The following is a 161,730-nucleotide window of genomic DNA, read 5'->3' on the forward strand; positions in this document are numbered from 1 at the left end:
GGTCACCGCGAGCTCGTCCCGGCAGGTCGCGATCAGCGGGAGGGTGTTGGCGGCATGGAATCCGTGGGGCGCGAGCAGCTCGCGTGTGGCGCGCACGAAGCCGGTCGCCGGAATGGCGTCCGGGAACGTGGTGCGAAGGACCTTCGAGGCCGCTGTCGGGGTGCTGGTCTCTGGGTTCATGGGCACAGTATCCATTGGGACGATTGTCACAAGGCCCGCGCCCCCGAGCCAGCGGCCACCCGGGTGAGCGTGCTCACAGCACGCTCCGGACCGCGCACGTCCTCGCAGGTCCGCACACGTGTGGCGCACCCCGGGTTGGTACCGTGCGACGGCACCCACTAGAGTGTCTTGATGTCGAGATACTTTCCGCAAGCGAGAGCTGGGCCATGGCAATGACCTCCAAGAACAGCTTCGGCGCCCGCGACACCCTCGCGGTGGGCGCGCAGTCGTACGAGATCTTCCGCATCGGGGCCGTCGAGGGCTCCGAGCGCCTCCCCTTCAGCCTGAAGGTGCTGCTGGAGAACCTCCTGCGCACCGAGGACGGCGCCAACGTCACCGCTTCCCAGATCCAGGCCCTGGGGCAGTGGGACCCGAACGCCCAGCCGGACACCGAGATCCAGTTCACGCCGGCGCGCGTGATCATGCAGGACTTCACCGGCGTCCCCTGCGTGGTCGACCTGGCCACCATGCGCGAGGCCGTGGCCGAGCTCGGCGGCGACCCGGCGAAGATCAACCCGCTGGCCCCGGCCGAGCTGGTGATCGACCACTCGGTGATCGCCGACGTCTTCGGCCGCCCGGACGCCTTCGAGCGCAACGTCGAGATCGAGTACGGCCGCAACCGCGAGCGCTACCAGTTCCTGCGCTGGGGCCAGACCGCCTTCGACGAGTTCAAGGTGGTCCCGCCCGGCACCGGCATCGTGCACCAGGTGAACATCGAGCACCTGGCGCGCGTCGTCTTCGACCGCAACGGTCAGGCCTACCCCGACACCCTGGTCGGCACCGACTCGCACACCACGATGGTCAACGGCCTGGGCGTGCTGGGCTGGGGCGTGGGCGGCATCGAGGCCGAGGCCGCGATGCTCGGCCAGCCGGTCAGCATGCTGATCCCGCGCGTGGTCGGCTTCAAGCTGCACGGCGAGCTGCCCGCCGGCGCCACCGCCACCGACCTGGTGCTCACCATCACCGAGATGCTGCGCAAGCACGGCGTCGTCGGCAAGTTCGTGGAGTTCTACGGCGCCGGCGTCGCGGCCGTCCCGCTGGCCAACCGCGCCACCATCGGCAACATGTCGCCGGAGTTCGGCTCGACCTGCGCCATCTTCCCGATCGACGACGAGACCATCAGCTACCTGAAGCTCACCGGCCGCTCCGAGGAGCAGCTGGCGCTGGTCGAGGCCTACGCCAAGGCGCAGGGCCTGTGGCACGACGCGGCCAAGGAGCCGGTCTACTCCGAGTACCTGGAGCTGGACCTGGCCAGCGTGGTCCCCTCGATCGCCGGCCCGAAGCGCCCGCAGGACCGCGTGGTGCTGGCCGAGGCGAAGGACAAGTTCGCCGAGGTGCTGCCGACCTACGCCGCGCAGGGCACCAAGCCGACCCCGGTCACGATGGAGGACGGCACCCAGGTCGTCATCGACAACGGCGCGGTCGTGATCGCCTCGATCACCTCGTGCACCAACACCTCGAACCCGCAGGTGATGATCGGCGCCGCGCTGCTGGCGAAGAGCGCGGTGGAGAAGGGCCTGCACGCCAAGCCGTGGGTCAAGACCACTCTGGCGCCCGGCTCGAAGGTCGTCTCCGACTACTACGAGCGCGCGGGCCTGACGCCGTACCTGGACAAGCTCGGCTTCAACCTGGTCGGCTACGGCTGCGTCACCTGCATCGGCAACTCCGGCCCGCTGCCGGAGCCGGTCAGCAAGGCGGTCAACGAGGCGGACCTGGCGGTGGTGTCGGTGCTGTCCGGCAACCGCAACTTCGAGGGCCGCATCAACCCGGACGTGAAGATGAACTACCTCGCGTCCCCGCCGCTGGTCGTCGCCTACGCCATCGCCGGCACCATGGACTTCGACTTCGAGAACGAGCCGCTGGGCTACGACGGTGACGAGAAGCCGGTGTTCCTGAAGGACATCTGGCCCTCCACGCAGGAGATCCAGTCGGTCATCGAGCAGGCCATCACCGCCGAGATGTTCGCCAAGGACTACTCGGACGTCTTCCACGGCGACGAGCGCTGGCGCTCGCTGCCCACCCCGACCGGCAACGTCTTCGAGTGGGACACGGACTCCACCTACGTCCGCAAGCCCCCGTACTTCGAGGGCATGTCCGCCGAGCCGTCGCCGGTCGCCGACATCCACGGCGCCCGCGTCCTGGCCAAGCTCGGCGACTCGGTGACCACCGACCACATCAGCCCGGCCGGCTCCATCAAGGCCGACAGCCCGGCCGGCAAGTACCTGGCCGAGCACGGCGTGGGCCCCCGCGACTTCAACAGCTACGGCAGCCGCCGCGGCAACCACGAGGTGATGATCCGCGGCACCTTCGCGAACATCCGCCTGCGCAACCAGCTCCTCGACGGCGTCGAGGGCGGCTTCACGAAGAACCTCCTGTCCGGCGAGCAGACCACCATCTACGACGCCTCCCAGGCCTACCAGGCCGCCGGCGTCCCGCTGGTCGTCCTCGCGGGCAAGGAGTACGGCTCGGGCTCGTCCCGCGACTGGGCCGCGAAGGGCACGGCGCTGCTCGGCGTGAAGGCGGTCGTCGCCGAGAGCTACGAGCGCATCCACCGCTCCAACCTGATCGGCATGGGCGTCGTCCCGCTGCAGTACCCGGCGGGCCAGAACGCGGAGTCGCTCGGCCTGACCGGCGAGGAGACCTTCGAGATCACCGGCCTGGAGGAGCTGAACGACGGCACCACCCCGCGCACGGTGAAGGTGAAGGCCGGCGCTGTGGAGTTCGACGCGGTGGTCCGCATCGACACCCCCGGTGAGGCCGACTACTACCGCAACGGCGGGATCATGCAGTACGTGCTGCGGAACCTGCTGAAGAAGTAAGCGGGAGCCCGCTGACGCAGCCCTCGGCCCGGTCGGGTCGGGGGCTGCTTTATGCTCCCGGCATGGTTGATGATCGCGTTGCGGCAGCGGTATACGAGCACGTCCGGGCGTTCAGCAAAGGCGATCTCCCGGCCCTGATGGCCGGCCTGGCCGACGACACGGTCTGGATCACCGGCCGGACGACGGTACGAGGCCGCGCCGAGCTGGAGCCGTTCTTCCGCGAGGCGATCGCCGGCCTGCATCCGACGCTGGTGGTGGAGAGCCTGCTGGTCGACCGGGACCGGGCGGCGTGCCAGCTGACCGAGACCCTGGTGTGGGACGGCGCGGAGCAGTCCTTCTCGATCGCAGCGTTCTTCACGCTTCGCGACGGGCTGATCGTGACGGCGAAGGTGTATCGCGAGGGCACGGCCGAGCTGGACTGAGTTCAGCGTTCAGCGTTCAGCCCAGCCGCCGCAGCTCGCCGGCGGCGACCAGAGCCCAGTGCCGGTCGGGGCCCAAAGCCGCGCGGGTGAACCACATTCGCGCCTCGGGGACGTCGCGGCGGCGGTAGGCGACGACGCCGAGGAAGACCATCGCGGCCGGGGCGGTGTCGGGGTCGCCGATGGCGGCGACCGCGAGGAACGACAGGCGGGCGCCTGGGAGGTCGCCTTCGGTGTAGGCGTACATGGCGCCGTCGAAGAAGGCTCGGGCTTCCTTGCGCAGGACGCGCGGGATGTTCGGCGGCGGGTTCAGTGAGCGGGCTATAGCGGCGTGCGCGTCGACGGGTTCGTCGGCCGGGACGGCAGGCGGCTCCTCAGAGCCCAGCGGTACGAAGGGTTCCTCGGGTTCTTCGGGCTCTTCTGGTTTCGCCAGCTCCTCAGGTTTGTCCGCTTCCTCAGGCCTTTCCGGCTCGTCGCCGTTATCGTCATCGTCGTCGTCAGGGGCGTCATCCGGGGACATGCCGTCTTCTTACCCGCGGCTTAACCCCGTTCCCCGATTCTGACGGTGTGAGCATCGACCAGAACAGATCCGCCGTCGCGCACCTGCTGCGGCGTGCCGGGTTCGGCGCGAGCGGGGCGGAGATCGACGCCGCCGCGAAGGCCGGGTACGAGGCGACCGTGGCCGCGCTCCTGACGCCGGCCGGCGCCGATCCCGGCGTCGCCGCGACGCCGCCGCCCGACTTCCCGGCGATGAAGGTGCCCAAGAAGGGCAGCGCGCAGGCCGACTACCAGATGGTCGGCTGGTGGCTGGCGCGGATGGCCGCGGTCACGCAGCCGTTGGTGGAGAAGCGAACCTTCTTCTTCCACGGGCACTTCGCGACCTCCGTCCAGAAGGTCGCCAGCCCCGGGTTCATGGTCCAGCAGAACCAGACCATGCGGACCCTCGGCGGCGGCGACTTCGCCGCGCTGGCGCACGCGATGGTCCGGGACCCGGCGATGATGCTGTGGCTGGACAGCGCCGGCAACACGCTCAAGGCCCCGAACGAGAACCTGGCGCGCGAGCTGATGGAGCTCTTCACGCTCGGTGTCGGCAACTACACCGAGGACGACGTCCGCGCCGGGGCCCGCGCCCTCACCGGCTGGCGCCTGGACGCCTCCGGCAAGGCCACGCTCGTGCCCAAGCTGCACGACGACACCCCCAAGACCATCCTGGGCAAGACCGCCGACTTCGACGACACCTCGTTCGTCGACTGGATCCTGCAGCAGCCGGCCTCGCCGAAGTTCGTCACCGGCCGCTTCTGGGACCGGTTCGGCATGCCGGGCCCGATCCCGCCGGACGTCTCGGGCCGCCTGCTCGCCGCCTACGGCCCGAACCGCGACCTCACCGCGCTTCTCAAAGCCCTGTTTCTCGATCCGGTCTTCCGCGGCCCGCAGGCGCGCTACGCCTTGGTGAAACAGCCCACTGAGTACGTCGTCGGCGTTCTCAGGGCCCTGCGGATCAAGATCGACGCCGGTCCCGACTCCAAGGACAACCAGACCCTGCGCGCCGCGCTCAACGGCCTGGGCCAACTGCCCTTCTACCCGCCGAACGTCGGCGGCTGGCCCGAGGGCTCGGCCTGGCTCACCACCGCCGCGGCGCAGACCCGCTTCGGCTTCGCGGAGTGGGCGGTGACCAAGGGCGACCTGTCGCAGGTCGAGAACAGCAGCCCGTCGCAGCGCATCGACGCCGTCGCGCACCTGCTCGGAATCGACGCCTTCAGCGACCGCAGCACCACCGCCCTCACCGAGGTGGTGGCCGACCCCAAGCAGCTGGTCACCCTGGCGCTGCTGGCGCCCGAGTACCTCGTGAACTGACGACCGGAATCCGTACTGACGACCGGAACCTAAGGACTCGAACATGGACACCGTGACCCGCCGCCGCTTCCTGGAGTTGTCCGGCGTCATGTCCACCGGCGCGTTCGCGGCGGCCTGCTCGTCGTCGCACGGCCACCCGGTCGGCGCCCCGGCCCTGACGCCCGGCGGCCCGACGACCTCCGGCGCGCAGCTCGGCGCGGCCGCCCAGCACGCGCCGCTGGCCCCGGGCTCGGGCGTGCTGGTGCTGGTGACGCTCTACGGCGGGAACGACGGCCTCAACACCGTGATCCCGTACGCCGATCCCGCCTACAACAGCTCCCGCCCCGACCTCGCCTACAGCGCCGGCCAGGTTCTCGACCTCGGCGACGGTCTGGGCTTCAACCCGGCGATGACCGGCCTGCACGAGCTGTGGCAGCGCAAGCTGTGCGCCGTGGTGCGCGGCGTCGGCTACCCGCAGCCCAACCACAGCCACTTCGTCTCCATGGACATCTGGCAGACCGCGACGCCCGGCGAGCCCACCGGCTCGGGCTGGCTCGGCCGCTGGCTGGACGCCCAGCCCGACGACCAGATCAGGGCGCTGCGCGCGATCTCGGTCGGCGGCACGCTCCCGCCGCTGCTCGGCGGCGCCAAGACCGCCGGCAGCTCGCTGCCGATCGGCCAGTTCCGGCTGCCCAAGCCCGGTCCGCTGGACACCGGCTTCATGGGCCTGGGACAGCCCTCGGCGCAGGACTCCACGCTGGCCGCGTACGCCGCGCGCGACGTCTCCGACCTGTTCACCGTCGCCAAGACCTTCAGCCCGGCGCTGGCCTCGGCGAAGAACGCCGCCGGGAGCGCCCAGACCGGCAAGACCGCCGCCGGCGGCGCGGGTGGCGCAGGCGGAGCCGCCAAGGCCGCGAAAAGCTCAGCACTCGCTCAACAACTCGACATCGTCGCCGAGTGCATCAACGCCTCGGTGCCGACCCGGGTCTACAGCGTCAGCCTCGGCGGCTTCGACACGCACAGTGCCGAGAAGGGCACGCAGTCGACGCTGTGGGGCGAGGTCGACAAGGCGGTCACGGACTTCCAGAACTCGATCGCCGGCGGACCCCACGGCAAGGACGTGGTCACCGTGCTGTACACCGAGTTCGGCCGCCGCGTGCACGCCAACGCCAACCAGGGCACCGACCACGGCACGGCCGGCCCCGTCCTGGTCATCGGCGAGCCGGTGAACGGCGGCTTCTACGGCGAGCAGCCCTCGCTCACCGACCTGGACAACGGCGACCTGAAGTTCAGCACCGACTTCCGCAGCGTCTACGCGACGTTGCTGGACAAGGTGCTCGGCGCGGACCCGGCGCAGATCCTCGGCCAGGACCAGCCCCGCATCGCGTTCCTGTGACGACCGCGTTTGTCTGACAGGCCCCCGCAACCGCCGCCGCCCCCGGGCTTCGGCGCCGCCCCGCAGCGCCCGGCGGCGCCGAACTCGCGTTCGCACCGCTGTGAACACGCTGCGAGGGCCATGTGAAGATCATGTACAAGGCGGGGGAAGCGCCAGGGCGGCGCTCGGACCAGGCTTAGACTCTCTGCCGTATAACTGGAACCCAGGAGTGTTGTTTCAAGTTCAACAGAAGGAGGATCGGGTGGCACTGCTGGAGGCGATCCAGGGTCCGCGCGATCTGGACAAGCTCAGCTCCGAGCAGCTCGTCGAGCTCGCCGCGGAGATCCGTGCTTACCTGATCCCGACTGTGGCGAAGACGAGCGGGCACATCGGCCCGAACCTGGGGGTGGTGGAGCTCACCATCGCGCTGCACCGGGTCTTCGACTCGCCCAAGGACACCATCCTGTGGGACGTGGGCCACCAGGCCTACGTGCACAAGCTCCTCACCGGCCGCCAGGACTTCTCCGCGCTGCGGCACGCCGGCGGCCTGTCCGGCTACCCGGCGCGCGCGGAGTCCGAGCACGACGTGATCGAGAACTCCCACGCCTCCACCGCGCTGGCCTACGCCGACGGCATCGCCAAGGCGCACCAGGTGCGCGGCGTCACCGACCGGCAGGTCGTGGCGGTGATTGGGGACGGCGCGCTGACCGGCGGCATGGCCTGGGAGGCGCTGAACAACATCGCCGCGGCCAAGGACCGCCCGGTGATCATCGTGGTCAACGACAACGAGCGCTCCTACTCCCCGACCATCGGCGGCCTGGCCGACCACCTGGCGACCCTGCGCACCACCCAGGGCTACGAGCGCTTCCTGGAGTGGGGCCGCGGCATGCTCGGCCGCACCCCGGTCATCGGCACCCCGCTGTACGAGGCGCTGCACGGCGTCAAGAAGGGCCTGAAGGACATCGTCGCCCCGCAGGGGATGTTCGAGGACCTGGGCCTGAAGTACGTCGGCCCGGTCGACGGCCACGACATCGCCGGCATGGAGGCCGCGCTGCGCCGGGCCCGGCACTACCACGGACCGGTGATCGTGCACGCGATCACCCGCAAGGGCGAGGGCTACCCGGCCGCCCGCAACAACGTCAACGACCAGCTGCACCAGGTCGCCGTGGACAGCGACCCGGAGACCGGGCAGCCGCTGGTCCCCTCCGGCACGTCCTGGACCTCGGTGTTCGCCGACGAGATGGTGAAGGTCGGGGCCGAGCGCGACGACGTGGTCGGCATCACCGCGGCCATGCTGCACCCGGTGGGCCTGGCCAAGTTCGCCGAGCGGCACCCGGACCGGATCTTCGACGTCGGCATCGCCGAGCAGCACGCGGTCACCTCCGCCTGCGGCATGGCCTTCGCCGGCCTGCACCCGGTGGTGGCGATCTACGCGACCTTCCTCAACCGCGCCTTCGACCAGGTCCTGATGGACGCCGCGCTGCACAACGCGGGCGTCACCTTCGTCGCCGACCGGGCCGGCGTCACCGGCAACGACGGCGCCAGCCACAACGGCATGTGGGACATGTCGATCTTCCAGGTGGTGCCCCGGCTGCGGATCGCCGCCCCGCGCGACGGCTCACAGCTGCGGGCCCAGCTGCGCGAGGCGCTGGACGTCGCGGACGCGCCGACCATGATCCGCTTCTCCAAGGGCACGGTCTGCGAGGACATCCCGGCGGTGGCCAAGGCCGGCTCGATGGACGTGCTGCGCACCACCGCGGGCACCGAGCTGGCCCCGGACGTGCTGATCGTCAGCGTCGGAGCGATGGCCCAGGTCTGCCTGGACGTCGCCGAACGGCTGGCCGACCAGGGCATCGGCGCCACCGTGGTGGACCCGCGCTGGGTCAAGCCGGTGGATCCGGCGGTCGTGATGCTGGCCGCCGAGCACCGCCTGGTGGTCACCGTCGAGGACAACGTCCGGGTCGGCGGCGTCGGCTGCGTGGTCGCCCAGGCGCTGCGCGACGCCGGCGTGCACACCCCGCTGCGCGACTTCGGCGTGCCGGCGGAGTTCCTGGACCACGCCAACCGCGGCGAGGTGCTGGAGCAGATCGGCCTGACCGGCCAGCGCGTCGCGCACGAGGTCGTCGGTCTGGTCGCGGGTCTGGGCAGCGCGGTCGCGGCCGACCGCGCCACGGCTTCCAACGGCTCGGCCAACGGTTCGCCCAACGGCTCGGCACCGAAAGTCACGACCCGGTAGCAGTCTGCTGATCTGTAACAGAAATGGAGATCTAGGGGGGTTACCTCCCCGGGCACGGTCAAGGGGGAGGTAACCTCTGTTCCATGGGCGGCGAGGCATAGCAAGGCGATGGTCGCTACCGACGCTCCCACACGATCCGGGCCGGGCTTGCAGGAGCCGCCCCGGCCGGGGTCCTCATGGCTCCGGCGGGCCTGGTGCTCCCCGCGCTTCCAACGGCTGTGGAACACGCCCCAGGCGTCGTGGACCCGCGTGGTCCTTCTGTTCTTCGCAGTCGCGACCATCACCCACCTCCCGGCGTTCAGCCGCACCTTCTGGAACCCCGACGAGGGGTTCCTGGCCACTCAGGCGAGGGCTCTGAACACTGAGAACGGGCAGTTCTACCAGATCATCGTCGACCGCAAGCCGCCGCTGCTGCCCTACGTCTACGCGTGGGTGTTCAAGCTCGTCGGCGACCACGGCCTGTCCACGCTGGTCGTGATCCGGGCCCTGGCGATCTGCGTGCACGTCGTCACCGCGATCCTGATCACCCAGATCGCCAAGCGCCGCTTCGGCCGGCACGGCGTCTGGGCCGGTCTGCTGTACCTGCTGGGCTCGGCGGGCCTGGCGCCCGAGGACTCGCAGGCGGCTTCGTTCGAGGTCTTCATGCTGCCCTGGACGTGCGCGGCGTTCCTGCTCGCCGACAGTGCCCGCCGGCATCCCAAACGCTCGATCCCGTTGCTGGCCGGCTCCGGCGTGGCCGCGGCGCTCGCGACGCTCACCAAGCAGACCGCGGGTGTCACCATGCTGCCGGTGGCCTGGCGGGCCTGGAAGGACCGGCGCTGGCGGGGGCTGGCCACGATCATCCCGGCGTTCGCCCTGCCGATCGTCGGCGTGGCGCTGTGGGTCGGCTTCGGCGACTTCTTCTTCTGGGTGTTCACCGGCAACAGCGGCTATCTGACCTCGCTGGGCTCGTTCTCCACGATCATGGCGCGGCTGTGGGGCAACCTGGGCATCTTCGCCGGCGCGTCGGCCGCCGCCTTCCTGGCGATCATGTACATGACGGTCCGCAACGGCATCTTCAAGGCCGACGCCGACCTGTGGCTCTGGCTGGCCGGCTCGGCGGTCGGCGTCTCCAGCGGCTTCCACTTCTTCGGGCACTACTTCCTGCAGATGCTGCCGCCGATCGTGATCCTGGCCACCGGCGCGCTGCACCGGAACGGCTCGCGGCTGCGCTGGACCATGCTCGGGGTCACGGCGACCACGGCGACGCTGTTCCTCACGCTGGCCTTCACCTGGCCGCGCACCGACATGGAGCACAACTGGGAAGTCGCCCAGGAGGTGCAGAAGGTGGCCGGACCCGGGAAGTCGGTGCCGATCATCGTCTGGGGCATGGACCCTTCGATCTACTTCATGTCCGGCCAGATCCCGGCCAGCCGCTTCATCACGGCCGGCTTCCTGTCCGGGTTCGCCGGCGGCGGCGACCAGGAGAAGGTGGGGCCGATCGTCTACACGCCGACCAGTCCCATCGTGGGCATGGCGCAGGACATCCTGAACCTGCAGAAGAAGGGGCAGGAGCCGGAGCTGTTCGTGGACGACTCCTGGGGCAAGCCGTACCAGCCGAAGTACATCGGCGTCATCAACGACCTGGTCACCAACTACTACACGTTCAGCAAGGGCGTCGACCACACCTTCATCTACCGACTGAAGAACTCCGAAGGGCTGCGGGTGTGGGCTCAGACGATAGTCGACAACGGGATGCAGGACGTGTGGGACAAGAACCAGTGGGACTTCATCAACCCGCCCACGGACGGCTGACGCCGGATAGACGCCGGATAATCGGCGGTATGGCGCCGACGACACTCACTCAGGACACGCTGAACCGCACGCTTCTGGCCCGCCAGCATCTGCTGACGCCGCGCAGCGGCTCCCTGGCGGAGACCGTTGAGGCGATCGGCGCGATCCAGGCGCAGTACTGGCCGGCTGTCGCGATCTCGCTGTTCACGCGGAACGACGGGGCCACGCTGGAGTCCGTGTACGACGCGTTCGAGCGGCGCGAGCTGGTCGTCGGTTCCTCCATTCGGGGCACGGTGCACGCCGTCAGCCGCGCCGAGCACCCGCTGTACGCGGCGGTGTCGGAGGCGACTGACGCCGACATCCTGGCGGCGCGCAACGAGGGGACGGATCCCGGGATGCGTGAGCTGCGGACAGCCGTGTTGAAGTTCGCCGCGGACAAGCCGCGCAGTGCCGCTGAGTTCGCGGATTTCGCCGCGGAGTGGGTCGCGAAGAATCCGGGGCGGATGTCGGCGGCGAATCTTGAGTACCACGAGTCGCGGAACTGGCGGCCGATCTATCGGAGCAATGCTCTGATCCGCTTCCCGGCGGACGGTAACTGGGCTCCGGCTACTGGGCCGAAGACGTATATGTACTCACCTGAGCGGGCCGCTGATCCGGAGGCGGCGATCGCCGCGTTGGTGCGTCGGCATCTGGCTGCGTTCGGGCCGGCTGCTGCTGATGATGTGGCGGTGTGGCTTGGGTTGAAGGTGACTCGCGCGCGGGGGATTCTTGACGGCTTTGCGGACCTGGTCACGTATGCGGACGAGGGCGGTCGCACGTTGTACGACGTGCCGGATGGGGAGATCGTCGACGCTGATGTGAAGGCGCCGCCGCGTTTGCTGCCGCGGTTCGACAGCATTCTGCTCGCGCACAATGCGAAGCATCGGCAGCGGATCATCTCGCGGGAGTACTGGGATCGGGTCTACAACGGGAAGAACTTGCAGATCCTGCCGTCGTTCTTGATCGGCGGGTACGTCGCCGGGATCTGGTCGGTGGAGGCGAAGAAGAAGCTTGCGACGCTGACGCTGGAGCCGTTCCACAAGCTGAAGAAGGCCGATGTCGCGGCGCTGAGCGCGGAGGCGGAGCGGGTGCTGCGGTTGCAGGCGCCGGGCTCCGCCTCTTATGCGGTCGAGGTCGTGGGGTAGGCCACGGTCGAGGTCGTGGGGTAGGTCGCGCTCGCGGTCAGTACCGCGGCTTCGGGCGCTCCTGCAGGACGTCGTCCAGGTAGATGTCGACCTTCTCGTTGTAGACCGCGGCCAGCCCGGTGATCTTCTGGACCTCCGGGAACGGCGTGCGGTAACCCCAGATGAGGTCGGTGTGGACCTGGTCGCCGACCTGGACCGACCAGTACGTCGCGGCGCCCTTGTAGGGGCAGTGCGTCACGGTGTCAGAGGGGCGCAGGATGTCCTGGTTCAGCGCGGTGATCGGGATGTAGTAGCGCGGCGGGAGGCCGGTCTCGAACAGGATCATGCTGCTCGGGGATTCGGCCAGGACCACGCCGTCGAGTTCGGCGCGGAAGCGGCGGTTGCTGGTCAGCACGTCGATGCGGCTGTACGGGTCGCGCGGGTGGGTGTAGATCGGCTCGTCTTCCTCGAACCAGTCGAAGGCGTCGAAGTCGAACCGGACCGCGTCGCGCAGCTCCTCCAGCGGGGACTCCGGGACGGTGCGGGCCTTGCCGGCGGCGGTCAGGCCATCGACGAGGACGTCGTGCACCTGCGCGTCGCCACGGCTCGGCGAGTGCTCGGACTCGCCGGTGGGCTTCAGCTCGGCGAGGACGTCTTTCGCCGGGATGTAGTAGGTCGGGTAGAAGGGCTTCTCCCAGACGTACAGCGGGTGCAGCGTGTCCGCCACCAGCTTGTTGTCCAGGTAGAGCCGGACGCGCTTGGCGCCGGTCTCCACTTTCACGCGCCCGCGGGCGTTGTCCGCCATGATCCTGCCGCCTCTCGGATCAGTCACACTCAGTTACATTGGTCGCGCTCAGTCACGAATCGCAATGCGCAAGCGCCGGAAGCCCTTGCCTTTGTTCTCCACCTTCAACACCTCGATCTTGCCGATCCATCTCGTCGATTCGACATGGGTTCCGCCATCCGCCTGAGTGTCGAGCCCGACGATGTCGACGATCCGCACTTCCTCCAGCTCAGGCGGCACGAGGTTGGTGGCGGTACGGATGATGTCGGGGATGGCGAACGCCTCGTCGCGGGGGAGCACCTGCACGTTGATGCGGCGGTCTTGGGCGACTTCGACGTTGCACGCGGCCTCGACGGTGGACTTGAAGTCGGCGGGGACCTCGGGGAGGTTGAAGTCCATACGGGCAGAGCCAGGTTCCATATTGCCGCCGGTGACCAGCGCACCGAAGTCGCGGAAGACGACACCGGAGAGCAGGTGCAACCCGGAGTGCGTCCGCATGAGCCAGGTACGCCGCTCGTCGTCGAGCGCACCGCGCACGGCGGTACCGGCTGGGGGGAGCGGGTCCTCGTCGTGGGGGATGAGGACGAGATCGTCCTCCTTGCGCACGCCGACGATGCGGGTGCGGACGCCGCCCCAGAGCAGGACACCCTCGTCCGGCGGCTGGCCACCGCCGCCGGGGTAGAAGGCGGAACGGTCGAGGACGAGGCCCTCGCCGTCGGACTTCAGGACGGTCGCGTCCCACTCGCGGAGGGTTTGGTCGTCGAGTTCGAGGCGGTGGGTGTGGAGGTGCGGAGTCGCCGTCATGGCGGAAGCGTAGTGCGGGGGGTCGGGGTGGGGGTGGGGTTGGTTCGTATGTGCGGCTGGGCTGTGGTTTTACAGGCAATTTTTACGGCTTCGCGCAGGGGTTGATGGCCTCGCAGGGGGACGCAGTTCGGTTGAGGCCCGCAGGTTGCGCTGGCGGCTGGCGGTTTTCATGTCCACGACCACGCACAGGTCCGAGTCACTGCGCACACGTCATGCGGGCGGCTGTCTGCCGCGTGTGGTGGGCACCTTGAGGCCTCCGGCGGGCGCTCTACAGCGAGGGGGCGACCCGCGCGACCTGCTGTCTGGCGGCGGCCCGCGACTGGTCGGCTTCCTATCCGCTGTTGCCTGCGTTGCGCTGGTCGGCGGCGGTCGCTGCTTGTGGTCACCGAGGTTCTGGGCCCCTCGCCGCGTCGTCGCCGTAAACGGAACCTGCCCGGTTTGGCGGAATCAAGCCGCATCGCTGTTGCTGTGGTCCAGCCTCGTCCGGCTTGACACCGCCAAACCGGGCAGGTTGGCAGAGCCCGCCGACGCGGCGAGGGACCCAGAACCAACACCCCACATGGTCCTTCGGACCCCCTCACCACGGGGTCGGCCGCGGTGTCCCGTCACCATCCGCAGTGGCCAAGGCGCCGGTTCTCACCGCAGTCGGCAGGCTGGCCGCGTCGGCTTGCTGCTGCCCGTCGGTAGGCTGGCCGCGTCGGCTTGCTGCTGCCCGTCGGTAGGCTGGCCGCGTCGGCTTGCTCCTGCCCGTCGGCAGGCTGGCCGCGTCGGCCCGCTGCTGCCCGTCGGCGGCCGCCGGCGCGAGGCGCGGCGGCGCCTCAAACCAGCTGGTACCCGGCGCCCTCGATGGCGTCGCGTACCGTGGCGATCTCCAGTGCGGCCGATGTCGTCACCAGTGCGCGCTTGCCTGGGAGGTCGATCTCCACCGCGCTCACGCCTGGGAGCGCGGTCAGGGCCTCGGTCACGGCGGCGCTGCAGTGGCCGCAGCTCATGCCCTGGACGCCGTAGGCGACGGTGTTGGCACCGGTTTCGGTGACGGCGGTCATCAACGGCTCCTGGCGAGTTCGGGTTCGGTTACCTCCGCTGAGGCTACGCGGGTGCTGTGGATCCAGCTGGCGCCACGCCGGGCGGTGGCCTGGATTCCAGCCGAAATGAGCAGCAGTGCCACGCCCACGATGCCGTCGGCCCAGTAGTGGTTCGCTGTGACCAGGACGACTGTGATCGTCAGGACGGTGTGCGCTGGGCCGATCCAGCGCCACTTGCTGGGGGAGACGCGCCAGACTGTCCAGCCGACCAGGACGGCCCAGATCACGTGGACGGAGGGCATTGCCGAGAGTTGGTCCGGGGAGTTGGCGTCCATGGCGCCGTAGACCGATTGGTGGAAGTGCAGGGCTGTGTCGGTGAGGTGGGCCTTGGCGATCATGCGGGGTGGGGCTACCGGGATCAGTTGGATCGCCAGGGCGAATGCTGTGGCCATGGCCATCGTGGTGCGGGCTTGGGGGTAGCGGTCGCGGTGGCGGACGAAGAGCCAGATGAGGAAGATGATCATGCAGGTGAAGTGCATCGACGCGTAGTAGAGGTTGAAGAACTTCACCACGGTCGGGTGCGCCGGGAAGAACAGGCGCTGGATCCAGTGCTCGCTGGGCAGGTAGAGGTCGCGCTCGGTGTCCCAGATCCAGGTGCCGCGGGTGATGGCGCCGTCCACCTTCATCACCGACAGCCGGCCCGCCACCTGCCATAGGCCGAACAGGCCCAGGACGGTTCCCAACTCGCGGGGGAACGGCATGTACTTCACGAGCGCCGGCTTGCGGGAGAAGTACATCGCCGCGGCCAGCACCATCAGGATGCCGCACAGCCAGAAGGCCATCTGATAGGGCATCATCCAGTGCACGCGGGACTCCAGGGGCGGGTTCAGCGGTGATCTGTACTCAAGCGGTGATCTGTGTTCCGACGGTGATCAATGGCCCAGCTTAACTCCAGAGGTACGCCGGACGTCGGCCACGCTACCGGCTAGGCGGACGCGGCCTCCGGTCAGGTGGGGAGTCAGGCGGGGGCGGGGCTGGACCGCCTCGGCGAACCGGTGCGCACACCCCCGGAACGCCCATATCCGCACCGTATCCGCACAATCGCAACGGATCTTGACTGGAGCCCCCGCCGCACACCAGGGTATGAGCCAGCACCGTCGCAAACCCCTGTAAGTCACAAGGCCGCGGTCACCATTCCCGTGCCCGCCAAGCGTTGACCCTAGGTAGGCACACTATGCCCGCGCGTACCGGCATGCTCACTCTCCAGCAGCTTCGCGACCTCATCTCGGTCGGCCGCGTCGACACCGTCCAGCTGGCCATGACCGACATGCAGGGTCGCCTGCAAGGAAAACGGCTGTCCGCGGAGTTCTTCCTCGACGAGGTCGCCGCGCACGAGACCGAGGCGTGCAACTACCTGCTGGCCGTGGACGTCGACATGACCCCGGTCGACGGTTACGCCAACGCCAGCTGGGACGCCGGCTACGGGGACTTCGTCCTCAAGCCGGACCTGAGCACGCTGCGCAATGTCCCCTGGGAGCCGGGCACCGCGTTGGTCCTGGCCGATGTCGTCGACCACCACGACGAGCCTGTCGTGCAGAGCCCGCGCCAGATCCTGAAGAAGCAGCTGGCCCGGCTGGCCGAGCACGGCTGGACCGCCTACGTCGGCACCGAGCTGGAGTTCATCGTCTTCGACGACTCCTATCAGGACGCCTGGCGCAAGGGCTACCGCGACATGCAGCCCTCGGTCCACTACAACGGCGACTACTCGATGCTCGGCGGCGCCCTCGTCGAGCCGCTGCTCAAGCGGATCCGCACCGGCATGTTCGGCGCCGGAATGTACGTGGAGTCCGCCAAGGGCGAGTGCAACCTCGGTCAGCAGGAGATCGGCTTCCGCTACCGGGATGCCCTGACCACCTGCGACAACCATGTGATCTACAAGAACGGCGCGAAGACCATCGCCCTGCAGGAGGGCAAGTCCCTCACCTTCATGGCGAAGTACGACCACCGCGAGGGCAACTCCTGCCACATCCATCTGAGCCTGCGTGGCCCCGGCGGCGCCCCGGTGATGGCCGATCCCGAGCGGCCGAACGGTTTTTCGGAGATGATGGAACACTTCCTCGCCGGACAGCTGGCCTTCCTCCGGGACTTCACTTTGATGTACGCGCCGAACATCAACTCCTACAAGCGGTTCGCGCACGGCTCCTTCGCCCCCACGGGCATCGCCTGGGGCCGTGACAACCGCACCTGCTCGATGCGCGTCGTGGGCCAGGGTGAGTCGCTGCGCGTGGAGAACCGCGTGCCCGGCGGGGACGTGAACCCGTATCTGGCGGTCGCCGCGATGCTCGCCGCCGGGCTGGCCGGGATCGAGCGCGGCCTGAAGCTGCCGCCGGAGTTCACCGGTAACGCCTACGAAGCCGACATCCCGCGGGTGCCGGACGCGCTCAACGAGGCCGTCGACTACTTCTCCTGGAGCGAGCCGGCCCGGGAGGCCTTCGGCAACGACGTCGTCGAGCACTACATCACCATGGGCCGCGTGGAACTCGCGGCCTTCCAGTCGACCGTGACCGACTGGGAGCGATTCCGTTCTTTCGAAAGGATGTGAGGCCGCGATGGCGGCGCCTCTCATCGGGCTGAGCATGTACCAGGAGACCGCATCGTGGGGCGCGTGGAAGAACGTGCCCGCCTCGCTGCTCCCGCACACCTACGTCGATTCGGTGACGCGGGCGGGGGGTGTCCCGCTGCTGCTGCCGCAGCATCTGGAACGCGACTCCGAGGATCTCCAGGCCGAGGCCGAGGAGGTGGTCGGCGTCCTGCACGGCCTGATCCTCACCGGCGGCCCGGACATCGACCCGGTGGGATACGGCGCCGTCCGCCACCTCGACACCGACAGCCCGCGCAAGGAGCGCGACGCCTGGGAGTTCGCGCTGCTGGCCGCCGCCATGGCCAAGAACGTCCCGGTGCTCGCGATCTGCCGGGGGTTCCAGCTCCTGAACGCGGCCCGCGGCGGCACGCTGCGCCAGCACCTGCCCGACGAGTCGGCCTTCGGTGATGCGCACCGACAGCAGCTCGGCCAGTACGCCGCGGTCCGCATCGACCTGGACCCGGCCGCGCCGCCCGGACGCTCGCTGGGCACCCAGATCATCGCCTGGTGCCACCACCATCAGGGGATCGACAAGTTGGGGGAGGGCCTGCAATCCTCGGGCAACGCCCCCGACGGCCTGATCGAGGCCGCCTGGATGCCGGAGAAGGACTACGTGGTGGGGGTGCAGTGGCATCCCGAGGAAGACAGCAAGCCGGAGCTTTTCCGCTCCCTGACCGACGCCGCGACCAGATACGCCAAAGGACGATAGCGCGTGTACGACCTGATCAACCCGGCCACCGGCGCCGTTTTCCGCTCCATCGAGATGACCTCCGCCGAGGGCGTCGACGCCGCGGTGGCCCGCGCGCACAAGGCTTTCCCGGCCTGGCGCGACGTCGCGCCGGCCGACCGGGCCCGGCTGCTGCGCCGCTTCGCGGAGCTCGTCGACGCCGCCGCCGAGGAGCTGGCGCGCATCGAGGTGGAGAACGCCGGCCACACCATCTCGAACGCCCGCTGGGAGGCCGGCAACGTCCGCGACGTCCTGACGTACTACTCGGCCGCGCCGGAGCGCCTGTTCGGCCGCCAGATCCCGGTCGCCGGCGGCCTGGACCTGACGATCGCCGAACCGCTCGGCGTGGTCGGCGTCATCGTCCCGTGGAACTTCCCGATGCCGATCGCCGCGTGGGGCTTCGCCCCGGCGCTCGCAGCCGGCAACACCGTGGTGCTCAAGCCGGCCGAGACCACGCCGCTGACGGCGTTGCGGCTGGCCGAGATCGCGCTGGAGGCCGGGCTGCCGGAAGGCGTGTTCCAGGTCGTGCCGGGCTTCGGCCCGGAGGCCGGGGCGCGGCTCGTGGAGCACCCGGACGTCCGCAAGATCGTGTTCACCGGCTCCTCGGCCGTGGGCCGCTCGATCATGGCGCGGTGCGCGGCCCGCGTGAAGCGGGTGACGCTGGAGCTCGGCGGCAAGAGCCCGAACATCGTCTTCGCCGACGCGGATGTCGCGAAGGCAGCCGCCGCCGCGCCCTACGGCGTCTTCGACAACGCCGGCCAGGACTGCTGCGCGCGGTCCCGGATCTACGTCGAGGCCTCGGCCTACGAGGAGTTCATGGAGCACTTCCTGAACGCCTGCCGGGGCGTGGTGATCGGCGACCTGCTGGACGACAAGACCGAGATGGGCCCGCTCATCTCGGCGGCGCAGAAGGCGCGTGTATCAGGGTTCGTGGACGGGGTCGACGAGGCGGACATCGCCTACCGCGGCGAGGTTCCCGACGGCGACGGCTTCTGGTTCCCGCCGACGGTCGTCACCGGCATCGCGCCGGACGCCGCGATCCAGTGCGAGGAGGTGTTCGGCCCGGTCGTGACCGTGACCCCGTTCGGCACCGAGGACGAGGTCGTGGCCGCCGCCAACGCCGGCGAGTACGGCCTGTCCGGCTCGGTCTGGACCCGCGACCTGTCCCGCGCGCTGCGCGTCTCGCGGGCCGTGCAGTCCGGGAACCTGTCGGTGAACTCGAACTCCTCGGTCCGGTACTCCACGCCCTTCGGCGGATACAAGCAGTCCGGCCTCGGCCGGGAACTCGGGCCGGACGCGCTGGCGGCCTTCACCGAGACCAAGAACATCTTCATCGCACTCTGATTCGCAGTCCGGTTCGCGTTCTGAATCTGGCTGCGAACCAGACTGTGCGTCGCCCCGGAACAATGCAGTGAGAACAGGAGAGAAATGACCGAGCGTCTGGCCGGCCGCGTGGCCGTCATCACCGGCGGTACCGGCGGGATCGGGATGGCCACCGCGCGGCGGTTCGCCGCCGAGGGCGCGCACGTGGTGCTCGCCGACCTCGACGAGGCGGCCGGCAAGGCGGCGGCCGAGGAGGTCGGCGGGCTGTTCGTGCGGACCGACGTCACCGACGCCGAGCGGGTCGGCGCGCTGTTCCAGGCCGCCGTGGACACCTACGGCTCGGTGGACATCGCCTTCAACAACGCCGGCATCTCCCCGCCGGATGACGACTCGATCCTGGCCACCGACATCGAAGCCTGGGACCGGGTGCAGAAGGTCAACCTGACCTCGGTGTACCTGTGCTGCAAGGCGGTTATCCCGCACATGCAGCGGCAGTTCGAGGCGACCGGCCGCGGCGGCTCGATCATCAACACCGCCTCCTTCGTGGCCACCCTGGGCTCGGCCACCTCGCAGATCTCTTACACCGCCTCCAAGGGCGGCGTGCTGGCGATGTCCCGCGAGCTCGGCGTGCAGTTCGCCAAGCAGGGCATCCGCGTGAACGCGCTGTCCCCGGGGCCGGTGAACACCCCGCTGCTCAAGGAGCTGTTCGCCAAGGACCCCGAGCGGGCCGCCCGGCGCCTGGTGCACGTCCCGCGCGGCAGCTTCGCCGAACCGGAGGAGATCGCCGCCGCGGTCGCCTTCCTGGCCAGCGACGACTCCTCGTTCGTGACCGCCTCGAATTTCCTCGTGGACGGCGGGATCAGCGGCGCCTACGTCACCGCCCTGTGACGGCGCGGTTCTTGTAAGGTCTGTCGTTATGACGAGCAACGTCCCCGAGCCGATCGACCCGCGGCAGCTGCGCGTTTCCGACAACGAGCGCGAACAGGTCGCCGAACGCCTGCGGGAGGCGGCCGGCGAGGGCCGCATCGGCCTGGACGAGCTGGAGGACCGCATCACCGCGGTCTACACCGCGAAGACCTACGCCGAGCTGGAGCCGATCACCCGGGACCTGCCGGCGGGCACCGGGGCGGCGCCGTCGGCGGCCCCGGCCGCCCGCCCCCGCGGCCGGTGGCGCGTGGGCGGCAAGCCCAGGCGCCGCAAGACGTTCGTGCTGATGGGCGGCTCGGACAACAAGGGCGCCTGGGTGGTGCCCAAGAGCTACATCGCGTTCGCGATGATGGGCGGCATCGAGCTCGACCTGCGCGAGGCCGAGTACGAGGCCATGGAGGTCACGATCAACGCCTCCTGCATCATGGGCGGCATCGAGATCATCGTGCCCGAGGGCCTGAACGTCCAGGTGCACGGCTTCGGCTTCATGGGCGGCTACTCCGGCACCCCGGTCGGTCCGGTCGACCCGGGCGCGCCGACCGTGCACGTCCGGGGCTTCGCGCTGATGGGCGGCGTGGACGTCAAGCGCAAGCCGCCCCGGCAGCCGAAGAAGAAGGACGAGCTGACCGGGAACCGGCACGGCCACCACGGCAACCGCGGGGAGATTGAAGGTTAGGCACAGTTCGAGAGCTGGGCGCAGTTCGAGAGCTGGGCGCAGTTCGAGGGCTGAGTCGGGGCGCGGGTTCGCCCGCAGGTGTGTCGGTGGCGACCGGTAGACCTGTGAATGGGGGCGAATGGTCCTAACAAAATCGCGCCCAGGCTCCCGCGCCATAAAAGCGTTTACCTCCGGTCGGTGAATCCCGCTAGGTTGCGGGCATGGTCGACATCTCCACCTCGCCCACCTCCGCCCTGGCCCCGTTCTCCGAGGCCCCGCTGATCAAGGCGGTGGGCCTGCGCAAAGTGTTCCCGCCGACCAAGCGCGGTGGAGAGCCCTTCACCGCGGTGGACGGCATCGACTTCGAACTACGGCGCGGCGAGGTCTTCGGCTTCCTGGGCCCCAACGGCGCAGGCAAGTCCTCGACCATGCGGATGATCGGCTGCGTCTCGCCGATGACCGGCGGCGATCTGACCATCCTGGGCATGGACCCGCGAGTCGACTCCTCGCGGATCAAGGCCCGGCTCGGCGTGGTCCCGCAGGAGGACTCGCTCGACATGGAGCTGCGGGTCCGCGAGAACCTGCTGATCTACGGCCGCTACTTCGGGCTCAAGCGCGCCGAGATCGCCGCCCGGACCGCCGAGCTGCTGGAGTTCGTGCAGCTCTCGGACCGCGCCGAGTCGCCGGTCGAACCGCTGTCCGGCGGCATGAAGCGGCGCCTGACCATCGCCCGGTCGCTGATCAACTCCCCGGAGATCCTGATCCTCGACGAGCCCACCACCGGCTTGGACCCGCAGGCCCGGCACGTGGTCTGGGACCGGCTGTTCCGGCTCAAGCAGGCCGGCACCACGCTCATCCTCACCACGCACTACATGGACGAGGCGGAGCAGCTCTGCGACCGGCTGGTGGTGATGGACCACGGCCGGATCGCCGCCGAGGGCTCGCCGCGAGAGCTCATCGAGCGCTATTCGACGCGCGAGGTCCTGGAGATCCGCTTCGCGCCGGACGGCGCGGACCGCAAGGCCGCCGCGGCTTCGCTGGCCGCGCTGATCGGGACCGGGGAACGCGGGGCCGTCGAGCGGATAGAGGAACTGCCGGACCGGATCCTGCTGTACAGCGACGACGGCGAGGCCTCGCTGGCCGCCGTCCACGGCTCCGGGACGGTGCCGGTGGCCTCGCTGGTGCGGCGCTCGTCGCTGGAGGACGTGTTCCTGCATCTGACCGGACGGACGTTGGTGGACTGAGCATGAGTGCTGTCACTGCCGCACCCCCGATGGCGGTCCGCGAACTGCGCGGACTGCTGACCAACTACCGGCGCACCTGGCGCGGCTCCATCATCTCCAGCGTGCTGGGCCCGTTGATGAGCCTGGTGGCCCTCGGCATGTCGCTCGGCAAGATCGTGGACGCCGGGCCGGGCGCGCACACCTTCGGGACCGTCGACGGCAGGCCCGTGAAGTATCTGCTGTTCCTGGCTCCGGCGCTGATGGCCAACGCCGGCATGCAGACCGCGATCGGGGAGTCGACGTATCCGGTGTTGTCCTCGATGAAGTGGCAGCGGACCTTCCACGCCTCGATCGCCTCGCCGATGGGCTCGTTCGACGTCTTCGTCGGGCGGCTGCTGTTCATCGGCTTCCGGGTGCTGATGAACTGCGGGATCTTTCTCGCCGTGATGGCGCTGTTCGGCGCCGTGCGTGCGGCGGGACCGGCCGGGCTCGGGCCGGTGCTGGCGGTGCCGGCGGCGGTGCTGACCGGCCTGGCGTTCGCGGCGCCGGTGGTGGCGTGGGCGGTGACGCAGGACCGCGACACCGGGTTCTCGGTGTTGTTCCGCTTCGTGATGATCCCGTTGTTCCTGTTCTCCGGGACCTTCTTCCCGCTCTCGCAGCTGCCGGTGGTGCTCCAACCCGTGGCTTACGCCACGCCGCTGTGGCACGGCGTCGATCTGTGCCGCGGGCTGGCGCTCGGGACGGCCACCACCGGCTCGGTACTGCTCCATCTGGCGTACCTGACAGCGGTGATCGGGGCCGCCGTCTGGTACGGCTCCCGCACGTTCCGCCGGAAGCTGAATCCCTGACTCCCCAGGAAGGAGCGCGCCATGACGACTCTGGATCTTCCCCTGACCCGGCTGCTGCTCGGCCGCCGCGCCTTCGGCTCGATGGGCGGTGGCAAGGCCGGGGTGCTCGTCGAGCGCAACCTGATGGTCTACCGACGGCTGTGGCTGACCATGGTCTCGGGGTTCTTCGAGCCCTTGTTCTACCTGCTGTCGATCGGGGTCGGGCTGGGCAAGCTGACCGGTGCGGTGGACGGCGTGCCCTACGCGCATTACGTCGCGCCCGGACTGCTCGCGGTGTCGGCGATGAACGGCGCGGTGTTCGACGCCACCTTCAACGTCTTCTTCAAGATCAAGTACGCCAAGGTCTACGACGCGATGCTGGCCACCCCGCTCCGGGTCGGCGACATCGCACTGGGAGACATCCTCTGGGCGCAGCTGCGCGGGGTGATGTACTCGGCGGCGTTCCTCGCGGTCATGCTGGCGATGGGACTGGTGCACAGCTGGTGGGCACTGCTGGCGCTGCCGGTGACGGTGCTGGTCGGGTTCGCGTTCGCGGCGGTGGGCATGGCCGCCACGTCGTTCATGCGGTCCTGGCAGGACTTCGACCTGGTGACCCTGGCACTGATGCCGATGTTCCTGTTCTCCGGCGCGTTCTACCCGCTGTCGGTGTACAACCACCAGGTCAGAGTCCTGATCGAGGCGCTGCCGCTGTACCACGGGATCGATCTGCTGCGGGCCCTGACACTGGGGCGGGTGCACGTCGGGCTGCTGTGGGACGTCCTGTACCTGGCGGTGATGGGGCTGGTCGGGGCGCTGGTCGCGGCGCGGCGGCTGGAGCGGTTGCTGCTGACGTAACCGCATCCTGCGACGGCTCACTTCGTTACGTATCGCGCGGGTCGCGCCGCCGTGTCCACGCTTGGCGTGTCGGTGGTCCGCGCTTCTGATCACGCGCGGGAGAATCACTTTCGGTAGTGATTCAGGTTGACTTCCGTGACGGGAGTTAGGTAAGCCTTACCTGATCTCTTGCCACGGATGGAGAACCGCTATGCCCTCGCCCGCCCTGCCCGCCGACCGCTCGACCCCCCAGGCCGCCTCATCAGGCGACGGGCTGGCGGTTCCGGCCCGCCCGAGTCCGTCGACGAAGAGTTCGGCATCGAAGATCCTCGCGCGGCAGGCGGCGCGTGAGTCGGCGGCGCGGACGTACGCGCGGCACCTGCCGATCGTGCCGGTGCGGGCGCAGGGCTCGTGGATCACCGGGGCGGACGGGCGCGACTACCTCGACTGCCTGTCCGGGGCCGGCACCCTGGCCCTGGGCCACAACCACCCGGTGGTGGTCGCGGCGATCCGGCAGGTGCTGGACAGTGGCGCGCCGCTGCACGTGCTGGATCTGGCCACGCCGGTGAAGGACGACTTCACCTCGGCGCTGCTCGAAGCGCTGCCCCCGGAGCTGGCCGCCGACTGCCGCGTGCACTTCGCCGGGCCGACCGGCGCCGACGCGGTCGAGGCCGCGGTGAAGCTGGCTCGCGCCGCCACCGGTCGGCGCGGCGTCTTCGCCTTCACCGGCGCCTACCACGGCATGACGGCCGGCGCTCTGGCGCTGACCGGCGCGAACGCGGTGCGCGACCCGGCGAGCGCCGGCGACGCGTTCCTGACCAGGCTGCCTTTCCCGCATCCGTACCGGTGCCCCTTTGGGCTCGGCGGCACGCTCGGGGAGGAGGCGTCGGCGGCGTACGTCCGGACCCTGCTGTCCGACCCGCAGTCCGGGAGCGCCTTCCCGGCGGCCGTGGTGGTCGAGCCGGTGCAGGGCGAGGGCGGCGTGGTCCCGGCGCCGGACGCCTGGCTGCGGTCGCTGCGCGCGACGACCGCCGAACACGGCGTCCCGCTGATCGCGGACGAGGTTCAGACCGGCTTCGGTCGCACCGGCGCCCTGTTCGGCGTGGACCACGCGGGCGTGGTGCCGGACGTCATGGTCCTGTCGAAGGCGGTCGGCGGCGGCCTGCCCCTGGCGGTGGTGGTCTACCGCGCGGACCTGGACCGCTGGTCCGAGGGCGCGCACACCGGCACCTTCCGCGGCAACCAGCTGGCCATGGCGGCGGGCGCCGCGACCATCCGCCACATCCTGGAAGAAGGCCTGGCGGCGCGCGCGGCATCGTTGGGCGAGCGACTGATGGGACGTCTGACCAGATATCAGGCCCGTCACCCCCTTCTAGGCCAGATCCGAGGCCAGGGCCTGATGATCGGCATGGAGATCGTCGACCCGAACGCCGAACCCGACGCCCTCGGCGCCCTCCCCCCGGCACCGACCACAGCCCGCCGCCTCCGCGCGGAACTACTGGCCCGCGGCGTCATCGCGGAGCTCGGCGGACGCCACGGCGCGGTCCTCAGGCTGCTGCCACCCCTGACCCTCGCCGACGACGAAGCCGACCACCTCCTGACCGTGCTGGAAGGCGCCCTGGAATCGGTGTCCGCCCCCGCGACCCACCGCGACCTGGAGGCAGCCGGTGTCTGAGCAGATGGAGCACGAGCCCGCCGCCACGCACCTGCACGCCCACGCCGGTGCCCCGGTCGAGATCGGGGACCTGACCGGCATCGAGGCCGACGTGGTACGCGGGATCCTGCGCGCCGAGCCGGTGGGGCGACTCGCGCCGAGCCACGAGACCGAGGAAGGGCCCGCCTTCAGCATCGCGGCCAACCAGGTCGCCAACTTTGCCGCCGCGCCGGAGTCGCCGAGCGGCACGCGCGTCGGCACAAGCGCAGGCACAAACGCCGACGCGAGTGCCCGCGCCGCAGCCGAACAGGTCGCTGACCGCGCTGCCATGCCGGAGTCGGCGAGCTTTGCGGCAGGTGTCTCGCCGACCGGCCCGCGCGCCGGCGCCGCCGAATACGCTGCCGCGCCCGAGCCTTTTGCCAGCCCGACCGCCGCCGACCTCGCCACCGCCGCCGATCTCACCACCGGCCCCGCCCTCAGCATCACCGCCAACCAAGTCGCCAACCTCGCCGCGACCCCCGAGCTCCCGCCCGATCACTTCGCCCCGCCGAGCCTCCCCACCATCGACGCCACCGCCCTCGCCTCCGGCCCCGCCGGCACCGGCGCCCTCGCGCTCCTCCTCGCCACCGTCCTCGACGGCCTCGACCGCGGCCGCGCCGACTGGCTCGGTCCCCTCCCGCCCGGCGGTCCGGCGGCCGTGCGCGACGCCGTCGCCGCCACCGGCTTCGGCGAGCTGCCCGACAAGGGCCAGGACCCCTTCGAGACCCTGGCCTCCCTCGGTCGCCTGCTGGCCTGGGGTTCCGCCGATCCCGCGCATCCGCACTGTGCCGCGCACCTGCACTGCCCGCCGCTCGCGGTCAGTGTCGCCGCCGAGACCGCCGTCGCCGCGCTCAACCAGTCGCTCGACTCCTGGGACCAGTCGCCCGCCGCCGGTGAGATCGAGGAGCGGGTCGTCCGGACCCTGACTCGCGCCGTCGGCTACTCCGGCGCCAGTGCCGGCGTGCTCACCTCCGGCGGCACCGAGTCCAACCTCATGGGTCTGCTGCTCGCGCGCGACGACGTCCTGCGCCGGCGCTTCGACATCGATCCCGACCTCGACGGGGTCCCGCCCCTCGCCGCCGGTCGGATGCGGGTGCTCGCCTCCGATCAGGCGCACTTCTCGGTCGCGCGCAACGCGGCGATCCTCGGCCTCGGCGAGCGTTGCGTCATCCCCGTCGCCTCCGACGCCGAGGGGCGGATGCGGCCGGAGGCGCTGGCCGAGGCCTTCGAGGCGCTCGCCGACCGGGACGAGATCCCGCTCGCCGTCGTCGCCACCGCCGGGACCACCGATCTCGGGGCGATCGATCCGCTCGGTCCGGTCGCCAAGCTCGCGGCGCGGTACGGCGCCTGGTTCCACGTGGACGCGGCGTACGGCGGGGGCCTGCTGCTCGGCACGGACGCGGATGAGCGCCTGCACGACATCGAGGCCGCCGACTCCGTCACCCTCGACCTGCACAAGCTCGGCTGGCAGCCGGTGCCGGCCGGCTGCTTCCTGGTGAAGAACTCCGCGTCGCTCAGATCCCTGGAGAAGCGCGTCTCCTACCTCAACTCCGTCGACGATGAGCAGGCCGGCTACCCCTCCCTGCTCGGCCGCTCGCTGCGCACCACGCGCCGGGCCGACGCCGTGAAGCTCGCCGCCGCCTTCACCGCGCTCGGCCGGGACGGCTTCCAGCAGCTCACCGACCGCTGCCTGGCCCTGGCGCGGTACGCCGCCGCCGCGGTGCGGCGGCACGACGACCTCGAACTCACCGCCGAGCCGCACCTGACCACCGTGCTGTTCCGCTACCTGCCGCCGGACCCCCGCGACGCCGACCGCGTCAACGGGGTCCTGCGGCGGCATCTGCTCCAGGCCGGCCGCGCCGTCCTGGGCCGCACCGAGCTGGCGCGCGAGCGGCCGGGGACGCCCCCCGGCCGGGTCCGCCTCAAGCTCACCCTCCTCAACCCGCACACCACCGAGCTGCAGATCGACGGGTTGCTGGCCGCCGTCCGCGCCGCCGGCGACACGGCATCCGCAGGATCTTCAGCGTCTGTCAGGGGCCCGTCATGAACACATTCGCGGCCGACGAGCTGTCGGCCGAAGTCCTGCTCCGCTGCTGGGTCCGCGAGGCCCGGATCCCGGTGCCGACCGGCGGCCCGATGCGGCTGACCTTCCCGGCCACCGGGGTCACCGTCGAGGTCGACGTCGACGCCTGGTCGGCGGTCGGCTGGCACCGGTTCGGCCCGATCTACCCGTTGTCCCTGCCGCACGCGAACCGCAAGTCCGCCGCGCCCAAGAACAAGGCCTTCGGTCGGCCGGTCGGCGACGAGATCGAGCCGGACAGCGCCTGGACCTCCGAGTCCTGGCTGCCGCCGGCCGCCCCGCCGCCGCTGGACGCCGCCACCCTGGCCGCGCTCATCGCCCGCGAGGCCGGCGGCGGTGTGCCGGCGGTGGCCGAGTTGGTCGGCCGGGTCGTCGACTCCTCCCGCCGGATCGCCGCGCACCTGTCGCACGGCACCTCCCAGGGCGAGACCCGCTTCCTGTGGGCGGAGAAGGCCCTGGTCGCCGGCCACCCCTTCCACCCGGCGCCGAAGGCCCGCGAGGGCTGGTCCGAGGAGGAGGCCGTGCGCTACTCGCCCGAGCTCGACGGCACCTTCCAGCTGCACTGGTGGGCCGTGGACCCGGCGATCGCGAGCCACGACTCCGCCGACTCCGACGGTGCCCCGACCCTGGTCCACAAGCTCCTCGGCGGCGACCTGCCGCGCGGCGCGACGCCGAACAGCATCCTGATCCCCACCCACCCCTGGCAGTCGCAGGACCTGCGCCAGCGCCCGGAGATCCGGGCCCTGACGGACCAGGGCCTGCTCGCCGACCTCGGCCCGCACGGCCGCCCCTGGCACGCCACCAGCTCCATCCGCACCGTCTACCGCACCGACGCGCCCTACATGCTCAAGCTGCCCCTGGCCCTGCACATCACCAACTCCAAGCGCGAGAACCTGCGCAAGGAGCTGCTGCGCGGCGTCGAGGTCCGCCGGATGCTGGACGCCGGCCTGGCCAAGGCCCTGGCCGCCGCGCACCCCGGCTTCGGCATCGTCGGCGACCCGGCGTGGATCGCCGCCGAGACCGGCGGCCCGGGCCTGGATGTGCTGCTGCGAGAGAACCCCTTCGGCCCGATGGACCGCGTCTACTGCGTCGCCGCCTTCGCCGACCTCGGCTACGGCCCCTCCCGCAACGGCCACCTGCGCGAGAACCTGCTCGCCGACATCATCGTCGGCTCGGCCGAACGCACCGGCGTCCGGCCGGCCGAGGCGGTGCTGGACTGGTTCACGCGCTACCTGGAGACCGTCGTGGTGCCGATCCTGTGGCTGGACTCGGCGCACGGGGTCACCCTGGAGGCGCACCAGCAGAACACCCTGGTCATGCTCGACCCGCACGGCCTGCCCGAGGGCGGCCGCTACCGGGACAACCAGGGCTACTACTTCCGCGAGTCGGCGGTGGCGCACCTGGCCGACTTCGTGCCCCGGCCCGGCGAGGACAGCGACACCCTCGTCTCCGACACCATCGTGGACGAGCGCCTGACCTACTACGTCGGCGTCAACAACCTGATCGGCATGATCGGCGCGCTCGGCGCCACCGCGCTGGTCGACGAGCGCCAGCTGCTGCGCCGGGCCCGCGAGGTGCTGGGCCGCTTCGCCGCCGCGCGGCAGGCGCAGGGGCGCGCGCACCGGGTCACCGAGGCGTTGCTGGAGAGCCCGACGCTGCCGTGCAAGGCCAACCTGTTGACCCGGGTCGCAGGACTCGACGAACTCGTCGGCCCGCTGGAGACGCAGAGCGTGTACGTGCAGATCCCGAACCCGCTGGCGGTGCCGTAGCCATGTCGATCATGAACACGCCGGCGATTTCGAAGAGGACGCAGACCCGCGCCGGCTGGCTGCTGCCCACGCCCTTCGGCCGCTTCGAGATGGAGCAGTTGCGGCCGCTGAAGGACCTGGCCGTGCTGCACGGCTGGATGAACGATCCGGAGGTGGCCGCCTTCTGGGAGCTGGCGGGCCCGCGCGAGGTGCTGGATCGGCACATCGCCGCCCAGCTCTCCTCGGCGCACTCCGACCCCTACCTCGGCCGCCTCGACGGCGAGCCGATGAGCTACTGGGAGGTCTACCGAGCCGACCAGGACCCGCTGGCCGACCACTACTCGGCGCGGCGCGGCGACGTGGGCGTCCACGTGCTGATCGGCCCCGGCTCGTACCGCGGACGCGGGATCGGCTCCACGCTGATCCGCACCGTCGCCGACTGGGCCCTGTCCCGGACCGCGTCCTCACGCGTCGTCGCCGAGCCGGACCTGCGCAACCAGCGCTCCATCCGGGCCTTCACCAACGCCGGGTTCGAGCCGCGCGGCGTGCTGGACCTGCCGGACAAGCAGGCGATGCTCATGGTCTACGACCGGACCCTGATCCCCGAGACGCGGAGGGCGGGCTGATGCACTCGACTTCGGGAACGCCGCACTTCGATCTGGTCGGCGTCGGAATCGGTCCCTTCAACCTGTCGCTGGCGGCGCTCGCCGAGCCGCTGCGCGAGAACCACAGCCTGGAAGCGTTGTTCCTGGAGCGGCAGCCGGAGTTCGCGTGGCACCGCGGCATGATGCTCGACGGCACGACGCTCCAGGTCCCCTTCCTCGCCGACCTGGTGTCGCTGACCGATCCGACCAGCCGCTTCTCGGTCCTGAACTGGCTGCGGGAGACCGATCGGCTCTACAGCTTCTACTTCGCCGAGAACCTGTTCCTGGAACGTCGCGAGTATGAGGCCTACTGCCAGTGGGTCGCCGCGCAGCTGCCCTTCTGCCGGTTCGGCACGACGGTGACCCGGGTGCGCCGCGCCGAGTCAGGCTTCGAGATCGCGTACGACGCGCCGAGCGGACCGGCGCTCGTCTCGGCGACGAACGTGGTGCTGGGCATCGGCACCGAGCCGGCGATGCCGTTCGAGGTGTCCGGCGCCGCACCGCACGCGGTCCTGCACAGCGCCGAATACGCGACGCACCGGCCGCGCCTGCGCGATCTCGACGACATCACGGTGATCGGCTCGGGCCAGTCCGGCGCCGAGATCGTGCTGGACCTGCTGCGATCCGGCGTGCCGGGGCAGCGGGTGCGGTGGCTGACGCGGAGCGCGGCGTTCGAGCCGATGGAGTACTCCAAACTCGGGCTCGAACACTTCACGCCGGACTACACGAGGTTCTTCCACAGTCTGCGCGAGGATGTCCGCGCCGACCTGCTGCGCAGTCAGGGCCGCCTGCACAAGGCGATCAGCTTCCAGACCCTCGCCGACCTGCACGCCGAGCTGCACATGCGGTCCTTCGACAGCCTCTACGGCGGCACCCTCGGCCTGGCCGGGGACACCGGTGCCACGCTGCTGCCGGGGGTGTCGGTCACCGGCGGTGTGTGGCGACCAGACGCCGGGGGTTCGGTCGAGCTCACCTGCCTGCACGACCGCCTCAAGCGCGAGTTCCGCGTCGTCACCGACGCCGTGGTCCTGGCCACCGGCTACCGCGACCGCCTCCCGGCCTTCCTGGACGCCGATCTGGCACAGCTGATCGGGCCCGCCGACCTGGAGCACCGGGTCGCGCCGGGCGTCTACGTCCAGAACGCCGAGCAGCGCACGCACGGTGTCGGCACCCCCGACCTGGGCCTGGGCGCGCACCGGGCGGCCGTCATCCTGAACGCCGTGACCGGCCGGACCGTCTACGACCTGCCCCGGCGTGCCGCGCACACCGCCTTCGACCCGGAGGCGGCCGCGGAGCGTGATCCCGGAATCCGAATCGAGGTGCCCTGAGTATGTCCCCTTCGGCCCGCAATCTCCGTGCCGAGACCGGCGCGGCGTCCGAATCCTGGCGCAAGGCGGCCCGCGCGCTGCTGGCGAAGTGCGTCGGCGAGTTCTGCTACGAGGGACTGCTGGCCCCCGAGCCCGATCCCGAGGCGCAGGGCGCCGACCACTACCGGCTCGATCTGGACCAGGGCGTCTGCTACCGCTTCCGCGCCGAGCGCGGCGACTACGGGTCCTGGTTCGTCGACCCCGAGTCCCTGCGCCGCTCCGAACGCGGCGCGGACAGCACCCCGCACGACCCGATGCTGTTCGTCCGCGACGCCCAGGGCCGCCTGGAGCTGCCCGGCGACACCGCCGGCCACCTGGTGCGCGAGCTGGCGGCGACACTGGCGGCGGACGTGTGCCTGGCCCGCTCGGCGCTGACCGTGTCCGAGCTCGCCGACCTGTCCTACGCCGAGCTCGAAGGGCACATGGAGGGCCACCCCTGGATCGTGTTCAACAAGGGGCGCTTCGGCTTCTCCGCCTCCGACGCGCTCCGCTACGCCCCCGAGGCCCGGCACCACATGCGCCTGCCCTGGATCGCGGTGGACCAGGACCTCGCGGAGTTCAACGCGGTCCGGAACCTGACCTCGCAGCGCCTGTACACCACCGAGCTGGACTCCAACACCCGCATCCGCTTCGGCTCGGAGCTGGTCCGCAACGGCTTCAACCCGGCCCGCTACTGGTGGCTCCCGGTGCACCCGTGGCAGTGGGACGAGATGATCCAGCCGCTGTTCGGCGCCGAGGTGGCCGCGGGCCTGATCGTCCCGCTCGGCTACGCCGACGACGAGTACCTGCCGCAGCAGTCGATCCGGACGTTCTCCAACGTCTCGCACCCCGAGCGGCACCACGTGAAGCTGCCGCTGTCGATCCTGAACACGATGGTCTGGCGCGGCCTGCCGACCGAGCGCTCGGTGGCCGCCCCGGCGGTGACCTCGTGGCTGCTGGACATCGCGGACGCGGACCCGTACCTGAACGACGAGTGCCGCGTGATCCTGCTCGGCGAGGTGGCCTCGGTGGCGGTCCGGCACCCGGTCCTGGACCGCATGCCGGACGCGCCGTATCAGTACCGCGAGCTCCTCGGCGCGATCTGGCGCCAGCCGCTGCCGCCGCGCCTGGAGCCGGGGGAGCGGGCCCGCACCATGGCCTCGCTGCTGCACGTGGACAACGCGGGCCGCCCGATGGTGGTGGAGCTGGTCAAGCGCTCCGGCCTGGACGGCGCGGACTGGCTGGACAAGATGTTCGCCGCGATCCTGCCGCCCCTGCTGCACTTCCTCTACAAGTACGGCGTCGTCTTCTCCCCGCACGGGGAGAACGCGGTGCTGGTCAACGACGAGCGCGAGTGGCCGACCCGGCTGGCGGTGAAGGACTTCGTCGACGACGTGAACATCTCGGCGAAGGACCTGCCGGAGCTGGCGGACATCCCCGACGATGTGGCGGCGGTGCTGCTGCGGGAGATGCCGGACTACCTGTGCCAGTTCATCCACGCCGGCCTGTTCGTCGGGCACTTCCGCTACCTGGCGCGCATCGCCGAGCAGCACCTGAACGTCGACCGCAGGCTGTTCTGGGGCCTGGTCGCCGACCGGATCCTGGACTACCAGGCCACGTTCCCCGAACTCGCCGACCGCTTCGAGGCCTTCGACCTGTTCACGCAGCGCATCGACCGACTGTGCCTGAACCGGAACCGGCTGCTGCTGGACGGCTACCGGGACCGCGCGGAGCGGCCGCACGTGGAGGCGTACGGGACGGTGAGCAACCCGCTGAGTCTGTAGGCCTCGAGTCCATCGTGTCGGCCCCGCCAAGTACTCTGGTGCGACCATGCCGAACTCTGGCGGGGCCACCCCCGATACTTCCACCGAGGCTCCCAGCGGGAGTCCCGAAGACGACCTGACCCCCCTGCTCAACGCAGCAGTCGAGGCGTTGGGCGGTCAGACCCGTCCCGGCCAGATCGCGATGGCCAAGGCCGTCGCCGCCAGCCTCGACGACCGGGTCCACCTGCTCGTGCAGGCCGGCACCGGCACCGGTAAGTCGCTGGCGTACCTGGTCCCGGCCCTGGCGCACCACAAGCGCGTGATCGTGGCCACCGCGACGCTCGCGCTCCAGCGCCAGCTGGTCGCGCACGACCTCCCGCGGCTGGCCACGGCGATAAAGCCGCTGATCAAGCGGGAGCCGGCGTTCGCGCTGCTCAAAGGGCGCAACAACTACGTGTGCCTGAACAAGGTCGAGGGCGGTGCGGCCGACGACGACAACCAGGACGTGCTCTTCGACCCGCTCGCCGTGGGCAAGCTCGGCGCCGAGGTGCTGCGGGTCCGGGAGTGGGTCGAGGAGACCGAGTCCGGCGACCGCGACGACCTGTCGCCGGGCGTGTCCGACCGGGCCTGGGCCCAGGTGTCGGTCTCGGCGCGGGAGTGCCTGGGATCGAAGTGCCAGTACTTCGAGGACTGCTTCGCCGAGCAGGCCAAGGAACTGGCGCGGTCCGCGGACGTGGTCGTCACCAACCACGCGCTGCTGGCCATCGCGGCCATGGACTCCGACGTGCAGGTGCTGCCCGAACACGACGCGGTCATCGTCGACGAGGCGCACGAGCTGGTGAACCGCGTCACCTCCGCGGCGACCGGCGAGCTCACCAAGACCGCCGTCGAGCGCGCGCACCACCGCGCCGACAGGCTGGTGAAGGAGGCCACGGCCGCGAACCTGGCGGTGGCGACTCTGGACTTCACCGAAGCCCTGGAGAACACCCCCGAGGGCCGGTTCCAGCGCGGACTGCCCGAGGAGATCGGCATGGCGCTGACCGCGCTGCGCGACGCGAGCCGCGCGGCGCTCACCGAGCTGTCCAAGAACAAGGGCGGCGACCTGGACATGGACGGCGCCCGCAAGCAGGCCCGCGCCGCGTGCGAGAACGTGCACCAGGTCGCCGAGCGCGTGCTGGAGGGCGCCGAGGCCGACGTGGTCTGGCTGGAGCGCAGCGAGTTCAAGGGCGTCAAGAACTCCACTCTCAAGATCGCCCCGCTCGGCATCGAGCACCTGCTCCGCTTCAAGATGTTCGCGCGCACCCCGGTGGTGCTCACCTCGGCGACGCTCAAGCTCGGCGGCGACTTCACCGGCGTGGCCGGCAGCGTCGGGCTCTACGGCAACGAGCGCGTCGAGCTGGACTTCAAGCCCGAGCTGCCGGAGGAGATCTACGACGCCGCGGTGAAGCTGCTCCGCGACGGCGACAGCGACGGCGAGGAGTTCCTGGACACGGTCCAGAACCTGCCGCAGCACTGGCGCGCCCTGGACGTCGGCTCGCCCTTCGACTACCCGAAGCAGGGCATCCTCTACGTCGCCCGGCACCTGGACCCGCCGGGCCGCGACGGCATCCGCGACGACCAGCTGGACCTGCTCGCGGACCTGATGGACAACGCCGGCGGCCGGGCGCTGGGCCTGTTCAGCTCGATGCGCGCGGCGCAGACCGCGGCGGAGAAGCTGCGGGAGAAGATCGACCTGCCGATCCTGTGCCAGGGCGAGGACTCACTGGCCGAACTGCTCCGCAAGTTCGCCGACGACCCCGAGACCTGCCTGTTCGGCACCCTGTCCCTGTGGCAGGGCGTGAACGTCCCAGGCCCGTCGCTCCAGCTGGTGGTGATCGACCGCATCCCGTTCCCCCGGCCCGACGACCCGGTGTCCGCGGCCCGCACCGAGGCCGTGGGCCGCAACGGCGGCAACGGCTTCATGGCGGTCTCCGCCTCGCACGCGGCGCTGCTGCTGGCCCAGGGCGCCGGCCGCCTGATCCGGGCGATCGACGACAAGGGCGTGGTCGCGGTGCTGGACTCCCGGCTGGCGACCAAGCCGTACGGCGGGTTCCTGCGCGCCTCGATGCCGTCGTTCTGGCAGACCGACGACACCGACCGGGTGCTGAAGTCGCTGCGGGCCATCGACGCGATGGCGAAGACGGGCGAGCAGAACTGAGCCGGACTGAGCGGAGCACGGCGAGACGAGTGTGACCGAGGCGGGCAGTCGCGCGACTGCGCGCCCCGACCGTGTCAGTGCTGCGACTGCTGGGGCACGCTGGCGAACGCGATCTGCTTGATCGCGGTCGCTTCATCGGCGTTGTAGGTCCCGAGCTTGGCACCGGCCACCTTCGCGGGCGCCGGCAGCTTGAGGTCCTGGACGTCCTTGCCGCTGCTGTCCTTGGTGGGGTTCGCGGTCACTTCCAGGTAGGTGTAGCCGGGGACCGCGTTCGAGGCCGACTGCGGATCGAGGTCGATCCCCGAGTAGAGCGTCTGACCCGGGGCGATGATGTGCGGGCCGCCGCCGAGCCCGTTCTCGATCAGCGGCTGGGCCTGCGGCGGGCTGCTGTTCTGGCCCGCGGTGATCCAGACGAAGGGCAGATAGTCGATGTCGCACGCCGGGCCGGTGTTCTTCACGGCGATCACATGGACGGAGGCCTTCTGCCCGGCGCCGGCGGGCGCGAGCGTGGCGTTCAGCTTCGCGTTGTCGCAGACTGCCGGTGTGCCGCCGTGGTCCGTCGAGCTGCCGGTGGCGGCGGTGGCCGACGGCGAGCTCGACGCCGACCCGGTGGAGGCGTCGGTCGCCGGCGTGGTCGTCCCGCCGGAGGCCGCGGTCGTCGCGGCACCGGGTGTGCCGGAAGCGGTGGTGGAGGCATCGGTCGCGGCCGGGGCGGAGGCGACGGGCTTGGATGTGCTCGACGAACAACCGGTTGCCGCCGCGGCGATGAGAGCGCCGCCGGCCAGGAGCGCGATGCGATTCAGGGCTTTCACTTCAGCATGACGTGCGATACACACCGGTGGTTGCTCACGGCTTCCCAAAACGTGGACAGGACCGAGGCGGGCAGTGTGTCGGCTGCCCGCCCCCTCGGCTGTCGGCTACTTCTCCGGAGTGGTCGCGTACTGGATCTGGCTGATGGCGCTCGCCGGGGTCAGGGCGTAGGCGCCGAGCATCGCGTTGCCCTCGGCGGTGGACGCCGGAAGCGCGACGTCCTGGACGTCCTTGCCGCTGGTGTCCGGCGTCGGGTTCGCGGTCACCGCCAGGTCGCCGTAGTTGCCGGTGGTGGTCGCGAGGGCGCCGGGGAGCATGTCGATCGCCGCGTACAGGGTCGTCCCGGACAGGATGATGTTCTTCTTGCTGGTGTCGACACGGGGGATGAGAGGCCGCGTCTCGTCCGAGGCGTCGGTCGGGCTCTTCGTGATCCACACGTAGGGGATCGGGCCGAGCGTGCACGTGGCGCCGGTGTTCTTCACGGCGATCACGAAGACGGACGACTTCTGGCCCGAGATCGCCGGCGCGAGCGAGACGTTCACGTTGGCGTTGGCACAGGCGGCGTGGCTGACCGGGGGCGCGGCCGGAGCAGTGGTATTGCCGCCCGCCGCGGCGGGGCTGGAGGCGGCGACAGGGCCGGAAGACGAAGCGCCGCCGGTCGCCGAGGAGGCCACGGTGCTCGGAGCGCCCGACGCGGCAGAGGAACTGGTGGCAGCCGCACCCGCAGCGGCGGGCTTGGCAGCGCTCGACGCGCAACCGGTCGCGGCGACCGCCACGAGAGCGCCGCCGGCAAGGAGCGCGATGCTGTTCAGTCGATTCATGCCTGGGTGACGTGCGACCCGTAGAACAGGTTGCTGACAACCCTAAAGCGTTGAGGAAAGTCCGTGACCTGCGCCGCCTCGGCGGGTCCCGCCCAATCGGGACTCGCCGAGGCGGCGCACGGACGTCGCGCGGCGTCGATCAGAGGCGGCGCAGCACCGTCACGACCCGGCCCAGGATGACCGCGTCGTTGCCCGGGATCGGCTCGTAGGCGGCGTTGCGCGGCATCAGCCACACCGCGTTCGCCTCCTTCTTCAGTTCCTTGACGGTCGCCTCGCCGTCGATCATGGCGGCCACGAACTCGCCGTTCTCAGCCTGCTTCTGCTGCCGGATGACGACCACGTCGCCGTCGCAGATCGCGGCCTCGATCATCGAGTCGCCGACCACCTTCAGGGCGAAGAACTCGCCCTCGCCGACCATCTGCTTCGGGATCGGGATCATCTCCTCGACCCGCTCCTCGGCCAGGATCGGGCCGCCGGCGGCGATCCGGCCGACCAGCGGGACGTACGCCGGCTCCGGCTCGGAGGCGCTGCCGTTGCGGGCGGCGCCCTCGGCCCCGCGCACGATGTAGGCGCGCGGGCGGTTCGCGTCGCGGTGCAGGAAGCCCTTGCTCTCCAGGGTCACCAACTGGTGCCGGACGCTGGAGGTGGACTGCAGGCCGACGGCCTCGCCGATCTCGCGCATCGACGGCGGGTAGCCCCGGCGCCGGACCGAGTCGCGGATCACGTTCAGGACCGCGGTCTGACGCTCGGTCAGGCGCGGGGACGGCACATGTCCGTCATGCGCGGCCTCTCGGGTGTCGGTCGGGGTAGTACTCCGGACGGCCATGGCTTGCGGCTCCTTCGCCATTGAGCTGGGCGGTGGCTGGTCGTGTGAAAGTTTGTTCGCTCGGATCAACCGTAGCGGGTGCCACCCACACGGTGACGAACGGCTGTTCGACAACCCGTGAGGGGGCGGGCGTACGGAATGTCTAACGCGGCTCCGGCGCGAAGGTAACGGCCTGTTTCCATACTCCGTTCGGAAAACTCGCGCCCGGCGGGGCGCGGCGCGTTGGTCCGGTCGGGCGAAACCGTGAAGAATCTTGGGCATTCGAACAGCGCACCGGTCTTGCCCTTGTAGCTGGGGCGATCGCGAACAGTAGTCCCACGGACCCCTCGCGACCCTTACGGCAGACCCCGATCCGGGTTGCGGCCGGTGGGGCGGGTTGGCTAACGTACCCCTACATCTTGTGATTGGAATAGCGTCAACGCTCCACAGGTTGTGGTTAGTAGACCACAGCGGAGGGTGACGCCATCCCGTCGCGCGTCAGGCGTGCGTCAGCTGTGAGAAGGAGGCCGAAACCGTGCACTGTCCCTTCTGCAAGCACGACGACAGCCGGGTCGTCGACTCTCGCAGCTCCGACGACGGCACCTCGATCCGCCGCCGCCGGCAGTGCCCCGAGTGCGGGCGCCGCTTCACCACGGTGGAGAGCGCTCAGCTCCTGGTGGTGAAGCGCTCCGGCGCGACCGAGCCGTTCAGCCGGGACAAAGTTGTCGGTGGCGTACGGAAGGCTTGTCAGGGACGTCCGGTGAGCGAGGGCCAGCTGGCCGTGCTCGCCCAGAAGGTGGAGGACGCGCTGCGGGCCGCCGGCTCCGCGGAGATCGCCACCCATGAGGTCGGGCTGGCGATACTCGGCCCGCTCCGGGAGCTCGATGAGGTCGCCTACCTCCGCTTCGCGTCGGTGTACCGGGCCTTCGAGTCCTTGGAGGACTTCGAGGCGGAGATCCTGCTGTTGCGGGCGGAGCGCGAACGGGCCTGACGGCCCCACGCCCGCCGTCACAGGCGGGGACATGATGAAAATCTTCGCGGGCCCCTCACCTGGGGCCCGGCGATCCAAAGCTTGATCAATTCCGTAGGCGGCGAACCGCCACGGGGCGTCGGAATGGTTTCCCAGAACGGGAGAGGGAAGAAGTATGACGGAGACGGCTAGCGGCCCGCGCGGTGCGGCGTCGGCCCGCGGCAACGGGAAGGCTCCCATGAAGCCCGGGCAGGTCGTGCCCGCCCCGGGTGTTTCCCATGAGGCGAAGGCTCCCGCCAAGGGCGGTAAGGGAATGCAGATCGAGCGGATCCACACCACCCCCGGCGTGCACCCGTACGACGAGGTCGTGTGGGAGCGCCGCGACGTCGTGATGACCAACTGGCGCGACGGCTCGATCAACTTCGAGCAGAAGGGCGTGGAGTTCCCCGAGTTCTGGTCGGTGAACGCCGCGAACATCGTCACCACCAAGTACTTCCGCGGCGCCGTCGGCACCCCGGTCCGCGAGTGGTCGCTCAAGCAGCTCATCGACCGGATCGTGAAGACCTACCGCAAGGGCGGCGAGGACCACGGGTACTTCGCCAGCCCGCAGGACGCGGAGGTCTTCGAGCACGAACTCGCCTACGCGCTGCTGCACCAGATGTTCGCCTTCAACTCCCCGGTCTGGTTCAACGTCGGCACCAAGTCCCCGCAGCAGGTCTCGGCGTGCTTCATCCTGGCCGTCGACGACTCGATGGACTCGATCCTGAACTGGTACCGCGAGGAGGGCCTGATCTTCAAGGGCGGCTCCGGCGCCGGCCTGAACCTGTCCCGCATCCGCTCCTCCAAGGAGCTGCTGTCCTCCGGCGGCAACGCCAGCGGCCCGGTCTCCTTCATGCGCGGCGCCGACGCCTCGGCCGGCACCATCAAGTCCGGCGGCGCCACCCGCCGCGCGGCGAAGATGGTCGTGCTGGACGTGGACCACCCGGACATCGAGGAGTTCGTCCAGACCAAGGCGCGCGAGGAGGACAAGATCCGCGCGCTGCGCGACGCCGGGTTCGACATGGACCTCGGCGGCAAGGACATCACCAGCGTCCAGTACCAGAACGCGAACAACTCGGTCCGGGTCACCGACGAGTTCCTCACCGCGGTGGAGAACGGCGAGCGCTTCGGCCTGCGCGCCCGGCAGACCGGCGAAGTCATCGAGACCCTGGACGCCAAGAAGCTGTTCCGCGACATCGCGCAGGCGGCGTGGGAGTGCGCGGACCCGGGCCTGCAGTACGACGACACCATCAACGCCTGGCACACCAACCCCGAGACCGGCCGCATCACCGCGTCCAACCCGTGCTCGGAGTACCTGTCGCTGGACAACTCGTCCTGCAACCTGGCGTCGCTGAACCTGATGAAGTTCCTGCGGGACGACGACACCTTCGACAGCGAGACCTTCGTGAAGATGGTCGAGCTGATCATCACCGCGATGGACATCTCCATCAGCTTCGCGGACTTCCCGACCCCGGAGATCGGCCAGACCACCCGCGACTACCGCCAGCTGGGCATCGGCTACGCCAACCTCGGCGCGCTGCTGATGGCCACCGGCCACGCCTACGACTCCGAGGGCGGCCGGGCCATCGCCGCGGCGATCACCTCGCTGATGACCGGCGTCGCCTACCGCCGCTCGGCCGAGCTGGCCGGCGTGGTCGGGCCGTACAACGGCTTCGCCCGCAACGCCAAGCCGCACGCGGCCGTGATGAAGAAGCACTCGGACGCGGCGGACGCCTACCAGCCGTACGAGAGCTTCGACAAGGAGATCCTGGAGCTCTCGCGCACCGAGTGGAAGCGCGGCCTCCAGATCGGCGCGACCAACGGCTGGCGCAACGCGCAGGCCTCGCTCCTGGCGCCGACCGGCACCATCGGCTTCATGATGGACGTCGACACCACCGGCGTGGAGCCGGACCTGGCGCTGGTGAAGTTCAAGAAGCTGGTCGGCGGCGGCTCGATGCAGATCGTGAACAACACGGTCCCGCGGGCCCTGAAGCGCCTGGGCTACCAGCAGGAGCAGATCGAGGCGGTCGTCGAGTACATCGGCGAGCACGGCCACGTGGTCGACGCCCCCGGGCTGAAGCCGGAGCACTACTCGGTCTTCGACTGCGCGATGGGCGAGCGCTCGATCGCCCCGATGGGGCACGTCCGGATGATGGCGGCGATCCAGCCGTTCCTGTCCGGGGCCATCTCCAAGACCGTGAACATGCCCGAGGAGGCCACGGTCGAGGACGTCGAGGAGATCTACTTCGAGGGCTGGAAGCTGGGCCTGAAGGCGCTGGCGATCTACCGGAACAACTGCAAGGTCGGCCAGCCGCTGCAGGACGCCAAGGGGCAGAAGGCGGCCGCGGCTGCTGCCGCCGCCTCCTCGGCGCCGGCAGCTTCGGCCACCGCTGCCATTGCCGGCACCGCCGTCGCCCCGGCCGCCGCGACCCTGTACGCGCAGCCGGTCCGCAAGCGCCTGGGCAAGAACCGCCGCGGCATCACGAGCTCGTTCTCGGTCGGCGGCGCCGAAGGCTACATGACGGCCAACTCCTACGAGGACGGCGACCTCGGTGAAGTCTTCCTGAAGATGTCGAAGCAGGGCTCGACCCTGGCCGGCATGATGGACGCCTTCTCGATCGCCATCTCGGTGGGCCTGCAGTACGGGGTCCCGCTGGAGACGTACGTCGCGAAGTTCACCAACATGCGCTTCGAACCGGCCGGCATGACCGACGACCCGGACGTCCGCATGGCCCAGTCGATCATCGACTACATCTTCCGCCGCCTGGCCCTGGACCACCTGGACTTCGACACCCGAGCCGCCTACGGCATCTACACGAACGAAGAGCGCCAGCGCCAACTGGAGACCGGCAGCTACCTCCCGGACGAGGACGAGCAGCTCGACCACGAAACCCTCGCCCAGTCCGCCCCGATAGAGCACCGGACCGAACCGGCCGCCCCGGCAAAGAAGAACAGCACCGACCCCGCCCCGCTCCCGATGCCCCAGAGCATCGGCTCCTCCACGGAACTCCTGGAGGCGAAGCTCGGCTACGCCGCCGACGCGCCCCTGTGCCTGACGTGCGGGACGAAGATGCGGCCTTCGGGGAGCTGCTACGTGTGCGAGGGGTGTGGGTCTACTAGCGGGTGCAGCTGAGCCTGCCCGGTAGCGTGATGTGATGCTGCGGCCTCGGATGCCTTCGGGCACCGGGGCCGCAGGTCTAGAAAGCGTTCCGGCTGCCGAGCCGCTTATGCCAGCGATCTCGCGGGAGCGGTCATCCGACCTGCACCGACCGCTTGGCCAACCCCATCCAGAACCCGTCGATGACCGTCCGCTGCGACCCCAACTCCGCCTCGGCCGCCCCCAGCGTCACGAACAGCGGCGCGAAGTGCTCCGTCCGAGGGTGCGCCAGCTTTCCGGCCGGGGCCTTGTTCTCGAAGTCCAGCAGCGCGTCCACGTCCCCTGCGTCCAGCGCGCGCTTGCCCCAGTCGTCGAACTCCGACATCACCGAGTGGACCTTGCCCTCCTGGCTCAGGGCCCGCAGGTTGTGTGTGAAGAAGCCGCTGCCGACGATCAGCACGCCTTCGTCGCGCAGCGGCGCCAGCCGGCGGCCGATGGCCATCAGCTGCTCCGGCTCCAGTGTCGGCATCGAGATCTGCAGCACCGGGACGTCCGCCTCCGGGTACATCTCCACCAGCGGGACGTAGGCACCGTGGTCGAGGCCGCGCGTCGGCTCGTCCTGCACCTCCAGGCCCGGGGTGTGCAGCAGCTTGCGGACCGACTCGGCCAGCGCCGGTGCGCCCGGCGCCCGGTACTGGACCTCGTAGTAGTGCTGGGGGAAGCCCCAGAAGTCGTAGACCAGGGGGATCGTCGTGGTGGCGCCGAGGGCCAGCGGCGCCTCCTCCCAGTGCGCCGACACCATCAGGACGGCCTTCGGCTTCGGGAGGTCCGCCGACCAGGCCGCAAGCTGGCCCGGCCATAGGGGGTCGTCGGCCAGCGGGGGCGCGCCGTGGCTCAGGTAGATGGCGGGCATCCGGTCGGGGGATGCGGAGGGTGTGCTCGTCTCGGTGCTCATGGCATCTCCTGGGTGTGCGGGGCGTCTCAGGCCACGGACAGCACGCCGTCGGACAGCACGTCGTCCAGCACGATGCTGTGCCGCGTGTGCTCGACCTTGGCCCGCAGGTAGCGCAGGTTCTGGGCGGTGGCGTGCGCACCGGTCGGCACGCGCTCGGCGACCGTCACGTCCAGCCCCGCCAGCTGCGCCTCCTTGTCCGGATTGTTCGACAGCAGGTGCACGCTGTCCACGCCGAGCGCCGTCAGCATCTGCGCGGCGACGGTGTAGTCCCGCGCGTCCTCCGGCAGGCCCAGCGCGACGTTGGCCTGGTACGTGTCCAGCCCCGCGTCCTGCAGCGCGTACGCGTCGAGCTTGTTGTACAGCCCGATCCCGCGCCCCTCCTGCCGCAGGTAGAGCAGGTAGCCGCCGGCCTCGGCGATGCGCTCGACGGACTCGCGTAACTGTGGCCCGCAGTCGCAGCGCGCGGAGCCGAACACGTCGCCGGTCAGGCACTCCGAGTGCATCCGCACCAGCGGCGTGCGGCCGGGTTCGCCGAGCACGATGGCCAGGTGCTCGCCGCCGTCGACCAAGCCGTGGAACGTCACCAGCTCCGCGTCCACGCTGTAGCCGTCGCCGAAGCGCAGCGGCACGCGCACGCGGGTACGGATAGATGCCTCGGGTGTCTCGTTCATGGCACGGGTCCCTCCGTGACGAGCTGTTCCAATTCGAACAACCTGCTGAGCCGACCTTAGACCGGCGTTCGAATTTGAACAAACCCCACCCGCACCGGGGCTATTCCCGCAGCCGCCGGGAGACCTCGCCGAGGCCGTCCGCGAGCACCGTGAGCTGCTCGGGGGTCAACACGTCGATCAGTGCCTCACGCACCACCGCCACGTGCCCGGGCGCGGCCTGCTCCAGCTTCTTCCGCCCGGCCTCCGTGAGGACGGCGAAAACCCCGCGCACGTCCGTCGGGCACGACCGCCGCTCGGTCAGCCCGGCCTTCTCCAGCTGCGTCATCTGGTACGTCAGCCCGCTCTTGGAGGTGAGCAGCGCCTCGGCGAGCTCGGTCATGCGCAGCGAACCCTCAGGGGAGGCGGAGAGCCGCACCAGGATCTCGTACTGCGTGTGCGACAGCCCGGCCTCTTCCCGCAACTGGTGATCGATCCGCCGCTCGACCAGAGCGGTCGCGGCCAAGAAGCCCGTCCAGGCCTTCATCTCCTGTTCGGACAGCCACCGCGGTTCATCACCCATGCCGTGATTGTAACGAGCGAAAATCCGTTGAGATCCATCACGGACCGTCACTACGGTGGCCCGGTGGCTGAACTGACCCGGGAACAGGCTGCTGAGATGATGCGGGAAGCGGTCCCCGGTGCGCGGGTCCTCGCCGTCGGGCGCATGGACGGCGGCATCGAGACCGGCGCCTATGAGATCGTCTGCGCAGATCCTCTACAGAACGCTGTAGTGAAGGTCTACGGGAAAGACGACGGATGGAAACTCCTTAAAGAGATCGGCGTCTACCGTCTCCTGCGCGAGAACGCTATAGAGCTGCTGCCGAAGCTCCTCGGAGGGGCCGGCCCGAACGGACTTCTCGGCCTGCCGTACCTGCTGATGAGCAAACTGCCCGGGACCACAGTCGCCGCGATCAGTGACACCCTCCCAGAGCCCGAACTCAAGGACGTCTATCGCCAGATGGGAGCACTCCTGGCGCGGATCCACACGATCGGGCAGGAGGCTTACGGATACCTCACCACGGAGATCTTCGAACCCCAGCCGACCAACGAAGCTCAGATGCAGGCAACGCTTAAGCGCGTCTCACAGAGCTATCTGGACACCACCGGCGATCGAGAACTCTATGAGGCTGCGCATAAGTACGTCAGCGACCGCGCAGAGCTGTTCGCTCTATGTAGAGGTCCGGTACTTCTCCACAACGACTTCCACGAGGGGAACGTCATAGTGACGCAGACCCCCGACGGGCCGGTCCTCAGCGGCCTGATCGACGTGGAGAACGCCATGGCCGGGGATCCCATAGCGGACCTCGCCAAGACCCACAGCTACTCCATCGGGAACAACCGCGCGAAGCTCGACGGACTCTTCGAGGGCTACGGCGAAGTCCCGATCGAATGGGAGCGCAGGTTCCGGCTGTTCCAGGTGATCCACAGCTTCGAGCTCTGGGACTTCTTCTGCGGTATCGGCGCCCAGGACAAGCTGGCCCCCATCGCCGAAGAGATACGCGTCCTCATCGCCGCCGGCTGATCACCGCGGCGCCAACCCCATCCCCACCGCCAACTCCCGCACCTGCCGGTCGAACCACTCGCCCCGCTCCGAGAACACTCTGTTGAGCCGTCCGAACACTTCGAAGTTCACCGCGCCGAAGACCTGCGTTATCGCACTCAAGACACGCTCAATAACGTGCGAATCCTCGTTGAACCCCATGCCGACCGCGACGGTACGGAGCTCCTCCGCATAAGTGGCGTCCTCTGTGGCCGGAAGCACCCCGGCCCCCTCAGAGGTGTCGAGCTTCCCGGCAGCCTCGGCTTCCGCGACGCACCGCGCCATCGCCACCATGGCCCACGACCCCGGCTCGATGGTCTCGTCCGGCGCCAGGTAGCCGGGGATCGGGCTGCCGTAGATGAGCGCGTACTCCGCCGGCCTGGCTATGGCCCAGCGGCGGACGGTGTGGCAGACCGCGAACCATCGTGACAAGTACGCGTCCCGGCGGTCCACGTCCCCGTCGGCCTTCTCCACGGCCTCGCCCAGGGACGTGTACGCATCGATGATCAGCGCGGTCAGTAACTCGTCGCGGCTGGGGAAGTAGCGGTAGATGGCCGACGAGACCATCCCCATGTCCCTGGCGACGGCGCGCAGCGACAGCGCCGCCCCGTCGCGGGTCAGGTGGTCCAGCGCGACCTTCTTGATCTCGCTGATCATCTCCGCGCGGACCCGGGCGCGAACCGACAGTGCCGGGGTCTTCGCCGACCTCGAAATCCGTGCCGACCCCGAATCCTTTGCCGCGTTCATACCGAGAGTATTGCACACAGGCGAGAGCACTGCTCTTGACAAAGTGCGCCGCTCTAGCACACAGTGAGGTCAACAGAGAGCACTGCTCTCAAAGGGAAGCATCGCACGCCGCACAGCGGTCGAAGAGGGGTTGGACATCATGGCACTGCACGTCATCGTAGGTGCGGGACCGGTCGGCACGGCCACCGCGAAGGTGCTGGCCGGGCGCGGCGAGCAGGTGCGCGTGGTGACGCGCAGCGGCTCCGGCCCGGAGCACGCGAACATCGAGCGGGTGGCCACCGACGCCACCGACGCCGACCGGCTCAGCGCGCTGGCCGAGGGTGCCGCGGCGCTCTACAACTGCGCGAGCCCGGCCTACCACCAGTGGTTCTCCGACTGGCCGCCGCTGGCCGCGGCCCTGCTGACCGCCGCCGAGCGCAGCGGCGCGGTGCTCACCGTCGCCAACAACCTCTACGGCTACGGCCCGGTGACCGGCCCGATCGGCCCCGACACCCCGCTGGCCGCGACCCACCCGAAGCTGAAGCTGCGCGCCGACATGTACCGCGACGCGCTGGCCCTGCACCAGGCCGGCCGGATCCGGATGACCGAGGTCCGGGCCAGCGACTACATCGAGGCCAACTCGATCCTGTCCTACCTGCTGGCCAAGCCCCTGGACAACGGCAAGCGCGCCTATGTGCCCGCGCCGCTGAACGTGAAGCACAGCTGGACCGCGATCGCCGACGTGGCGCGGCTGCTGGCCGTGGTCTCCGGCGACGAGCGGGCCTGGGGCCAGGCCTGGCTGGTACCGACCACCGCGCCGCTGACCGTGCGCGAGCTGTCCGACCACTACGTCGCCGCCCGCGGCCTGCAGCCGGCGAAGCTAACCCAGCTGCCCTACCCGGTCCTGTGGGGCGCGGGCCTGTTCGACAAGATGTCGAAGGAGCTGCGGGCCACGCGCTACCAGTTCGCTAAGCCCTTCGTCCTCGACAGCACCCTGACCGAGGAGACCTTCGGCCTGGCGCCGACGCCGATCGACGACGTGCTGCGGACGATCCCCGCCGCCTGAGTCAGTGGTGATCAGTACCTTGGGAGACGATCACCACTACGACCGAACGGAACGGGTGCCATGTCCGAGCCCTCCCTGTTGTCCCTGCGTGACGCCGTCCGCGGCGAGGTCCTGCTGCCCGGCGACGACGGCTTCGACGCCGCGCACAAGCCCTGGAACCTGGCGGTCGCCCAGGACGTGCGCGCGGTGGTGACGGCCGCCGACGCCGACGACGTGGCCGCCCTGGTCCGGTACGCGAACCAGGCCGGCGTGCCGATCGCGGTCCAGCCCACCGGCCACGGCGCCTCCGGCACGGCGGCCGGCGCCATCCTGCTGCGCACCGGCCGCCTGGACGAGCTGAGCGTGGACCCCGAGGCGCGCACCGCGCGGATCGGTGCCGGTGTGAAGTCCGGTGCCGTCAACACCGCGGCCGCCGCGCACGGCCTGGTCGCCAAGCCCGGCAGCTCGCCGACCGTGTCCGTGGCCGGATACACCCTCGGCGGCGGTGTCGGCTTCTTCGCCCGCAAGTACGGCATGTCCTCGGACCACGTGATCGAGTTCGAGGTCGTGGACGCCTCGGGCGAGCACCGGAAGGCCAACGCGAACGAGAACCCCGACCTGTTCCACGCGCTGGCCGGCGGTGGCGGCGACTTCGCGATCGTGACCGCGCTGACCGTCCGGCTGCACGAAGAGGCGGAGCTGTTCGGCGGCACGATGTTCTGGCCGGACGCCCGCGCTGCGGAGCTCTTCGCCGCCTTCCGCACGGTCACGGCGACGGCACCGGAAGAGCTGAGCCTGTGGATCTCGCGGGCGCAGTTCCCGGGCGGCGCCCCGGCGATGGTGGCGGTGACGGCGGCGTATCTGGGCTCGGAGAGCGACGCACGCGCGCTGCTCAAGCCCTTCGACGCCGTCGGCGGCGCCCTGTCGGGCGAGTGGAAGGCGCTGCCGTTCGAGGAGATCGCCACCATCACCAACGACCCGGTCGACCCCGCCCCGAGCGTGTCCCGCAGCGAGCTGCTCGGCCGCTTCGACGCCGACGAGATCGCGGCGCTGCTGGCCGAGCCGGTCGCCCCGCTGCTGGTGCTCCAGGTGCGGCACCTCGGCGGCGCGCTGGCCGGCGCCCGCCCCGGACCGCGCGGCCCGGTCGCGGAGGAGTACCTGCTCTACCTGCTGGGGCTCGCGATCACGCCGGAAGGCGGCGCCGCCGTGGCGGCCAAGCAGGCGGAGGTGGTCGCCGCCCTCGGCGACGCGGTGACCGGCGGGAAGCTGGCGACGTTCCTCGGACCGACGGACACCTTCGCCGACACGGTGTCGGCCGCCGAGGCGGAGCGGCTGCGCGGGGTGAAGCAGACGTGGGATCCGCAGGGGCGGTTCGTGGCGAACTTCCCGGTGGCGGAGTAGGCCCGGCGAGCAGGCGGGGGAGTAGACGTCTCAGGCGGCCTCCGGGCCGCCTACCCCGTCGTATCGATCCCGGGCCTCGCGCATGTTCTCCAGGTTCGCGAACCCCCACTCGCGACATGCCGCGATCGCCGGCAGCAGGCTGCGCCCGAGCGGCGTGAGCTCGTACTCCACATGCGGCGGGTTCTCGTCGAAGACCGTGCGCGTGATGAACCCGTCGCGTTCCAGCGAGCGCAGCGTCTCGGTCAGCACCTTCGGCGCGACGCGCCGCAGCGGCACCCGCAGCTCCGTGAAGCGGCGCGGCCCCGCCTCCAGGCAGAGCACCACCATGCCGCCCCACTTGTCGGCGATCCGGAACGGGGATTCGGCCGAGGGACAGGCGGCGTCGAACATCTCCGGGCCCAGGGCGGCACTTTCATCCACAGGTCGAGCCTAGTTACGTTGCAGTAAGCGGCGCCACCGGTCCTACCGTCGCGGACATGGCGAACATCATTGTTTTCGGAGCCGGCGGTCGCGCCGGACGGCCCACGGTGGCCGAGGCGGCGCGGCGCGGGCACACGGTCACGGCCGTCGTGCGCGACCCGGCCAAGTACCCGGACCTCGCTGCGGACGGCGTGACCGGCGTGACCGTCGTGGCCGGCGACGTCACCGACGCCGCGAGCGTCGCGGCCCAGGCGAAGGGCCACGACGTCGCGGTCAACACCGCCGCGGCCATGGACGAGGGCCATTTCGTGGCCGCGGCCCGCGCGCTGGTCGAAGGACTCAGCGCGGCCGGAGTCCGGCGGCTCGTCGCGGTCGGCATCGGCGGCGCGCTCGAAGTGGCCCCGGGCGTGCCGGCCTACGACAGCGACACGCTCCCCGAGGAGGCCCGGGTCTTCTCCCGCGACCACGCCGCGCAGCTTCCCCTGTTGCAGGCCTCGGACCTGGACTGGGTGGTCCTCGCCCCGCCGCTGGTCTTCCTCGACGAGGGCCCCGGCACCGGCGCTTACCGGCTCGGCGACACGCAGGCGATCCCCGGTGCCGACAAGTTCGCGTACGCCGACCTGGCGCTCGCGCTCGTCGACGAGGCCACGGCGCCGACCCGCTCGCGCGAGATGGTCGCCGTGGCCTGATGAACGTGGGCTGACGTCTCCAGGGCCGGGGAGTCAGGCCCGGCCACCCCTACCTCTCAGGCGGTGGCCAGCTCCCCGGCACGAAACGAAATCCCGAGATCAGCCAACACGGACCGCGCGGCGCGCTGTCCCGACTCCATCGCCCCGTCGATCCCGGCGGTCCCCCGGTGGTCCCCGCACACGTACAGACCGTGGATCAGCCGCACCGGCCGCCGGAAGTTGTGCGGCGAGGTCATCGCCGGCACCGCGTACGGGAAATGGTGCACCGCCACGCACTCCCACCGGTCGTCGGCGGCCGAGTACAGCTCGCTGAGCCGGGCCCGCACCTCGCCTTCGAGTTCTGAGGTGCGGGTCCCGGTGTGTCCGACCACGTTCGTGGAGACCAGCGTCCGGCCGTCCGGGCTGCGGCCCGGCACGGCCTGGCTGACCGCCGCCGTGCGCGCCACCGGCGAGCGCGGGTCGGCGTCGACCAGGACCGCGGGCTCCGAGCGCGGCGGCGGCAGCACGGTCGCGTGGTGGAAGGCGGTCACCGACCGCAGCTCCGGTTCATGCAGCCCCGGCAGCAGCTCCACCGCCGTCGCCGGGTCGGTCGCCACCACCACCGCCGAACTGCGCAGCACATCGTCGGAGGTGACCACGCCGTTCGCGTAGACCATCAGGACCTCGGTCTCCAGCCGCACCGCCCCCGATGGCAGCCGCTCGGCCAGCCGCTGCGGTATCGCCGCTATCCCCTGCGACGGCAGGCACCACCGGCCGCGCACCAGCTGCCGCAGCGCCAGCTCCATCGCCCGGCCCGACACCGACAGCCCCGGATCCGGCTCGGCGGCGAACGCCTCCAGATACGGCCGCAGGAAGCCGTCCACGACCCTCCGCGACAGTCCCACCTCGGCGACCAGCTCCGCCGCAGACCGCTCCGGTCCGGCAAGGATCGTCTCCGGGCGGCTCTGCGCCACCCGGAGCAGCCAGCCGGACTGCCGGCGGCGCTCGGCCGGCGAGCCCAGCGGTGTGCGCAGGACCGTGCCCGCACTCACCGCGCCGTCGCTGCCGGCGCGGTCGCCGTAGCGGATGCGCTTGCCGTCTAGCTGGAGGTCCACACCGGGCGCGAAACAACCCAGCTCCAGCTTCGCGTTCTCGCCGTGCTCGACGGAGTTCACCAGGTGGAACCCCTTGTCGACGACGAACCCGGAGACCCGCTCGGTCCCGGCCCTGCCCCCCACCCGGTCGGATGCCTCGACGACCAGGACGTCCAAACCCGCCTCGTGCAGCCGTCCCGCTGCGTGCAATCCGGCCACTCCGGCGCCGACGACGATCACGTCAGCGTCCGAGTGATGCCGGTGGCTCGGACTTCGCACTGTCACAGGAGCCCCTCCACCCTCTAGAGCCGATCTCCCCGGCGCGCCTTGTGGGCCCGCGCGGCTCGCGCTGGGCACGGCGAAGCCGCCCGAGCGTCGGCGTTTGTGGAGGAATGCCTACCCCTGCGCCGGTGGCGTACTCTTGCGAAACGCCTGCTGTCTCAGCATTTGAGAACTCTGAGTGTTCGGACCGTTACGCATTTAAGGGAACTGATTTAGCCCAGCGCGGCAGCGAGCGCGGCGCGCGGATCCGGGGTGCCGAACGCGAACCCGGAGTCGGTGAGCCGGGCCGGAAGCACCCGCTGGCTCCCGGTGAGCTCGTTGGCCATCTGCCCGAACAGCACGCGCAGCGCGAACCCCGGCACCGGCATGACCGTCGGCCGGTGCAGCACGTGCCCCAGGGCCTTGGTGAAGGCGCGGTTGGTAACCGGCAGCGGACCGGTCACATTCACCGCTCCGGTCATGCTCCCGGCCACTGTCAGGGCCATGATGTGCTTGACCGCGGCCAGGTAGTCCGCCATCCCGATGAACGAGAAGTACTGCCGGCCGCTGCCGATCGGGCCGCCGATCCCGGCCTTGAAGAACGGCAGCATCCGGGCCAGCGCGCCGCCGGAGCCGCCCAGGACCACGCCGTTGCGCAGGTGCGCCACCGGGATCCCGGCGTCCTCGGCTGGCTTGGTGGCGGCCTCCCAGTCCCGGCACAGCGCCCCCAGGAAGTCCTCGGAGCCCGGGGACTGCTCGGTGACCGGCGTGGTGCCGGTGTCGCCGTAGAAGCCGATCGCTGAAGCGGAAAGCAGAGCCTTCGGCTTCTCGGACAGCAGGGCCAGCGAGCGCGCCAGCGTGTCGGTGCCGTGGATGCGGCTCTCGCTGATCTCCCGCTTGTAGGCGGCCGACCAGCGCTTGTCGCCCAGGCCCGCACCGGCCAGGTGCACCACGACGTCGCAGCCCTCGTACGGCTTCGGGTCCGGGTCGCCGAAGGGCGACCAGTGGCGTTCTCCGGCGGCCTCGTCCGGGTGCGTGTGCCGGACCAGGCGGACGATCTCGTGGCCGTCTTCGGTGAGCGCGGCGGACAGCGCCGTGCCGATCATTCCCGTGGAACCGGTGATGGCGATCCGCATATCAGCAGCATAGACCTGTGATCCTCGCCATCCCGGCAGGCGGGTCGCCTTGAAGTTAAGTTAGGCTAACCTAAGTTGAAGACGAGACGACAGAAGCAAGGTGATTCATGAGGTACACAGGCCCCAAGGTGCGCCGGTCCCGTCGGGCCGGGGTACCACTGACGGCCAAGGCCGAGCGCGTGATGGTGCGCCGTCCGCTGCCCCCGGGGCAGCACGCGGCCGGCCCGCGCGCCGGGAAGCAGAGCGACTACGGCCGCCAGCTGGCCGAGAAGCAGAAGATCCGCTGGTACTACGACCTGTCCGAGCGGCAGCTCCGGACCCTGTTCGACAAGAACCGCCGGCGCTCCGGGCGGGCCGGCGAGAACGTCATCGCCGCCCTGGAGTCGCGGCTGGCCACGGTGGTGCTGCGGGCCGGCCTCGCGCCGTCGATCTACGCGGCGCGCCAGTTCGTGAACCACGGCCACGTGACCGTGGACGGTGCGAAGGTGGACATCCCCTCCTACTCCGTGCAGCCCGGCCAGGTGGTCGCGGTGCGCCCGAAGTCGCGGCTGATGCCGGCGTTCCAGGCCGCCGCGGCCGGCCAGTACGCCGACGAGCGGACCGCCGCCTACCTGGACGTGCGCCGGGACGAGCTCGCGGTGACGCTCACCCGCGAGCCGAAGCGGGCCGAGGTGCCGGTCCCGTTCGACGAGCAGCTTTTGGTCGAGTTCTACTCGCGCTGAGACACAAAACTGCCCCGGTCCTTGTGGACCGGGGCAGTTTCTCCGAGCTCGTGAGCGCTACAGCCCGAGGTCGGCCTCGAACTTGCCCTCTTCCAGCCGCTCCTTGACCGTGACCAGGAAGCGGGCCGCGTCGGCGCCGTCCACCAGCCGGTGGTCGTAGGTCAGCGCCAGGTACACCATCGAGCGCACCGCGATGACCTCGCCGAGGTCGGGGTCGTTGATGACCGCCGGGCGCTTCACGACCGCGCCGGTGCCCAGGATGCCGACCTGCGGCTGGTTCAGGATCGGGGTGTCGAACAGCGCGCCGCGGCTGCCGGTGTTGGTCAGCGTGAACGTGCCGCCGGCCAGCTCGTCGGGCAGGACCTTGTTGGTGCGGGTCCGCTCGGCCAGGTCCGCGATCCCGCGGGCCAGGCCCGCCAGGTTCAGGTCGCCGGCGTTCTTGATGACCGGGGTCATCAGGCCCTTCTCGCTGTCCACCGCGATGGCCAGGTTCTCGTAGTCGTGGTACGTGACCGTGCCGGCCTCGGTGTCGATGACCGCGTTGAGGTTCGGGTGCTGCTTGAGCGCCTCGATCGCGGACAGCGCGAAGAACGGCATGAACGACAGCTTCACGCCCTCGCGCGCCTCGAACTCGCTCTTGGCGCGGGCCCGCAGGCGGGCGACGTTGGTGACGTCCACCTCGACCACGGTGGTCAGCTGCGCCGAGGTCTGCAGCGATTCGAGCATGCGCTTGGCGATCAGCGCGCGCATCCGGGTCAGCTTCTCGGTGCGGCCCCGCAGCGGGCTCGGGCTGACCGGGGCCTTGGCGGCCGGGGCCGAAGCCGAAGCGGCGGGCGCGGCGGCCGGGGCCGGCTTGGCCTTGGCCGCGTCAATCACGTCCTGCTTGCGGATACGGCCGCCAACACCGGTGCCGGTGACGCTCGCCAGGTCCACGCCGTGCTCGGCGGCCAGCTTGCGGACCAGCGGGGTGACGTAGGCCGCGGCCGGCTCCGAGCCGGCGCCGGGGGCGTCGATGCGGGCGGCGGTGGTGGCCTGCGCGACGACCGCTGGCGTGCCGGGGCGGAACTCGCCGGCCGGGGCCGGAGCGGGCGCCGGGGCGGCAGGAGCCGGAGCCGGAGCGGTCGCGGTGAACGACGGCGTGGCGGCGACAGCCGGCGCCGGGGCGACCGGAGCCGGAGCCGGCGGCGCGACCGGCGGGGTGGCCGGCAGCGGCGCGGGCGCCGGGGGAGCGACCGGCGGAGCGGCGGGGGCCGGAGCCGGCGCGGGCGGCGCGACCGGGGCCGGCGCGGCGGCGGCCGGAGCCGCGCCCGGAGCGCCGACCACGGCGAGCTGGGCGCCGATGTCGATGGTCTCGTCCTCGGCGACGTTGATCGCCAGCAGGACGCCGGCCACCGGCGAGGGCACCTCGGTGTCGACCTTGTCGGTCGAGACCTCCAGCAGCGGCTCGTCCACGGCCACGGTGTCGCCGACGGCCTTCAGCCAGCGCGTGACGGTCGCCTCGGTGACCGACTCGCCCATCGCCGGCAGGAACACCGGGGTGCCGGCGGCGGCACCGCCGGCCGGGGCCGCCGGAGCAGCCGGAGCGGCAGCGGGGGCCGGGGCGGCGGCGACCGGCGCGGGCGCCGGGGCGGCGACCGGAGCCGGAGCCGGCGCGGGGGCCGGGGCGGGAGCAGCAGGGGCCGGAGCCGGGGCGGCTGCCGGAGCAGCCGCGGCCGGAGCCGCCGGAGCGGCGTCCGCGGTGTCCCCGATGACCGCCAGCTCCGCGCCGACCTCGACCGTCTCGTCCTCGCCGACCTTGATCGACACCAGGAAGCCGGCCGCCGGGGACGGGATCTCGGTGTCGACCTTGTCGGTGGAGACTTCGAGCAGCGGCTCGTCGACCTCGACCCGGTCGCCTTCCTTCTTCAGCCAGCGGGTGATGGTGGCCTCGGTGACCGACTCACCCATCGCGGGCAGAACTACTGAGACCGACATGAGCGCTCTCTATCTCCTTCGCAGAACATTCCGTGCAGAATTCTCAGGGTTTTCCGCAGGCTGTGTCCTGCGGTGTCCATACAGCAGGCTTATCAGTCGTGGACGTGGAGCGGCTTGCCGGCCAGGGCCATCATGGCCTCGCCCAGCGCCTCGGTCTGCGTCGGGTGCGCGTGCACGAGCTGGGCGACCTCCTGCGGCAGCGCCTCCCAGTTGAAGATCAACTGGGCCTCGCCGACGAGTTCACCCATCCGGTCGCCCACCATGTGGACGCCGAGCACCGGGCCGTCGACCTGCTGGACCACCTTCACCTGGCCCGAGGTCTTCAGGATCTTGCTCTTGCCGTTGCCGGCGAGGTCGTAGTTGAACGTCTTCACGCCGGCGTCGCCGTGCTTGACCTTGGCCTGCGCCTCGGTCAGGCCCATCGAGGCGACCTCGGGGTGGGAGTAGGTGACGCGCGGCACGCCGTCGTAGTCGATCGGCGCGGGGTTGAGGCCGGCGATGTGCTCGGCCACCAGGATGCCCTCGGCGAAGCCGACGTGCGCCAGCTGCAGGGTCGGGATCAGGTCGCCCACGGCGTAGACGCCGGGGACCGAGGTGCGGCAGTACTGGTCGACCTTGACGTAGCCGCGGTCCATCGCCACGCCGGCCTCCTCGTAGCCCAGGCCCGCGGAGACCGGGCCGCGGCCGACGGCCACCAGCATCAGGTCGGCCTCGACGGTCTTGCCGTTGGCGATCGAGGCGCGCACGCCGTTCTCGGTGTACTCGACACCCGAGAAGAAGTTGCCCAGTTCGTACTTGATGCCGCGGCGGCGGAAGGCGCGCTCCAGCAGCTTGGAGGAGTTCTCGTCCTCCAGCGGGACCAGGTGCGGCAGGCCCTCGATGATGGTGACGTCGGTCCCGAAGGACTTCCAGACCGAGGCGAACTCGCAGCCGATGACACCGCCGCCGAGGATGATCGCGGAGGCCGGGACGTAGTCGAGCTTGAGCGCGTGGTCGCTGGAGATGACGCGGTTGCCGTCGATCTCCAGGCCGGGCAGCGACTTCGGCACCGAGCCGGTCGCCAGCACCACGTTCTCGCCGGTCACGTTCTGCCCGTTGACCTGGACCGTGTTCGCCGAGACCAGGCGGCCCTCGCCGGCGATGAACTCGATCTTGCGGGCCTTCACAATGCCCTGCAGGCCCTTGTACAGCTGGCCGACGACGCCGTCCTTGTAGGAGTTGACGGCGGCCATGTCGATGCCCTGGAAGGTGGCGGCGACGCCGAACTGCGCGGCCTCGCGGGTGTTGTCCGCGATCTCGCCGGCGTGCAGCAGCGCCTTGGTGGGGATGCAGCCCCGGTGCAGACAGGTCCCGCCGACCTCGGCCTTCTCGATGAGCGCCACGCTCATCCCGAGGTCCGCCGCCCGGAAAGCACAGGCGTAGCCGCCCGAACCGCCGCCGAGGATGACCAAGTCGAACTGGTTGTCGCCTGCCACGTGCGTTCCTCTTCTCGCTGCCTGCTGTCGCATTCACCGGTCCGGTTCCGCCCCACACTGACACACTGCTGTGGAAGGGTCAGCACACGGACGGACGCGGAGTCGCGGGTAGCGCATCCGCGACCGGAAAGCCAGTCTAGTCCGCGTGCGGACCCGACTTTCGCCGAGCCCCACGGCCCGGCCCGAGGGAGCAACGATCTTCCGGGAGTGGTTATGCCCCTGTTCCGCCGACGCCGCCCCAGCCTGTCCACTCCGGCCCCCGGACCGACCGCCCCGCCGCCCAGCAGGAGATCCACTGAGGAACTGGCCGCGGCGGAAGCGCACCTGAGCGAGTTCGCCCGCAGCCGCGTCGGCGTCGAGGCCTATATAGAGCCGCGCACCGCTGTGACCGACACCACAGTGGTCTTCATCGCCGCGTCCGGGGAATGGACGCGGCGGCGGGTCCGCAGCCCCCAACAGGCGCACGCGCTGGCGCGGGCATTAGGGATTCCCGCCTACGACGCCGACGTGGTCGGCTACCCACAGCGCATGCGGGACTGGACGCGCAAGCGCGCCGAGGAGGACAAGCGGCGCTTGGACGGGGTCTGAGGCGCGGGCGCGGGTCGGCGCGAAGCCGCGCGAGGTGGTGCGCGGTGATGTGATGTCGGGAAGGCGCGGCGGGCAGCGGATTGCGGATTGCGCGAGGCGATCGCCATCTGCCGGTACTCCGGCACTCCGTCCTCAGTCGCTGTCGTCGTCGGCGGCGATCTTGCAGAACCACGCGTCGGCGCCCTTGAGATCGCCCCGCTTCTCGCAGAGCTGCCCCATCGTGGCGATCGCGTCCTGATAGCCGCCGAGCGCGGCCCGGTGGACGAGGTCTTCGCCGCCCTCGTACTCTCCGCGGTGCCACAACACGAGGCCCAGCTTGTGGACCGCCTCCAGATTCCCGAGGTCGGCGGCCGACCGCAGCCAGTGCTCCGCCTGCACCGGATCGCTGTGCTTCACCGCGCGCGCCAGATGCAGCATCGCGTCGGAGTCGCCGGCCTCCGCCGCGGCGTGCCAACCCTCGATCCGCTTTTTCTCGTGCCACATGAGGAACTATTCAGCCCCGCGTCGAACGCTCGCCGCAACTCCGTGAGGGCAACACCGTAGGTGGTTCACTGGCTGCATGACCGGTCCCACGTATCTCGTGCTCGAACGGTTCGTCTCCGAGGTCCGGTCGGCGGTGCCGATCGTGGCCGTGCTGCCTAATCCACCTTCCCGATCAGCGTCCCGACCAGGTACGTGATCCCCATCGCCAGTGCCCCGCCGACCACGTTCCGCGCGATCGCGCGCCCCGGCGCCGCCCGGCCCAAGCGGGCGCTGACCCAGCCGGTGGCGACCAGCGCGATCAGCACACTGACCACCGTCACCGGCACCCGCCAGCCGTGCGGCGGCAGCACGATCGCCAGCAGCGGCAGCAGCGCCCCGACGCTGAACGCGACGAAGCTGGCGATCGCCGCGCTCCAGGGGTTGGCCAGGTCGTCGGGGTTGATGCCGAGCTCGGTCTGCGCGTGCGCGCCGAGCGCGTCGTGCGCGGTCAGCTCCTGCGAGACCCGGCGGGCGGTGGTCTCCGTCAGCCCCTTGTCGCGGTACAGGCCGACCAGTTCCTCGAACTCCGCCTCGGGTGACTCGGCCAGTTCCTTGCGCTCCAGCGCCAGGGCGGCCTTCTCGGTGTCGCGCTGTGTGGACACCGAGACGTACTCGCCGGAGGCCATCGACAGCGAACCGGCCAGCAGCCCGGCGATGCCGGAGGCCAGCAGCGTGGACTGGGTGTCGGTGGCCCCGGCGACGCCGACCACCAGCCCGGCGGTGGAGACGATGCCGTCGTTGGCGCCCAGCACGCCGGCCCGCAGCCAGTTCAGCCGCGCCCCGAGCCCTTCGTGCGGGTCGTGCGTCGGGTGCGCGGCGGAATCACCGGAATCGGTGGATCCGCTGGAATCGGTGCCGTCGTCCGCGCTCATGGCGACACGCCTACCCGCGAACGCCGAAGCGGTCACCTCCCATCTCGGGAAATGACCGCTTCGGATCAGCGCGGAGGTCCTAGCGGGACTCCTGGCCGGCTGCCTACTTGCCGGCCGCCTACCAGCCGGCCGGCTACTTCTCGGAGCTCAGGTCCTCGGCCAGCTTCACCAGCGTCCGCACCGCGGCGCCGGTGCCGCCCTTCGGCGTGTCGCCGTACGGGCCCTTCTCGTTGAACGAGGCGCCGGCGATGTCCAGGTGCGCCCACTTGATGCCCTCGCCGACGAACTCGCGCAGGAACAGGCCGGCGACCAGCATGCCGCCCATGCGCTGCCCCATGTTCGAGATGTCGGCGCTCTGGGTGTCGATGGTCTCGCGCAGGTACTCCGGCAGCGGCATCGGCCACATCTCCTCGCCGGCCGCCTTCGCGGTCTCCACGATGCGGGTGCGCAGCTCGTCGTCGTTGCCCATCACCGCGGACAGCCGGTCCAGCGCCAGGACCTGCGCGCCGGTCAGGGTCGCGACGTCCAGCAGCAGGTCCGGGCCGTCCTCGCTGGCCCGCGCCAGGGCGTCGGCCATGACCACGCGGCCCTCGGCGTCGGTGTTCATGATCTCGACGGTCTTGCCGCCGTACATGGTGATGACGTCGGAGACCTTCACCGCGCCGCCGCCGGGCATGTTCTCGGCCAGCGACAAGTAGGTGGTGACGTTGACCGGCACCTCCTGGCGGGCCACGGCCAGCGTCGCGGAGAACACCGCGGCCGCCCCGCTCATGTCCGACTTCATGGTGTCCATCGCGTTGGCCGGCTTCAGCGAGATGCCGCCGGTGTCGAAGGTGATGCCCTTGCCGACCAGCGCCAGGTGCTTCTTCGCCTTCGGGTGCCGGTAGGTCACGCGCACCAGGCGCGGCGGCTTGGCCGAGCCCTTGCCGATGCCCATGATGCCGCCGTAGCCGCCCTTGGTCAGCGCCTTCTCGTCCAGTACCTCGATGCTCAGGGTGCCCAGCCCGGCGTCCTTCACCTCGGCCTGCGCGCGCTCGGCGAAGGTCTGCGGGTACAGGTGCGACGGCGGGGTGTTGATCAGGTCGCGGGCCAGGTTTACGGCGCCGGCGACGGTGGCGGCCCGGTCCACGGCCTTCTTCACCGCGGCCTGCTTGGCCGCGGCGGTGACCAGCGTGACCTCGGCCACCGGGCCCTTCGCGTCCTTGCGCGGGGTCTTGAGGCCCTCCCAGGCGTAGGCACCGAGCAGCACGCCCTCGGCCACCGCGCCGGCCTGCTCGGCGTCCTCGGCCGGCAGCGCGAAGACGGCCTTGGCCTTGCCGCTCAGCGAGCGCGCCGCGGCGGCGGCCGACTTGCGCAGGGTGTCGGTGCTCGGGTGCTCGCCCTTGCCGGGCTTCTTGCCCAGGCCCACGGCGACGACCAGCGGCGCCTTGACGTCGCCCTGCGCCGGCACCCTGGTCAGCTCGCCGTCCTTGCCGGCCGCGCCGACCAGGTCCAGCGCCTTGGCCAGGGCGCCGCCGTAGGCCGCGTCCACGGCTTCGGCGCCGGGCGCCAGGGCGACGCCTCTGACCCCCTTGGCGGTCTCGGTGGCGTACACGCCGACTACGACGGCGTCCGCCTTGCCGGTCGCGGTAGCGGACAGGGAGATCGAGGTCATCGTTGATCCAGTTCTCGCTAGGACATCTGCAGATTCTGGCGGGGAAGGGGGTCGCCCTTCATTCACACGGTCGAGGCGGCCGTCACCCGGGTCATCGTTACTTTAGGCGACTGTATTCCGTACCGGCATGCCGGGCGAAGCGCCGGGATGACCGCCGACCGCGCCGACCGGGGCCGTGGCGACGGCCTGCCGGACCGGCCGGCGGCCCTCGCCCGCGGCCCGGCCACGCCGCGTCCTCGGGTATCGTCTCGGCCTGTGACCAGCGATCTGTTGACCTCGCCCCTGCACGCCCGCCACGTCGCCCTGGGCGCGAAGATGTCCGACTTCGGCGGCTGGGACATGCCGATCGAGTACAGCAAGACGGGAGGGGTGCTCAAGGAGCACGCCGCGGTCCGCGAGCAGGTCGGCGTCTTCGATGTCAGCCACCTCGGCAAGGCCTCGGTCACCGGGCCCGGCGCCGCGGCCTTCGTGAACTCCGTGCTGGCCAACGACCTGCAGCGCATCGAGCCCGGCCAGGCCCAGTACACGCTGTGCTGCGACGACGCCACCGGCGGCGTGGTGGACGACCTCATCGCCTATCTCAACGGCCCCGAGGACGTCTTCCTGATCCCCAACGCGGCCAACACCGCCGAGGTCGTCCGCAGGCTGCAGGCCGCCGCCCCCGAAGGCGTCACCGTCGAGAACCGGCACCGCGACTTCGGCGTGCTGGCGGTTCAGGGCCCGAAGTCGGCCGAGGTGCTGGCCAAGCTCGGCCTGCCCACCGACCACGACTACATGTCCTTCGCCGTCGCCGCCTTCCAGGACGCGCCGCTCACCGTCTGCCGCACCGGCTACACCGGCGAGCACGGCTACGAACTGGTCGCGCCGTGGGACAAGACCGAAGCGCTGTGGGACGCCCTGATCGAGGCGGGCGAGGAGTTCGAGATCCGCGCCTGCGGCCTCGGCGCCCGCGACACCCTGCGCACCGAGATGGGCTACCCGCTGCACGGCCAGGACCTGTCGATGGACATCACGCCGAACATGGCGCGCGCCGGCTGGGCCGTGGGTTGGAAGAAGCCGGCCTTCTGGGGCCGCGAGGTCCTGCTGGCCGAGCGCGAGGCCGGGGCGAAGCGTCTGCTGCGCGGCATCCGCGCCGTGGACCGCGCGATCCCGCGCGCGCACATGGTGGTGAACGATGCCGACGGCAAGCAGATCGGCGAGGTCACGTCTGGAACTTTCTCGCCGTCCCTGCGCGAGGGCATCGGCCTGGCGCTGCTCGACCGCGACCACACCGAGGGCGACACCGTGTACCTGGACGTGCGTGGAAAGGCGGCGGCGTTCACGGTCGTGAAGCCCCCGTTCGTCGTCGTCCGCACCCGCGGCTGAGCCCCGCCTGAGCGATCCGCCCCCGGCCTGAGCGCCGGGGGCGTGCTCGTGGGACCATGGCGGCATGATCAGCATCCCCCATACCGGCAATGGTGGCGAGCGGCCGACCGGAGAGCAGTACACGATCAAGGCGGGGGAGTACACCGCCGTGGTGACGGAAGTCGGAGCCGGTCTCAGGTCCCTGCGACTGGACAACCGGGAACTGATCATGGAGTTCCCCGAGGACGGCGCCCCGGTCGGCGGCAGCGGCCAGCTGCTCATGCCCTGGCCGAACCGCATCCGCGACGGCAAGTACAAGTTCCGCGGCGTCGAGCGCGAACTGGAGATCAGCGAGCCGGCCCGCCACAACGCGATCCACGGCCTGACACGCCACGCCTCCTGGCAGGTGGACGCCCACACCGACTCCGCGCTCCGCCTCGCCCTCCGTCTGGAACCGCAGCCCGGCTACCCGTTCGTGCTCGACCTCGTCGCGGAGTACTCCCTGGACGAGGACGAGGGCCTGACGATCTCGGTGACCGCGCGCAACGCCGGCGACTGGGACGCGCCCTACGGCATCGGCTCGCACGCGTACCTGAAGACGGACGGCGGCCTGGACGGCCCGCAGGGCCTGGCCCGCGTCCCGGCCGGCCGCTGGCTGATGGTGGACGAGCGCATGATCCCGCAGTGCGAGGTGCCGGTCGGCGGCACGCCGTACGACTTCCGCGACCGCCGCTCGCTGCGCGGCGTGACGCTGGACACGGCGTACACCGACATCGTCCGCGACGCCGACGGCCGCGCCCGGGTGACCCTGGGCCAGGGCACCGAGGGCGTGACGATGTGGTTCGGCGAGGGGCTGGAGTGGGTGCAGCTGTTCTCCGGCGACCCGCTGAACGACCCCTACCGCCGCTCGGCGCTCGCGGTGGAGCCGATGAGCTGCCCGCCGAACGCCTTCGCGACCGGCAAGGGCGTCATCGACCTGGCCCCCGGCGCCTCGGTGACCCACACCTGGGGCATCGTGGTCGGGGCGGCGTAAGGCGGTGGCGAGTCCGCTGGACCTCCGCTGGAACCACGGGGTACCGCGCTGGAGCTCGGCGTCGGAGCCGCCGATCCAGGTGCAGGCGTACGACGAGCGCACGGTGATCCTGCGGCAGAGTAAGAGCACGAACTACGAGGCGCCGTTCATCTACCTGCTGTTCGGCGCCGACCGCGCGCTCCTGCTCGACACCGGGGCCACCGCCGACCCCGCGGTCTTCCCGCTGCGGGAGACGGTCGATTCCCTCGTCGCCGACTGGCTGTACCGCCACCCGCGCGACGGGTACCGACTCGTGGTCGCGCACACCCACAGCCACGGCGACCACGTCGCAGCGGACGCGCAGTTCGCGGGGCGGCCCAACACGGTGGTCGTCGCGAAGGAACCGGAGGCGGTCCGCGCGTTCTTCGGCTTCGACGACGCGCGCTGGCCGGACCAGGAAGTCCCGTTCGACCTCGGCGGCCGCGCCCTGCGAGCCATCGGAGCGCCGGGGCACCACACCGCGGGCGTGGCGTTCCACGACCCCGCGACCGGCTTCCTCCTGACCGGCGACACCGTGTACCCGGGCCGAATCTACGTCGCGGACTACGCCGAACTGGTGGCCACGCTGAACCGCCTCGTGGCATTCTGCGCCGCGCACGAGGTGACGTGGGTGATGGGCTGCCACGTCGAGATGACGGACCGGCCCCACCGCGATTACCCGATCGGCTCGACCTACCAGCCGCACGAGCGAGCGCTGCCGATGACGGTCGCGCAACTGACCGCTCTGCGCGACGCGGCGGTGCGGATCGACGGCCGCCGCGGCGCGCACCGGTTCGAGGACTTCATCGTGTTCCACGAGCCTGCGGGGCTGGCGAAGATGCTGTTTCTAGCGCGCGGATTCCGGGCTCGGGTGCTTGGTCGCTAGCGGCGAATCTCGCCGGCTTGGAAGTCCTCGGTGTGAACACTGAAGGTCGAAGTCTCGGGGTCTTCCAGGATGCTGATCTGCCACGGGCCGTGGTGGTCCGCATCGCTGCGAGGCACTGCGTAATGCCGGAGGAGCTCCTCCTTGTACTTCTCATGCCGTTCGTGAGCTGCGGTATAGGCGACCATTCGGAGCTCGGCTGCCGACTCGCTGGGACGGCTCGCGGACATCACCTTCGGCTGCGTATCGGGCAGCGGTCCTCCGGCCGCGGACAGCCGGCGGAGGATGGCGTCGCGCTGCTCGGCGGTCGGCTGTCGGGCCGCGTCGAGGATCCGTTGCCCAGCGTTCGCGTAGCGCTGACAGCGATTGAAGATCACTTGCAGATCGATGTCCCGGACGTAGCGCACGCCGCGGATCCCGAGCATCGTCGTGATGAGGCGACGTGCTGCCTCCTCGGCGATCTGGCTCAGTTCGGCTTTGAGGACCGGTAGGGCGCGCTGTTCTCGGTGGTCAGACTTCGGTGGGACCTCTGCGTCGGCACGCTGACCCGCGGCCGACAGATGCCATGCCGCGTCGTCGATACGAAGGAACCCTGTGGCAGCCTGCGCGAATCCGTTCGTGCCCAGCGCGATTTTCAGGCCGTCGGCTGCGACTGTGATTGCTACCCCTTGCAGATCGGTGGCTGCCGCTTCGACTTGGGTGACATCGCTCAAGTGCAGGTCGATCGAAGCCGGAAGCGGTGCTTCGGCGCGAAAGCGACGCGGGACGGTCAGGCTGACCCGCGCCGTGAGGTCGAGCCCTGCGCGTTCGGCCGCGATGTGGGTCAGTTGTGCCGCGCCGAGATCGTAGTCTGTGGCGATCTCCTCGACGACGTCCGCGTCGAGCGGCTGCGTCGAGGGGCGCACCGTGCCCTGGTAGTCGCGGTGGGGCCCGGCGATCGAACGCGGTGGCAACGATTCTTCGAGCGCGTATCCGGCGACTGCGGCTTGCTCGACCATCCATTCGCGGTGGAACTCCGCCATCCACAGCAGAGCTGTCATGGCTCGTTCCCCGGCTCCCTGGCCGCTCGTGCCGAAGGCGGCGCGGAAGAGCGGGAGGGTGTTGCTGTCCCAGACATCGGCGACGCGGATGATGAGTCCCCGGTCGAAGACCCGCGCGTCGGCGGTGGCTTCGGCGATCTGCTGCACGGACCGGTCCAGCAATGCGCACAGGACGGCGAGCGGATCCGGGATTGCCATTGCCGGATCTTCGCATGCGACGTCTGGTCAGCGCGCCAGAACCACCAACGCGGCCGTGAAGCCGACCTCGACGAGGGCGCCGAGCACGTCGCCGGTGATGCCTCCGAAGCGGCGGATCGTGTGACGCAGCAACGCCGTTGACGCGGCGACACCCACGACGACCGCGGCCGGCCAGAGCAGCCAGTGCACGCCGTCGGATACGCAGAACCCTGCGACGCTTACCGCGACCGACGCCCCCGCCGACGCCACGCCGACCGCCATCCGCGACACGCTCCCCGCGACCCACGCCCCGAGGCCGTCGGGCCGGGCCGAGGGAACGCCGGGCCGGCAGGCCCAGGTCACCGCGAGGCGGCCGGCGACGCAGGCCACTGCGATCGCGCACGCTCCGTACCACGCGCCGTGCCGCCCCCACACGCTCGCCAGCAGCAGTACCTGCGCGAGTAGCGCCAGGACCAGCGTGATGACGCCGAACGGGCCGATGTCCGAGGCCTTCATGATGCGCAGCGCGTCGGCCGCGGGCTTCGCCGAGCCGAGGCCGTCGGCGGTGTCGGCGAGGCCGTCGAGATGCAGCCCGCGGGTCAGCGCCGCCAAGGTCGCGACCCCGGCGACCGCCGCCACAACCGGACTGGAGGTCCACCAGCCGAGCCCCGCGCCGACCGCCCCCGCCGCCGCGCCGAGCACGGCGCCGACCGCCGGGGCGCACGTCATTGCCCGCCCCGCCACCGACCGGTCGACGTCGCGGGGCGGGCCGACGGGGAGTGCGGTCAGGGTCGAGAACGCGAGACGGAGGCCGGAGAGCGCGGTCATGGTGCGGTGGTCAGGGTTCGCGGCTGCCTGCCGTGAGCTCTCATGCCGAAAGCTGCCGCGCCGAAAGCCGCCGCGCCGAAAGTCTCTGCGCCGAAATCCCGCTTGCCGAAATCCCTCACACCCGCGACCGCAGCACCGGCTCCGGAATCCCGGCCTCGCCGAACGTCGCCAGCTCCGTGGCCAGCGCGGCGGCGGCCTTCAGCATCGGCAGCGCCAGCAGCCCGAGCGTCCCCTCGGCCTGGCGCACGTCGTAGCCCTCGACGAGCGGCTCCAGCGACAGCCGGTCCAGCGCCGCCTTGTGTGCCGGCTCCGGCGACAGCGCGCCGGCCAGCAGCCACTGCGGCGAGCGGTAGGCGATGCGCTGTACGAGCATCGCGCACGCGGTGGTCGTCACGCCGTCCAGCAGCACCGGCACGCGCCGGATCACGGCCTGCAGCAGGAAGCCGGTCAGCGCCGCGAAGTCGCGTCCGCCGACCTTCGCCAGCAGCTCCATCTGGTCGCCGAGTACCGGGCGGCCGCGGCGCATCGCGTCGCGCACGGCCGCGCATTTGCGCATCCAGGCCGCGTCGTCCACGCCCGAGCCGCGTCCGGTGACCGCCGCCGCGTCCTTGCCGGTCAGGACGCCGGACAGGACCGAGGCCACCGTGCTGCCGCCGACGCCGACCATGGCCGGGATGAGCACGTCGGCGCCGGAGTCGGCCTCGGCGTCGGCGATCGCCATGCCGAGGCGGAACGCTTCCTCGGTCTCCTCGCGGGTCGCCGCGTCCTCCCGGTCGATGCGGCCCGACGGCGTGCCGACCGAGACGTCGACCACGCGCACCGTCGCACCGTGCAGCCGGGCCAGCACGCCGACCGCGCCGCCGCCGTCCTCGATCTGCTTCACCCGCGCCGCGGTGACGGCCTGCGCCTGCTCCGGAGCCGTCGCCGACACGCCGAGCGCGGCCACGCCGTGATCGCCGGCGAACACCACGACCCGAGCCCGCTCGATCGGCCGCGCCCGCCCGTCGCCGCGCGCACCGGCCAGCCAGACCGCCAGCTCCTCCAGCCGCCCGAGCCCGGCGGCGGGGACCGCCAGCTCGGCGAGCCGGGTCCGCAGCACGCCACGCGCCTCCTCGTCGGGGCGGTCGGCCTGGTCGGCGAGCTTGTCGAGGTTCAACGGCTCGGGCCCGGCCGGGGCGTCGGCGGATTCGGCGGCGGACTCGGTGGCCGAATCTGCGGCCGAATCGCTGGTCTCGATGACGGTCTCGGTCTCGACCGCTGCCTCGACGACCTCGACGGGCTCGGGCTGCTCGGCCGATTCGGGGGTGGTGTTCTCGGACGCGTTCATGGTGCCGAACAGCCTAGCGGCGGTGCCCCGCGCACGGGGAAGCCCTACTTCACCCCGACCGCGATCCCGGCCACCATCAGCACCACCGCGTCCGAAGCCGCCGCGATCCGCTGGTTCAGCCGCCCCTGCTCGTCCCGGAACCGCCGTACGCCCGCGCTCTCCGGCACGATCCCGAGCCCCACCTCGTTGCTCACCGCCAGCACCGGCACCGCCGCCGCCCGCCAAGCCGCCTCCAGCTCGTCGAACCGCGCCGTCAGCTCCCGCTCGCCGCCGTCGTGCCACGCCTCGTCGTCCCAGGCCCCGACCTGGTCCATCATCGCGGTCAGCCACAGCGTGAGGCAGTCCACCAGCACCGGCCGGGTCGCGGTGCGCAGTACGGCCGCGACGTCCGTCGTCTCCACGGTCTCCCACGAGCCCGGCCGCTGCTTCCGGTGCCGCCGCACCCGCTCGGCCCAGTCGGCGTCACCCTCGCGGTGGCCTCCGGTCGCGACATACACGGCGTCGTCAGCCAGGCGGGTGAGCCGGCGCTCGGCCTCGGCGGACTTCCCCGAGCGCGCACCGCCAAGGATCAACGTGCGCGTTATGTTATTCAACGACGGCTGGGCGATCGAAGGGGTCAACACTGTGACTTTCATGTGGCGTTATGAGGACACCGCTGGCGGCGAGAAGGATACCGGTGCGAAGCCGGAGGAGTTCTCGACGCAGTCCGACGCCGAAAGCTGGATCGGAGAGAACTGGAAGGACCTGCTGGAAGCCGGCGTCGACCAGGTCACGCTGCTGGAGGACGGCGCCGTCGTCTACGGCCCGATGTCACTGCACCCGGTGGAGCAATAACCTCACTCGGCCGGCGACGGCTCGCGGGTATAAGAGGCCACTTTGCTGCGGCCGGCGTAGGTGACGTCCATCACGACGTGCTCGCCGGCCAGCACCGATGGCAGCCACAGGCGTGAGTCGTCCCACATCAGGTCGTAGTCCAGATCCGCCTCGGCCATCCACTCCGCGGCGATTTCCACACTCTCCTGCGGTTCCCCGGCGTACTTCGTCGCGGTGAAGTAGTGCAGCCGGATGTCGTCCCACTCCGGCACCTCCGGGAACCGGAACACCAGCTCGGCGGCCGGATTCAGGTCGCCCACCGCCAGCGTCATGCCGGTCTCCTCCGCGAATTCGCGCACGACCGCCTCCGCCGGCGTCTCCCCGGGTTCGAGCTTGCCGCCCGGGCAGTTGATCAGACCGGCGCCGAAACCGGTCTTCTTCAGCCCCATCAACACTTCGGGACGTCCATCGGATCCGGTGCGCCGCAGCAGCGCGGAGGTGACGATCAGCATCCCGCGAGCCTAACCACCCGGTGCGGCAGTCACTTCGCGACAGTCACTTGTCACTCGTTGAGGTGATCAACGCATGCGGCCCGCGCGCCGATCGGATATTCAGGGGAACTCTCCTCTGTGAGTGGATCGCAGGATCTGGTGAAGCTACCGCGAAACTGGAACCGGCTGGTACGCAAAGTCATGCGGCGCTGTGGCCGGCGCTGCGAGTGGAAGCACGCGCACTTCCAAGTCGCCTGCTCCCGTGAGGCCAGCATGGTCGTCCACGCCGGAAAGAAGGACGACCACTCAGTCGGCAACCTCCTCGGCCTGTGCACGTGGCACGCCGCGCAGAAGGCCGCGCTGGAGTGGGAAGCCGGACGCTTCGTGGCCATCAAGGTCCGGCCGGCTGCCGAGGACAACAAAGGCAAGAGCTAGACAACCCGCGCGATACTACAAGTCCCTCAAGTCTCTCAAGTCCCTCATATGCCTCAGGGTCATATGCCTCAGGGCGCGATCCAGAAGCACGCGAACCCGATCGCCAGCGCGCACAGATGCCCGATCGCCGTGAAGTCCCGCCGGTTCTTGACCCATCCGTACCCGTAGAACGCGATCAGCACGATGAGATACGGCACCCGCCACGGCATCGGGATCCGGTACGCCAACACCGCCGCCGCCCCGGCCTGCGCGTAGCTGACCCCGTAGTCGGTCGTGGTGCGCTCCGATTGCGGGAGCCGCCCCGAGTGGATCTCCCGCGCGACCCAGCCCTCGCTCAGCAGCGTGGCTCCGACGTGCGCCATCCCGAGTACCGCCAGCCATCGCCACGTCCCCAGCCAGTGCTCGGTCGGGGCGTGGAAGACGCTGTACGTCACCGCGTAGAACAACCAGCTGGTCCCGGTGGTGAAGAACAGACTTGTGATCATCACCTTGATGGGGGCCCGGTGGAGCCGGTCCAGGTTGGTGGAGTTCGCCTCCAGCAGCTTCGCCGCACGGTCCGCGGGCAGCCGCCTGACGTACTGGGACACGCCGACCAGCGCGATCAGCCACAGATACGTTCCAGGAGCGTCGCGCACGTAGTCCCACACGTCGGCGGGCGGCCGGCTCAGCACACAGTCACGATAGCCACGCCCGCGCGTTGCTAATCCGACTCGCCGACCCGGTTCGCTAATCCGGGTCCCGCACCTGCCGCGGCACTCCCGCGACCCGATAGGCGTCCGCCTCGTCCAGCGACTCGTGCTCCATCAACGCCGCCGCCAGCGCGTCCAGCCGCTCCCGGTTCTCGATCAGCGTCGTCACCGTCTTCTCGTAGCACTCCGCCACGATCCGCCGGACCTCGGAGTCCACCGCGTCCAGCGTCGCCGGCGCCGCCGAGAGCCCGTAGGCCTGGGCCGCGTCGTCCGGGATCGCCGTCAGCCGCCCGATCCGCTCGCTCATGCCCCAGCGTCCGACCATGCCGCGGGCGATCGCCGTCACCTGCTCCAGGTCGCTCTCCGCGCCGGTGGTCACGTCCCCGTAGACCACCTGCTCGGCCGCGATGCCGCCGAGCGCGCCGCAGATCCGTCCCCGCAGGTAGTCCTCGGTGTGCGAGTACCGGTCGTTCTCCGGTGTGGACAGTGTCACCCCGAGCGCTCGGCCGCGCGGCACGATCGTCACCTTGCGCACCGGGTCCGCGCCCGGCTGGAGCATGCCCAGCAGGGCGTGCCCGCTCTCGTGGTACGCCGTGCGCCGCCGGTCCTCCTCCGGGATCAGGACCGGACGTTCCGCACCGAGCTGGATCTTCTCCAGCGCGTCGGAGAACTCTGACGGGCCCACGTCCCGACGGTGCCGCGCCACCGCCAGCAGCGCCGCCTCGTTCGCCAGGTTCGCCAGGTCCGCGCCGGTCATGCCCGGCGTCATGGCCGCGACCTGGCGCAGGTCCGCGTCCGGGGCCAGCGGGATGCGGCGGGTATGGATCTTCAGGATGGCCTCGCGGCCGGCCCGGTCCGGCGGCCCGACCTGCACCACCCGGTCGAAGCGGCCCGGCCGGGTCAGCGCCGGGTCCAGCACGTCGGCGCGGTTCGTGGCCGCGACCACCACCACGCCCTCGCTGCCGGTGAAGCCGTCCATCTCGGTGAGGATCTGGTTCAGCGTCTGCTCGCGCTCGTCGTGGCCCCCGATGCCGGAGCCGCGGCCGCGGGCCCGGCCGATGGTGTCGATCTCGTCGATGAACACGATCGAGGGCGCGACCTTGCGGGCCTCGTTGAACAGCTCGCGGACCCGGGAGGCGCCGACGCCGACGATCATCTCGATGAACTCCGAGGCCGACGCCGAGAAGAACGGCACGTCCGCCTCGCCGGCCACGGCCCGCGCCAGCAGCGTCTTGCCGGTCCCGGGCGGCCCGGCCAGCAGCACGCCGCCGGGCATCCGCGCACCCATCACCTGGAACGGCGCCGGATTCTTCAGATAGTCGACGACCTCGGCCAGCTGCGCCTCGACCTCGTCGATGCCGGCGACGTCGGCGAACGTCGTCCGCTTGCCCTCCTCCGGCGCCACCGGCTTGGGCGGCCCGCGCCGCCCCAGGCCGCCCATCGCCCCGGCACTCATCCGCCGCGCGACCAGCAGCCACAGGCCCAGCAGCAGCGCCACCGGAGCCAGCGAGATCAGCAGGTTGAGCAGGATGCTCTGCTGCTGCACCACGGGCTTGGCGGTGATCGTCACCCCGTTGGTCGACAGCTGCTGCCACAACGGGTCCGCGGCCCACGACGGCCGCTGCGTGTCGAACTTGACGTAGGTGTCGCCGCCGTCGTCCGGCACCGGCGCCTTGTCCTTGAGGTCGCCCTGGATGGCGTCGCCCTTGGAGTAGACCTCCTTGACGTTGTTGGCGGCCACCTGTCTGGTGAATTCGGTGTAGGGGACCTTCGTCGAGGAGGCGCCGGAGTTGAACAGCGAAAGCAGCAGGTCGGTGGCCAGGAAGACCAGGAGCATGGTGAGCAGCAGCCGCCACCAGCCGCCGGGCACGTTCGGCCCACGCTGCGGCTTGTTCGGGGGACCCGGTTTCTCCGGCGGCGTGCCCTCGGCGCGCCAGGGCTGGGCGGGGTCTTGGCGCGGCGGGACGGAGGGATCGCTCACGGGGGAGTGGTGGGTTGGTGGAGGTGGTGCTGAAACGCTGGGAGATCCGGATGGGTTAAACCGGACCGGGGTTTGTGCCGAAGCAGAGTGAATGCGGACCATGATTCGGAGTGCGGCGGCCATCGGCGTGGTCACCGCTGCGGCGGTGACGGTCGGGACCATGTCCACCCTTGCTGCCGGGGCAGGCGCCGTGCCCACGCTGCCCACGGATGTTAGTGCTAGCGGAAGCGCCAACGGGGTGCGGGTCGAGATCAGCGACGACACCCGTTCGGCTCATTCCGGCGACGTTGTCGACTACACGGTCCGGGTCGACAACGAGTCGCAGACGTCGTACCCGGATCTGGAGGTCTACCACCTCGTTCCGGCGGGGTTTCAGCTCGTGGACTCCAGTCCGCAGGCTAAGCAGGAGGACGACACTCTGCGCTGGACTGCGAACGTTCCGGCCGGCCGCACCGTGGTGTTCACCGATCAGGTGATGGCTGGCACGGTTGAGGAGTCTGAGCACATGACGCCGCGGACTCGGGAGGCCAAGGCTGGGACGGTCACCCACCAGTTCACATCCACGGCCTGCGCCCGCAGCTCGGCGACGGGGCCGGCGCTGGCTTGCGGGACGGTGCGGGAGCAGCTGACGGACGGGCCTGACGCGATGGCGGGGGCGGCGGCTCCGGGGGCGGCGAAGCATTGGCAGCCGGGTTTGCTGGGGGTGGGGGTGATTGCGGCGCTGTATGCGGGGTTCCGTGGGTTCTGGCGGAAGCGGCGGGGGCGGGGTGCGGAGGGTGACGAGGGTTGAGGGCTGAGGGCTGAGGAGGGCTGAAGCGGGCTGGCGGGGGTTGAAGCTGGGCTGAGGTGGGCCGATGAGGGCTGGCGGGGGTTGAAGCTGGGCTGAGGTGGGCCGATGAGGGCTGGCGGGGGCTGAAGCCGGGCTGAGGTGGGCCGATGAGGGCTGGCGGGGGCCGAAGCCGGGCTGAGGTGGGCCGATGAGGGCTGGCGGGGGCCGAAGCCGGGCTGAAGCAGGCCGAAGCGGGCTGGCGGGGCGCCGTTGTCGGTGGCGCCTGCTATATCTGTTCGATAGGGGGCGAATCATCTCAGGTCTTATGAAATGACCGCACCCTTGCTGGTCGATGTTGGGCGGGTGTTGCTTGGTGCCGGTGTGCTGCTGAGTGTGCGGTTGGTTTGGGGGTTTACAGGCGATTTTTACGGCTTCGCGCAGGGGTTGATGGCCTCGCAGGGGACGCAGTTCGGTTGAGGCCCGCATGTTGCGCTGGCGGCCGCCGGTTTTCGCTGGCACGACCGCGCGGGGGTTCAGGCTTCTGCGGCAGTGCGCTGGCGGGTGGCGGTTTTCGCGTGCAAGACCACGCGCCGGTCCGAGTCACTGCGCATGTCGTAGGCGGCAATCGTCGGGCGTGGTGGGCACCAAGAGGCCTCCGGCGGGCGCTCTACAGCGAGGGGGCGACCCGTGCGTCCGGCGCTTCGGCGGCGGTCCGCGACTGGTCGGCTTTGTATCCGCTGTTGCCTGCGTTGCGCTGGTCGGCGGCGGTCGCTGCTTGTGGTCGCCGAGGTTCTGGGTCCCTCGCCGCGTCGTCGCCGTAAACGGAACCAGCCCGGTTTGGCGGAATCAAGCCGCATCGCTGTTGCTGTGGTGCAGCCTCGTTCGGCTTGACACCGCCAAACCGGGCAGGTTGGCAGAGCCCGCCGACGGGTCACGTCCACTGGAGTGGTGTAACTGACCTTGAGCTGGGCTCTAGCGCGTAGGGAGCCATCGCAGGACCTTCAAAGGGAAGTCTTCAAGTTCCCGAAGGACGGCCCTGCGATGGCTCTCTCCCAGTCTGAACTCCTGGACCTACTCGCGTCACTGCGTTCTTCCGACAACACCGACATGGTCCGCACCGTGCTGGAGCGGATCCTGCAAGAACTCATCGAGGCCGAGGCCACCGCCGCGATCGGCGCGGCACCGTATCAGCGCACCTCAGAACGCACCGGCATGCGCAACGGACACCGCGACCGCGGCCTGACCACCGCAGCCGGCGACGTGGAGTTGCACATCCCCAAGCTGCGCACCGGCTCCTTCTTCCCGTCGCTGCTGGAACGCAGGCGCCGCATCGACCAGGCCCTTTTCGCGGTCATCATGGAGGCCTACGTCCACGGCGTATCCACGCGTGCGGTCGACGACCTGGTCAAAGCACTCGGTGCGGACACCGGGATCTCCAAGAGCCAGGTCTCGAAGATCTGTGCCGGCCTGGACGCCGAGATCACCGCCTTCCGTGACCGGCCGCTGGATCACAGCCCGTTCCCCTACATCTTTCTGGACGCGACCTACTGCAAGGCCAGGGTCAACCACCGCATTGTTTCCCAGGCCGTGGTCATCGCCACCGGTGTCAACGCCGACGGAAACCGCGAGGTCCTCGGATTCGCCGTCGGCGACAACGAGACCGAGGCGTTCTGGAGGGAGTTCCTGCGCTCCCTGCGCGCCCGCGGCCTCACCGGTGTGCAGCTGGTCATCTCCGACGCCCACGCCGGCCTGGTAGCCGCCATCGCGCAGGTCTTCCTGGGCGCCGCCTGGCAGCGATGCCGCGTCCACTTCGTCCGAGATGTCCTGGCCAAGATCGAGGCCGGCTCCGGCGAGATGGTCGCCGCAACCATCCGCACCATCTTCGCCCAGCCCGACGCCGAGGCCGTCCATACCCAGCTGCACCTGGTCGCCGACCTGCTCGCCGCTCAGTTCCCGCCGGTGAAGGACATGCTCATCGCCGCCGAGACGGACATCACCGCCTACGCCACCTTCCCCCGAGCCCACTGGACCAAGATCTGGTCCACCAACCCGCTGGAACGCCTCAACCGCGAGGTCAAACGCCGAGCCGACGTCGTCCAGGTCTTCCCCAACCCAGCCGCGCTAGCCCGACTGACCGGCGCGGTTCTGGCCGAACTCCACGACGAATGGCAGGTCACCGACCGCCGCTACCTATCCGAAAGCTCCATGGCAGAACTGCTGGGCACCGGCACCACCGCCGTCATCACCGGACCGACAGCACTCCCACGAGGCAAGAAGACCGCCTGATCAGAGACCTTTTACACCACTCCAGTGGACGCCATCCGCCGACGCGGCGAGGGACCCAGAACCAACACCCCGCGTGGTCCGGAGGATCCGGCGAGCGACATCGCCGGCCAGGCCTGGTCCGTCGCCGCCGAGGTCGCGGCTCCAGCCGAGCGGTTCCGCCGGACGGGTGCCGAGGCTGCTGAATCGCATCGAGAGCGGTAGCTCAGCCGGTCCCGCCCACCTCGTCAGCCGGCAGCACCTCCAGTCGCGTCGTCCGCCGTAGCGAAGCGCCGGCCAGCACTCCGAGGGCGATCGAGCCGACCGTGATCATCACATTAAGCAGCGTCTGCCAGCCCGCCGAGCTGTGCGCGACCAGCAGCTGCTGCACGCCCGACAGGCCGTGGGCGCCAGGCACCACCATCCAGAAGGCCGGTAGGAAGATCACCTGGTCCGGGATCACTGCGCGCTTGCCGATCCAGGTCGCTACCGGCACCAGGGCCATGCCGGCGACGAATGCGCCGAGTGCCTGCCCGCCGACCAGGGTGCCGGCGGTCTGGACTACACGTGTGGCCAGTAGTGCGACGATCAGCCAGGCCAGTGAGCGGCGTGGGGCGTCGTGGTTGAGGGTGAAGCCGACTGCCAGGAGCAGGACCGAGGCCCAGCCGACCCACGCTCCGAGCTGCGGCGGGATCGGGTTGCCGATCGGGTGCGGGCGCACGGTGTCCGTCGCGACCAGGATGCCCAGTGCCAGCATCAGCAGGACGTTCAGTGCGCCGGCCAGGCGCGTGATCCCGGACAGTGTCGAGTTGGTCGACAGCTCGATTGCGCCGAGGGTGAGTGCGGCGCCGGGCAGGAATCCGATCAGCGGTGGGATGTACAGGAAGCCTGGGTCCTGATGCAGGATCGGTCCGGCGAAGCGCAGTGCCAGCACCGTGACCATGATCGCTGCGGCTACCGGTAGCAGCGTCAGCAGGTTCGGCGCGTAGCGGCGTACCAGGTACTGCAGTACGCCGACCGCCGTGCCGGCCGTGACGTAGCCGGCTGCGGCGTTCCACGTCGGGTGCTGCAACATCCCCAGGGCCAGCGTCAGCATCGCGTAGCCGGTGATCGCCGTGGCTGGCTGGAACCGCCGGGGCAGGCTCTGCTCCTCGCGCAGGGCCTTGCGTACCTCGTCGAACGGTAGGGCCTCGCCGAGCATCCGGTGCACCAGGTTCTGCAGTGCCTCGACCTGGTTCAGTTGCATTCCGGCGGTGCCGACCGGGGCGAAGTCCAGCTCGCTGCCGGCGTCGCCGACCACCGCCTCCACGCGTACGAAGATCCCGGTGGGCAGTGCGAAGCAGCGGGCGTCCACTCCGTAGCGGGCCGCGATGTCCACGATCTGCGTCTCGACGTCACGGGTGTTCGCCCCGGAGCGCAGGATCTCCGCACCGAGCGTGCTCAGCAGCCCGGCGAGCTGCCGCAGCCATTGGACCGTGGCCTGGTCCTGGGCCCGCACCCCCACGCGGCGGCGGTCGCGGAAGATGCCGCCGACCGTCTTCAGGCTCTGCCACGCGGTGTCTATGCCCTTGTCGAGGGAGCCCATCGGTCCGGCGAGGGCGTCGCCGAACGCGCCGACCCGGCCGGTGCCCCAGGTCGAGCCGGGTCGGATGCGGCGGATGGCGGCGAAGCGGTGGGGTGCGTCGGGCGGGTTCGCGGCCGAGTTCGCGGTCGTGTTCTCAGGCGAGTTCTCGGGCGGCTTCCCGGGTGGGCTTCCGTCCGCGTCTTCGCCCGCCGCGGCCGGTGCGGCCTCAGGGCTCTTCCGTAGCTCCGGGCCCTCGTTGCCGTGCTGCACATCCTTGCGCTTCTTGAAGAAGGGCACGGCGTTCCTTCCGCTCCATGACACCGCGGCCGCCGCCGGGCGGGGCACAAAACCCCAACGACGGTACCCGATGGCGATCACGCCCGGCTCACCCGTTCGGGCGTGATGCGGGCGCGCGTGGATCATGGACGGGATCAGATGGTCCCTGTGCTGAAGCTGATGCAGGAGAACGCCGTCCTGGCACTGTTCGCGTGCCTGGCGCTGGGCTACCTCGTCGGCAAGCTGCGGGTCGGGCCGATCACGCTCGGCGGCATCTGCGGCGTGCTGATCGTGTCCATGCTGCTGGGGGCGCAGACCGTCAACGGCAAGCACATCGCCGTGAGCAGCGACGTGAAGAACATCATGTTCGCCCTGTTCATCTTCTCGCTCGGCTACATCGCCGGGCCCGGATTCGTGGCCAACCTGAATCCCAAGGGCCTGCGGTTCGGTGTGCTGTCGCTGATGGAGATGGTCCTGGTCCTGGTGATCGCGGTCGGGATCACGAAGGTCGCGAATCTGGACACCGGTACCGGCGCCGGGATCCTGGCCGGCTCGGCGACCGAGTCCGCGGTCGTCGGTACGGCGCAGGACGCCATCACCAAGCTGCCCGGGATCACGCCGAGCCAGGTCACGACGCTCTCGGCGCACGTGGCCACCGCGTACTCGGTCTGCTACCTGTTCGGGCTGATCTCGATCGTGCTGCTGACCAGCCAGATCTTCCCGCGCTTGATGGGCATCAACCTGGCCAGGGCCTCGCGCGAGCTGTGGGAGAAGATGCGCGGTGGGAACGCGGCGCTGGACTCCGACGAGGAAGCGTCGATGCCCAAGCTGGTCGGGCGCACGTACCAGATCACCAAGGGCGACGGCCTCACCGTGCAGGGTCTGGAGGACTCGGTCGGCGAGCACGCCTCGATCGAGGGCGTGAGGCGTGGCAAGAAGGTCCTCACGGTCGATCCGACGCTGCGGCTGATGCTCGGCGACCGGGTGCTGGTCGTCGGGCGGCGCGAGGCGGTGATGACGGCGGGCCACGAGCTGGGGCCGGAGACCAACGCCGTGCCCGGGCTGGACAGCCCCATGCAGACCCGCGAGCTGGTGGTCACCGACAAGAAGATCAACGGCAAGACCGTCGACACCATCAACGCCGAGTACCCGGGCCCCACCGAGGGCGTGTATCTGACCGGCGTCAACCGGCTCGGCAACGACCTGCCGGCCTCCGGCACCACCGAGATCCACGTCGGCGACACGCTGAACGTGGTCGGCATGAAGTCGAAGGTGGACCGCTTCCAGAAGGCCTTCGGCGCCAAGGTCCGCACCGAGAGCGCGGACTGGATCTACATCGGCCTGGGCATCTGCCTCGGCGTCCTGCTCGGCGAGATCGTGATCCACCTCGGATCGGCCAACCTGACCCTGGGCACTGGCGGCGGCTGCCTGATCAGCGGCCTGATCTTCGGATGGTTCCGCTCCACGAAGCCGACTTTTGGCGCATATCCGCCGGTAGCGGCCGCCACCATGAAGGACCTCGGCCTGGCGGTGTTCATCGCGGTCACCGGCCTGTCCGCGGGCCCGGACGCCGGCCCGCTGCTGAAGAAGTACCCGCTGCTGCTGCCGCTGTCCGGGATCGCGATGGTGCTGATCCCGGCCTTCCTCGGGCTGTGGATCGGCCGCCGTTTCCTGAAGATCGAGAAGCCGATTCTGATCGGCGCCATCGCCGGCCAGCAGTGCTCGACGCCGGCCATCACCGCGATCACCAACACCGCGCAGAGCAGCGTGCCGATGATCGGATACACGATCACCTACACGCTGTCGAACTTCCTGCTGCCGCTGACCGGGCCGATCTTCGTGGGCGTGATCGGGCTGCACACTTGAGGCTCACAAATGCAGCAGCCACCGCCCCCCGGCCACCGCGCACCCCAGCGCCACCACCGCGAAGAAGAACAACCACCCCCCGGCCGGGAACCCGGTCAGCCGGTGCAACTGGTCGGCGTCGGAGTCGCGCGCCCCGGACCGCGCGCGCGTCCGGCTCAGCTCCAGCACCGGCTTCACCCCGGCCAGCAGCAGGAACCACACCATCAGGTACGCGAACCCGGCCTGCACGTCCGTGTTCTTCGTCCACGACGCGGCGAACACCGCGCCGCCGGTGAGGACCACCGTGAGGACGCCGTAGAAGTTCCGGATCTCCACCAGCAGCAGCGCCAGCAGGAGCACGCTCACCCACAGCAGCATCGTGATGTGCTGCGCCGCGAGCAGCCACGCGCCGCCCAGCCCGACCAGACTCGGGGCGGTGTAGCCGGCCGCGACCGTGAGGATCATGCCCAGGCCGCGCGGCTTGCCGTAGGAGACCGTGACGCCGGAGGTGTCGTGGTGCAGCCGCACGCCGGACAGCCGCCGGCCGCACAGCAGCGCCACGACGGCGTGCCCGCCCTCGTGCGCGATCGTCACGGTGTTGCGCGCTATCCGCCACACCGGCCGCCACAGCACCGCCACCAGGGCCGCCGCGCCGACCGCGAGGATCAGGTTGCGCGGCGGATCGGGCTGGGTGCCGGTCACGCGGTGCCAGACGTCGTCCAGGTTGGAAATGCTCATGCTCACGGCCACGCAGCCTCCCACGATTCGCCCGTTCGGCGGTACCCGTCGGGACACGGCTGTGACGCGCCGGTGACGCTTGGGGAATGCTGAACCGGGCGGCGCGGGGCGTGGAGAGGTACGTCCGCAGCGCCCCCGGCACCTACCTCTGGCTGCTCATCCTGCTGATCACGACGGCGATCCTCAGGCACGTCAGCCCGCGCACCGCGCACTGGATCCTGGAACGCCGCAGCACCAACATCCACTACCTCCTTGAGGACCCGGTCCGCGTCCTCATCCAGTCGGCCCTGTACATCGACGGCGGCAGCTGGCTGTTCTACCTCGCGCTCTACACGCTCTTCCACGCTCAGGCCGAGCGCTGGCTGGGCACCTGGCGCTGGCTGGGCATCGCGTTCACGTGCCACGTCCTCGCGACGTACGTGAGCGAAGGCGTGCTGGCCTGGGCGATCCACACCAACTCGGTGCCCGGCCGCATGCGCTACACGCTCGACTACGGCGTCAGCTACGCGCTGGCGGGGATCGTCGCGGTCCTGGCCTACTGGTGGCCGCGCGGGTGGATGCGGTGGGCGTACGCGGGAGGCGTACTGGTGTTCTACGGCGTGGCGATGCTGCGCGGGCGGACGTTCACGGACGTCGGGCACTTCACGGCCGTGCTGGTCGGGCTGGGGTGCTACCCGCTCGTCCGGGGGCGGGCGTCGCCGATGGCGCGGGGGTGGCGGTGGTGGGGGCTGGTGGCGACGCCGCCGTTCGGCGAGCGGTCGATCGGCTAGTTGCCGCCCTGCGGCTTCGAGGTGCTGGTGGGCGCACAGATCCCGAGGATGCCCACGCTGCAGGTCGGCGTCGGCGATGTCGAACCGGTGCTGGTCGGCGTCGTCGAGGACGTGGACGAGGTCGGGTGATCCGTCGGCGTCTGGCTGGAGGAGCTGTGCGTCGGCGTCTCGTCGCTGGACGAGTGCGTGGACGTGGTGGGGGAGGGGGTGTGGCTCCGGCTGTGCGACGTCGTGTGCCGGGTGCTCGGCGTGCTGGTGGTCGAGGTGGTGCCGTCGCCGGAGACGGTATCGGTCCCGACCGGCGTGGACGGCACGGTCGGCGACGGCGCGCTCGTCGACGACTCGGTGGGCGTCCCGCTCGTCCCCTGCGGAGAGTTCCCCGACCCGCCGCCCAACACCACGGCGGCAGCACCGGCGACGAGCAACACGGCCGTGGTCACCGCCCCGATGAGCGTCTTGCGCCGAGGTCCCCCGGCAGCGCCGGGCTCGTCGAACTCGTCGTCGTCGACCGGGCCACGGCCCCGGCCGCCGCCGCCGACCTCAGCCGAGCGACTCTCACCGGCCGCCTTGGCCGACGCGGCCGAAGCGGCGGACGCCGTCGAGGCGACCTCCGCGGGCACCTCGTCGAGCGTGCGCGTCGCCTCCGCCTCGATCGTGTTGTCCCGATCCGGGTTGATCACCCGAGTGTGATCGGCGTCGGCGCCGACAGCCTCGGTGACCCCCGGCCGGAACCAGTCATCCGGCGCGCTGGTCTGCACCGGCGGCGCCGGCTCCTCGGCCTCGGCCGACGGCCGAGGCAGGCTCGGCAGGCTCACCGCGAACGCGGAGAGCGAGCGCGGCGCCTTCGGGCTCGGCTTGGTGGGGAAGACCCAGTCGTCTTCGAGGTCGGCGCGGGAGGTGGAGTCGGGTTCGGGGTCGGGGTCGGCGGACTCGGGCTCGGGTGCGGCCTCGGAGTCGGCTTCGGATGCGGCTTCGGATGCGGCTTCGGGGTCGGCTTCGGCCGCGAGTTCGGGTTCCGGCTCGGGCTCGGAGGCCGGAGCAGAGTCGGAGTCTTCGGCCTCGGAGACGGTCGCGGTCTCGGCCGGGGCCTCGGTGCCGGCCGGATCGGTGCCTTCCTGAAGCAACGATGCGGCGGCGAGCGTCTCGATGCCGAGTCCCGCGAACGGATCGCGCTTCGGCAGCGGCTCGGCGCTCGCTCCCTCGGACTCCACGGCAACAGGCGTCTCCTCGGCAGCAGCCGGCGGAGAGAACGCGTCGAACGCCGCGAAAAGCTCGCTGTCTTCCATCAGCGGCTCGAACTCCGAGTCGCCGTCGCCGTCGCCGTCGCCCTCGGCATTGGCGTTGGCATCGGTGTCGGGGCCAGCGGGCTCGTCGTCGGAGGCGGCGGCATCGGCGGCGGTCTCCTCCTCGCCGGATGCCTCAGCATCCAGCAAGCCAGCGGGATCCTCATCCGCAGCCGGCACCTCGGCCGGCGCATCGTGCTCCACCTCGGGCTCATCCCAGTGCCCGCTCACCGGCTCGGCCTCGGCGTCGGCCTCCGCCGCCGATTCCCCCGACCGGTCGGCGAACACGTCGAAGCCCGTAGGCGTGAAGTCGACCGGCGCCGATTCCGCCGACCGTCCCGCACGCGCACCGTCGAACGACGTCAGCACGTCACCTTCAGGGCCCGGCACCTGGCCGTCGGCCGCTGAGTTCGCCTTGCTGGACCTGCTGAACCAGTCGTGGTCCTCGGCGTCCTCAGGCTCAGCAACCGGCACAATCTCTGGCTCGACCGATTCCTCCGCGGCGACCTCGCCCCCAGAGTCCTCGCCGCCAGAGCCCTCGTCGTCGCCCAGCCCCAGCAACGCCGCGTCAATAGGCTCCCCCATCGGCGGCGGCATCTCCTCCGCCTCGGAGCCGACTCCCGCAACCACAGCCGCGTCCTCGTCCCCGAGCCCCAGCAACGCCTCATCGATCGGCTCGCCAACCGGCGGCGCCTCAAGTGCCTCGGCCGCGGCAGCCGCCTCGGCGGCCTCCGCCACCGCCCGCAGCGACTCGGCGCGCGCCCGCGGTACCGCCAGCTCCACGCCCTCCGTCCGTGCGGCGGCCGCGGCCCACTCGCTCAGCAGCGCCTGCCCGCGCTGCTGCCAATCCGGCCCGTACGCCGCCGTGACGGCCGTCGTGACCTCGTCCAGGAACTCGTGCGGGCTGCTCGGCCGCCGGCTCGGGTGCATCGCCAGACCGCGCTGTACCAGGGGGCTGACCTGGGGCGGCGCGAACTCGGCGATGATCTCCGCGTACTCGTACAGCGCTTCGAGGTCGTCGCGGGTCGCGGCGACGAAGGTGTTCTCGTTCGTCAGGCACTCGAAGAACACCGCGGTGGCGCTGAACACGTCGCCGGCCGCGCTCGCCGGCTCGCCTCGAAGGCGTTCGGGTGCCAGATATGTCGGGGCGTTCGGGACGAAGCGCGGGCTCGGGCCGGCGAAATCGGTCAGGGCGATGCCGCCCGAGCCGTTCACCCGCACGTGCTCCGGGCGCACGTCGCCGTGCACCACGGCCAGCGTCACCAGCATTCCGGCGAGCACCGAGGCCGCGGCCTCCGGCGTCATCGCTTCTGACTCCCGCAGCACCGCGCGCAGCGACACGCCCTCGACCAGCCCGTTCCTCACGCAGGCCTGTTTACCTGATTGCGGGCCGCAACCACAACGTCTGAAAGAAGAGGCACGTCACAGACCCCGGCCGCGAGCCACTCACAGTGACGTCGGCTCCGCCGAGCGTGCGCGAGTGCTCGAAAACGTCCCGAAGAACGCGCGAAAAACCCCGAGCGCCGCCCCTTACCTCAGCACCCTGAGCTCCAGATAGTTACGCCGTCCGAGGTGTGGCTCGTCCACCAGCCGCAGCCGCGCCACCCGCAACCGGTACAAACTCGCCGCGCCGGTCCCCGCGAGATAAGCGGCCCGCACGTCCGGATCGCCCCCGAACGAAGGGAACCGCCCCCGGTACGCCTCGAAAGCCGCCTCGGCCTCCGTCCCGGCCACTGCCCCGCACTCCCCGCTCACCTGCATCCCCCGCAGCCCCTCGCCGAACTCCGGCGGCGGCAGCCAGATCGCCGCGGCCGCGTCCGCCCGCGCCGAGGAGTTCTGCCCGTGCCGCGTGCTCGGCTCGCTGACGAAGAAGAGGTCGAATTCACTCCCCAACGCGAAGAACGCCATGTTCGCGTGCGGGGTCCCCGCGGCGTCGGCGGTGGCCAGCGACAGGACCATGGTCCCGGCGGCGATGGCCTCGACGCTGGCGGCGATGACGGGTGAGGTCTGGTCGGTGCCTTCGAAACCCACGGAGAGCGCCACGGCCGGAACCTGCCCGGCCCGCCCGCCCGGCAAACGATCCCTAAAGGGTGACCGCGGTGAGCACGAGCCCTGATTCGATCGTCCAACGACCGGACATCTGCGTGATCGGCGCGCCGCTCTGCAAAATCCGCGCGGAGAACGTACCGGACATCGGCCCGGGCATCGTGCCGACCCCCGACACCACGCCGGCCCCGGACATCCCCTCGTCCGGCACGAAAGCCACCGACGCCTCCCCGAAGCCCAGCCACCGCCGCGCCACGGGGAACCACGCCTTGTACACCGACTCCTTCGCGCTGAACACCAACCGGTCCCACCGCACCTGCGGACGCTCCGCCGCCAGTTCCGCCAACGCCGGCATCTCGTCCGGCCGCGCGATGGTGTCGAAGACGCCCTCCGGAAGCGGCCCGTGCGGCTCGGCGTCGATCCCGAGGCCCGTGACGGTCCCGAGGCGGCTCGCGACGGCCCCAGGGCCCCCGACAGCCGCGCCACCCCCCGCCCCGACCCGAGCGACCGCCGCCGCCCGGTACCCCCGGCAGTGCGTCATGCTCCCCACGATTCCGGCCGGCCACAAAGGCTCCCGGTTCCCGCCAGTCCCGATCGCGACCGGCGGAAACCCGAGCCGGGTCAAAGCCGTCCGCGCCAGATGCCGCGTGGTGATGTACTCCATCCGCCGCTTGTCCACGGCCCGCGCGATCACCGCCTCCTCGCCGGGCATCAACACCGCGTCCTCGGGATCGCCGAAGCACTCTTCGACCTCGACCTCCGGCGGGAGCAGACTCGACAGCATGCCGCGGGTCTCCGTTCTGCGTTGCCTTGTGGCTGAATCGGCCCTCGTCGCTGAATCGACTACAACCAGGTGATCAGGTCTGCGGATTCAAGGTCAACCCGTAGTAGTTGAAGATGTCGGTGGCTTCGGTCCAGAAGACCCCCGGCGTGCCGTCCCCGGGCGTCCCGTCCGAAAGCAGCCCGCGCGCCTGCCGTACCCCGCCGGACTCCACCGCGAACATCGTGGCGCCGCTGTCCCCGCCGGCCGCGCCCCAGCCGTTGTTCACCGCGTCGCCCCACACGCCGCGAGCCGTGTACGACAACCCGGGGCAGCCGGTGCTCGGCCCGCAGTACATGTCCTGATCGGTCACCTTGATGCCGCACGGCGTCGGATGCCCCATGAAGTACGAACGCTGGCCGTCGTGGCAGACATAGTCCCCGTTGTAGGAGTACGCGAAGCTGGTCAGCCGCAGCCAGGTCGTGGTGTCCGACTCGTCGGCGTTGTTGTTCGCGCCGTCGATGGTCTCCGCGTCCCACTCCTGCACCCGAGCCGTCACGGTGCCGACGTAGTTGCCCGTCAACCCGTTGGCGTAGTCGCCCGGAGTCCCGGCCCGCGTGTAGATCTTGGTGCCGACGCCGAAGCAGTGCGCCGCGGTCACCATGATCGGGTGGTTGTCGGATTTGCGGACGGCCGGCAGCCCCGCGGTGCAGCCGTGGCCGGTGCCGCCGCCGGTGATCGCGTCGCCGCCGATGAACGGCGAGCTGTCGTCCCACTTGGAGTTCGCCCAGGACTTGGCCTGCAGCGCGTGTCCCTGCCGGTAGACGAGCGGCACGCCGAGGGACGTCGCCAGGTTCGTCGTAGACGCCGCCCGGGACCGCAGGGCCGCGGGAGCCGCCGCCGGATCGTCCACATCGAGCTCCAGCCCGGACGCGTCCGCCGCCGGCCCGACCAGATCCACGTGTACCGGCAGCTTCCCGGCGTCAGCCAGCGCTACCACCCGCTGTGCTGCGGCGTCCAGCGCGGCGTGCGTGGCGGCCGCCTTCTGGAAGCGGATCAGCGAGCCGTCGATCGTCGGGTCCACGGCCCGCGCCGCCGCGAGCACCCGAGCGGCCTGCGCGGTGTCGGTGACGTAGACGGTCACCACGTCGTGGCCCGCGTCGATAGCGAGATTGCCGTAGACATCGGCGGCGCTGCCCCGCCCGACCGCTCCCACCGCGTTCGCGACGGCGCGCAGCGGCGCCAGCCGGGCCGCCTGGGCGTCGGGGCCGAGCGCGGCGACCTGGGCGTCGGTGAGAACGGTCGCGGCGGCCGTGGTCCCGGTGGCGGCCGAGGCCATCGACGCCGACGTAGACGTCGACGCGGCCTGTGCCCCGCCGGGTATCGCGACGGCGGCGGTGAGCAATCCGGCGGCGAGTGCGCCGAACCGCACGGCTATGGGCTTGCTCCTCATGGAGGCTCCTGGCGTGATCGCGGTCGAGTCACGCCGGAGCATAGCCCCGTTGTCAGCCTTCTGACAGGCTCCCGCCGCCGTCGCGCGGCCGGGCTACGGCCGAGTCGGCGGCGACACCGTCCGCGACGGGTCCCGCACCACGTTCGACCCCAGCACCTCGTCGATCCGCTTCATCACGTCCTCCGACAGCTTCACCCCGGCCGCCTTGACGTTCTCGGTCACCTGCTCCGGACGCGAGGCCCCGATGATCGCCGCCGAGACGTTCGGGTTCTGCAACACCCACGCCACGGCCAGCTGCGCCATCGTCAGATCCACCGACTCCGCGATCGGCCGCAGCTGCTGCACCGCCTCCAGCAGCTCCCGGTTCGCGACCAGCTCGCGCATCACGTTCGCGCCGGAGTTCTCGTCGGTGGCGCGCGACCCGGCCGGCAGCTCGCCGCCGGGCAGGTACTTGCCGGTCAGGATGCCCTGCGCGATCGGGGACCAGACGATCTGGCCCACGCCCAGCTCCTCGGAGGTCGGGACCACCTCGGCCTCGATGACCCGCCACAGCATCGAGTACTGCGGCTGGCTGGAGATCAGCTGGATCTTCAGCTCGTCGGCCAGGGCCTTGGCGGCGCGGATCTCCGAGGCCTTCCACTCCGACACACCGATGTACAGCGCCTTGCCGCAGTGCACGACGTCGGCGAACGCCGTCATCGTCTCCTCCAGCGGCGTCGAATAGTCGTACCGGTGCGCCTGGTACAGGTCGACGTAGTCCGTCTGCAGCCGCTTCAGCGAGCCGTTGATCGACTCCATGATGTGCTTGCGCGACAGCCCGCGGTCGTTGCGGCCCGGGCCGGTCGGCCAGAAGACCTTCGTGAAGATCTCCAGCCCCTCGCGCCGCTCGCCCTTGAGCGCCCGGCCCATCACGGCCTCGGCCCGGGTCCCGGCGTACACGTCGGCCGTGTCGTACGTGGTGATCCCCGCGTCGAGCGCGGCGCGCACACAGGCCAGCGCCGCGTCCTCCTCCACCTGCGAACCGTGGGTGATCCAGTTGCCGTAGGCGATCTCGCTGATGATCAGGCCGGAGCGGCCGAGATGACGGAATTCCATGGTCGTCAGCCTACGACTCCGGCTGGAGGCCTAGAACTTCTCGCCGCGCTTCAACCGCGGCTTGGGCAGCCGCCACTTGCGGAACTGCATCGAACGCATGAGCGAGTACCAGCCCAGGCGGCCCAGGTCGGCGTCGGGGAAGCGCTTGTGCGCCTCCTTCTTCACCCCGCGCACCAGCAGCACCGAGTCGAACACGATGGCCACCAGCATCACCAGCCACAGCACCACCGACAGCAGCGCCACCGAGGGGACCGAGGCCACCACGAACAGCAGTACGGCGAAGATGATGAAGAACTCGGCGATCCGGAAGCGGGAGTCGACGTAGTCGCGGGCGAACGCCTTCACCGGCCCGCCGTGCTGCCGTTCGGTGGCCGCGTCGAAGTCGCGCTGGCGCGCCTGGCGCTTGGCCTTCTTCGGATCGGAGCTGATGCCGGACAGCCGCTGCTTGCGGGCCAGCTCGGCCTCGCGGCGGGTGGGCGTGGGACGGCCCTTGGCGGCCCGTGCCTCGTCCAGAGCGGAGTTCGACTCCTGCTCGGACGTGGCCTGGTCGGCCTCATCGGTGGATTTCTGCTTCCGGAACACGGGAAGACTCTAAGGCCACGGCTCCGCGACCACGAAGCCACGGTCCGGACCCATGACGTTTCACACGGCGAAGCCATGGCCTTCAGTAGGTGCCGAGAAGGGGTGGCGGGCCGTATGGTAAGTCCTGACCAGGACCACAAAGTTGGACGACATTCACCACGATCCGCACGCGGACCGGAGTCGGCCACACGAGGACGTGAAGGGGGCGCGGCAGAGCCCATGGCTGGCGTCATGAAGCGCATGAAGTTGATCTTCCAGGCCAAGGCCAACAAGGCGCTGGACAAGTACGAGGACCCGCGCGAGACGCTCGACCTTTCGTACCAGAAGCAGCTGGAACTGCTGCAGAAGGTGCGCCGGGGCGTCGCCGACGTGGCCACCTCGCGAAAGCGCCTGGAGCTGCAGATGAAGCAGCTGCAGGACCAGTCCGACAAGCACGAGACCCAGGCCCGCCGGGCTCTGGAGGTCGGCCGCGAGGACCTGGCCCGCGAGGCCCTGTCCCGCCGCGGCGGCATCCAGCAGCAGATCACGGACCTGCAGACCCAGTACGCGCAGCTGCAGACCGAGGAGGAGAAGCTCACCCGGGCCTCCCAGTCGCTGCAGGCCAAGGTCGACGCCTTCCGCACCAAGAAGGAGACGATCAAGGCCACCTACACCGCCGCCGAGGCGACCACCCGGATCGGCGAGGCCTTCTCCGGCATCTCCGAGGAGATGTCCGACGTCGGCATGGCGATCCAGCGCGCCGAGGACAAGACCCTGCAGCTGCAGGCCCGCGGTTCGGCGATCGACGAGCTGCTCGCCTCCGGCGCGCTCAACGACCCGACCGGCATGGCCAAGGACGACATCACCACCGAGCTGGAGCGCCTGTCGACCGGCTCGGACGTCGACAACCAGCTGGAGGCCATGAAGCGGGAGCTGGCCGGCGGTCCGTCGGCCAAGCAGCTGGAAGCCGGGCACCCGGTCGGCAATGCCTCCAACAGCGACGTCACCGACGCCGAGGAGGTCCGCAAGGAGGGAGGGGCGCGATGATCGTCCGCATTCTCACCGAAGGTCAGCTGGAGGTCCCGGACAGCTCGATCGACGAGCTGAACGCCCTGGACACCAAGGTCCTGGAGACCTGCCAGGCCAAGGACGAGGCGGCGTTCCGGCTGGCGCTGGACACGCTGCTGGAGCGGGTGCGCGAGATCGGCACGCCGATCCCGCTGGACCGGCTCGTGGAGAGCGACTTCGTGCTCCCCATGGCCGACTCCACCCTGGACGAGGTCGAGGCGATGATGTCCGAGGAAGGGCTCATCCCCGGCTGAGGCCCGGCCACCCGAGCCATCCGTACCCCGTACGGACGCACCCCCGCTGGTCCCCGACTACCGCCGCACCGCCACACCGGTCACACCGGTCACGGTGTGGCGGTAGTCTCTTTCGCTGCGCGAACGGTCCCGCCCGGGAACCTCCGGAGGATTCCCGGCGTTGCTCCGATTGACAGGTTGATATCCGCCCCCAGGTTGAACAACCAGGTTGAACAGGGAGAGACCACCAGTGGCAAGGACCCGTTTCGCGCCGGACCGGCAGCTGACATCGCGGATGGTCATCGTGATGTTCCTGCTCGGCCTGGTCTACGTCGCCGCCATCGGCGTCGCGGTGGCCCTCGCGCCCAAGGGCCTGCTGCCGATCCTCATCATCGTCATCGGCGGTTTCTTCTTCGCGCAGTGGTTCTTGTCCGACAAGATCGCGCTGTTCTCGATGAACGCCAAGCTCGTCCAGCCGAACGACTCCGCCGAGGCGCACCGGCTGCACGCCGTGCTGGACCGGCTGTGCGCGCTGGCCGACATGCCCAAGCCGCGAGTCGGCCTGGTGGACACCGACGTCCCCAACGCCTTCGCCGCCGGCCGCAGCCAGAAGAACACCGTGGTCTGCGCGACCACCGGCCTGATGCGCAAGCTCCCGGACGACCGCGAGCTGGAGGCCGTGCTCGCGCACGAGCTCTCGCACGTCGCGCACAAGGACGTCGCGGTGATGACCATCGCCTCGTTCCTGGGCATCCTGTCCGGTCTGATCACCCGCATCACCTTCGAGATGGGGCTCTGGGGCGGCTTCTCCGACCGCGGCCGGGACGACGAGGAGAGCCCGGCGGCCGTGCTGTTCTTCGTGATGCTCGTCTCCGGACTGACCTACATGCTGTCCTTCCTGCTGATCCGCGGCCTGTCCCGCTACCGGGAGCTCGCCGCCGACCGCTCCGGGGCGCTGCTCACCGGCAACCCGTCGGCGATGAGCAACGCGCTGGGCCGGATCACCGGCGACATGGCCATGATCCCGACCCAGGACCTGCGCAAGCAGCAGGCCTTCAACGCCTTCTTCTTCACCCCGGCGATCAAGGGCGCCAGCGTCGCGAACCTGTTCGCCACGCACCCGACCCTGCAGGTCCGCCAGGAGAAGCTGGCGAAGCTGGCGGTCGAGATCGGCCGCGGCTGAGCCGTCGTCAGTACCCGCACAACCCCCGCGCCTGTCGGACCCGAGCTTTCCACGATGCGAGCCGTATGCGTCCGACAGGCGTCGCGATCGCTCGTGCCGGGAAGGATCCGGATTAGTCACGGGGATCTGCACAAGACGATCACGATAAGCGAACGGACCGCGGGACCTCCCGCAGCGACCCTCGTCAGATAAGGCAAGCTGGTAGCCATGGGATTCCTGGACACGCTGCTCGGTCGGACCAAGCCGGTCAAGCCGGACCTCGACCAGCTCTTCGGCCTGCCGTCGGCGGCCCTGACTCTGCAGGCGGCGACCAACTTCCGTCCCACGGGCCTGGGCTCGGTCTGCTTCAAGCGCGCCGAGGGGCGGGCCTTCGACGACGTCGAGTCGGACATCACCACGCTCCTGGCGGCCGGCAACGGCCCCAAGGTCGAGGCGCGCGACGACTCCTACGGCTACACCTGGCTGGTCTCGCACCACGAACCGGACGACACCGCCGGTCTGGTGACCGACCTGCACGCGGTGAACAGCTCCCTGCAGGACACCGGCTTCGGCCCGCAGCTGCTGTGCTCCCTAGTGTCTTTCACCGACGACCGGGACCGCCGCCTGGCCCTGGTGTACCTCTACAAGCGCGGCACGTTCTACCCCTTCGCCCCGCAGGCCGGCGAGCAGCGCGACGGTGCGCTGGAACTGCAGATCAAGGCCATGCTGGGAAACGACCTGCGCCTGGAGTCGGACCTGAGCCGCTGGTTCCCGGTCTGGGGTGCCCCCGGCCTCTGAGCGAAACCGGGTTGGCCGTCTCAGGAAGTTGTGACACGGTTGTTGCTCTAGTCACCGGACCGTGACCGAACGACTCGTCCGTTGGTAGTAACCTTTGCGCGTGCACGCTGCTCGGCGCGCGCGGAACGGTCGGGTCTGGTCACGGCGAGTGGACGAGAAGACTTGCGTTTCGATCAACTTCAGGCTGGTTCGGCCGGATCCGACGTGCGCGCGGACGGCCCGGACGGCGAGGGGCCGATAGGCCAGGGGGCGGCTGTGGAGGCTTCTGGGGACGGCGGCGCGGAGAACGCGGCCGACGGTACTCCGGGCGCCGACGGTGCGGCCCCCGCGGACGACTCCGCGATATCCACCTCCAACGAGCAGACACCGCCGGCCAACGGCACGAGTGCCCCGGCTCCGCAGAACACTGCGGTGGCCGTCGCGGCGCCGGTGTTCGCCATCAGTGACATCATCCGTTCCGCGGCCGATCAGGCTTCGGCCACGTGGAAGTCCGCGGCGGTGCCGACGCAGCGGCGAGAGAGCCCTGCGACGCCGTTCCGGGGGGTCGCTACTCCGAGTGCTCCCGCTGCTCCGGGCACTCCGACTGCTGCGGGTCTTCCTGCTCCGGTCGCGCCCGCGAAGCCGGATCCTGCGCCAGGTGCTTCTTCACCGACCGACGCTGCTGCGGCTTCGCCTGCTTCGGCAGGGCAAACCGGTGCCGCAGCTCTGCCTGCTTGGGCGGCGGCGAGCGCGGCCGGGTCTCGCGCGCGGGCCGGGCAAACCAGCGCTGCGGCTTCGCCCGCTGCATTCCTGGCCCAGCCCACCATTGTTTCGCCCGCCCCGGCATCGTCGAGCCCTGCGCCGACGGCCTTCCCGGCGACCTCGGCGACCCGCGCAATCTCCGCGGGCCCCGACGAGACCCCGACCGTCATCGGCCCGATCGTCACCTCCGAGCCCGCCGAACCGGCGCCTCCCGCGCCCCCGGCCTTCGCCGGCTCCCAGGACCCCGAGGAGCACGAGCCGCACTGGCGCCGAGCCCGCCGCCAACTGGCCCTGCTGACCGTCATCATCAGCGTCCTGGTCCTCGCAGTCCTGCTCGGCCACCGTTTCCTCCCCGAGTTCATGGGCATCGGCTCGCTGGTCGACACCTTCCTGCCCTGGACCGTCGCCCCGCTCGTGCTGGCCCTGCCGGTGGCCCTGCTCAGCCTGAAGAAGTGGGCGATCGGCATCAGCCTGCTGACCTGCGCGGTCTGGGCCGGCGACTTCGGCCCGACCCTGATGCGCACCGGCGGTTCGGGCCCGGCGGACATCAGGATCCTCAGCCAGAACGTCTCCGCCGGCGACAACACCACCCCCGATCTGACCGGCATCGCCCAACTGGCCCAGCAGCGCGGCGCCGACATCGTCGTGCTGCAGGGCATGGCGAAGAACGTCCAGCTCGCCGACCAGGCCGCGCCGGCCCGCTACAGGTACCACCTGGCGATGTACGAGTTCGTGGTCTGGTCGACCTTCAAGATCGACTCCAGCCAGCCGGTGGACCTGACCGGCAGCCGTCCCTCCGGGGGGAGCCAGTCCGGCGCCGCCGACAGCAGCTCCGCCGGCGAGTTCAGCGGGCTGCTGCAGTTCACCGTGGACGTCGGCCAGGGCCGGAACGTCACCGTCTACGCCGTGCACCTGCCGCAGCCCTCGCTCTCGCACGACGGCTTCGGCGTGGCCCGCGGCGACGCGCTGGAGCAGCTGGTCGACGACGTGCAGGCGGAGAAGTCGCCGAACCTGATAGTGGTGGGCGACCTGGACGTGGCGCAGACCGACCGGGAGATCCGGCCGCTGATGGGCTCCGGCACCGGCCTGGTGTCGGCGCAGGCCAAGGCCGGGACCGGGTTCGGGTTCACGTGGCCGGCGAAGTTCCCGGTGGTCCGGCTGGACGACGTGCTGTCCCGCGGGCTCACGCCGGTCGCCAGCGCCGTCCTGCCGGCCGTGGGGCCCAAACAGGCACACCGGCCGATCGAGGCGGACTTGAAGTTCTGAGCGAGTTGCTCCGAGCAAGATTTTCTGCGCGGCAGCCGGGGGATTAAGGGTTGTCCCTTAATTCTTGAGGTCCGCTGAGGTTTTCTGAGCTTGCGAAGCCTTTGTCGCCGGGTTGAGCAGGCCTTGCGGTGGCACGGCCATGGTGCTGCGACGTGCGGTCAGCGTCAGCGCGCCGGGCGTCGCCGCCGGGCCCGCCGCTCGATGAGCTTGCCGTATTTCAGGGTGCCGACGATCTCGATCCGCAGCGGCCGCGTGTCCTGCTCGACCTCGTCGCGGCGTCGCCGGTCCCCGCGCCTCCGGACCTTGGAGAAGGCCAGCGTCAGGCCGTCGATGTCGAGTTCGACCCCGGCTCCCGCGACGATGATCAGCTTGCCCAGCCGCATGTCCGCGTCGATCCGCAGGGTGTCGCGGCTGATGACGGCGTCGCTGAAGTCCAGGACGACGTCGCACATCTTGGGTCGCAGCTCGATGCGCCCGGGGACCACCCACGCCCCGGTGCGGACGAACTGCCCGCCCTTCTGCTCGATGACGAGCACGTCCTTCGACGGCGGCGCGGCACCCTGGCCGAGCCCGTAGCCGGCGCCGGTGTCCGGGGCGCTGGGCAGGTCGGAAGTGAGCTCCGCCAGCTCCCCGAGGGTGCGCGAGGTGAGCGCGGCCTCCAGCCGGGCGTCGAGCTCCTCGGCGGACAGCCGGCCGTCTCCGGCGGCGATCCGCAGCGTCTCCACGACCCGGTCCCGGTCCGCGTGCGAGGCTCGCAGCTCGGGCTGGTCAGTCATGCGTCCCACGCTAGCCCAGAAGCGCCCTGCGGCGCCTCATCCGGCTCTCCCGGCCCGGCATTGCCGGCCGTCCCCTGTCCGGGGACGGCCGGCTGCGCCGTGGCGAGATCGCCCGGATTCGCGTCCGGTTCGACCTGGCGGATCAGGCGGTGGCGGCGAGCAGCGCCTGGCGCTGACGGTCGCCGAGGCCGCCGATACGGCGGTTCTCGTCGATCTCGGCGTCCGCCATCAGCTTGGCCGCCTTGGCCGGGCCGTAGCCCGGCAGCGCCTTGATGAGGGCGGTCACCTTCGTCTTCTTGACCATCTCCTCGCCCTTGGCCGCCCGGTCGAGCACCGCCTTCAGGGACAGCTTCCCGGCCTTGACGTCGGCCAGCATCTCCGAACGGGCACGGCGCACCTCCCCGGCCTTGGCCAGAGCGGCCGCGCGCTGCTCGGGGGTCAGTGTCGGAAGAGCCATGGAACTTCTCCTTGCCTAGTACGGTCACGGCCCGCGACGGCGCCGGAGCCGTGGCCCATAATGGCGGATCCCGGCGACAGATCACAGCTCAGGGGTGGGGGAACCACCCCATGTCGGCCGAGGTGAGGCCGTTCGAGGCCGGCTGAGGGGCCCCCGAATCGGGCGAAAGCGTCCCAATGGCGACCAACGCGCGGGTGATCTGCGGCACAACGGCGATTGACCCGAACGAGGCACGCGCCCGGCGCCCGGCGGGTAGCCGGAACCGCGCTGGGGCGTTGCGGGCCCGCGCGACACGGGCCCCGCGCCGGGCGCTCGCCAAGCACGCGAATGCCTCCGAGCCCTGCGAAAGGGGCAAGCCGAGCATTCCGGTCGCCCGAGTCGCGACACCGTCACGCACCGGAACCCGCGCCCCGAACGCCCGACGGCGCCCCGTTCCGCGCCTTCTGGGGCCTCGCTGAGGGGCCTGAGACACCTGCCGAGTGTTTCTGGCCGGGGGAGGGGTCGGAAGGCTCTGCGGCGCGTCGGGGCGGCCCGGGGTTCGAGGGGGTTCGCGGGATGTTCCCGCGACGATCTGGTGGCGTAAATACGACGATTGGCCGGTGCTGAGGCATTCACCCGAACCGGTGATGCGCGCCGCCTCGCGCGACGGCCGGGCGGGCTATTCCGCTGATCACTTCAAGAGGGCGGCAGCGGTCCAGAGGCCTGCCATGGACGCGACTGTGGAGAAGATCACGGCGTTGCGCGCGAAGACGGTGTCGAGGGCGTATTCGCTGGCGTAGATGAAGACGTTCTGGGCTGTGGGGAGGGCGGCGCAGAGGGTGACGGCGAGAACGTCGTGGGCCGGGAGGTTGAGGACGTAATGCGCGAGGACGTATGCGAGGACCGGTTGGAAGGCCGTCTTCAGGGCGATCGACGCGATAGTTTCGGTAATGACCGACTTCTTGCTTCTTATGAATTTAGCCTGATTCGCAGTGTCCAGCGCCTCTGCTCTCCCCGTACTCTTACCGGCCCTCTTACCGGCGCCCTTGCCAGCGTGCAGCGACATCCCCAGCGTGATCAGCGCCACCGGCACAGCAGCACCGCCGAGCAGGCTCAGCGCGCTGCTCACGTCCACCGGAACGTGGAAGTGAGTCGCCGACACCAACGCCCCGAACGCCGACGCGATGATGATCGGATTGTGTACCGGCAGCATGGCTATGCCCCGCAACCGCTGCCGCAGCCCTGGCGCGGGACCGTCACTCAGGCCCATGAGCGTCAGCACGATCGGCGTCACGAGCACGGTGTTGAACAGGATCACGGTCGACAGGAAGACGGCGTTGCCCAGCACCTGGATCGCCACCGGGATGCCCAGATTGGCGGAGTTGACGTACCCGGACGCCATCGCGACCACCGCCCCGTTGGGGACGTCACGCCCGAACACCCGCGTGCCCATCGCCAGCCCGAGCCCGCAGGCCACCAGCGAGCTGATGCCGAACGCCACGATCGAGGTGTTCGCCAGGGCGTGCAGATCAGCCTTCGCCAGCATCCCGAACAGCGAGGCCGGCATCGCCACCCGGAAGACGAAGCGCCCCAGCACCGCCTCCACATCGGCGGACGCCGCCCCCACCAGATCGAACCGCGCGGTGAGGTAGCCGAGCGCGGTCAGCAACCAGATGGGTATGAAGGCGTTGAGCACGGCGCCACCGTACCGGGACGCCGTCGCGCAGTTGCGGCGGGTGCGGTAGGGAGCGCGGGCGGGGTGTGGGTGCTACGTTTTCGGGTGATTTGGCGGTGGCTGGCGGCTCGGGGCTATCTCGACACTCCATCCGCGTGCGCCGGTTTCCCGCGCGCATCTAGGAGTGGTCCCACCACCACATCCGCCGCTTCGCTATCCGAGCGGTAGTTCACCATCCAGGCGCCAGTTCGGCATCCGTACGCGCCGGTTCCCTCTCAGCCCGCACCGTTTCCTCTTCCGCCGGTGCCTGCTTCTCTTCTGTTTTCTTGTCTGTTTTTTCTTCTGCCCGTGCCAGTTCCGCCAATGCCCCGAGCGCTTGCGTGAAGCACTCCATCGGCGGCGTCACCAACCCGGCCCCGACCTGCCCGGTCCCCGCCACCCGCCCGGCCATCCCGGTGTTGATCTGCGGCAGCACCCCGGTCCGCACCACCCGGCTGACATCGATCGCGGTCGGCGTCCCCCGGAAGTCGAGCGCCGGCACCGTGAACGCGGGGTTCTCGCCGAGCGTGATCTCGTACATCAGCCGCGTGGTCGCCACCGCACTAGCGGCCGTCCCCCCGACCAACCGCGCGATCGCCGGTGCGGCGGCCATGGCGAACCCCCCGACCCCCGCCGTCTCGGTGATGGCGGAGTCCCCGATATCCGGATTGGCATCCTCAGCGCCATACCCGGCAAGAAAAAGCCCCTCAGGCGTATTCGCCGGCGCGGTGAACCACCGATCCCCGGTCCCCGAGGTCTGAATCCCGAAGTCGGTCCCGTTCCGCGCCATCACAGTCACCACCGTGCTGCCCGGCACTCCCGCCGCAGCCTGCGCCGCAAGCTTGCACGCGGGCATCACGAGGTTGAGGAAGAAGTGATCGTTCCCGGAAACGAAACGCACGACCTCGGCCAACTCCCGCGCATCCTCCCCGTTCTCAATCATCGAAGGCAACAACTCCCGCAGCAGCATGAGCGTCCCCGCCCGATTCCGGTTGTGCCCCTCATCACCCATGTGCAGCATCTGAGCAACGATCGCCTTCACATCCACCACCCCCCGCCGCCGCACAGCCCGCTGCAACACCGGCCCAAGAACAGAAGACATCCACCGCAACCGCACAACGACCTCAGGCCCGAAAGCGCCATACCGCAGCACCTTGCCAAGCCCCTCATTCAGGCTGCACCAAGCGGCACCCCCCGAAACCGGATCCCGCAGCTCGAAGAGCCACATACTCGGCGACACGACGCCCGCCATCGGCCCCACCCCGCCGCGATGGTGGCACGGCGCCAGCTCGGGTGCGGTGGTTCCGGCGGCGGCGCTGTCTCCATGGCCGCCGCCGTTCTCGCCCCCGCGCCCTCCACCGCTGCGGCCTTCAAGGCCGTCGCGACCGCCGCCGCCAGCAGGACTGCTGCTGATGCCGCCGCCGTGGTTTTCGTCACGGTCGCGACCGCCGCCGCCAGCAGGACTATCGCTGCTTCTGTTGCCGCTGCCGCCGCCCTCGCGCGCGTCGTCACTAGTTCTAGTTCTAGTTCTAGTTCCGGTCCCGGCGAACCAGGCCTCAGCCTCGTCCGGCGTCTTCACCAGCCCCTCGAACAGAGCCGCCCCGATCAGCGCACCCCGCAACGGCCCCGAAGCCCGCTCCCACCCGATCGGCGGCCCCGCATGCAGAAACTGCCCCGGCACCAGCCCGAGCACCTCCCGCGCCGGCCGCACATCCACCAACTCGGCCCCCGCCGCCAGCATCCGCCGCACGGCCAGCGCATTGGCCGCACCCCGCCGCCGATCCAGCGCGACATCGGCGAGGTCGCCCTCAGTCCCCACCGGCGGCGGCCGCCAGTCGACCCGCGTCACCGCCACCCCCTGCGCCACAAGATCGTCGGCGAACCCCGCGACACCAGCCGCGACAACATGCGTAGGAGCAAGCCGCGCAACCGGCGGAGCAGACTCGGCGCCGTCGGACACACCGCCGTCAGGCATCGCGGACCCAGATTCTTCGAGCAATGACATCGACGTCCTGCCAGTCGTAGCGATCAGTGACGATCAACAGCCCCACCCGGCACCCCACCCCGTGCCAAAACCGCGGCCGCCCCCGCAGCCTCAGCATTCGACAAGAAGACCCAAGCCCCAGCCCCCGCCAACACCTCCGCCTGCCCCACCAACCCCTGCGGATCCCCACCCGTCCCACACAACGAAACAACCACCGCCACCTCCGGCCGCACCCCCCGCACCCCGGCAACCGCCGCAGCAACCTCCCGCGCCGGATCCGCATGCGCCCCCCGCCCCAACACCACATCCAGCAGCAGCACCCCCACCCGCGCATCCCCACCCGCATCCGCGACAGCCCGCAACCGCAGCGTGTTGTCGATCATCGGATGCGGCCGCCCGCGGGTGTAGGCGTCATCACCGAAGTCGGTGAGGTCGAACGCGACGGCAGCGCGGTTCGAATCTGCGGCAGCCGTGTGCGCGGCGGCCGCGCTGGCGAGAGTGCCCGTGTCCGCAGCGTGCGTATGCACCGTCTCGGTCTGGTCAGCGTCAGCTGTGCCGATCGCACTTGTGCTCCTGGCACGCGTCCGCCCAGCCCCCGTCTTGTCAGCGGCAATCGTGCGTGCGGCGGCCGCGCCGGCGGGGCTGTCCGTGTTCGCGGCGTGCGTATGCGCGGTCTCAGTCTGGGCAGCGTCAGCTGTGCCGACCGCACTTGTGCTCTTGGCGTGCGTCCGCCCGACCCCCGTCTCGTCAGCGGCAGCCGTGCGCGCGGCGACCGCGCCGTGCGCATCGTCGGCGGCGTGAGTCGTGTCGGTCTGTTTAGTGTCAGCGGTGCCGAGCGCACTGCCGACGACCCCGGTGTGGGTGTCGACCCCGGCCAGATCAGCGTGAGCAGCGTTGACTGCATGGCCGGCGCTCGTGGCGTGCGTCCGCCCAGCCCCCGCTGCGTCAGCCGCAGCCGTGAGTGCAGCGCCCACGCTGGCGCAGCCGTCAATGTCCGGCGTGCGTGTTTGCGTGAACGCGGCCTCGGTCTGGCTGGCGGCAGCCGTGGGTGCGGCGGCCGTGCCGTGCACATCGTCCGCGGCGTGCGTGCGCATGGCCTCGGTCTGGCCAGCGTCAGCCGCGCCGAGTGCTCCGTCAGCGTCGGCGGCGGGCGTTGGCAGTCTTCCGCTTTCCCCTTCCCCCCACCCACCCGAAGCCTGCCAGTCGATCTTCCGCGCACCGCCGCGCAGCAGCACAGCCTCAGCCTCCGCGCGCAGCGTGCCGCCGCTGAACAGGCCGCGGATCGTGGCGGCGCGGGTGCTGGTGTGGGCGCGGGTCGGCGCCGCGCCGGGCGTGGTGTCCTCCTCGCTGGGTGTCGTGGGTGTCGTGGTTGGGGGCCAGTGGGGCCATTGCGGGGGCGCTGCCTGGCCGAGGGCGGTGAGGATCCGTTCCGCCGACTCGGTCAGGGTGGGGTGGTCGGGGCCTACGAAGGCGAAGTGGACGGGTTTGGGGAGCGTTGCCGCGTGGGCTTTGATGCGGGCGGCGATGGTGGGGTGCGGTGGTTTGGAGACCACCGTGATGAGTTCTGTTTCCGGGTCTTCCGCGAGTGCTGTCAGCGCTGCCAGGGTCGAGCGGCCCGCCACCTGTTCGGTCAGGTCGCGGCCGCCCACGCCGAGGCAGTGGCGGATGCCGGCGCCTGCCGCGTCGAGGAGGGCCATCAGTTCCTGGGCTCCGGTGCCGGAGGCCGCTACGAGGCTGATGGGGCCCGGGCGGGTCACGTTCGCAAAGCCCAGGCCGGTTCCGTGGAGGACGACGGTGCCGCAGTCGGGGCCCATGACCAGCAGGCCGCGTCGTCGTGCTTCATCCTTGAGTCGTACTTCGTACTCAATAGGGATGTTATCGCTGAAAATGATCGGTGATGCGCCGTATTCCAATGATTCCATGGCCTCTGTGACGGAGGCAAGTCCGGGCGTGGAGATCAGGGTGATGGGTGCACTCGTTCGGCCTAGCGCGCCGGCCGTGGTGCGGGGGGCCGGGTTGCCGGGCTGGTCGGGGTGCGGATGTCCGGGGGCTGTGATGGAGCCACCGGGCTGCGATGCGGAGGCGGCAGCCGGAGTGAGCGAGGCGGTCAGGGCTTCCAGCGCCGCCGACTCCGAGGGTGCGGAAGCGCAGGTGAAGGCCACAATGAGGTCGGCCGGTCCAACGTCGGCCAGCGCCGCGTACCCCAGTTCCGACAGCAGCGCGACGTTCAGCTCCGTCGCCATCGCCACCAGCACGCGCTCCGCGCCCGCGACCCCGGCGACCGCGCGTCCGGCGAGCATCAGCGTCACCGAGTCGTGGTACTCCCCGCGCCGCACTTCGACGTGCTCGACCGCCGCGCCTTCGACCGCTCCGCCTCCCACTGGCACCGACACCGGCATCGATCCTTTCCGCGAGGGCCTGTCGCGACGCTAGACCTCGGGGCTACTGTCCGGGCATGGGCAATCCTGACAAGGACGGCGCCAGAGCTTCGCAGATATCCACATCGCCAAGCGAGGCGGCCAAGGCGAATGGGGGACAGCGCATGACACAGCCGACAGAACCGACACGGCGGACGGAGACGACGGAACTGGGTTCGGGCGCGGCCCCAAGGTCGCGAAGCTCCGAGACCGGGACGGGGACAGAAGCCGAGACCGGAGCCGAGACCGGAGCCGAGACCGGATCCGTCGAAGCCGGTGAATCGAAGGCGACCACCGCAGCGACCACCGCAGCGACCCCCACTCCCACCACCATAGGCCTCACCGTCACCCAAGCCCTGGCCCTCCCCGCCCTGGCCGGCGCCCGCATCGTCGCCGGCCACGCCGGCCACGACCGCGTCGTGGAACGCGTCAACGTGATGGAGGTCCCCGACATCCTCCCCTGGGTCAAACCCAAGGAGCTCCTCCTCACCACCGGCTACCCCCTGCGCCACTCGCCCTCGCCGCTCACCGACCTGATCGGCGACCTCGACCGCGCGGGCCTGTCCGCCATCGCCATCAAGCCGCACCGCTACCTCGGCGACCTCCCGCCCGAGCTCCTCGCCGCCGCCGACGCGCTCGGCTTCCCGGTGATCGAGCTCCCCGAGGGTGTGGCCTTCGACGACATCCTCACCGACGTCCTGTCCGACGTCCTCGACCGCCAGTCCGCCGTCCTGGCCCGCGCCGACCACGTCCACCGCACGCTGGCCCAGATCGCGCTGGAGGGCGGCGGCCTGGCCGAGCTCGCCGCCGAGCTGGCGAACCTGCTCGGCGGCCCGGTCCTGGTCACCACGCCCGACGGCCGCGTGCTGGCCGAGCACGGCGCCGACGCCGTCCGCCACCTGCCCTGCTTCGACGCCGCCCCCGGCCCCGACGCGGACCACCGGCTGCGCACCGAGGCCGAGCAGCCCGGCCTGACCGCGCACCACGGCACGCAGCACGCGCTGGTCCCGATCGTCGCCGGACGCGTCGACCACGGCCGGCTGGTCGCCTTCGCCGGACGCCGCGCGTTCGACGCCTCCGACGTCGCAGCGCTCGAACGCGCCGCCACAGTCGCCGCGCTGTCCGTGGTCAAGCAGCTGGCGGTGGCCGCGGTCGAGGACAAGTACCGCGCCGACTTCCTCCGGGACCTGTTGACCGGACGCCTGGAGGACCTGCAGTCCGCCGCCACCCACGCCGCGACGCTCGGCTGGGACATCAGCCCGGGACGCGCACCAGCCGGCCGCCCCCAGAACGGCACCAGGGCGACAGGACTATCAGGACTATCAGGACTATACGGAGCGGCCGCCACCAGCGGATCCGGCGCGGTCGCTGCTCAGACCTCTGTCAGCGACTCCATCGCGACTCTCGCCGGCGCCGCGACGCAGGCCGCCACCGACGAGACCACCAACGCCGTCGGCCGCAACACCCCCGGCTCCACACCTCAAGCTCCCGCCCCCCGCCCCACCCCCCACCTCATCGTCCTGGTAGCCGAACTAGACCCCGGCCAGTCCGTCCTCCCCGCCTCCCAACACGCCCTCCGCCCCGCCCGCGAACGCTTCGCCGCCGCCTGGCAAACCGTCGTCGCCGCCCGCGACCGCACCAACCCCGTGGCCGGCTTCAACCAGGAAGTCGTCGTCGTCCTCAAAACCGGCGACGACCCCGACCCCCTCGTCAAAAGCCTCATCGCCGAGGTCTCCGGCACCGGCGGAGGCGGCCGCCGCACCTTCTCCACCGGCGTCTCCCGCCGCGTGGCAGGCGTTGCCGACCTTCCCGCCGCCTACGAGGAGGCGCGCCGCGCGGTCCGCATCGGCCGCCGACTCAACGGCCCCGGCTCCGTCGCCCACTTCGACGCCCTCGGCGTCTACCGCCTGCTCTCCCTGGTCCCCGACCCCGACGAACTCCGCGACTTCGCCCGCCAAACACTCAAGGGCCTGGCCGCCGACGGCGACCCGGACGCCGAGGACCTGCGCACCACGCTGGAAGTCCTCCTCGACACCAATCTGAACGTCGCCGAGGCCGCCCGCCGCCTGCACTTCCACTACAACACCCTGCGATACCGCATCGGCAAGATCGAGCGCCTCGTCGGGCCGTTCATGGAACGCCCCGATCTCCGTCTCGACCTTTCGGTCGCTCTCCGTATCCTCCACATGCGAGGACTGTGAACCTCACAACCGTGCGACCTGCGAAAGAGGTAACCAGAGGGTACTTGTGACCCCGGTCACACCGTGGCTACAGTCCGCTCCATGACATTGGGCTGGCGGGTCGCATACGAAGGCAAGACTCCACCACCGGGCTCCGTCGTCCGCCCCGACGAGCGCCTGTCCTGGCCGCGCACGGTCGGCCTCGGCGCGCAGCACGTCGTCGCGATGTTCGGCGCCACGTTCGTCTTCCCCCTGGTCATGGGCCTGAATCCGCAGCTGGCCATAATGATGAGCGGGATCGCCACGATCTGCTTCCTGCTGATCGTCAAGAACAAGGTCCCCAGCTACCTCGGCACCTCCGCGAGCTTCGTCGGCGGCGTCGCGGCCATCCGCGCGCAGGGCGGCGACGACCAGCACGTCACCGGCGCCATCCTGATCGCCGGCGGCGTCCTGCTGGTCGTCGGGGTCCTGATCCACTTCCTCGGCGCGCAGATCATCCACGCCGTCCTGCCCCCGGTCGTGACCGGCGCGGTCGTCCTCCTGATCGGCTTCAACCTGGCACCGGTCGTGGCGAACGTCTACTGGCCGCAGGACCAGTGGATCGCGCTGATCACCATGCTGGTGGCGATCGGCATCATGGTCGGCGTCCGGGGCTTCCTCGGTCGGATAGCGATCTTCGTCGCGCTGGTGTTCGGCTACGCGCTGTCCTGGATCGCCGACCAGATCTTCGGCAGGATCACGTCCTACGACTCCGGCGCCGGCCACGACACCACGCACTGGCGCGTCAACTTCGACGCCCTGAAAGCCGCCAAGTGGATCGGCTTCCCGAACAAGACCAGCGGCGTCGGCACGCACCAGATCGCCGGCTGGCACTTCCCGGAGTTCAAGTGGGCCTTCATCCTGCTCGTCCTCCCGGCGGTGATCGCGCTGGTCGCCGAGAACACCGGGCACGTCAAGGCGGTCGCTGAGATGACCGGCGACGACCTCGACCCGTACATGGGCCGCGCCATCGCCGCCGACGGTTTCGGCACCGTCGTGGCCAGCACCTTCGGCGGCTCCCCGACCACCACCTACGCCGAGAACATCGGTGTCATGGCCGCCACCCGCGTCTACTCCACGGCCGCCTACTACGTCGCCGCCCTCGTGGCCATCCTGTTCGGCCTCTCACCCAAGTTCGGCGCCCTGGTCGCGGCCACCCCCGGCGGCGTCCTCGGCGGCATCACCGTGGTCCTCTACGGCATGATCGGCCTGCTCGGCGTCAAGATCTGGACCGAGAACCGGGTGGACTTCGGCAACCCGCTGAACCTGGTGCCGATCGCGGCCGGCGTCATCATCGGCATCGGCAACACCAGCCTGAAGTTCAGCGACAACTTCTCGCTGTCCGGGATCGCGCTCGGCACCATCGTGACCATCGTCTGCTACCACGCCGCCCGCCTCATCGCCCCGCCGCATCTGAAGACCCCCGCACTGGCCGGGACAACCGGGACAGTCGAGACAGCCACAGCGCCCGACGCGGACGGCCCAACCGAAGCATCGGGCCCCCCGAGCGGGGTAAAACCCCAGGAGTAAACAGCGACAGGCAGGCAGGAAGCGCGGCGACATGCCCCTCGTGCACCTTCCTTGGGCAAGTTCAGCCAGCGATCGCGGCGGCGTTCGGCAGAAGTCGACGTCGCCGTGACCCTTTCGGCGAGAAGAGGATGCCTCCATGAAGCCCCCGCCGGTGGAGTATCACGGCCCGGACACGGTCGACGAGGCCGTGCGGTTGTTGGCGGAACACGGCGGACACGCGAAGGTCCTGGCCGGCGGCCAGAGCCTGGTGCCGATGCTGAACATGCGGCTGACGGCGCCCGCGCGGCTGATCGACGTGAACCGCCTGGACGAGCTCGCCTACGTGCGCACGGACCTGGAAGGCGTCCGGGTCGGCGCGCTGGCCCGGCACGCGGACGTCGAACGCGCCACCCACGCCTTCGAAGCCGTCCCCCTGTTACGCCAGGCCGTGAGAACCGTCGCGCACCCGACGATCCGCAACCGCGGCACGACCGTCGGCAGCCTCGTGCACGCGGATCCGTGTGCTGAGATGCCCGCGGTGCTGCTGCTCCTCGACGGCGAAGTGCTCCTGCGCTCCGAGCGCGCCGGGGAACGGGTCGTCAAGGCGGCCGACTTCTTCGTCGGACCGATGGAGTCGGCCTGCGAAGAAGACGAGCTGGCCGTCGAGGCCTACTTCCCGAAACCCAAAGGCCGCACCGGAACCGACTGGCGCGAACTGTCACGACGCAACGGCGACTACGCGATGTGCGGAGTCGGAACCGCGGTCCGCGTCGACGAGTCCGGCGCCGTGACCTCCGCGAAGGCGGTGTACATCGGTGTGGGGCCGGTGCCGCAGGTCGTGGACGTCACCGCCGCGGGCGCCGACTGGGACGCCGCCGCCGAACACGCCGCCGACCAGCTCGACCCCGAGGACGACATCCACGCGACCGCCGAGTATCGCAGGCATCTGGCACGCGTCCTGACCGCGCGCTCCCTGAAGGCGGCCTATGAGGCGGTGGCACCGTGACCGAGCAACTGCATCAGATCACTGTCACGGTCAACGGCGTCACCCGACGCGGCGAGACCCCGGCCCGACGCCTGCTGGCCGACTTCCTGCGCATGGACCTCGGCCTCACCGGCACGCATCTCGGCTGCGAACACGGCGTCTGCGGCGCCTGCACCGTCCTGCTGGACGACGTACCGGTCCGCTCCTGCCTCATCTTCGCGGTCTCGGTCGACGGCCACGCGATCACCACCGTCGAAGGATGCTGCGATCCCGGCGGCGAACTCGGCCCGGTGCAGCAGGCCTTCCAGGAATGCCACGGCCTGCAATGCGGATTCTGCACCCCCGGCTTCATCACGACGATCACCGCCTACCTGGAGGAGAACCCCAAGCCCACCGAGGAGGAGGCACGCGAAGCGATCGGCGGGAACCTGTGCCGCTGCACCGGCTACCAGAACATCGTCGCGGCGGTCCTTCGCGCTGCGGAGATTAAGAGCGAGCGAGAGGCACCGCATGAGTGACAAGCTCGTCGGCCAACCGCTGGTCCGCAAAGAGGATCCCAGGCTCCTGAGAGGCGACGGCCGCTACGTCGACGACCTCGGCCGAGGCGCTCTAGCGGCAGCCTTCGTCCGCAGCCCCAACGCGCACGCGCGCATCGCGGACATCGACGTCACCGACGCGCTGGACGTCGAAGGCCTCGTCGCCGTCTACACCTACGAGGACCTGCCCGGCCGCATCGCCGAACCGCTCCCGCTGCTGATCCCGCACCCCGACCTCACCCACCCCCGCACCCCGTACTGCCTGGCCAAGGACGAGGTCAACCACGTCGGCGAGGCGGTGGTCATGGTGGTCGCTACCGACCGCTACATCGCCGAGGACGCGGCCGAGCGGATCGTGGTCACGTACGAGGACCTGCCGCCGGTCGTGGGCATCGACCAGGCCAGAGCGGCACAGCGGCTGGTGCACGACGAGGTGCCGGGCAACGTCGCCGCACACAGCGTGCAGACCAACGGCAAAGGCGACGCCCACGAAGCCATCGCCGCCGCTCCGCACCGCCTCTCGCTGGACCTGAAGATCGAGCGCAGCGCCTCGATGCCGATGGAGGGCAAAGGTGTTCTGGCGCATTGGGACGCCGACGACAGAACCCTGCGAGTCCACACCTCGACGCAGACCTCGACGAGCGTCCGCCTGGCCGTGGCGGCCAAGCTGGAGCTGCCCCCGGACCGCGTCGAGGTGATCACCCCCGACGTCGGCGGCGGGTTCGGCGTGAAGATCGTGCATCCCTGGCCCGAGGAGATCCTGGTCCCGTGGGCCGCGATGAAGCTGGGCCGGGACGTGAAGTGGGTCGAGGACCGGCGCGAGCACTTCATCTCCAGCGCCCACGAGCGCGGGCAGCAGCAGCACGTCGAGGTCGGGTTCGACGGCGACGGCCGGCTGCGCGGGCTCAGCGTCGAGATCTGGCACGACAACGGCGCGTACGTGCCCTACGGGATCATCGTGCCGATCGTGACGTCCACGCAGCTGCTGGGGCCGTACAAGGTCGGCGCGTACCGGGTCGAGTTCACCTCGCTGTATACGAACACTGTCATCGTCACCCCCTACCGGGGCGCGGGACGGCCCCAGGGCGTGTTCGCGATGGAGCGGACCATGGACGCCATCGCCGAATACCTGGGCCTGGACCGGCTGGCGGTGCGCGAGGCCAACCTGATCCAGCCCGAGGAGATGCCCTACGACCAGGGCCTGGTCTTCCAGGACGGCCGTCCGCTGATCTACGACTCGGGCGACTACCCGACGATGCTGCGGATGATCCGTGAGCTGGTCGGCTGGGACGGCTTCGAGGCCGAGCGCGCGGCGGCCGCGGCGGAAGGCCGCCGGATCGGGATCGGCATCGGGGCGTACGTCGAGGGCACCGGCATGGGCCCCTACGAAGGCGCGCACGTGAAGGTGGAGACGACCGGCGAAATCGTTGTCTCCACAGGGCTGACGACACAGGGCCAGGGACACTACACATCCTTGGCGCAGATCGCCGCTGACGTGCTGGGAGTCGGCGTCGCGAACGTCACCGTCATCACCGGCGACACGCGCCGGTTCAAGTACGCGGTGGGGACATTCGCCTCGCGCGCCATCGTGACGAGCGGGAACGCCGTAGCCATCGCCGCCGGCAAGGTCGCCGAGAAAGCGAAGCGGATCGCGGCGGCGGCGCTGGGCGGCGGCGCCGATCCGGCGGACCTGGAACTCGTCGACGGGACCGTGCGCCGCCGCGACGAACCCACGGTTTCGATCGACCTGCGCACGGTCGCCGTCCTGTCGAACCCGCTGCGCTACGCCTTCGACGAGGCGGCGAAGGCGGCCACGCAGTTCGCGGCGGCCGTCGGCACCGGCGACGAACCGGGCCTGGAGGCGACCGGCTACTACATGCCGGAGCGCTCGACGTTCGCAGCCGGGGCGCACGGCGTCGTGGTCGAGACCGACCCGGAGACCGCTGATATCCGGATCCTGAGGTACTGCGTCGTGCACGACTGCGGTGTCGTCGTGAACCCGCGCATCGTCGAGGGGCAGGTGCACGGCGGCGTCGCGCAGGGCGTCGGGGGAGCGTTGTACGAGCGGATCGTCTACGACGACGCCGGCCAGCTGGTGAACGCCTCCTACATGGACTTCCTGATCCCGTTCGCCACGGAAGTGCCGCACATCCAGACGGCGCACATGGTCACGGCCTCGGGAGTGAACCCCCTGGGGTTGAAGGGCGCCGGCGAGGCCGGGGTGATCCCGACCTCGGCGGCCGTCGCCTCGGCGATCGAGGACGCCGAGGGGCTGAGCCTGCGGCGGATGCCGATCTCGCCGAGCGAGCTGTACGAACTGCGGAAGACGCGCACGACGCGCGAGACGGGGAAGGAACAGGTGAGCGCGTGAAGGTCTCCGGGAGCTCGGTTCTCAACGCCGAGGTGGGGCGGGTCTACGAAGCGCTGACGGATCCACGGACGCTGGCCGCGGCCATCCCCGGTTGCGAGCGCCTGGAGTTGGTCGCGCCCGACGTGTACGACATGGTGGTCACGGTCGGCGTGGGCTCGATCAAGGGCACGTACAAGGGCCGCGTGGAGCTCGCGGACCAGTCCGCGCCGCGCTCGTTCACCCTGCGCGCCTCCGGCGCCGGCGCCCCGGGCACGGTCTCGGCCGAGTGCCGGATGCTGCTGGTCGACGAGGCCGACGCCCGCACCCGGGTCGAGTACGACGCCGACGCGGTGATCGGCGGCGTGGTCGGCGGCGTCGGACAGCGGATGCTCGGTGGCGTGGCCCGCAAGCTCGCGGGGCAGTTCTTCACCGGCATGGACGGCGTCCTGGCGCGGGAGCGCGGCGCGGTGGCCGGAGCTGTGGTCGGTGCTGTGACCGGCGAGCCGGCCGAGCTGGTGCCGACCGCGGCCGCGACCACCGCGACCACCCCGACCACCGTGGTGCAGCCGGTCTCCGGACCCGTCGCGGCCTTCCCGATCGCCGCACCGCCGGGCCAACCGGGTTCCTCCAACGCCGCGGTGGCGCTGTCGGCGGGCCTCGTCGGCGCGGCCGCGGCCCTGAGCGGCGTGGTGCTCGGCTACCTGATGGGCCGCCTGAGCGGCCGCCGGGGGCCACGATGACGGCGCGCGGCGCGGCTTCGGGCACGTGCCATCGCAAGACTGGAGCGCTTCACAGCCGGGATGTGCATCGCCACGCTCCGATCATCAATGGTGTCGGCGTATCCCCCCATCGTGGCCTTACCGGTACCCACCGCGCCGCGGCGCCCGCTGAAGCGCTTCGCCCCAGAACCCCCGGAGCCGCCCCATGCGCCCGCTGACCGCAGCCGCCCTCCAACTCGCGCCGCACCCCGGTCCGCTCACCGCCAACAGCGTCGCGGAGAACCTCAACCGCGCCGTCGAGCTCATCGAGCGCTGTGTCGGTGCGACCGGCGCCGAGTTGCTCGTCCTGCCCGAGGCCGTCACCACCGGCTTCACTCCGGGAATCCCGGCCGAGGAACTCTGGGACCTGATGAGCCCCGTCCCCGGACCGACCACCGAGCCGGTGCAGCAGGCCGCGCGCCGCCTCGGCGTCCACGTCGTGCACTGCACCTACGAGCGCGGCGAGGTGCGCGGCGTCGTCTACAACTCCGCGCTGCTCATCGATCCCGCCGGCGACATCCGCGGCGTCTACCGCAAGACGCATCTCTTCCCCGGCGAGACGGAGTGGGTCACGCCCGGCGACTCCGTCACCGTCGTCGACACCGACCTCGGCCGCATCGGCCTGGCCGTCTGCTTCGACGGCGACTTCCCCGAGCTCTTCCGCATCCAGGCGGTGCGCGGTGCCGAGATCGTCTGCCGGCCCTCGGCCCTGCTCCGCTCCGCCGATATCTGGGATCTGACAACCCGGGCCCGCGCCTACGACAACCACGTCTACGTCATCGGCGCCAACGCCACCGGCACCGACCCGGCCGGCGTCCACTACTTCGGCAACTCCCTCATCGTCACGCCGACCGCGGAGGTCGTGGCCCGCGCCGCCTCGCACGAAGGCTGGGTCGCGGCACGCCTGGACCCCGCCGACGCCATGCGAACCCTGACACCCGGCTCCGACCGCGCGCAGACCTTCGACCACCTCGCCGAGCGCAACCTGCACCTGCTCGACAAGTACCAGAAGGACCTGATCAGCGAGGCGCGGACACCGTTCCGTCTCGGAGAACCCGGGGGCGATGCATGATCCGGATCGGCATCGACACCGGCGGGACGTTCACCGACGTCGTGGCGATCGACGACCAGACCGGCCGAGCCGTGGCCGGCAAGGTCCCCTCGACCCCCGCAGATCCCTCGGAGGGCTTCATCGTGGCGGTCCGCAAAGCCCTGACACTTCTCGACGCGACTCCCGAGGACATCGCCGTCGTCAGCCACGGCACCACCGTCGCCACCAACCAACTCCTGCAGGGCAAGGTCGACCGGCTCGGCTTCATCACCACCGCGGGGTTCGAACACCTGCTGGAGATCGCCCGCCAGTCCGTCCCCGACGGCTACGGCAACAGCTACTTCTGGGTCAAGCCGCCCCGCATCGTCCCCGCCGACCTGGTCCGCGGCGTCGGCGGCCGCCTCGACGCCGACGGCCAAGAGGTCCGCCCCTTCAGCACCGCCGACGCCAAGGAAGCCGCGCGCCACCTGAAAGCGGCAGGCGTCCGCTCCATCGGCGTGTCCTTCCTGCACTCCTACGCCAACGCAGAACACGAACAAGCGATGCGCGAAGTCCTCGAAGCAGAGTTCCCCGAGGCCGCCGTGTCGATATCCTCCGACGTTCTGCCCGAGTACCGCGAGTACGAGCGGTCGATGACCACGCTCGTCGACGCCGCGGTGAAACCGACCGTGTCCGGCTATGTCGGCCGCATCCGCGCACGCCTGGACGCGCTGAATCCCTTGCCGGACAACGCTCGGAACAACGCTCGCCGCATCCCCTTCTACGTCATGAAGTCCAACGGCGGCGTCCTTTCTGCTGAGGAAGTGGTCCGCCAACCGGTCACCACCGTCCTGTCCGGACCGGCCGCCGGAGCCCTCGGCGCGGCCCTCATCTCCGCGCACGCCGGCTTCGACCGCATCCTGACCCTCGACGGCGGCGGCACCTCGACCGACGTCGCCGTCGTCCTGCACGGCGAGCCGGCCGTCACCACCGAGGGCGGCGTCGGCGGCTACCCGTCGAAGATCCCGATGATCGACGTCGTCACGGTCGGCGCCGGCGGCGGCTCGATCGCCTGGCTGTCACCGGAGGGCATGCTCAAAGTCGGCCCGCGCTCGGCCGGCGCCGATCCCGGCCCGGTCTGCTACGGCCGCGGCGGCACGGAGGTCACGGTCACCGACGCGCACCTGGTCCTGGGCCGCATCCCCGCCGGCCTGCTCGGCGGCGAGGTCCCGCTGGACCGGGAGGCGGCCCGCGCGGGCCTGGCCGGGCTCGGCGGCAAGCTCGGCATGACCGAGGAGGCGGTTGCGGCCGGGATCCTGGAGATCTCGGCGTGGAACCAAGCCAATGCTCTGCGACAGGTGACGGTGAAGCGCGGGCTGGACGTCCGCGACTTCCAGCTCACCGCGTTCGGCGGCTCCGGCGCATTGTTGGCTTGTCGTCTTGTCGACATCCTCGGTGTGCAAGGGGTACTCGTCCCGCCGGACCCTGGCAATGTCTCGGCGTTCGGCCTGCTCACGGTCGATGTGCGCAACGACTACGTCCAGACCTACGTCCGCCGCCACGACCGCATCGACGTGGCGCGAGTACGAACCCTGTTCGGCGACCTCCAGGCATCCGCATCGAAGGCGCTGCACGCCGAAGGCTTCGAGGAGCCCGAGCAGGTATTCAAGCGCAGCGCCGACCTTCGCTACTTCGGACAGGCCTACGAAGTGCGCGTCCCGGTACCCGACGGAGACTTCGCCACCGAGAGCGTGGTGGAAGCCTTCCATGCCGCCCACGAGGCCATGTACGGGTACTCATTCCGGGGTGACGAACGCCAGGTCGTGGAATGGGTGAACCTCCGCGTCACCGGGATCGGGCCGATCACGCGCCCCGAAATCAGCGAGGTGCCGGCCCGAACCGACGGATCGCCCGAACCGGCCCGAGTCCGCCAGGTCTGGTTCGGCGACATGCCGGTTGAAGCAGCTATCTACAGTCGCAGAACTCTGAGACACGGCGACCGTGTCCAGGGCCCCGCCGTCATCGAGGAGTACGGCTCGACGGTGCCGGTACACCCCGGTTTCACCTGCGACGTGGACCGGTGGGGCAACCTGTTGCTGACCCAGGAGGACCAGTCGTGCTGAACCCCGTCCTGCTGGAGATCGTCGAGGGCACCCTCGCCTCCGTCGAGCGCGAGGTCGAGACCGCGATCGCCCGCACCTCGCGCTCCCCGATGATCCGCGACGCCCACGACTTCCGCGTCGGCATCCACGACGCGCGCCTGCGCAAGCTCACCGGCCGCTCCTACTCGGCCCTGGTCCACCCGGTCGTCCGCGACTACCCGATGGACACGATGCGCCCCGGCGACGTCTTCTTCCACAACGACGTCTACCTCTCCGAAGGCGGCATCGGCCATCTGCCGGACCTGTGCGTCACCGTGCCGGTCTTCCACGACGGCGCCGTGGCGGCGTTCGTCCAGGCTTTCGGCCACCACGACGACATCGGCGGCGCGTGCCCGGGCTCGATGCCCTCCGGTGCGCGCAGCGTGTTCGAAGAGGGCCTGATGGTGCCGCCGATCCGGCTGTGGGACGCCGGGGTGCCGAACGAGGCCGCGCTGAAGATCATGACGCGCAACTCGCGCATGCCGGACTCGCTGGCCGCCGATCTGGACGCGGAGTGCTCGGCCTGCCTGATGGGCGCACGGCGCCTCGGCGAAGTGTTCACGCGCTACGGGCGCCCGGCCGTCGAAGAGTGCTTCGACGCCATCATCGACCTGACCACCGAGACCTTCCGCCGCGAGGTGCTGGCGAAGATCCCCGACGGCTCCTACACCTGGGAGGACTACGCCGAACACGACGGCGTCGACGCGCCGCGGCTACACCGGCAGCGGATCACCGTGACGAAGCTGCCGGACGACGGCGGCCGCCTGGTCATCGACTTCGACGGCACCGGGCCGCAGGCGAAGGGGCCGATCAACCACTGCGGCGACTACGCGGACGGCAACTTCCTGAAGAAGTGGCTCGCGCCGGTGCTGCGCAACCTCGCCGACAGCCCGGAGCGGATGGCCGAGCTGGACGTCAACGAGGGCGTCGTACCGCTGATCGAGATGCGCTTCCCGCCGCCGGGGACGCTGCTGACGCCGGTGTTCCCGGCGCCGACGAACGCGCGCACGTTCGTGATCCTGCGGCTGCTCGGCGTGCTGTCCGGGGCGCTGGCGAAGGCCGTGGACGGCCGCATGCCGGCCGACCAGGAGACCATCCGCTACACCGGTGTCTACGGTACGGACGCCGAGGGCCAGCCTTATCTGATGCGCGAAGTCCTCGGCGGCGGCTCCGGCGGGCGCTACTACGCCGACGGCGAGGACACGATTCACGTGGTCCCCGACTCGCGCAACATCCCAGTGGAGTTCGCCGAGGCGCGCTGGCCGTTCCGGGTGGAGAAGCTGGGACTCGCGGTGGACTCCGGCGGTCCGGGGCGCTTCCGCGGCGGACTCGGCTACGAGAAGCAGATCAGGATGCTGCGAGACGCGGACTTCATGAGCATCGCCGACCGCTCGATCCTGGCGTGCTGGGGCGTGAAGGGCGGCCGGGCCGGCCGGCCGTTCGAGGTGGTGATCGATCCCGGCGGGCCCGACGAGCGGGTGGTCGACGCGCTGGCGGACGCCGAGCCGGTGGGCGCCGGGGAGGTGGTCCGGATCCGGACGACCGGCGGCGGCGGGTGGGGCGATCCGCTGGAGCGGCCGGTCGAGGACGTGGTCAGGGACCTGCGATGGGGGAAGGTGTCGGCCGAGGGGGCGTTGCGGGACTACGGCGTGGTGATGACCTCGGTGCCGCCGAGCGCACGACCCGACGCGATCGAAGTCGCCTTCGGCCTGGACCGCGCGGACGGTTTCAGCGACGGGCCCACCGACTTCGGCGCTTCCGGGGCAGGCTTCGCCGTCGATACCGCGGCCACCGAGGAACTCCGGGCGACGATGCGGGCGACGCGCGGCTCGATGCCGTTCTTCGATCGCGGCCCGGGCTTCGCGCAGTTGGCACACGGCGCGACGTCGGCCTACTGCGATTGGCTGTGACATGCGGGCCCTGATCGCGTTGGGCGGCAACGCCATGACCGCGCCGGACGGCCGCGCCCGCCCCGAGGATCAGATCGCGGCGGTCGGCGTGGCGATGGAGGCGGTCGCGGATCTGGTCGCGGGCGGCGTCGAGGTGGTGCTGACGCACGGCAACGGGCCGCAGGTCGGCAACCTGCTGGTGAAGAACGAGCTGGCCGCGCACGTGGTGCCGCCGGTGCCGCTCGACTGGTGTGGCGCGCAGACGCAGGGGACGCTCGGGTTCGTGATCGTGAGCGCGCTGGAGGGCGCGCTGGCGGCGCGGGGCCTCGCCAAGCCGGTCGCGGCGGTCGTGACCCGCACGCTGGTCGACGCGAACGACCGCGGATTCACGAACCCCACCAAGCCGATCGGCCGCTACCTGCCCGAAGATCAGGCCGCCGCGATGATCGCCCACGGCCAGACCTGGGAGGACCGCGGCAAGCGGGGCTGGCGCCGCGTCGTCGCCTCGCCCGAACCGCTGGAGATCCTGGACGCTCCCGCCGCGACGGCACTGCTCGACGCCGGCTACGTGGTCGTCGCCTGCGGAGGCGGCGGGATCCCGATGACGCGCGAGGCGTCGACCGGAGGCCTGGTCGGTGTCGAGGCCGTCATCGACAAGGACCTCTCGGCCGTCCTGCTGGCCCGGGCCGTCGGCGCCGACCAGCTCGTCATCGCGACCGACGTCGACAGCATGTTCCTGCACTTCGGCGCGCCCGATGCCAGGGCCCTGCGTCGCATCGGCGTCGCCGACCTGCGCGCGCACCTGGCGGCGGGGGAGTTCGGGGGCGGGAGCATGGCGCCGAAGGCGGAGGCGGCGTGCCGCTTCGTCGAGGGCGGCGGGCGGCGCGCCGTCGTCGCCGCGCTGGGATGTATTCGTGAAGCCGTTCTTGGGGAAGCCGGAACTGTAGTGGAGAAGGAGTAAAGAGTTGCCTGAGGCGATCGAGGTCCAAAAGGTGCCGTTGCGGCACGTCAGTGATGCGTCCGGGTTGGCCGAGCTGATCACCGCCGGGGTGGTCGAGGCCGACCGGGTGGTGGCGGTCGTCGGCAAGACCGAGGGCAACGGCGGGGTCAACGACTACACGCGCATCATCGCCGACCGCGCGTTCCGCGAGACGCTGGTGCGGCTCGGGACGCGCAGCGAGGCGGAGGTCGCGCTGGTGCCGATCGTGTGGTCCGGCGGGACGGACGGAGTGCTCTCGCCGCACGCGACCGTCTTCGCCACCACCGAGGCAGAGCCCTGCGACGAGCCGCGGCTGACCGTCGGGTTCGCGATGAGCGAGCCGCTGCTGCCCGAGGAGATCGGCCGGTCGGCGATGATCACGAAGGTCGCCGACGCGGTCCACGAGGCGATGAAGCGGGCCGGTATCGACGACCCGGTGGACGTGCACTACGTGCAGACCAAGACTCCGCTGCTGACGATCCAGACCATCCGCGAGGCCAAGGCGCGCGGGAACTCGGTGTGGACCGAGCAGACGCACGAGTCGATGGACCTGTCCAACGGCTGCACGGCACTGGGGATCGCGGTCGCGCTCGGCGAGATCGAGATGCCCTCCGACGAGGCCGTGCTGCATGACAGGGCCCTGTATTCGTCGGTGGCCTCCTGCTCCTCAGGCGTGGAACTGGACCGCGCGCAGGTCGTCGTGGTCGGCAACGCCTCCGGCGTCGGCGGCCGCTACCGCATCGGGCACTCGGTGATGACGGACGCGCTGGACGCCGACGGCATCTGGGACGCGATCCGCTCGGCCGGACTGGACCTGCCGGAGCGGCCGCGATCGTCGGACCTGGACGGCCGGCTGGTGAACGTGTTCCTCAAGTGCGAGGCCAGCACCGACGGGATGGTGCGTGGCCGCCGCAATGCCATGCTCGACGACTCCGACGTGCACTGGCACCGGCAGATCAAGGCCTGTGTCGGCGGGGTGGCGGCCACGGTGACCGGCGACCCGGCGGTCTTCGTCTCGGTCTCGGCGGCTCATCAGGGTCCTGACGGAGGCGGGCCGGTGGCGGCGATCGTGGACGTGGGCCCGGGTGCTTGATCGTGCGTGAGCTGCTGCCCACCCTGCTCGCCTGGCGTGCCGCCGGGGAGCCGTTCGTCCTGGCCACGGTGGTCGCCGCGGACGGCGGCGGGCCGCGCGAACTCGGCGCGGCGATGGCGGTGCGGATGACCGGCGGCGTGCCGGGCGAGGTGGTCGGCAGCGTGTCAGGGGGCTGTGTCGAGGCGGCCGTGATCGAGGCCGCGGCGGAGGTCCTCGCCGACGGCCGGCCCCGGCTGCACACGTACGGCTTGGAGGACTCCGACGCGGTCGGCCTGACCTGCGGTGGCACCCTGTCGGTGTTCATCGAGCCGGGCACGGCCGGCACCGCGCACCTGGACCGCGTGCACCACGCGGTCGAGCGGGGCGCCGGCGCCGCGGTGGTCACGGTGACCGCCGGCCCGCCGGAGCTGGTGGGGCTGCACCACGGCGACGTCCTGCGCGCCAACGGCTACGAGGCGCTGGCCGACGCGGTCGCGCGGGACGCCGACGCGCTGGTGGACGCAGGGGAGTCGGCGCTGCGGCGGTACCGGCTGGACGGGTGTCCGGAGCCGGCGGCGCTCGGGGCCGGGGCCGGATCTGAGATCGCGGCATCGGGTGAGCCGGACACCGTGACAGTGTTCTTCAACGTGATCGGGGCACCGCCCCGGATGATCATCCTCGGCGCTCTCGACTACGCGGCGTCGTTGGCGACCGTCGGCCGCTTCCTCGGCTACTGGGTGACGGTCTGCGACGCGCGCCCGGTGTTCGCCACGAACGAGCGCTTCCCGAACGCGCACGAGGTCGTCGTTGCCTGGCCGCACAAGTACCTGGCCGTGACCTCGATCGACGCCCGGACGGCGATCTGCGTGCTGACGCACGACCCGAAGTTCGACGTGCCGGCGCTTCAGATCGCGCTGCGGTCGCCGGCGCTCTACGTCGGCGCGATGGGCTCGCGGCGCACGTGCGAGGACCGGGAGCGGCGACTGCGCGAGGCGGGTGTCACAGAGCACGAACTCGCGCGCCTCGCCGCGCCGATCGGGTTGGACCTCGGTGCCTCGACGCCGGCGGAGACCGCGGTGTCGATCGCGGCGGAGCTGGTGGCGGCCCGGCGGCGGGGGAGTGGGGAGCCGCTGCGGCGGACGAGGGGGCGGATTCACAGATGAACGGCGACTCACCGATGACCGGCGCATCCCGCAGACGCCTGCCCGGCGGCCACGAATCTTCACGCATCACCGGCATCGTCCTCGCTGCCGGCGCCGCCACCCGCTTCGGCGGCGGCAAGGCCGTCGCGCGCTTCCAGGGCGAGCGCCTCGTCGACCGCGCCGTGGCCACGCTCACCGCCGGCGGCTGCGACCGTGTCCTCGTCGTGGTCGGCGCCCTCGACGTCGGCGCCGTGCACCACGCGATCCTCGTCCTCAACTCCGACTGGCAGACCGGCATGGGCAGCTCGCTCCGCGCCGGCCTGTCCGCCGCGCGCGACGCCGAGGCGGTCGTCGTGACCCTCGTCGACCAGCCGCTGATCGGCGCGGAGGCGGTGAAGCGGCTCGTCGAGGCCTGGCGTGACGGTGCGCCGATCGCCGTCGCCACATACGAAGGGCGCCGTGCACATCCGGTCCTGTTCGGCCGCGAAGCCGTCGCCGACCTGCTTCCGACGCTCACCGGCGACGCCGGAGCACGTGACTTCCTCGCCTCGCGCTCCGACGTCGTCGCCGTGGACTGCACCGACACCGGCCGCCCCGACGACGTCGACACCGTCGAGGCGCTGCGCCGCCTCAGCCCGTAACCTGCCTCAGCCGTTGGGCGGCAGCTGTCGCCGCCGCCGCTCCCAGCGAGCTCGCCGCGCCTGCAAAGTCGGTGCCGAGATCCCGAACAGCGCCGCGCCGGCCGGTCCGGCCACCCACAGCGGCCACGGATACGGGAACGACACCGTCGTCAGCCCGACCAGCACCCACACCACGGTGTTGATCGCGACCGCGGCGAACCAGAGCGTCCACAACACCTTCAAGCCGCCGGGCAGGTCGATGTACGCGCCGCGGATGCCGGGGTGCGGGGTCGGCGGCGGGGCCGCAGGCGGCGTGTTCACGACGTAGACCGGCTGCGGGGCCGCTGCCGGTGGCGGAGCTGCCGGCGCGCGTGTCGGCGCGGGAAGGTTGACCGGCAGGTCGTCGTGCAACAGCTCCAGATCGCCGATGGTGACGGCCTCGTACGCCTTCTCCATCCGCTCGACGTACTCGTCCATCCTCAGCCGGCCGTCATCAAGGGCCTGCTTCAACACCTCGACGACAGCTTGCCGCTCCGAGTCCGAGACGCGCATGCGCTGCTGTTTGTCACTCATGCAAACCCCCAACCGATCAGGCCCGTGCCCGGCCCCGCCACCCTGCCTGCGAAGAGCCTAGTCCTCGAACAGCACGTCCGGGTTGCCCGGCGTGGGGCCGTCGAGCAGGGGCTGGTGAATTCCCTTCAGCGACTGGTCGAAGAACGCCGTGACGTACTCCCGGGTGATCGTCGCGCCGCGCAGCGGGTCGATCGGCGACGGCGCGGGCAGACCGACCTCCTGCGCGAGGATCGGGATGTCGGTGAAGGTCGCGTGGTTGGAGCCGACCACGTCCAGCCACCGCTTGTAGCCGCCGAGGTTCGCGTAGGTCTGGATCCAGGTCGGGTCCTGGAGCCCGTGGCTCATCATCAGGTACGGACGGGTGATCCGGCCGGCGGCCGGGACCGGGAAGAACGTGCCGTCCAGGTTGGCGCCGGCCAGCACCCGCGGATCGCTGAGCATCGTGTCCACGGTCGCCGCCCCGCCGATCGAGTGCCCGGCCATGCCGACGCTGTGCTTGTCGATCAGCTCACTGAGACGCCACGCGCAGTTTCCGTGCGTCAGCTGGTCGATGACGAACGACACGTCCTTCGCACGGCTGGCGGTGATCTGATCCGGCGACGGCGCGGTCGGGCTGCTGCCGTCGCAGATCGCGCACGACGGCGTCTGCCCGTTCGCCAGCGTCTCCCCGCTGTCCTCGTAGGTGTGCCCGACGAGCGCCACCACGTATCCGTGGCTGGCCAGCTCGGTCGCCAGCGAGGTGAGCGTCGTGCGCGGGTTCTCGAACCCGGGCGAGAGCACGATGAGCGGGTACTTGCCGTGCACGGCCCGCGCGCCGTCGTAGGCGTGCGTGGTGACGTCGGAGAGCTCCTGGGCCGTGATGCCGGTCCCCGCCGGCACCCGGTACTGGATGAAGCCGGCCGCCTCGGCGAGCGTCATGTAAGGCGCCTGAGTCCCGGTCCCGGCCACGGCGGGATAGAACATGGACACGGTGAGCTGCCGCGGCCCGGCCGACGGCACCCACGGATCGGGCCGTCTCCAGTCGGTGAGATGGACGACGTCCTCCCCGGCGGCGAACCGCCCGGTCGGAGCGGGCAGCGAGCCCTGGAAGGCCGCGGCCGGCGTCGCCGAGGCGACGACACCCGCCCGCGCGGACGCCGGAAGCGGCGCGGCGGTGGCGGCTACGGCGGCGCCGGTCGTGGCGACCGACGCCGCGAGGGCCAGGACGGCGGTGATGCTGATACGACGATGAAATGCCATGTCCTCGACGCTAGATCGGCAGCGCCGCCGCCCGAATCAGTCTGCGGACGGTAATCTTCGAACCCTGTCATCCTCGGGGCGGAGACGCCTCATCCGCCGGGGGGATGGTAGACAGGCGGTGCTTGTTCTGATCGCGCTGTTCCCCAGGGTGCCGCCGCCAAGCTTTGTCAGCGCAACGCCGACCCGCGTCGCACCGATCCTGCGCCGCGCTACCCGACCCACTCCGGCAGCGCCTCGGCCAGCTCCAGCCAGCGCGCCGACACTCCGCGCAACCCGGTCCGCGCCGCGACGATCCCGCCGGTGATGGCACACGTCGTGTCCACATCGCCGAAACCCTCGGCCGTGGTCCACAACGCGTCGGTCAGGCTGTCGAGATGATGCGCCGCGGTCCAGACGGCGAACGGCACCGTGTCGCTGGCCCGGATCCGCTTTCCGCTGCCGAGAACCCGTGCGGCTTCGGGTATCGGGAGGTCCGGCGGCAGCTCGGCGGCGCGCAGCAGCCCGTCGCGGATCACGCCGGCCGGGGTCAGTTCCGCAGTCGCTATCAGGAAGGCATGCGGTTCCGGTGCCGGAGCGGAACCCGGCGCGTCAGCAGCCCCGGCCGCCAAAGCCGCCGCCGCAGCGACCGCCACCCCACCCGCGATCCCCTCCGGATGCGCGTGCGTGACCTCCGCAGCCAACACCGCCTGCGCGACCGCCGCTTCCGGGTCGCGCCGGAACCATGCTCCCAGCGGCGCCGCGCGCATCGCCGCACCGTTCCCCAGGCTTCCCTCGCCGCTGAACAGCGTCCGCGCGTAGGTCGCCCAGTTCCCCGGATCCTCGCCGAGCTTCGGCAGCAGCTGGTGCATCCCGCTCCCGAATTTCCGGTACGGGTCGGCGGCGTACATCTCCGCGAACGACGTCGCCAGCTCCTGCTGCTCGACCTGCCCGAGTTCCGTCAGCACGCGCACCAGCGCCAGGGCCATGGCCGTGTCGTCGGTCCAGTTCCACGGCTTGTCCCCGGGGGTCGTCCGGTGACGGATCATCTCCGTCGCCTCCTGCCGCTGGTGGAAGAACCAGCGTTCGCCGAACCCGTCGCCGAGCGCCAAGCCCCGCAGGCTGGCGAGGGCGGCTGCGGCATCCCCTGTTTGCTGAGCGTCGGACATACGCTCAAGGTACTGGCGCGGAGCACACTGGACACGTGGATTACGTCGTCCAGGACTTCACGCCGGAGCAGATCGAGCGCTCGCGTGCCTACAAGCGCGAGGTGCGTCCTCTGCGCCTCGTCTCAACCGTCCTCGGCCTGGCCGTCCCGCTGGTCCTCGGCCTGACGCCGGCCGGCGCGGGGCTGGTCAGGGCGGCCGGGGACCTCGGCGGTGGCGGATGGGTGGCCACCGCGCTGCTCGGCAGCGTCGCGCTGTCGCTGCTCGGGCTGGTGCTCCGCATCCCGCTGAGCATGTGGAGCGAGACGGTCAGCCGGCGCTGGGGCCTGTCCAAGCGCGGCTGGGGCCTGTTCGCGGCCGACACCGCCAAGGGCTTCGTGATCGGCGCGGTGCTTACCGCGGCGGCGATCGGCGGCTTCTATCTCCTGATGCGCCACGGCGGCGGCGCCTGGTGGGTCTGGGCCGCGCTGGCCGCCGCCGCGTTCGCGGTCCTCGGGTCGTTCATCATGCCGGTGCTGATCGAGCCGCTGTTCAACAAGTTCAAGCCGCTGCCCGAGGGCCCGCTGCGGGATCGGCTGATGGCGTTGGTCGCGCAGTCCGGCGTACAGGTCAAGGAGATCCTCGTCAGCGACAGTTCCCGGCGTACCACGGCCGCCAACGCGTACGTCTCCGGCTTCGGCAAGACCCGCCGGCTGGTCGTGTGGGACACCACCACCGACAGCCTGGAGAACGACGAGGTCGCCGCGATCGCCGCGCACGAGCTCGGCCACGCCGCCCGGCGCGACGTCCTGGCCGGGACGGTCTTCGGCGCGGTCGGCGCGGCGCTGGGCGTCGCGGTCCTGGCGGCGGCGCTGCACTGGTCGCCGCTGCTGGACGCGGCCGGGGTGCACCACGGGGCCGATCCGCGTTCGCAGGCCTTGCTGCGTGCGGTGCTGGTGGTGATCGGCCTGGTCGGGGAGCCGTGGGGACTGGCATACAGCCGCCACGTCGAGGGCCGCGCGGACGGCTACGCACTCGACCTGTTCCGCGATCCCGACACCATCGTGCGCATGGAGCGTGCGCTCGCCGTCCAGAACATCGCCGACCTGGACCCCCGCCGCTGGGAGGTCCTGATGCGCTACACGCACCCGCCGATCCCCGAACGCATCGCGCACGCGCGCCGCTGGGCAGCGGAAACAGGGGTGGCTATTCCTAAGCCCCTCTAAGCCCGGTCTAAGGATCCGCGCGCACCTTGGAGGTGGGACACAGTGCGTATACGGATAGCAGAAGGAGGTGGAGGCCCATGTATCGCGGACCTTGGTACGGTCCCGGACACCATGTTCATGAGGGCCTCGGTTGGGGTGGTTGGTTGCTCTGGGTGCTGTTCATGGTCGCGCTCTGGGCGTTGGTCATCATGGCGGTCGTGTGGCTGGTGCGCAGCTTCACGCACCGCGGACCGGTGACGGCGCAGCGCGCGATGCCGGTGCACGGCGGTCCGCCGCCGTGGCGCGAGGGCGGGACGGGGACGGTCCCGGCCGAGCAGATCCTGGCGGAGCGGTTCGCCCACGGGCAGATCGACGAGCACGAGTACCGAGCCCGGCTCGGGGTGCTGCGTGGGGAGCAGCCGATGGCGGCGCAAGCAGGGCCGCCGGCTCCGCCCACGCCTCCGGCACCACCGACGCTTCCGGATCCGCCGACGGAACAACAACAGGGTTAGCAGGATCAGAAGTACAGCAAAGCGGGATGCCGAGGGTCGTCCATCCGCGCCGTCAGGGACGCGGCGCGCGATGGATCGGCCTCGGCCTCGTACCGCTTGTAGGCGGGCAACGTCCAGGCCATGGCCTCAGGCGTCCGCCGCCTCAGCGCCCCAGCGGAGAGCCACAGGTGCACCTCCACATCGAACGGCAACCCGATGCCCATCAGGAACGTGCCCTCGACGATCAGCACCCCACCCGCCGGCAACTCAACGTACTCGGCCCGACTGGCGCGATCGCGCTCGGCGTTCCACAGCGTAGGCAGCACACGCCCCGAACCCCCGGGCCCCAACGGATCAAAGACCTCACGCCGCAGACCCCTCAGATCCAGCCACTCGGCATAGAACGCATCGGGATCCTCCCGCCCGTGCTCCAACCGCAACGACCGCGGCCGCAGAAAGTCCCCCGCCGACACCCGCAGCACAGGCCGCCCCGCCCCGGCCAGCACCTCCCCAACAGCCACTGCAACATCGGCCGTCCCCGCCCCCGGCGCCCCATCGACGGCCAGCCGCACCCACGGATCCGGCGCACGCGCACCCACCAGGTCGGCGATCCGCTCGGCCAGGCGCTCCGGCGAGATGGGCTCAGCTCGCATCAGGCATCACATGCTTCATCCGCAGACTCCCGCACCGCCGCGCTCGGCGAAAAGGCGCGCCACGCCCACGCGCCACCTGCTCTCGCACGCCACGCACGCGCCGAATCCGGCCCGCCGCGCCCGAACAGCCGCGCCCCGCTGAGCCTGGTGCTCCGCGCCCGCGCATCCTGCCGGCCTGCATCCTCGCCGCCCGCACAGCTGTGGACTTGCCGCAGCCGTGCACTGCCGCGCTCCCGCCGAGTCCGGTGCTCCGCGCCCGCTCATGGCCGCCGCCCCGCCCGCCGTGCTCCCATCGAGTTTTCGCGCTCGCGCATCCTGCTGGTCCGCAATCTCGCTGGCCGCCCAGCTGCGCACTTGCCGCAGCCGCGCACTGCCGCGCTCCCGCCGAGTCTGGTGCTCGGCGCCGCCGTGCTCCGATCGAGCTTGCCGGCGCATTCCGCTGGCCTGCATCTCCGTGCCAAGCTGCGCATTCGCCGCAGCCGTGCAGCGCCGCGCTCCCGCCGAGTCCGGTGCTCCGCGCCGCTGTGCTCCGATCGAGCTTGCCGGCGCATTCCGCTGGCCTGCATCTCCGTGCCCAGCTGCGCATTTGCCGCAGCCGCGCGCGCCGCGCTCCCGCTGAGCCCGGTGCTCCGCGCCGCCGTGCTCCCATCGAGCTTGCCCGCGCATCCCGTCGGCCTGCATCCTTGCCGCCCGCCCAGCGGTGCACTTGCCGCAGCCGCGCAGCGCTCCCGCCGAGTCCGGCGCGCCGCGCCCGCGCATTCCGCTGGCCTGCATCGCCGCCTGCCCAGCGGTGCACTTGCCGCAGCCGCGCACTGTCGCGGTCCCGCTGGGTCCGGCGCGCCGCGCCCGCGCATCCTGCTGGCTCGCGTCCTCGCCGCCTGCCCAGCGGTGCACTTGCCGCAGCCGCGCATCGGCGCGTGCCTGCCGAGTCCGGCGCGCCATACTCGCGAATCCCGCTGGCCTGCATCCTCGCTGCCTGCCAGCTGCGCACTCGCCGCAGCCGCGCATCGCCGCGCTGATGCTGGCCCCGGCCCGCTGCGCCCGTGCATCCCGCCGAGCCGCATCCTGCCTGCCGCCGTGCCTGGCATCCGCGCCGGGTCCCGCATCCAGCTCTCACGAATCCGCAATCGCCGCGACGATCGACACCGAAGCCGCCCGCCGCCCCGGCAGCACCGAGGCCGCCAGTCCCGCGACCGCCGCCAGTGCTACGTAGCCGATCAGCGTGAAGACTGGCACCGACAGCACCGCGCCGCCCTCGACCCGTCCGATCAGCGACTCCAGTGCGCCGGCGATGCCGACCCCCAGCGCCACTCCCATCAGTGCGCCGACTGCCGACATCAGTACCGCCTCCACCGACAGCATGCGGCGCAGCTGGCCGCGCGAGAGTCCGAGGGCCCGTAGCAGTGCCGACTCGCGCGTGCGCTCCACGACCGATAGCGACAGTGTGTTGGCGATGCCGAGGACCGCGATCACCACCGCCAGGCCCAGCATCGCGGTGAACAGTTGCAGTGTCGCGTCGGCGCTGCCGGTCAGTGAGTTCTTCTTCTCCGCGAGGCTGCCGGTGTGCAGGAACGGGTACTGCGACACCACCGAGTCCACCGCCGCGCGTGAGTCGGCCGTCGGGACGCCCGGCGCTGCCAGGATGCGAACCTGGGTGTCGCCGAGCGGCTTGAAGGTCTCCAGGAACTGTGCGCGTGGCAGCAGGACGTCGTACCAGTCGATGCCGTGGCCGGTGAAGACCTGGTAGATCACGGCCACGTGGCCGGTCACCGGGCCGGACTGGGGCGACTGCACTGTGATCGTGTCGCCGACCTTCACGTGCTGTGCGGCGGCCATTTCGTTCGACAGGGCGATCGTGCCGGGGCCGAAGTCGGCCAGTGAGCCGGACTTCACCACCGGCTTGAAGAGCGTCCCGTACGCCGAGGACTCCACCGCGCCGACGTCTACCGAGGTGCCGTTCAGTGAGGCCTTGGTGCCGTCCAGGGCTGCGACGTGCCCCAGTTGCGGCTTGGCGCGCAGCTGGTCGGCGACCTGGAACGGCACCGTCTGCCCCGAGCCCGGCGGGTCCACGGAGTAGTCGTACGGGTTGTGCGAGTCGATCCACTGCGACTGCGTCACCGTCACCGAGTCCTGCGTCACCGTGAACAGCGACATCAGGGTCACCCCGATGGTCAGCGCGGCGGTGGTGGCCGCGACCCGGCCGGGGTTGCGGCGGGCGTTGGAGCCGGCCAGCTTCGTCGGGGTGCCGAAGAAGCGTCCCGGCAGCCAGCCGAGGGCCCAGATCATCGGCCCCACGATCAGGGGCCCGGCCACGATCAGCGCCGCGAACACCAGGCCGCCGCCGCCCCCGATCAGCTTCACGCCGCCGAGCAGGTCGCCCTGTCCGGTCCCGAGCACCGTCAGTACGATCCCGACCACCCCGAGCGCCACCGCCACCAGCACCCGGGTACGCCCGATCCGGCCGGACGTGGTCTTCACCTCCTGCTGCGTGCGCAGCGCCTCGATCGGCGGGACGTTCGTCGCCGCGCGCGCCGGCAGCACCGCCGAGACGATGGTCACCACGAACCCGACCACCATCCCCAGCGCGATCACCCCGCCGGACACCACGATCCCGCCCGGCGGCAGCTTGGTCGAGCTCACCGCCGCGACCACCGCGTGCAGCGCCTGCGCCACGCCGATCCCGGCCAGCACGCCCAGCGCCGAGCCGACCAGCCCGACCAGCGCCGCCTCGGCCACCGTCGCGCCGAACACCTGCCCCTTGCCGGCGCCGATGCAGCGCAGCAGCGCCACCTGCCGGATCCGCTGCGCCACCAGGATCGTGAACGTGTTGTAGATGACGAACGCCGCGACCAGCAGCGCCACTGCCCCGAAGACCTCCAGGATCTGCGGCACGTTCCCGGCGATCGACGCGCGGTGGCCCAGCACGGCCTTGGTGTACTGCGTACCGGTCAGCACCGTGAACTGCGGCCGGCCGCCGAGCGCCGAACTCACCTGCGAGGCCAGGTGCTGCTGCGAGACGCCGCCGCGGGCGTGCAGGTCGATCTCGTCGTAGCTGGCCTTGCCGGTGACCTGCAGCACCACCTGCGGCAGCAGCCCGACCAGCGTCCAGCCGTTGGCGCGGTTGTCCACGCCGTACTCGGCGATCCCGGCCAGCCGGAAGCTGCGCACCGTCGAGTCGTGGGCCACGACCCGGATCGTCTGCCCGATCTGGAGCTTGTGCTCGGCGGCGGTGTCCTTGTCGACGACCGCGTCGTCCGGCCCCTTCGGCCCGGTACCCGCGATGATGTTGCCCGGATACAGCGCCGAATCGGCCGGGAACGCGACGGCGTTGCCGGTCAGGCCGTCGGTGCGCATCGCCTGGCCGTTCGCGTCCAGCAGCGGGGCCGGGCCCTTGACCTGCCCGCTGACCACCGCGTCCGAGCCGACCTGGGCCTGGATCCGGTCCACCACCGATGGCGTGAGCAGCGACGGCGGCGTCGGCGGCGCCGTGGTGTTGGCGTACACGGCCGAACCGGTCTGCTGCACCGCCACGTCCACGTTCTGCGCGGCGCGCGCGTACCCGTAGTTGAAGGCCTGGTTGATGGACCCCGAGAGCAGGAACGTCCCGGTCACGAACGCGATGCCCAGCACGATCGACAGGCACGTCAGGGCCAGGCGCACCGCGTCGGCGCGCAGCCCGGCCAGCACTACCTTCGGCATGCGCACCTCCTAGGTCGGTTGACTTCTCCAGGTCCGGATCATCGTAACTATCCTGGCGTGCCGGGCGCCGGGTCGGCATCGGTCTAAGGACGGGTTCTCAAATGCCCGCCATCCGCCCACAGGCGTAGATACCGCAGCCATACGGCAGTCGTACCACCGCCATAGCGTCGTCGTACCGCCGCACTGCCGCCGCACCGCGCCCCTCACCAGCTCTCGGCCGCCTCCTCCCGCCCCTGCGCAGTCCGTGTGTCCCCGCTCACCTTCAGCGCCAGGAACGGATAGAGCAGCACCGACAGCATCCCCGCCCCGACCATCGCCGCCGCGGTCGAGGCCTTCAACGTCCCCCGGTCCACGCCGATCGCGGTGATAGCCACGATCAGCGGCAGGCCGGTGGCCGCGTACAGCGCGATCGCGCGCCGCCCCCGCGCACTCACCCCGTCCGGCGCGCTCAGGAAGCTCGGCACACCGCGCGTGACCAGGAACAGCCCCAGGAACAGCGGCACCAGCCCGAGCGTGGCCCAGTTCGAGGTCAGCGCCTTGAGGTCGTAGCCGATCCCGGTCTCGATGAAGAACACCGGGATCAGGAACCCGAACCCGACCGCCTCCAGCTTCGCCGTGACCCGCTCGGCCCGCTCCGCGTCGCCGCTGTGGAACAGGATCCGCATGATCACACCCGCCGCGAACGCGCCGAGCAGCATGTCCACCCCGAGCGCCACAGTCGCACCGATCATCAGCAACAGCAGCGCGATGACCAGCCGGACCGCGAACTGCCCGGAGGTCTCCATGGTCAGGTCGGCCAGCCGGTTCACGGCCGCGTGCTCGCCGCGCACCGCCACTACGATCCCGACCCCTGCGATCAGCACGAACGCCGTCAGATAGACCATCGCCTCGCCGGGCTTGCGACCGTCCAGGAACAGCGTCATGGCGATGATCGGCGCGAACTCCCCGACCGCGCCGACCGCCATCACCACGTTCCCCAGCGGCGTGCCGACCTCGCCGGCGTCGCGCAGCACCGGCAGGATCGTGCCGAGCGCGGTGGTGCTCAACGCGATGCCGACGATCACCCCGCTCTTCGCCGTCGGCGCCACCAGCACGCCGAGCCCGACGCCGAGCGCCACCGACACCGCCCAGCCGGCCAGCGCGCGGTTCAGCGGCCCGCCGCGCAGCCGCGCGAAGTCGATCTCGTAGCCGGCCATGAAGAACAGCATCGCCAGGCCGAACTGTGACAGCGCGTGCACGTAGTCGTCGTCGTGGGCCCAGCCCAGCACGTCCGGGCCGACCAGGATGCCGAGCACGATCTCGAAGACCACCAGCGGCACCGGCGCCCTGCGGCCGGCCAGATCGGCCAGCGGCGGCGACAGGACCGCGATGACCGCGACCAGGACCAGGGTCCCCAGAGAGTGCGTCGTCACACAGGGATTGTCCGGGCCCTGCGGTGCGGCGGGACGGAGCTCAAGGCGGTTGGCGGCCCCGCTCACTCTTTTGGCATAGTTCGGCGCCATGGCAGAGCATGAGCACGACCAGTGGGGGAACTCGCCCGGCCGGTTCCCGCCCTTTGACACGATCGAGATCGACCCGCACAAGATCGGCGTGGTGCACACGGAGTGGGATCCGGAGGAGGACCACCACCCGGATCCCGGTGAGATCGTCTGGACCTGGGTCCCCTACGAGGAGCACGACGGCCGCGGCAAGGACCGCCCGGTGCTGCTGGTGGCGCGCGGCAAGGCGACCGGCAACTTCCTGGCGATCAAGCTGACCAGCAAGTGGCATCCGGACGCCGAGAACTGGGTCAGCGTCGGCACCGGCGACTGGGACCGCGACGCCCGCGAGTCCTGGGCCGTGATCGACCGCGTGGTGCGGGTGCACCCCGAGGGCATCCGCCGCGAGGGGCACGCGCTGGACCGCGGCGACTTCGACAACGTCGTCGGCCACCTGCACAAGCGTTACGGCTGGACCGGCGAGGGCTACTAGGCCGGCGCCTTTCACACCCACGCCGTTCCACGGCCGAAGCCCCCGAGCACGGACGCTCGGGGGCTTTCGGTTTCCGGCGCAGGGGAGTCGCCGGGGTTCTTCGGGGGACGGCTACCGGATCAGTAGCCGTACCAGCACGAGCCGCCGCAGCGCGCCGCGACGACGGAGTCCAGCGAGCCGTAGGTGGCCGCCGCGTAGCGGACGCCGGCGATGATGTTGTCCACCGGGTTGTAGATGTTGCCGTGGCCCGGCAGCGCGTAGGCGTTGAACGTCGGGGCGATGGTCTGCATCAGGCCGATCGACGGGTGGCCGGCGGCGGCGTTGGAGTCCCAGCCGTTGGTGGCGCTCGGGTTGCCCGCCGACTCGTGCATCACGGTCTGGTAGATCGCGTTGTACGAGACGTAGTACCCGTTGGAGTTCAGGATCGAGATGGCTTGCTTGATCCAGCCGTCCAGGTTGTTGGCGTACGAGCCGGTGGACGCCGAGGAGGTCTGGTAGCTCTGGGTCTGCGTCTGCGTGCTCTGCGTCGAGCGGGTCGACTGGCTCGACTGGCTCGATTGCGTCGCCTTCACCGGGGCGGACTCGATGACCGGCTGGTTCGAGGTGGTGGCCGCCGGGGCCGCGGAGCCGTTCGCGCTCGGCAGGTTCAGGACCCAGCCGATCAGGATCAGGTTCGGGTCCTGCAGGCTCCCGCCCTTGGCCTGAGCCTTACCGGTGTTGAGCTTGAAGATCTCCGGGTACTTGCTGCCGTCGCCGAGCTTGGCCTGGGCTATGCCGGACAGCGTGTCGCCGGCGTGCACCGTGTAGGTCGCGGCCTGCGGGGCGCTGGCCTTGGGAGCGGCGGCGGCCTTCGGAGCGGCGGCCTTCGGCGCCGCGGCGGCGACCGGGGCGGCGTGCGCCGGGGCCGGAGCCGCGGCGGCGACCGCGGCGGCCACGGCCGAGGCCGGAGCCGGGACCAGCGCCGGGATGTGCGCCGGGGCGGCGGCGGGAGCGGCGTGGGGGGCCGCGGCCAGGGCGGGAGCCGCCGAGGCGAGGGTGGGGACGGCGACCGCGCCGAGGGCGGCGGCGGTCAGGGTCAGGCCGCGGGAACGGCGGCTGAGCACCAGGGGAGTGCGCATGTATGTCGTGTTCTTCCTCTTTGACCGCCTACCGGGTTAGCTGACGGGTTCGGGCGAAAGAGGCTGCCCTACCACTTCGGAAGCGGATTCACCCCATTGGGACGTGGGTCCCCGGTTCCCGTCCGGCGCTTTGCGCGCTTTTGGGATTCGGCGTAGGCGCCGGTGTCCCGATTTCCGGGTCTAGGACCGGCGTGCCTGGTGTGCGACCGTAGCGGGCCGACCCTGGAAAAAGCACGCTGAGATGGTCACGAAAAGATAACAACGCGCTATGTAGCTGCACCTTCTATATCCAGTGATTGATTCGCCGGGGGTATAGCTGGAGGAATCGGGCATAAGGTATTTCGCCGCACGTCAGAGACGCTCCGTGCACGAGCCGGTACTTCGGACTCGCCAATAGGCCGCGCACGGGAGGACACTTCCTTGCGTGAAGGACGCACCAGCGATACTCGGCCGGCAGCAGACGCTCGAGAAATGCATGGCGGCGTTGGCCGCCGGCGGCGGGGTCCTGGTCAGCGGCCCGGCCGGGATCGGCAAATCGGCGTTGCTGGACGCGATCGGCTCGGCGTGCGCGGCCGCCGGGCAGCTGGTGCTGCGCAGCGCCTCGGCGGCGGCCGAGTCGTGGCTGCCGTATCTGGGCCTGTACGACCTGTTCTCCGACGCCGTCGCCTCGCAGCCCGAAGTCGTCCCGTACCACCTGCGCCCCGCCTTCGACGGCGTGCTGATGCGCTCGGTGCCGGACGGCGCGGCCACCGACCAGCTCGCGATCCGCGTGGCGGTGGTCGAGGCGCTGCGGGCGCTGTCCGCGGAGCGTCCGGTGCTGTTGATCCTGGACGACGTGAACTGCCTGGACTCGGCCACCGCCGAGGTGCTGGCCTTCGCGGTGCGCCGGCGCCAGGGCAGCCGGGTGCGGGTGCTGGCCGCCGAGCGGCTGTCGGAGGGACAGGAGCCCACGTGGTGGGGACTCCTGCCGGAGGACGCCGTCGAGATCGCGCTGGGCAACCTGCCCGGTCCGGTGGTCTCCGAGCTGCTGCGGACCCGGTTGGGGCTGCGGCCCACGGACAAGCTGTCGCAGCGGATCCGCGACGCGAGCGGCGGGAACCCGTTCTACGCGCTGGAGCTGGGCCGTGCCGCGCTGCGATCGGGGACCGTGGTGCAGCAAGGCGACCCGCTGCTGGTGCCCGAGCGGCTGCGCGGCCTGCTCGCCGACCGCCTGCACGCGCTGCCGAAGGCGGCCCGCGACGCGCTGCTGCTGATCTCGACGGCCGCGCGGCCGCCGCGTGAGCTGCTGGCGGGCCACGAGTGGGGCCTGTCGCAGGCGCTGGCCTCGGGCATCATCGTCTCGGGACGGGACTTGGAGCCGCGGTTCGCGCATCCGTTGCTGCGCGAGATCGTGTATGCGGACGCTGACATAGAGGCCCGCCAGGAATGCCACGCGAAGCTCGCGCAGGCGCACGACGACCCGCTGGAGCGGGCCCGACACCACGCGCTGGCGACGTCGGAGGCGACCGAGGAACTGGCCGCGGAGCTGGAGGAAGCGGCGCGGATCGCGGTGCACCGCGGGGCGCCGGGGACGGCTGCGGAGCTGTACCGGATGGCGGCTGAGCGGACGCCGGCGGATGGCGGCATTGGCGTTGTCGGTGGAGGCGCCGGAGCCGAAGCCCGAACCGCGACCGAAACCTCGGCTCGGGGTGGCTCGGCATCGGCGAACGGTAGCGTGCAGGCGGCGAATGGTACCGACAAGCTGTCGGTGTCCTCGACGAACACAGCGTTCGCCGAACCGTCGTCGGCGACCACGGAAGTCGGCGAAGCACTGGCGAATGGCAGCGCGGCATCGGCGGACGCTGATTCAGGCTCTGATTCAAGCTCCGACCCGGGCCCTGACACGGACTCCGAAACGGGCCCGGCCGCAGCGGTCCAAGCCGCGCACCGCTTCCTGGAAGCCGCCCGCGCCGCCTTCGACGCCGGGCTGCCGCGCCAGGCCCGGGAAGCGGCCGAAGCCGTCGCGGCCGGGCCGGACCCGGCGTGCCGCGTCGGCGCGCGCCTGCTCCTGGTCGAGCTCGACGACGACATATCGACGCAGGCCGCCCTGCTCGAAGCCGCCGAGGCGGACGCTGTCGGGCGTCCTGACCTGCAGGCGCGCGTCAGTCTCCAGCGCGCCGACCACGCCTTCCGCTCCGGCTCCGTCGAAGCCGCGCTGACCGCCCTGGCGCGTGCCGAGGAGTACGCCCTGGCCACCGGCGACCGCAATCTGCGCGCGGAGTCGATCGCGATGCGCGTGCCGACCGAGATCCAGACCGACCCCGAGCGTGCCATCGAGTCGCTGGAGGAGGCGGAGGCCCTGGGGTTGGGCGGCGACCTGACCCTGCCGTCCATCGCGGTTCGCAAATCCCTGATCATCTGGTTCCTGCGGCGCGGCGACGTCGCGGACGCGCTCGCCACCGCGGCCCGGCTGCGTGCCGATGTCGAGCGTGCCGGGCGGCTGCGCGACCTCGGCGACGTGCTGCATCTGGTGGCGTCGGTCAACGAGCGCGCCGGCCAGTGCCGTCAGGCGCACGAGGCGGCGTTGCTGGGCAGCCGGCTGCGGGCCGAAACCGGTTCCTCCAGCGTGCAGGCGTTGATCCTGGCCGCCGCGGCGGAGCTGTCCAACGGCAGCGCCGAAGCCGCTGTCGACGTGGCCCAGCGCGCGATAGAGGCGGGCACCGCCTCCGGCGACTCAGAGTTCACCGGCTACGCGCACGCCTTCCTGGGCCGCGCCGAACTCCTGCTGGACCGTTCGTCGCAGGCCGCGCACCACCTGGCGCGCGGCAGGACCCTGATGCGCAACGTGGGCATGGTCGACCCGGCGACGTTCCTGGTCGACGCCGACCTCGCCGAGACCCTGGCCCGCTGCGGCTCGTTCTCCGCCGCCGACCGCATCCTCGACGAGGCCCAGGAAGCGGCACGCCGCCTGGAGCGCGACGTGGTGAAGCTCGGCCTGACCCGGGCCCGCCTGCTGCGGCACGGCCTGGCCGCCGACGCCCGCGAAGCCGCCGACCGCCTGCGCGCCGCCATCCCCGCCGAGCACCCGTACCCCCTGGAGATAGCCCGCGCCGAGGTCACCCTCGGCGAACTGGAGCGCCGCGCCCGCCGCCGCGCCGCCGCCCGCACCGCATGGGAATCGGCGGCGACGGCCTACGCGGCGGCCGGCTGCGGCCCCTGGCTCCGCTTCGTCCAGGGCCGCCTGGCCCGCCTGGACACCCCGGCCGAACCGCTGAGCGCGACCGAGCGCCAGATCGTGGAACTGGTCCGCTCCGGCGCGACCAACCGCCAGATAGCAGCGGCGCTCCAGGTATCGGTGAAGGCGGTCGAGGGCAACCTGACCCGCCTGTTCCGCCGCTTCGGCGTCAGCAGCCGCGCCGAACTGGCCGGTGCCGAGCCCGTGGCCCGAGTGGAGCACGTCTGACGACCGAGCCGGGGCTACGTGGCTGAGGCCGCGCGGCTTGCATCACGTGGCTCGCGTCACGCGGGGCCGAGGAATTCCGCGAGGTAGTTCACCGTTGAACAAAGCGTGCGGGCCCCAACCCCCTCCGGGCCCGCATCTCAACTTTGAACCGCCAGTAGTGACCCGCCCCTAGTCATAAGGAAGTGAACCGCCGTGCGCGTCGAGATCTGGAGTGACGTCGCCTGCCCCTGGTGCTACATCGGCAAGGCGCGCTTCGAGCAGGGCCTGCAGGCCTTCGACCACAAGGACGACGTCGAGGTGGTCTTCCGCTCCTTCGAACTGGACCCGCAGCGCGCCAAGGGCGACACCGTCCAGGTGCTTCCGATGCTGGCGAGCAAGTACGGCATGAGCCTGGAGCAGGCCAAGCAGGCTGAGGCGCGGGTGGCGGCGAATGCTGCTGACGCTGGTCTGGGCTACCTGGCTGAGGGCCGGGATCACGGCAACACCTTCGACATTCACCGGGTTCTGCACTTCGCCAAGACGCGTGGCAAGCAGAACGAGCTGCTGGACCTGGCATACCAGGCCAACTTCGCTGAGGAACGCTCAGTCTTCGACGACGAGCGGCTGGTGGAGCTCGCGGTGCAGGCCGGTCTGGATGAGACCGAGGTCCGTGCCGTGCTGGCCGATGCGACCGCTTTCGCCGCCGACGTGCGCGCCGACGAGCAGGAGGCGCAGGCGCTGGGTGCGAACGGCGTGCCGTTCTTCGTGCTGGACCGGAAGTTCGGGGTCTCCGGCGGCCAGCCCGCTGAGGTCTTCACCCAGGCGCTGCAGGAGGCGTGGGCCGCTCAGTCGCCGGCGCTGAAGGTCGTCGGCGAGGCGCCGGAGGGCGCGGTCTGCGGTCCGGATGGGTGCGAGATTCCGTAGCTGGGCTCGGTCACAGCTTGTGGCGGCCGCGCAGATTCGTGATCTGCGCGGCCGCCATTTGCAGTCGTATCGGTCGTTGACTCGCCTACCGTCGCCGCAGGAACTCCTCGCCGTGTCTGTCGCGCCTGCGTTCGTCGGCGAGGGCCAACAGCGTCCGCTTCGCCTCGACGCTGCCGGCGTCTGCGGCTCGCAGAGCCCAGCGCTCGGCCCCGCTCGCGTCGCCTCGTTGGAACAGCAGGCAGGCGAGGTTGTACGCGGCGTCGGCGTGGCCGGTCTTCGCGGCCTTCTTGTACCAGCGCTCTGCGTCGGCGGTGGCGCCTTCCTCGTGGCGGAGCTGGCCCAGCTTCGCCATCGAGTGGGGGTTGCCGGCGTTGGCCGAGCGTTCCAGCCAGTCCCGGGATTCGGCGTGCTCGCCTCGTTTGCGCAGGATGAAGGCGACCATCTCCATCGCGTCCGCGTCGCCGGCGTCGGCTGCCTCCCGGAGCAGTGTCTCCCCCTCGGAATGCTGCCCTCGTTGGTGGAGCAGCACGCCGAGCAGGGTCTTGGCCTTCACCGTGCCCGCATCGGCCGCCTCGCGCAGCGGCGACTCGGCTTCGAGGGTCTGACCCTGTCCGACGAGCCGCTTGCCGAGCGCGTACATGGCATCGGGAGATCCTTCACCGCGTTGCTTTCCCCAACGGCCTGGCACGTGCGAACCCCCTGGCGCTTGCTGCTTCGCGACCCACCCCACGTCGTGCCGACAGTATATGTACGTCTATGTTCATAAAGCCATCGGTAGCCCCGTCGGTCCCGTCACGTCCCTCCGCCGGGGTCTCGCGCCGCGTTCGCTTATAGTTGCGTCGCGATACTAGTTCGCAAAACTCACCAGTGCTGGCATGCCGACGCGCGAAATGGCGAGTGAAAGCTGCCACCGACTGCGGTGATCTGGACGATTAGTAGTAGGGCTGACGCCACATGTCGTGCCATAGTTGGCTGGCGCAAGCGTCCAACACAAGGTGGGTGCGGCCGCAGGTATCGAGGAGATTCATGGCAACGGGTAAGGTCAAGTGGTTCAACGGCGAAAAGGGCTTCGGCTTCATCGAGCAGGATGGTGGGGGCCCGGACGTCTTCGTCCACTTCTCCGCGATCACCGGCAGCGGCTACCGCAACCTGGAAGAGAACCAGGCTGTGGAGTTCAACGTCACCCAGGGACCGAAGGGTCCGCAGGCTGAGGACGTCCGCGCCATCTAAGGCGCCGATGGCCAGCTCGAACACTCGAACACCGCCCGCTCCCGCATCGACGGGGACGGGCGGTGTTCTTGTGTCGGGAAGGTCGGGGGGTCGGCGGCCCTGTCGAGGCCGTCGGCGCGGACTGTCGGCCGGGACTGTCAGTCGGGCCGTCAGCCCCTACCCGCTACGACCCCGAAGGCAGCAGGCAGCCTGACACCGTCAGGTCGATGGCGTTCGACGAGTTCAGGCACGTCGTGATCCAGTACGTCTCCTGCCCGTACCCCTGCCCCTGGGTCTCCGTCGTGGTGCCGTCCGACGCGACTTCGCACGGGTTGTTCAGCGTGCACATCTGGCCGTCCTCGTTGATCGTGTTGTTCACGCCGACCACCTGGCCGGTGCTGGTGTCCACGACCGGGGAGCCGGAGCTGCCGCCGATGACGCTGCAGCCGCTGAGGCCGTAGCGGAGCGAGTCGTGCCAGGTCCACTGGTCCTCTTCGACCGTGCCGGCGAAGCCGTTCAGGGTGCAGCTCCAGGTCTGGTCCCAGTAGCCCGACGGTATGGCGATGGTGTCGCCGCTGGTCGGGTGGCTCGCGGACAGGGTGAGCGGGGTGGCGCCGTACTGGCTCGCCAGGGAGGCGAAGGTGTCGGTCAGCTCGTACACGGCCACGTCGGTGTTGGTCATGGTCGCGTACAGCAGCTTGTCGGCCTGTACGGTGCCGAGCTGGTTGCCGTTGGCGTCCAGCAGCGTGCCGGAGCGGCTGCTCGCCACGTTCTGCAGCACCTGGCCGGCCGAGGGCTCGCCGCCCTCGTAGCAGTGCCCCGCGGTGAGCATCAGAGCCTGGTCGGTGTCCTGCGAGGTGGGATACCGGACCAGTGAGGCGGAGCAGTCGTCCAGGGCGATGGTGCTCGCCAGGGTGACGCTGACGTCGGGGCGCGGCGCGGCGGTCGCGGTCCCGGCGGTCAGGGTGAGGGCGGCCGTGATGGTCACGGCCGCCGCGGCGAGCATCGCCGCGGTTCGCTTGAGCATGGGATCTCCATGGGGCGAGGGTGGTGGCATGCGCCTATTGGCACGCGGCGGAGCGTAGGAACGAATCCGGCATGTGTCAACGGGTCCTGATATAAATGCCACGACCCGGCCCGTACTCGCACCGCCTTGGTCACGGCGGGGCCGAGGCGGTGCGGGTGATGGGATCGGGGTGTCTCAGAGCGCTGTGTCTCAGAGCTCGGGGATCGAGCTCACTCCTGGTCCCCCTCGAAGCGGAGCGCTCCGGCCGGACACAGATTCACCGCGTCGCGCACCGCGTACCGGTGCTCGGCCGGCGGCTCCGGCTCCAGGACGACGACCAGGCCCTCTTCCTCGTCCTGGTCGAAGACCTCCGGCGCGTTCAGCGCGCACATGCCGGCGCCCATGCACTTCGACCGGTCTGCCTCGACCCGCATCTTGACGCTCCTCGCAGGGCTTGCAGGGCTTGCAGTGTTCGCACGGCTCGCAGGTGTTGCCGGGCTGGTCGGGTTCACCGTCGTCACCAGGCGACCGGCAGGCTGTGCACGCCGTAGATCAGCATGTCGTGCCGGAACGGGATCTCCTCGAACGGCACCGCCAGCCGCAGCTCCGGCAGCCCGTTGAGCAGCACGTCCAGCGCGATCTGCAGCTCGGCCCGGGCCAGCGGCTGCCCCAGGCATTGGTGCACGCCGAAGCCGAACGCCAGGTGCCGCCGCGCGTCCCGGCCCACGTCCACGGAGTCGGCGTCCGGGAACGCCTCGTCGTCCCGGTTGGCCGTGTTGATCATCAGCAGCACGCCGTCGCCGGCCCGGATCGTCTGCCCGCCGATCTCGACGTCCTCGGTCGCGACCCGGGGCAGCCCGGTGTGCACGATCGACAGGTAGCGCAGCATCTCCTCGACCGCGCCGCGGATCAGCGTGGGGTCGTCGCGCAGGCGCTCCATCTGGTCCGGGTTGCGCAGCAGTGTGAGGATCGACAGCGAGGTCATGTTCGCGGTCGTCTCGTGCCCGGCGACCAGCAGCAGCGTGCCCATCGTCGCGACCTCGTCGCAGGTGAGGTCCTCGCGGTGGATCAGCCGGCTGATGATGCTGCCGTCGTCGCTCTCCCGCTTGGCCTCGGCCAGCCGCTTGATGTACGCGTTCAGCTCGTCGCGCGCCTGCTCGACCTGCGCGGCGGTGGAATTGGCGTTCAGCAGCGTGCTGCTGCACTTCTGGAAGTACGCGTGGTCCTCGTACGGGACGCCCAGCAGCAGGCAGATCACCAGCGAGGGCAGCGGGAGCGCGAACTCGGTGACCAGGTCGGCGTGGTCGCGGTCCCGGATCATCGCGTCCAGCAGCTCCACGGCGATCGCCCGGACGTGCGGGCGCATCTCCTCCACCCGCTTGATGATGAAGTCCGAGGTGAGCATGCGCCGCAGCCGGGCGTGCTCCGGATCGTCCATGCGGATGAAGGTGGGGTTGCCCGTGGCCAGCTCCCGGCGTCCCGGGCTGAGGAACGGGAACCCGGCCTTGGCGGCGTCGGCGCTGAACCGGCGGTCCTGAAGCACGGCCCGCACGTCCTGATGCCGAGTGAGCATCCACGCGGTGGTGCCGTCGAACAGCCGCACCTGGGTGACGGGATTCTGTTCTCGCGCTTGGTCGTACGCGGGCGGCGGGTCGAACGGACAGGCTCCGCGGTCGGCGGGGACGGCGAGGACTTCGGCCGGGTGGTCCGCGATGGTCATACGCCTGATCCTTTCCAGGTGGCACAAGTTAGCTTTTGTACGCTAACTAACTGACCGTCAGCCTAACTCGCGCATGGTGATGAATAAAGGGTCGGATCGGGGGTTGAATCGGTATGAATCGGGAAGGGGTCGGGGCTCAGCACGCTGACAAGGACGAATGCGGCGACCTGACTCAGGATTGCTCGATGGGGAACAGGATCGGACTCAACAGATATTGAGACCGCTGCTCGGACGCTTCGTTTTCCAGGGCTGGCAGGATCGCCGCCCGCAGGGCGCTGATCAACGTCTCCAACTCCTCGCGGCTGAGCCAGACCGCGTGCTGGCGGTAGCCGACCAGATCCGCCGCCGGATCAGAGTCCTGACGTTCCAGGTAGGCCGCGAACTCGGCCTGCAGCGCCGCGGTCGCGGCGGCGAAGCCCACGCGGTGGTCGTCCTTCGTCAGCTCGGCGGCCTGCGCGCTGTCGATGCCGGCGCGCTCGCCGCGCAGCCGGTAGTGGCGCTCGACGGCGCCGCGCACGCGCCGTTCCTCGGCGATCTCCAGTACCCCGGCTTCCGTCAGGAGGTCGAGGTGGCGGTACAGCGTGGCCTTGGAGACGTCGCCGACGCGCTCGCTCAGCCGGCCGGCGGTCAGGACGCGGCCGCCGCGCAGCGCGTGGATGACGCGCAGGCGGACCGGATGTGCCAGGAGCTTCAGCGGGTCCATGGACCAACGATCTCATAGATGCTACCTTTCTCAAAGATGCGAAAGGTTGAAAATCCGACGCGCAGGATGTCGGCTGGAAGGCCGCACAGATCCCACCAGGGGGAGCCATGGAAGCGATCAACGACCCGGCGGCGCTGATGGCGCACTTCGTGGAACTGGCCGATCAGGGCCGGTGGCAGGCGATCGAGGCGCTCTTCGCCCCGAATCTGGCCGCGGTGGTCTCCGCCGACGCGGTCCGGGCCGCGTGGGAGGCCGAGGCCGTGCCGCTCGGGGACGTCGTCGGGCTCGGCGTCGCCCGTACCGAGCCGATCGACGACGCGCTGACGCGGGTGAGCGCCACCGTCAGTTTCACCAAGGGCGATCTCGCGATCTTCATCGCCACGGCCGGCGACGGACTGCTGCAGGGCCTGCGTATCGCGGCTCCCGGTGAGTGGACCGCGCCGTCCTACGCCGCTCCGAAACAGTTCACGGAGCACGAAGTCGTCGTCGGCGAGGGCCCGCTGGCCGTCCCCGGCACGCTGACCGTCCCGCGCGGCGCGGGGCCTTTCCCGGCCGCGATCCTGCTGTCGGGCGGCGGGCCCTTCGACCGCGACGGCACCGCCGGTCCGCTCAAACCGCTCAAGGACCTGGCCTGGGGGCTGGGCAGCCGTGGCGTCGCGAGCGTGCGCTTCGACAAGGTCGGCGCCGTGCACGCCGGGGTCCTCGCCGAGATGCTGGAGTTCACCGCCGCCGACGAGTACCTGCCGTACGTGCGCGACGCCTTCCGGCAGCTCGATCAGAATCCTGAGATCGACTCCGACCGCATCCACGTCGTCGGGCACAGCATGGGCGCGAAGATGGCGCCGCGGGCCGCCGAGGCCGAGCCGCGGATCGCGGGGCTCGTGCTCATGGCGGCCGACGCCGCGCCGATGCAGCGCTCGGCCGTGCGGGTCGTGCGCTACCTGGCCGGTCTCGGCCTGATCCCGGACGAGACGGTCGCCGTCATGGAGGGGCAGGCCGCGAACGTCGAGCGCGCCGATCTGTCGTCCTCGACACCGACCGACGACCTTCCGCTCGGCTACTCCGGGGCCTACTGGCTCGACATGCGCGGCTACGATCCGGTCGCTACGGCGAAGAACCTCACGCAGCCGATGCTGATTCTGCAGGGCGGGCGCGACTATCAGGTCACGGTCGAGGACGACCTCGCATTGTGGCGCGCGGGGATCGGGGATCGGGCGGATGTGGACATTCGGGTCTACGCCGCCGACAACCACATGTTCGCGCCCGGCGCCGGAACGTCGACGCCGGCCGAGTACGCGACTCCGGCGAACGTCGATTCTGTGGTGGTTGATGACATTGTGCGGTGGCTTGCTCCGGAGGCTCCGCGCGGCAAACGACTGTTCTCAGGAATGCGTGTACGCCGAGGCTGACCTCGGTCTTCTATAACGGATTCCGTCGACTTCACGATTTCTTCAGAATTCCCGGCGCTGGTCAGAAGGTTGCCGTGAGAGACCTGCATACGAGTTACTCACGCAGGTGTAAAGTGCTTCGCGAGATAGGCGGATCCCATAGGGAATGTACGTCAGAGCCCGGGGCCGTCGAATCGGTGGGTCGTGCGCCGGTGTTCGTCCGGAGCCTCACTCGACGTGTTCGACAGGGCTCGGATCGTTCCCGTTAGAAAGCTGTGACCTGGGTTCTCGCCCGGTGGTACTCCCCATCTCCTATGCAGCGTAGTAGATTTGTGGTGTGGCTGACATGCGAGAGCCGTTGTTCGCGGCGGGTATCTACTGCTGTGTACCGCACATCGATGACGAGGATCAGAGCACTGTCGACGTGCGTGAGCGCGAGTGCCGTGAGTACGCGCGGTCGCGGCGGCTGCACGTGGCGCCGGCGGCCGTGCAGGCCGACGCGGTGCGCACGGTGTGGAAGGCCAAGGGCGTCAAGCCCGGGTGGGCGGCGACGCTGGCGGCCGTGGAGCGCAGGAAGATCAGGGACCTGATCCTGTACGCGCCGGGCTCGCTGCTGCGCCATCGCGCGCACGATCTGGTGCGGCTGCTGAACGCCAGCGAGCGCAACGGGATCGTGCTGCACAGCGTCGGCGACGAGTGGGACCTGGCCGACCCGGCGCAGCGGCGCACGCTGAGCGACCGCGCGTCGGTGGCGTGGCGCGCGGCGCAGGCGGTGTCGCGGGCTTCGCGCGCGGCGCATCGGGGTGCCGCGCTGGCCGGGCGGCCGCACGGCGGCGGACGCCGCGCGTTCGGTTACGAGTCCGGCATGGGATCGGTGATCCCGGCCGAGTCCAAGGTGGTGCGCGAGGTGTTCGCGCGGTTCCTGGAAGGCGAGACGCTGCGCGCCATCGCGTTCGATTTGAACGGTCGAAAGGTGCCGACGGCGATGGGCTCGGACTGGACCGTCGGCGGCGTCGGCCGGATCCTGGACGCGCCGCGCTACGCCGGGATCCGCGTCTTCCGCGGCCAGATCCGCGGCGACGACGGCGGATACCTGCACGCGGCGTGGGAGCCGTGCGTCAGCGTCGAGGACTGGGAGCGGGTCCGGGCGCTGCGGGCGAATCACAGCGCCGGGCACACCACCGCGCGCAACGGCGCCGAGCGCTCGGGCTACCTGCTGACCGGGCTGGTGGAGTGCCTGGCGTGCGGGCACAGCATGGTCGGCTCGGTCGTCGGCGGCTACCGGATGTACGCCTGCGCCTCGACCCGGAACCAGCCGCCGGGGGAGTGCGCGCGCTCGATCGGGGCGACGTCGTTCGAGATGCACGTCCAGGAGGACGCGGTACGCATCCTGCAGGAGTGGGACGCCGCGCGCGTCGCGTCGCTGCCGATGGTGGGCAACCGGCGCCCGGACCCGCGGTCCGCGGAGGACGGCGAGCACGCGGCCTTCGGCGACGTCCACGGCGGGGTGGTGGTGCGGTCGGCGTCGGCGATCGACGGGATCGTGACCGGCCCGGACGCCGGGGCGGACTGGCCGCGGGTGCCGCTGCGGCGGCGGGCCGAGGTGCTGCGGTTCTTGTACACGGTGATTCGGGTGGGGCCGAAGACGACAAGCCGGGGGGTTTTCGATCCGGGGCGGATCGCTTTCATGCCGCATCCGCTGTAGGTGCGGCGGCCGGCGGGCTTTGGCGGCGGCGTTCCGGTGCGGCATGAGCAGCAGGCTCGGCGGCCGAAATCAGCGATGAGCGTGGCGGGATGCGGCGGCTGGCATCAGGGGTGAGCGGGTCGGGGCATTCGCGATGAGCGCGGCGGGACCTTACCCGGCGCCGGGGTGCTTGCTGCGCCACGTGCTCTTCTTGGCCTGGTTGCCGCAGCGGTCCATCGAGCACCAGCGGCGCGTCCCGGGGCGCGATGTGTCCAGGAACCAAGCGCCGCAGTTCGGCCCCGCGCAGTCGCGGACCCGGTCGATCAGCGGCGACGTCGCGAGATCGAGCGCATCCCGGGCGACGGCGGCGAGGATCGCGGCGACCGGGTCGTCCGCGGTGTGGTGCAGCGCGCCGTCTTCGTTCAGGACCGGATGCGGGGTCGGCGCGGACGCTGCCTTGTTGAGCAGGCCGCGCGCGTCAGGCGGGCAGTCCGCGGGGGCCGTGGCACGTGCAGCTTTCAACAGCGCGTAGACCGCCTCGCGGGTTTCTTGTGCGGCGCGCAGCGTGCGGGGCGTCGGCGTGGGGATCGCGACGTCCTCGTCATACGGCCCGAGCTGCCTGATCCAGGAGACCAGAGTCTCAGGGGTGGCGAGTTCTTCGAACGCTCCATCCGTGCCGCGCCATCTCAACGTTCGGATGAAGTCCAGGCACAGGCGGCCGGAACCGGTGCGGAACTCGGTGATCGTCTCGGGCATGGTCTCAGCTTACCTCGTGCGGAACCGGTTTGACCGGTGTACATTGACTGAACCACTTTAACCGGTTCCCATGAGGTGACTTCTGGTGTCCGCACTCGTCGTACCCGCCCCTGCCCTGAAGCCGGTCCTGAGCCGGCCGTTGACGTTGTTGCTGTCGATCGCGTGCGGTGTGGCCGTCGCGAACATCTACTTCCCGCAGGCGATCAGCCCGCTGATAGCCTCCGGACTCAAGACGAGTAAGAGCTCTGCCGCGCTGGTCACGACCTGCGCGCAGTTCGGTTACGCGGCCGGCATCTTCCTGCTGGTCCCGCTCGGCGACCGGCTACGGCACCGGCGGTTGGTCACGACGCTGCTGGTGCTCACCACGGTCGGCCTGGTGCTCGCCGGGACCGCGGACACGCTGCCGATGCTGGCCGTCGCCAGCACCCTGATCGGGGCGACGACGGTCGTGCCGCAGATCCTGATACCGATGGCCGCCGGGCTGGCCGAGCCCGAGCGGCGCGGCGAGGTGACCGGGACGCTGCTGTCGGGGCTGATCGGCGGGATCCTGTTGGCCCGCACGTTCTCCGGGACGCTCGGGCAGTGGCTCGGCTGGCGTGCGCCGTACCTGGTCGCGGCGGTGGCGGTGGTGCTGCTGTCGGTCGCGATGGCCGCGTTCCTGCCGTCGACGACGCCGAGTACCGGCGAGCGGTACCCGGCGTTGCTGGCGGCGTCGGTGCGTCTGCTGCGGACGGAGCCGTTGCTGCGGCGTTCGTGTCAGTACCAGGTGTTGGTGTTCGCGGCGTTCAGCGCGGCGTGGACGGCGCTGGCGCTGCACGTCACCGGACCGAAGTACCACCTCGGCACACCCGCGGTCGGGGTGCTGGCGCTGGTCGGGGCCGGGAGCATGTTCGCGACGCCGCGGGCCGGCCGGGCGACCGACCGGCTGGGGCCGGACGCGGTGAACCTGCGGTGCCTGATCGGAGTGGTGGCGGCTGCGGCGGTCCTGGTGACCGGTTCGGTGGGCGGCGTGTTCGGGCTCGTGGGCCTGGCGGTCGGGATGCTCGCGCTGGACGTCGCGATGCAGTCGGGGCAGGTCGCGAACCAGGCGCGGATCTTCGCGCTGCGGCCGTCGGAGCGGGCGCGGCTGAACACGGCGTACATGACGTGCGCCTTCCTCGGCGGGAGCGCGGGGTCGTGGCTCGGGGTGCGGGCGTATTCGGCGTTCGGATGGAACGGGGTGTGCGGGGCCGTCGCGATCTTGGGCACGGTGGCGCTACTGCGCTGCCTCTTGATACCTAGACAGTCTAAAGCCTAGAGTTCCTAGGCATGACGACGATCGTTGCGGCCGGCCTGACCAAGAGCTACGGCGCCGAGCCGAACCGCGTGCCCGCGCTGCGCGGCGTGGACGTCGCGATCCCCAAGGGCACCTTCACCGCGGTGATGGGGCCCTCGGGATCCGGCAAGTCCACGCTGCTGCACTGCCTGTCCGGGCTGGACACCGTGGACGCCGGCACGGTGCGCATCGGCGAGACGGAGATCACGGCCCTGCCGGAGCGCGCGCTGACCCGGCTGCGGCGCGAGCGCATCGGCTTCGTGTTCCAGGCCTTCAACCTCCTGCCGACGCTGACGGCCCGCGAGAACATCGTGCTCCCGCTGCAACTCACCGGCCGCCGCCCCGACGCAGCACACTTCGACGCTGTGGTGACCCTCCTGGGCCTGCCCGACCGCCTGGAACACACACCGGCGCAACTGTCCGGCGGCCAGGCCCAGCGCGTGGCGATGGCCCGCGCCCTGATCACCCGACCCGACGTGGTCTTCGCCGACGAACCCACCGGCAACCTCGACCGCCGCACCGGCCGCGAACTCCTGGACCTGCTCCGCCGCAGCGTGACCGAACTCGGCCAGACCGTGGTGATGGTGACGCACGACCCGGCCGCCGCCGCCCGCACCGACCGAGTCTTGCTGCTGGCCGACGGCCGGATCGTGGACGACGTGGCGGCGCCTTCGGGCACCGAGGTGCTGCGGCGGCTGGACGAGTTGGATGCGGGGGAGGCCGCCGCCGCCCGGGCCGCCGATCCCGCCGCCGATTCACGTGGGGGCCGACCAGCGACTTATCTAGTCGCCGCACTTCCAGCCGCCGCGAGCGTCGCCGCCGGCCCAAGCGCCACCGGCCCAGCCGCCGCCGGCCCAAGCGCCACCGGCCCAGCCGCCGATCATCCGGCCGCCGCCAGCCTCGCCACCGAACTAACCGCCACCGGCCCAGCCGCTGCGAGCGTCGCCGCCGGCCTAACCGCCGCTGGCCCAGCCGCCGCCGGCTCAGCTGCCGCGAGTCTTGCCGCCGACCCAGCCGCCGATCGTCTAGCCGCCGCCGAACTGGTCACCGATCCGGCAGCCGCCGATTCGGCCGCTGGCCTGGCCGTCAATCTGCTTGCCGGCAGCTCAGCTGCCGAGTCCGCCGCAGGTCCGGGTGCTGATCCGGCCGCCACTCGCCCGGCCGCCACCAAACGTGCCGCCCGCCGCCGCCGCCGCGAGGCGACCGCCTGATGCGCATCGCCACCGTCCTGCGCCGCGGCCTCGCCGCCCGCAAGGCCCGCGCCCTCGCGACCGGCGGGGCCGTGGCGGCGGCCGTCGCCTTTCTCGCGTCGAGCTACATCCTCACCGACACCATCGACGCGGGCGTCCGGCAGCAGGCTGATGCCGCGACCGCCGGGGTGTCCGCCGTCGTCACTGATGCGCGCGGCTTCGGCGGCTCGGTCCTCACCGGGGCGCCGACGCTGCCCGCCTCGCTCGTCGGGCGGGTGCGCGGGGTACCGGGCGTCGTCGCGGCCGAGGGCATTGTCGAGGGCTACGCCATGCCGCTCGACCGCAGCGGCCACACCACCTCCGCGCTCGGTGGCCTCGGCCTGTCGATCCCGGCGGATCCGCGCCTGCGGCTCGTGAGCCTCCAGTCCGGGCGGTGGCCTCAGGGTCCTGATCAGATCGTGGTCGACGCCGGGACGGCCGGAAGCCTCAACCTCGCCGCCGGCAGCACCTTGCGTGTGGCGCTGGCGCGCGGCGTCCAGAGCTTCACCGTCACCGGGACCGTCGGCTTCGGCGGCGCGCAGAACATCGCAGGGCTCAGTGTCGTGGGCTTCGACTCCGCGACGGCCGCCGCGTTCCTCGGCAGCGGCGACACCGTCGCGGCGGTCGAGGCCGTCGGCGCGTCCGGCGTCGACCCGGCGGTCCTCCAATCGCGCATCGCGGCGGCGGTCGGCGGCGACTACACCGTCCGTACCGGGGCGCAGCAGGCGGCGCAGCTGGTCAGCCAGGTCGGGTCGGTGACCTCCACGATCGGCGCGGTGCTGCAGGTCTTCGCGACGGTCTCGGTCGTGGTGGCCGCGCTGCTGATCGCGAACATCTTCGCCGTCACCGTCGCGCAGCGCACCCGCGAGCTCGCGCTTCTGCGCTGCGTCGGTGCCGGACGCCTGCAACTGGCGCGCCTCGTCCTCGCCGAGGCTTCGCTGGTCGGGCTGGCCGGTGCGGTCGTCGGGCTGCCGCTCGGGCTCGGCGTCACCACCGGGCTGCGCTGGGGCTTCGGCCACTTCGGCCTGCCGCTCCCGGCCGGCCCGACCGTCGTCGCGGCGCGCACCGTCATCCTGTGCTTCGTCGTCGGCCCCGGCATCTCCGTCATCGCCGCGGCCTCGGCGGCCCGCCGCGCGTCCCGCGAGCGACCGCTCGCCGCGCTCAGTGCCGTCACCACCGCCGATCACGCCGGACGCCTGTCCTGGTGGCGACGTGCGGCAGCCGCGCTCGCGTTCCTCGGCGGCGCGGCCCTGGAAGCCGGCGCCGGCAGCGTCGCCCCGGCAGGCCTCGGCAGTATCCTGATTCTCCTCGGTGTCGGCCTGGCCGGCCCGGCGCTCGTGCGGCCGCTGACGGCGGCACCGCGCGCGGCCGTCGCCGTCGTATCAGGGTTCGTAGGCCGCCTCGCCGGACGCCAGATGACCCGCGAGCCGCGCCGCGTGGCAGGCACCGCCGGCACCCTCGCCGTCGCCGTGGCCACCGTCTCCATCGTCGCGGCGATGGCGGCCTCCCTGGTTTCCGAGAGCGAGGCTGACGTACGCCGCTCCCTGCACGCCGACCTCGTCGCCGCCACCACCGCCGGCACCGGCGCCACCCTCGACCCGAGCGCGGTCCAGCGCATCGCCGCGCTGCCCGGCGTGGCCCACGCGACCGGCCTGTCCTGCGGCATCTTCAAGGCGCCCGGCGACTCCGAGAAGGCCTGCGGCGTCGACCCGACCACCCTGCCCGCCGACGTCGATCCCGGCGTCAGCGCCGGCCGCCTCGACGACCTCGCCACGCCCGGCACTATGGCGGTCAGCGCCCTGGCCGCGCAGCGCGACGGCTGGCGCCTCGGCCAGACCGTCCCGATCACGTTCCCGGTCGGCGGGACCCGCCCCGTCCGCATCGCCGCCCTCTACGACAATGAGCAGGTCCTCGGCGCCTTCCTGATCCCCGAATCCGACTACCTGAAAGCGTATCCGCCGCAGGATCAGGGCTTTGAGGAAGTCCTGATCCGCACCCAGCCGGGGCAGACCGCGTCGGCCCGCCGAGCCGTCGCGGCCGCCCTCGCCGCCTACCCGCAAGCCACCCTCGACGATCGCGCCGCCTTCGCCGTCCGGGCCGCCCAGGGCTTCCAGCTCCTGGCCACGATCATGACCGCGCTGCTCGCCCTGAGCCTGCTGATCGGCGTCCTGGCCGTCGTCACCAGCCTGGCGCTGAGCGTGCTGGAACGCACCCGGGAGATCGGCCTGCTCCGTGCGGTCGGCGCCGAGGCGAGCCATATCCGTACCCTGATCCGCAGCGAAGCGCTGGCCACCGTGGCGACCGGCACGTTCACCGGCGTCGTCCTGGGCGTGCCGATCGGCTGGATCCTGGCGCGCGCCGTCATGGACGGCCACCTGCCGGGAACCCCGTCGGTCCCGGTGCTGCTGCTGGCGGTCGTGGTGCCCGCGACGTTCGTCACCGGGCTGCTGGCGGCCGTGGCTCCGGCACGCCGCGCCGTGCGGATCGGAGTCCTGCAGGCGCTGCGTGCCGAATAGAAGCCCTAGAAGGTCCTACTTTGCTTCCGACTCGCCGCCGACGGCAGGCTTATCGCCGGCCGGTGCAGCCGAAGCAGCCGAAGCAGCCGCAACAGCCGAACCAGCCGAACCAGCGTTCGGCTCGTCCATGTCGATCACCGGCACCGGGTCCAGCCCGAGGTGCGCCGCTATCCGCGTCAGCAACATGTCCTGCGCCACCAAGTGCTCCTGCAGCTGCGCGGTCTCGTGCAGCGTGGCACTCGCGTCGTGGTACGTCGCCTCGCTGCGCGCGTCGGCGGCCGCCGCCTGCACGTTCTGCCCCACCATGATCACCGACAGCAGCACCAGCTGCAGGAAGGTCTGCGCGACCCACGCCACGATCGTCGAGGCGCCGCCCCGGATCGCGGACGGCAGGCTGATCATGTCGAACGCCGCGAACAGGTACGCGCACCACATCGAACCCACGGCCCGGGTGATGAGCAGCGCGGCCTTGGTGTTGAAACGCGTGGCCGCGTTGTCGGTGCGGTGCTGGTCGGCGACCTTCACCGGGCCCTCGGCGTGCCGGGCCGCGATGTGCGGGTGCGGGATGTGCTCGTAGTGCAGGTGCTTGGCCAGGTCCAGCGGGTTGTTCGGGCTCATCGGGCGCTCTTTCGACGACGGCGGGGCCCGACGGCCCGGGCCCGGTTCGTCGGGTGCTCGATACCGGCGAGCGAGATCAGTTCACGCAGGTGATCCCGTTGTCCATGGCGATGCCGGGCGAATTCGCCGGATCCGGCGCGCCGGACGGATCCGGTGTCGCGGAGTCCGTCGGGCCCGGTCCGGTCGCGTCGGTCGGCGCCGGGGGCTGGGGGCCACCGGGCGGAGTGTAGTCGGCGCCGAGTCTGATCAGCACATGACCGGCGGCGGTGCGGGCCGACGGCGCCGGGACGGCCTGCACGCCGAGCGTGGCCGCGAGCTGGCCGGCGGCCTTGGCCGCGCCCTTGCCGTACAGGATCGTGGTGCGGTTCTGGGCGGCGGCGCCGGCGGTCTTGTCCACCGGCCAGCCGGAGGCGGCCAGCCACTCGCCGACCGTGGTCGCCAGGCCGTTCTTGGCGGTGGCGTTGTAGACGTCGACGACGGTGTGCGTGTCGGTCGGCGCGATCGCAGCCGGACGCATGCCGGTGGCCGCGCCGGGGGCGGCGGGCAGCGGCGGGAGGGCCGGAGCGGCGCCGGCCGCCTGCGAAGTCCCCACTTGCGAAGTCCCCGCCTGCGAAATCCCGGTCTGCGAAGCGCCCGATGCCGAAGACGTAGTCCCCGAAGTCCCGGTGACTCCCGCAGCCCCCGCGACCCCCGCCTGATCCGGCAGCGCCGAACGGTCCTGCCCGAGCCCGCCCCCCGAATCGTTGAGCCCGCGCGGCCCCAGCACCGACGCCGGATCCCCGCCCTCCCCGTTCTGCGTCATCTCGTTCGCGAACTCCTTCGCGTCGCCGAACCCTGTCATCACGATCTGCCGGATCTGCACCGGGTTCACGCTGTTGACCGACCCGTCGCCCGGCAGCACCGGCTGCCCGGTGATCGGCAGCTCGCGGAAGTCGGCGCTGCCCGCTGTCAGGTTCTGCGCCCGGTCGGCGAAGTCCAGCACATCCCAGGAGTCGTCGATGACCACGTCTTTCTTCACCACGTCGAACAGCCCTTGCATCTTCCCCAGGTCGCCGATCACGCCCTCGCTCTTGAGCTTGTGCATCACCGACGACAGGAACGCCTGCTGCCGCCGGTTGCGGTCGAAGTCGCCGCGCAGCAGGTGGAAACGCTGGCGCACGAACTGCAGCGCGCCGGCGGCGTCCAGCATCGAGTGCCCGGCCGGCAGCTTCAGCCCGGTGCCCGCGCCGTCCTCGATCGGGTCGTACACCGGGTGGTTCAGGCAGACCTCGATCGGGCCCACGGCCTTGGCGACGTCGTAGAAGCCCAGCAGGTTGATCTCGGCCAGGTGGTCCACGTGCTCGCCGGTGAGCAGCTGCACGGCCCGGATCGTGGACTCCCGGCCCACCTCGCGGCTGATCTTCTCGATCTGCGCCTGGTCGGTCATGCCGCCGGCCTTCAACCGATCCACCGCGATCGCCTTGGCGCGGCCGTACGCCTCCTTGATCTTGTGCATGCCCAGATCCGGGATGTCGCCGACGGTCGAGGTGCCGCCGGGCTCCTCGACGTAGTCGTCGCGGGCGATCGAGAACGCGGTGACGCGGCCGCCGTCGGCCGGGATGTGCATGAAGATCAGGACGTTGGTGTTGTAGCCGCCGATGCCCGAGGAGCCGGCGTGCAGTTCCTGCTCGACGAAGTCGGTCGGCAGGTCGGCGCCGTTCATGTCCTTGCGCGAGTCCAGGCCGATCAACAGCAGGTTGACCGAGCCGTCCAGGTGCGGGGCGACGTAGCCCTTCTCGCCGGAGCGGATCTCGTTGATCGCGTCGGAGGTCAGCAGGCCGGAGGTCAGGTTGTGGTACGCGGCCCAGGTCGCGGCACTGGCCGCGACGATCGCGGCGGAGGCCGTGCAGGCCAGCGCGCGAGCCGCGACGACGGCCCGGCGGCGGCGCGGCCCGCGGCGATCGGGACGCGGGGGACCGGGCGGACGCGGCGGCTGCTGCGGACGCGGAGTCCAGTAGCGCTGGTCGTCCGGCGGACGCGAGCCCGGCGTGCGCGGCGACAGGTCGTACGGGGGCTGCGGTCGAGGTCGGCCGGTACGAGCCGGGCCGGGGCCGGGGCCGGTCTCGCCGCCCCGCCGGTATCCGGGTCCTGATCCGTACTCAGGCACGAGCCGACCTCCGGGCGAGCCGGCGTAACAGTGCCACGGCCGCCGTGACCAGCAGCGTCACCACCATCGCCGGGAAGGCGTCGATCATGCCGTGCGCCACCGCGACCGCCTGCCTGGCACCGCCGCCCGAGGCGTCGAAGACCTCGCGCCCCACGCACACCGCCCAGATCGCCACCGGCGCCAGCGGCAGCACCCACCACAACCCGTCCGTCCGCACCCGCAGCGCCGCCAGCGCCGCGCCGGCCGCGCACAGCACCGCGAACAGCACGCCGCCGAAGAACAACGTCCCGATCGCCGGGACGAGCACGAGCAAGGCCGTGACCCGCCCCGCCGTGATGTTTCCGCGCGTGGTGGGTGCGCGATGACAGCTGCCGTGAGTGCCGGGGGTGTGTGGCATGTGGCACATCTTCACATCTTGGGTGGCACTGGTGGGATAAGACCGAGAAGTGTCTGATGCCGCATTCATCGGCTCATGCAATCACCCGATCGATGCGTGCCAGACCCGCCGCGAAGACAGGTGATAGCACCCCTGTTTCCGCGAGCGCGCCACGCGAGTCTGGATCACATGACAGCCATGGAAGACGCGCTGCGTCTGGAATCAGTCAGCAAGACGTTCGGCGACCAGGTGAAGGTCGCCGCCCTGGACCGAGTCAGCCTCGGCCTGCCCTACGGCACCTTCACCGCCGTCATGGGGCCCTCCGGCTCCGGCAAGAGCACGCTCCTCAACTGCGCCTCCGGCCTGGAGCGCCAGGACTCCGGCCGGATCCTGATCGGCGGCCAGGAACTCGACACCTCCGACGAGACTGCCGCCACGCGCTTCCGGCGCGGCCGCATCGGCTTCGTGTTCCAGGCGTTCAACCTGCTCCCCACCCTCACCGTCTGGCAGAACGTGCTGCTGCCCGCAAGGATCGCTGGGATCCCGTTCAACGCAGGGGACAAGCGGCGCGCCAAGGCCCTGCTGGACCGCATCGGCCTCGGCGACCGGCTGGAGCACCGGCCGGCCGAGCTGTCCGGGGGCCAGCAGCAGCGGGTGGCGATCGCCCGCGCCATCGTGAACCGGCCGGCGCTGCTGTTCGCCGACGAGCCGACCGGGGCGCTCGACTCGGCGCGCGCCGCCGAGGTGCTGATGCTGCTCGGGGAGTCGGTGCGGGAGTTCGGGCAGACCGTGGTGATGGTGACGCACGATCCGGTCGCCGCCGCCTACGCCGACCGCGTGCTGTTCCTGGCCGACGGCCGGATCGTGGACGAGATGCGGGCCCCGCGGGCCACCGGCGTCGCGGCGCGGATGGCCGAGTTCGGCACCGCCTCCCGGCTCGCCGCGAAGGCGGCCTGACATGCGCACCGTGAGCTTCAGCAACCTGCGACACCGCCGTGGGGCCTACCTCGCCTCGTTCCTGAACCTGTTCCTCGGCGGCGCGATCCTCACCGGCTTCGCAGCGCTTTTCGAAACCGGCGGCGCGCCGGGCCTGTCCAAGACCGACCGCTCGGCGCTGCAGACCGCGGCCCTGGTCATCGGCGGCTGGGGCGCGCTGATCATCGCCTTCGGCACCGCGGCGACGCTGAGCCTGACCGTGCGACAGCGGGAGAAGGAGATCGCGCTGCTCAAGGCGGCCGGCGCGCTGCCCCGGCAGATCCGCCGCATGATCACCACCGAGACCGCGGTCCTGCTGGCGGTCGCGGCCGTCCCGGCGATCCCGACCGGCATGCTCGTGGGCCGCACCGTGCTGGCCGCGCTGAAGTCCTCGCATCAGGTCTCGGACGGCGTCGGCTTCAAGTTCGGCGCCACCACCCTGGCGATCGGGCTCGGCGACGTCGCGCTGGCCGCGCTGGCCGCCGCGATCGTGGCCGGTCGCCGGGCGGCGAATCAGAGCACTGCGGCGTCGCTGGTCTCGGCCGCCACCGGCGAGGCCGGGATGTCGCGCAAGCGCAAGATCGCGGCGGTCGTGCTGATCCTGATCGGCCTGGACGCCGGCGTGATGAGCGCGACGATGCTGAAGGACGACCCCAACGGCGCGATGGCCAGCGCCGGGCAGGCCTGCATCCTGACCAGCATCGGGCTGGCGCTGCTGGCCCCGGCCCTGGTCCGGATCGCCGGCCGGGTGCTCGGCCCGCTGATGCGCCGCGGCGGCGGCTACCTGGCCGAGGCCGAACTCCGGCTGAACTCGCGGCAGGCGGCCTCCGTCCTGATGCCGGTGATCCTGTTCGTGGGCCTGGCCAACGGCACGCTGTACGAGCAGTTCATCCAGGACGACGCCAACCGCGCGCAGCACCTGCGGCTGTCCGCCGACGACAAGGGCGTGCAGACCCTCAGCTTCCTGGTGGTCGGCATGATCACGCTGTTCGCGGCGGTGGTCGTGGCGAACATCGCGGTGGCCGGCACGCTGCACCGCCGCAAGGAGTTCGGACAGCGGCGGCTGATCGGCGACACACCCGGCGACGTACGGCGCTCCCTGGGCTGGGAGGTCTGCGCGATCCTGGCGGCCGGGTTGTTCTTCGGGTCGCTGGCGGCGCTCGCCGGCATCATCCCGTTCAGCTACGCCAGGACCGGTCACTTGATTCCGGACCAGGGCGTCGGGGTGTTCCTCGCGGTCGCCGCGAGCGTCACGGCGCTGACCCTGGCCTCGTGCCTGGGCGCCGCCCGGCGCGTGCTGAGCGCGCCGGCGCTGGCAGCGATCACTGCGTAGTCCCGATAATGGCGACGCGAGAAGGGACGAGTCTGATGACCGGACTGCCGGAGGCGGTCGGAGGTGGGGCCGACGCCTGGCGCGCGCGGGGCGCCGCAGCCGCCCTGGCGGCCGGCCGGGGTCTGGTGATCGCGCCGGTGTCGCTGCTGGCGGGGATCCCGCTGCTGGTGGCGGCGGCGCTGGCGCTGGGCCTGATGCCGATCACCGGCGGGCTGCTGGTGCCGCCGGTGATCAGCGCGGTGCGCGGCCTGGCGAACTGGCAGCGGGGGATCGCGGGGCGCTGGAGCGGGGTCGAGATCGAGTCGCCCTACCTGCCGCGCGCCGGCCGCGGCCGGCTCCGGTGGCTGCTCGGCGATCCGGCGACCTGGCGGGACCTGCTGTGGCTGTTCACCAACGTCCCGATCGGCCTGGCGCTCGGGCTGCTGCCGGTGACGCTGGTCGGGTGGGGGGTGGTCGGCGTGGGCTCGGTGCCGGGGCTGGCGCTGAGCAGCGATCCGTTCTGGCCCTTCGGGCTGGGCTTCGGCCTCCCGGCGCTGGCGCTGGCGCCTTTCGTGGGCCCGACGCTGATCCGCGCGCAGGCGCTGTGGGCCCGGGCGCTGCTGGCCCCGACCGACGTCGGGGAGCGCATCAGCACCCTGACCGTGACCCGCGAGCGGGTCAGCGACGACGCCGAGTCCGAGCTGCGCCGGATCGAGCGCGACCTGCACGACGGCGCGCAGGCCCGGCTCGCGGCGGTCGGCCTGAGCCTGGGCATGGCTGAGGACCTGGTCCGCGAGAAGCCGGACGAGGCGATCGCGCTGCTGACCGAGGCCCGCGAGCACAGCGGCGCCGCGCTGGCCGAGCTGCGCTCGCTGGTCCGCGGCATCCTGCCGCCGGTGCTGGCCGAGCGCGGGCTCGGGGACGCGCTGCGGGCCCTGGCCTACGCCTCGCCGATCCCGGTGGAGGTGCGCAGCGACCTGACCGAGCGGCTGCCGGCCCCGCGCGAGTCGGCGCTGTACTTCGGGATCGCCGAGGCCCTGGCGAACGTGCTGAAGCACAGCGGCGCGGCCCGGGCCCGGATCGACGTGTTCCGGCGCGACGACCAGAAGGCCGGCGAGGGATGTGTTGTGGCCGAGGTCTGGGACGACGGCACCGGCGGCGCCGACCTGTCGCGCGGCGACGGCCTGGCCGGCGTGCGGCGGCGCCTGGCCGCCTTCGACGGCCGGCTGACGCTGGACAGCCCGGCCGGCGGGCCGACGACGGTGACGCTGGAGGTGCCGTGCGAGTGAGCGGAGCGGGACCGGCTGCCGCGCGGTGTCTTGCGGCTTGGCGGGGCGCTGCCGCTGGAGGTGCCGTGCGAGTGAGCGGAGCGGGATCGGCTGCCGTGCGGTGTCCTGCGGCTTCGCTGGGTGTTGACGCTGGGAGTGCCGTGCGAGTGAGTTGCGCGGGACCGGCTGCCGCGCGGTGTCCTGCGGCTTTGCTAGGTGTTGACGCTGGGAGTGCCGTGCGAGTGAGCTGCGCGGGACCGGCCGCGGCGTGGTGTCCTGCGGTTTGGCGGGACGTTGCTGCTGGAGGGCTGCTGGAGGTGCCGTGCGAGTGAGGAAATCCCGATGCGTGTAGTGCTGGCCGAGGACCAGGCACTCCTGCGCGACGGCCTGGTCCGCCTGCTGACAGCCCACGGCTTCGAGGTGGCGGCCGCCGTCGAGACCGGCCCTGACCTGCTCGACGCGCTCCTCGCCGAACGCCCCGACGTGGCGGTCGCCGACATCCGCCTGCCGCCGACCTTCAAGAACGAGGGCCTGGCCGCCGCGCTGGAGGCCCGGCGCCAGGTGCCGGGCTTGCCGGTGCTGATCCTGTCGCAGCACGTCGAGCCGCTTTATGCGCGCGAGCTGCTCTCCGACAGCGCCGGAGCCATCGGATATCTGCTGAAGGACCGCGTTTCGAACGTGCGTTCGTTCGTGGACGCGCTGCGGACCGTCGCCGGCGGCGGCACCGCCATGGACCCCGAGGTCATCGCCCAGATGCTGGCCCGCCGCTCCCGCGACGAACGCCTGGGCTCGCTGACCCCGCGCGAGCGCGAAGTGCTGGCCGCGATGGCCGAAGGGCACGCCAACGCCGGGATCGCCGCCCAGCTGGTGATCACCGAGAAGGCGGTCAGCAACCACATCAACACGATTTTCGCCAAGCTCGGGCTGCTGCCGGATCTCGACGGGAACCGGCGGGTGCTGGCCGTGCTGGCGTTCCTCGACGCGGCCTGAGGCCTGTCGAAGTCCGCTCAGAGATATATCCCGTGCAGATTCCCGTGCATTCGGAACGGGAATAGCTCTGCCTGGGCTATGTTTGGGCACGTCGGGTGCCTGACAATGGTCCGGGCCGGCCGGCGCACCGCCGATGGCGCACTTCCGCCGCCGGGTCCGCATCGAGTTTGGATTCGCTGGAGCGGGTAGCGGTGTTCGCGGTGGCCGACGGAGCTGATGCGAGGAAGGGGTGGCGATGGCCGATGGTCAGCGTCCGCTGCCGCTCCCACTGATGTCGAGCACGAACAGCTCGGCGACGCCGGCCAGCTGGAGCACCCGCAGCACCGCCTCCGACGGCGCGGCCAGCGTCAGGCGCGCGCCTGAGGCGCCGGCCTTGTGCTGCGCGCGGATCAGCGTCCGCAGGCCCATGGAGTCCAGGAACGCCACGCGCGAGCAGTCCACGACCACCTGCGCCCCGGCGTGCACGTACTCGTCCAGCACGCTCCACAGCGTGTCCGCCGCGGCCAGGTCCACGTCACCGGCCACGGTGACCGTGACCGCCTGGCCGCCGCCCTTGCCGTCCCCGGACACCGCGGCGGCTCCGCCCCGGTCCGGGTCGTTGTCGACCTCGACCGAGAAGCCCTCGACCGCCATGACGCCTCCTGTTTTCCCACCCAGCCCGCGTGATCCCGGATCGCTACCGACGATATCGGGTCGGCTCACGGCTGGGAATCTGGCGCGATGACCTCGCGCCGGACGGCCCAGAGCCACCTGTCGCCCCAGAGCCACCTTTCGGCCCAGACCCAGCTGACTCCCGGGCCCTCGGCCCCGGGCCGGGCCCGGGCCTTCCTGACCGAGACCTGCCGCCGCTGGCACGCCGAGGACTTCGTCACCGACGCCGCGCTGGTGGTCAGCGAGCTGGTCACGAACGCCGTCCGGCATGCCGGCACCGAGATGCGGCTCGGCCTGGAGCTGCGCGACGGCATGCTGACCGTGCGCGTCCACGACCACGGCGCCGGGCTGCCCCGCCTCATCCCGCCGGCCGAACGCGGGTTCGGCGGCCAGGGGCTGGCTATCGTGGTGCAGTTGGCCCAGGCCTGGGGGGTCGCGGTCGAGGACGACGGCGGGAAGGCCGTATGGTGCCGACTCGGGCCGCGCGCGGCGGTCCCGGCCGGGGCGGGCACGCAAGGGTCGCTGTGGAAAGGGGATCAGGACATATGGAGCGCGTGAGCGGTGTGGGTGGTGAGGACGGCGTCGGGACGGGTGCCGGCGTGGGTGCCGGCCGCCGTGGCGAGGCCGACGATGCCGACGGTCGTGTCCCGGTAACACTGAGCATCCCCGCCGAGCGCGACTACGTGGTGCTGGTCCGGTCCGCGGCCGGCCATCTCGGCGTGCGCGCCGGCTTCTCGATGGCCGAGATGGGCGACTGGCGCCTGGCCGTCGACGAGGCGTGCGGCCTGCTCCTGCTGCCCGACGAGGTCGACGCCACCGGCGAGGAGCTGGACTGCGTCTTCCGGCTGGGCCCGGCGGGCCTGGCGCTCACTGTCTCGGCTGAGGCCCGGCCGGGCTCCAAACCGCAGGTCGGCGGGTTCGGCTGGTCGCTGCTGGCGGCGCTCGTCGACGACTTGCAGTGGGCCGAGGAGCAGGGCCGGGTCCGGGTCGACATCGTCAAGCGCGCGGCCGGCGACGGCGGGCCAGGACCCGGCGGCACGGCCCGGGCGGGGGTGCGGTGAGCACTCGCGGGAACGGTCCCGGTCCGGCCGCGTCCGGCCGCGACGGGGCCGGGCACGACGGCGACCGGGGGCGTCCGGAGACCGGGGTCGAGGGCTCGACGAGCGAGATCACGAGCGAGACCACGACCGGGGGCACGAGCGATAGCACCGAAGAGGGCACGAAAGAGGGCACGACCGGAGCTGAGAGGGTGACTGAGATCGCGACTGGGATGGCATCGCAGGCAGCCGCCTCGGCTCCGACCCCTGCCGCAGTGCCGGCCTCGGCGGCACCGGCGCGCGTGGTACGCGCCGACCGCCGGCTCCCGGACCAGGACGCGGACATCCCCCTGCCGAGCATCCCCTCGCCCCGGCTCGGCGGCGTGCCGCGGGACCGCGCCGAGCACCGCGCGGAGATCCACCGGCGCTTCGAAGTGCTGGCGGAGTACGAGCCCGACAGCGTGCGCTACCGCACCCTGCGCGACGAGCTGATCGCCGAGCACATGAACTACGCGCGCTACGTCGCCTCGCGCTTCAGCGTCCCCGCCGACACCGCCGAGGACCTGGAGCAGGTCGCGTACCTGGCGCTGATCAAGGCGGTCGACAACTTCGACCCCTCGCGCGGCACCGCGTTCCTGGGCTACCTCACCCCGATGGTGGCCGGCGAGATCAAGCGCTACTTCCGCGACTCCACCTGGGACGTGCACGTCCCGCGCCGCATGCAGGAGCTGAGCCTGGCCCTGCACGGCGCCCCGGCCGAGCAGCTGGAGCGCCGGCTGGGGCGCTCGCCGACGATCGCCGAGCTCGCCGAGCACCTCGGCGCGCAGCCGGAGGAGATCGTCGAGGCCTTCGACGCCTCGGCCGCCTACAGCGCCACCTCGCTGGAGCGGCCGCTGGTGCCCGGCGACGAGCAGGGCGCGAGCCTGGGCGAGACGCTGGGCGGGGACGACGACGCCTACGAGTGGGTCGTGGACCGCGAGGCACTCAAGCCGCTGCTGGCGGCGCTGCCGGAGAAGGACAAGCGGATCCTGCTGATGCGGTTCTTCCGGGGCATGACGCAGAGTCAGATCGGGACCGAGCTCGGCGTGTCGCAGATGCAGGTGTCCCGGTATCTGACGCGGATCCTGGGGACGCTGCGCGACGCGGTGCTCGTCGAGGACGGGGATGAGCAGTCGGGTAAGGCCTGACTGTCTCAGTTCCTTGAGGGTTGTGAGTTCTCTGAGAGTTGTGAGTTCTCTGGGGTTTCTCAGTTCTCTGACCGCTCTCGGCTCCCCGGCGGCGCTCAGTTCAGCAGCTCGGCCAGCACCCGCAGCAGCCGCGGCACGTCCACCGGCTTGGGCACGTGCTCGTCCATCCCGGCGGCCAGCGCCTTGGCCCGGTCGGCGTTCGAGGCCTCGAACGTCACCGCGATGATCGGCGTGGCCGCGCCGTGGTCGAGCTCGCGGATGCGCGCGGCGGTGGCGTAGCCGTCCAGCCCCGGCAGCGCGATGTCCAGTAGGACCGCGCGAATCGTGGGGTCGTGCTCAACCGCGGCCAGGCCGTCCGGGCCGGTGGCGGCCTGCACGACGGTCAAGCCGCGGGCGCTCAGCGCGCTGCCGAGGGCGAAGGCGCCGCGCCGGTCGTCGTCCACGATCAGGACCTTCTGCCCGGCGAACCGCGGCGGGCCGGATGCGTCCGGGTGCCGGGGCGCGTCGGGGGCGGGATCGCGCCGGTGTTCGGCAGGCTGCGCCATTACTCCATACTCCGCGCCGCCGGGGCTTTTGAGAACTCTGATTCGAATCCGAGCCCTGACGCAGCGGATCGGCCGTGGATCGGCTGTGAATCGGCGGCAGATCGGCTTCGGATTGGCGGCGGAGGAATCGGGTAACGGCGCATGTTCCGACACAGGGTCGGGCTCGGGAGGTCGTCGTGGTCATCACCCTGATCGTCATCCTGGTCGTCCTCGCCGCTTTGGCGGCGACGTTCTTCCTCGGTCCCGCCGGCTGGCGGACCTCGGCCGCCGGAACCTTCGGCGGACTGTCGACGCGCGTCGGCAAGTTCATCGAGGGCGGCCGTGCGGACCCGCGCTTCGGCAACGGCGCGGGAGGCGCGGCGGCCACACCCGCACCGCCGCGCTTCACCGACGCGGACCGGGCGTACTTGGACGGCGTGTGGAAGCACGTGCAGAGCACTTTCGTCAGCAACCCGCGGGTCGCTGTGACCCTCGCGCACAGCACCGCTGAGGGCTTCTTCACCGCACACGGTGTTCCCACCGACGGACTTCCGGAAGGCGCGGGAGACCTGGCCGAGGAGGACACCGAGACACTGCGCCTGCGGCTGCTGGCGATCAAGACGTGGTCGGACCGGGAGGCCGCCCGCTGAGCCGGCGCGGCTGCCGTCGCCGTACCCGGCAGCCGCGCCGCTTTCCTCTTGGTTTGTGTGTGGTGGAAGCCCTGTTTCAAACTCTGTGACCGGGTACCTGGCAGGGACGCGGCGCCGCTGAACTCATCCGCGTGAGCAGTGAGGAGGGTGCTATGAGCACCATGACCGAGAAGGAATACCCGTACGCGATCGGAGCGGGCGTCTCCTGTGCCGACGGTGATTGCGGCCGGTTGCACCGGATCATCATGGACCCGGCCACCCGGGCCCTGACCCACCTCGTCGTCGGGCGGGACACACACGTCGCACGGCTGGTTCCGGCCACGCTGGTCGGTCGCGCCGGGCCCGATGCCATCATCCTGACCTGCACCATGTCCGGGTTCGACCTGCTGGAGCCGGCGGAGGCCACCGAGATGGTGCAGCAAGCCGCCCCGACCGGCGGACCGGTCACCGGCGGCGGCGCCCTCGGCGGCGGCTACCGCGCCCCGTCCAAGCCGGACATGATCACCTACGACCGGGTACCGGCCGGCGAGGTGCAGCTGTGTCCGAACGAGCGCCTGCACGCCGCCGACGGTGACATCGGGCGCGTCAAGGGCCTGATGGCCGCTCCCGACCTGCACGTCACGCACATCCTGCTCGCCGAAGGACACCTGTGGAACCGCAAGGAGGTCGCGGTTCCGATCCGCAACGTGGTCGACGCCACCTACGGCGTCCAGGTGGACCTGACCCGCGAGGAGCTGAAGGACCTGCCGGCGGTCGAGCTGACGCGGGCCGGGTGAGGACCCCGGCGGCCGGTCCGACCACCGGCCGCCGGTTCGCCCGGCGAACGGGGCTGGCGCGTAGTGCGGCGCCAGACGGGGAGCCGGGCATCAGTGGGGACGGCGGCATGCGACGGCGCATGCCGCACCGGACGGCCGGCCGGCGTCGAGTCGCGCCGGACCAGAGCGGACCCGGGACCGCAGGCGGGTGCGGCCCCGGGTCCGCTGCGCCCAGTGTGAAGGCGGCGCGGCTCGGCGCGCAGTGGTTTCGAGAGGGTTGGCGGCGAATGGCGCTTGACATGTCCGTTCGAAGTCCGGTCGGGGCCCCGCACGGACTGGCCGGAGGCGGCGACGGCGGTCGCCGGAGCACACGTGGACGTGGCGTGAGGATGAGGGTTCGATGGGGACGGCTGGCACGGTGGGCGGCCGTCCGGTGCGGGATGAGGTAGGCCCGCGGGGCAGCCTGACGGGGTCCTGACAGCACTCCGACCGGCCCCGACCGGCCCCGACCGCCCCCGGCCGGACCGGGCTCAGCTGTGGCTTGAACTCGGCGTCGCGGGCGGTGCCGTGCTGTGCGCGGTCGACGGGCTCGACGTCGGCGGCGCGGACGAGCTCGACGTGCTGCTCGGCGTCGTCGGCTGGGAGGTGCTCGGCGTGGTCGAGACGCTGGTGCTCGCCGTCGTGCTCGGCGCGCCGGCCGTCGTCGTGGTCGAGGCGGGGGTGGTCGGTGCCGGAGCGGAGCTGGTCGTCGGCGTCGGCACGCTCGCGGATGTCTGCGACGAGCTCGTGCGGCTGGCCGAGCGGGGCAGCGGCGACGGGCTGGAACTCGTCCCCACAGAGGCCGCCGGCGGCGAACTCGGGTTGTTGCTCCCGTTGTGCAGCACCAGAACCAGCGCCGTGGCCAACGCTGCGATGACCGCGACCGACAGCACGCCGGCCACCAGCCCCGCACCGCCGTTGCCCCGCGTGCCGCGCGGCGGCTCGCCGACGCCGACGCGTTCCGGAGTCCGCTCGCCGACGGGCTCGATCACCGACGTCGCCCGGTCCGCCGACGTGAGCAGCAGCGTGGGATCCGGCGCCGGGCCGCGCGTCAGCAACGGGTCGGCGTCGGGCTCGGCGAAGACCGCGATCCCTTCGTAGTCCAGGATCTCGGCGGCGCTTTGTGCTATCGCCGCCGTCAGGTCCGCGGGCAGCCACGCGCCTTCCGGCACGTCGGCCATCCGTCCGATGATCTGCGCGGTGCTCGGCCGGTGCGCCGGATCCTTCGCCAGGCACATGGCGATCAGCGGCGCGAGCGAGTCCGGCAGGCCGGACAGGTCCGGCTCGCCGTGCGCGATGCGGTAGAGCAGCGCGTGGTCCGGGCCGTCACCGAAGGGGTTGCGGCCGCTGGCGGCGTAGGCCAGGACGGTCCCGAGGGAGAAGACGTCGGTGGCGGCGGTCAGCTCCTGCCCGCGCGTCTGCTCCGGCGACATGAAGCCCGGCGAGCCGACGATGGTCCCGACGTCGGTCCGCGTCAGGTCCGCGGCGGCGATGACCCGGGAGATGCCGAAGTCGATGACGTGCGGCCCGTCCACGGCCAGCATCACGTTGGAGGGCTTCAGATCCCGGTGCACCACGCCGGCGGCGTGGATCTCGGCCAGCGCCCGTGCCAGGCCGTAGGCCAGCACCCGCAGCGACGTCTCCGGCAGCAGCGCGCCGGCACCCACCACGGCGCGCAGCGTCAGCCCGGACACGTACGTGGTCGCCAGCCACGGCATCGCGGCCTCCGGATCGGCGTCCACCACCGCGGCCGTGAACCGCCCCGACACCAGCCGCGCCGCCGCGACCTCCTGCCGGAACCGCCGCCGGAACTCCCGGTCCCCGGCCAACTCGGCCTTGACCACCTTCACCGCGACGGTCCGCCCACCCCGCGTCCGCCCCAGGAACACCTGCCCCATGCCCCCGGCCCCGAGCCGTGCGATCAGGACATAAGGGCCCACAGTGCGCGGATCCCCGGACTTCAGCGGTTCCACTCGTGGACCTCCCCGATCGGACGTTTCTACCAGTAGTAGTCCAGCATCGCAGCGAACTGAAGGACCGGGCACGCACGAACCGGTGACGCGGACCCGCTCCACCCGATCGGGCGGTTCGGCGTTCCGTGGAGGGGGCGGCGGTCGTTGGGAGTGGCCGGGAATGGCGGACTTCGGCTCCGCGGACGGCGCTGAAGCCCTCCGCCGACCGGAAACGAACGGTCCACCTTCAGCTGGTGTGAGCCCTCAAGAACAATCCCACCACCAACGGACGGGCCGATCCGGACACTGTACGCACTCGAAGATGTAGATCCCGCCGGCGTCGCCGATCATGATTCCCGCGGCCTCGCTGACCGCGGATCCCACCGCTTCCCGTGGTGCGCGATTCTCGCGGCCGGTCGCGCCTCCTCGGTCTTCGACGGGCAGCCACGTGCGCCACGTCGAGCCGTCGAACTCCCAGCTGTCCACGGTCAGCAAGTGCTCCATCTTCGTGCCGCAGGTCGTGCACGACGGCCAGCAGGACTCCTGCTTCCAGCTCGGATAGCCGCCGAGCTTGATTCCGGGTGCTGCCGCGAGGTGGTGTTCGAAGATCCAGCCGGTCTCCTCCCGCAGCGTCTCGAAGCGCGGGAGCAAGGTCATCAACAGGTCGAACGGCAGGTCCGACGTCGGATACTCCGTGACCTGTTCGGGGTGCACGACGCAGGCGCTGGGGATGAGGCCTTCCGGAGCGATGTCCACCTGGTCGGGCACATCTCGCCGGACCTGCTCTATCGCTTCCGCATCGCGCCAGTACACCCGGGGCGCGGGCGCAGCGCATCCGTCGATGATGAAGGGGCACCAGAGCACTTGAAGGAGGTCGCTGCCATCGGGAAACGCCAATTGCGGCACATCCCGCCGATGGATTTGCACGATGCTGACCAGCGGGACGGGCTCGTTCGTGGTTTTGACCGCGGGCCATTCGATGCTGTGGCTGTGGACAGGCTCCGGGCAGACCGGCCACGGCTCGTCGGCCGGCCACAGCAGCGGTCCGCCGACCGAGCTGTCCAGCGGGCCCGGGTCGCCGGGCCTCGGGTGGAGACGGATCGCTGTGCGGCGGAACGGCGCCACCTCGGGAACGAGTGCCTCGACGTCGACAGGTCTCGGCGGTGTGGTGCGAACCATGGGACTCTCCGCGGCGTCGGCATAGGCATAGGCATCGGTGGCTGCGGATGATGATATTGACGGACGCCGACAAGGAGTACTGATGAGGTACGTCGCACGTCATTTGCGTCATGGCAGGATCAGGGACATGCCCACCCTCTTGATCGTCCACCACACACCCTCGCCGACGCTTCAAGCAATGTTCGAGGCCGTACTCGCTGGCGCGACCAACGAAGACATCGAGGGCGTGATGGTGGTGCGTCGCGCGGCCCTGGCTGCATCTGCGGTCGACCTGCTGAGCGCGGACGCAGTGATCCTGGGGACGCCAGCGAACATCGGTTACATGAGCGGAGCCCTGAAGCACTTTCTAGAAGGCTGCTGAAGATCTTGTTGTGAGGGGTGGTTCCGGTTCTGGGGCGGCCCCTGGTCATGTGGTGGCCAGGGTCCAGCGGTTGTCGGTGT

The 161,730-nt window shown here is 70.8% G+C and carries 140 protein-coding genes, 1 pseudogene and 1 riboswitch (1 of these 142 running past the window's edge); of the genes and pseudogenes, 80 read left to right on the plus strand and 61 right to left on the minus strand.

The window, feature by feature from the left end:
- A protein-coding gene (locus tag ABH935_RS19690; RefSeq protein WP_370379365.1) for a hypothetical protein crosses the window boundary here: on the minus strand, positions 1-180 show its start. It extends 588 nt beyond the left edge of the window; only the first 180 of its 768 coding nucleotides appear in the window; it begins with the start codon at positions 178-180; the stop codon falls past the left edge of the window.
- 212 nt (positions 181-392) lie between these two features.
- Here ABH935_RS19690 and acnA point away from each other — a divergent pair, with 212 nt between their 5' ends.
- Entirely contained in the window at positions 393-3,038 is a 2,646-nt protein-coding gene (gene acnA / locus ABH935_RS19695) for an aconitate hydratase AcnA (RefSeq protein ID WP_370379493.1), read from the plus strand.
- Between the two features lie 62 nt (positions 3,039-3,100).
- Positions 3,101-3,460 carry a nuclear transport factor 2 family protein gene (locus ABH935_RS19700; protein ID WP_370379366.1) on the plus strand — a complete coding sequence of 120 codons (360 nt, stop codon included), beginning with the start codon at positions 3,101-3,103 and terminating at the stop codon, positions 3,458-3,460.
- A 16-nt stretch (positions 3,461-3,476) separates the two neighbouring features.
- Here the strand turns inward: ABH935_RS19700 and ABH935_RS19705 are convergent, their stop codons facing one another.
- A complete protein-coding gene (locus ABH935_RS19705; protein ID WP_370379367.1) occupies positions 3,477-3,977 on the minus strand; it encodes a hypothetical protein in 501 nt (166 codons plus the stop codon).
- A 47-nt stretch (positions 3,978-4,024) separates the two neighbouring features.
- Between ABH935_RS19705 and ABH935_RS19710 the strand changes: the two genes are divergently transcribed.
- The 5 genes from ABH935_RS19710 to ABH935_RS19730 all read left to right on the plus strand — a co-directional run bounded on the left by ABH935_RS19710 (position 4,025) and on the right by ABH935_RS19730 (position 11,858).
- Positions 4,025-5,311, plus strand: a complete 1,287-nt coding sequence (locus ABH935_RS19710) for a DUF1800 family protein (protein ID WP_370379368.1) — start codon at positions 4,025-4,027, stop codon at positions 5,309-5,311.
- 43 nt (positions 5,312-5,354) lie between these two features.
- Positions 5,355-6,686 (plus strand): DUF1501 domain-containing protein, encoded by a 1,332-nt coding sequence (locus ABH935_RS19715; RefSeq protein WP_370379369.1) that lies wholly within the window; start codon positions 5,355-5,357, stop codon positions 6,684-6,686.
- A 241-nt stretch (positions 6,687-6,927) separates the two neighbouring features.
- A complete protein-coding gene (gene dxs, locus ABH935_RS19720) occupies positions 6,928-8,901 on the plus strand; it encodes a 1-deoxy-D-xylulose-5-phosphate synthase (protein ID WP_370379370.1) in 1,974 nt (657 codons plus the stop codon).
- Positions 8,902-9,150: 249 nt separating this feature from the next.
- Positions 9,151-10,695 carry an ArnT family glycosyltransferase gene (locus ABH935_RS19725; protein WP_370379371.1) on the plus strand — a complete coding sequence of 515 codons (1,545 nt, stop codon included), beginning with the start codon at positions 9,151-9,153 and terminating at the stop codon, positions 10,693-10,695.
- Positions 10,696-10,724: 29 nt separating this feature from the next.
- A complete protein-coding gene (locus ABH935_RS19730) occupies positions 10,725-11,858 on the plus strand; it encodes a winged helix DNA-binding domain-containing protein (RefSeq protein ID WP_370379372.1) in 1,134 nt (377 codons plus the stop codon).
- Positions 11,859-11,895: 37 nt separating this feature from the next.
- On the opposite strand, the gene ABH935_RS19735 is transcribed toward ABH935_RS19730, so the two are convergent.
- The 4 genes from ABH935_RS19735 to ABH935_RS19750 all read right to left on the minus strand — a co-directional run bounded on the left by ABH935_RS19735 (position 11,896) and on the right by ABH935_RS19750 (position 15,307).
- Positions 11,896-12,642, minus strand: coding sequence for a DUF427 domain-containing protein (locus ABH935_RS19735; RefSeq protein WP_370379373.1), 747 nt, complete (start codon positions 12,640-12,642; stop codon positions 11,896-11,898).
- Positions 12,643-12,690: 48 nt separating this feature from the next.
- Complete coding sequence (locus ABH935_RS19740; RefSeq protein WP_370379374.1) at positions 12,691-13,425, minus strand: alanyl-tRNA editing protein; 735 nt, start codon at positions 13,423-13,425, stop codon at positions 12,691-12,693.
- An 818-nt stretch (positions 13,426-14,243) separates the two neighbouring features.
- Complete coding sequence (locus tag ABH935_RS19745; protein ID WP_370379375.1) at positions 14,244-14,471, minus strand: heavy-metal-associated domain-containing protein; 228 nt, start codon at positions 14,469-14,471, stop codon at positions 14,244-14,246.
- Positions 14,471-15,307 (minus strand): phosphatase PAP2 family protein, encoded by an 837-nt coding sequence (locus tag ABH935_RS19750; RefSeq protein ID WP_370379494.1) that lies wholly within the window; start codon positions 15,305-15,307, stop codon positions 14,471-14,473. Before ABH935_RS19750 ends, ABH935_RS19745 begins: the two co-directional genes overlap by 1 nt.
- Positions 15,308-15,684: 377 nt before the next feature.
- Between ABH935_RS19750 and ABH935_RS19755 the strand changes: the two genes are divergently transcribed.
- The 15 genes from ABH935_RS19755 (at position 15,685) to ABH935_RS19825 (ending at position 35,078) form a co-directional block, all read left to right on the plus strand.
- The gene (locus ABH935_RS19755; protein ID WP_370379376.1) at positions 15,685-17,052 is read left to right on the plus strand and encodes a glutamine synthetase family protein; all 1,368 of its coding nucleotides are present in this window, start codon (positions 15,685-15,687) and stop codon (positions 17,050-17,052) included.
- A gap of 7 nt (positions 17,053-17,059) precedes the next feature.
- Positions 17,060-17,800 (plus strand): gamma-glutamyl-gamma-aminobutyrate hydrolase family protein, encoded by a 741-nt coding sequence (locus ABH935_RS19760; protein WP_370379377.1) that lies wholly within the window; start codon positions 17,060-17,062, stop codon positions 17,798-17,800.
- Positions 17,801-17,803: 3 nt separating this feature from the next.
- On the plus strand, positions 17,804-19,162 hold the full coding sequence (locus ABH935_RS19765; protein WP_370379378.1) for an aldehyde dehydrogenase: 1,359 nt from the start codon (positions 17,804-17,806) through the stop codon (positions 19,160-19,162).
- An 84-nt stretch (positions 19,163-19,246) separates the two neighbouring features.
- Positions 19,247-20,029, plus strand: coding sequence for a 3-oxoacyl-ACP reductase (locus ABH935_RS19770; RefSeq protein WP_370348701.1), 783 nt, complete (start codon positions 19,247-19,249; stop codon positions 20,027-20,029).
- A gap of 28 nt (positions 20,030-20,057) precedes the next feature.
- A complete protein-coding gene (locus ABH935_RS19775) occupies positions 20,058-20,744 on the plus strand; it encodes a DUF1707 domain-containing protein (RefSeq protein ID WP_370379379.1) in 687 nt (228 codons plus the stop codon).
- Positions 20,745-20,944: 200 nt separating this feature from the next.
- Entirely contained in the window at positions 20,945-21,967 is a 1,023-nt protein-coding gene (locus tag ABH935_RS19780; protein WP_370379380.1) for an ABC transporter ATP-binding protein, read from the plus strand.
- A 2-nt stretch (positions 21,968-21,969) separates the two neighbouring features.
- Positions 21,970-22,794, plus strand: coding sequence for an ABC transporter permease (locus ABH935_RS19785; RefSeq protein ID WP_370379381.1), 825 nt, complete (start codon positions 21,970-21,972; stop codon positions 22,792-22,794).
- Between the two features lie 21 nt (positions 22,795-22,815).
- Complete coding sequence (locus ABH935_RS19790) at positions 22,816-23,628, plus strand: ABC transporter permease (RefSeq protein WP_370379382.1); 813 nt, start codon at positions 22,816-22,818, stop codon at positions 23,626-23,628.
- 190 nt (positions 23,629-23,818) lie between these two features.
- The gene (locus ABH935_RS19795; protein ID WP_370379383.1) at positions 23,819-25,282 is read left to right on the plus strand and encodes a diaminobutyrate--2-oxoglutarate transaminase family protein; all 1,464 of its coding nucleotides are present in this window, start codon (positions 23,819-23,821) and stop codon (positions 25,280-25,282) included.
- Complete coding sequence (locus ABH935_RS19800) at positions 25,275-27,347, plus strand: aspartate aminotransferase family protein (protein WP_370379384.1); 2,073 nt, start codon at positions 25,275-25,277, stop codon at positions 27,345-27,347. The genes ABH935_RS19795 and ABH935_RS19800 overlap by 8 nt, the downstream gene beginning before the upstream one ends.
- A complete protein-coding gene (locus ABH935_RS19805) occupies positions 27,344-29,149 on the plus strand; it encodes an IucA/IucC family siderophore biosynthesis protein (protein ID WP_370379385.1) in 1,806 nt (601 codons plus the stop codon). Before ABH935_RS19800 ends, ABH935_RS19805 begins: the two co-directional genes overlap by 4 nt.
- A gap of 2 nt (positions 29,150-29,151) precedes the next feature.
- Entirely contained in the window at positions 29,152-29,754 is a 603-nt protein-coding gene (locus tag ABH935_RS19810) for a GNAT family N-acetyltransferase (protein WP_370379386.1), read from the plus strand.
- Positions 29,754-31,100, plus strand: a complete 1,347-nt coding sequence (locus ABH935_RS19815; protein ID WP_370379387.1) for a lysine N(6)-hydroxylase/L-ornithine N(5)-oxygenase family protein — start codon at positions 29,754-29,756, stop codon at positions 31,098-31,100. Before ABH935_RS19810 ends, ABH935_RS19815 begins: the two co-directional genes overlap by 1 nt.
- Before the next feature lie 2 nt (positions 31,101-31,102).
- On the plus strand, positions 31,103-32,902 hold the full coding sequence (locus ABH935_RS19820) for an IucA/IucC family siderophore biosynthesis protein (protein ID WP_370379388.1): 1,800 nt from the start codon (positions 31,103-31,105) through the stop codon (positions 32,900-32,902).
- A gap of 46 nt (positions 32,903-32,948) precedes the next feature.
- Positions 32,949-35,078, plus strand: a complete 2,130-nt coding sequence (locus ABH935_RS19825) for an ATP-dependent DNA helicase (RefSeq protein ID WP_370379389.1) — start codon at positions 32,949-32,951, stop codon at positions 35,076-35,078.
- Positions 35,079-35,152: 74 nt separating this feature from the next.
- Here ABH935_RS19825 and ABH935_RS19830 read toward each other — a convergent pair whose 3' ends face one another.
- Both ABH935_RS19830 and ABH935_RS19835 read right to left on the minus strand, forming a co-directional pair.
- Entirely contained in the window at positions 35,153-35,890 is a 738-nt protein-coding gene (locus tag ABH935_RS19830; protein WP_370379390.1) for a hypothetical protein, read from the minus strand.
- A 105-nt stretch (positions 35,891-35,995) separates the two neighbouring features.
- A complete protein-coding gene (locus ABH935_RS19835) occupies positions 35,996-36,370 on the minus strand; it encodes a hypothetical protein (RefSeq protein WP_370379391.1) in 375 nt (124 codons plus the stop codon).
- Between ABH935_RS19835 and ABH935_RS19840 the strand changes: the two genes are divergently transcribed.
- Positions 36,345-36,719 (plus strand): hypothetical protein, encoded by a 375-nt coding sequence (locus ABH935_RS19840; RefSeq protein WP_370379392.1) that lies wholly within the window; start codon positions 36,345-36,347, stop codon positions 36,717-36,719. The genes ABH935_RS19835 and ABH935_RS19840 overlap by 26 nt on opposite strands.
- Before the next feature lie 129 nt (positions 36,720-36,848).
- Here ABH935_RS19840 and lexA read toward each other — a convergent pair whose 3' ends face one another.
- Entirely contained in the window at positions 36,849-37,556 is a 708-nt protein-coding gene (lexA, locus tag ABH935_RS19845; protein WP_370379393.1) for a transcriptional repressor LexA, read from the minus strand.
- Between the two features lie 493 nt (positions 37,557-38,049).
- Here lexA and nrdR point away from each other — a divergent pair, with 493 nt between their 5' ends.
- Together nrdR and ABH935_RS19855 are read left to right on the plus strand one after the other, a co-directional pair.
- Positions 38,050-38,505, plus strand: a complete 456-nt coding sequence (gene nrdR / locus ABH935_RS19850) for a transcriptional regulator NrdR (RefSeq protein ID WP_370379394.1) — start codon at positions 38,050-38,052, stop codon at positions 38,503-38,505.
- 154 nt (positions 38,506-38,659) lie between these two features.
- Complete coding sequence (locus tag ABH935_RS19855; RefSeq protein ID WP_370379395.1) at positions 38,660-41,656, plus strand: vitamin B12-dependent ribonucleotide reductase; 2,997 nt, start codon at positions 38,660-38,662, stop codon at positions 41,654-41,656.
- Positions 41,657-41,774: 118 nt separating this feature from the next.
- Here ABH935_RS19855 and ABH935_RS19860 read toward each other — a convergent pair whose 3' ends face one another.
- The 3 genes from ABH935_RS19860 to ABH935_RS19870 form a co-directional block, all read right to left on the minus strand.
- The gene (locus ABH935_RS19860) at positions 41,775-42,575 is read right to left on the minus strand and encodes a dioxygenase (RefSeq protein ID WP_370379396.1); all 801 of its coding nucleotides are present in this window, start codon (positions 42,573-42,575) and stop codon (positions 41,775-41,777) included.
- Between the two features lie 26 nt (positions 42,576-42,601).
- The gene (gene ribA / locus ABH935_RS19865) at positions 42,602-43,246 is read right to left on the minus strand and encodes a GTP cyclohydrolase II (RefSeq protein WP_370379397.1); all 645 of its coding nucleotides are present in this window, start codon (positions 43,244-43,246) and stop codon (positions 42,602-42,604) included.
- A 100-nt stretch (positions 43,247-43,346) separates the two neighbouring features.
- Positions 43,347-43,805 carry a MarR family winged helix-turn-helix transcriptional regulator gene (locus ABH935_RS19870; RefSeq protein ID WP_370379398.1) on the minus strand — a complete coding sequence of 153 codons (459 nt, stop codon included), beginning with the start codon at positions 43,803-43,805 and terminating at the stop codon, positions 43,347-43,349.
- 63 nt (positions 43,806-43,868) lie between these two features.
- On the opposite strand from ABH935_RS19870, the gene ABH935_RS19875 reads away from it, so the two are divergent.
- Complete coding sequence (locus ABH935_RS19875) at positions 43,869-44,807, plus strand: phosphotransferase family protein (protein ID WP_370379399.1); 939 nt, start codon at positions 43,869-43,871, stop codon at positions 44,805-44,807.
- Here ABH935_RS19875 and ABH935_RS19880 read toward each other — a convergent pair whose 3' ends face one another.
- On the minus strand, positions 44,808-45,572 hold the full coding sequence (locus ABH935_RS19880) for a TetR/AcrR family transcriptional regulator (protein WP_370379400.1): 765 nt from the start codon (positions 45,570-45,572) through the stop codon (positions 44,808-44,810). It abuts the gene before it with no gap.
- A gap of 139 nt (positions 45,573-45,711) precedes the next feature.
- Between ABH935_RS19880 and ABH935_RS19885 the strand changes: the two genes are divergently transcribed.
- Complete coding sequence (locus tag ABH935_RS19885; RefSeq protein WP_370379401.1) at positions 45,712-46,617, plus strand: NAD-dependent epimerase/dehydratase family protein; 906 nt, start codon at positions 45,712-45,714, stop codon at positions 46,615-46,617.
- Positions 46,618-46,677: 60 nt separating this feature from the next.
- The gene (locus ABH935_RS19890) at positions 46,678-47,997 is read left to right on the plus strand and encodes an FAD-binding oxidoreductase (RefSeq protein WP_370379402.1); all 1,320 of its coding nucleotides are present in this window, start codon (positions 46,678-46,680) and stop codon (positions 47,995-47,997) included.
- Between the two features lie 30 nt (positions 47,998-48,027).
- On the opposite strand, the gene ABH935_RS19895 is transcribed toward ABH935_RS19890, so the two are convergent.
- Positions 48,028-48,387: a winged helix-turn-helix transcriptional regulator gene (locus ABH935_RS19895; protein ID WP_370379495.1), complete on the minus strand. Its 360-nt coding sequence runs from the start codon at positions 48,385-48,387 to the stop codon at positions 48,028-48,030.
- An 86-nt stretch (positions 48,388-48,473) separates the two neighbouring features.
- Here ABH935_RS19895 and ABH935_RS19900 point away from each other — a divergent pair, with 86 nt between their 5' ends.
- Entirely contained in the window at positions 48,474-49,106 is a 633-nt protein-coding gene (locus ABH935_RS19900) for an NAD(P)-dependent oxidoreductase (protein WP_370379403.1), read from the plus strand.
- 56 nt (positions 49,107-49,162) lie between these two features.
- Here the strand turns inward: ABH935_RS19900 and ABH935_RS19905 are convergent, their stop codons facing one another.
- Both ABH935_RS19905 and ABH935_RS19910 read right to left on the minus strand, forming a co-directional pair.
- Complete coding sequence (locus ABH935_RS19905; protein ID WP_370379404.1) at positions 49,163-50,464, minus strand: NAD(P)/FAD-dependent oxidoreductase; 1,302 nt, start codon at positions 50,462-50,464, stop codon at positions 49,163-49,165.
- A 209-nt stretch (positions 50,465-50,673) separates the two neighbouring features.
- Entirely contained in the window at positions 50,674-51,576 is a 903-nt protein-coding gene (locus ABH935_RS19910; RefSeq protein WP_370379405.1) for a TIGR01777 family oxidoreductase, read from the minus strand.
- Positions 51,577-51,683: 107 nt separating this feature from the next.
- Between ABH935_RS19910 and rpsD the strand changes: the two genes are divergently transcribed.
- On the plus strand, positions 51,684-52,298 hold the full coding sequence (rpsD, locus tag ABH935_RS19915; protein ID WP_370379406.1) for a 30S ribosomal protein S4: 615 nt from the start codon (positions 51,684-51,686) through the stop codon (positions 52,296-52,298).
- A gap of 57 nt (positions 52,299-52,355) precedes the next feature.
- On the opposite strand, the gene sucB is transcribed toward rpsD, so the two are convergent.
- Entirely contained in the window at positions 52,356-54,272 is a 1,917-nt protein-coding gene (gene sucB / locus ABH935_RS19920; RefSeq protein ID WP_370379407.1) for a 2-oxoglutarate dehydrogenase, E2 component, dihydrolipoamide succinyltransferase, read from the minus strand.
- Between the two features lie 92 nt (positions 54,273-54,364).
- Entirely contained in the window at positions 54,365-55,780 is a 1,416-nt protein-coding gene (lpdA, locus tag ABH935_RS19925) for a dihydrolipoyl dehydrogenase (RefSeq protein WP_370379408.1), read from the minus strand.
- Positions 55,781-55,960: 180 nt separating this feature from the next.
- On the opposite strand from lpdA, the gene ABH935_RS19930 reads away from it, so the two are divergent.
- A complete protein-coding gene (locus ABH935_RS19930; protein WP_370348669.1) occupies positions 55,961-56,335 on the plus strand; it encodes a hypothetical protein in 375 nt (124 codons plus the stop codon).
- 132 nt (positions 56,336-56,467) lie between these two features.
- On the opposite strand, the gene ABH935_RS19935 is transcribed toward ABH935_RS19930, so the two are convergent.
- From ABH935_RS19935 to ABH935_RS19945, 3 genes are all read right to left on the minus strand, one after another.
- Positions 56,468-56,818, minus strand: coding sequence for a hypothetical protein (locus ABH935_RS19935; protein WP_370379409.1), 351 nt, complete (start codon positions 56,816-56,818; stop codon positions 56,468-56,470).
- 155 nt (positions 56,819-56,973) lie between these two features.
- The gene (locus tag ABH935_RS19940; RefSeq protein WP_370379410.1) at positions 56,974-57,729 is read right to left on the minus strand and encodes a VIT family protein; all 756 of its coding nucleotides are present in this window, start codon (positions 57,727-57,729) and stop codon (positions 56,974-56,976) included.
- Positions 57,730-57,862: 133 nt separating this feature from the next.
- Positions 57,863-59,383, minus strand: coding sequence for a leucyl aminopeptidase (locus ABH935_RS19945; RefSeq protein ID WP_370379411.1), 1,521 nt, complete (start codon positions 59,381-59,383; stop codon positions 57,863-57,865).
- Between the two features lie 255 nt (positions 59,384-59,638).
- On the opposite strand from ABH935_RS19945, the gene gcvT reads away from it, so the two are divergent.
- The 3 genes from gcvT (at position 59,639) to ABH935_RS19960 (ending at position 62,664) form a co-directional block, all read left to right on the plus strand.
- Positions 59,639-60,748: a glycine cleavage system aminomethyltransferase GcvT gene (gene gcvT, locus ABH935_RS19950; protein ID WP_370379412.1), complete on the plus strand. Its 1,110-nt coding sequence runs from the start codon at positions 59,639-59,641 to the stop codon at positions 60,746-60,748.
- Between the two features lie 64 nt (positions 60,749-60,812).
- The gene (locus ABH935_RS19955; RefSeq protein ID WP_370379413.1) at positions 60,813-61,760 is read left to right on the plus strand and encodes an aldose 1-epimerase family protein; all 948 of its coding nucleotides are present in this window, start codon (positions 60,813-60,815) and stop codon (positions 61,758-61,760) included.
- Between the two features lie 4 nt (positions 61,761-61,764).
- Entirely contained in the window at positions 61,765-62,664 is a 900-nt protein-coding gene (locus ABH935_RS19960; RefSeq protein WP_370379414.1) for an MBL fold metallo-hydrolase, read from the plus strand.
- Here the strand turns inward: ABH935_RS19960 and ABH935_RS19965 are convergent.
- The 4 genes from ABH935_RS19965 to ABH935_RS19980 form a co-directional block, all read right to left on the minus strand.
- Positions 62,661-63,899 (minus strand): hypothetical protein, encoded by a 1,239-nt coding sequence (locus tag ABH935_RS19965; protein WP_370379415.1) that lies wholly within the window; start codon positions 63,897-63,899, stop codon positions 62,661-62,663. The two genes, ABH935_RS19960 and ABH935_RS19965, sit on opposite strands and share 4 nt — an antisense overlap.
- A gap of 27 nt (positions 63,900-63,926) precedes the next feature.
- Positions 63,927-64,706 (minus strand): adenosylcobinamide-GDP ribazoletransferase, encoded by a 780-nt coding sequence (locus tag ABH935_RS19970; protein ID WP_370379416.1) that lies wholly within the window; start codon positions 64,704-64,706, stop codon positions 63,927-63,929.
- Positions 64,707-64,821: 115 nt separating this feature from the next.
- Positions 64,822-66,033: a nicotinate-nucleotide--dimethylbenzimidazole phosphoribosyltransferase gene (locus ABH935_RS19975; RefSeq protein WP_370379417.1), complete on the minus strand. Its 1,212-nt coding sequence runs from the start codon at positions 66,031-66,033 to the stop codon at positions 64,822-64,824.
- A 44-nt stretch (positions 66,034-66,077) separates the two neighbouring features.
- Positions 66,078-66,605 carry a bifunctional adenosylcobinamide kinase/adenosylcobinamide-phosphate guanylyltransferase gene (locus ABH935_RS19980; protein ID WP_370379418.1) on the minus strand — a complete coding sequence of 176 codons (528 nt, stop codon included), beginning with the start codon at positions 66,603-66,605 and terminating at the stop codon, positions 66,078-66,080.
- Positions 66,606-66,666: 61 nt separating this feature from the next.
- On the opposite strand from ABH935_RS19980, the gene ABH935_RS19985 reads away from it, so the two are divergent.
- The gene (locus tag ABH935_RS19985) at positions 66,667-66,867 is read left to right on the plus strand and encodes a hypothetical protein (RefSeq protein ID WP_194918014.1); all 201 of its coding nucleotides are present in this window, start codon (positions 66,667-66,669) and stop codon (positions 66,865-66,867) included.
- Positions 66,868-66,869: 2 nt separating this feature from the next.
- Here the strand turns inward: ABH935_RS19985 and ABH935_RS19990 are convergent, their stop codons facing one another.
- Complete coding sequence (locus tag ABH935_RS19990; protein ID WP_370379419.1) at positions 66,870-67,358, minus strand: 8-oxo-dGTP diphosphatase; 489 nt, start codon at positions 67,356-67,358, stop codon at positions 66,870-66,872.
- 138 nt (positions 67,359-67,496) lie between these two features.
- Between ABH935_RS19990 and ABH935_RS19995 the strand changes: the two genes are divergently transcribed.
- Positions 67,497-67,772, plus strand: coding sequence for an HNH endonuclease (locus ABH935_RS19995; RefSeq protein ID WP_370379420.1), 276 nt, complete (start codon positions 67,497-67,499; stop codon positions 67,770-67,772).
- A 68-nt stretch (positions 67,773-67,840) separates the two neighbouring features.
- Here ABH935_RS19995 and ABH935_RS20000 read toward each other — a convergent pair whose 3' ends face one another.
- Complete coding sequence (locus tag ABH935_RS20000; RefSeq protein ID WP_370379421.1) at positions 67,841-68,443, minus strand: rhomboid-like protein; 603 nt, start codon at positions 68,441-68,443, stop codon at positions 67,841-67,843.
- Between the two features lie 55 nt (positions 68,444-68,498).
- The gene (gene ftsH, locus ABH935_RS20005; RefSeq protein WP_370379422.1) at positions 68,499-70,442 is read right to left on the minus strand and encodes an ATP-dependent zinc metalloprotease FtsH; all 1,944 of its coding nucleotides are present in this window, start codon (positions 70,440-70,442) and stop codon (positions 68,499-68,501) included.
- A gap of 91 nt (positions 70,443-70,533) precedes the next feature.
- Between ftsH and ABH935_RS20010 the strand changes: the two genes are divergently transcribed.
- The 3 genes from ABH935_RS20010 to ABH935_RS20020 all read left to right on the plus strand — a co-directional run bounded on the left by ABH935_RS20010 (position 70,534) and on the right by ABH935_RS20020 (position 73,497).
- Complete coding sequence (locus tag ABH935_RS20010; protein ID WP_370379423.1) at positions 70,534-71,232, plus strand: hypothetical protein; 699 nt, start codon at positions 70,534-70,536, stop codon at positions 71,230-71,232.
- A gap of 309 nt (positions 71,233-71,541) precedes the next feature.
- Positions 71,542-71,688 (plus strand): hypothetical protein, encoded by a 147-nt coding sequence (locus tag ABH935_RS20015; protein WP_370379424.1) that lies wholly within the window; start codon positions 71,542-71,544, stop codon positions 71,686-71,688.
- Positions 71,689-72,252: 564 nt separating this feature from the next.
- Positions 72,253-73,497 (plus strand): IS256 family transposase, encoded by a 1,245-nt coding sequence (locus tag ABH935_RS20020; RefSeq protein WP_370379425.1) that lies wholly within the window; start codon positions 72,253-72,255, stop codon positions 73,495-73,497.
- Positions 73,498-73,699: 202 nt separating this feature from the next.
- Here ABH935_RS20020 and ABH935_RS20025 read toward each other — a convergent pair whose 3' ends face one another.
- Positions 73,700-75,334 (minus strand): threonine/serine exporter ThrE family protein, encoded by a 1,635-nt coding sequence (locus tag ABH935_RS20025; protein WP_370379426.1) that lies wholly within the window; start codon positions 75,332-75,334, stop codon positions 73,700-73,702.
- Positions 75,335-75,484: 150 nt separating this feature from the next.
- On the opposite strand from ABH935_RS20025, the gene aspT reads away from it, so the two are divergent.
- The gene (aspT, locus tag ABH935_RS20030) at positions 75,485-77,179 is read left to right on the plus strand and encodes an aspartate-alanine antiporter (protein ID WP_370379496.1); all 1,695 of its coding nucleotides are present in this window, start codon (positions 75,485-75,487) and stop codon (positions 77,177-77,179) included.
- 3 nt (positions 77,180-77,182) lie between these two features.
- Here aspT and ABH935_RS20035 read toward each other — a convergent pair whose 3' ends face one another.
- A complete protein-coding gene (locus ABH935_RS20035) occupies positions 77,183-77,896 on the minus strand; it encodes a M50 family metallopeptidase (RefSeq protein ID WP_370349021.1) in 714 nt (237 codons plus the stop codon).
- Between the two features lie 86 nt (positions 77,897-77,982).
- Between ABH935_RS20035 and ABH935_RS20040 the strand changes: the two genes are divergently transcribed.
- Positions 77,983-78,666 carry a rhomboid-like protein gene (locus tag ABH935_RS20040; RefSeq protein ID WP_370379427.1) on the plus strand — a complete coding sequence of 228 codons (684 nt, stop codon included), beginning with the start codon at positions 77,983-77,985 and terminating at the stop codon, positions 78,664-78,666.
- On the opposite strand, the gene ABH935_RS20045 is transcribed toward ABH935_RS20040, so the two are convergent.
- The 6 genes from ABH935_RS20045 to ABH935_RS20070 all read right to left on the minus strand — a co-directional run bounded on the left by ABH935_RS20045 (position 78,663) and on the right by ABH935_RS20070 (position 85,885).
- Positions 78,663-81,314, minus strand: coding sequence for a hypothetical protein (locus ABH935_RS20045; RefSeq protein WP_370379428.1), 2,652 nt, complete (start codon positions 81,312-81,314; stop codon positions 78,663-78,665). The two genes, ABH935_RS20040 and ABH935_RS20045, sit on opposite strands and share 4 nt — an antisense overlap.
- Positions 81,315-81,479: 165 nt before the next feature.
- Positions 81,480-81,992, minus strand: coding sequence for a pyridoxamine 5'-phosphate oxidase family protein (locus ABH935_RS20050; RefSeq protein WP_370379429.1), 513 nt, complete (start codon positions 81,990-81,992; stop codon positions 81,480-81,482).
- Positions 81,993-82,032: 40 nt separating this feature from the next.
- Positions 82,033-82,779 carry a 4'-phosphopantetheinyl transferase gene (locus tag ABH935_RS20055; RefSeq protein WP_370379430.1) on the minus strand — a complete coding sequence of 249 codons (747 nt, stop codon included), beginning with the start codon at positions 82,777-82,779 and terminating at the stop codon, positions 82,033-82,035.
- Positions 82,780-82,852: 73 nt separating this feature from the next.
- Entirely contained in the window at positions 82,853-84,208 is a 1,356-nt protein-coding gene (locus ABH935_RS20060) for a peptidase (protein WP_370379431.1), read from the minus strand.
- A 93-nt stretch (positions 84,209-84,301) separates the two neighbouring features.
- The gene (locus tag ABH935_RS20065) at positions 84,302-85,303 is read right to left on the minus strand and encodes an aldo/keto reductase family protein (RefSeq protein ID WP_370379432.1); all 1,002 of its coding nucleotides are present in this window, start codon (positions 85,301-85,303) and stop codon (positions 84,302-84,304) included.
- Positions 85,304-85,333: 30 nt separating this feature from the next.
- Positions 85,334-85,885, minus strand: coding sequence for a DUF3043 domain-containing protein (locus tag ABH935_RS20070; RefSeq protein WP_370379433.1), 552 nt, complete (start codon positions 85,883-85,885; stop codon positions 85,334-85,336).
- A gap of 219 nt (positions 85,886-86,104) precedes the next feature.
- Here ABH935_RS20070 and ABH935_RS20075 point away from each other — a divergent pair, with 219 nt between their 5' ends.
- The 5 genes from ABH935_RS20075 (at position 86,105) to ABH935_RS20095 (ending at position 91,132) form a co-directional block, all read left to right on the plus strand.
- Positions 86,105-86,911, plus strand: a complete 807-nt coding sequence (locus ABH935_RS20075) for a PspA/IM30 family protein (RefSeq protein WP_370379434.1) — start codon at positions 86,105-86,107, stop codon at positions 86,909-86,911.
- The gene (locus ABH935_RS20080; protein WP_370379435.1) at positions 86,908-87,186 is read left to right on the plus strand and encodes a hypothetical protein; all 279 of its coding nucleotides are present in this window, start codon (positions 86,908-86,910) and stop codon (positions 87,184-87,186) included. Before ABH935_RS20075 ends, ABH935_RS20080 begins: the two co-directional genes overlap by 4 nt.
- Before the next feature lie 229 nt (positions 87,187-87,415).
- Positions 87,416-88,348 (plus strand): zinc metalloprotease HtpX, encoded by a 933-nt coding sequence (htpX, locus tag ABH935_RS20085; RefSeq protein WP_370379436.1) that lies wholly within the window; start codon positions 87,416-87,418, stop codon positions 88,346-88,348.
- Between the two features lie 207 nt (positions 88,349-88,555).
- Positions 88,556-89,125, plus strand: a complete 570-nt coding sequence (locus ABH935_RS20090; protein ID WP_194920220.1) for a hypothetical protein — start codon at positions 88,556-88,558, stop codon at positions 89,123-89,125.
- Positions 89,126-89,287: 162 nt separating this feature from the next.
- Positions 89,288-91,132 (plus strand): endonuclease/exonuclease/phosphatase family protein, encoded by a 1,845-nt coding sequence (locus ABH935_RS20095; protein ID WP_370379437.1) that lies wholly within the window; start codon positions 89,288-89,290, stop codon positions 91,130-91,132.
- A 164-nt stretch (positions 91,133-91,296) separates the two neighbouring features.
- On the opposite strand, the gene ABH935_RS20100 is transcribed toward ABH935_RS20095, so the two are convergent.
- The 5 genes from ABH935_RS20100 to ABH935_RS20120 form a co-directional block, all read right to left on the minus strand.
- On the minus strand, positions 91,297-91,908 hold the full coding sequence (locus ABH935_RS20100; RefSeq protein WP_370379438.1) for a DUF1707 domain-containing protein: 612 nt from the start codon (positions 91,906-91,908) through the stop codon (positions 91,297-91,299).
- A 142-nt stretch (positions 91,909-92,050) separates the two neighbouring features.
- On the minus strand, positions 92,051-92,365 hold the full coding sequence (mihF, locus tag ABH935_RS20105; RefSeq protein WP_012786078.1) for an integration host factor, actinobacterial type: 315 nt from the start codon (positions 92,363-92,365) through the stop codon (positions 92,051-92,053).
- A gap of 670 nt (positions 92,366-93,035) precedes the next feature.
- The gene (locus ABH935_RS20110) at positions 93,036-94,040 is read right to left on the minus strand and encodes an AEC family transporter (protein WP_370379439.1); all 1,005 of its coding nucleotides are present in this window, start codon (positions 94,038-94,040) and stop codon (positions 93,036-93,038) included.
- Between the two features lie 208 nt (positions 94,041-94,248).
- Positions 94,249-96,063 (minus strand): DUF1116 domain-containing protein, encoded by a 1,815-nt coding sequence (locus ABH935_RS20115; protein WP_370379440.1) that lies wholly within the window; start codon positions 96,061-96,063, stop codon positions 94,249-94,251.
- Positions 96,064-96,086: 23 nt separating this feature from the next.
- Complete coding sequence (locus ABH935_RS20120; protein ID WP_370379441.1) at positions 96,087-98,441, minus strand: hypothetical protein; 2,355 nt, start codon at positions 98,439-98,441, stop codon at positions 96,087-96,089.
- A gap of 143 nt (positions 98,442-98,584) precedes the next feature.
- Between ABH935_RS20120 and ABH935_RS20125 the strand changes: the two genes are divergently transcribed.
- The 13 genes from ABH935_RS20125 (at position 98,585) to ABH935_RS20185 (ending at position 115,710) form a co-directional block, all read left to right on the plus strand.
- Entirely contained in the window at positions 98,585-100,660 is a 2,076-nt protein-coding gene (locus ABH935_RS20125) for a PucR family transcriptional regulator (RefSeq protein WP_370379442.1), read from the plus strand.
- Positions 100,661-100,741: 81 nt separating this feature from the next.
- Complete coding sequence (locus ABH935_RS20130; protein ID WP_370379443.1) at positions 100,742-102,208, plus strand: uracil-xanthine permease family protein; 1,467 nt, start codon at positions 100,742-100,744, stop codon at positions 102,206-102,208.
- A gap of 136 nt (positions 102,209-102,344) precedes the next feature.
- Positions 102,345-103,193 carry a xanthine dehydrogenase family protein subunit M gene (locus tag ABH935_RS20135; protein WP_370379444.1) on the plus strand — a complete coding sequence of 283 codons (849 nt, stop codon included), beginning with the start codon at positions 102,345-102,347 and terminating at the stop codon, positions 103,191-103,193.
- Positions 103,190-103,690 carry a (2Fe-2S)-binding protein gene (locus ABH935_RS20140; protein ID WP_370379445.1) on the plus strand — a complete coding sequence of 167 codons (501 nt, stop codon included), beginning with the start codon at positions 103,190-103,192 and terminating at the stop codon, positions 103,688-103,690. The genes ABH935_RS20135 and ABH935_RS20140 overlap by 4 nt, the downstream gene beginning before the upstream one ends.
- Positions 103,683-106,079 carry an aerobic carbon-monoxide dehydrogenase large subunit gene (cutA, locus tag ABH935_RS20145; protein ID WP_370379446.1) on the plus strand — a complete coding sequence of 799 codons (2,397 nt, stop codon included), beginning with the start codon at positions 103,683-103,685 and terminating at the stop codon, positions 106,077-106,079. The genes ABH935_RS20140 and cutA overlap by 8 nt, the downstream gene beginning before the upstream one ends.
- Positions 106,076-106,798, plus strand: a complete 723-nt coding sequence (locus ABH935_RS20150) for a carbon monoxide dehydrogenase subunit G (protein ID WP_370379447.1) — start codon at positions 106,076-106,078, stop codon at positions 106,796-106,798. Before cutA ends, ABH935_RS20150 begins: the two co-directional genes overlap by 4 nt.
- Positions 106,799-106,982: 184 nt before the next feature.
- Positions 106,983-107,888: a carbon-nitrogen hydrolase family protein gene (locus ABH935_RS20155; protein WP_370379448.1), complete on the plus strand. Its 906-nt coding sequence runs from the start codon at positions 106,983-106,985 to the stop codon at positions 107,886-107,888.
- Positions 107,885-109,969 carry a hydantoinase/oxoprolinase family protein gene (locus tag ABH935_RS20160; RefSeq protein ID WP_370379449.1) on the plus strand — a complete coding sequence of 695 codons (2,085 nt, stop codon included), beginning with the start codon at positions 107,885-107,887 and terminating at the stop codon, positions 109,967-109,969. The genes ABH935_RS20155 and ABH935_RS20160 overlap by 4 nt, the downstream gene beginning before the upstream one ends.
- Positions 109,963-111,897, plus strand: coding sequence for a hydantoinase B/oxoprolinase family protein (locus ABH935_RS20165; protein ID WP_370379450.1), 1,935 nt, complete (start codon positions 109,963-109,965; stop codon positions 111,895-111,897). The genes ABH935_RS20160 and ABH935_RS20165 overlap by 7 nt, the downstream gene beginning before the upstream one ends.
- 1 nt (position 111,898) lies before the next feature.
- Positions 111,899-112,837, plus strand: a complete 939-nt coding sequence (locus ABH935_RS20170; protein ID WP_370379451.1) for a carbamate kinase — start codon at positions 111,899-111,901, stop codon at positions 112,835-112,837.
- A 4-nt stretch (positions 112,838-112,841) separates the two neighbouring features.
- Positions 112,842-113,948, plus strand: coding sequence for a ring-opening amidohydrolase (locus ABH935_RS20175; RefSeq protein ID WP_370379452.1), 1,107 nt, complete (start codon positions 112,842-112,844; stop codon positions 113,946-113,948).
- A 2-nt stretch (positions 113,949-113,950) separates the two neighbouring features.
- Entirely contained in the window at positions 113,951-115,090 is a 1,140-nt protein-coding gene (locus tag ABH935_RS20180; protein WP_370379453.1) for an XdhC family protein, read from the plus strand.
- A complete protein-coding gene (locus tag ABH935_RS20185) occupies positions 115,087-115,710 on the plus strand; it encodes an NTP transferase domain-containing protein (RefSeq protein ID WP_370379454.1) in 624 nt (207 codons plus the stop codon). The genes ABH935_RS20180 and ABH935_RS20185 overlap by 4 nt, the downstream gene beginning before the upstream one ends.
- A 6-nt stretch (positions 115,711-115,716) precedes the next feature.
- Here the strand turns inward: ABH935_RS20185 and ABH935_RS20190 are convergent, their stop codons facing one another.
- From ABH935_RS20190 to ABH935_RS20200, 3 genes are all read right to left on the minus strand, one after another.
- Positions 115,717-116,262 carry a DUF1707 domain-containing protein gene (locus tag ABH935_RS20190; RefSeq protein WP_370379455.1) on the minus strand — a complete coding sequence of 182 codons (546 nt, stop codon included), beginning with the start codon at positions 116,260-116,262 and terminating at the stop codon, positions 115,717-115,719.
- Positions 116,263-116,319: 57 nt separating this feature from the next.
- Positions 116,320-117,501: an alpha/beta hydrolase family protein gene (locus tag ABH935_RS20195; RefSeq protein ID WP_370379456.1), complete on the minus strand. Its 1,182-nt coding sequence runs from the start codon at positions 117,499-117,501 to the stop codon at positions 116,320-116,322.
- 209 nt (positions 117,502-117,710) lie between these two features.
- Positions 117,711-118,646 (minus strand): ADP-ribosylglycohydrolase family protein, encoded by a 936-nt coding sequence (locus tag ABH935_RS20200; RefSeq protein ID WP_370379457.1) that lies wholly within the window; start codon positions 118,644-118,646, stop codon positions 117,711-117,713.
- A 35-nt stretch (positions 118,647-118,681) separates the two neighbouring features.
- Between ABH935_RS20200 and ABH935_RS20205 the strand changes: the two genes are divergently transcribed.
- Together ABH935_RS20205 and ABH935_RS20210 are read left to right on the plus strand one after the other, a co-directional pair.
- Complete coding sequence (locus tag ABH935_RS20205; protein ID WP_370379458.1) at positions 118,682-119,848, plus strand: M48 family metallopeptidase; 1,167 nt, start codon at positions 118,682-118,684, stop codon at positions 119,846-119,848.
- Between the two features lie 77 nt (positions 119,849-119,925).
- Complete coding sequence (locus ABH935_RS20210) at positions 119,926-120,339, plus strand: SHOCT domain-containing protein (RefSeq protein ID WP_370379459.1); 414 nt, start codon at positions 119,926-119,928, stop codon at positions 120,337-120,339.
- Positions 120,340-120,344: 5 nt separating this feature from the next.
- On the opposite strand, the gene ABH935_RS20215 is transcribed toward ABH935_RS20210, so the two are convergent.
- The 3 genes from ABH935_RS20215 to ABH935_RS20225 all read right to left on the minus strand — a co-directional run bounded on the left by ABH935_RS20215 (position 120,345) and on the right by ABH935_RS20225 (position 126,082).
- Positions 120,345-120,971: a uridine kinase gene (locus ABH935_RS20215; RefSeq protein WP_370379460.1), complete on the minus strand. Its 627-nt coding sequence runs from the start codon at positions 120,969-120,971 to the stop codon at positions 120,345-120,347.
- Between the two features lie 1,113 nt (positions 120,972-122,084).
- Entirely contained in the window at positions 122,085-124,670 is a 2,586-nt protein-coding gene (locus ABH935_RS20220; RefSeq protein ID WP_370379461.1) for an ABC transporter permease, read from the minus strand.
- A gap of 203 nt (positions 124,671-124,873) precedes the next feature.
- Positions 124,874-126,082 carry a cation:proton antiporter gene (locus tag ABH935_RS20225; RefSeq protein WP_370379462.1) on the minus strand — a complete coding sequence of 403 codons (1,209 nt, stop codon included), beginning with the start codon at positions 126,080-126,082 and terminating at the stop codon, positions 124,874-124,876.
- Positions 126,083-126,170: 88 nt separating this feature from the next.
- On the opposite strand from ABH935_RS20225, the gene ABH935_RS20230 reads away from it, so the two are divergent.
- The gene (locus tag ABH935_RS20230; protein WP_370379463.1) at positions 126,171-126,641 is read left to right on the plus strand and encodes a type II toxin-antitoxin system PemK/MazF family toxin; all 471 of its coding nucleotides are present in this window, start codon (positions 126,171-126,173) and stop codon (positions 126,639-126,641) included.
- 119 nt (positions 126,642-126,760) lie between these two features.
- On the opposite strand, the gene ABH935_RS20235 is transcribed toward ABH935_RS20230, so the two are convergent.
- Complete coding sequence (locus ABH935_RS20235; protein WP_370379464.1) at positions 126,761-127,759, minus strand: transglycosylase SLT domain-containing protein; 999 nt, start codon at positions 127,757-127,759, stop codon at positions 126,761-126,763.
- Positions 127,760-127,770: 11 nt separating this feature from the next.
- A riboswitch (cyclic di-AMP (ydaO/yuaA leader) is annotated at positions 127,771-127,922 on the minus strand.
- Between the two features lie 261 nt (positions 127,923-128,183).
- On the opposite strand from ABH935_RS20235, the gene ABH935_RS20240 reads away from it, so the two are divergent.
- Together ABH935_RS20240 and ABH935_RS20245 are read left to right on the plus strand one after the other, a co-directional pair.
- Positions 128,184-131,201, plus strand: a complete 3,018-nt coding sequence (locus ABH935_RS20240) for an AAA family ATPase (protein ID WP_370379465.1) — start codon at positions 128,184-128,186, stop codon at positions 131,199-131,201.
- Positions 131,202-131,393: 192 nt separating this feature from the next.
- Entirely contained in the window at positions 131,394-132,104 is a 711-nt protein-coding gene (locus tag ABH935_RS20245; protein ID WP_370379466.1) for a DsbA family oxidoreductase, read from the plus strand.
- Between the two features lie 85 nt (positions 132,105-132,189).
- On the opposite strand, the gene ABH935_RS20250 is transcribed toward ABH935_RS20245, so the two are convergent.
- Positions 132,190-132,744: a tetratricopeptide repeat protein gene (locus ABH935_RS20250; RefSeq protein ID WP_370379467.1), complete on the minus strand. Its 555-nt coding sequence runs from the start codon at positions 132,742-132,744 to the stop codon at positions 132,190-132,192.
- 386 nt (positions 132,745-133,130) lie between these two features.
- On the opposite strand from ABH935_RS20250, the gene ABH935_RS20255 reads away from it, so the two are divergent.
- Positions 133,131-133,334, plus strand: a complete 204-nt coding sequence (locus ABH935_RS20255) for a cold-shock protein (RefSeq protein ID WP_194918483.1) — start codon at positions 133,131-133,133, stop codon at positions 133,332-133,334.
- A 163-nt stretch (positions 133,335-133,497) separates the two neighbouring features.
- On the opposite strand, the gene ABH935_RS20260 is transcribed toward ABH935_RS20255, so the two are convergent.
- The 4 genes from ABH935_RS20260 to ABH935_RS20275 form a co-directional block, all read right to left on the minus strand.
- Positions 133,498-134,340 carry a serine protease gene (locus ABH935_RS20260; protein ID WP_370379468.1) on the minus strand — a complete coding sequence of 281 codons (843 nt, stop codon included), beginning with the start codon at positions 134,338-134,340 and terminating at the stop codon, positions 133,498-133,500.
- 209 nt (positions 134,341-134,549) lie between these two features.
- A complete protein-coding gene (locus tag ABH935_RS20265) occupies positions 134,550-134,753 on the minus strand; it encodes a ferredoxin (protein WP_370379469.1) in 204 nt (67 codons plus the stop codon).
- 83 nt (positions 134,754-134,836) lie between these two features.
- Positions 134,837-136,039 (minus strand): cytochrome P450, encoded by a 1,203-nt coding sequence (locus tag ABH935_RS20270; protein WP_370379470.1) that lies wholly within the window; start codon positions 136,037-136,039, stop codon positions 134,837-134,839.
- Between the two features lie 172 nt (positions 136,040-136,211).
- On the minus strand, positions 136,212-136,742 hold the full coding sequence (locus ABH935_RS20275) for a helix-turn-helix domain-containing protein (RefSeq protein WP_370379471.1): 531 nt from the start codon (positions 136,740-136,742) through the stop codon (positions 136,212-136,214).
- 107 nt (positions 136,743-136,849) lie between these two features.
- Between ABH935_RS20275 and ABH935_RS20280 the strand changes: the two genes are divergently transcribed.
- Together ABH935_RS20280 and ABH935_RS20285 are read left to right on the plus strand one after the other, a co-directional pair.
- Complete coding sequence (locus tag ABH935_RS20280; RefSeq protein ID WP_370379472.1) at positions 136,850-138,151, plus strand: DUF3887 domain-containing protein; 1,302 nt, start codon at positions 136,850-136,852, stop codon at positions 138,149-138,151.
- A gap of 325 nt (positions 138,152-138,476) precedes the next feature.
- A complete protein-coding gene (locus ABH935_RS20285; RefSeq protein ID WP_370379497.1) occupies positions 138,477-139,835 on the plus strand; it encodes a recombinase family protein in 1,359 nt (452 codons plus the stop codon).
- Positions 139,836-139,985: 150 nt separating this feature from the next.
- Here the strand turns inward: ABH935_RS20285 and ABH935_RS20290 are convergent, their stop codons facing one another.
- Positions 139,986-140,570: an ABATE domain-containing protein gene (locus ABH935_RS20290; protein WP_370379473.1), complete on the minus strand. Its 585-nt coding sequence runs from the start codon at positions 140,568-140,570 to the stop codon at positions 139,986-139,988.
- Positions 140,571-140,655: 85 nt separating this feature from the next.
- On the opposite strand from ABH935_RS20290, the gene ABH935_RS20295 reads away from it, so the two are divergent.
- The 3 genes from ABH935_RS20295 to ABH935_RS20305 are packed head-to-tail and all read left to right on the plus strand — an operon-like array spanning position 140,656 to position 145,630.
- A complete protein-coding gene (locus ABH935_RS20295; protein ID WP_370379474.1) occupies positions 140,656-141,867 on the plus strand; it encodes an MFS transporter in 1,212 nt (403 codons plus the stop codon).
- A gap of 11 nt (positions 141,868-141,878) precedes the next feature.
- Entirely contained in the window at positions 141,879-143,096 is a 1,218-nt protein-coding gene (locus ABH935_RS20300) for an ABC transporter ATP-binding protein (RefSeq protein WP_370379475.1), read from the plus strand.
- Positions 143,096-145,630, plus strand: coding sequence for an FtsX-like permease family protein (locus ABH935_RS20305; RefSeq protein WP_370379476.1), 2,535 nt, complete (start codon positions 143,096-143,098; stop codon positions 145,628-145,630). Before ABH935_RS20300 ends, ABH935_RS20305 begins: the two co-directional genes overlap by 1 nt.
- A 15-nt stretch (positions 145,631-145,645) precedes the next feature.
- Here the strand turns inward: ABH935_RS20305 and ABH935_RS20310 are convergent, their stop codons facing one another.
- From ABH935_RS20310 to ABH935_RS20320, 3 genes are all read right to left on the minus strand, one after another.
- Entirely contained in the window at positions 145,646-146,248 is a 603-nt protein-coding gene (locus ABH935_RS20310; RefSeq protein WP_370379477.1) for a hypothetical protein, read from the minus strand.
- 76 nt (positions 146,249-146,324) lie between these two features.
- On the minus strand, positions 146,325-148,394 hold the full coding sequence (locus ABH935_RS20315; protein ID WP_370379478.1) for an LCP family protein: 2,070 nt from the start codon (positions 148,392-148,394) through the stop codon (positions 146,325-146,327).
- The gene (locus tag ABH935_RS20320) at positions 148,387-148,791 is read right to left on the minus strand and encodes a DUF6542 domain-containing protein (protein WP_370379479.1); all 405 of its coding nucleotides are present in this window, start codon (positions 148,789-148,791) and stop codon (positions 148,387-148,389) included. The genes ABH935_RS20315 and ABH935_RS20320 overlap by 8 nt, the downstream gene beginning before the upstream one ends.
- 177 nt (positions 148,792-148,968) lie before the next feature.
- Between ABH935_RS20320 and ABH935_RS20325 the strand changes: the two genes are divergently transcribed.
- The 4 genes from ABH935_RS20325 to ABH935_RS20340 all read left to right on the plus strand — a co-directional run bounded on the left by ABH935_RS20325 (position 148,969) and on the right by ABH935_RS20340 (position 153,315).
- Positions 148,969-149,727: an ABC transporter ATP-binding protein gene (locus tag ABH935_RS20325; protein ID WP_370379498.1), complete on the plus strand. Its 759-nt coding sequence runs from the start codon at positions 148,969-148,971 to the stop codon at positions 149,725-149,727.
- Between the two features lies 1 nt (position 149,728).
- A complete protein-coding gene (locus ABH935_RS20330) occupies positions 149,729-151,078 on the plus strand; it encodes an FtsX-like permease family protein (protein ID WP_370379480.1) in 1,350 nt (449 codons plus the stop codon).
- Positions 151,079-151,113: 35 nt separating this feature from the next.
- On the plus strand, positions 151,114-152,346 hold the full coding sequence (locus tag ABH935_RS20335; protein WP_370379481.1) for a sensor domain-containing protein: 1,233 nt from the start codon (positions 151,114-151,116) through the stop codon (positions 152,344-152,346).
- 321 nt (positions 152,347-152,667) lie between these two features.
- Entirely contained in the window at positions 152,668-153,315 is a 648-nt protein-coding gene (locus tag ABH935_RS20340) for a response regulator (RefSeq protein WP_370379482.1), read from the plus strand.
- 246 nt (positions 153,316-153,561) lie between these two features.
- Here the strand turns inward: ABH935_RS20340 and ABH935_RS20345 are convergent, their stop codons facing one another.
- Positions 153,562-153,948: an STAS domain-containing protein gene (locus ABH935_RS20345; RefSeq protein ID WP_370379483.1), complete on the minus strand. Its 387-nt coding sequence runs from the start codon at positions 153,946-153,948 to the stop codon at positions 153,562-153,564.
- Between the two features lie 87 nt (positions 153,949-154,035).
- Here ABH935_RS20345 and ABH935_RS20350 point away from each other — a divergent pair, with 87 nt between their 5' ends.
- Genes ABH935_RS20350 through ABH935_RS20360 form a run of 3 tightly spaced genes read left to right on the plus strand, consistent with a single transcriptional unit; the run spans position 154,036 to position 156,190 of the window.
- The gene (locus ABH935_RS20350; protein ID WP_370379484.1) at positions 154,036-154,524 is read left to right on the plus strand and encodes an ATP-binding protein; all 489 of its coding nucleotides are present in this window, start codon (positions 154,036-154,038) and stop codon (positions 154,522-154,524) included.
- The gene (locus tag ABH935_RS20355) at positions 154,512-155,027 is read left to right on the plus strand and encodes an ATP-binding protein (protein WP_370379485.1); all 516 of its coding nucleotides are present in this window, start codon (positions 154,512-154,514) and stop codon (positions 155,025-155,027) included. Before ABH935_RS20350 ends, ABH935_RS20355 begins: the two co-directional genes overlap by 13 nt.
- Entirely contained in the window at positions 155,024-156,190 is a 1,167-nt protein-coding gene (locus tag ABH935_RS20360; protein ID WP_370379486.1) for a SigB/SigF/SigG family RNA polymerase sigma factor, read from the plus strand. The genes ABH935_RS20355 and ABH935_RS20360 overlap by 4 nt, the downstream gene beginning before the upstream one ends.
- Before the next feature lie 95 nt (positions 156,191-156,285).
- Here ABH935_RS20360 and ABH935_RS20365 read toward each other — a convergent pair whose 3' ends face one another.
- Positions 156,286-156,735, minus strand: coding sequence for a response regulator (locus ABH935_RS20365; protein ID WP_370379487.1), 450 nt, complete (start codon positions 156,733-156,735; stop codon positions 156,286-156,288).
- A 176-nt stretch (positions 156,736-156,911) separates the two neighbouring features.
- On the opposite strand from ABH935_RS20365, the gene ABH935_RS20370 reads away from it, so the two are divergent.
- Together ABH935_RS20370 and ABH935_RS20375 are read left to right on the plus strand one after the other, a co-directional pair.
- Positions 156,912-157,364, plus strand: coding sequence for a hypothetical protein (locus ABH935_RS20370; protein ID WP_370379488.1), 453 nt, complete (start codon positions 156,912-156,914; stop codon positions 157,362-157,364).
- Positions 157,365-157,516: 152 nt separating this feature from the next.
- Positions 157,517-158,140, plus strand: coding sequence for a hypothetical protein (locus tag ABH935_RS20375; protein WP_370379489.1), 624 nt, complete (start codon positions 157,517-157,519; stop codon positions 158,138-158,140).
- A gap of 509 nt (positions 158,141-158,649) precedes the next feature.
- On the opposite strand, the gene ABH935_RS20380 is transcribed toward ABH935_RS20375, so the two are convergent.
- Both ABH935_RS20380 and ABH935_RS20385 read right to left on the minus strand, forming a co-directional pair.
- A complete protein-coding gene (locus ABH935_RS20380; RefSeq protein ID WP_370379490.1) occupies positions 158,650-160,131 on the minus strand; it encodes a serine/threonine-protein kinase in 1,482 nt (493 codons plus the stop codon).
- A 243-nt stretch (positions 160,132-160,374) separates the two neighbouring features.
- Positions 160,375-161,235, minus strand: a complete 861-nt coding sequence (locus ABH935_RS20385; RefSeq protein WP_370379491.1) for a DUF1963 domain-containing protein — start codon at positions 161,233-161,235, stop codon at positions 160,375-160,377.
- Positions 161,236-161,416: 181 nt separating this feature from the next.
- Here ABH935_RS20385 and ABH935_RS20390 point away from each other — a divergent pair.
- Positions 161,417-161,641: pseudogene (locus tag ABH935_RS20390) on the plus strand (flavodoxin); the annotation flags it as partial.
- Positions 161,642-161,730: the final 89 nt, after the last annotated feature.

Source organism: Catenulispora sp. GAS73, from assembly GCF_041262085.1.
GTDB lineage: Bacteria > Actinomycetota > Actinomycetes > Streptomycetales > Catenulisporaceae > Catenulispora.

Excerpts from the sequence above, each read along its gene's own strand:
- acnA (WP_370379493.1), top strand. The coding sequence starts at position 393 with ATGACCTCCAAGAACAGCTTCGGCGCCCGCGACACCCTCGCGGTGGGC.
- ABH935_RS19700 (WP_370379366.1), top strand. The coding sequence starts at position 3,101 with ATGGTTGATGATCGCGTTGCGGCAGCGGTATACGAGCACGTCCGGGCG.
- ABH935_RS19705 (WP_370379367.1), bottom strand. The coding sequence starts at position 3,977 with ATGTCCCCGGATGACGCCCCTGACGACGACGATGACGATAACGGCGAC.
- ABH935_RS19715 (WP_370379369.1), top strand. The coding sequence starts at position 5,355 with ATGGACACCGTGACCCGCCGCCGCTTCCTGGAGTTGTCCGGCGTCATG.
- ABH935_RS19730 (WP_370379372.1), top strand. The coding sequence starts at position 10,725 with ATGGCGCCGACGACACTCACTCAGGACACGCTGAACCGCACGCTTCTG.
- ABH935_RS19735 (WP_370379373.1), bottom strand. The coding sequence starts at position 12,642 with ATGGCGGACAACGCCCGCGGGCGCGTGAAAGTGGAGACCGGCGCCAAG.
- ABH935_RS19740 (WP_370379374.1), bottom strand. The coding sequence starts at position 13,425 with ATGACGGCGACTCCGCACCTCCACACCCACCGCCTCGAACTCGACGAC.
- ABH935_RS19745 (WP_370379375.1), bottom strand. The coding sequence starts at position 14,471 with ATGACCGCCGTCACCGAAACCGGTGCCAACACCGTCGCCTACGGCGTC.
- ABH935_RS19750 (WP_370379494.1), bottom strand. The coding sequence starts at position 15,307 with ATGATGCCCTATCAGATGGCCTTCTGGCTGTGCGGCATCCTGATGGTG.
- ABH935_RS19755 (WP_370379376.1), top strand. The coding sequence starts at position 15,685 with ATGCCCGCGCGTACCGGCATGCTCACTCTCCAGCAGCTTCGCGACCTC.
- ABH935_RS19760 (WP_370379377.1), top strand. The coding sequence starts at position 17,060 with ATGGCGGCGCCTCTCATCGGGCTGAGCATGTACCAGGAGACCGCATCG.
- ABH935_RS19770 (WP_370348701.1), top strand. The coding sequence starts at position 19,247 with ATGACCGAGCGTCTGGCCGGCCGCGTGGCCGTCATCACCGGCGGTACC.
- ABH935_RS19775 (WP_370379379.1), top strand. The coding sequence starts at position 20,058 with ATGACGAGCAACGTCCCCGAGCCGATCGACCCGCGGCAGCTGCGCGTT.
- ABH935_RS19780 (WP_370379380.1), top strand. The coding sequence starts at position 20,945 with ATGGTCGACATCTCCACCTCGCCCACCTCCGCCCTGGCCCCGTTCTCC.
- ABH935_RS19785 (WP_370379381.1), top strand. The coding sequence starts at position 21,970 with ATGAGTGCTGTCACTGCCGCACCCCCGATGGCGGTCCGCGAACTGCGC.
- ABH935_RS19790 (WP_370379382.1), top strand. The coding sequence starts at position 22,816 with ATGACGACTCTGGATCTTCCCCTGACCCGGCTGCTGCTCGGCCGCCGC.
- ABH935_RS19795 (WP_370379383.1), top strand. The coding sequence starts at position 23,819 with ATGCCCTCGCCCGCCCTGCCCGCCGACCGCTCGACCCCCCAGGCCGCC.
- ABH935_RS19805 (WP_370379385.1), top strand. The coding sequence starts at position 27,344 with ATGAACACATTCGCGGCCGACGAGCTGTCGGCCGAAGTCCTGCTCCGC.
- ABH935_RS19810 (WP_370379386.1), top strand. The coding sequence starts at position 29,152 with ATGTCGATCATGAACACGCCGGCGATTTCGAAGAGGACGCAGACCCGC.
- ABH935_RS19815 (WP_370379387.1), top strand. The coding sequence starts at position 29,754 with ATGCACTCGACTTCGGGAACGCCGCACTTCGATCTGGTCGGCGTCGGA.
- ABH935_RS19820 (WP_370379388.1), top strand. The coding sequence starts at position 31,103 with ATGTCCCCTTCGGCCCGCAATCTCCGTGCCGAGACCGGCGCGGCGTCC.
- ABH935_RS19825 (WP_370379389.1), top strand. The coding sequence starts at position 32,949 with ATGCCGAACTCTGGCGGGGCCACCCCCGATACTTCCACCGAGGCTCCC.
- lexA (WP_370379393.1), bottom strand. The coding sequence starts at position 37,556 with ATGGCGAAGGAGCCGCAAGCCATGGCCGTCCGGAGTACTACCCCGACC.
- ABH935_RS19855 (WP_370379395.1), top strand. The coding sequence starts at position 38,660 with ATGACGGAGACGGCTAGCGGCCCGCGCGGTGCGGCGTCGGCCCGCGGC.
- ABH935_RS19860 (WP_370379396.1), bottom strand. The coding sequence starts at position 42,575 with ATGAGCACCGAGACGAGCACACCCTCCGCATCCCCCGACCGGATGCCC.
- ribA (WP_370379397.1), bottom strand. The coding sequence starts at position 43,246 with ATGAACGAGACACCCGAGGCATCTATCCGTACCCGCGTGCGCGTGCCG.
- ABH935_RS19870 (WP_370379398.1), bottom strand. The coding sequence starts at position 43,805 with ATGGGTGATGAACCGCGGTGGCTGTCCGAACAGGAGATGAAGGCCTGG.
- ABH935_RS19880 (WP_370379400.1), bottom strand. The coding sequence starts at position 45,572 with ATGAACGCGGCAAAGGATTCGGGGTCGGCACGGATTTCGAGGTCGGCG.
- ABH935_RS19885 (WP_370379401.1), top strand. The coding sequence starts at position 45,712 with ATGGCACTGCACGTCATCGTAGGTGCGGGACCGGTCGGCACGGCCACC.
- ABH935_RS19890 (WP_370379402.1), top strand. The coding sequence starts at position 46,678 with ATGTCCGAGCCCTCCCTGTTGTCCCTGCGTGACGCCGTCCGCGGCGAG.
- ABH935_RS19895 (WP_370379495.1), bottom strand. The coding sequence starts at position 48,387 with ATGTTCGACGCCGCCTGTCCCTCGGCCGAATCCCCGTTCCGGATCGCC.
- ABH935_RS19900 (WP_370379403.1), top strand. The coding sequence starts at position 48,474 with ATGGCGAACATCATTGTTTTCGGAGCCGGCGGTCGCGCCGGACGGCCC.
- ABH935_RS19910 (WP_370379405.1), bottom strand. The coding sequence starts at position 51,576 with ATGCGGATCGCCATCACCGGTTCCACGGGAATGATCGGCACGGCGCTG.
- rpsD (WP_370379406.1), top strand. The coding sequence starts at position 51,684 with ATGAGGTACACAGGCCCCAAGGTGCGCCGGTCCCGTCGGGCCGGGGTA.
- sucB (WP_370379407.1), bottom strand. The coding sequence starts at position 54,272 with ATGTCGGTCTCAGTAGTTCTGCCCGCGATGGGTGAGTCGGTCACCGAG.
- lpdA (WP_370379408.1), bottom strand. The coding sequence starts at position 55,780 with ATGCGACAGCAGGCAGCGAGAAGAGGAACGCACGTGGCAGGCGACAAC.
- ABH935_RS19930 (WP_370348669.1), top strand. The coding sequence starts at position 55,961 with ATGCCCCTGTTCCGCCGACGCCGCCCCAGCCTGTCCACTCCGGCCCCC.
- ABH935_RS19935 (WP_370379409.1), bottom strand. The coding sequence starts at position 56,818 with ATGTGGCACGAGAAAAAGCGGATCGAGGGTTGGCACGCCGCGGCGGAG.
- ABH935_RS19940 (WP_370379410.1), bottom strand. The coding sequence starts at position 57,729 with ATGAGCGCGGACGACGGCACCGATTCCAGCGGATCCACCGATTCCGGT.
- ABH935_RS19945 (WP_370379411.1), bottom strand. The coding sequence starts at position 59,383 with ATGACCTCGATCTCCCTGTCCGCTACCGCGACCGGCAAGGCGGACGCC.
- ABH935_RS19955 (WP_370379413.1), top strand. The coding sequence starts at position 60,813 with ATGATCAGCATCCCCCATACCGGCAATGGTGGCGAGCGGCCGACCGGA.
- ABH935_RS19965 (WP_370379415.1), bottom strand. The coding sequence starts at position 63,899 with ATGGCAATCCCGGATCCGCTCGCCGTCCTGTGCGCATTGCTGGACCGG.
- ABH935_RS19970 (WP_370379416.1), bottom strand. The coding sequence starts at position 64,706 with ATGACCGCGCTCTCCGGCCTCCGTCTCGCGTTCTCGACCCTGACCGCA.
- ABH935_RS19975 (WP_370379417.1), bottom strand. The coding sequence starts at position 66,033 with ATGAACGCGTCCGAGAACACCACCCCCGAATCGGCCGAGCAGCCCGAG.
- ABH935_RS19985 (WP_194918014.1), top strand. The coding sequence starts at position 66,667 with ATGTGGCGTTATGAGGACACCGCTGGCGGCGAGAAGGATACCGGTGCG.
- ABH935_RS19990 (WP_370379419.1), bottom strand. The coding sequence starts at position 67,358 with ATGCTGATCGTCACCTCCGCGCTGCTGCGGCGCACCGGATCCGATGGA.
- ABH935_RS20010 (WP_370379423.1), top strand. The coding sequence starts at position 70,534 with ATGCGGACCATGATTCGGAGTGCGGCGGCCATCGGCGTGGTCACCGCT.
- ABH935_RS20015 (WP_370379424.1), top strand. The coding sequence starts at position 71,542 with ATGACCGCACCCTTGCTGGTCGATGTTGGGCGGGTGTTGCTTGGTGCC.
- ABH935_RS20020 (WP_370379425.1), top strand. The coding sequence starts at position 72,253 with ATGGCTCTCTCCCAGTCTGAACTCCTGGACCTACTCGCGTCACTGCGT.
- ABH935_RS20035 (WP_370349021.1), bottom strand. The coding sequence starts at position 77,896 with ATGAGCATTTCCAACCTGGACGACGTCTGGCACCGCGTGACCGGCACC.
- ABH935_RS20040 (WP_370379427.1), top strand. The coding sequence starts at position 77,983 with ATGCTGAACCGGGCGGCGCGGGGCGTGGAGAGGTACGTCCGCAGCGCC.
- ABH935_RS20055 (WP_370379430.1), bottom strand. The coding sequence starts at position 82,779 with ATGCTGTCGAGTCTGCTCCCGCCGGAGGTCGAGGTCGAAGAGTGCTTC.
- ABH935_RS20060 (WP_370379431.1), bottom strand. The coding sequence starts at position 84,208 with ATGAGGAGCAAGCCCATAGCCGTGCGGTTCGGCGCACTCGCCGCCGGA.
- ABH935_RS20065 (WP_370379432.1), bottom strand. The coding sequence starts at position 85,303 with ATGGAATTCCGTCATCTCGGCCGCTCCGGCCTGATCATCAGCGAGATC.
- ABH935_RS20075 (WP_370379434.1), top strand. The coding sequence starts at position 86,105 with ATGGCTGGCGTCATGAAGCGCATGAAGTTGATCTTCCAGGCCAAGGCC.
- ABH935_RS20080 (WP_370379435.1), top strand. The coding sequence starts at position 86,908 with ATGATCGTCCGCATTCTCACCGAAGGTCAGCTGGAGGTCCCGGACAGC.
- ABH935_RS20090 (WP_194920220.1), top strand. The coding sequence starts at position 88,556 with ATGGGATTCCTGGACACGCTGCTCGGTCGGACCAAGCCGGTCAAGCCG.
- ABH935_RS20100 (WP_370379438.1), bottom strand. The coding sequence starts at position 91,908 with ATGACTGACCAGCCCGAGCTGCGAGCCTCGCACGCGGACCGGGACCGG.
- mihF (WP_012786078.1), bottom strand. The coding sequence starts at position 92,365 with ATGGCTCTTCCGACACTGACCCCCGAGCAGCGCGCGGCCGCTCTGGCC.
- ABH935_RS20115 (WP_370379440.1), bottom strand. The coding sequence starts at position 96,063 with ATGTCATTGCTCGAAGAATCTGGGTCCGCGATGCCTGACGGCGGTGTG.
- ABH935_RS20120 (WP_370379441.1), bottom strand. The coding sequence starts at position 98,441 with ATGCCGGTGTCGGTGCCAGTGGGAGGCGGAGCGGTCGAAGGCGCGGCG.
- ABH935_RS20125 (WP_370379442.1), top strand. The coding sequence starts at position 98,585 with ATGACACAGCCGACAGAACCGACACGGCGGACGGAGACGACGGAACTG.
- ABH935_RS20130 (WP_370379443.1), top strand. The coding sequence starts at position 100,742 with ATGACATTGGGCTGGCGGGTCGCATACGAAGGCAAGACTCCACCACCG.
- ABH935_RS20135 (WP_370379444.1), top strand. The coding sequence starts at position 102,345 with ATGAAGCCCCCGCCGGTGGAGTATCACGGCCCGGACACGGTCGACGAG.
- cutA (WP_370379446.1), top strand. The coding sequence starts at position 103,683 with ATGAGTGACAAGCTCGTCGGCCAACCGCTGGTCCGCAAAGAGGATCCC.
- ABH935_RS20155 (WP_370379448.1), top strand. The coding sequence starts at position 106,983 with ATGCGCCCGCTGACCGCAGCCGCCCTCCAACTCGCGCCGCACCCCGGT.
- ABH935_RS20160 (WP_370379449.1), top strand. The coding sequence starts at position 107,885 with ATGATCCGGATCGGCATCGACACCGGCGGGACGTTCACCGACGTCGTG.
- ABH935_RS20170 (WP_370379451.1), top strand. The coding sequence starts at position 111,899 with ATGCGGGCCCTGATCGCGTTGGGCGGCAACGCCATGACCGCGCCGGAC.
- ABH935_RS20185 (WP_370379454.1), top strand. The coding sequence starts at position 115,087 with ATGAACGGCGACTCACCGATGACCGGCGCATCCCGCAGACGCCTGCCC.
- ABH935_RS20190 (WP_370379455.1), bottom strand. The coding sequence starts at position 116,262 with ATGAGTGACAAACAGCAGCGCATGCGCGTCTCGGACTCGGAGCGGCAA.
- ABH935_RS20195 (WP_370379456.1), bottom strand. The coding sequence starts at position 117,501 with ATGGCATTTCATCGTCGTATCAGCATCACCGCCGTCCTGGCCCTCGCG.
- ABH935_RS20200 (WP_370379457.1), bottom strand. The coding sequence starts at position 118,646 with ATGTCCGACGCTCAGCAAACAGGGGATGCCGCAGCCGCCCTCGCCAGC.
- ABH935_RS20210 (WP_370379459.1), top strand. The coding sequence starts at position 119,926 with ATGTATCGCGGACCTTGGTACGGTCCCGGACACCATGTTCATGAGGGC.
- ABH935_RS20215 (WP_370379460.1), bottom strand. The coding sequence starts at position 120,971 with ATGCGAGCTGAGCCCATCTCGCCGGAGCGCCTGGCCGAGCGGATCGCC.
- ABH935_RS20220 (WP_370379461.1), bottom strand. The coding sequence starts at position 124,670 with ATGCCGAAGGTAGTGCTGGCCGGGCTGCGCGCCGACGCGGTGCGCCTG.
- ABH935_RS20230 (WP_370379463.1), top strand. The coding sequence starts at position 126,171 with ATGGCAGAGCATGAGCACGACCAGTGGGGGAACTCGCCCGGCCGGTTC.
- ABH935_RS20235 (WP_370379464.1), bottom strand. The coding sequence starts at position 127,759 with ATGCGCACTCCCCTGGTGCTCAGCCGCCGTTCCCGCGGCCTGACCCTG.
- ABH935_RS20250 (WP_370379467.1), bottom strand. The coding sequence starts at position 132,744 with ATGTACGCGCTCGGCAAGCGGCTCGTCGGACAGGGTCAGACCCTCGAA.
- ABH935_RS20255 (WP_194918483.1), top strand. The coding sequence starts at position 133,131 with ATGGCAACGGGTAAGGTCAAGTGGTTCAACGGCGAAAAGGGCTTCGGC.
- ABH935_RS20260 (WP_370379468.1), bottom strand. The coding sequence starts at position 134,340 with ATGCTCAAGCGAACCGCGGCGATGCTCGCCGCGGCGGCCGTGACCATC.
- ABH935_RS20265 (WP_370379469.1), bottom strand. The coding sequence starts at position 134,753 with ATGCGGGTCGAGGCAGACCGGTCGAAGTGCATGGGCGCCGGCATGTGC.
- ABH935_RS20270 (WP_370379470.1), bottom strand. The coding sequence starts at position 136,039 with ATGACCATCGCGGACCACCCGGCCGAAGTCCTCGCCGTCCCCGCCGAC.
- ABH935_RS20275 (WP_370379471.1), bottom strand. The coding sequence starts at position 136,742 with ATGGACCCGCTGAAGCTCCTGGCACATCCGGTCCGCCTGCGCGTCATC.
- ABH935_RS20280 (WP_370379472.1), top strand. The coding sequence starts at position 136,850 with ATGGAAGCGATCAACGACCCGGCGGCGCTGATGGCGCACTTCGTGGAA.
- ABH935_RS20285 (WP_370379497.1), top strand. The coding sequence starts at position 138,477 with ATGCGAGAGCCGTTGTTCGCGGCGGGTATCTACTGCTGTGTACCGCAC.
- ABH935_RS20290 (WP_370379473.1), bottom strand. The coding sequence starts at position 140,570 with ATGCCCGAGACGATCACCGAGTTCCGCACCGGTTCCGGCCGCCTGTGC.
- ABH935_RS20300 (WP_370379475.1), top strand. The coding sequence starts at position 141,879 with ATGACGACGATCGTTGCGGCCGGCCTGACCAAGAGCTACGGCGCCGAG.
- ABH935_RS20305 (WP_370379476.1), top strand. The coding sequence starts at position 143,096 with ATGCGCATCGCCACCGTCCTGCGCCGCGGCCTCGCCGCCCGCAAGGCC.
- ABH935_RS20310 (WP_370379477.1), bottom strand. The coding sequence starts at position 146,248 with ATGAGCCCGAACAACCCGCTGGACCTGGCCAAGCACCTGCACTACGAG.
- ABH935_RS20320 (WP_370379479.1), bottom strand. The coding sequence starts at position 148,791 with ATGCCACACACCCCCGGCACTCACGGCAGCTGTCATCGCGCACCCACC.
- ABH935_RS20325 (WP_370379498.1), top strand. The coding sequence starts at position 148,969 with ATGGAAGACGCGCTGCGTCTGGAATCAGTCAGCAAGACGTTCGGCGAC.
- ABH935_RS20330 (WP_370379480.1), top strand. The coding sequence starts at position 149,729 with ATGCGCACCGTGAGCTTCAGCAACCTGCGACACCGCCGTGGGGCCTAC.
- ABH935_RS20335 (WP_370379481.1), top strand. The coding sequence starts at position 151,114 with ATGACCGGACTGCCGGAGGCGGTCGGAGGTGGGGCCGACGCCTGGCGC.
- ABH935_RS20340 (WP_370379482.1), top strand. The coding sequence starts at position 152,668 with ATGCGTGTAGTGCTGGCCGAGGACCAGGCACTCCTGCGCGACGGCCTG.
- ABH935_RS20345 (WP_370379483.1), bottom strand. The coding sequence starts at position 153,948 with ATGGCGGTCGAGGGCTTCTCGGTCGAGGTCGACAACGACCCGGACCGG.
- ABH935_RS20350 (WP_370379484.1), top strand. The coding sequence starts at position 154,036 with ATGACCTCGCGCCGGACGGCCCAGAGCCACCTGTCGCCCCAGAGCCAC.
- ABH935_RS20355 (WP_370379485.1), top strand. The coding sequence starts at position 154,512 with ATGGAGCGCGTGAGCGGTGTGGGTGGTGAGGACGGCGTCGGGACGGGT.
- ABH935_RS20365 (WP_370379487.1), bottom strand. The coding sequence starts at position 156,735 with ATGGCGCAGCCTGCCGAACACCGGCGCGATCCCGCCCCCGACGCGCCC.
- ABH935_RS20375 (WP_370379489.1), top strand. The coding sequence starts at position 157,517 with ATGAGCACCATGACCGAGAAGGAATACCCGTACGCGATCGGAGCGGGC.